The organism is Loigolactobacillus backii (assembly GCF_001663675.1).
Classification (GTDB): Bacteria; Bacillota; Bacilli; order Lactobacillales; family Lactobacillaceae; genus Loigolactobacillus; species Loigolactobacillus backii.
Genome location: NZ_CP014873.1, coordinates 2479874 through 2672521 on the forward strand (window position 1 = coordinate 2479874; position 192648 = coordinate 2672521).

Below are 192648 nucleotides of genomic sequence, written 5' to 3' on the forward strand. Positions count from 1 at the left end.
CGTCACTTGATACGATTTCGTCTGCGTTGTAACCAAAACTTTCGTTACCTTCAGTGTGTTTCTTGATTGCTGCATTAACATCATCAGCAGTAACATTTTTGTCAAGGATAGATACTAATTCAGTTAATGAACCATCAACAACACCAACACGTTGTGCATGGCCTTGTAATTTACCCTTCAATTCTGGGATAACTAAGCCAATAGCCTTAGCAGCACCAGTTGAATGAGGAATTGTGTTAACAGCTGCTGCACGTGCTGCACGTAAGTTACCGCCACGAACTGGGCCGTCAAGTAACATTTGTGTAGAAGTGTAAGCATGGATAGTTGTCATAGTACCAACTTCAAGACCAAATTCTTGGTTTAAGAAGTAAGCCATAGGAGCTAAGCAGTTAGTTGTGCATGAACCAGCTGAAACAATCTTATCATCAGCAGTTAAAACATCATCATTAACGTTGTAAACAACAGTCTTCAAGTCGTTGCCGGCTGGAGCTGAAATCAAGACGCGCTTAGCACCTGCATCCAAATGAGCTTGTGCTTTAGCTTTAGATGTGTAGAAACCAGTACATTCAAGGACGAAATCAACACCATCGTTCTTAACCCAAGGAATATCTTGTGCTTTAGGTTCAGCATAGACACGATATTCTTTACCGTCAACGACGATACCATTGTCAGTAGCGCTAACTTCGCCAGCAAAAGTACCATGTGTTGAATCATATTTCAATAAGTGAGCTAACATAGCAGGTGAAGTTAAATCGTTGATTGCGACAACTTCGATATCATTTGATTTAGCACCAAGTTCGAAAATACGACGGAAAGCCAAACGGCCGATACGTCCAAAACCATTAATACCAATTTTTACAGTCATACTAAAATTTCCTCCTTTAGGAAATAAAAAATTTATTTTAAAGGGTTACCCCTTTTAAAATCAAGTTTGCGGCACCTTCGTCAGTGATTAACCACGTTTGCTTAGGTGCTAATTTTGTGTAGGCCTTAATTGCGACGGCCTTACTTTGCCCGCCTGCAACAGCGACCACACAAGGAATATTTTGTAAGTCGCGAAGCTGTAATCCGATTCGTGGAATCTTATAAATAACCCGTCCACTTGCATCGAAAAAATAACCAAAAGCTTCGCCGACAGCATGCTCTTTTTCAAGCATTTTAATTGTCGCTAGTGGCATATTACGGCGCTTTGCCATCAAAGCAGCCACACCAATACTATGGACCACACTGGCACTTTTGTCAACTAGTGCCAACACGTCTTTAATCGCCGGTTCTTCAAGCAGTGGCCGGTATGCGCGCTCACTTACGTGTTCCGGAATGTACAGTACTCGGTACTGCCCCCCAGTGTGAAACGCCATTCGCGCACAAACCGCATTGGCCTGAATATCAACGGCTTCACCAAGGCCACCACGGGCAGGAACAAAAGTGAGCTTGCGGTGCGCTGATAATTTGGGACTCAGCGTATCCGCAATTTTTGCCATTGTTGTGCCACCCATCGCCGCAATAATATTATCGCCATTAGGTAATAATAAGTCCAGCGTTTCGCTCACTAATTTCCCCATATCATCAAGAACTTTAGTTTGCTGATCGGAATCACCAGGCACGATTAAGCAATGGTCAATTTGCAACACGGCACTTAACTGTTGCTCCTTAGCTCGGACGCCAAGAAGATTATCCATCACCGCTTCTAATCCTTGAAAAGTTGTTTGCCCTTTTTGAGTCAGCACCATACCAGACTTAGTTACACTGAGCAAATTATGTGCCCGCAGAAAATCTGTTTCCGTTCGCAGTACTCGCTCACTTTTACCAATCTTTTGTGCTAAAACTCGTCGACCAACTGGTGCCATCCAATAAATATTCTGGAGTATCTGGTAACGTAATTTGGCAACAAGAATTAAATCAGGCGCTAAGGCTTCAAGCCGCGCTAAGTCCTGGTGCATCACAATCCTCTTCCTTAGTGGGACAATTATTCCCCACTGTGTCATCTAGCGACCCAATATGGCCAAAAAACAAAGTGCACAGTACTTTCTCTGTCCACTTAGACCACAACTCGTATTATAGCAAAACTGATTATGAATGCAAGGTTCTAGCAACGATAATTCTTAGCTTAAAAACCACTTCAAAAATTACCATTTTTTTAAAACCGTTTTCTTTTTGAAGATGACGGTATTCCAAGACTTTCACGATATTTTGCGACGGTTCGGCGGGAAATTGAAATATTTTTTTCTTCCAAAAGTTTTACTAACTTTTGATCTGACAATGGCTTCTTTTTATCCTCAGCGTTAATCAATTGTTTTAACCGTTGTTGAACATTATCGGCGGAAAATTGATCCCCCACCGATCCACCAACTGCATTTGAGAAAAAATGGCGTAGTTCGAACACGCCAAAATCGGCCTGCAAATACTTACCATTCACACTACGACTAATCGTTGATTCATGTAAATCTAGTGTCTGCGCAACATCCCGTAACATTAGTGGCTGCAGCGGATGATCTGGCCGTAAGAAGAAATCGATTTGGCGTTGAACAATAACCTGACCAACACGTAAGATAGTGTCACCACGCTGCACTAAACTTCGCTTTAACCAATCAAATTCTTGTTTCTTTTCCTTCATATAGTCGGTTACTTCTTGGTCCTTAGTCCGTACCATTTGGTTAAAATAATGTTGTTGAAACATTAATCGGGGTCTTCCTGAACGCGTTGGCCTAACACTCAGCCGGTTGTTAGCCTCTTTTTGAACCAACAAATCGGGAATAATATAATTATTCTGATTTTGCGTAAAAATGGCTCCTGGATTTGGTGACAGTGTCTGAATATAATCAAGAATATGTTGAACTTCTGCCAACGTTGTTTGATAGCGCTTAGCAATTTTATCCCAGTTTCGGTCAACGAAGTCGTTAAAACTCTCCTCCAAAACGATATACGCCAAATTAGGTGCAGTATTATCTTCCTGAATCTGTAATAATAAACATTCTTGAAGATCACGTGCGCCAACACCAGGCGGATCAAGTTGTTGCAATAAAGTTATAGCGTCCAAGAGTTGCAACTGATCGGCGCCAGTTTTTTCCGTTGCGTCGGCCAAGGAGATTTTTAAATAGCCATTAGAATCAACGTACTCTAATAAAAATAAGACGAGATCCCGCAGCGGTGTATCCCGCAAAGTTAACCGGACTTGTTGGAGCAGATAATCAAACAATGACGATGGTGTGTCCGGAATTGCGTTCATATAGTTATCAGTCCGATTGCCAGTCAGTGAACTCGCAGTTGTTCCCCCAGAGTAATCAGCCTTGAGTTCAATCAATGGATTTTCGAGACTTTTCTGTTCAAGAAACTTTTGTAACCCATCTACGCTAAACTGTAGCATCTGGATTGACTGTTGTAGTTGCTGGGTCATAACAAGCTTTTGTACTTGTTTTTGCTGTTGGCTCATCGCCTGTTTTAACGGCATAAAAATTCCTCCCAACATTCTTTTAGATTATACCTTGTGTTTTGAGGATAATTCCGGTAGAATATTCTGTGTTGCTTATGCGCCTGTAGTGTAATGGATATCACGTGAGATTCCGGTTCTTGAGATGGGGGTTCGATTCCCTCCAGGCGCATCAGTTAAGCTGCCTTTACGGGCAGCTTTTTTATTACCCAAAATTAAAAATGAGTTGTATCATTAGTAATTATTATACGTTTTCTCTACCTGTGGTACAACGTCATTGCTTTAGAAAAAATTAGCGTTAAATCATTTGACCTTTTTTGACCAATGTACTAAACTGGCATTACACTTAATTGAGTGCTAAAATTATATCGAAATCTATTATTCACTTAGGAGGTCACACTATGTTAGTACCTACAGTCATTGAACAAACTTCACGAGGCGAACGTTCTTATGATATTTACTCTCGCCTTCTGAAGGATCGAATTATTATGCTTTCTGGTGAAGTTAATGACCAGATGGCCAACTCCATCATTGCTCAACTTCTTTTCCTTGATGCACAAGATTCAGAAAAGGATATTTCCATTTACATCAATTCGCCAGGTGGCGTTATTACCGCCGGCCTCGCAATTTTTGACACAATGAATTTTATAAAATCAGATGTACAAACAATTGCAATGGGCATGGCAGCTTCTATGGCTAGTGTTTTATTAGCCGCTGGTACTAAGGGCAAACGATTTGCCTTACCAAATTCGACTGTACTTATCCATCAGCCTTCTGGTGGCGCTCAAGGTCAGCAAACTGAAATTGAAATTGCGGCCCAAGAAATCTTAAAAACACGCAAACGGATGAACCAAATCTTGGCTGATGCAACTGGTCAACCAATTGAAACAATTCAAAAAGATACTGACCGCGATAATTACCTTACCGCTCAAGAAGCTAAGGATTACGGTTTGATTGACAGCATTATGGTCAACCAAAAATAAGCATTAACTAATTGGAGACCGGGATAAAAATCCTGGCCTCTTTTTATTTCCGAACTTTACTCTAGACCAACTTGATAAAGTTAGCGGTCATTGATTGGCCCCTAGAAAAGTTGCTACTATAAAAAGCGTGAAATAAAGTGCCATTATTGTAGTTAGTCAGTGGACTAGCACAAGATGGTACCTTACTTCACGCTTTTTTAATTAAGAAACAGCTCTACCTTGCCGTAAATTATCCGCTACTTCATTTAGTTTTCGTAAACGATGGTTGATGCCCGATTTAGAAATGGCACCACTAGGCACCATTTCCCCTAGCTCCTTCAACGTTATATCGGGATTGCCCAGCCGCAAAACCGCAATTTCTTGCAATTTAGCCGGCAAACTATCCAAACCAGCAACCGCGCTAATATACTTAATATTCTCAACTTGGCGGGTTGCCGCATCAATGGTTTTATTAAGGTTTGCCGTTTCGCAGTTAACTAGGCGATTAACTGAATTTCGCATATCACGAACAATCCGGATATCCTCAAACTTAAGCATTGCATTCGTTGCACCTATCAACTGTAAAAAATCGGCAATTTTTTCTGCCTCTTTAAGATAAACAATAAAGCCGCCCCGTCGTTCTGTCGTTCGAGCATTTAGGCCAAATTGATTAATCATAGCAGCAACCTTTTGATTATGCTCTTCATAAAGTGAGTAAATTTCAAGGTGATAGCGACTTGTTTCGGGATTATTCACTGAACCGCCAGCTAAAAAAGCACCACGCAAATAAGAACGAATTTTTTGTTCAGAATTAAGGACCTCTAATGATGGCAACGTTGATAGCGTTGAAATGCCATCCAAAATATGCAAATCATTTAAAACTTTATTCGTTCCCTGCTTTAACCGGACAATATAAAGATTATTTTTTTTGAGCTTCATTTTGCGGCGAACAATTAATTCACTTTCAACTGCATAATTTTGTTTTAACAGTGTGTACATTCGCCGGGCAATTGCCGGATTCTCCGTTTGTACATTTAAAATGAATTGGTGATTAAAAATACTTAATGAACCATTCATTCGAATTAAGGCCTCTAACTCCGCCCGGGCGTGTTCCCGGTGCACTTCAAGCGTTGTTAGTTCTTTCTTTACTTCGCTAGCGTAAGAACTCATTTTATCACCTCAGAAGGCTGCGATGCTAAATGAAGTAGCTCATGAGCTACCTTATCGCCGTCGTGAAAAACACCATGATCACGTAACTTTAAAAAATCGTCCGAAATCACGCGACAACTTAATTCACGTAGGCCGTGAAAATCATGTTGCACCTGGACCAAATACTCATCGTACTTCTGGTGATCCATATAATTGTCTGGAACAGGCTGGGTATTAACCAATACCGTATTAACAAAATTAGCGCCTAAATGTTGGTTTAAAACGCGAACGTGTTCAGCATCCGTAAAATGCTCCGTCTCACCTTTTTGCGTCATAATGTTACAAACATAGACAACCTGCGCCTTGGTTTGTTTAACTGCTGTTCCAACATTCTCAATCATTAAGTTGGGTAAAATACTTGTAAACAAACTACCAGGACCTAAAACAACAATGTCGGCGGTCATAATTGCATTGATCACTTCTTTAACGGCGTGAGGCTTTTTCTGTCCTAGCGCTGAAGTGACCCAAACACGTTCAATTTGTTTACCGGCACCGGTAATTTCCGCCTCGCCGGCAATATCGCTGCCATCAGAAAAATGAGCGTTCAAAATCAAGGGGTCATTACTAGCTGGATACACGTGCCCGTCAATCTTCATCATCGTTGACAATTCCTGAACTGCGTCGAAGATTCCTGATTTCATTTCTGACAACGCCGCAATAATTAAATTACCAATTGCGTGACCAGCCAGAAATGAGTCATTACTATTAAACCGGTACTGAAAAATATCCAAATAAAGTTGTGGTAAATTCGACAAAGCCGCCAACACATTACGAATATCACCTGGCGGAACGACGTTAACGTAATCCCGAATAATACCCGACGAACCGCCATCATCTGCAACGGTGACAACGGCCGTGATATCAGCGTTGAGCTTGTGCAAGCTTTTGAGGATAACTGGTAAACCAGTTCCACCACCGATCACCACAATTCGTGGCTGTCGATAATTTGTAATGTGCTTTGTCATGAGCGATTCACCGTTTCCTTTCGTTTATTAACGTCACGGTGGGTGACTTCCACGGCGTATTGCTGACCTAAATCAGCCCCTAGCCGCTTGGCAATGGCAACAGAACGGTGCTGTCCGCCTGTACAGCCAATCGCTATCGTCAAATTCGTTTTTCCTTCATTTTGGTAACCAGGCATAATTGTGTGCAAGAGTCCGCTAAACCGTTCATAAAACTCCTCAGTAGCAGGCTGTTGCATAACATAATTATAAACTGGCTCGTCTAATCCAGTTAACGGTTTAAATTCGGGCACGTAGTAAGGATTGGTTAAAAAACGGACATCCATCACAATATCGGCATCAATTGGTAACCCGTACTTGAAACCAAACGAAATAACTTCAATATGAAAAGTCGCCACATCTTTTAACTTAAAATTCTCAAATAATTTCTCGCGTAATTCCCGGGGCGTTAAAGTGGTTGTATCCACAACTAACTGTGCCCGCTGCTTAATCTCATTCAGTAGTGCACGTTCTTTGGAGATGCCGTCCATTAGTCGGCCTTCCATTGCCAGTGGGTGTGAGCGCCGTGTTTCTTTGTACCGGGAAACTAACTCTTCATCGGAAGCATCTAGGAAAAGAATCTTAGTGGTGACAAAACTAGTGTTGTCCAAATTAGCCAACATATCGTTAATTTCATCGTAAAAAGCACGTGATCGCAAATCAATCACTAAGGCAATCTTAGTGACTTTACCTGATTCTTTAACCAGTTCCCAAAATTTAGGAAGTAAACCCGGTGGCATATTATCGACACAAAAATAGCCTAAATCTTCAAAGCTCTGCATTGCAACGGTTTTGCCTGCACCGCTCATACCAGTAATAACAACTAAATTTAGTGCATCAGCCATTTTAACGCTCCTCTTTAAATTCGCTCAAATTTTAATTCATCTGCATGTTCCAATATTAACATACCGGGCGTGTCATGCATAGTAACTAATCCTACTGCTTTCGAGCAAAGGCAATCATTAAATAATTTAACCCAAAAATCAAAAAATAAATACTTACCATGAAACTAAGTGAAACCATTGATAATAGCGGATTTAAAACTAATATAAGCGCGGCGATAATGCCTAAAATATTAAGAATCACCGATAACCAATAATAGCCGGCACCAAATAGTCGTAGATGTCGCGCCGTTATAAGCCCATTAATCGAATCAATCAAGAACCAAAAAGCAAATAAGTAACTTAATAGCAGCACACCAGTTGTAATGTGCGCCAAGAAGATAAAACCGACAATGATATCCAAAATTGCGATTACTAGACTAACCCGTGCAAGTTGGCCAATGGTTTCACGCATGGCCTGATAACTCGATAAGGTGGTCACCCCACGCACAATTGCACTGATTGCAAAAATAATAACAATACTCGACAAAGCAAGTCGTGGTGCGACGGTAACAAAGTAAGCAGCAATCAAAAAGATAATTCCTGTAATTAACTCTGACCAATCAAAACCCCATTGACGTTTTTTACTAAACAATTTCAACACCCCTTTCAAGTTAGTTAAATGATAGTGGTTTCTGTGTAAAAGTGCAATTTTAACCAAAAAAATCTGATTCGACAAGGCACATCGAATCAGATAAATAAATGCAGCTAGCATTGGGGAAAGATTAATTTTCCTTGCTTGCAAATACTTTTAAGGAGACCATAACAAAAGTCCTAACCGTTCACTATTTCCAAACACTACTCTAGAACGTGCGCCAAAAATCTAGGGGCACGACTAATCCATCTTAAGTAGCGCCTTAGCCGCAGCTATTTGGCGCTTAATTTGTTTAAATCCAGTGCCACCTAGAGAATTACGGCGTTCAACCGCGGTCTTTGGATCAAGTGCCAGATAAATATCTTCCTGAATTAATGGCGATATTGCTTGATAATCGGCCAAACTAACGTCCTTTAAGTATTTATGTTCCTTTAAACACTTCAGCACTAGCTCCCCAACTAACTCGTGTGCTTGCCGGAATGGTAACCCCTTACTTGCTAAATAATCCGCCAATTCAGTCGCATTAGCAAAATCATGGGTGGTTGCGTAGGCCATCTGTTCTTTTTGGACTTTTAAAGTTCCCAACATCCCGTTAAAGACCGTCAGTGATTGTTCGACTGTGGTTACCGCGTCAAACATACCTTCCTTGTCCTCTTGAAAATCTTTATTGTAAGCTAACGGTAACCCCTTCATAACCGTTAGGAGACCCATTAAATCACCGTAAACTCGCCCCGTCTTACCACGAATTAATTCGGCCATGTCTGGGTTCTTTTTTTGCGGCATAATCGAACTACCCGTCGAATAGGTGTCATCCATCTCCAAATAGTGAAATTCTTGACTATCCCAAAGCACAATCTCCTCGCAAAAGCGCGACAAGTGCATCATTAATTGCGCACAGTTACTGAGAAATTCTAAAATAAAATCACGATCACTGACTGCATCGAGACTATTTTGGTATACGGCCCCAAAACCTAATTGTTCGGCGGTATAGTCCCGGTCAGTCGGGAAAGTTGTTCCGGCCAACGCCGCAGCACCAAGCGGTGACATATCCGTGTGCTTTAAATTAAATTCAAAACGATCATAATCGCGCCTGAACATTTCAAAATAAGCCAATAAATAATGCGCGTAAGAAATTGGTTGCGCGTGTTGCATGTGGGTGTAACCAGGCATCAACGTTTCAACGTTATCCGCCGCCTTTTTTACAACTGTTTCTTGTAACTGCTTAATGAGCGGCAAAATTTTATTAAGGTGTTTCTTCAAATAGAGGTGCATATCAACAGCAACTTGGTCATTACGACTACGAGCCGTATGTAACTTACCGGCCACAGGACCGATTAAATCGGTCAATAATTTCTCTAGGTTCAAGTGAATATCTTCATTTTCAATGGAGAAATGTAACTCTCCGGCTGCCAACTTGGTCTGCAATTGGTGCAGTCCAGTTGTAATTTGGTCGGCCTCGTCAGCCTTAAGAATCCCGGTCTTTTTTAACATCGCTACGTGCGCCAATGAACCGATTAAATCTTCTGCTGCCATTTTCTGGTCAAAATCAATCGAAGCACCAAACGCCTGAACGTATTTACTTGGTTCCGCTGTAAAACGGCCACCCCATAATTGATGATTTTCTGCCATAGTTATCCTCCTAAAATATACTCAGCTACCTTAAAGTAGCTTACAAACTTCGCTTAATCTATTTTCAAATTACTGAATAATAAAAATCGTACTTAAATCTATCTTAGTGTGATTTTAATGAAAAAACGAGCCAAATTAAACCACCAACTACTGTTAATAATAGTTGAACCAACAAAAAAGAGCTAGGATAAGTTCACGATACTCCCAACTCTTTTTGCACTGCTTTTAATCTTTTGCTTTTTCCTGAACCTGAGTATAAACCTGAGTTGGTAGGCCCCATAACTTAATGAAGCCTACAGCAGCGTCTTGGTCAAAGGTATCAGAAGAAGTGTAAGTAGCCAAATTCTTATCGTACAGAGAATATGGTGATTTACGTCCTTCAACAGTGGCGGTTCCTTTATATAGCTTTACCCGAATTGTCCCCGTAACAACCTTTTGTGTTGTCTTTAAGAAAGCAACCATTGCCTTGAAAAGCGGTGAGAACCAAAGTCCATTATAAATGGTATTAGTCATTTGACCTTCAATTGTTGGTTTAAAATGAGCCAAATCACGTTCAAAAGTGAGGTCTTCTAATGCCTTATGTGCCTTAATTAAAACCATTGCTGCAGGTGCTTCATAAACTTCACGGGATTTGATCCCAACCAAACGATTCTCAATGTGATCAATCCGCCCAACACCATGTTTGCCAGCTAACTTGTCTAATTTAGCGATTAAATCAACTAAATTTAATTGCTCACCATCTAGGGTCACTGGAACACCCTGTTTAAAACCAATTTCAACGGTCGCCGGTGTGTTTGGTGCGTCCTCAACAGCATTAGTTATCGCGTAAGCATCAGCGGGTGGCGTTACCCATGGATCTTCAAGCACACCAGCCTCGTTGGCCCGGCCCCAAAGGTTCTGGTCAATTGAATAAGGGCTATCTAGGTTAATTGGCACTGGAATATTATGTTCTGTAGCATAATTGATCTCTTCTTCCCGTGACCATTTCCAATCCCGAACTGGTGCTTCAATCTTCATTTCTGGTGCCAAGGCCCGAATTGCAACTTCAAACCGAACTTGATCATTACCCTTACCCGTACAACCATGGGCAATGGCCGTTGCACCTTCTTTATGTGCCACTTCAACTAATTTTTTAACAATCAATGGTCGGGACAACGCAGAAACCAAGGGATATTCACCCTCATACAAAGTGTGTCCCTGCAAAGCAATTAAAGCGTAATCGGCTGCAAATTCGGCGCGGCAATCCAATGTATAAGATGCAATTGCCCCCATCTTTAAGGCCTTTTCTTTAATGAAAGTCATGTCCTTGCCAACTTCACCAACATTAATACAAGTCGCAATCACATCGTACCCTTTGTCGATCAACCATTTAATTGCAACTGACGTATCAAGTCCACCTGAATATGCTAAAACAATTTTTTCCTTTGCCATCAATTATCTACTCCTTTAACGTTAAAAATAATTAGGTTATTACTTGGTTTCCACCAGTTTCTAATGTTATTTATTTTGCTTTCATTAGTTTCTAACCTTTACGATGATATTAGCATATACCCTTATTCAGTTTAATGCAACTTTTTTATATAATTATTCATAAAAAAGTAGTATATACCCCTTATTGTGTATATTTCTTATTTTGTTAACCATAAAATAACTACAAAAAAAGTAAGAACCCCTGGAATAATTAAAATGGCTCTATACTTTTTCCTGTTGATAGTTTACAAATGGTAAACTATTAACAGGATTTTTGTGCAGAAAAAGAGCTCACAGCTCTCATCCAAAAATCTACCCACCACAAGTATCATTTGAAAGGATATGAGAAAACCGTGAACCCTATAGACAATCATATAAAATTTGCGCTCAGTATTAAAGACCCAAATGTCATTTTTTTCGATTATGGTTACGAATACAAACAAAACAGACGAATTAAAGTCTATCGCGCAACTGTCAAGACCGGCCTTGAACGTTGCCCCCAGTGTGGCTTTGATCAGTTCAATCATAATGGTCACTACCTTTCCCGGGTGACCTACCTAGCCGCCAACGCCAGTGAGCCGGTGTACCTAGAACTGCATAAAGAGCGCCTGCTTTGTAAAAACTGTGGGACTAGTGTGATGGCAACGACCGAGCTAGTTGATAAATATTGCAATATCTCCCGGGCAACTCGCCAAAAGATCTTTATGCATTTACAAGATGATCGGACCCAAAAGAGTATTGCTTGTGACAATAATGTCTCACCCAGTACTGTTTGTCGCTACCTAGATAAATATGATGATCTCTTTCGCCGGAATTACAACTATCTGCCAGAACATTTAGCGATGGATGAAGTACGTGGTGTTGGCGGTGTCCTGCACTTTATTTGTATTAACGGTGCTGGTGATCATGAAATTCAACAGATCCTGCCGGATCGGTTGAAACAAAACATTATAGCTTACTTTAAGCAGTTTCCGCTCAGCGTGCGTCAGCGCGTTAAAACCGTGACTTTAGACCTTAATAGTTACTACCAAGACATTGTTAAAGTCGTATTCCCCAACGCTAAGATCATCGTCGATCGGTTTCACATTATCGCCATGATGACCAGAGCGTTCAACCAAAGTCGCGTGCAGCTTATGAAACAATATTCTAAACGGACCAAAGAATATCGGATCCTAAAATTCGCTTGGAAACTGTACTTAAAACATTGTGATGACCTGGAGGTTAAACAATTATTTTATGATCGCCATCTGCGCCAACAAGTAACCCAGCAAGAACGCGTTCAGTTGGGTCTTGAGCTTGATGAAACGTTAGCGAACACCTACACCATCATGCAAGGCATCATGACTTGTCTAAAAAATTACGATAAAGATGGGCTCGTGATCTATTTATATCACAATGAGCAACTCAGTCCCAAAATGAAGGCCACACTAATCACTTTCAAGAAAAACCTAGAGATCATCCTCAATGCCAGTGAATCAAAGTATTCGAACGGTCCCATTGAAGGCATCAATCGCATGATCAAACAGATCCAGCGAACGGCCTTTGGTTTTCGCAACTATCACCATTTAGTTTCACGGATCAAACTACAACAAATGCGCACCAAACCAAATAAAAAAACAGCATTAGAAGTTGCCTAACTTCTAACACTGTAAAATTGGCTATCAACAGGATTTGACAGAGAGCCATTAAAATTGGCTAAAAGCACAATTTTAACGACAACAGTGTCCTTACTATTTTTAAACCCTACTTTTTAGTTTTTAGCGAGTTGACATCAAAACGTGGTCGTTTTGCATCACGTTCTAAAATTGGCTTCAAATATTGACCAGTATAACTTGCATCAGTTTCGGCGATCTTTTCAGGCGTTCCAGTTGCAACAACATAACCGCCTTCCGCACCGCCTTCAGGTCCTAGATCAATTAAATAATCGGCCGTTTTAATAACATCTAAATTGTGTTCGATGATTAAAACTGTGTTGCCAGCATCCACAAGTCGATGTAACACGGCCAATAACCGGTTAATATCATCTGAATGTAGGCCAGTTGTCGGTTCATCTAAAATATAAAAAGTCTTACCCGTTTGGCGCCGGTGTAATTCAGAAGCCAGCTTCATTCGTTGTGCCTCACCACCAGATAAAGTGGTTGCCGGCTGGCCCAAAGTAATGTAGCCCAACCCGACATCAACAATAGTCTGCAACTTACGTCGAATCTTGGGAATGTTTTCAAAGAACGGCAAGGCTTCATTAACCGTCATATTCAAAACATCCGAAATATTTTTATTTTTATACAAAACTTCTAACGTTTCCGAATTGTAGCGACTACCGTGACAAACCTCACAGGGCACGTAAACGTCGGGCAGAAAGTTCATTTCAATTTTGATGATCCCATCACCCTTACAGGCTTCACAGCGACCACCGCGAACGTTAAAACTGAAACGATTCTTTTTATAGCCATGCATTTTGGCTTCATTAGTCTGGGCAAAGAGATCCCGAATATCATCAAAAACACTGGTGTAAGTGGCCGGGTTACTCCGGGGAGTTCGCCCAATTGGACTTTGATCGATATCAACTATCTTATCAATATTTTTCACACCCGCCACTGATTTATATTTACCTGGTTTTTGCTTGTTTCGATTTAATTTTTGCGCTAAAACACGCTTTAAAATGCTGTTTACTAAGGTTGATTTACCGGATCCAGAGACCCCAGTGACGACAATAAAATCGCCTAACGGAAAATCAACGGTGATATTCTTCAAGTTATGTTCGGCAGCACCGGTCAAACGAATTTTTTTACCGTTACCTTTACGGCGTTCTTCCGGTAACCGAATATACTTTTTACCAGCTAAATATTGACCGGTTAGTGACTTGGGATTAGCCTCAACTTCTTTAGGGGTTCCGGCCGCCATTACCCGGCCACCATTTTCACCCGCTCCCGGGCCAATATCTAATAGATAGTCCGCGGCGCGCATAGTGTCTTCATCATGCTCAACGACAATTAACGTATTACCAAGATCCCGCATTGATTTTAATGAACTAATTAAGCGATTGTTATCTCGTTGGTGGAGACCAATTGATGGTTCATCTAAAATATACAAAACACCGGATAAATTCGAACCAATCTGGGTAGCCAAGCGAATCCGTTGCGCTTCACCACCAGATAAGGTTCCAGCAGAACGACTTAAATTAAGGTAATCCAAACCAACATTTTTCAAGAAATTCAATCGATCAGTAACTTCCTTAAGAATTGGTTTGGCAATAGTTAACTCTTTTTCAGTTAGTTTTAATCCTTGGAAAAATTCTAAGGAACGATTAATCGCGTATTCGGAAACCTCAGCAATATGCTTACCGTTTACTTTAACGGCAAGTGCTTGCGGGTTTAACCGGTAACCATGGCAAACGGGACAAGTTAATTCCGTCATGTATTGCCTCATCTGTGTCCGTGTAAAGTCACTGTTGGTATCGCGGTAACGTCGAGAAACGTTATTCACGACGCCTTCAAAGGTTGCGTCAACATCCCGAATTCCACCAAAATCATTTTCGTAATGAAAATGGAACGTTCGGTCACCAGCACCATATAAAACTAAATTACGCTGCTCTTCAGGTAACTTATTAAATGGCTTTTCCATATCAATACCAAAACTTGCTGCGGCCTGGGCCAACATCTGGGGGTAATACTGGGATGAAATCGGGTTCCACGGTGCAATTGCCCCCGCTTTTAGAGTCAACGTTGGGTCAGGCACAATCAAATCTTCGTCAACTTCCAATTTAGCCCCTAAACCATCACACTCGGGACAGGCCCCAAAAGGTGCGTTAAATGAAAATAACCGCGGTTCCAACTCGCCAATCGTAAAGCCACAGTAAGGGCACGCATAATGTTCAGAAAACATGATCGGTTCGCCGCCAATAATGTCCGCCGTTGCGTACCCATCAGATAACCGCAACGCCGCCTCGAATGAATCAAATAGCCGTGAGCGTGCGCTGGCCTTAACAACAATTCGGTCAATGACGATATCAATATCGTGTTTCTTATTCTTTTCCAGCTCAATGTCATCGCTAATATCATAAATTTCACCATCAATTTTAACGCGGACATAGCCCTCTTTTTGAATTCGCTGCAGGACCTTTTTATGTTGGCCTTTTTTGGCCCGAATAATTGGTGACATAATTTGTAATTTCGTTTTTTCTGGTAAGTTTAATACTCGATTGACCATTTGTTCGACGGTTTGACTACTAATTTCTGTCCCATCATTAGGACAAATGGGATGGCCAACCCGTGCCCACAGTAACCTTAGGTAATCATTAATTTCCGTAACGGTTCCAACTGTCGACCGGGGATTCTTTGAGGTTGTTTTTTGATCGATTGAGATAGCTGGGCTTAATCCATCGATAGAATCAACGTCAGGTTTATCCATTTGACCCAAGAACTGTCGTGCGTAGGCCGATAAACTTTCCACATAGCGTCGTTGTCCTTCTGCATAAAGCGTATCAAACGCAAGTGAGCTTTTCCCTGAACCCGATAAACCAGTGATGACGACTAATTTATCCCGGGGAATAGTAACGTCGATATCCTTTAAATTATGCGCACGAGCGCCGTGAATGATAATTTTATCATTTGCCAATAAATTTTCCTCCTCAGTTCTTAGGACTAATTTTAAGTTGAAACGCAAATGAACGTGCCAAACAAAGGTCATCCGATTGCGATTGTCTAAAATTTATTCAATTGCTGCTTTTAGTTCTAAGATTGTATCCCGTAAAGTTGCTGCCTGTTCAAAATCTAATTTCTTGGCGGCGGCCTTCATCTGCTCTTCAAGCCGACCAATCATTTCTTTTTGTTCTTTCTTTGACATATCCGTAAAATCTGGTTCTTTAATGGCACCAGTTTCTTGGTGATCGTCCTTCGCCGCTTTCGTTGGTGAAATTAGATCACGAATTGGCTTAACAATGGTCGTTGGTGTGACGTGATGGACCTCATTAAACTTCTCTTGGGTGGTTCGTCGCCGTTTAGTTTCATCCATTGCCGCTTGCATTGAATCAGTAACCCGATCAGCGTACATAATGACAGTCCCATCAACATTTCGTGAAGCACGACCAATTGTTTGAATCAGTGAGCGTTCACTCCGTAAGAAACCTTCCTTATCGGCATCTAAAATGGCAATCAGCGAAACTTCAGGAACATCAATTCCTTCCCGCAATAAATTAATACCAATCAGAACATCAAATTTGCCCAAACGTAGATCACGAATAATCTGTGTTCGCTCTAACGTTTTTATATCACTGTGTAAATAACGAACTTTAATTCCTAATTCTTTCAAATAGTCAGTTAAATCTTCCGCCATTTTCTTGGTCAAGGTTGTTACAAAAACACGTTCATGGCGCTCTACACGCTTATTAATTTCGCCTACAAGATCATCAATTTGACCCATAATTGGCCGAACTTCAATTTTAGGATCTAACAGTCCAGTTGGTCGAATGATTTGTTCCGCGACGTGATCCGTTTGCGAATACTCATACGGACCAGGTGTTGCTGAAACGTAAACAATTTGATTAACGTGCTGTTCAAATTCATTTAGTTTTAGTGGTCGGTTGTCCAGCGCACTTGGTAACCGAAAACCGTAATCAACTAACATTTGTTTCCGAGCTCGGTCACCGTTATACATCCCCCGAATCTGCGGCATCGTTGCGTGAGATTCATCAATCATAATCAAGAAGTCCTTGGGAAAGAAATCAATTAATGTATACGGTGGCTCACCAGCTTTTCGACCCTCCATGTGGCGAGAATAGTTCTCAATTCCGGAAGTGTAGCCCATTTCGCGCAACATTTCAATATCATAATTGGTCCGCTGCTCTAGTCGCTGCGCCTCCAATAATTTATGCTGATCGGTTAACTCCTTCAAACGCGTCTTTAACTCGGCCTCAATGCTAACAATTGCGTGTTCCATCTGCTCATCGTTGGTCATAAAATGAGTTGCCGGGAATATGGCCACGTGATCGCGGTCACCCACAACTTCACCAGTTAGCGCATCTACTTCACGGATACGATCAATTTCATCACCAAAGAATTCAATTCGTAACGCCCGTTCATCCCGGGAAGCTGGAAAAATTTCAACAACATCCCCGCGGACACGAAAACGTCCCCGCTGAAAATCAATATCGTTACGTTCAAATTGAATATCAATTAAACGGCGCAGTAATTCATTGCGTTCCAATTCTTGGCCAACTCGCAATGATAAAACGTGATCACGATACTCATCCGGACTGCCTAAACCAAAAATACAAGAAACCGAAGCGACAACAATCACATCGTTACGTTCTAATAGTGAACTCGTTGCCGAATGGCGTAATTTATCAATTTCATCATTAATGCTAGAATCCTTTTCAATGTACGTATCGCTTGACGGTACATAGGCTTCTGGTTGGTAATAATCATAATAACTTACAAAATATTCAACCGCGTTATTAGGGAAAAATTGTTTGAATTCGCCGTATAACTGACCAGCTAAAGTTTTATTGTGGGCTATCACCAAAGTCGGTTTTCCAACATTCTTAATCACTTCACTCATTGTAAACGTCTTACCAGTCCCGGTTGCCCCTAATAGGATCTGAGCCTTTTCACCATTTTCAATTCCCTCAGTCAATTGTTTAATTGCCTGTGGCTGATCACCAGCAGGTTGATAAGGTGAAACTAAATCAAAATCACGATGTTCTTCACGTTGAATCAAGTAAGTGACCTCCTCATTACCTATGTCTATTTTGTGTGACCACAAAATCCTATTTTCGGATGATGTCCATTCTCCTAGCGCTTAATTCGCACCCTGGAAACATGGCACCTCCTCATTACCTATATGTCTATTTTACGTGACCACAAAATCCTATTTTCGGTGGATATTCCATTCTCCCAGCGCTTAATTCGCGCCCTGGAAACATGGTCTCCAAACCAAACGAAAGAGAGTGGGCCAGCTATTTATAAAATATATCGAACCATTTATAAACTCGCTGCAAAAAGATGAGGCCTCTTTAAGCGTAATCATCACCTTTTCATTCCACTCTCTACAATCAAATTAGTGTCTATATTCTATCACACCGAACATATTTTCGCCATAGCTTTGCTCGCTTACTTAACCTGCATAATTTGCTGCGTTATTTGCCGTAATTTTTCTCGATTAGTAAATTGCTCGGCCAATAAATCCGGTAAAATTTGATTAATAAAATACTGAACGCTTGCCATATCCGAAAATCTAACAATTGTCCGGAGACTTTCCCGATAAATATTAGTGTAAACTGTTTCGGGATTACCTTTTTGAATCTCACCAAAGGATTCATACAATAAATCTACTTTATCAGAAACTGATAAGATTCGTCCTTCCAATGTATCATCCTTACCTTCACCTAGTCGGCGCCGGTAAGCTTCCTGAAACTCGGTCGGTATTTCATTAACGATGAAATTCTCAGTAAGGTTGTCATCAACCTCCGCTAACATTTTGCGAAGTGCTGGTGTTGCGTATTTCACCGGCGTTTTAATGTCACCAATAAAGCGTTCTGTATAATCATGGTTCAATGCTTTTTCGTATAATGAACGCCAATCAACCGTTTGACCGGCATTTTCTTCAATATCACCGAGCATCTGCGCCACTTGAGTAACTTTAAACGAATGGGCGGCCACTGAATGCTCTTCAAATTTAAAATATCCTGGCGCTCGTTGAATTGTTTCTAAATTACTTAGGCTTTGTAAATATTGATGCATTCCCATAATCAATCAGTCCTTCCGGCTATTAAATTGCTCTTATTTTACAGTTTCTTCTGGTTAAATTTCAAGTTAAGTAGCAAAAATGGTGCGGTTATATCACCGTTTTAACTCATTAAAACGTGCAATAACCACACCACTTTTATTTTTATTTAGCCGCAAAAGCAGTTAATGCTTGCTCAAATGCCGTTAAACGAGTTTGAGCATCTTCTTCACTAGTACCAACCGTCCCAACATAGAATTTAATTTTTGGTTCAGTTCCTGAAGGACGAATGGCAATCCAAGTCCCATCGGCCAACAAATATTTAAGCACGTTGGACTTTGGTAGCTTAATAGGTTCAGTGTGTCCATCCGCAAAATTAGTTACTTGATTTTGAAAATCCTGTAAAGCAGTAACCTTAACGTCATTGAAACTTTCAGGTTGTTCTTCCCGGAATTTAGTCATTAGTGCCTTGATTTCACCAGCGCCTTCAGCCCCGGCAAAAGTTTGTGAAATTGTTTTTTCAGCAAAATAACCATACTGCTTAAACAAATCTTGTAAGCCATCATATAGTGTTTTACCTTGTTTTTGATAGTAAGCCGTAATTTCGGCCAATAAAAGAACACCCTGAATGGCATCTTTGTCTCGAACAAATGGTTTAATCAATGAACCGTAGCTTTCTTCAAAACCAAACATATAAGTATGGCTATGGTCTTCTTCATAATTTTTAATCTTTTCAGCAATAAATTTGAAACCTGTCAAAACATTAATCATCTCAACACCGTAGTGTTCAGCAATTTTAGTTGCCAACTCAGTTGAAACGATAGATTTAATTGCAACCGCGTTCTTAGGTAAGGTTCCGGCTTCCTGATTAGCTCGTAAAATATAATCAAGCATTAAGGCCGCAATCTGATTACCATTTAACAAGCGGTATTCACCATCTGGTTGGCGCACCGCCGTTCCCAGCCGATCGGCGTCAGGATCAGTAGCAACCAACATGTCGGCGTCCTCTTTTTTACCCAAGGCAATTGCTAGATCAAATGTTTCTGGAAATTCAGGGTTTGGGTAAGCAACGGTAGCAAATTCTGGGTCGTAAATGGATTGCTCTGGTACTAAACGAAATTGGCTGAAACCAGCATTCCGCAAAGCTTGCTCGCCTAACATTTTACCAGTGCCATGAAGTGGTGTATAAACCAACTTCATCTTACTACCAACTTCGTCAATTAATTTTTGATTGATCGTAACGGATTTAATATTAGCCAAGTAAGCTTCATCCACATCTTCACCAATGAGAGTTAATAAGTGCTTAGCCCGTAATTCATGCTCGCTAACCGTTTTAATTGCAAACAGGTCCGTTACTTTACGAACATAACTAGTTGTTAAATCAGCCTCTTTTGGTGGCATCTGACCACCATCCGGGCCGTAAATTTTATAGCCATTATATTGCTTCGGGTTATGGCTGGCAGTAATCATAATACCAGCGTAGGTACCTAAATTACGAACAGCAAACGATAGTTCTGGCGTAGGCCGTAGCGCGTCAAATACAAAGGATGGAATGCCATGAGCGCCCAAAACATGAGCGGCCTCATGCGCAAAGGCCTCAGAATTGTAACGTGAATCAAAGCTGATAGCGACCCCTTGCGCCTTTGTCTTAGCATCTAAGGTGTCCATCATTAACGCTAAGCCTTCAGTTGCTTGCCGAACCGTATAAATGTTCATCCGGTTAATCCCAGGGCCCATTACACCACGCATACCTGCTGTACCAAATTCCATTGGTGCATAAAAAGCATCCTTCAAATTAGCCTCATCACCGGCCATTTGTTCCAGTTCAGCTTTAAGCCCAGCGTCCAAACGTGTGTAATTTTTCCAAGTATTGTACGTATCCTGCCATGTCATTAAAACGTACCTCCTAAAGTCATTAAATCCTTATTTAAAATTTACGTGGTCACCCCACGTCGGATCTTTAATTCAATAATTAGTATACTACAAAAGGCAGCGCTTTTATAAAACAACTCTAAAAAGCTCAGAATAATTTCATTAATTGCTCAAAATTTAATAATCAGTTGCGTGGCTTAACCAACTTCCAGTTAGATTCTTCAATACCTAATTTAGTAAATTTACGCAAATTAAAAGCAGCTGGGACAAAAAGCCCTAGCCGCTTACTATTTTCGATCATTACTCTAGAACGTGCGCCAAAAGTCTGGGTCACGTACCTAATCCAGTAACCATAATTAGCCTACGTTACGCAGTAAACCTAAAACCGACTTTTATCCTACTCCCTTAGCTAAAGCCTTAGGAAATTGTTTCTTTATCCTTAGCCGCTAAATCCTGAATGTAGGCGTATGCCTGTTGACCGGCCATACCGCCATCACCAACTGATGTCGTAATCTGCCGTAGATCCTTTTGCCGAACGTCACCAATGGCAAAGATTCCAGGCACCTTAGTACGCATGTGATCATCCGTAACTACCCAACCAGCATCATCGAGAATCCCTAGATCAGTAAAACTATCCGTCAAAGCATTAATCCCAACGTAGATGAAGACCCCACTAGCTGGTAATGTGTGTGCTTCGCCGGACACTTTGTCGGTGTAACGAACACCGGTGACTTTTTGATCATCACCTAAGATTTCCTCAGTATTAGCATTCCAGATAAAATTAACCTTAGGATTAGCAAAAGCACGATCCTGCATAATTTTTTGTGCTCGTAATTGATCCCGGCGATGAATAATTGTTACCTTAGAGGCCAACTGAGCTAGATACAGACCTTCTTCAACTGCAGAATCACCGCCACCAATCACAGCAACTTCCCGGTTCTTAAAGAACGCACCATCACAAACAGCACAGTAGGAGACGCCCCGGCCACTATAGTCATTTTCGCCAGGAATTTCTAATTTACGGTGTTCGGCCCCAGTTGCAATAACAACGGCCTTGGCCTCATAATCACCATCATCAGTGCTGATTAGCTTAACGTCGCCATTATCCTTGATTCCGGTAACGTTACCGTAAGCGTACTCCGCACCAAATTGAGTTGCGCCGTCATACATTTTTTGTGCCAAATCAGGCCCAAGAACTGACTTGAAGCCTGGATAATTTTCAATTGCAGCTGTATTGTTCATTTGCCCGCCATAAATCCCGCGGTCAAGTATAATAACCGATAAATTTGATCGTGATGCATAAAGTGCGGCCGTTAAACCACCTGGACCAGCACCGATTACAATGATATCAGCTTTTTTTGTCATGGTCACAACCCCCGTCATTTAGATTCTGAAATTAAGCATACGCCGTCGCTTTCAGAAAGTCTAATAGTTTGCTTACTAAAAGTTACCAAGCTCAGTCCTTAATTGGGATAGTAAATCCATGGCTTCCGTCTTAAATTCCTGTTGACCGCTTGTGAGGTACCCTTGAACACACTGAAAGCTATCTTCAAACTGGTTCATAAAGGCATAGCAATTGGCCAAGAAATACTGAATTTCGGGATGATTCTTACCGTAATGCTTATTTAGCTGCTCTAACTGTAAAATTGCTTCATTATAACGATTATCATACTGGAGACAAATCGCTAACTGACAATTAGCAAAGACATAATCATCATCAGTTTGTGCTAACGTTTGAGCCCGTTCAAGGTAAACAATTGCCTTTTTATAGCGATTCTTTGAAAAAGCTGTCATTCCTAAATTAAAGTAAAATTCACATGAAGGCTGAAATGAGATAACCTCACCCATTACGTCGACTCCTTTATTTAAAAAATAAATTATTCTGCGTTAACTAACTTAAATAAACCTCACCGTCAAATTAACCTACCTGAGATAAAATGTCAACCACCCGGCTAAATTAAATTTAGGTTGTGTTTTAAAATCATTTTTAGTTAGTGTTTTCCTAACTAATTTGGCGTAAATGTGCTACAAGAACTTTTCCAAACGCTCACTTGCTACAATGCTAATCCATTTCCATTTTTCCTTCACGTTGCATTAAACAAGTGATTTCATCGCGAATATTCTTCTGTTCATATAGAACGTGATAAATAGCCGTAGTGATCGGCATTTCAATATTTTTTTGTTGGGCAAGTTCGTGGGCAACCTTGGTTGTTGAAACACCTTCAACAACCATTCCCATGTTCTTTAAAATTGTTTCTAGCGATTGTCCCTGGCCTAATTGATTGCCTGCCCGCCAATTACGGGAATGAACACTGGTACAGGTAACGATTAGATCGCCGACGCCGGATAGCCCGATAAAGGTCAGTGGCTTAGCACCAAAAGCGACCCCTAAGCGACTGATCTCGGCCAAGCCCCGGGTTATTAAAGCAGCCTTCGTGTTATCACCGTAACCTAACCCGTGCAGGGCACCGGCGCCGATTGCAATGACGTTTTTTAAGGCCGCCCCCATTTCGACACCAATGACATCATCATTGGTGTAAATTCTAAAATAATCATTCATAAATAATTGTTGTACTCGTTTAGCCGCCTCAAGATCGACGGAGGCCGCCGTAATTGAGGTTAAATCACGATTAGCAACATCCTCAGCGTGACTGGGACCCGATAACACGACTAACGCCTGCCGTTCATTTTCAGGAATCTCCTCGCTTAACACTTGTGATAGGCGCTTATGCGTTCCCTGTTCCAGACCCTTACTGGCGTGCATAATCAGTGGCTTACGTCCGGTTTCATTTAAAACGGTAACGACCTTTTTTGCCACCTCGCGAATTGCATTCGTTGGGACTACAAATAAAATTAAATCAACGTCTTGCAAGGCAGTAGCAAGGCTAAGTGTCGCTACCACTTTAGGATTAATTTTAAACGTTGGTAAATAATGAACGTTTGTGTGTTCTTGATTAATTTCCGTAACTAACTTTTCTTTGTTAGCCCAGAGTGAAACCTGGTGACCATTTTCCGTTAATAAATTTGCTAAAACAGTCCCCCATGAACCGGCACCAAGTACCGCAATTTTTTCTGTCATAACGTTAAAAACTCCTTCTTAAACCGTTTACTTTTTTTGATTGCCAGCCAAATAATCAACCAGTAGTGGGTCATTGTAGCGGCGCCAAATCCATAAACCAATTGCACCAATAAAGAAAATCAGTGAAAGCAGTTGTGAAACTCGAAGCAGATTAAAGAGCATTAAACTATCCGTTCGCATTCCTTCAATAAAGAAACGGCCAAACGCATACCAACTAACATAAAGCAGGAAAACCTCGCCCTGCTTAAATAGTCCTTTACGATGGCGTAAGCTCATAATCACAACGAAACCAAGCAAGTCCCAAACTGATTCATACAAGAAAGTGGGCTGGCGGTAGGCCCTGTTAATAAACATCTGTTGGATAATGAAATTAGGTAAGTGCAATCCCTGCAAAAAGGTAAGTGATGTCTGTGCACCAAAGGCCTCTTGATTCATAAAGTTTCCCCAGCGACCAATACCTTGCCCTAAAATAACGGTTGGTGCGGCAATATCCAGCACTAACCAAACCGGCAACTGATGCCGTCGACAAAACACGTAAAAAACGATCGCCGCTGCAATTAAACTACCATAAATTGCCATTCCTCCGTGCCAAATCGCAATGATTTCACCAGGATGAGCAGCATAATACGGCCATTCAAAAAGGACATAATAAAGCCGGGCCCCAATTAAAGCAAAAGGCAAGGACCATAAAATAAGATTAAATAGATCGTCTGAAGAGACTTGGCGGCGATCGGCCTCACGCATTGCTAACACAACGGCCAAAACTACACCAGTTGCAATAATCACGCCATACCAATGAATCTCAAATGGTCCAAATTTTAAAGCGATAGGATTTAACGCGGCTACCAACATTAGGCGTCAGCACCACCCTTCTTTGTTTCATCCGTTTTCGGTTTTGAACTAACATCACCACTTGGTTTAGTTGTTGGTGTATTTGGCGTTGCATCTGCTGCTTCGTCAACTGCAGAATTTTTTTGAATGAGCTGATTCAAATTAGATTCAAACGTCTTGGTTGCATCATAACCCATTGCTCGAGCTCGGAAATTCATCGCCGCAACTTCAATAATAATTGCCAAATTACGCCCAGTTTTAACCGGAATCGTAACCCGTGGTAGCGTAACGTCAAAGATTTGCATTGCTTCTTCACCGTTACCTAACCGATCAAAATTCTTTTCGGGCGTCCAAGTCTCCAAATGAACAACTAGTTGAATTGGTGTATCACTACGAACTGCCCCCGCACCAAATAAATTCATGACATCAATAATACCAATTCCACGAATTTCAAGCAGATGGCGTAAGATGGCCGGTGCTTCGCCAACTAAAGTTTGTTCATCCTGTTCATAAACTTCAACGCGATCATCAGCGATTAGACGGTGGCCCCGCTTAACTAGTTCCAAAGCAGTTTCACTTTTACCAACTCCTGAATCGCCAGTAATTAATACGCCAATTCCGTAAATATCTACCAAAACACCATGAATTGACCGCCGTTCAGCTAGGCGCCCATCTAAATAATCGGTCATTAGGCTTGATAAGCGCGTCGTCGCAAGTTTTGATCCCAATACCGGGATTTTGGCGTCTCCTGCTGCCTGACACAATTCATCTGGTGCCGGTAATGAACGGGAGACAACAAACGCCGGCGTATCCTTAGCAGCCATTTTTCTAAAAATCATTAATCGCTCTTCAGGCGTCATTTTTTTTAAAAAAGAAATCTCAGTTCGACCAAACAATTGAATTCGTTCGTGGGGATAATAATTAAAATAACCGGTTAATTCTAAGCCTGGCCGGGAAATATCACTGACCGTAATGCCGCGCTGCTCTAAAAATTCTTGGCCCGCGTAAACCTTGAGTTTAGCACGGTCAACAAGCTCGCTAACTTTAACACTTTCAACCATTACAATTGCTCCTATCATAAAAAGTAATTAAACAACAATATTCTTTATTTTAACATTGCCACATGGTCCCTGCACTGCTTTTCTAATGAATTACTATTCAAAGACTGTACTTACTAGGTTCAACATACAAACTAAAAGACGTTATGTCAAAAGTAATCGCATTCAAAAACAACTTCTGTTCAGAATCTTTTTAACTAATTTAGCCTAAACGTCCCCCTAATAATCAAAAAAATAGGTAGCCGGGACAAAAATATATTTTGTCTCAACTACCTATTTTTTTAGTTATGCTGCCCGACCAAAATGACTACTAATGATCATATTAACTAGTGAAATAACAATCGCAACTAGTATTGCTGAACTAAAGCTGCTGAAAGCAAAGCCACTGCCAACGAAAAAGGCAGTTAGGCGCAACATAATTGCGTTGATGATAATACTGAATAGACCCAATGTTAGTAATGTGATGGGTAGCGAAAGAAATGTCAGGATAGGTTTAACCAAGGCATTCAAAATCCCCAGAACTAAACTAGCACCAATGGCCATCCAAATACTAGAAACAAAAAGGGCGTTGGGGAAAAAGCCAGCAATTGCCAAAAAGATAATGGCATTCACTAAAATTCGCTGCCAAAAACCCATTAAAAATCACTCCAGTCGTCGTCTTCTACTTTAACATCTCGGGCCGCCTTACGTTCCCGGTTAGCCGAATGTGGTTGCGTGCGGTAATTACTTTGCCGCCAATTATAGTGGCGATGATGATAATTATGATGATTCTTCTTTGTTACTAAATGGAACATAACGATTAATAAAATTGGAACGGCTAAAAATCGTAACGGCAACCAAAGCAACAAGACCAACAATAAAACAAGTGCAATTGCTGGACTAAAGAAGAGCATCATTGCGCCCAATAATAGTAATAGTAAAAACATCATTAGAAATCACTCCAATCATCATCATGGCTTTGATTAGTCGTTGTCTGCTTTGAGGTCTGATCATCAGCCATGACAAGCGCTAAAATGAGGTAAATAACAACAGCAGGCACAACGCCCGTGAGTAGCCCCGCAGCAGCATAAATCAAGCGAACCAATGTCTTATCTAAATTGAAATAGTCCGCAATGCCTCCTAAAACGCCACTTAGAATCCGGTTGTTTGATTTTACTAATCTTTTTGCCTGCATCATTTACACTCCTTAATCATCTAAACTACGCTTTAGTGTTCTTTAACAAAATATTCCCTGAAGTTGTACTTAAAGTTAACTTTGCCGGTGGTGTACTAAGGTCACGTTCGAAATCGTAAACTGAATTACCGGTATTATGCCGTTCATTAGTTACCGTGACTTCGCTTAAGCGTGACTTGATTGCACCAAAACGTGACTTGGTTTGGCCCGTAACTGCCAGATCTTCTGGCAAGGCAATTTTGACGTTACCATTAACAGAGCTGGCAACCAACTTAGTTAACGTTGTTTCATTGACAGTGGCCTTAACTTCACCATTAACAGTGGTTAATTCTACTGACTCAGCGTTACTCATGAATTTAACCTCACCGTTAATTGTATTTAATAAGGCATCAATTAAACGACCACCATTTACCTTAATATTACCATTAACCCCCTCAACTTCAAGCATTGAGGCATTAACGCCGGTAAATGTCATCTGGCCATTGGTGCTCTTAATATATAAATCTTCACCCTCAAAATCGGTTAGATCAACATCACCATTTAATAATTTAATTGTGGTGTGATCGTAGGTCCGCTTAGGTAGGTAGAAGGTTAGATTGGCCTGAATTCGCTTATTTGGCACTTTAAAGGTGAAAACATCTGCATCGATAGCAATCTCGCTCCGCTGTAAGAAATTCTCTAACGGACTAACATCTGCCATCTTACCGTACAACTTACCACTAACACTAACCTTAATGTCAGTACCGTCCCAGGTCTTCAGCTTAACGTCCCCGTTAGCAACCTTAACATCTAAGATTGAGGCGGTTGTGTCGGCGTAATTAAATTCATGTTCAAATTTTGTTGTCGCAATACCAGGCACCTTAATGTTAACGTCTTTCCAGTCAACGTTATCCATAATCGTTTGCGCCGTGCCCTTAATGAACTGACCAAACTGACTGCCGGCCTCACCAACTTTTTCGCCCACTTGGTTTAAAGTGTCCGTTGCGTTGTCCCGCCATTCGTCACCTAAATTAAGCTTATCGGCCAGGTGATTTTTAATTTTATCACGTTGTTCGTGACGTTTTGCAGCAAGTTCGTGTTGTAAGTGGCGCTTTTCATCGCTTAAATTAGCCTGCTTGCTTTCTAATTGGCCAATCTTTTCTTTTGTTTCATCCCGATCCTGAACTTTTTCGGTGGATAGTGTTTCTAAATCTTCCATTGTGTTCAGAACCTGCAAGTGTTCTTGCTGGGTCTTTAAATCACGAGCATTCTGGGTTAGTTGTTCATTAATTTGTTGTGTCTTAGTTTGAAGTTCTTCAACCTCATTGGCTAATTCATCTTGTTCCTGCTCATCTTTTTTATCTGTTGTTTGTTCCTCAGTTGATTTCTCTGGTGTTACCTTCGTTGTCGCCTGTTGCTCTGCGGTACTTTTATCTTTGGCGCTATTTTCTAATAAGCTCAAAGCTTCGTCAGTTGAGATGATTCCTTTTTTTACTAGGTCTAAAATTCGTTCACGTTCATTCATGGCTAATAGCCTCCTTAAGCATGACTTCTTTTTGCTATGAGTCTATTATCGCTTGAACCGTTCCAAAAAACATAGGGCCTAAGTTGGATTTTATGCTAAGCAGTTGGTCTAAAACACCGGCAAACACTTGTGCTAATAAAAACGGTGAAACAATTTGGTTGACACCAATTTGTTTCACCGTTTACACTACATTCTTTCATTATCGTTGTTATTTAATTCAACAATCTTATTGGTCTTTAAATAAATGATCCATTCACTCAAGTTAGTCACGTAATCACCAATTCGTTCTAAATAACTGGCCACCATCATGTAGTCAGAACTGCCAACAACAGTTTCTGGTGATTGCTGCATTTGTTTAATGCAATCCGTGTAGATATCCTGAAAGGCCTGGTTTACTTTCTTATCCTGACCGGCAATCTTTTTTGCCTTTTTAGCATCCGTTTTAACGTAGACGTCCAAAATAGCGGCCACCATTTTCTCAACAAAACGCGCCATCTTTGCAATATCTGCTTCAATTTCTGGAACACGGGGATTACCTTTTACACGAATTGTCGACCGTGCAATACTAACGGCATGGTCACCCATTCGTTCCAAATCACTACTTGCCTTCATAATCGTCACAATCATTCGTAGATCAGAGGTTACCGGCTGCTGTAAAGCAATCATTTCAAAGCTTCGTTGTTCAAGATCAACTTCCCGTGCATTAATTTGATTATCATTGTTTATTACATTTTGTGCCAATTCACGATCATGGTCGACAAAGGCCTTAACAGCATTGTAGATTGCTTCATTAACCATCATTCCCATTTCGGAAAAACGCGTGTGTAGCTCTTGTAACTCGCTGCCAAAAATTTCGCGCATTATTGACTCCTCCTCAATTTTTAAGGTCCATTTTTATTTAAACGTGAAACTGTTCCTCTAGACGATATTAACGACCGACCATTTTGCTGCAATCCTATTTTTAACCAAAACGACCAGAAATATAATCTTCACTTTCTTGTTTACTTGGATTTGTGAAAAATTTTGTTGTGTTGGTATATTCAACTAAGCGGCCATCTAAAAAGAACGCCGTTCGGTCCGATATTCGGCCGGCCTGTTGCATATTATGCGTTACTAAAATAATTGAATAGTCCTTTTTCAAAGTCAGTAACATGGTTTCAATTTTTGAACTCGAAATTGGATCTAAGGCACTGGTCGGCTCATCAAGTAAAATAACGTCCGGCTTAACGGCCAAAACTCTGGCAATACAAACACGTTGCTGTTGGCCACCAGATAAAGCCAGAGCACTTTGATGTAAAACATCCTTTGTCTCTTCCCAGACCGAAGCCGCCTTTAAACTTGTTTCAACGGCCTCATCCAACTGTCTTTTATCACGAATACCGGCCAAACGTAACCCGTAAACAACATTATCGTAAACCGAGAAAGGAAATGGATTTGGCTGCTGAAAAACCATTCCAACTTCTTTTCTTAATTCTACTATATCCATTTCCGGCGCGTAAATATCCTGCCCGTTTAAGGTGATTTTTCCAGTTATCGTAACGTTAGGAATCAAATCATTCATTCGATTCAATGTTCTGAGCAGTGTTGATTTACCACAACCAGAGGGGCCAATTAATGCCGTAATCTCATTGGCAGTAAAAGCCATACTAATTCCCTTTAGTGCCTCTTTTTTTCCGTAGTATAAATGTGTGTCGTTGGTTTCAATAATAGTGGCCATTAACTACACCCCTCCATTTTAGACACCTTATGTGGTACTTAAATTAACCAAAATGTCCCGAAATATAATCATTAGTTGCCTTAAGCTCTGGCTGCGTAAAGATTTGATTTGTCGCACCATATTCCAAAGCGTAACCGTCATAAAAGAACGCGGTATAGTCGCTAATTCGGGCGGCCTGTTGCATATTATGGGTCACAACGATTAGCGTGTAATCCTTTTTTAATTGCGTTAGGGTATCTTCCACAACACTGGTGGAAATTGGATCAAGGGCACTAGCAGGCTCATCAAGTAATAAGATATCCGGTTTCAAAGCTAACGCTCGCGCAATACATAGGCGTTGCTGCTGCCCACCAGAAAGGGCCAAGGCACTTTTAGATAGACTATCCTTAACCTCTTTCCAAAGGCCTGCCTGCTGTAATGTTTTTTCTACTATTTCGTCTAATGCCGCTTTCTTCTTTGTTCCATGACGCCGCAAAGCAAAAGCAATGTTATCATAAATCGATTTTGCAAATGGATTCGGTCGTTGAAATACCATTCCAATGTGTTTGCGCATTTCATAAACGTCAACCTGCGGAGAATTCACATCCAAATCACGGTACATAATTGAACCAGTAACTTTCGCAGATTGAATCTCATCATTCATTCGGTTTAGCGCCCGTAAGTATGTTGATTTTCCTGAACCAGAAGGACCAATGATTGCCGAAATCTTATACCGTTCAAACTGTAAGGCAACACCCTTAATCTGCTCATGATCACCATAATAAACGTGTAAATCATTGGTCTGTAAGGCAATCTCGTGTTCTGGTTGCGAAAAAGTTTTAATCGCGGTTTTGGTTACATCGTATTTTTGCATGCTTAATCGCCTCCGGTCATTTTCTTAAATAACCATTTTCCAAACCAACGTGCACTGAGATTAAAAAGTAAGACTACAATCACCAATACCGCAGAGGCTCCAGCCGAAACCGCCGCAACATCAGGCATAATCCCTTCTGAATTAATTTTCCAAATGTGAACGGCCAGTGTTTCGGCAGGTCGCAATGGATTTAAGGGACTAGCAATGTAAAACGGATTCCAATTGCTAAAATCAAGTGCCGGTGCGCTTTGTCCTGCGGTGTAGATCAAGGCCGCCGCCTCACCAAAAACACGCCCAGCTCCAAGAATCATTCCCGTGGTAATACCTGGTAATGCTTCAGGGACGATAACCCGCGTCACCGTTTCAAAGCGGGATAGCCCTAGTGCTAAACCCGCTTCACGCTGACTACCCTGAACGCTAGCTAATGATTCTTCTACATTTCGCGTCAGTAGTGGTAAGTTAAAGAACGTCAGTGCCAGTGCCCCCGACAGGATTGAAAAACCAAACTTAAACTGAACAACAAAAATCAAGAAACCAAACAGACCAACAACGACTGATGGTAACGAACTAAGAATTTCAATTGCCGTTTGAACAAAAGTTGTGCGCCAATTTTTCTTAGCGTATTCTGACAAATAAATACCTGCACCCAAGGAAACCGGCATTGAAATTAACATTGCTAAAACAAGTAAGTATAACGAATTAAACAACTGAATACCAATACCACCGCCGGCCTCAAACGCGCGGGCTGGGGAAGTTAAAAAATGCCAAGAAACGTGGGGTAAGCCAGCGGCCAAAATATAAAGTAGTAGGGCGGCCAAAATTAAAATAATTGTTCCGGAAATTAGGTAAAGGACAACTGTTGCGATTTTATCTTGTCGTCTGACGTTCATTTCTTTAACGCCCCCTTCCGACCAATGAAGCGAATAAGCAGATTAAAGACCAGGGACATTAATAGTAATAATAAGGCCAGTGACCAGAGAACGTTATTTTGGAGTGAGCCCATAATTGTATTACCAATACCCATCGTTAGTACACTTGTCAAAGTTGAGGCCGGTGAAACCAAATTATGCGGCATCAAGGCCGCGTTACCAATAACCATTTGGACGGCCAAAGCCTCCCCAAATGCCCGGGCCATGCCGAAAACAATTGCCGTTAAGATACCCGGGGTTGCACTTCGTAAAACAACCTTATAAATGGTTTGCCAACGGGTTGCACCTAAGGCTAACGATGCTTCACGGTAATAACGTGGTACTGCTTGCAGTGCGTCAACGCTCATGGAAGTTACGGTAGGTAAGATCATGACAAACAAGACAAAGGTTCCCGCTAAAATACCAAAGCCAGTACCACCAAAGATTCCACGCACGAAAGGAACAACTACCGATAAACCAATAAAGCCGTAAACAACTGATGGAATCCCAACTAATAATTCAGTCACTGGTTTCAGAATTTGCATCCCACGCCGCGGTGAAATCTCGGTCATAAAGATGGCCCCACCAACTGCAAAGGGTGTTGCCACTAAGGCAGACAAAATCGTCACAAAAAAGGAACCCACAATCATTGGTAACGCACCAACCTCAGGTAATCCACGAGCATCTTTTACGCTTGGATTCCAGACATCCTTAGTTAAAAAATCAATTAGATTAACTTTATCGTGAAAAAAGGTTGCCAGTCCCCGGGAAGCCACAAAGTAAAAAATAGCTAAAACAATAAGCACAATTAAAGTAATACAGCAGAAGCTCACTAACTTGCCCAAACGTTCAACTTTACTTTGGCGCGATTTTTTTAATAAACTTTCGCGAATTGGATCCATCTTATGACCTCCTTGTAACGTGACCCGATACATCCCGTTCAACCTTCATTTGTGAAATTGAAATATAACCTAAACGTGGTAACACTTTTTCTTGAATTTTAGGACTCAAAACGTAAGCAATAAAATCTTTAGTTAGGCCCGTTGGTTTCCCTTTTGTATACATATGTTCGTAAGACCAAATTTTCCATTTATTCGTTAAAACATTTTCATCCGTTGGGGCAACGTGATTAATTTTAACCGCAGCAATTGACTTATCCACGTAAGAAAATGCAAGGTAACTGATTGCACCAGGGGTTGCGGCCACTATTTGCCGTACCATTCCCGTTGAATCTTGTTCTTGCGCCTGCTTGGCCTGACTTCCTTGCAAAACCCATTTTTCAAAGGTAACTCGTGTGCCACTACCAGCAGCACGATTAACTAAAACAATTGGTAGGTCAGCACCGCCAAGTTGCTGCCAATTAGTAACCTGCCCCGTAAAAATTGCTTTTAACTGGGCAAAGCTTAAATTGGTGACACCAACTTTTTTGTTAACAACAGGGGTGATTCCTACAACTGCAACACGATGATCAACTAATTTTTTTGCATCAACACCATTTTGTTCCTCAGCATGGACATCAGAATTACCAATATCAACTGCTCCAGCCTGAATTTGGCTGAGCCCAGTCCCAGAGCCACCACCTTGAACATTAATAAACTTACCTAAATGATCGTTACTGTACTGTTCACCAGCCGCCTCAACCAACGGCTGCAAGGCGGAAGAACCAACGGCAGTGATTGATTCACCACTTGATTGCTTCTGACAGGCCGTCAAACCAACGAGACTGATTAAAAGCGCCGCGGCAGTCAAGATCTTTTTCTTCACAATTACCCCCCCTATCCATTTTATAGTTTAGCCAATGGACGTAAAAATAAAACACTTCTAATGTAAAGGTTGTGTAAATTGGTATTTATCTTCCAGCTTAATTGGACCTTATCTGGACAGGTAAAAGCAAGAAAAATGCCTGTGACTAAATAAACTTTGGTTTCGATTTTATTCAAAAAAATAAACGCCTTCCAAAAAAACAAAACTGCGGGTTATCCGTAATGTTGAAGTTATAACATTACGGATAACCCGCAGTTTCCACTTTTAGAAGACGTTTACACTAAACTAATAAGCCTAAAATAAAATACCTTTGTGAAAAATCCAAAACTTAATCATTCTGAACCGGCTTCTTCATTTGGTAGTACAACTGTAAAGCAACTACCGACACCAAGCTGGCTTTGTAGCTTAATTGTGCCACTTAGGCCGGTGACCAACGCCGCAACAATTGCTAAGCCTAGGCCAGTGCCACCGGTATCCCGACTACGTGTTTTATCAACCCGGTAGAAACGTTCAAAAACACGTGCCTGATCAGCGCTAGCAATGCCGACCCCGGTATCGCAAACTTTAAGCTGCCAACCAGCAGAAATTAAACGACTTGTCAACGTAATTTGTCCTCCAATACGATTGTAATTAATCGCGTTAACCAGCAAATTTTTAACGATCTGTTCAAATTGATTGGCGTCCGTTTTTAAAGTCGGTGCGGCCATTAAATCTAATTTAAGTTGAATCTTTTTCGCAGCTATTTGTGGTTGTAGCGCCGGTAACAACTGCTCGATTAAATTTGGAACGTCAAATGTAGTCAACTTAGGTTGTCGTTGCTCACCACGTGCCAACGCAATAATATCTTGAATTAAACTAGTTAGACGTTGGCTTTCCGTCGCAATAATTTGTAGGAACGCCTGCCGATCTTTCGGGTCATTTTGTGCGCCCGCTAATAAAGTTTCAGTGAAGCCAGTAATCGCAGTTACTGGCGTTTTTAATTCATGGGACACATTACTAACAAAATCTAGTTGCATCTGCTGAATTTGTTTAATTTCTGTAACGTCATATAACAAAACTGCCAGTCGATCTGCGGTCAGCCAAACAACGTGAACGTCTACGATTTGTTCCTTAGTTAAGGTTAAAGTAACTTCCTGGTGCTGGGTTTCTCGGTCCCGCAAAGCACGCTTTATTAAACGACTCAAGTGGTAATCCTGAATGTCATTAACGTACGGGTGCGGCCGGGAAATGATCTTGGTCTCCAGCAATTGTGCACTGGCCGGATTACTGTTCACGACTAGCCCAGTACGGTCAAGAAGCAAAACACCAACTGCCAATTGAATTAATAATTGATTGAAATCGGTTTGCCTTTTCAATTCCTGTCGTTTTGCCTGGCCAACAACATCATTAACCTGAACAATTTGTTGTTCCAGGTCAAAATAACGATCCGTTGGCTTGAGCAATGCCGGTGCCATTTTTTCTGAATGTCTGATTTGTTGTAATTGTTGTTTTAAGCGTTTAAGTGACCGTTCTACGGCCAAATGATGACCCAATAACACTAAAATAATTAGGCCAATCATACCCAACGTGACCCCAATTATATAAGCAGCATGTGGCCAAAACGGTTCCCACAAATTCTGTTTTGGTTGTAATAATAAAATTGTTTGATCGCGCTTAGTCATCAAATAGGCCAGCCGATCTTGTTGACGTGTCTGAACAACGGCCTGCTTTTTACCAGTCGTTTGGTAACGTAAAACGGCCGGAAGTGCCTCTCTGGCAGTGACGCCGGCCGCAGAAGTTACCAACTGATTTTTTCGGTTGAAAACCAGCACCTGACAATTAGTTTGTTTAGCCTGAGCCATCATTTGGGTCAACGTTTGCCCCTGAAATAATTGGGCCTTATCACTAAGGTCCCTTTTTTGACTAGCTAAATAACTTTGGTTTAAAAAAAGAATGATCATTGTTACACCAACAATAATCACCCCTAATATCAATTCGCCTAAGTGCCTAATTTGTTTCATCCTGCGGCTCCTCCAATTTATAACCAAACCCACGAACCGTGACTAAATACTTAGGTGTTTTAGGATCAATTTCAATTTTATCTCGTAAATGGCTGATTTGAATATCAACCATTCGCGTTTGACCAGCATAGTCATACCCCCAAACACCATTAAGTAAGTGTTCGCGGCTAAGTACCCGGTGTTGCCGCTTCGCAAAATAGATGAGCAGTTGGTATTCACGCGGCGTCAAATTTAATGATACCCCGCCTCGACTAACTGTATAATTATCTGGGTCAATAACTAATTCACCAATTTTAATCACTTGTTGTGCTTCCGCCTGTTGATTTAAACGCCGATTGATTGCCTTCATACGTGCTAAAACTTCTCGGGGACTAAACGGTTTGGTTAAATAATCATCGGCCCCTAACTCCAAACCAATAATCTTATCTAATTCGTCATCTTTAGCCGTCAAAATAATAATTGGCGTTTGAATTTTTTCTTGGCGTAACCGCTTAGTAACTTCCATGCCGTCCAATTCTGGCAACATCAAATCTAACAAAATAAAGTCATATTGTTGTTCTGACGCTAACTTTAGAGCAGTAACACCATCTGTAGCGGTTGTAACCGCGTAATCAGCCTTTTTTAGATTATAGGCTAGTAACGTAACAATCGCAGGTTCATCATCAACAACTAATACTCGTTGCATCCTAAACACCTTTTTTCGGAAATGTAATGACCCCAACTTCATGTGGTGAATCAGCAAAGATTGCCGTTTCAGTAATTTTAATATCACCAGTAATCGTCTTAATCCGCAAGTGACAATACGTTGGATTAGTCATTAGAGCACGGTAGAAAGAATCCTCATCATTAATTGCAATATGGTTACAGTCCAAGATTGTATCGCCTTTAATCAAGTCCATTTTGGCCGCTGGTGTGCCTGGCTGGATACCTAAAACACTAATCCCCACAAATGGTTCGGTATAATGAATTGAACCAGAACGTGCCGAAAAGTATCGCCAAATATGACCGCCAATTTCTAGACAAATTGCCAAAATTAAAAATAAATTAGTCAAATTAGTCAAGAATTGGCCCAAAATTCCAAGAATCAATAGTAGGCCACCTTCGATTAAATACCACTGCGTCGTTTGTTTAACAGCCAGCATAATTTGCTGGTGCTTAACCGTTAGTAAAAAGCCCAAAAAGAGCGGTAAAATAAACAAACTGTAAGGCCCACCCCCAAATTGGAAGGTTGGCCAAGCACTAGTGGTTACCCCTTTTACTGGGACTAGCATAACTAGTGGTACAAACGCTAATTGCCGTAATCGGAAAAAGCCAGTCCGCCGTCCACGGGAACTTTTACGAATTCGTGGTGAAACTGTCTGCGCACCTAAACGGTGGATTAACAACGCGGTAAATAAAGCAGCTGCCCCCGAAAGTACGAGTACGTTGGGCACTAACTGAGAAGATACATCTGGGGCCACCAGCATAACGATTAAGCTGGTGACTAATAACCCTAGAAGTGGTACAAACCGCCAAATACTTAACAATAAAACCAGACCGGCAATTAATTCATAAAGCTGTACCCAAATTAATGGTAATCTAAACCCAATCAGTAAGCTAACTATTGATAAGCCAATTCCAAATGGAACACCCCAAGTGAAAAAATGACGGAACTCATGATAATGGTTATCGACCGCTATTCTAAATAAGCTTCGTTCCTTTGTTATCCGTAAGTAACTCACTAAAAAGCCACTGAGTAAACCAAGCCATAACAAAGGTTGCCAAAGTAAGCTCATAATAACCGAAACAATCTGCATATTTCACCGACACCCCACTTTTTAAGTTAATGTCAGTATAACATTGCCAGCGTTTGAAAAGAAAGCTGGCATTTTTAGACAATACCCATTCTTGTGCCAAAATTAGTTTCAGGCCACCTACTATCAGATTGGGTTTGGACTGAACGATTGACCATAAAAATAGAACTCAGCCCAACAACAAAAATTGCCGTTGTAACACTGAGTTCTATTTCTAAATACCAGGTGCTAATGGACAACATTCCATCAATGTTTGCCGAGCTACTAACTGGGATTTTCTCCCTGCAATTGTAACTGCAAATAAGCATTTATAAATGGATCCAAGTCGCCATCTAAAACTGCCTGACCGTTACCAGTTTCATAATTAGTGCGATGATCCTTAATCATTGTATAGGGTTGAAAAACGTAAGAACGGATTTGTGAGCCCCAACCAATATCAGCTTGTTCACCCTGAATTTCAGCCTTTTGTTTTTCCTTGGCTTCTAATTCACGCTGATACAGCTTAGCCCGTAGCATGTTCATAGCAGTCTGTCGATTTAATAACTGTGATCGTTCTGCTTGGCTTGCAACAACTATTCCGGTTGGCAAGTGGGTTAAACGAACCGCGGAGGACGTCTTATTAACGTGCTGGCCGCCAGCGCCACTGGCTCGATAAACATCAACGCGTAAATCATCACTGTTAATTTCAATATTAACTGTTTCATCTAATTCAGGCATTACATCAACGGATGCGAATGACGTATGCCGGCGGCCGGCCGAATCAAATGGTGAGATGCGAACCAATCGGTGTACACCACGCTCTGAACGCAAGTAACCATAGGCATTATGCCCCTTGATGAGTAACGTCACACTTTTAATTCCAGCGTCATCACCTGCTTGATAATCAACGGTCTCAACTGAAAACAAGTGTTTTTCGGCCCAGCGTGTATACATCCGCAGTAGCATCTCGCCCCAATCTTGTGATTCCGTTCCCCCGGCGCCTGGATGAATTTCTAAAATTGCATTATGACTATCGTAGGGACCATTCAAAAGTAGGCTTAATTCATACTGCTGCATTTTGGCCTGTAACTTACCTAAATTAGTTTCAAATTCCGCGGCTATTTGGGCGTCATCTTCTTCACTTAACAATTCAGCCAAAACACTTAAATCTTCGTAACCGGCCTCTAAATCGTGAAAAGAATCAAATTTAGATTTCAATTGGTTAGTTTCATCAATCACTTTTTGAGCGGCCTGTTGATTATCCCAGAAACCGGGCTCCGCCATCTGTGCCTCATTTTCGCCGATACTTTCGTTTAGCGCGTCGAGGTCAAAGCGACCCCCTAAAATTAGCCAATTTAGCTTTAATTCCCGCTAATATTTTCTTACCTTCACTTAATTCCATTTTGTGCCTCCAGCGAAAGAGGCTGGGACAAAAGTCCCTAGCCTCTTATTGTTTCCAAACGTTACTCTAGAGCGTGCGCCAAAAGTCTGGGTTCACGTGCCTAACTACAGCTAATCCAAAACCGACTTTTAACCCACTCCCCTTAAAGCTAACGTTTAATATTCTGGCGAATTTCTGCTTTCATAAATAAGCGCGTCACATCATAATCAATATCCGCAATCATCTCTTCAAACATTCGATAGCCCTCAGATTGATATTCTACTAATGGATTCATCTGCCCATAGCCTCGTAGCCCAATAGCTTGCCGCAATTGATCCATGGCGTCAATATGGTCCGTCCAATGCGAATCAACAACCCGCAAAATAACAACTTTTTGAAATTCTAACATTTGTGCAGGATCATATAATTGTTTTTCTTTTTCAGCATAACTTTTATTGGCACGATCCAACAAGTAATCACTAATTTCATCACTTGTTTTACCAGTTAAATCTTCCATACTAATCGTATCTTCAGCCACCATTGCGTTCACGGCAAAATCGTAAATTGCTTGTAAATCCCACTTGTCAGTTTCACCTTGGGTATGCGATTCAACAATCCGCTTGATGGTTCGTTCAAACATTGGCACCAAGACGTACTTTAATGAATCATCTTCATTAATAACTTGCATCCGCTGTCCATAGATTACTTCACGCTGTTCACGCATAACGTCATCATACTGTAACGTATTTTTACGGGTATCGTAGTTATTACCTTCGACCCGTTTTTGTGCGGATTCGACTTGTCGTGTAATCATCCGACTTTGAATAACCGCATCATCATCACTAACCTTCATCCGTTCTAATAACGTCTTAATTCGATCAGAACCAAAGCGGCGCATTAACGTATCTTCTAGTGATAAATAAAATTGCGTTTCACCAGGATCACCTTGCCGACCAGAACGACCACGCAACTGATTATCAATCCGTCGCGATTCATGCCGTTCTGTCCCAATAACACACAAACCACCTAATTCTTTAACACCAGGTCCCAACTTGATATCTGTTCCTCGACCAGCCATATTAGTGGCAATTGTAACCGAGCCACGTTGGCCGGCATTCATAATAATCTCGGCTTCTTTTAAATGATTCTTGGCATTTAAAACGGCGTGGGAGATGTGCTCTTGATCTAACATTCGTGATAAACGTTCTGACGTTTCAACGGCAACCGTCCCAATTAACATTGGCTGACCTTTTTCGTGCCGCTGCTTAATGTCCTCAACAACCGCATTAAACTTGCTTGACAGCGTCGGGTAAAGTAAATCAGGTTGATCAATCCGAGCAATTGGTCGGTTAGTTGGAATTGTGATAACTTCCATACTGTAAATTTCACGAAATTCTTCTTGTTCTGTTTTAGCCGTCCCGGTCATCCCAGATAGTTTGCTATACATCCGGAAAAAGTTTTGGTAGGTAATGTTGGCCATTGTCTTAGACTCATCTTGAATTTCAACGCCTTCTTTGGCCTCAATTGCTTGATGCAAGCCGTCAGAATAACGCCGACCTTCCATTACACGACCAGTAAACGAATCAACGATCATAACTTTACCATCTTGAACAACATAATCAATATCGTTCAACATAATATAATTTGCGCGTAAGGCAGAATCTAAATAATGATTAAGTGCCATATTATCTGCATCATACAAATTATCTAGGCCAAAATTTTTCTCAGCCTTTTGAATACCTTGTTCGGTTAAACTGACCGTTTTCGTCTGTAAATCAATCTTATAGTCATCGTCTTCTTTAAGCGTTTTAGCAAAACGATCAGAACGAATATACAAGCCAGCGGATTTTTCGGCCTGTCCAGAAATAATTAATGGTGTTCTGGATTCATCAATTAAAATTGAATCAACTTCATCGACAATCGCAAAGTTAAGCGGTCGTTGAACCATTTGCTCTTTATAAACCACCATGTTATCTCGTAAATAATCAAAACCAAGTTCACTATTAGTCGAATAAGTAATGTCGGCTCCATAAGCGGCCCGTTTTTCTTCTGAGCTTAATGAATTTAAATTTAAACCAACTGATAAACCGAGCCAATTATATAATTCGCCCATTTCCTTAGCGTCACGGCCAGATAAATACTCATTAACCGTTACAACGTGGACTCCCTTACCCGCTAATGCGTTTAAATAAACTGGCATCGTTGCCGTTAAAGTTTTACCTTCACCAGTTTTCATTTCAGCTATATTACCTTCGTGTAACGTAATCCCACCAATAATTTGAACCCGGAACGGGTACAAACCTAAGACACGCTTCGCGGCTTCGCGGGCCGTTGCAAATGCTTCGGGTAAAATATCATCTATGGTTTTACCATTTTTTAATTGTTCTTTTAATTTTGGAGTTTCGGCCTTTAAATCATCATCTGATAAGGCGGCCATTTGATCCGCTAAGGCCTCAACTTTATCGGCGATTTTGCCCATTCGTTTGACTTCACGCTTATCGCTTTCGACCCAGTTCTTTAAAATATTTGCCATTGTAAAGTCCCTTCTTGTCATGTATGACAAATGTTAACTTTATAAATCAAAAAAGATACTCTTACTAGTTTAGCATGAAAATTGATGCTTGAAAATAGCTTTACTTGCGAAAGATTAATAATCAACCAGCACAAAAACGGAGCAGGATTTCTCCTACTCCGTTTTTGAATGCCAACAACTTATTGTTCATCAGTTTCAATCAGACCATAACGGCCATCACGCCGCTTATAAACAATACTTGTACCATTTGTTTCAGCATCTTCAAAAATAAAGAAATTGTGTCCTAACATGTTCATCTGCAAAACTGCTTCTTCACTATCCATTGGTTTTAACGAAACACGCTTCGTTCTTACAATATCAAGTTTGTCATCCGCATTATCGGAGGAATCCTCAGCCGCTTCATCAGAATTTGCTAGGTTGAAATCCTTAAGCCCTTTTTCACGGGACTTACGATTAACCTTTGTCTTATATTTTCGGATTTGACGTTCAAGCTTATCTGTGACAAGATCAACGCTCGCATACAAATTTGGTGAAGTTTCTTCTGCACGCAAGGTCAGATAAGGTAACGGAATTGTGACCTCGACCTTAGCGGTTTTATCGGGATAGACTTTCAAGTTAACGTGGGCCTGCGAATCAGCTGAACTTGGAAAATACTTATTCAACTTGTCCAAACGTTTTTCAACGTAGTCTCGAATAGCACCAGTTACCTCGATATTTTCTCCACGAACATTATAGTTAAGCATAGAATTTCTCCCCTTTCACTTGCAAGTTTGCGCTGGGCAAACAGGATCAAAGCCGAAAAGCCTTGATGCCTTGCTTATATACTGATTATAATGGAAAGCGCTGCAATTAACAATGTTTAACCTAAACAAAACTACGGCATGTTTGGAAAAAGGAGTAGGACAAAAGTCGGTTTTAGGTTAACGGGCCAAGGTCACGGTTGTTATTTTTAGACTAGGAACTGCCCTTAAAAGACAATCTCGAGCGTGAAATAAGGTTCGCCCCGTTGTGTAAACATCATCCAACAAAATAATTTGTTTTCCCGCAAGTGGCCGACACTTATCCATATTAGCCTGGAAGGGTTGCGCCGTTGCCAGCCGTTCACTGCGATTTTTATGTGCCTGTTTAACCGGTAATTCACGTTTGTTCAGGCATTCATAAAGGGGAACAACCTTGCCGAAAATACCGCAAACAGGGTTAAAACCCCTTCTTTGATAGCTTTTAGTATCAGTCGGTATCGGCACGTAATCATCGGCTGGCATTTTTTTGAGAAATTGACCCAAAACACTGGTAAAACAATTACTCAATTGATAATCACCACTTGTTTTATACTGCTTAAAAAATTCCTGCATTGCGTCATTATAAGTAAATAGGGCTCGGTTATGAAGTAACTGTGGGTACTTTTTTTGCCAAGTCAAACAATCTTGACACAAACCTTGCCGCGTCTGCAACCGACCACAACCAGAACAGGCCAAATCAGGCTCAATTTGTAAAAATTTACGATGACAGTTTAAACAAATAGGTGAAGTTGTTAGAACCCTAAAATAGATTATATCGGCTAAGGTCAGTGATTGAATAAAAGATTGTTGGCACAATAGACAGCGCATCAAAAACCTGCTTTCTGATTGATCTGCTTGATTTGTTTAGTTGCTTGCTTCATCGCACAACTGTAACCAGCACAAATAAAATCAACGCGGCCAGTTGGATAATCACGGTGGCGGCCAACACGCCCTGCCATCTGAACTAACGCACTAGTCGTAAACACGCTATCGTCACTACCCAAAACGATCACCTCAATATTTTTAAAGGTGACGCCTCTTTCTAGAATAGTCGTTGTGAGTAACGCCGTTAGTTTTTCCTGCCGCATGGCCTGTACCTTCTCGGCCCGCTTTGGATCGGCCGCGTAAACAGTAGTGAATTTCAAGTTGGCAAAATTATTGCTCAGCAGCTGTGCCAACGGCTTTAAAAGTGCAATCTTTGGGACAAATAACAAAAAAGACTGCTGCCGTTGAACCTTGTCTTTTAATAGACGGTTTAATACTGAAGGCAATCGGCCCTTCCTTAACTGTTTATACCAATTGAGGGCTAAGTGACGGTGCGGCAACGCTAACGGATGACCGTGATAACGCCGTGGTAAATAGCTGAGGCCTAACACCCCTTTTCGTACTTGTTGCAATAATGCCGGTCCTGGTGTTGCCGTTAAATACAAACAGGCACTTATTGTTTTGCGCGCCTGCTGAACGGCGAAATGTAATTGTTGATCTTGCGCAAAAGGAAAGGCATCAACCTCATCAATAACCAAGACATCAAAGGCCTGGTAAAAGCGCAGTAATTGATGCGTAGTGCACAATACAAATTGGGTGTAATGATACGGTTCAGGTTGATCACCATACAGTAACATAATTTCTGTTTGTGCAAATGCCTGTTGTAAACGGGGTAACAACTCCAAACAAACATCAATTCGGGGCGAAGCAATTGCTACCCGTTTACCTTGACTAAGCGCGGCAAATAATCCTGGAAACAACATCTCCGTCTTGCCAGCGCCAGTGACAGCCCACAATAAATGCTGTCGGTGCTGCTTGAAAATTTGTTTGATCATTTCTGCCGCCTCGGTTTGGGCTGGCGTTAGCGTTCCTCGCCAAGTTAATTCCGTTGGCCCTGTAAAATGATTTTTTTCCGGAAGGCTAACTAGGTACTCATTAGAACAAACGCGGCCCAGTAATAAACAAGTTGGACAATAATAAGTGCCACTAGGTAACTGGACACTTTTTTTACTGTATCGTGCTTGACAGCGCCGGCAAGTGACGACAGTATTAGTAAGTGACATCGCCGGTTGAACGATTAATCCCGGAAAAAGATCCTGCCAGGTCTTGCTAGTTGTTTGGTCAACAATTTCTAAACGACCGAATAACGCTTCACAATTCATTAACAGTCCTCCCTCTAATATTAAATTACGTTTAAGGAGTCATAAAAATGTTAAAAAATTACGTTGCCATTGCTCATAATGGCACCCACGAAATTGAAATTAAGAAGTCGCGCTTTATTTGTTATTTAGCCAGAATAAAGGATTCTACTGAAGCAGACGCAATTCTCACACAAATAAAGAAAGAACATTACAAGGCCAATCATCACTGTAGTGCCTATGTATTAGGTGATCATGATGATATTCAACATAGCCGTGACGATGGGGAACCATCTGGAACTGCCGGTGCACCGATGCTCAATGTTTTACAACGCCAACATTTGACAAACACACTTGCCGTAACCACCCGTTATTTTGGAGGGATTAAACTAGGCGCTGGTGGTTTAATTCGCGCGTACAGTCATTCGGTGTCTGAAGCAACTGCAGCAATTGGGTTAGTCCAGGGAACCTTGCAGCAAGAACTACAGGTACAAATTGCTTACAAGCAACAAGGTGCCCTAGAACACTACCTTGAAGCTAATCACATAACCGTCGCTGATACCGCCTACACCGTTAACGTTAGCCTAATCATCCTAATTGCTAGTGAACAAGTGGAGACCACTAAAATGGCCATCACTAACCTACTCAGCGGTCAGGTTGCGTTTAAATTAGGCCACACACGTTACCATGAAGTCCCCTTCAAACAATAAAAAACGAACTCTCTTTCCAACAAAAATAAAGTGAACCCCCAAGATTGGTCTTTTGTCCAATCTTGGAGGCTCACTTTAAAACTCTGCGGAAATACAGTTCGTTTTTTATTTATTATGGATTATATAACGGATTAAATTTAGTAATGGTTGTCGCTTGGGACCAATCAACCCAATTTCTTCGACAAAAATCTCTAAACTGATCAGCACGGCTACAGTTAGCGCAATTGATCCCCAAAAACTAGATAATGGTAGCAATAATGCAATTAATGAAAAAATTAGTGCAATTCCATAAATCGCAATAACCGTTTGCCGGTGCGTTAGGCCCATCTGCATCAAGCGGTGGTGTAAATGATGTTTATCGGCCTCCATAATCGGTCGATGATTTAATAACCGCCGAACAATTGCGTAAAAAGTATCCGTGATGGGAACGCCTAAAACAAGCACTGGCATAACAACAGAAATTACGGTTGCGTTTTTTAAACCCTGCAATGATAGAACTGAAATCATAAAACCAATGAATAAGGACCCGGTATCACCCAAAAAAATGCTTGCCGGATGGAAATTATATGGTAAGAAACCGATCAAACTGGCCACTAAAGCAAAGATCATAATTGGAACATCAATATTATCAACGTTTAAAAAGAAATAGGCAATTAGGCCCATTGTCAGTAGCGCAATTAACGAAACTCCGGTTGCCAGGCCATCAAGCCCATCAATTAAATTAATTGCGTTAGTAATTGCTAAAATCCATAAAATGGTTAGCGGTAATCCCCAAATACCTAGATTTATTTTCCCAATCCACGGTAAACTAATTGTTAGAATCCGAATTTGGGCGACGTAATAAATAACCAAAGCAGCTAATAGCATTCCCGTCAGTTTTTGCCACGGCGAAAGCTCGATCATGTCATCTAACAAACCCGTGATAATAATAATTGCTTCACCTAAAAAGATACTGTAAAGGATAGGTGTTGGAAATTGCTCACGCAGCAAAACAAACGTTGAAAATGTAAAGGCTATAAAAATCGCTAATCCACCAATCGTTGGAATTGGAATTTTATTAACCCGGCGAGCATTAGGGTCATCTACGGCACCCACTTTTATCGCAATCCGCCGAACAATTGGCGTCAAGACTGCGGCGATAAATACAGTTAAAAATAGTTTGACGAAAATGTTGAACATAAAGTACGCTCGCTTTCTAATTACACTACCTACTGAGCTTCATTATACAAATTGCTATTTTTTTGCACAAGCTTAAACTAGTTAATATTCGTTTAAATAAAGTGAAGTTGGTAGTCCGACTGGATATGGCAAATTTCAAATTATTTTTCTAAATGCAAAAATCTTAACGCGAGTCACTAAATATGCCACCTCAGCATGCCAATTATTAATTAATTTTACCAATTTTTTAAAAAGCCAATCGCCGACTGGTAATAACTAATAATTTTAGAAAAATATTTATAGCTGCTATTCACTGAACTGGATCGGAACCTAAATAAAAATATCCTAGTTTAAATTTTAACCGCACTATTCAAAAAATAGGGGCCATGACAAAAATACTTTCGTCACTACCCCTACTAACCCTACTTAGCATATTCAATTGTTCTTGTTTCGCGAATTACAGTTACTTTAATATGCCCAGGATAATCCAATTCAGTTTCAATTTGTTTACGAATATCACGAGCTAATACAACAGCGTCTAAATCACTAATTTCGTCTGGCTTAACCATAACTCGAACTTCACGTCCAGCCTGAATCGCGTAACTATTCTTAACGCCATCAAAACTATTTGTAATTGCCTCTAATTTTTCAAGGCGATGGATGTAATTTTCTAACGATTCAGAACGAGCGCCTGGTCGGGCGGCCGAAATAGCATCACCTGCTGCAACTAAAACAGCAATAACAGATGTTGGTTCAACGTCCCCATGATGGGAAGCAATCGCATTAACGACGACCTCATTTTCATGGTATTTACGAGCAATCTCAACACCAATTTCAACGTGTGATCCTTCAACTTCATGGTCTAAAGCTTTACCAATATCGTGTAATAATCCTGCGCGTTTCGCTAATGTAACATCCTCGCCTAGTTCTGCAGCAAGTGCTCCAACTAACTTGGCAACTTCAATCGAATGATCCAATACATTCTGACCGTAACTAGTCCGGAAGTGGAGTCGACCCAAGATCTTAATTAAATCTGGGTGCATACTGTGAATTCCAATATCAAAAATGGCTTTTTCACCAATCTGACGAATTCGTTCATCCATTTCTTTACGTGACTTTTCAACCATCTCTTCAATTCGAGCTGGATGAATCCGACCATCCTGAATTAACTTTTCAAGTGCCATTCTAGCAATCTCGCGCCGAACAGGATCGAAGCCACTTAAAACAACGGCTTCTGGAGTGTCATCAATAATAAGGTCAATACCAGTCAGGGTTTCTAACGTTCGAATGTTGCGCCCTTCACGACCGATAATGCGCCCTTTCATATCATCATTAGGTAAATTAACAACTGAAACAGTTGTCTCCGAAACAGAATCTGCAGCACTGCGCTGAATAGCATAAGCGATTAAACTCTTAGCCTTACGATCTGCTTCTTCCTTTGCCTTATCTTCACTTTCCTTAATCATAACTGCTCGTTCATCAGATAAATCTGACTTCATTTGATCCATTAATATCTTACGAGCATCATCCTTAGAAAGTGCAGCCACCCGTTCCAACTCTGTCTGTTGCTTCTCGATTAACGAGGATACTTCCTTTTGCTTTTCATCAATGAGTTGTTGTCGCGCACTGATTTTATTCTCCTTATCTTCAAGAGAACGTTCTTTCTTATCAAGCGTATCATCCTTGCGGTCAATAGTTTCTTCTCGTTGAATTAAACGATTTTCTTGCTTGGTGACGTCAGCACGTCGCTCCTTTAACTCATTTTCAACCTCGGCCCGATAGCGATGATTTTCATCTTTTGCTTCTAAAAGAGCTTCTTTTTTCTTTGTTTTAGCTTCTTTTTTGGCATCAGCGATGATGCTATCAGCAGTTGTACGTGCAGCATCTAATTGTTTTTCAAGAAACTGCTTACGTAGAACGTATCCTAAGATTAAACCGACAACTAACATGATGACTGCGAGGATTATCGCGATAGATAGACTCATATCTTCACCTCCGCATCATCAAAAACGATTATTGCTAACCGTATATAAATTTTAAGATGTTTATTATTTGATTATTTACACAACCTTTATTTTATAGTTGAATTACTGTCATGTCAACTTTATTAAAACTTAGTAACATTATTACAAAATAAAAAGGCTAGGATTTTTATCCCCGCCTCTTACTATTTCTGAGCGCTACTCTAGAACGTGCGCCAAAAGTCTGGATTCGCGTGTCTAACTAAGCTATGCAGTAAACCCCAAAACCGACTTTTGTCTCATTTTTCTTCCTGATCTTACCTTTAGATATCTAATTGACTAGGATCTTTTGTATCTGACGTTTTTGCATTTATTTTGGCCTTAACACTTGCATCTGTTTTGGCCTCCGACTTTGCATTAGCACTTGATTCTACCTTATTTTTTGCTTTTGTTGCTTTTGTTGCTTTAGCATCCGCCTTTGTTTCCGTAGGTGTCTCACTTGCTTCAGCAATTCCGTAAGCTTCACGAACTTTTTGCTTGATTTCGGCCATAACTTCGGGATGATCGCTTAAATAATGCTTAGCATTTTCACGTCCTTGACCAATTCGATCCTCACCATAAGAGTACCAAGATCCACTTTTATCGACAATATCTTTTTCAACCGCCATATCAACTAATTCACCAGTTTGGGAAATACCTTCACCATACATAATGTCGACTAGCGCAACCTTAAATGGTGGTGCAACCTTGTTTTTAACAACCTTAATCTTAACTCGATTACCGATTATGTCAGTACCATTCTTAATTTGCTCCGCCCGTCGAACTTCCAGCCGAATGGTCGAATAAAACTTCAAAGCACGGCCACCAGGAGTTGTTTCGGGATTACCAAACATAATACCAACTTTTTCCCGAATCTGATTAATAAAAATGGCAATCGTTTTTGTCTTATTAATTGTGCCCGAAAGCTTACGCAGTGCTTGCGACATTAGACGTGCTTGCAAGCCCACGTGCGCATCGCCCATCTCACCCTCAATTTCAGCTCGTGGTACTAAGGCGGCTACAGAATCCACTACAACAAGATCAATCGCACCACTGGAAACCAGTGCGTCCGCAATCTCTAAACCTTGTTCACCGGTATCCGGTTGGGAAAGTAATAGATCATCAATATTAACCCCTAAATTTGCAGCATACTTAGGATCCATTGCATTTTCAGCATCAATGTACGCCGCAGTTCCCCCACGTTTCTGAACTTCAGCAACTGCGTGTAACGCTACGGTTGTCTTACCTGAACTTTCAGGGCCGTAAACCTCAACAATTCTGCCCCGTGGATAACCACCAACACCTAAAGCTTCATCCAATGCCAGTGAACCAGACGGAATTGTCGAGATCTGCGTATCCGCCTTTTCCCCTAAACGCATAATTGAACCCTTACCAAAATTCTTTTCGATTTTTTTTAATGCAGCATCTAAAGCCGCCTTACGTTCATCAGCCAAGCGATATCCTCCTTGTTAAAAGTGAATTATTCACCAATTTCATTAACAATGATACAGAACTAAATTCAAAAAAGCAAGAATAAAGTGAACAAGTGTTCTCACTTTTATTTATCAGCTTGCAACTTATGCAGCAATAAATCAAAACCAGTTAAAACACTTTGTTGCCGAACCAAGTTACGTGTTCTCGAAAAATGAAATAAGTGTGCTTCCGGAGCCTGATCACGATACGCAATGCCAATATAAACGGTTCCGGCTGGTTGTCCTTCTAGCTCGTCAGGTCCAGCCACCCCAGTAAAAGAAATACCAATATCAGTTTGTAATGCGGCCTTAGCTTGCCGGGCCATTGCGATCGCCGTTTCTTCGCTCACAACGCCGAATTTCTTTAAATCAGCCGTAGGAATATTGAGTAAATGTGCTTTTTCGGCCAAAGAATAGGTTACAAAGCCACCATTAAAAATGGTCGATGCACCAGCAATACTGCCAATTTCACTTTGGAACATGCCGGCAGTTAAACTTTCGGCGGCAGTTATCGACAACTGGCGCTGCTTTAATAAGTTTACTACGACGGCCGGCAAAGAATTATGCTCGCCGTAACCATAGAAATAATTACCAACCTGAGCCTTAATTGAAATTTCAATTTGATCTAGCATTTGATTGGCAAGTTGTTCCTGCTTTGCTTCGGCGGTAATTCGCAAAGTTACTTCGTTGATTTTCGCGTAGGGGGCAATGGTTGGGTTGGTCTGGTGATCAATTAAATCGGCCAAACGTGTAACTAATTCCGACTCACCAATCCCGTGAAATCGTAAAACGCGCGAAACCAAAACATTATTCTGTGCGTAAAGTTTTACTAGTACAGGCCGGGCAGATTGTTCAAACATTGCAATTAGCTCACTTGGCGGTCCAGGCAACAACATATAAGTATGCTTAGTTGCTTGGTAAAGTGCACCAACGGCCATACCGACGGGATTATCCAATGGCTGACTATGTTCAGGTAGCATTGCCTGAATTCGATTATTTTCCGTCATCAGGCGCTGCGATCGTATAAAATACTGATTAATTACACCCATTGCCGCATCATTAATAACTAGTTTTTCGTTTACATGCTTCGCTAAAGTTTGTTTTGTTAAATCATCTTTAGTTGGTCCTAGTCCACCAGTTAAAATAATTAAATCACTTCGCGTATCCGCAAGTTGAATTGCCTGTTCCAAACGATCTGCATTATCACCAACAACGCTCTGATAGTAAACATCAATCCCTAAATCGGCCAATTGTCGAGCAATAAAGGGTGTCGTTGTGTTCGTAATCTCACCTAAAAGTATTTCCGTTCCAACTGCAATAATTTCTGCACGCATATTTTATCCTCCACACTTAATAACCTCTGCAAAAAATGACTGATTATTTTTGCCCCGAAAATGTTTAAAAACTTTATTAGTATTTTCCTGACTAATTTGGTGTAAACGTGGTTGAAAAAGCAGGTTCCTGCGCACTTTTTCAAACACTTCCCCAGGCCAATTATTCTAAAATTAATTATCGAAAAAGCTCAGAAGTCCGTTGCACAATTATAAGTAAAATAAAAGAACAAACGCCCAGTTCTAAAATTATTAGCCCTAACTGAAGCACGACACCTTAGTCTAAATTAATTTTAAAATCTAATTTCGTTTGTTCTATATTCAGTTCTTTCCTAATGAAATGAATCCGCAAAAATGTGACGACTTTCGTAAAAATACTGGATGCCTGAATAGATTGTAAAGAATAGGCAAATATAAAGTAAAGTCAACGCCATTGGAAAGTGAATATTATTAAAGAAAACATTATTTAGAAATAAAAAGATAATGGCCAGCATTTGGGTCGTTGTTTTTATTTTCCCGGGCATTTCTGCCGCAAGGACAACATGTTCATTGCTCTCGGCCAGAAGCAAGCGTAACCCAGTCACCGCTAACTCGCGACAAACAATAATTGAAACGACCCAGGAAGGTACCTTCCCCATGCCCACGAGAATAATAAAGGCCGTCATAACTAACATTTTATCGGCCAACGGATCAGCAAATTTACCAAAATTTGTGACTAAATGGCGACCCCGAGCAATACGACCATCGATTAAATCGGTCAAGGACGCAACTATAAAAATCAAGGTACCAATAACCTGGGTCCATGGAATTGAAGTACCAGCAATAGCCACGCTACCGATGCTCCAAGGAACAAGGACAACAAGTATAAAAATAGGAATTAAAAGAATTCGAATAACAGTTAAACGGTTTGGTAAATTCATGAGGATTCCTCCTTAATTTAAAATCGGTTCTACCCCGTAATAGACTTTCTTAATGCTCAAAACAATATTTTTATTTAGTGACCAAGAAAAAAGAGCGGCCAAAGGTTTCTTTTAAAATCAATTATAGGTATTTCACTTATAATTTGCCTTTGCCCACTCACTTAACAATTAACGTGTTGTCGCAGCGGGTGTACTAGTTGTATTTTGTTGTGCTACTGAGCTACTCTGTGTACTCGTGCTTTGGCTGGCAGTTGAACTACTTGTCGCCGCCGAACTAGCAGTAGAACTACTACTAGCATTTGCTGCATTTTGAATGTTAATCGTAATTTTCTTAACAATTCCGCCAACATTCTTTGGGTCAAGGTTAACGGCCTTATCATTTAACTTAGCCTTAGTATTTGTTGCATTCCCGGTTTGAATAACAAAGGAAGTCGTTCCTGCCGGTAAATCGATCGTCTGTTCAGCCGATTTCAACGTTCCTTGCCAAACCGTCTTACCACCAGCAGTGACTGAAGACCATGCCTGCTTAGAATCATCCGCATAGAGTGCCAGTTTGTTTGTTGTTGGTGCATTGGTATAGTTAAAGGTTGCCGTTGTTGTCGTATTCGTCAAATTTTCAAGCTTTGGTGTAGTCGCTTTAGTTTGCTTCTTAGTTGCCTTTTTAGCCTGACTTTGACTGGATCCATTTGAACTCGACTGCTTCTTCGAGCTAGATTGGACTGAAACTGAAACGGAAGAACTATCAATAACAGCCTTACTTTGCTGCCGGTTACCACGAGTAAAGGCAAAAACAACGCCTAAAATAATAATTACAACGACAACAACAATAATCGTTGGCAAATAACGTTGTAATTGGCCAAGCACCTGATTAGATGGGCGGCTAGCCGTTCGCGTATCCGGCTTACCTGCTGCCGGAGTTGTTTCTTCCTGCGGTCGCACCTGCGGAATAGTATCATTAAATTCAGTTAATAACTCTTCACTATCAAGCCCAACGGTATCTGCGTATTGCTTAACAAACGCCCGTACGTAAAAATCACCAGGCAACTGATCAAAGTGCCCTTCCTCAATTGCGATCAAATAACGCTTTTGGATTTTAGTGATCTGTTGTAAATCATCCAGGGTATAACCCTTTTCAACACGTGCATCACGTAATTTCTGTCCGATTTCACTCATTGCTTATTTTCACCTACAGCCCTTTTCACAAAAATTCAATTCTAGTATAGCATAACCTAAAAGCCCGTTTCATTAAGAATTTCTTTTATTTACGCCAACCACCACTCACGTAAATCGTTTGACCAGTTAAATAACCAGCAGCTGGATCTAATAATGCCGCGACCCAATAAGCAATTTCATCTGGCCGCGCTAAACGACTGGCCGGAATTTCCATTTTTAGATTTTCTTTTGCTGCCGTTGAAAACTGTTGATTCATTTGGGTATCGACAGCCCCAGGTGCAATGACATTAACCGTAATTCCTAAGGAAGCAACTTCTTTAGCGTACGCATTGGCAAAGGCCGATTGTGCCCCTTTAACTGTACTATAGCCAACTTCCATTGCACTGCCACTGCCCCCGTAGACCGAACCTACAAAAACAATTCGTCCGCACTGATTCTTAGCTAGTTTAGGTGCCAATCGTTGGCATAATAACATCGGTAACTTGATGTGCATTTCCCACAACTGTTCAATTTGTTGACTAGTCGTCTCGGAAAATAAACCATACGTTGTTATCCCTGCCGCAAAAATCACTGCATCAACCTGAAATAGTCGTTCAGTTAACTCGTCCAAATGCGCTTCCACGGTTAAATCGTACTGCAAGACGAAAAAGTCCTGTTTCGGATAGGTCTGCTGTAATTCCGCCTGTAACTGTGAAATTCGCTGCTCACTATGAAAATAGTGTAAATATAGTGACCAGCCAGCTTTAGCTAATCGCCTTGCCACTACCGTACCGATATCCCCTGAGGCGCCAATGATTAATGCTGATTGATGCATCTTTTAACCTTCTTTGGGTTCAATATGGAACACACTAATTGCCGCTTGACGAATAAAGCTCTCGGCAACCTGCTTAACGTCAGTTAAAGTAATCTGCTCAATAATTTGGACAAGATCAAATAATGTCGCATCCCCAAAATGATCACCTGAATATTCATTAGCAATAAATTCTAGGCTATTAAATGATTGCAGTAAGCGGCCTAACGCTTCTTTTTTAACCAGTTCTAACCGATCAGCAGTTAATTCCGGACTTGCTGCAGCGTGATCTAAAATAGCAATGATTGCATCTGACAATTCCTGTGGGTTATCCGTATCACCGCTCAAAGCCGCGAAATGAAAAGTACGCTCAACGTTAAGTTCATAACCAAACGTATCGTCAATAACGCCCTTATCATAAAGCCGCAGGTAATTAGCGGAAGAATCCCCGAATAACAAATCAAACAATAAATTTAAAGTTGTTCGGTAAACGAGGCCGCTACGATCTTGTTTAACTTGATCTAGGCCTTTGATTCCAACAACACTCTTGCCCCGGTTAACCGGCATTTCAATCACTCGGTAAGGAATAATATCACTACCATCAACTGCCTCAGTTGGAAATTGGCGTTGAATTGGTGCGGCCGGTGCAAAAGTTTTAGTCTCCTGGTTTGCAGTTATCCATTTTAAGGTTTCATTTGCATCAATGTTCCCCACAACGAACAGGTTCATGTTACTAGGATGGTAGAACGTTTGGTAAGCAAGGTATAAATCATCTGCGGTAATTTTAGCGATGGATTCCACTGTACCAGCAATATCAATTCTTACGGGATGTTTAGGGTAGAGATTTTGGACAATGCCAAAGAACAAACGCCAATTCGGATCATCATCGTACATTTCAATTTCTTGCCCAATAATGCCTTTTTCTTTAGCAACCGTTTTTGGAGTAAAGTAAGGGTCCTGCACAAAATCCAATAAGGTCGTTAAATTCTCCTGAACATGGTTTGTCGCCGAAAAAAGGTAGCTAGTTCGTGTAAAACTAGTAAATGCATTCGAACTAGCGCCATAACGACCAAATACTTCAAATACGTCGCCGTCTTTTTTATCAAACATTTTATGTTCTAGGAAATGCGCAATTCCATCTGGTACCGTCGTTAATTCTTGTTGCCCCAACGGCACAAATTTACTATCAATTGAACCGTAATTAGTGGTAAATACAGCGTAAGTTTTGTGGAAGCCAGCTTTAGGTAAAAGCGCCACCTTTAAGCCATTAGCCAAAGTATCCGTATAGAGTGTTTCATCAAGATTTTTATAGTGCTTAACCTGCATTAGGCCTGTCCTCCTTCACCATTTAGAAAATAAATGGCCTGTAACTTAATCTGCTTAGCCAACGCTTGAATCTGTTGTTTCGTAACTGCCATAATTTGCTGCTGGAAATCAGCAATAGCTATTTTGGATGTAGGTACCAGCGTTTGAATTAACTGTTGATTTGTTAAGTACCCTGTACTATCTAATCCAGAAATATACTGATTAATAATCATTGCCTTAGTTTTAGCGATTAGATCATCACTGAAATCCCCTGCCTGAACGGAAGCAAGCTGTTTGGCCACAATGTCTAGTACCTGAGTCTTATTTTTTGAATCAATTCCAGTTTGCACAGTAATTATCCCGCGGAAGGCATCGTAGGAGCTAGAAGCATAGTAGGCCAAACTAGCCTTTTCACGAACATTGGTAAATAGTAAGGCTAACGGTGAACCGCCAAAAATACCATTAGTAACCAACATTGGTAAATAATTCGGCTCATAATAATAGGTCGGAACTTGGTAGGCCAAATTTAGTTTTCCTTGTACTACTGCCTGTGTTTGGGTTTCTTCCTGAATTTGCTCAAAAGTCGGTTGGTGATAAAAAAGTGGTGTTGTTGGTACTTGACGCGCCGCAAAAGAAAAGTCAGCAAGCGCTTCCTGAACAGCGGACTCATCAACATCACCCAAAACATTAATTAAGATTTGATCCTCACGTAACATTTTTTGGTAATACTGGTAAAGTTCATCCGGTTGAATCTGATCTAAAACAGATTGACTACCAAAACTGGGAACGCGCTGGTTTTCATCATTTTTAAAATAGAGGGCTTGCAATTTTAAACTAGCATAAGCCTGCTTATTATCGTAAACTGACGCCAAATAGGCAGTCATATTTTCCTTTTCCCGCTGAAAAGTGGTCGCCTCAAAGGCGTTATCAACAATGTTAGGTCGATATAAAACTGACTTTAAGAACTCAAGTCCTTCGGCTAGCAAACCAGTTTGCACTGGTAAAAACTTATCATTAGTTAACGTTAAAGTAACGGTAAAGAAATGGGCGTTTCCGCGCTTGTTCACTGAAATGCCAAAATTTGCACCGTACATCGCCGATAACTTGGCTGCTAAATCAGTCTGGGTTGGGTAGTCGGCACTATTAGTTTCTAGTAAACTAGCCAATAATGAACGCTTTGTGATTGTCTTATTGTCTAAAGGTGCCAAAAAAGTCAGCACAATTCTAATTGTTTTGAACTGCTTTGATGGTATAACGTTTAAAGTAACACCATCTGTCAAGGTTTGTATCAAAGAAAATCCTCCTATTTTTAAACCGCCTAATTTTTAAGGATACTATAATCATACGAGATTACCAAAAATCATGCAATCCTCTTATTCTTTTGCCGCATCATCTTGATCGCGAATGTAAACCTTTCGCGGCTTACTGCCCTCTGAAGGACCGACGATTCCGCGCTGTTCCATTTCGTCAATCATTCGTGCGGCACGATTGTAGCCAATTCTAAACCGTCGTTGCAACATTGAAATGCTCGCAGTCTGCAACTTAGCAACTAATTGAACGGCATCGGGAAATAGCTCATCGTCGGGATTATCTAGTTCTTCTTTAGTTTCATCATCCGGCAACATATTATCATCATATTCGGCCGTTTGTTGTTCCTTAATAAAGTTAACAACTGCCTCAACGTCCTTAGCAGCAATAAACGCTCCTTGAACACGAATTGGCTTATTCTGGTCGATTGGTAAGTATAACATATCCCCCCGCCCTAATAATTTTTCAGCCCCGGTACTATCAATAATTGTTCGTGAATCAACGCCTGAAGAAACTGCAAAAGCCATCCGACTAGGCACATTGGCCTTAATTAACCCAGTAATAACATCGACTGAGGGCCGTTGCGTTGCTAAGATCATATGAATCCCAGCGGCACGCCCCATCTGCGCCAATCGTACAATGGCGTCTTCAACTTCATTTGACGCCACCATCATAAGGTCCGCTAATTCATCAACAATTGAAACGATATACGGCATTGTTGGTTGCTTTTCATCAGCCGTTTGATTTTGCTGTTGAACACCCTGATTGTATTCCGTAATATTACGTTTCCCGAACTGAGCAAATAATTCATAGCGTCGTTCCATCTCGGCGACAACTTTGTGTAGCGCTTGGGCCGCTTTTTTGGCATCAGTAACGACTGGTGTAATTAGGTGCGGTACCCCATTATAAATGGATAATTCAACCTTTTTAGGATCAATCATCATTAGCTTAACTTCATCCGGTTTGGCCGCCATCAAAATTGCCGTAATAATATCGTTAATCATCACTGACTTACCACTACCGGTGGCCCCGGCGATTAATAAATGCGGCATTTTAGTGATATCAATCATAATTACGTTACCAGAAATATCACGCCCAACTGGTACTATTAGTGGCTTTCCTGGATGTTTCGGTTGCGACTCAATCACATCCCGAAAAGAAACCGTTGAGATCTGGCGATTTGGAACCTCAATTCCAATTAAGGACTTACCAGGAATTGGCGCCTCAATTCGAACATCCTTTGCCGCAAGTGCTAGTGCCAAATCATCCGTTAAACTAACAATTTTGCTAACCTTAACGCCAATAGCTGGCTTTATTTCATACTTAGTAACTGCTGGTCCCAAATTAACATTTTTCACTTCAACATCGATCCCAAAACTATCAAAAGTTTGTTTCAGCTTAACACTATTTTTTTTAATTGCTTGGTACTCATCACTTTGATCAGTTGGTGGAATTGCCTGTAATAAATCAGGACTAGGAAGGACGTAATTGCTGGCCGTCATCGTTGGCTGAACCAATGTTTGTGCCGGTGTCTCTTCTTTTGTAGCCGTGGTTTTTGCTAACGAAATCGGATCAACCGTTGCCTGTTGTTGCTGGCTCTGCTGTGTGGCAACATTAATCGTTGGTGCGGCGTCTGCGGCCTTTTGTGCAACTGGCTTTGGTAAATCTTTGTCCGCTGTAATTGGCGCCTTTTTCATAACTGCTGGCTTTTCAGACTTTTTTTGTGGTGATCGCAGCGTTGTTGACCAACTAGGAATAATTTTTCCAATTGTCTGAATAAGTGTTTGCAGCCCACTAATTAACCACTGAACACAATGTTTAATACCACTCACCAAGCCGGTCAACAACTTGGTTATTGCCTGAAATGGAATATCCAGCATCAGCATCACCCCGGCTAGCAAACCTAGTCCGGCTATGATATAAGTACCAAATTGAGCAACTAAAAAGTAGCTCAGGCTATAAAGGGCGGCTCCGGTCATTCCACCGCCAAGCGTAACTGTTACACTGCCCTTTTGAAAATCAGCCATTAAAAATCGCCAAGCGACACTCCAAAAATGACTGTGGAGATTCAATTGAATAAACCATTGTGCCTCTAGTAACAGTAACAAACTAAGGTAGGCCAAACTAAGCCCTGCCAATCGTTTCTTGGGCAATACTGGTCCCCGCCCGCTTACTAATAGAAATAGGCCATAAATGGCCAGTAATGCGGCTAAAAACTGAAAAGTGTCGCCGCCTAAAAAACGAAAACAATTGGCAAATAAGTTCCCAATAAAACCCCATTTAAAAATTGCAAAAATACTAACTAGAATAAAGAAAACACCGATCCCATTTACGGAACGGGTTGTTTTTTTAGCTTTTCTTTTTCGTGTGGCTGTACTTTGGCGTTTACGTGTTGTTCGTTTACGTCGTGGTTTTTTAGTTGCCACAAAAACACCTACTTTCAAGACTTCTCCACTCATTATACACAAACTTTTGTTTGCACCGGAAGAAAACTTAACGTTATTTAATTAAAGAGCGTGGGCAAGACCGATTATATTGGTATTCAGTAAAAAAGCGCAAAACAAAGTTAATCCGGGACCTAAATCACGTGGCTAGTCGCCCTAATTTTAACAAACTAGGGGCGTGTTTGAAAAAGCTGGAACTACTCTTTCAAGTACGCCGCGGCAAAATTGGTCAGCAACGAACTAGCAAAAGTAATTTTCAAACACGGCCTAAGTAACGTGGTCAAGCCGATCTTTGTTTTGCGCTTTATTTGAATTAATCGTACTTCAAGTAATTACTGCTTATCAGAATCAGCATCGTTAGGTTGGAAATCCAGTTGAACACCATGATCAATGGCGACAATCGTTATCTGATAAGTTAGTGTTTCAATATATTCTACCAGTGGTCGGGATAATTTTTGCATTTCTTCGGCCGGAATATCACTGGGCTCACCATTAAAATCCAATAGCTGAACAATTCGCCGAATTAAACCACTAACTTGAAAGCCATCCAGAGTTACTGTAAATGGAACTGAAAACTGAAAAATCTTTCCTGCAGCCATCTTTCCCCCGGCACCATCCCCGGTTGCTTCAACTTCCGTTAATGAAACTTGAACATCAGTTGTGGGCTTAGCGTCAGAAGCAACACGGTCATAATGGAAATGTTCAACAATAATTGGTTCTGCCTTAGTTTTCATACTGGGCTTCCTCCCTGCTATTTTCGGGTCATTGCAGCTTTCAGCGCTTGCGCTAACGGACTTTCCTGTGGTTCATCATCAGCATTAACTTTTTTTAATAATTGTGTTTCTTCATGTTTGCTCATCTTTTTATGTTTTTTAATGTCGGTTACCTTTTGGGTCAAATTACAATTAGTACACTTAAAGTAATCCCCCTTCTCACCGGTCAGTAAAATCATCTTTTTATGACATTGTGGGCAACGATGATTAGTCACCTTAGGATCACGACGACGATAATAATCACAATTCTGATTACTACAAACCAATAATACACCATTACGGGTTTGCTTTTCACGTAAATGGGCTCCACATTTAGGACATACCTTGGCCGTTAAATTAAAGTCCTTATAGTCGGCAGAACTGTTTTTAACTTCTTTAACCAAATCCACCGTTGCGTCACGAATTTGCGTTACAAATTTCTGTTGTGATAACTGTCCTGCGGCAATTTGCTCTAATTCAGTTTCCCACTGTGCCGTTAATTTAGGCGACGTTAGGCTGGGATTAACTAATTTAAGCAACTGATTACCCTTTGGCGTCACCTTTACGTGCCGCCCAGTTCGTTCCATCAAGCCGGTGGAAATTATCTTTTCAATAATTTCGGCTCGTGTTGCCGGCGTTCCCAAACCATCTTTTTCCATTTGAACCAATAACGTTGCTTCACTGAGCGGTTTTGGTGCTTGTGTTAATTGCTTATTTAACGTCAGTTTACCGGCCATTACCGTCCCTTTGTTGAATTTCGTAATATTCTGTGAAGTTAACTCAACTTGCTTAAAACCAGCAACCGTCACTTGCGTCACTTTGAGGACAAAAGTTGTTGTTTTTAGTCGTAAAGAATATTGTTGTTGTGCTTCTTGATAGTCAGGCAAAAACAAGCCAATGAAACGCTCCACGATTAAATTATAAATTTTCTGTTCATCATTGGAAAAACGCTCGGCCTGAGGCATCTGTTCAGTGGGAATCAAGCCATAATGATCGCCGACCTTAGCATCATTAAAAACTTGTTGTTGCAATACTGGTGCCTTTTTGGCCGCCAATTTTTTGGCCTGTGGTTCATAACGACTAATTGCAATTAAACGTTCCTGCATCGTATTCTTTAAATCACTGGTTAAATATTTAGAATCGGTCCGCGGATACGTCACCACTTTATATTGCTCATAAAGCATCTGTAACAAATTAAGTGTCTTCTTTGCTGAAAATTGGTAACGCTGATTGGCGTCTTTTTGTAATTCAGTTAAATCATAAGGTAGTGGCGCCTTTTGCCGCTTGTTCTTCGCCTTAATCTCCGTCACTACCGCCGTTTCATCCTGTAATTCAAGCTGGAGGGCCTGAGCTTTTTCTAAAGTCAGGCGCGGATTGCCCTGCATTTGTGCATCACCATGTTTGGTCACAAAGCTTAAAGTGTAGTACGTTTGTGGCTTAAATTGATTGATTAGCGCCTCTTGCTTCGCTACTAGCCCTAAAGTGGGCGTTTGAACCCGGCCGGCTGATAGATTATCGTTGTATTTTACCGTTAACGCTCGGGTAACATTCAATCCAATTAACCAATCGGCCGTCGCGCGTGCCTTAGCCGCAGAATACAAGTTATCGTAATCCTTAGCCGGACGTAAATGTGCAAATCCATCCTTAATTGCCTTATCCGTTTGCGACGAAATCCACAAACGTTTAACTGGTTTATTAAAACGAATATACTCTAAAATCCAACGAGCAACTAACTCACCTTCACGACCAGCATCAGTTGCAATAACTGCTTCTTTAATATCTGACCGCTTGCCTAGCGTTTGAATGGCCTTTAATTGTGCGCGTGTTTTAGGTAACGGCTTAGTTTCCATTTGTTTTGGTAACAGCGGTAAGGTATCAAAGGTCCAAGTTTGCCATTCCTTTTTGTAGTCTTCCGGCATTTTTAGCGTCATCAAATGACCTAACGCCCAAGTCACAATGTAATCCTTACCTTCATAGTAATGACGGTTCTTTTGATCTGCTTTTAAAACTTTTGCCAGTGATTCGGCAACACTCGGTTTTTCCGCAACAACTAAAGTTTTCAAAAAAGGTCTCCTTTATCGTTGGTTATTTTAATTTGTCGTGTTCATAAGTATGGCTCCGCTCTAAACCGGCAAAATTTTGTTGGCGTAAAGCTTCATAAATAATGATGGCAGCCGTATTTGATAAATTTAGCGCCCGTACTTTGTTAGTCATCGGAATCCGTAATGCTTTTTCCGGATTTTCCCGCATAAAGGGTTCTGGCAAACCAGTTGTTTCCTTTCCAAACAGAAAATAATGATCTAATTGCGTATCTGTATAGTCAACGTCAGAATAAACTTTATCTGAAAATTTACTAATTAAATATAGCTTAGCGTTTGCGGGTAAAGATGCCATAAAAGCATCCAGACTTTCATGATAAGTAATATCAACCTTGTTCCAATAATCTAGACCAGCACGCTTCATATGCTTATCATCCGTTGAAAAGCCCAGCGGCTCAATTAAATGAAGGTGGGTATCCGTTGCCGCACAGGTTCGGGCAATATTCCCTGTATTAGCTGGCATCAGTGGTTCATAAAGTGCAATATGATTCGTCATAACGTGAACTTCCTTTTTTAAATTTACTTTTAAGTATAAACTAAATGGCGCATTACGTAAAAAGACAACAAAAAAACGTATCGCTTTTTTGTAGCTTGCTTAGATTGCTATTATATCAGTATTTACAGGCTATGCAATTAAAAAGTTACCCAAAGTTACCCATTTTAAAATCCTGGGCGGATTAAATACATAATATAAAATTTATCGCAAAAAGCATCGACAATTAATTTTGCCGGTGCTTTATTAATCTTCATCAATATAGTTTTTATATAATTCGATTAATTGGATTATATCGCTGGTTGTCATGTTTCCGAGCAACTCAATTGTGTCTGCCATTTTATCATCGGTTTTTGCCACATAGTTTGCTGATTTTGACACGGCTCTGCTGAATTTTTTAATAAAGTTAACAAACTCAGTCATTTCGTCACCTATTTGTTCTTGGATCCAATTAGCTTCATAGGTGCGAGCTAGTTTTGCTACGATCTCCCATTTAGCTTTCTCAACATCCGTTTTGCCAGTTCGATAATTCGAGATGTTCATCCGGTTAATACCAGTTGTATTAGCGATAAAAGTCCCAGAAATTTCGGTGTCTGCCAGAAGTGCTTTAGCTTTATCCATGTCGCTGCCTAAGTCATCGCGCCAACTGTGATTAGATTCCTGGCTATTCTGATTATTTATTAAAACGCTCATTTTATCCCTCTTTTTTTTCATTTTTTAACAGGCGCCGTGCGCTGTTAATCTGTCCCTGTGATACGTTAGCTCGATTTTTTGCGGATTGGTAAGACTTTGAGTGTTTATCGGTAAACAATAAGTTCATGGCATCTACTACATCGCCGCTAGTAGCATCTACTTTATAATCAACACTGTAGTTGGCAACAGTTCCGTCTTTACGCAACTGGAAGTTAACTGCGACTACGTCGTCCCAAGTTTTCCCACTTGTTAAGATTACTTGTTGTTTCTGTTCTTTGGTTAAATTTTTGGATAAAATTAGTTTATTCATTTTTAAAACTTCCTTTCTTTTTGCTCCCTCATCTCTATGTCTATAATATAACACTATTATATTTGAAATGCAATACTATTATATAAAAAAATAAAATATATTTTGGCAATAAAAAAAGGCCTACCCCGTAAGGGATAGACCAGTGTTGAATCGACTGTATTAAATTAATAGGCCAATGTTTGACCAGGGTAAATCACATTGACATTTGTGATGCCGCTGCGGCTCGCAAGGGCTGCGGTCGTGGTACCAAGCTGATAGGCAATGCCGCTAAGTGTATCACCACCACGCACGGTATAAGTCCGACTAGTCGTAGTTGCGCCACCGGTAAACTTGAGCTGCTGACCAACGTAAATCAGATTATAATTCGTGATCCCGTTATAAGCGGCTAATACAGCCGTATTTAAGCCGTGGGCCGCCGCAATGGCTGATAGAGTGTCGCCTGAACGCACAGTGTAATAGTTGCTGTTACTTGCCGTTGACGCGCTACCTTTGACGGTTAATCGTTGACCAACGCTAATCAGATTAGTATTGCTGATATTATTTAGGCTGGCTAACGCTGATACGGTCGTGCCGTATGTTGCTGCGATACTGCTGAGCGTGTCACCAGATTGCACCACGTAACTAGATCCAGTGTTGGTTGATGTGCCAGTTACCGATAAAATCTCGACGTTGCTCCGGTTAATCCAGCTGTTGATGCCGGATAATAACAGCTTAGTGCCGCTAATCTCTGACACTTTGTAGTTTTGACCCTTGACCCAGCTAGGGATAGACTCGCCGGTAGACCATTTACTAGCGCTAAAGTTAACCTTGACCGTGTCACCAACCTTGATATCCGACTTTGCCGTGTTGTTAGCCGCTTGCCCAGCGGCAATTGCTGGTGTTGTCGTAACCGGCTTAACCGCAGTGCCACCAGTTGAGCTAGTCGTAGTGCCTTTATAGCCGTTATCTGTAATCCCAGTTAAATCGACATCACCATCTAGGCCACCAGCGTTATAAGTACTAGTAAATTGGAAAATACCAATGTTATCAGCACTTGGGAAGTAACCATAATTAGGCGACTTAGTCACGTTATAATCAGGATATTCTGCCAACCATAATGCGTACTTGCTTGCTAAATAAGTCAGATTAATATTGTTTTGCAGGAAGTTTTTATAGCCATATAATACCGGTGTAAAGCCAGCTTGCTTAATCCGATTAAGTGCGTTATCAAGCACAGCCGTGTTCTGGTAGCCTGATTCAACGTCTAGGGCGACAATTGACCCTTTAGGTGTTTGTACCTTTGGCAAGAAATAATTCAGCACTGTATTAGCTGTGCCGTTATCTGTGATCCCTTGCCACCAAATATACGTGTGCGCTCGCTTACCTTGGGCAATCGAATATTGGACTTGCGTATTATAAGTCGATTGATCATATAACCCGCCGGCGTAACCGCCAATCTGGCTAATACTAAACTTGTCCTGTGGCGATCCAAAGACACCGTTATTGCCCTGATATTTAGACCAATCTACCCCTTGTTGTCCCTTAGCAGCTTGTGCTGGAGCATTGGATAAAACCATCGGAGCAATTAAAAAAGCAGCCGCTAATGCGACTGCCCCTGTTTTAATTTTGTGTTGCATTACTGGTTGCCTCCTTGACGGGCGGGATGTCTACTGTTGCTTCCGGAGCTGGAGCCGTAGAAGCTGCTGAACTAGCCGCACTTGAAGCGGTAGCCTTGCCAGATTGTAAAATATTGACCAAGTTTTTAAGTTGATCAACCTCTTTTTTCAAATTATCATTTTTATCAGCCACAGCCTGTTTGGCGTCGCTGTTGGTTTTTACAGTTGTAGCAATCCCACTAACCCCGTCAAATAGGCCACTGGTTGCACCACCAGTTAACGCTCCGGCTAAAGCAGCACTAGCGTAATTAGTGTCGCGTGTAACAACCACCGCAACTAGGCCGCCTAAGGCACCAATAATAATACTGGCCCAAGGCAACACCCAGCTAGGCAAATTGGTGATTTTCTTGAGTGCTTGTGTGGCCAGCCCTGATACAGCGGCAATCACTGCCAACTCAGCGGCGGTTGCTAAATTTAAATTAGTAATAATATCCATAATTTTTATCCTCCAATTAATCCATTTGCTTTCAGCTTTTTGTTTTCGGCGCCCAAACGAGCATTTTCGGCCTTGTAGTATTCGTTACTCTTTTTGAGATGGTTGTTTTCTTTTGTCAATAAGGCTAGTTTCTGATTCAATTCGCACTCCATTTGGTCCTTTTGTTTTTGCAATTTATTAAATGACCCCTGTAAGTCTTTATACTGATCTCGTACCGTCCTAATCACGAATTGCTGCATCTCATCTTGCTCGCGTTTGACGTCAGAGCGATCTTTCCGGTGGGCGTGACTAATTGCCCCAACAGCACTTAGCAACCCGGCCATGGCACCTAGTAAAGCGATAAAGTTTTTTGTTACCAAATCAGTCATGTCGTCGATCACCTCGCATCGCCGTACCAATAAGCAAGACAAACACCAGGCTCATTGACACCCAAGTTAAATTAAATCGTTGATCAAGCAACCCCCGCCATGCGAAAGCAAATGCCATCGCACCGTAAAGTGGTGCCGCGATCACAACCCCAATATCACGCCATTTACGTTGGCCTAGGAAAACTCCCAGCAATAGAAAAAAGCCTGCCAAAACTAGCAAACTTGCGAACCACCAGTCGTCAACGAAATCAGCGCCAAGACGTTCGAAATGCGTTAGTGGCGGTGGTGTGATCTGCGGATTGTCTAAATAATTCAAATGGAAAAATACATAAATACCATCAATTAGCGTAAATACGCCGTAGGCCAGATGAAAATACTCCTTACTGAGTCGCTTTTTTAATAGTTGCATTCACCCGCCTTCTTCCTTTTATGCAAAATAAAAACGCCTAAGCTGTAGGCGTTACGTTAGCTGTGCCACTAGTGGCAGCAGTAGAATCAGATGCTACGGTCGAAGTGCCAACTGGTGCCTGATATTCCTCGCCAACGATTGTCTTATATTGGTCAGCCGTAATCGCTGATTTAGCGACTTGTGCCGCGACGTCTTCCTTTGTCATGGTGTTCCAAAGCTGATACGCAAATTTAAATGTAATAAACATTATGCATTACCTCCATTTTTTGTTGTTCCTGTTGCCAACGCCGTTACTGACTGTGCTAGCTAATGTAAATAAATTTGAGTATTATTATCATTGTCTGCAATCTGCTGTGCCAACGCCGTTAACGCCTGTTGTTCCGCTGTTGGCACAATTACCGCATCTGGATTTGCAGCCAAATATTTTTCTTCGTTTTCTTTAATGACATCGTCTGTTGCTCCAAGCCAGGCACCATCAGATCTAAGCGTCAATGGCGTTTTTAAATTGCCAGTTGGTGCTACGTCTGTTTCACCAATCTGCAATACGTATTCATCTGCTTCATCAGTGATGTAAAATCCAGTAACTGTGTTACCTGGGTCTGTATGATAAACGCGTTTTGTCAATTAAAATCCCCCCTTATTTATTGTCAAATGTAATCGCATAGTTACCGCAAGCCCAACTTGCTACACTAAGTGTTCTATGAGTTTTAAGCGTATCGTTTTTATTATCGATGTCAGCAAGTACGTCATTAGCTAAGAAACCAGTGCCGTCCAGTTTTTCAAATGTTCCCTTTGGAAATTGAGCAAATGCAGTCCCAGCGGCTGATTCATTAACAACGCAATTCATGGCGAATACCCCTAGTTTGATAGACCCGAAATCAAGCACGTGCAGACAGCAGTATAACGATTTATCGGATGTGTTTAGTAGTGTTGCATAAATTTTTTTGTCGGTAGCAATCACACTATATTTAGATCCTAGGCCGTTTAATACGGTATTGATGTCATCAAATTTCTTGTTCAATTCATCTTTTGTCGGCAAATCGGCCTGCTCGATGACTGCTTGCAATGCCTTACTAGCTTCCACTGCCGTCTCGATTGTAGCGGCCCCGGTTTTAATGGATGTTTCCAGACCCTGAACGTCGGAACTTTTTTTAAAATCGGACCAAAGCTTTTCTAGTCTGTCCTGATAGATTGTTGTATTAAAAGCGGCCAAATAATGATTTTCATAAACCATAATTTGCATATCCATGCTATTAATTTGAGTTTCCCCATCATCAATTTGGACCTGAAAATTAAAACGGCCAACTTTTGAAAAGCAATTTGCTGGAAAAACTAAATCAACCTGACCAGTTGCGACATCTTTAATTCGTGAAGTCCCTTGGACTTCAAGGTTTGTGCCATCTTCAAAACTGCCAAGAATGTTGACTGAATAACCAAACAAGTTATATGGCGACATATCTGTTTCGAGAAGTTGAATCGGCAACGTTGACTGATTATCACCAATTTTGCTGGAAAAAACATTATCCAGTTGGATGATTTTTGGGCTACCTTTACCCATGGATAATTTAATCGGAAGCTGAACATCCGATTCTGTTTCTAAACTTTGAGTAACCATTTTCTACCTCCTAAATAAATAGCCTCTTGCTTTAAGGCAACAGACCATTTTCTTTTAATATTTTTTGTAAAATTACAATTCTATCTGTCAGGCGGCGATTGTTTCCTTTGAGTACCTCAATATAATCATGGCTAAACTGTAAGCCCTCTGGGACGTTCAGTTTGACACGCTGTGGCCGGATATAGGTTTTCTTGCCGTGCACGCCGCCAGCATTTAGATAATCCACAACACCATTAAACTGAAACTCAAGCTCTTGTATCAGCACACCTATTTGATAGTAAGCCTGCCGGTTATAATTGCCTGTGGAAATAGGTGTTAGGTCTGGTACTCGGTAAGGCTTAACCCAATCATGTAGGCGATTGACTATATCAATCAAGGCGCCATGCGTTAAAGATGCACACTCATTTAGATCATGAATGACTTGTTGGATGTTGTCGTAATTATCATAAAATTGCCAGGTGCCATTTAGCTTGATGACTTGTGGTGTGGCCGTTAAATTAAGCGTAACCCCGTTATAACTATCGCTATGTGCGGTTGCAGTCGTCCAGTACACGATATATTTGCCCGATAACCCTTGGTAAAACAAGGTATAAGAGCTGTCATCTTTGGTGTCAAAATGTGCTAGAGTCGTACCTTTAAGCGTGCTTAACAGCGACGCTAGCATTTTAGCAGACGCCCGCTCTGCTAAGTCGTTGTCTGGCCCATCAACTAGTGCCCAACCTTCATAGTTTTTCGCAGCGGCAAAATTAAAAATAATGTCAATTGGCACATTTAGCATGTCCAGCACAAGGATAGACCTGGCAATTAAGTTAGCTTGCCCACTTGTGCCGGAAATATCTGTCTTAAAACCCTGTTCAGTTACAATTTGTGGTAAATAGTTATGGTATTTTTCCATCAAACCTTGCATTTGCAAAAGCTGTGAATGCGGATCACTCACATTCTTTAACCAAACTTCCGGCATCAAATATTCGGCATATGGATGCTGCGAATTAAGGTCGCCCGTTTCAAACGCGCCTAGACTACCGGCATAGTCCATCATGGTGCCCCATGCATTATAGTGATCATGCGTGTTTTTAAAACCAGTCGCAGTGGCACCGTTGACAAACTGGCCAGTAGGATCATGTTTCTTAACCATTTTCCCAATGAAGCGATTCAAGTTTACCCAATCGCTAATGGTCTGCTTATCAAGTGTTACCGTAGCTCCCGATTCTTTATAGCTATTTTTACCAAACCAAAAATTCTGATACCCGGCTTCATTGCACGCTTCCCAGATAATGCCGCGGCGTGCGAAGTGCTTAATGCAAGCTAATGCGATTTCGTAGTCATCGGCTAAAGCATCAGTGTAAGAAAGCTCACCACGCCACGTTGGAGATCCGGCCTGAAAGTATACTAGTGGCTGTAACCCGTACTTTTCACAACCGATCAAGTAGCCTTCAATGCCACTAAAATCGTACTCGTTTGGCCCGGTCTGGACAGATTTAAGCATAATACCTGTTCTAACGTATTTCAGACCAATATCTTGCATCAATTTATAGCCAACATAATCATGACATAAATTATATTGATACCAATCGTTATCCCAGGCATGTGCGCCAACTGTTTCGCTTAATGGCCGATGTAATACTGTCTGATTTAAGATTCTAAGCACCCCCAACTGCGATAGCTGTTAAAGTCTGCTCGATCGAAGTTACATGCTGCTTTAAATTGGCATTTTCCGCTGATAAATCAGCGTTCTGTTTAGCCAAGGCGGTAATGGTTTGCTGTTCTGGTGTCGGCGGCACAGTTACATAATCGTCTGACGAAATGTAATCGTCAGTAACTTGTTTGGCCATATCAGCAGTCGCCGATTGCCATGTGCCATCTTCTAAGATAGTTAGTGGCGTTTTGGCATCAATAGGTGGACTTGAAAAAGTTTCTCCGGCCTGTAATTCATAATTTTCATCAACCTCAAAAACGCCAAAGCCACTGGCCTTGTTGATAGTATCGTTTCGATATATTGTTTTCATTTCTGACCTCCTAACTAAAGCAAGTACTATATGTTCCGTAAATCCATGCACCGTCAGCAGTCTCTGAATGCACCTTTAACGTGGATCCTGAAGTATCAACGCTGACCAAAGTGCCATTTGCGTTAAACCCGGTGCCATCAAATTTAGCCATCGAACCAGACGGAAATTGGACAAACACTGTTCCAGCCGCAATCTTGTTAGTTGTAAAATTCATTCGAAACATCGCTAATTTGATGGTGGTTAGATCAATTACATATAAATTGCAATACCGGGCAGTGCTTTTACAATTGACCAAAGTCCCTGCGTATTTAGTTACCTTTGCCCCAGGTCCTGGCGCCCCAGTAGCTCCCTTTTCGCCGTCTTTGCCATCAACACCAGGCGCTCCATCCTTTCCGGCCACACCTGGTGTACCGTCGGCCCCAGGCTTGCCATCGCTGCCCGCCTTAGCTAGTAGTAGCCAATAGGTTGCATTAGTGACTGGCTGCCCCGTGTTGTTGACAAGGCACATATACGAGCTACCACCGTTAGTAACAATGTCTAGCCGTGTGTAGGCCACGGTCGCATCATATGCCCCCTTTGGTACCAACATCACACGTCCTAAATCAATACTCATTAACTTTCACTTCCTAAATCTGCATATAAGTCTGGCTCTTTGATTGTCAGCTTGATGTTGCTTAGCACACGGTTGGCAACGGCACCCACAAGCGTGCTCTCATCAATCGTTGTGTCATCACTGATCAAATTGCCGGTATTAGTGTCAATGTGTAGATTAAGCGCGTCCTTGACTAGTGACATGATACTATCCACTGCCAAGCTGTAATCCGCGTCCGTGCCACTACTACCAGGGGCGCCATCCGCACCCTTAAGACTTGCCAACCATTCTGCCTCGGTACCTGTGTAGCCATGGGCTATAGCAATCTCATAGGCTGACTTGCCATCTTGACCGTTTGCCCCAGGCTTGCCATCGGCCCCATTTGTGCCATCTTTACCCGTCTGACCAACATTGCCGGCAGGCCCTTTAAGGCTTGCTAGCCATTCGGCTTCTGTGCCGCTAAATCCATCAACAACAGCCAACTCATAAGCAGACTTGCCGTCCGCACCCGGATGGCCGGATACTGTGCCAATTAAATCTTTGACCGTGTTATAGATTAGTGTGCCGTTAGCAGTCGCCCAGTCCGATAGATGACTGTCTAGACCCGTAACCGCTTCCGGTGCTACTTCTGGATAAAATTGTTGCTGATTTGGGTAAAGCAGCGGAATAATATCAATTGCCACCGACCTCACCCACTTTCTCGCCAAGCAAAATATTCGGTGCAAATACGCTTGTCTTATTTTTAACGTTACTAACTGCCTGATTAATTTTCGTTGTCATACTACGCTGATAGTCCAAAATTGTTTGCTCTGTATTATTCAAAATAATGTCAGTCCCTTGACTTGGATCGAACGGATACCATGTATAGCTCATAACCTGAACATTTGTGACAAATGACTTAGGCCGTATTTCAAGCCGTCTCACTTCACCAGCAATTGGTTTAACGTTTGTGCTAGCAATTACTTCAATTGTTAGCGCAGGGTTGGGCTGCAATTGTGATTTAGCATATGTTTCCATTGATGTTGCACTCGTAAAACGATCGTCTGAAATATCGTCACCAATGTGCAGCCCCCATTTTTTAATTGAATCGTTATCAGACACCGTGATTGGATTAAAATAATAGCTAGCCGCACCATTATCAGTTCCGGTGTCCTTTTCTTTGCCATACGCCTTAACTTGATTAACCAAGGCCTGACTATCATTCGTAATCTTCACTTCGTTAGAATTATTTGGATAATCCAAACGCCCGCCTAAGCTTTGCTTAAACGCTTCGCCTGAATACACTTTAATAATTTTATTATCTGGAAAAATCACCGCATCCGGCCACGTCTCTAGAATTTTACTCAAGCAGTCCTTGCCACTGCTGTTGCCTAAATCAGTGATCACTTGTTTGTCAAAAGTACCGTAAACCCGATAAGTAAAACCATACGTATTACCCTTAAAATAAAAATCAAGCACATCTGTAACACTATAAGTTTTGTCGCCAGTATTGACGTTCCGTTGCCGAATTCGGCTCACTTCGTTATAAACATGCATACACGTGATCTGTTTGGTCTCAATTCCGCCAACAATATCAGGCTCATTGGTTTTAACGATATATTCTTGACCGTCAAAAAAGACGCTGGCTTCAACGTCTAGCATCTCATAAGCCTCGCTGCGATCATCCCAAGCCGTAAACTGTACTTGATAAGTGCTGTTTTGTTCCCACTGGACCTGAAAACTATTGAATAGAATGCAATTCAATGGCTCTTTATCGGCGCTATTCAGACCCTTTACAAGGACTTTATCCAATGTAAATAAATGGGAAACTAAATGTGATATCAACTTCGGTTGCGCCGGTAACCGAAATTGAGTTCCAACCTGTATTTAGCGCAATGTTGCCATAATCGGTATTTACACTAGCTGCCGCGCCGTTGAGCGTTGTATTAATCCCGTCTAGGATAATAACATCGCTCTTAGCCGCAGCATTTTTATAAGACCAACTTGTGCCGTTAGTCGTATTAGTCAGTGTCAATGAACTGCCGGAGAACTTGATTGTGATCCGTAAATCATGTCGCTGTTCATAAGGCTGTATGGCAATATCGCTTGGATTAAACACCTGAAAACTTGTGCCTGTGAAATGATAACTTAAATCCTTATTGGTCGGTAAATACATTCCCATTTGCACCGCCTCATTATCAGTACTAATTTCATCGCTTCGAGCTAATGAATATTTATAACCACTGGGGTTATCAAACGGAATTGTAAACTTGCTATCATTAGCAAAGTCTTCCGTTGGAGTGATAGCAAATGGCGTCGCCACCACATATTTAACTAGTGCTGGTTCGGCATCTGTCCTAATTCGTAATGATCGGCGATTACTGAATAGCCGATAAACTTCATGCTTTGCCAACATGAAATCGTAATACGATTTATAGCGCAGATAAAAATTAGCGTTAACTGTACTCTTATCAAAATTCGAGGCAATTAACGTTTGACCGTCAACGCCAGTGTTTTGCCGATAAGTATTAAGCACATTAGGAGACGTTGAATCCCCTAAAAACTGTAAACCGTTAATCACATTAGAAACTTCAACTTCCGGATCATTACCTAACTTTACATATAATTTTGGTTTACCTAGCAAATTTCAACACCTCCTAAAGCGATTGTAAATTCCTAGCAGCTTGATCACGCGCTTGTTGCTTATAAAGCTGTGTTTTATCAAAAGACGACTGTTGAATTGCTTTGACTTGAGCAACATTAATTCCCAATAATTGTGATAATGAATTGTTAAGTGTTGTTAATCCATTAAGGACGGCCTCTAGCTGTTTATTACTATTATTAGTCATCGAATTAGTGGTACTGGTTCCATCTTGCGTTTTGAAGTAATCAAGCGATTGCTGCATAACTTGATAGGCTCTGGAACGTTTTGACATATCAAATGGTATAACAGCTTCTGGTATGTTGCCCTCGGCCATTTCAACCATTTGGTGTTGTCCAACAATTCCACCATTTGCCATCCGCTTATGACCAGTTGGACCCCAGCCTCCAGATACGCTTATATCTGCCAGCCAGTTAGAATCATTAAACATCGCTAAGAGCTGAGTATAACCGCTTTTTAAAACTGCTTTAACACCTTTTGGAACCCAGCTACTTAAAGTTGGCTGAATATACTGTAATAATCCTTTAGATGGTGTGCCGGCCTTTGCATTTGAGTCCCAATTATTAGACGCGGTTGCGTTACCATTAGACTCTTGCGTAATTCTTCGTAAAATTGCATTCAATCCCGCCGCTGTTAGCTTAACGTTCATTTTTGCAGCAGCCTTTTTAATTGTCGCAGTCCAACGTTTTGCACCTGATCCGCTCGGATTGTTAGCCGATCCAAAATCTCCAGCAGATTTTACTAGCTTGGAAATAGCGTCCGCAATTCCGGTTAATGATTTATCAACCATTCCTTTGGACGCACCTCGCTGCATACTGCCAACGCCAGAAACACTGTTAATATTAAACGTTTTGGCTGCTAAATCTTTCAATGTTTTTAGCGGATTAGTTATTTTACTTAAAGCGTCACTAGCGGCATCTGATACGTCACCAAAAACATCAGAAGCACCGCTTTTAACTTTTTTGAGGAATGAAGCAATATCGGTTGACCCTTTAGCGTATCCTGGCAAAGCCTTACCGTAATTCCCAGCCATTACTTTTCGTGTGTCTTGGGCATTAAGAATCTGATCACCCGGTTGCACATTTATAAACTCTGGGCCTTGTGCACCGATTAAATCAACTTTTCCTGAATACGGCCGGTATTTAAGTTCTGCACCGGCTTCACCAACTAGAGCCTTAGAGGCTTTTGTGATTCCACCACCTGTGGCATAAGCACCACTGGTTGCTCGCGTATAGGCAAAACTAGAAGCACCAGCATCAACTGACTTAACGCCAAACGGCTTAGTCAATTTATTAAAGAAACTTGCAACGGCTTTCCAAATTGAATGAGTACCTTCGCCCTGCTTCTTATTTGCTTCCATTGAGCTGTTGGCCTGATTTGTGGCGTGATCAATAACGCCCTTAGACTGGCTAGATGCTGCACTTTTTACTTGATCGCGCTGATCTTTAGCATCATTTATTACTTTGTCATGCTGAGTTTTGGCCTTATCTGTTGTACTGCTAGCCTGTTTATCCGCATGATTAATTACTTTATTTTTTTGATCTAAGGCAGCGGAAACGGCGGCATCACGCTGTTGTTCGGCCTTCTTTTTAACATTAGCACGCTGAGTTTCGGCCCATTTACTATTGCCCTTATATTGGCTATTTGCAGCTGAAACTGTAACTCTATACTGTTTCTTTGCTGCACTAATTGATTCATTAGCTTGGTTATCCGCGGCCTTGCGCACAGAATTTGCAGTTTTAATTGCAACGGCTGTTTTTTGCTTATATTCTTGGTTAGCGTATTTAACAGTGTTTGTGTACTGCTTCTGGGCCGAATTAAGAGCATTTTGTAATTGTTTATTACTTAATTTTCCTTTATCAGCAGTCAGCTTTTTCATGATACTTGTTTCTTTATTCGAAGCCAATTGAATTTTACCATTTAAAGTGGTGTGCAATTTTGCTTCTTTTACTGTTTCTTGAGAAGCAAATTTAAGCTTCTGATTATCAAGTGCCTTAGACTTTTTGTTTTCGTCTTGTTTAATAACGGCGGTCTGTTTCGATTGATCTTTTTGCACCTGTTTAGAATTTTGACCGTATTTTTTAACGTCTCTAAGTGTTTGAGCATTAGTCTTTGATTTATCAGAGGCTATTTTTTTATTCCATTTTGTTTCTAACTGAGATCGAGCTTGAGAATAATATTTAGTAACGGCATTTCGATCCGACTGTGACATTTTTTCAAATTTAGAAGACTGACTGCCTTCTTGTTTGGCCGCTGCTAATCGTTTCTTATATTCCGCCTTTGTTAAATCACCATTTTTATAGAGTAATTTAAGATCGGCCTCATCCTGTTTCTGCTTATTTGAGTAGTACTTTTTTGCTTCTGAATTAAGCTTGTCATAGGCCGACTTCATACTGATTTTTGGTGCTTTAATTTTAGTCTTGCCCATAGCACCGGATAATGATTTAGAGAACTTTTTGGCAATTGACTGCGCAGTTTTAGTTCCGCCTAATTGTTCACCAATTCCTGCGCCAATCATGACACCAGTCGGGCCACCAATGGCACCAATAGCACCGCCAATGACAGCACCTGCTGTTTTACCGGTTGCCTTATATTTATCTTTGGCCTTACCTGAACCAACAGCCTTAGCAATTGATGAACCTGCATCCCAAGCAGTAATCGCTAAGCCAGCACCATTTATTAGTCTTGAACCTAAGCCTGCACCTAATAAATTCCATTTACTGCCACTTTTAGCAACTGCTTTTTCAGCATCACCAGTTAATGCACTTGGAGTAGCACTAGTAGCAGTTTTGCTAACTTCACCACCGCCAGTCGTGCCAATAGAATCGGCACCCTCTTTGGCCTTAGCGTTGGCTTCATAGGCGGCCGTCTGAGTTTCAACTAGCTTAGTTTCTGCCGCAATTTTTTTACTTTCGGCAGACTGAATTACGCCTAATGATTCTAGGCTTCTTACAAATTTTGCTACTTTATTAACAGCCCAAATTGCAGCCATTGCTTTACCGATATTTTCTACGGCCTTATAATGTTCAACCGCAAATACACCGACCTTTTCAATTCCACCAGCAACTTTGCCAGTTTCGGTGGCAGCTTTTTCCACATCATTTCTAAAATTCTTTTCGGAAAATAGTTTTGATAATCTGTTAGCAGCATCCGTCATATACGGTAAAAGTTTTGAGCCAAACATAATAGTTAAATCCGACCACGCTTGTTTAAAACGTTGTTCTGACATCTGCGCAGTGTCACTATTTTTTTCGGCTAATTTAGCAACATATGTTCCCTTATCGCCTGCATCTTTTACTTTGTCAGTTAGGTCTCCTAATTTCTTAGCATTATTCGCTAAAATTAGGCCTGCCGTCTGTCCAGTAGTACCAAATAAGCTATGCATTAAATCTAGCTTTTTGGTTTTACTCATACCATCCATACTGCTACTAATTGTTTTAAAAATAGTTGGTAGGCTCTTTAGCTTGCCTGACTTTGTTTTAAAATCATCAACAGTCAATCCCATTTTTTTCAAGGCGGCTGTACCGGTTGCCGTTGGGCTAACTAAACTATTCAAAACTTTTCGCAGGCCCGTGCCGCCCTTTTCGGCTTCAACATTGTTATTACTCAAAATGCCCAATGATGCTGATGTTTCGCTTAGGCCTACACCAGCAACATGTGCTGTTGAGCCAACATAAGTCATGCCTTCACCCATACCTTTAAAACTTGCAGATGTTGCATCTGCAGTATAGGCTAATTCATTAACAGTTTTACTGGTGTTTTTAGTCATTGTGGCCGCATCTTTAGACCGCATACCAAATGCTTCTATCGTTGACGCGGCAACCCCAACAACATCACTAAAATCATCGCCAGACGCAACAGATGCCTGCAGCTCTGATTTCATAGCGCTAAGCGCTTCTTTCGATGTATAGCCACGCTTTACAAGCACTAAATATTGATCAGCGATATCCTTTTGAGACTTGCCATACTTGATTGAATACTTTTCACCGTCAGCCTGCATTTGCGAAACATTTTTAGTAGCTTCAGCTGCTTTTTCACCGCCTACAACCGCATTATTGGCTACTTGCTTATAAACGTTTTGCAGTGTGGATGCCTTTTTGGCACCTGAAATTGCAGCGGCACCAACTAGGGCAATACCACCAGATGCAACCACTGCCGCGCCTTTAATACTGCTAAGACCAGATTTAATCTTGGTACTGGCCAGCGAAACGTTATCACGGGCCCTAGCCCCGGCCGTAGACATGCTGCCAACTGAACTGTTAACCTTTTTAATTTCGGCTTCATTAACTTTATATTTCGAAGTTAATTCGGAAATTCGAACGCCTTGTTTTTGCGCATCACTTGAGGCAGAACCGTATTTACTAGATAGTTCTGTCATTTGCCGCTTTTCGGCTTCAAGCTGTGTCTTCATACGCTCATGAACATTAACTAGGCCGGATAATTTAGTCTTTTGGGCTTCAAAAGTTCGTCCTTGAGCTTCTAAAGCAGTAACGTCACTTTTAGTTATTCGAGTTTGCTGCTCGATAGCATCCTTAAGTCTGAGCACGCCGGAACGCTGTAAATCTTCTGACCTAGTTGCCCGTTCTTGTTGGCCTTGTAAGTTTGAAATAGATCGTTTGGCTGATTCAATCTGGTTCTCATATTTAATATATGATTGCCGACCTTTTTCAGTCGATTGATCAAGGCCTTCTTGCTTTTCTTTCAACTTTTGAATAACTAATTGCTGAGCATCAATTGCTCTGCCAGCGTCCGTAACCTTTTGACCGTAAGCCGCCATGACACCTTCACCAGACTTAATCTCAGTAAAGTTGGACTGCATCGCAGACTTTAAAAGCTTGGCTTCGTCACGAAGTGTTCTTAACGATCGAGTCATGCCACCGTCGTCCATATTAACGGCAAATTGGTAACCCTGTATTTTTTCCACTGTGATTTACCTCCCTTAAATAGCCCCGATTCGTCTAGCAAGCTCGAATGGGTCTTGAATGCGATCTTTGCGTGACTTAGCGCTCAAAGCGTCCTGCATGTCACTATAGCTACTGTCATAAAACTGTTGCGGCAGAATTCCTTGTTCTAAAAATTGTTGCGCCATATAGTCAATATCCTGAATAAAATTTCCCAATTGCCAAGCTAATTTTCGTCTGGCGATTTTGGGTCTGTTTCTACCTCAGAATCGTCTTCATCTTCGTCACTGTCGTCATCTAAAGATGGCATTTGAATTCCCAAAAACTTGATCAAAAAATCATTAAAAATGTTGTATTGATCGCTAAAAGATTGGTCCTGTAAGCCAGCCTTTTCTTTTGCAGACAAATCAGCGATATCAGCAATTGTGTTAGCAATTTCCTCGGTTAACATTGGCGAGTTGCCAACCAATTGCTTAATACTGTCTTCATCCTCGGTGTCAAAGCGTTTAATCAGGCTCTGATAATGCTGAGCCGCTTTTTTTACATTTTTTGATGAATCAATAATTTTAAAATTCTTATTTTCAATGCCAATAACACTGCCATCGAATTCAACATATTTTGCCATTTAAAAATCATCCTTTCGTTTAGCCGCCCCGTTAAGTACTGTGAATTTATTTGGCGACTAAAATACCTAATTAAGCTTGACCACTTGCGGCCGAGCTAGCAGAACTTGCTGTTACTGGAGCGGTAGATGATGCCACAGCAGAACTTGCGCCACTTTGACTAGATGGCGCTACGCTTTTGGGCCAGTTGTGCCTGCATTTTTAGTAATATAGGTTTGACCAGGGAAAACTTCTTCGAACATTGCTTGTTTATCAAACAAAGGATCATCTTCGAAAAAAACCTTGTAAGGCTTGCCATTAAATGGCGCGTAATTAATAGACGTGAATGTTAAATTATCATCATCACGAGTTTCAGCTGTATCGGTATTAGTTCCGATATTTTGGCCGGCCTCATTGTAAATGCCACGACCAAAGGCATAGTAAATTGACCCATACGTAATTGGCGATTGTGATTCAATAATCAGGCCACATTCAACCGTCTGATCACTATCTGAATAACCGCCTTTGCCATCAGAAATTCGACCTAAGATCTTTTGTTTAACCGCGTAATTAATCAGGTTTGAATCAATCGCAACAGAGGGCGCAGAAGGCGGATTGGAAACATCAACGACTTCATTATTACCGGAAATCTTTGTTGGCGTACCAGCCAAACCAGTGATATTAGCGGTTTTAGTACCTAAATTTCCGTTCTTTTTATTTGTATCAATTAAATAGACGCCAGTAATATTTAAACCTTTTTCAGCGTCAATAATAGTTGATCCGTCGGCGTCTTTTACGCCGGTGTATAGCATTTTTAAACCAATATTTGCCATTTAAATTTCCTCCTTTGTGTAAATAAACTTCAGTGTATTTTCAATATTTTGTGTATCAGGTGTAAGAACATGGCCGGCATCACTGTTGCAATACAGATCATTTGCTAATAGCAGGTCTTTTACTGCTTGTTCGATTGCACTCATATCTTCCTGATAATCTTTCGGGTAATAAAATTCGATTTGGACTTGCTTTTTAACGCTGACTGGTCTGCTATTGCCGTAATCTTGGCTATAATCAGGCAACTCCGTAATCACTAAAATCGGGTCAGTATTCGTTAAATCATTTCCAACAAAAAAAGCGTGGATATGTTCCGCGCTTAAATTAGGTAATTGTGAAATTTTATTAACCAAAATACTTCTGACATAGGACGCTGGCGTCATTAACCACCACGCACCTTTCTGTCCATTTCTCGCTTAACAACCTCAGCAACAGCCACTTGGACTTTACCTTTGGCTTCACGCTGAGTTGCTTCCCAAAAATGTGATCCAGCTACTGGAGCGTATGTCTTGCCAGTTTTATCCTTAGGCGTCCAGCCGTCATTTTGAAAACGGCCAATATAACCTTTATTTTTTTCAGCAGTAAAGCCAACAACGACTGCTCCATTAGGCTTTTCATCTTTAACTAACGAATCACGCAAATGCCTTTTTTCGCCTTTTCGTAAATGGCTACTTTCAGGTATTTTAGGTTTCATCGTTTGAATAAATACTTCTGCGCCAGCGTTATTGGCAGCCAATTTTTCAGCAACACCAATACCTCTAGCCAGATTATCCAAAACCATATCAAATGATTCTTCGTTTCCAACACCATTAGCCATGATTAACACCCCATTTATGACATGTTATTAAATCGAATCCGTCTGGCGGTAGGCCATCATCAAAATTGATATTGTCAACTTGATAAATCTGCTTACCGTCCTTTCGTAAAAGCATTCCATCTTCAACCAGTTCATTGTGACGGATAAAAAATACAGCCACGTCTTTAGCTTCCAACCCAGCTAAACTAAGCGACTGCTCTAATGACAATGACCATTGCCCTGCCCACAGTGTAAATTGTGGGACAAAGCCTTTAATTGATTCACCAGTATTAGGATTAATTTTGTCAGTATCTGCTTCACTGCCAAAATCCAACCGTAAATACATTCGCGATGGATTAATTGCTTTCGCCATCGTCCGTCACCTCACTTTGCTCCGCATATAATCCTCTTAACTGGCCAATGATAGAATTGACCGTTAAATCAACGGGAATAGCAGCAATTGCTGATAATGATGTGCGATAAGTGTAATAAGTTGATGCCAACGCCAAAACTGCCGTGTTAAATAAATCAACAACATTAGTCTGACTGTAAAAATCGCTTACGTCTGCTCCACTGCCAATCCCAGATTCAACGAAACTCTTTGCCGCTGCCAAGTAACCATTCAACAGACCATCGTCTGCTGTTCCATCAATTCGTAATGATAATTTCAGCGTTTCTAAATTAGCAGCCGAAGTTGTTTCATCTGTTGCCATTTAATCACCACCCTATTTAGCAGAAGAACTGGCAGCACTTGAATCAGCCGCTGAACTAGTTGCAGCACTTGCGGCGGAACTAGTAGCATTATTTGCTGTAACCAATGCCAATAAGTCGGCCTTAGCGGTCTTGCCAGTGTGATCAATACTATGAGCATCTAGCCAAGCAGTGATTTCAGCTACTGTATTTGTATCAGTCGGCTTCACGTCACCAGTTGGATCAAAACCATCGTCACTTCCAGATGGCGCTGTTATTTTGACGCTGCTTGCAAATTTCCTGGTTGGTCCGCGATAGTTGTAAATGTTCCCATAACCATTGATTCAGTATCTGTTGCTTCGACATCGAAGCGATCAATGACACGGATCTTGGTACTGTCATTTTCAAATGCGCCACCGCCAATATTGGTTGTTAGCAATGACATTTGTTCGCGATCGAATAACGTCGCAAATTGTTTGCCATCTCCAAAATAAAGTGGGTGTGCGTTAGCGGGCGCATCAGCAGTACCAGTATTAACATCTGGTAACCAGCGATCCGAAACTACATGAATAACCTTTCCGCCAATAGTCCACTGATCTGGCAAAGTCACATCCCGTTGGAGCATATAACCGCCCATAGCGTTCTTAACTTTCGCTAAAGAGCCTAAACCACTTTGGTTAGTGATAAATTCGGAAGTTGTCAGCAACGCTGGATCAAGAGTTGTCAATTCCAAATCTTTAATATCGTCAAACTTAGCTAATGGAACCTTTTTAGCCGTATTAAAGACTTTTAAGATTGCCAAATTACGGGTAACAACAACTTTTTTAGCGATCCATTGGGATAACCAAGTTAAAATATTATCAGCCGTATCTTTAAGCAATGTGTTAGTAATTGTCGTAATGCCAGCGTAACGGTGAATTAAGTACTTAATCGTAGTTAATTTAGGATCATCATTATCACCAATGGTGGCAGTTTCGTCATCTAAATCGGCAAGTGGCGTAACATCAGTCCATTTTTCCCAAACACGTGAACCAGTTGGCATTGTCGTTGCTTCACGATTAACGTATTGTTCCAAAGCGTCATATTGACGCACTAAAGTATTAATAGCGGTTTGAATATCCTGTGGAATTGTAAGACCAATTTGGTTGCCATCAGCATCAGTCGATGATGTGACTAAATTCATAATTTTAGGATCACCATTAACCATGGCTTTAAAATCACTAACAAATTTATCCTTGGTGCTTAATTCATCTTTTGATAATTTTTCTTTATCGTTGTCAACCATGGAAGCCACTTGTGCTGCCCGAGCATTTTCTAATTGATCCTTTAAGGCATCACGCTGAGCAGCCGCATTATCACGCTTTGTTTTTAAATCCTTATAGTCGTCCTCTTTGAAATTATCGTCTAAAACGGCAGCATTTAATTTAGCATTTAAATCGGATACTGATTGCCCTTTGGCGATCCAAGCATCATTAATTGTATTTACATCATTTGTTTGTTTTAACATTAATCTTTCTCCTCTTTTCCAAATAAAATAGCCAGCTTACGATTTTTTAAATCATCGTTTTGCTGACTAATATCATTTACAATTTCATTTTTATTAACTGGAGTAGCTGCATCATTTACTTTTGCCTTAGCCATTAATCCTTGCCATTTGGCTACAGCTGTTTTTGGGACTACAGAGCCAACACTGGCAAATGCTTGTAATGGCTGTTTATCCTCAGCTGGTTCATTATCATCATTTTTAAAAGTCATGATTGAATCAGCAAATCCTAATTTAACCGCGTCTTTGGCGCCTAACCAAGTTTCGTTAGACATTAAATTGAGCAGCTTACCATTATCTAAACCTGTTTTGGCTTCATAAGCATTGGCAATTGATTGATCAATGCCATCAAGCACCTGTGATTCGTGAGCTAGAGCATCGCTATTCCCGCCATCCATTCCTGACCAAGCCTTATGAATCATAATTTGCGCAGTAGGTGAGATTTGAACGGTATCAGCAGCAACCGCAATTACAGAAGCAGCACTAGCAGCTAGACCCTGAATAGTAGCAGTCACTTTAGCCTGACAAGATTTTAATAACGTGTAAATTTCCGATGCGGCAAAAACATCGCCACCATTAGAAGCAATCTGTAATTCTACGGTGTCACTTGATTCGGCGGTTGCTAATTGGTTAGCAACCTTTTCCGGGCTTACGTAATTATCCATGCCGAAAAAATCATAAAATGAGGCCGTATCATTATCAATAATGTTACTTTTGATCGGGATCACTATCTTCTGATTCATCTTTCTCACCTCCCTTCGCTATTTGAATAACGGTCGGAACCGGAACCGGCTTAGGGTCGGGTATTTCTTCACTAAAGTAGCCTGTATCTTTAAGCAACCAAAGCGCCTGATTAGCATCGATAACATTTGCCTTTTTAAGATCGCTAACTTTATCCGCGTAAGTGTCACCATTAGCGTCAATTGCAGGCCGCAAATTAATACTGATATGAGTCGTAAATTTATCATTTAGCTCCGCTAAGATAGCTTGTGCATAGCGATTTAAAGCATTCGAGTACATTCCTTGAATCATTGGAAGTGAAGACTGTTGATCCCCTTGTCCATTTAAATAAGAATCAGGAATACCGTAAACTTTGGCAATCTGTTTAGAGGTCCAATCGGTCTGTGATAACAGCCCAGCAATGTCATTCTTAATTTCTAGCGGTGTCCATTCTTCCAAATCATCAATGACTATTGGGCCACCTTTTGAGTGATTAACCTGTTGCATAAATTGCCGTGATCTAGCGGCCTTCATTTTGGCATCAAGTAATCCGCCTTTTGTTTCTTTCAAAACACCGGGCGCCAAGATCGACTTTGCTAAAGCAGATAAAGTTAAATGATTAGACTGCTTCTTGATTTCCAATTCACTGTGTAAAGCATTTAATGGACTAATGCCAACCATGCCACCGGAATTACTCATCAATCTGAAATGTAAGACATTTGACTGCGGTTCATATTCCAATACGCCTTCATCCGGCTCGTCAAAAGTAATGGTGTAAACAAGGCCGTTGCCGTCATCTTGTAAAAAAGTACTAACTTGCGATGGGCGCAAATACTCTAAGCGAGCAATCATCCCATTGCGGTTACGCCAAATATAAGCAAATGATTCACCGGCTATTAATAACTGGCTAAACATTGCCTGCCAAAAAGCGTGACCATTGGTTGTTGCACTTGGATTATCAAGAAATGACTGAATCTGCGGCTTATCGGCCACTAATTTCGAGCTCGCTAAGTCACCACTAATTGTTGAAATCACACTATATAAATCAGAATTATGCAGTGCCTTAGTTGCCGAAACGTAATAATTTTCACCACTTGGATTTAAATAGTTGGCAATTTCAGGATCGCTAAAAGCAATATCCTGACCACCAACCGATAAAGAGTTCTTAAAATTATGTGGATTAAATAGCGGCATTAACTACCACCTCCCTTGTTGAAATAAATAATTTCAGTTAATACACCTAGAACAACCAGCGAAATAGCAGTAACAATTCCGCCCCAGAACCAGCTTGCAAAGTATACAGTGACATCTAGTAAAACAATTGCGGCAAAATAAAAAAGACCATCAATATACTTGATAATCCCTTGCCCCAAACGATTTAATTTTTTCTTACCAATCAGAGTCATCACCGCTTTCATTAAGCAAACCTGAATCTGGATTGTTGAACCAATCCAGTACTTCCTTATCGCTCATTCGTTCAACTTGCTTGGCCGGATTATTGACATCGGAAAAATCTTCAAAATGGTACATCCCTTGGTAAAGCGCATCAATCAAGGCGTCCACCACATCAATTTTTAAAGTAGCCGCTGCTTTATCAACTTGAATTCCGATCTTATCTTCATAAATTTGTGCATTGATTAAGGCCTTTTCCATAATTCGATCGTCTAGCCGGCTGATTGAGCTTTCGACAAAAGCCGATTGTAAGAATTTTGTCGGGTCTTTCAGCTCACTGGTGCGCTGCCGAATATCTTCAATTGGCCACTGGACATTTAATTCAAGCTGTTTGGTCACATTAGTCGCGCCCCACGAATCATAGCCAAAAAATAAAACGTCCAAGCTGTGATCCTCAACAAAATTTAACAGCCACTGATAAACTTGATCATCATTGATTAAGCCTTGCGGATGACTAGTAATCGTGCAAAATCCTTTAGCCGCTAGCTCCCGATAATTAATGCCATCTTGTTTTTCCTTAGCGTCAATTGAACCTGCCTTTTGCCACGGAATAAATGAGTGCTGCCGTAAATGCCACATTCGCTTACCTGTGATCGGATCGCTATACGGAAAAGCAAAGCCGATCGCAGTATTGTCGGAAAACATGGAGTAATCGTAACCGATATAGACTTGTCGGTTTTCAATTTCAAAGTCTGGCACAATAGCTCGCTCAATATCAGCAAGTTTTAAGTATGAGTTAGTGGCTTCTTGCAGCCAGAGATTTAGGTTTTTGTTCTGAAAGTCAGCAAGCTCGCCGGTCATACTATCACTATCTCGTTTGCCAGTTAAGCCTGCAAGCAATTGACTAGACTTATTTTTCAGTCCTAGCAGCGGATTAGATTTTATCCAAGTTTCCGGTTTATAGGTTTCGTCAAGCGAATCTTGACACCAGATCAAACATAAATAATCATCAGCCTTACGATCAAAATCCTGTTCCATGGTTTGCTGCATCATTTTTTCATCATCGTTGAATGGCACCGATGGATCTGGATAAGCAGTTGAAATTTGAATAAATTGATGATTATCAACATCAACTTGACCAGAGATAATCTTAGATATTTTCTGCCGTGTTTTCAGTTCACCAATCTCGTCAAAGACAGCGGTTTTAAAATGGAAACTATCATATTGCCCGGATTCATGACTAATTGCCCGTAAAACATTATTGGATTTAGTCATAATAATTTGGTCACTTTGCGAGCTCAGCAATCTAGGATTTAATCCATTCTGCTCCGCATATGATTTAAATGGCTCAATATCCAGAATCTTGCGCAACATAGATTTGACGTAGCCTAATAATTTACTAGTCTGTTTAAAGTTAATAGATGCCACTAAATAGTCCTGGTTAGATAATCCCATCGATTCAATTAAGTAACTATAAACGGTAACAATTGCCATTAAATATGTTTTGCCTTGCGCACGGGCAACTGAAACAATGGCACGGGCGAAACGCTTGCCGCCTAAATTATTGCGCCAACCAAATAATTGAGCTAAGACAAAATTTTCCCATGGCATTAATTTACTTGGCTTTCCCGTGTCAACATCAGGACAAATTTTGGCAAACTTAAAAATCTTATTTGCATCGGGCACGCTATAAGAATACGGAAAATCAGGGCTACCCTGCCGCTGCAGATCACGTAAGTGGCGAAAAGCTGCTAGCTTTATAAAATAACCGGTAACCACTTTTTCGTCTAAAACATCAAAAGCATATTTGGTTCCTATATCCTGATATTGTTCACGAGTTGTAGAAAAATCAATTGCCCGATAAGCGCCTAGCACATCATGTGTTTGAGTTAAATCAATTTTCATTACTAAAGAACTCCTTCATTTGTGCCTCGGCTGTTTTATCAGGTTTCTTTTCCGGAATAATTGCCATTAGTTCGGCTCTGCTTTTTGGCGATAATCCCAACTCAGATCCGATCTTAGCTAGACTTTTAATCGCAGAATCATAAATCGAAGTCATTGGATTACGCTTATAACCAATAAAATCAGTTCCAATCTTTTCACCAGCCGCATTTTGCACGGTTTTATAAATTGGTTGCACTTCACCATTTTCTTGTATGTGCTTATATGAGTTTCGGTAAATCTCATACTGAGTTGCATACATTTCAACCAATCCGCTGTCCGGACGCTTAACATTACTTTGCTGCTCTAAAAAAGGGACAATCTTACGCCATGTCACTTTTGCTTGACGGCCTAAATAGTCAGGCGGAGTCAATGACAATTTACCATGATTGATATCTTTATCACGTTTTTTCAAAACATTGTCATCTCCTTCTACCCGATTGACCCCCATTGGTTAAAATTGTTTAAAAATGGCATCCGCCATAAGACGCGGGTAATGTGTGCGCTCTGCTGAAATCATTTTAAAGGGGGGCCATTGAATTTTATATCTGTTATTGGATAATCGTACTAATAAAAATAGACACGCTTAGAAACGCTTATATTAGCATTTAAAGCATGTCATTTTTTCTATATCATTTACTTCTGGAACTTGTTTTAACTCGTTGCCTTGACCGGTGCCATAGTAGGATTTTTCCCAGTCTGTCTTGATCCGATGGCAAGCACCACAGATCACGGCTAAGTTATCAACACTTGCTTTTAGTCTGTCATCGAACTCAATGGGAACGATGTGATCAACCGTCTTGGCAGGTGTCAGTCTGCCTTGCTGCTTACAGTACTGACATAAGTAGTGGTCTCGGTCTAACACTTGCTGTCTAAGGTGTGACCACTGTCGCGTCCGATAGAAGTTGTACTGCTGTTGCTTATCATCGCTACGATTGCGTGTGACTGTGTTGTACTTGTGAGAGTACTGCTTAGCATGTGATCTAGCCCATCGCTGTCTGCTTGCTAAGTACTCGGCCTCATGCTCATGGTGCTGCTTGCAGTAATGGTCTGGCAGTTCAACCATGGCGTGACAGCCTGGCAGCCTACATCGTCTAACTCTCGCCACGTTAACATCTCCATATAAATAAGCGCCCATCTCTGGACGCCAATTAGGGTAAGAACATTACTATTAAAGGAGGAATCTGTTGACCCAAAGGCCAATGCTATTAGTAGGAGTCGAACCTACCAATAGCCATCCTGTATCGTGACAGGCCGCATAGTGAGTGATAATGTGGTTCATGGCTTTATGTAGTGGCTTAATCCATATCCTCTCGTCATCACTCAACACTAATAGAATAACGCTATATAACGATCAATTACTTTCAAGTTACTGCCAGATTACTGTCAAGAAACTTTCGATTTACTCCCAGAAAACTACCAGATTACTCTCAAATAACTGTCAAAAAACTAACAGTTCTTCATATTCAAACGCCTCAGCAAAGGCAACGAGTGCATCTTTCTTCTGGCGATAATAGCCGCTATCATCGCTAATGAATCCTAGTTGCTGTGCCATCTCAACGTTCGATAATGAGCCGTGAATATACTGTCCATTAATAATGGTCTGACTATCCTTGTTTAAGGACGCTACTGCTCGCTGTATCGCTGGTACTTCCTCTGCTGCTATCAGACGTTCTTGAATACGATGCTCGTTATTATTATCGACTGACTGGCTTCGCGGCATACCGTCCATTTTGGGCGACTGTAGCACTGTCAGCTTGCGACCTGCGATTCTTCTCAGACTATGATAACTCCGTAATAACTTCTTCGCCCGAGCACACGTCGCGTCTCTGTCTAAATTATCCAATATCACTGCAACCGCCCCTTGTGGTATAATTAAGTTATCGGATTAATTTACACAAGTGCGATCGCCACGTTCTTTTATAAGGAACGTGGCTTTTTTTATTTTTCAAGACCAGCATTAACAATTCTAATCATCAGATTAAGCTGATTAATTCGATATGAATCGACTTCGTGAATTAATAGCTTATTTGTAATATTTTTTAAATAGATCAAAGCAAAGGCTCTATAAGCAGATTGATTCGATAAACTTATGATTTCAGATCGCAGTCTTTTCTTTTTCACTGTTTGCCATCCTTAATTAACTCAGTCTGATTAGGGTTAGCATCTTCTTTTTTATCAGTATCTAATTCGGTTTGTTTTGGCGTAATTGTTAAACCAACCATACTATTTATTTGTGCTGCTAAAGCCACAATATTTGGCCCTAAAATTGGCGTATCAATTTCAAAGCTAAGCTTAGTGATTCCCTTATTCGTTGGGTGCACGTCAGCCAAAACGGCTGGAACAATAATGCTATTATCTTTAATCTCTGTCATCATAAATCTCTCCTTTAATTAAAATGGTAAAGTGATTTCGTTTACTACCTGATTGATTTCGCGATCGGTTAACGACTTGTAAGCACGCCGTTCTTCGCGATGCATCTTTTCTTGATTGTGATTACAATAAACAATTGTTTTGATGATATTTTCATTTTCGTTCATAAATATCTTTTCTAGATACTTTCTAAAAATAATTTGCTCTGGTGTCATAAACTCACCCCTTTAATAATTAATTGATTTGTGAACATGGATATTTTTTAACGATTCGAATAAATAGGCGCTAGTTTTAAAATCATGAGTTCTGACAACTACTATTTCGACAAATCGTCCGTATTGCTTAGTAAACAATTTAAACCTTAGCTTTGCTGCTGAATCAATTGCATACGGTGTAAATCCGTTTTTGATATCAAACACATGCAACATTTGACCAGCAGAATCGTAAATAACAATATCCGGTGTGTAGACCATGTGTGCTATTTTCTTGCCGCAGTTTGTCATAAATGATTTCATGATTTCAAATTTTGGATGAACTTCAAATTCGGCACCACTGTCTTTAACAAACCGAACATAAAAGTTAGCTTCTTTTTGAGAATCAAATTTATAACCGTCAATTAGTACTTTTCGCCCGTGTTTGTTTAAAGCTGTTGGAGAATTATTCATTGCCAATCATCAACCAGATCACCCGGATTGATTTCCAAAGCCACTGCAATTTTCTGCAGGCTAACAATTGTGATCCCGTTTTTTGTTTTCATTTTCATCATGTTTTGTATTGACTGCCAGCTTACCCCAGATGATTCAACAAGTTGATTAACCGACATATTCTTAATTGCTAATAAATATGTGACATTTTTTGCGACTACTTGCCTAATATCTTTTTCCAACTTGATCACCTCACTTATTCAACTAATTCATAATTTTCCTTGAAGAACTCATCAGTAACAGAACTAAATAACCCCTTATTATCAACTAGAATCCAATCACCAACGCTTAACTGCTTTTCACCTTTTGGAGTTTTTAAAGCATATTGCCATGGACCAGCGACATTAATTTCATTCCGGTCGGTTATATTATCAATATAAGAATTAACCTCTCTGTGCCTGTTGATAAAATATTTTTTTCGCATCTTATCGCTGCCGTCAAATTGCTCTGCCTTAAATAGTTGTTTATAACGATATTTCATAATCCACCTCTTAATTAATTGATAAAACGCATTTCAGAAGCTTTTGCCGGCCTAACTAAATCCTCACGAAGCCGTTGAACAACTTTGTCCCATGACTCGCATTGGCGATCACTAAGCGGACCTGATTTATCAAAGATGGTCACTTGATAATGATTCGGCTCTTTAGGTGATGGTGTTACCGAAAAATCGAATAGGTCACTTTTATAAAGCTGAATCAATTCGATCACCTCTAAATTTTCGTTTTATCGCGTGATTTATAAACTCACTTTATTTCCTTGACTTCCTTTATTAATTCTTCCGAAATAAATCCCCCCATTAAAAATAATCCAGCTATTTGCCAATAACGATGGTCCCGGATTAAAAACGGAATGCTTATGCTTGTGTAGAATATTAATGTGCATAGACTGAAAATCACTAATCCAATAACCATTTCAAACAAGAACTTTAAGAGCCTTACTTTCATACTTTCACCTCTAAAGTTATTTTTTATTTTTAACTGCTAACAATCGTTTTAACCGGTGCCAACGCTTTCTTGCTGAATCGCGTAAGCATCATTTTGTAATTTCATATTCTTTACCCCCTTGATGTGATAGAATAATGGTATAAATTAATTTGTTTTGCTGAGCTTCTGGTGCCGTAACACCAGTAGCTCTTTTTTTATGCCGCGTGATTGTGATGGCCCAATTCCCGTGCATACATATCACCTCTATCAAATACTTCATCACGCTTGTGATAATCATTTTCATCTTGCTTAGGCTCTTCGTCTAGCCAAAAGTGATGATATACGGCGTATGTGTAAAACACGAAAAATACTGCAAATTTTAGAAAGCTCATGCCGTTTCCCCCTTAATTATAATTCAATGTCTCCGGTATCTGTGGCCGTTACTTAATTAATTTCACGATTTCCCCACTGTAAATGTGAAATGATAGTTATTTTTCCAATTTATCCAGCACAGTCTTCCATGTCACTGTAAAATGTGCATTGATAATCTTTAATTATTAATTTGTTGTTCCAACCACGATTAAGTGTAAGATAGCAAACTGCTTCAATTCTATTTTTTTCTTTAACTCCGTACAATCGTTCCCAACAGTAACGAATCTCATCAATTTGAAGATTCTCTCCACTTGGAATAGTCACATATTGTCCAATCTTAAATGCCATAATTAGTCGGCCTCCGCATTTATCTGCAATTGTTTCAAACACGTCTCGCTTCGTCTCATACCTCATCGTCAGTCACCTCTAATAATTTCATCGTTTGCTTGCCGCCACTTATGAAGGCCAACAGTGATTGTCACCTTGTCATTATCGTAACCATCAATCGTTGATTGCCGATAGAAACCGTGGTCTTCAAGGTCTTTTGGCGCTTCAATAATTTTTTGAATGCCCTTTTCAAGTTCATTCAATTCATCTCTTGTCATGCGCATATAGATATTGGCTTCCATGTCATTCACATCTAGCTCAATAGCAAACTCTTTATTCTCCATCGTCAGTCACCTCCACAATCGTCATTGCAGGAACAGTCCACCAATCTTGGTAGTCCGCTGATGCGTCGACAAACTCTTCTGCTTTTTCGTATGTCCTAAATGTAGCAATTACTTCACCACCAAACATATTGCGACATTCATATTTAATTGTCATAGTTTCCTCCTAAAAGTTAGCTTTTAACATCAGTAAATTGTTCTAATAATTCCGGATTATCATTTAAGACTTGATAAAGAACTAGCCCAAGTGGATTTACAATTTTTTCATCATTGCATTGTTCATCTAACCCAGCTTCATGCATTGCCGCATGAACAATTTCATGAATTAATGTTTGAATTTGTTTTTGTTTATTAATTCCCTTACTAATTTTAATCTTTGTTTTGGGATAATCCGTATACCCCCAAAGAGCCTGACTTTCGTCTTCTAACCTTTTCACAATTTCGACGGCATAAATAATGCCACCTATTTTTAATTTTGAAACCAATGAATTTAACGTCCTTTCGTATTAAAATATTATGTGAGCAAGACATTTTCCGTCACACCCACATAAACCGGGACCAAAAACTGTTCCACCGTCTTAGGGTCTACTGAAACCCACCAAGACGGCCAAAACCCATCTTCGTCAGCTTGTAATGCGACGCCAACAATTAATGCGCCCTCACCATACTTGATATAGTTCCCATAGACAAACGTTCCATCAAATTCAACTCCATCAATGTCGCTGGTGTCTTCCAGTGGAATACCTCTAAACTTAATCATCGTCGCCATCTCCATTAGTCCATATCTTAAAATGCATTCTAATCACTCCTAAATTTAACTTTTAGTAGCACTGACCTGAAACTACGGGATTCTTGATAACCTTAAAATTACTACTTACCAAATATTCAACTACGCGCTCAAATTCGGCTTCGTGCATGATCACAGTTCCCTTAAATAGATCTACTAGTTCAAAATACGTTCCATTTCGAACTTCGTTCTTAATAATTGTGCGCAAGCTACCATTTTCACTGCTCCACAGTTGTCCTAAATGTGTTACTGATCCATCAGGTTCTATGTCAATATTTAATGCAATACTCGTTTCATCAATCATTTAATTCACCTCCGTAAAGCTAGTTTTTATCTGCAATTTGATCTAATTCGTTAACACCACTGACTAATTCATACACACCTACGGCTGTACCCTCTAGACGTCCAGATAAGGCTGCTTCCTCCATTGCATCGCCATTTGTCATCATGCTGTCCATATTGGTCAACAATGCGTCTGTTGCACTTTTAGCGTCAACAATCTCATTACGAGTAAAAGCATGGCTACCTTCGGGTAAAGCAAATTCATCAACAACCAGATACTTTTTCATAAATTCTCACCTCTAAATTTTCGTTTTATCGCGTGATTTATAAACTCACTTTATTGCCTTGACTTCCTTTATTAATTCTTCCGAAATAAATCCCCCTATTAAAAATAATCCAGCTATTTGCCAATAACGATGGTCCCGGATTAAAAACGGAATGCTTATGCTTGTGTAGAATATTAATGTGCATAGACTGAAAATCACTAATCCAATAAACATTTCAAACAGGAACTTTAAGAGCCTTACTTTCATACTTTCACCTCTAAAGTTATTTTTTATTTTTAACTGCTAACAATCGTTTTAACCGGTGCCAACGCTTTCTTGCTGGTGCGATTGGTTTTGCAAATAAATCAGGAAAATACTCAGCACCATGAACAATAAGTAAGTGTTCCCAATCTGATTTTGTTCTTATTTCTTTCATAGTTGCCTCCTGAAAGTTAGCTTTTATTGTCAAATTTAATTAAAATAACGGTGTCGCAGCCACTCTTAGCATCCGCTCTTGAGCTAGCTGATACATGGCCTTACTTTTTTCAAAACCATAAGCCTCTCGCCCCAAATTTGATGCTGCCCGTAAGGCTGCCCCGCTTCCAGCACACGGATCAATGACTACGTCGTCTTTGTCGGTGAAAATCTCGATCAATCGTTCAAGTACCGGAATCGGCTTCTGTGTTGGGTGAATCTTAGGGTAGCCGTGATCTATTTCCCACGGAAACCAATTCAACACCATGCGCCCATCGTTGCGGAATTTTGGTAGCTTGTCGCGGTACAAAACCAACGCGTATTCAGTTGCCCCAACTATCTTCATATTGGCTTTGAGCGCCTGCGCAGACGACTTCTTAACGAACGTCAGCGGAATATAGTGTTTAAATCCATAGCGCTCACCGTAACTAATCACGGCAGACAGCTGCTGAAACGCACAGAACACAACCATACATGGCGCCGCACCGGCTTTCTTAGGTTCCTTGACTAGCATATGTGAGCAGAAATGCATGAACTCCGAAATTTTGAAATCGACATCGGTGTCAAAAAAAGTTGCGTTGGCTTTCTTGGATTCGCCTTTGCTGTTGTCACCGTCCTTGTACCATGCTGGATTACTCGCATAGGCGTTGTTGGCGATATTGTAAGGAATATCCGCGATCACTAGTTGGGCCTTTGGGATGCCGTAACATTTATAGTTCTGAAAATTGTCATTAAATAATTCCACTTGCAAATCCTCCCTAAAGTTAGCTTTTATTGTCAATTTCGTACCCGTCTAGCCACGCACGAGCAAAGGTGTCTGAATGATCTATGATCCAATTCTCGGCCTTTAAGTCTGGCGGGTTATCTATATTTATATTGTACTGAATGGTTAAAAAGATCACGAATAGCTGTTCAGTCAATAAATCATCTTTCTGACGCTTGATGTACTCTCCCACCTCTTTCGGAATAACCGGAAGATCATCTGGCAAGGCTTTTTCATATTCACCCATGAATAAATTTGCATCTTGGTGTCCGACATTGCCACCGCTTGCCTGTGCATCAGCCAATGCGTCAACAGCATCTACCAACACGTCCCGCTTCGTCTCATAGTTCATCGTCAGTCACCTCTTCTTTCTCGCAGTCTTGCAAACCGTAATGCTCAATCTCTGCTTCGGTGAACTGCTGATTTTTGTCGTTCAGGCAATCTGCACTTGCAATATCAAGGTCGTCGCTTCCACGCCCATCTTTGTAGTACATTTTGTTGTTGATGTATGGCACCCACACGCCGTACTTCTTCTCCTTTGCCACGGTGTAGCCGTTAACGTAAGCTTTCATCAGCAGCTCTTCGTCATCAGATTTGCTAGAAATATAGCAAGCCGGAAGCTTGTCGTTATGTGCTCCCTCAACGATTTTTGCTTGTTTCTCACTTAGGACTACCTTTTCAGGTTCCTCAATCAAAGTGACAACGTGGCCGTCAAAAATTTCAGCCCACTCTAGCATGATATAACTGCTTTTGAAAGCAATTCCTGCATTATCGTTCCAAAAAGATGTACTATCCAAGTATTTCCCTTCGTCGTTCTTTACCGCGTACAATTTTTCTTCGCTCATTTAATCTTCCTCCAATTTTCTACCGCACATTGGACAATAATTAATAGCAATTCCTCTTCGATAAAAAACATCAGGTGAGGCAATATTAACAGTCAATTCATAACCACTATCTTGCCTCATTAGTCTCACAGCAATAAAACGTAAATGCTTATCTTCAAAGTCTGCCTCTTTGTACATGTTACGTTGCGAACTGCAAGCATGCTCATCTCTAAATTTACAATATTCACATTCACTCATTTTTCGTCCTCCATTTTCTTATCCCGATACGACTTCAATCTAGCAGCCGCTTTTGCTCTTTGATTAGGACTACCTTTTTGGTTGTTTCAATATTTACACCCCTTATCGTTTGTCGTGTACGTTAAATATTTCGTGGCTGTAAGCTAGATTGCTAAACTCTCTGGACGTTAGTCCTAAGCGGCTGGCAATGTCCTTTAGCTTAACTTTGTCATGCTTCCACCGCCTTATTTGCGCTAGATTAGGCTTGATGTATTTTTCGTACGTAGTTAGTTCTTCACGCGAGTTTGGCTTTAAATTGTTAGAATATAAAACCTCTTTGATATAAGGCTCAGATGCCTTGGCCGTGGACGAAATCTCTTTCAGTGTTAATCCTTCATGATGATATTTAAGGATCAGGCTCTGCATGGCTGTATGCGTTTTTTCAAACTTTGGTAGCCGGTGAATACCTTTAATACTCATTCCAGATGCCATTAGGCTTTTAAAATTAACAACGATATATCCATTTCCGCCTAGTAATACTTTGCTATCCTTTTGATCTGGCAACACCGGATCGATCAACGCACTATTCTCATAATATTTTAAAATCCTACCCTGAAAGTTACGGAATACGGAATCACCGTACCAGTATTCTTTAACCGTAACTGTGTCATTAATTTTTATGTTTTCAGTCATTATCCTGTCTCCCAAGACTTAAAATGGTAAATCATAATCGGGAATATCAATTGGATCACTGCCTTTTGAATCTAGCAGCGAAAAATTATCAACAACGACTTCTGTCACATAAACACGCTTGCCGTCTTTATCGTCGTAGTTACGTGTTTGAATACGACCATCAATTCCAATTAGTGACCCCTTGTGCGTAAAGTTGGCTAGATTTTCTGCTGGTTTACGCCAAATCGAACATTCAACAAAGTCACTTTCGCGCTCACCATTTTTACTTTTAAATTGACGGTTAACTGCTAGTGTAAAGCTGCTTACTGCTGCTCCACCAGAGGTGTAACGTAATTCAATATCACGTGTTAACCGACCAACTAGTACTGCTCTATTAATCATCTGCGTAATCTCCTTGAACCATTGGTTTATGGCTATAGTTTTTAGTTAAAGTAACATTTTTATCCGTTACTACTTTGGCGCCAAGGCGTTTAAATATATTTGCCCATACGTTGGCACTATCACTTGAGTTAAACCGCATGATTTTAGTTTCATTTGTTGTGATTGGCAACTTGGTTTCTCCGAAAATATGTTCCCTTGGTTTACTCAAATATCCGTTTTGTATTTCAACTAAGTACACTCTAAAATTCTCCCTTACAAATCTTGATCGCATCATCAGCACTTCTGGCCACGCCGTAGTTAAATCCCCAATCAGCAAACGATTTGGCCCATTTATTTTGATCATCCCTTAAGCGTCCTGTTTTGGTTTTAACCTCAATAAACGAGGCTTGCCCGCTTTTAGCAATGGCCAATAAATCTGGTGTGCCATTTGGAACCCCAGTGTTAAACATATAACCTCTAGCAAGACGCATCTGACCAACCGGTAGCCGTAAAACTAAGTACCCTAGATGCTCCAGAGTATCTCTAATTTCGCGTTGGATAACAGTTTCAGGATTAGTCCTGCTCATGTGGTGATGCCTCTCTTTCTCGCTTATGTTTCTCATTTAATTTATCCAACAGCGGTGCCCAACGACTATATATATTTGCTAGGGAAACATTTGATTCAGTGCCAATGGCAAATGATAAATCCGATTCATACAGCCCAACACCCTGCTTTTGTTCATATTCTGCCTGCTTATAAGCCTGACTTAGCATCGGTTCAGCATGACTTAATGGCTTGCCTTTTTTCCGCAGTGACTTGCACATCTGCAACCACGCATCCAATATTTCGACCACAAACAGGCTATATTTAAAATTAAACTGAGTCATGATAGTATCAATTTGCTTAATACTCTCTAGATAAAATTGTTTAAACTCTTCATCCGTCACCATGACTCAATCCTTTCTAAAATCGTTCTGCAAATTTTTGTGTGTCTTTGTAAAAATTAAAATACAGCTTGGTCAACTTACCCTCACGGTTTTTCTTAATATCTAAACAGACAACTTGAAAATTATCGTCATTGGCCTGATCATCAACATTGCTTAAAAATGCCACCTTGTTGGCGTCTTGCTCAATGCTGCCTGACTCTCTTAGATCCGCTAAATCATTACTTTGTCTTTGCTGTGAAGCCCGATTTAATTGGCTCAGTAAAACGATCGGAATGTCTAATTCTTGAGTGGCCTTCTTGAGTTCGCGTGTAATTGATCCAACTTCAGTTGAACGTGTGTCGCTCTTGCTATCAGAATGAACCAGCTGCAAGTAATCAACGATTGCCATATAGTGCCCTGATTGGCAGTCCGCCGCACGCTGTCTAATCGTTCCGGTTATTTCCCCGGAACTTTCAATATTCTTGTAAATCGTTAAACGGTTATCATTTAAGAATTTCATTGAAGCCAATACTTTTAGTTTTTCTTTCTCGTTCATTTGTTTGTTAGCGTTGTAGAATTTTCGGGCTGGTATCGCGCTAATCATGGCACCAATACGGTCGTATATTTCGCTATCACCCATTTCAAGCGAAAAAATATCAAGCTTTAATTTAGGATCACTTCTAAGCGATTGAATTGCCAAGTTGGCGCTAAATGCTGATTTACCAACAGCAGGCCGTGCGCCAATAACAAATAAATTATTGCCCCTAATACCGCCATTTAATGCATCATCAAGATTGCTATAAGTCTTAATTCCCTCTGGCGTATCGCTATACAACTTGGTTTTCATTTCGTCATATAATTGCGACATTGATTTATGCGGTTTGCTAATCTTGTTATTGACCATATCAAGTTGTTTTTTTAGTCGATCAAGGTTATTAGTATTTGGATCTGAGGCATAATCAAATGCTGCACTAGCCGCTTCAATTCGTTGATGTTGGTTACGCATTAGGATGATATCCGCCTCATATAGCTGAGAAACATGTTCATTTTGGCTGAAATCATATTGCAAAATTGCATCCCAAGTATCGTTGCTAATCTCACCGCCATGTTGAAAATTAAACTTAGAAACGAATTCTGCAGACCCTGAAAAATCACCATTTTCTTGAATAAGTGTTTTAACAATATTGCGGTAGTTAGGAGCGAACCATTCTGCTTCAATCTTTCCAAGTTTGATCAACCCTGGGCTGTTAATCAGAGTTGCAATAATACTCCGTTCTAGTGGCATATCGTCAATTTTTATAGTTGGCTGATTCATACGCTCACCCCTTGGTAAATCTCAAGCACATAATCATACTCAATCGGTCTATCAGCACTGGCCTTAACCTGCTCATAAATTTCTGGTGCCGTTCGGCCAGCATACTTAGCGTTCTTTATTCGTTCAACTAATCTAGATTTAAATTGCTGTTCTGCCTCTTCCGGACTTAGTTGTGTTCTTTGTGGTCCAGAGGGGTGTTGCTTCTTGTACTCGGCCCTAGCCTTTAGTGTCAGCTGTTGATATTGTTTTCTGAACTTGCTTGCAGACAAAATATTAGTTGACCAGAACTCATCATTTTCAGTCCACTTGATTAGATTGCGAACCTTGTTAATATCCCGCTTATCTAGTTCAACGATCTTTCTCATATCGTCTGCCCATTTTTGTAAATTTGGTTCTTTAGTACTAGGGTCATTCCGCTTGATTAAATCAAAGAGTGATTTAGCCAGTTTGAAATAATCACTTTGCTCGTCGAAAACGCGTTTGCGACAAGAAGTACTTTTATTATTAATACTTGTAGTATTCTCTTTAACAATATTGTGCATAGGGTCTTCACTTTTTTGTGTAGGGGTATGCTCTTTATTGTTAATAGGGGTAGTGCTAATTGTTATTGCTCTTTTATCAATTTCTTTACTATTTTCCTTGTAAACTAATTTGATATTTAGATATCCTTTCTTGGCTAATTTAGAAATAAGTCTAGATACTGATCCTTCTTTAATGCCATATAAATCAGCAAAGTATTTGTTAGAGGCCCAGCAATAACCTTTTTTGTTACATAGCGCGGTAATCTCTCCGTAAAGCAATTTAGCATTAGCGGGTAAATCTTTGTCGTAACGTACGTTAGCCGGAATAATGGCATAATAACTAGGACTCTCCATCGCCTTTACCTCCAATCCTTAATTTCTTGCGTTCTTCATAATTCAATTTAATTGGCTTAATATGATATTTCTGTAAGAACTTATCGACGCCGATCGTGTGTTGCTCGGTATGGTGAATTCGACATAATGCCATAAAATGAAATTTAGCATGACTAATCTTGCGGCGGTTATTACCCATGCCAACTGCTTCATAATGAGCAATGTCGGCATGCTTACCGCAGATAATACATTTACGAAATCTTAAGCAGAACCACTCTGCTGTATAATCATTTGGCAGCATGTCCCAAGTCCTTGTGCTGAATGGCACATCATTTCTGAAACAAAATTCAAGTATAGTTTCAATCGTGTAACTTGCTATCGTCACGGAACAATTACTTAATGAGTACGGTTCAAGATTGAATATTTCACGCGTGTAAGACTTCATGAGATCTTCAATATATTGCGGTACATCCCCGTTCCATTCAGAAATGTCTCTAATCAACGCCCAGATCTTTTTACGTTGATCTGGACTAATTGTCCGACCATCTTCAATATCAAGCTGTATGGCTGGCTTGCGACCATTGGCAAGCTTACTCATTCGATAAATGGGTGCGTCATCATGCAACTTGATTTTTAATTGATTGCCTGACAACTGATCTAGCTCACCAAATAATTTCATTAGGCCGTTTGCTCCTTCTGCGTCTTCTTTTCAAGTTTTGCTTTAACACTGCTGATATAGTTCAACAACTTGCCATATTCGGAAGTATTTAACTGATTAAGTGGCTTATTTAGGCCAACCTGTTTGATTGAATTAGCAATAACCATTTCTGTATCGGCACCGTGTGTTTTGGCAACTTGTTCAAATATTTTTGTAATGACAGTTACTTGAGTTTTAGAAACGACTCTTGGCATATCAGCCTTGGTTTGTTCGGTCTTATTCTGGAATGCATCTGGATCATCTTGATCGGTTGCAATGTTGAAAAACTTCAATAAGAAATATTTCTCGCCGTAAGTTAAGGCCTTACCTACACCTTTTTCACCGGCAATATCAACACCCTGCGCATACCAATGTGATTCAAGCTTTTCTTGAGGGTTATCAATGTTAACCCAAGTCATTGTCATATCTAGCTCGGTAAAATAAGTAACACGCTGTTTACCGTGATTTTCATCGGTTGACGCGGTGACATTGTGATCCGTAATCGATGGGAGCAGTAACAGACCATTCTCATCGATCAAGCCATGCAACTGACCTAAAACATCACTTGAACCAACATAGCTGTATTGCCGCCCGCTTTGATTCTTTTTTAAATATGAAACGGCCTTATGAACATTTGCCAACCGTTGATATAAACTCAGATCATTATTTTCAGTCATTAGGATCTACACCTTTCTGTAATAAAGCGCGGAACCATTCTTCCTTATCTTCCATTGGCTCTGCATGAAACTGATTTAACATAACTGACAATGCTTGGAGATTCGTCATGCCTCTTATAATTTGACTGGCAAAATAATCACGGCCTGACATATCTAATAAGAAATTTTTAGCATCATATTTGTGAAAGTATTCAGTTTGGTGACGTGGTGAATATTCACTGCTGATTCCGTAAATGCCTTCAAACGAACGCAAAGGCACACCATCATAGTTCTCGGCTAAATACACATCTTCAACGCTATTCATGATCCGACCTCCTATTCTGGCTTAATGACAACTTTTTCTGGTAACGGTTCAACCCTCACCCCGTCAAGCAAGGCTCCGTCAGAAGTGACGACTTGGCCTTTATCGGTAACAGTCACTACTTGCTTAAGCTTCTTTTTATCCGGAACTTGCTTAATTCGTAAAAGATTACTTGCATCGGCACTCTGTAAGGATTCAACCAATTTATCATCGTCATAAATCCACTTGGGCTGTTGCTTACGAAAAGTAACTTTACCGTTGGGGGTATTTATTTTAAATTTTGGATTTTCAGTCCTCTGTGCAACAGCATAATCAGTTAATAACCGGGTTAAATATTCCCGACTATCTTGAGTTGATTGCTTTACTTTGGCTAACCAGTTATCAATACGTTCACGATTTTTGTCGTACGTTTTTTGATTCTCATTGTCCTCAGCGTCCAGAGCACTTAATTTACGTAATACCCAATCCGCCTGAGCCGAATCAGTGACGGTAAATTGTTTCTTTTGTTCTTCCTGCTCGTGCAATTCTTGTAGTTCTTCTTTTTGTAATTCGTCCATTGTGATTACCTCCAAATTTGCTATAATGAAGGTGTTAAAATATTTGCAAAAGCTCTAACACCTCAGTCACTAGCGGCTACCACCGTTAGCGGCTTTTTTGTTTGTTTATAAATCGACCGGAAAAATTCATAACGATTGAAACTGGCACCGCTGTATTAACAAAACTCACTAAATACCAGTGCAAGCCGTTGTACATTGAGATATAAATTGAGTGCCGGTCATGCCTACTTTCTAAATCACCTGCCTTATTCAAATCCCGAACAAGTCCTTTCTATGCTTAATTAAGCCGTAAATTAAAGCTGTAATAACTACACCGGCCAAAATTCCAAACGTAAAACTTGATACGTTAACCGTCCAAACCATGCGATTACTTCCTTTCTAGTTTCATCCCGCCCAGGATTTTTAATTATAAATTTGATTTTCGGCAATCCATTTTTGGACCGCCTTTTTGGAATAAATCTTACGTTTGCTCGGCTGCATGTACGGGAAACCGGGCTTACTTAAGTAACGCTTATCTGCTGTGTCTGGATCACAACGCAATATTTTTTTGCTAAGTTCTTCCCTCGTCATCAACTCGTCTTGCTCAAGGCGTTCTTTAATGAGTGGCATTAGCAAATCGATAAACTTATTTGCAATTTTTTCCAGAATGGAATGTGTTGATTCTGGATCCAATCCGATGTTCAAAATTATCGCCTCACTTACGCAATATTTTCTTGCTCAATCAATGGTAAGATGCCGTTTTGCTTCAATAGTTCGTAGATGAATATTCGTCCAGCCTGTGTCCAATACGTACTCATGCGTGATGTGTCAGTATCATCAACAAACGTTTGACTCTGTGTATAGCCCTTATCAGCATATTTCTGATACAGAAGCCAAGTTTTACCTTGCTTGAATTGCACTCCTAGTTGATGCAGTTTCTTATTCATTGCTGTTCCACTTAAGCCATAATCTTTTGCGATTTTAGTGATAGACAGCAAAGTCTTATTACGTAAAATCAGATCATAATAAGTAGCTTTAGGTTGTAACTCATTGACCTGTTGTTCAGCAATTAAGCGGCCTTCGCGTTCAGACTTAAGCTGTTTAGCTAAATTGATAATCGTATCTGGATTAAGCAAAGCTTCTTCAATCTTCTCTGGTGTCATATAGGCGCCGTGCTTGCGAATTGACGGTAAAACCTCACTAGTGACCCAGTCTTGAAATTTTTCAGCAGTTTCGTTATTTGCTTTAATTGCTAATTTATAGAACTGTGGTTCAGTGATGAAATCATTTTTCCCAACTTTCTGGGAAAGATATTTGCTAACGGTTTCCCATCGTACATAGATTTTTTTATTTTTAGATTGAATTAAACCTAATCCAATTGCTGCTTGCTCAGCATTAAATTGAATATCACCGTTTTCTGTTACTTGAACAGGTAACTTAATTAATCCATTACTGAATTCCTGTAATTTATTCATGCTATTTTTCCTCCTATTCTTTAATATCAAGCCGTATTTCAATTTCTAATCCCGTTTGGGAACACTCGGCTTAAAAAAAATACCAATTTTATCAGGGTCATATCCTAAAGCTTCAGCAATTTTCGCTAAATCATCAGCACCAAGCTGCACAAATCCTGCTTCACGTTTAGCATACATTCCGCGAGTCCAGCCTAAGCGTGTTGCCATTTCGCGTTGTGTCAGTCCCTGAGCAGTTCTTTCGCCTTTAATTCGTTTTAAATTAACGCTCATATTTTTCACTTCCTTTCGTTTCCTTTTGGGAACACTTTAAATATACACCCGCCTATCCCAAAAAGCAACGTTTTTTCTTATAAAAAGAAAATAGACTATTTTATCCATACATATTGTTCCATAGAGGGAACAGTGATATACTATAGGTACAAACATGAAATGAGGTGATTTTATGAGATCAAACAAGGAAATAATTGATTATATGAGAGTTTTACTTAAACGTCGAAAATTGTCACTTAATCAGCTTGCTGATAAAGCTGGCGTTGCTAAATCAACAGTTTCAAGATATTTTAGCTTCACCCGTCAATTCCCGTTAAATAAGGCCGATGATTTTGCTAAAGCACTTGGTACCACTTCTGAGGACTTGCTTGGCGTATCACCAATTGATAATCTGCAAAACACTAACAGTCATACATATGCTTTTCTGCCAGCCCATATTGCTGCCGGAGCGCTTACGTCTGTTGACCCACTCATGCATCGTGACGTTGAACACATTGAACTTTCAGATGCCATTATGAGAAAGTATGCAGGTGACAAAGATATTGCTGTTATGTACGTTAATGGGGATTCTATGAACCATGTCATCCCAGACGGTTCATTAATGGCAATTAAGCTCACTGGCCTTGATGGCATTAACAACGGCGATATTGTTGTTTTTAGCGAAGATGGCAGCTACTCTGTCAAACGCTATTACGATAACAAGGACGCAAAAATAATAACCTTTTCTCCTGATTCTTCAAATCCAAATTTTGAACCAATAACTTACCGTTACGAAGATGCTGAAAACGTACGTATTATTGGAAAAGTTGTTGTTTATACAGTTGTCCTATAAAAAAGCCCCACTCCGCTGCAACGGAATGAGGTAATAGAGTGATACGATCACAAAAATATTATATCACTTTGGAGGGTAATACAATTGGGCAAAACTAAATCTAATAGTAACGTAGGCTTAATACTAAATATTATAGCCGGAATTGCCATCATTTTATCATTAATTCCTAGTATCCCACATCGCTCATACTTTTCTGCTATTGCTATGTTTGCTGGCATTTTTGCATATCATAATAACAAAAAATCTTTGGGTGTTATTTTAACAATTATTGCGATGATATTAATGACTTATTTTATTGTTTCTGGATTTATGGGGATAGCTTTTATATCAAAACTAGGTAATATCTAGGCCGTTAGGGAGTGAGTAAATTATGAATTACTGTCAAAAATGTGGAAATAAATTAGATGAAAACGTTGAATTTTGTCCTAAGTGTGGACAGGAAGTTTTAAATATTGATCAAGTAGCCACAAAATTTTGCTCAAATTGTGGTAAAAAAATACCAGCAGCATCTGATTATTGTCCAAACTGTGGTGTTCAATTAAAATCGAATTCTACACAGGAAAATTCGACTAAGCAACAAGCAATTATAGATAAGCCTTACAACGAAAATAAAAATCCTGATCCAATTAATTCAATAGTGCTTTTTTTCAAGGACACTTTTCATGTGTCTAAGCGACTTGGGCGTGCAGACTACTGGTGGGCTAGACTTACAGCGGCAGTAGTCGGTCTTACGCTTTCTTTAATTTGGATTACTGCAATTATGCAAGTTCAAACCGTCTCAAATGCAATTAGTAGCATTCTAACTATCTTATTAATTATTTTAACGCTAGTATTAGGCGTTTGGTGGGTTATTGCATCAATTACAGCTGATATACGGCGGCTACATGATGTTGGAATTTCTGGTGCCTTTCTATTTTTATTACTCTTACCTTCGATTGGCAATATTGTGATTTTTGTCATGACACTGTTGCCGTCTAAACAGATTAATAATCGTTATGCAAATTAAATAAAAAAAGCACATCCCCTACCGACCAAAGTAAATGGGATGTGCCACAACTAAATTCAACGCACACATAGTGTGGTCTCTTTTCATACATAATTTTAACGTAAAGAAGGTGATGATGCAAGATCCTTTAATCCCGCCCAGGTAGAGAGGATTATCATGAAAACAAAATATATATCAGTAAAAGGACACCCTCATATTTATTATTATCATAATGACAAAAACAAATTGTACCGTGCACGTCAAAAGAAAACGATCAATGGACAAGTTTTAGATTTCGTCAAGAATGGTTTTAGTACAATTAAGGAGGCTGAGACTTGGCTAAATAAGCAGATATCTGAGGCCAATGATTTAAATATAACTGATCCGACTAAGTTCACCGTTAAATCTTATTGGCGACTTTATTATAAAGAAAAAATAGGGTCTGGAGACTGGACGGCTGATAGTACTGCCCAGATGGAGCGAGTATTTCGCCTACACATCTTGCCGCGTTTTGGTAATACAAAGTTACGTGAGGTTAATAGAATGTCTTACAGAGCTTATCTGAACGAATTACGCAATACTAAAAAAGAAGACAGCACTCCAAAATATTCTAAGGCTATGCTCGGAAATATTCATAAGGCTTTATCAGCCTTAATAAATGATGCCATTTATAATGGTATCTTAATTAGCAATCCCCTAAAGCAAATTGAATTGCGTAGCCAAAAGCAGGCCCGCAGCAAGCAAATATCACATGCTGAATATAATAAAGTTCTGAGCTGGGCTACTGACAACCTTAATGGTATTAAGCTTGCTATGTTTCTACTGCCAACAATGGGGATGCGTCACGGCGAAGTTATGGGTGTTATGTTTAAATCTGTAGAAGAAAAATCAGATGGTACTATGTATCTCCATATAACGCGCGCTAGGACGCAAAACGCTCCACAGGGTAAATCTACCAAGAATGTTTATTCGGTACGTAGAATCAAAGTATTTCCATCATGCGCAGCTGTTTTACGTGAAGCACTACGAATTTCAAGGCTTAGATATAAAAATAATAACAGGCTACCTAGCCCAGATGATTTTATTTTTGTATCGGAAAAAGCGCGGCCATATGATTACTCACGTTTAACTTATCTTTATCGCGATGTTAGTAAGGCAACAGGGGTTCACGTCTACCCTCACCTATTCCGTCATGCTTTTGCCACATTTGCTAACGAAATGCGCGGTGAATTAAATCCGCGTGACGTTTCTAATTATCTTGGTCACAAAAATATTAGTATGACCGATCAATATAACGCTGGCACCGATGAGGGTAAAGATAAAGTAATCGATTTAATGGAAAGTGAAGTTTTTCGTAAAAAAGCATAAAAAAATAACGGGCTACTAGAATAGTCCGTTATTGCTAAAAAAATGTTACCCAAAAGTTACCCAAAAAGTTCTGTTTCTTTCGGTTTAATTCGTTTTTTTCACAAACTTGTAATTAACGAACACCGCTATATCAACGGTTTACAAGCCGAATTTAACAGAAAAATTCACAAATGGAAAAAACGTATCGCTTCGGTGTGGGCACGGCGAAACGCTACGTTAGTGAAGTATTAATCACTCATTTTTATCAAAACTTAAAGGTTATTCTGATAAAAGTCAATGAAAAAATTCCTTACCACTAATATAACACCCGGCTAACACTTTAACAACCGTTTAAAATTACAAATTGATGACATTTTTTAATAAAATCTAAATTATTTTTCACCCGTTAAAACCGTGACGTCAACGGTTATTTTTGAAAACGGTTCTGCCAAAACCGCCTGAATTCGTTCTGGTTTTGCGTGCCAGTGTAAAGGTGTCATGTACAACAGGTCATGACTCAACGCGGGAGTCAATGAAAACTGGTACTTAACCTGCTTTTCCGTTACCTTAGCGTAATTTTCCTTGAAATGAGTTAACACGGCCTCGTTAGAATAAGTCTTATTCTGCGCATCATCGGCGTATAGAGTCCGCCGCAGCTCCTTCAGATAATCGGCGTTAGGGATCACCTTGATAACCTTCCCCGCTGGTCGTAAAATTCGGCCAAATTCTTGGTAATTAGACGGCGAAAAGATATTGAAAATAACATCAAAGGTGTGCTCATTAAAAGGTAGGTGGGCTAGATCAGCGACACAGAAAAAAGCCTTAGTTACTTGTTGCGTTGCTAAATTAATACCGTCAGTTGAAATATCAAAACCAACGGCAGTTGCAAGTTGATCCTCCATTTGATTCAGTGTTGTCCCTTCGCCGCAACCAACATCTAACGCAGTTGCCTTAGCAGGCAGCTGTGTCTTAATCAAGTTAACGAAAGGGTCAAAAAGACCTGCTTGCAAAATGCGCCGACGACAAAGTAACATCTCCTTATCGTATTCAGGCGCAATTGCTCGCCGCAAAAAATAAAGCGTTCCCTTCTTACTTAAATCAAGTCGGTGGCCATTGGGACAAATAATACTTTTATCCGTTACAGCCGTATACGCTGCTTGGCAAACCGGACAACGAAATAATTGCCGGTGTTGTTTTAAAAATAGTGCTGCTTTTTCAATTTTTTTCATTATTTTGATCCTTATTCAGATTAATTGTCATGTGCTTCAATTACAGTGACCTAGGATATTTAAATTATATCGCTACTAAAAATAATGCTTATGCCGTTTGGCACTGAATCACACGTGAACAGACTCAGTTAGGTTCCATTCCGGCGCTGGCGTATGGAACGCATGGCGCGTTGCCAAGCTAATTTTCTTTCCGATTAAACCCATTCGGAAAAGAAAATGGATCTTGTCAATCACGTAAGGTACTAAATGACCACAATTCGGTCATCAAGTACCTTCGACACGGCCGATACGCCAGCAACACTGACAAAGGTAGCCTTCACTGACTTGCAACACAATAACTGGTTTACTGCAATAGACACAAACAACGCTTAAATGTTCCACTATGACCTGATTTCATTTCGGTGCGCGAGGATCAGCTGTGTCGATGATTCTTAATGGCGGTCTGGGCCATTTAGAGCCATGTTTCAACTTGGCGATTTATGCCCTTAGTTAAATGGTCATCGTCCGTAACATCTAAGATTTTTGTTCCGAAAATCATCCACTATTGTGAAGTAGAATCATGCGGGCTTGGCGAGATCCACTTTTACCCCCGCTTTGCCTTTATCTGGTAAAAGTTAGCTCGCCAACCCGCCACGCGTTCCGTCCTCGCGCACCGGAATGGAATCTAATATGTTTTGCCTTGTTCCAGTTAGGTTTTGGCATTCTGAAAAATAGCTAATAGTTTTAAATATAGTCACTACGATGTACTAGGAAGTGTTTAAAAACTACTTTTGCTAGCATCTTACCAACAATTGAGCCTAAACACACCACAAACACAATTTGTTATACTTTTTCAAATACGCTTAAGTTTAGAATACTTTAACCTTTTAGTAAATGGTAAGACATAGCTGGTTTAAGAAAAATTGCACCTTAAATTTAAATAATCTCATTCATTCCAATCTTTTATCAAAAGAAACGTGTTTTCCTCTTATTTTCGATCAATTTTGAATAATTCAGTCCGATTATTCATGTTTATCACTTATTCCTTTAAATAAGATTGACAAAGCACACACTTTAAGTTAATTTAATTACGTACAAAAAATACAATTTTAGTAAATAATGTTCGTCTTTAATTTGGAGGAAATGCCTTATGCAAGTTTTTGATTACGAAGATATTCAATTAATTCCGAATAAATGTGTCGTTGATAGTCGTTCTGAATGTGACACTAGCGTTAAGTTCGGTAACCGAACATTTAAAATACCAGTTGTTCCTGCTAACATGCAAACCATTATCGATGAACCCCTCGCTGAAATGCTAGCTAAAAATAACTATTTTTACATTATGCACCGTTTTGAACCACAACGCCGGGCCAAATTTATTCAGCAGATGCACGAAAAAAAACTATTTGCGTCGATCAGTGTTGGTGTTAAGGCGGATGAATATACTTTCATTCAGGATTTGGCCACTGCTGATTTAATTCCCGAATACATTACGATTGATATTGCCCACGGACACAGCCAACGTGTCATTGACATGATTCACCACATCAAAAAATATCTACCGCAAAGTTTTGTCATTGCCGGTAATGTCGGGACTCCTGAAGGCGTTCGTGAATTAGAAAATGCCGGCGCAGACGCAACTAAAATTGGCATCGGCCCAGGTAAAGTTTGCATCACTAAACTAAAAACTGGTTTTGGTACCGGCGGCTGGCAACTGGCCGCTTTACGCTGGTGCTCAAAGGCCGCACGTAAACCAATTATCGCTGACGGTGGTGTCCGAACTGACGGTGATATTGCTAAATCAATTCGGTTCGGCGCCAGCATGGTTATGATTGGCTCCCTTTTTGCTGGCCACAAACAATCGCCCGGTAAGTCGGTTGAACGTGATGGCGTTTTGTACAAAGAATACTTCGGTTCGGCCTCAGAAGACCAAAAAGGCCAGCACCATAATGTTGAAGGTAAAAAAATGCTAGTCACTTATAAAGGTGATATTGAGGATACTTTGACGGAAATGCAAGAAGATCTACAATCGGCAATTTCATATGCCGGTGGCCGCGATTTACAGGCCTTAACCAAGGTAGATTACGTGATCGTTAAGAACTCAATTTTCAATGGTGATCAATTTTAGAGCTAACTGCTTGGGGACACCCATTCTTTTATGGTAGGCTTATTTCCTACAAATTCATTAAGGGAGTCCTACTAGTGGCAAAGAAAGCAAAAATTGAAAAAGCAAAGAAAATTCGGCTAACCGTCGAACATTACGCTGGTGTACGCGAACAATATAAATTGGCTGGAGATTACGCCGCGCTTTCACGTCTTCCCCGAAATGCGTCACCAACACGGGTGCATAATCGAGATAATTTAGACGGTCGGCCCCACGCCTATATGCGTAAGTTTAGGTTATCGCGAATTAATTTTCGGACATTAGCGTTACAGGGTAAAATTCCTGGTGTTAAAAAAGCAAGTTGGTAAAAAATGAAAAAGCAGCCTGATTACAATTCGCCAAACAAATGACGGACGTGTAATCAAGACTGCTTATTTTTTAGCCGGTTTTTCTTCCGGTGGCTCGTGGTAAAGTCCCGAAACATCACGGTACCATTCAAATAAATGGCCAATTAGGACTTTTAACACCGCGTAACCAGGAATGCCCAAAATAACCCCGGCCAAACCAAAGATTTTACCGGATGTTAATAAGACAACAATAATAGTAACCGGGTGAATATGCAGTGAGCTTCCTAAAATCAATGGCGAAATTACTCGGCCTTCAAGTGTTTGCTCAACTGCAAATACCAATAACACTTTAATCAACATAACCGGTGAAATTACGGCCGCCACCACAATTGAGGGAATCATGGCCAAAAATGACCCTAAATACGGAATTAGATTAAGAATTCCGGCCAATACGCCTAAGACAACCGCGTATTTCAAACCGATCAGCAGGTACCCAGCAATGAACAGTAAGGCAACAAAGAACGCAACTGTTATCTGCCCCCGAATATACTGACTAACTTGTGTATTAACCTCACGTAACACCTTTAAAGTTGATTTACGGAATTTAGTTGGTAAAAAATGGACTAAATAATTTGGTAAATTATGTCCATCACGTAATAAGTAAAACAAGATAAACGGCATTGTTACCAAACCAACAACAATGTTACCCACAACACCAAACACATTCCCCAAATGAGAAAATGTTGTTGTTAAAAACGGCGATAATTTTTCGGAAGTGGTTTTAAAAAGATCGCCATTAGCCTGATCCCATTGCTTTTTTAGAACGCCTAAATTGGGATCATGTAATAAATGAGTCACTTCCCGGTTTAAGGTTTCCCAATAAGTTGGCCAGTTTTTTAAGAGGCTTAAAGTTTGCTCCTGAAAGAAAGGAACAACGCTTACTATTCCCCAGACTAATAATAAGACAATTAAAATAAACGCCACAATCGTTGAAAGCGTTCGTGAAACATGATGTCGGCGCTCAAGCCAATCAATAATTGGATTTAATAAATAGTATAAAATCCCGGCAAAAATGACTGGTAAGGCAATAACACTAAAAAATTGTCCCACCGGCTTAAATAGCCACGCAACTTTCGTAAAAGTCCATACAATCAGCAGACACAGTAATGTGATTAATAAAACAATCACTGTCTTACTGTTTAAGAACCACTGGCGAAACCAAGTTCGTGTTTTATCAACCATAAAAGGGCCTCCTCCTTTACTAAGGTATGAAAAAAGTAGCTAACAACTTTTTTCATACTTAATTTAGATTACTGAGCACTTTAACAAAGTAGTTTATTACTGTCAATTAGGTCAATAATAAAAATAGCCGTCTATCATTATTATTGACCAGAACGTGCGCTAACTAGTACATTTCTGTGACCAATCAAAATCACCAAATACCTTGCTTCATAAATCATTCGATAATCTAAGCATATTTGAAAATTACTTTTGCTCGTATTTCTAGATCAAATTGATCAATCCGTACTCGAAAAAGTGACTCTCGATTACTTTCTAACCGTTTCTTAATCGGCCTTCATTTGGTAGATGATTTTGGTCCCCACTTTAAATTCTGGCTTCTTGGCTGGTGTTAAATAAACCCCATTACCTAATCGATCTTCATTTGGCACCGGCGTAAAGATTAGGGCCACGTGGCCAATCGTCACTAGGTTAGTGTTTACAACTTCGCCCACAAACTCCACTGTATAGCTATTATCATCAATTAATAATTTATCACCCTGCGTTAAATGAACTTGCTGCATTTGAGCCAAGCTTGAAAACTTTTGAATGATGGCAACCTTCTTTAAAGCCGCGGTTGCATCCTGATCAAAAAGAATGACCAACGGATCTTCCGCAGTAATCGCACTTTCACCAATCGCCGTGACCGTTGCTTTTAATTCCATGTTTATTCCCCTTTATTATCCAGCAAATGCAAAAAAAGATCGGCATCCACGGATCTTTCTAATCGAAGCACTCTTTTAAGTTTAGCATATTAACGCTGAACTAGCTGAATAAATACTGTTCTTTCTAATCCCATAAAAACGGTAGCTATGCTAAAATAAGGGAATGAATAAGCATTTGAAAGGAAGGCTAATTTTGAAAGAAAGAATTCTTCTTGGCAGTTATACACGCAATACTGGCACTGGCATTTACCAAACAACGCTGGACACAACGGCGGCTACTCTAACGCCAGTACAACCCTACATCACAACTGGTAATCCAACCTACTTGGCTACTTCGCTGGCCCACCGACTTTATAGTGTCTTAACAACGGAAGATAGTGAAGGTGGTTTAGGTGCCTTTAACATTCAAAACTTTGAACAACCGCAAGTTATCAATCAGTCCGTCCAACCTGGTTCCTCACCGGCCTACGTTTCAATCGACGAAAAACGCCAATTAGTTTATTCGGCAAATTATCATAAAGGCCAGATCCTCGTCCACCATATTTTACCGGACGGTAGCCTTAAATTGGCTGAGACAGTTACGCGTACTGGGAAAGGCCCAAAATCGGAACAAGAGGCCGCCCACATTCATTTTACTGATTTAACACCTGATGGGCGCCTAATTGTCTGCGATCTTGGTAGCGATGAAGTTCTTACCTACCAGGTTACTAGTACTGGTAAATTAACGTTGGATGCTACCTTTAAAACAACACCCGGCTTCGGTCCCCGTCACTTAGTCTTTCATCCCCAAAAACCATTAGTTTATTTAATTGGTGAACTTGGCAGTGCCATTAACGTTCTTAGCTATGATCCAAAAAACGGCCAATTAGCAAAGCTTTCAACAATCGCTACCCTTCCGGAGAACTATACCGGTCATAACGGTGGCGCTGCGATCCGAATTTCAAGTGATGGTCGTTTTCTTTACGCCTCTAACCGTGGCGCTAATACAATCGCCGCTTTTGCAATCTCACCTGATGGTCAAAAATTAAGCTTGATCCAACAAATTTCAACTGAAGGCGAGTTTCCCCGGGACTTTGCCTTAGATGCCACTGAAAATTTTTTACTAACGGCTAATCAAAACACAAGTAATTTGACCCTTTACCAACGTGATTCAACTAATGGTAAACTAACACTGAAACAAAATAAAATTCCCTGTACAGAACCAGTTTGCGTTCACTTTTTAACTGAGTAAAGGAGACCAAAATGCTAATTACCGAAGTTTGTTTAGAAAATTACACTTATTTACCCCAGGCCATTAAAAATGGTGCCAAACGAATTGAACTTTGCGATAATCTTGCCGTCGGCGGCACTACCGTTAGCAAAGGTGTTATGGCCGAAGCTAGCCGCTATGCCCACGAAAAAAACATTCCGTTATTTGTGATGATTCGTCCCCGGGGTGGTAATTTTGTTTATAATGATTTAGAACTACGTATGATGGAGGCCGATCTATTTGAAGCACAACAGTTAGGTGCCGATGGTGTCGTCTTTGGTTGTTTAACCAAAGATAAGCAACTTGATGAAGAGGCCATGGAAATGTTAATTGGCGCTGCCGGTGGAATGGAAATTACGTTCCACATGGCCTTTGATGAAATTCCGATCACAAAACAGCACGAAACAATCGACTGGCTGAGTGAGCATCAAGTTAGTCGAATTTTAACTCACGGTGGTCCCTTAACAACACCCATAACGGCTAATTACAAACAATTGAAAGATACCATTGCTTACGCGGCCAATCGATTGACAGTACTACCTGGTGGTGGAATTACGCAGGATAATCTAGCTACAATTAGTACCGCATTAGGCGTTAACGAGGCCCACGGTAGTAAAATTGTTGGCGAATTGCACTAAAAAATAACAACTGCAGCACAAATACAAAAAGAGTCTGAACAGACGAATAGAAAGAGGCCAGGACTTTTGTCCCACTTCCACAAGTTATTCTTGTTCAAACTCTTTTTTTATTCTGCTGATTACTTATTTATAAAAAATGGCATGAAATATTGCGCGATACTAAAATAAATCAGCACACTAGTTAAATCACTAAGCGTCGAAATAAAAGGACCACTAGCAACCGCCGGATCAAAGCCTAAACGCTCCATTAAGCTAGGAATGAAGCTTCCCGCCAAATTAGCGACAATAATTGCACAGCACATTGCTAGCCCAATAACAAATCCCAAAACAAAGGTATGTTTCCAGAGACCAACCACCACTGTAATCGTTAATCCCGTGACAACTCCAATCATCAATCCCGTTATTAATTCCACCACTAACGTACGCAGCAATGAAGTTTGCTCATTTTTAAAGGCCAACCGGCGAACGGCCACGGCCAAACTTTGCGTCCCAGCGTTCCCGGCCGTACCAGTAATCAACGAAATGAAGACTGCCAGTACGCTAGCTTCACTGACCAAATTTTCATAATGACTAATCAAACTTGCGGTGGACATTCCTAAAAATAGCAAGGTAATGAGCCAAGGCAAGCGTTTAAGTGCTGACTTAAGCGGACTTTCCAGTTTAGCCTCAACATCAACCCCGGCTAAACCGGAATAATCGGCCGCGGCTTCATCATCAATCACGTCAATGACATCATCAACCGTTATAATTCCTAACAAATGATTGCTAGGATCAGTAACCGGAATGGCCAAAAAATTATAATCACGAATTGTCTGAGCTACGGCCTCTTGATCATCGGTCACTTGCACTGAAATAACCCGCTCGTTCATAATGTCATTAATCATTGCTGCTTGATCATTCACAATTAGATCACGTAAGGAAATAATACCCGCTAAATGGTGATCGTTGTCCAAAACATAAACGTAGTAGATTAACTCGGCCTCATCAGCCTCAGCACGTAAAGCAGCCATCGCTGAAGCAACTGTTTGCTTAGCTACAATGGTGATGTACTCTGTTGTCATAATGGCGCCGGCAGTTTCATCACCATAATGAAGCAGCGTCCGCATTTCTGCAGCGGTTTTATGCGGCATACGTGCTAACAAGCGCTGAACAGTTGCTTTATCTAAGTGTTCTAAAATATCCACGGCGTTATCGGTATACATTTCCGTTAACATTTCCGCCGCATAACTGGGTTCCATTTCACTCAAAAAATCTGGTATTTGCACTTGATCGTCATCAATATCATCAAATAAATCGCCAACCTCTTTGGTCGTTAAGGTATTGTAAAGAGCCAATCGTTCCGTCTGATCTAAACTCAGGAAAAATTGGGCCTGCTCCCAATTATGCAATTCAAGAAAGGTACTCCGAAACGCTTTGGCGTCACCAATTGCTAGAAATTTTTTTAATTCGTTAGTTTGCTTTTGCCAAACTTCTGTTTCTTGGGCAACTGGCATTTATTTCCCTCCTCCAAAGTTTTTGATCGTGACTTAATTTCTGACTTAAATGACTATCCTTTTAATTTGATTGATTCGCCAAAGACTGTTCTAAGGCCATTAAATCATCAGGCAGTGCGCTAGTTAATTTAATTTCACGTTTTAAAAATGGATGATAAAAACGAAGTTGCTGACAGTGTAACGCAGGTCGCTCCAATCCTTCTGTTTGAGGTCCACCATACAAATGATCCCCTAATAAGGGGTGCCCAATTGCCGTAAAATGCACACGAATTTGGTGTGTTCGTCCAGTGTGCAACTGAACTTTAACTAACGTCGCGTTTTGAAAACGGCGGACACACCAATACTCAGTTTGCGCTGCTCGCCCACTAGCACCAGTCGTTCGCTTAATAAATGAACCGGCTTCCCGTTGAATTGGAAAAGTAATCATCTGGTGATCATGAACCAACTGCCCAGCAACGAATGCCAAGTAGGTTTTATGCAACTGATGGTGTTGTAATTCTTGATCTAATACAGCATGGGCGTAAGAATGCTTGGCAAACAGCATTAGCCCTGAGGTTCCTCGATCTAACCGCGTCACAATATGAATAACTTGATTCGAATAGCCTTGGCGCAAATAATAACCCTTTACTCGATTTGCCATTGTATCAAGGGGGTAAAGGTGCGCTGGTAATGAAGCCACTTGTGCCGGCTTATCAACAACTAAAAAATGTGGATCTTCGTAAACAACCGTTATCGGTAAAGCAGAAGGTACGATTCGCTCTAAGGGCTCTTCAACTGGCAATAAAACAGTCAGCCTGTCCCCCGAACGCAGTAGATATAATACCGTCACATCCTGATCGTTCACCTTAATTGCACCACCGTGGTACTTGATCTTTTTTAGTAAAGTTCGGGAAATTCCCTGGCGGTTTAAAAAATACTTAACCTTTTGCGGATCCGTTCCCGTAAATGTCCAATTAAAGATCATGAACCTTGTTTTTCACCAATAAAGGCGTCCTCCACCCGATTCCAAAAATGCATGTGGCGGTAACGCGCAAAAGCAATGCGTTGATCGGCAATTCGGTAACGAATCCTTTCAATTGGCTTCTGTCGGGGCATAAATTGATCAATTGTCATGATATAATCTTGTGCCGTTTGGTCAGGTTTGATATCAATCCATTCATCTGGCGCAATTACAACTGGTGACCCCAAAGTTCGGAAAACTCGGTTATTCAAGGAAGCAATTTCGGTCAATTGAATAGCTTCTAACCGCGGGTGCAAAACAGCCCCCCCGATCGATTTATTGTAAGCAGTCGAGCCAGTTGGTGTTGAAACGCAAAGGCCATCCCCTCGAAAACTTTCAAACAACTCATCGCGAATGTAAACATCCGTTACCATCGTTGCGGAAACTCGCTTTAGGGTAGACTCATTAAGTGCCAAATAGTGTTTTTGGTCGCGCTCACCCACGTATTGAACGCCAACATCAAGTAGTGGGTAACTAATTTGCTGACCTGTATCGTGTTTTAAGCTTTCAACTAAATCATCAATTTCATAATCGCGCCAATCAGTGTAGAAACCAAGGTGCCCAGTGTGGACTCCCACAAAACGGACTTGGTTTAACTGCGTTGAAAATTTATGAAAGGCAGATAGTAAAGTGCCATCCCCACCTATCGAAATAACGATATCTGGGTTTTTATCGTCAATTTCAAAAGCACAGTCAACTAACTTTTTTATTAATTTAGTCGCCACTTGTTGTGACTTTTTTCCAGAATTATAAAAGACACTTACCCGCATGTGCACCCCTACTTTCGCTTATCCTCATGATCATTATCTGTGACCTGATTTCCGGTCACTTGATCATCGCTTGTTTGTTGTCCTTTGCCGTACGAAAATAATTGTTGCGCTTCTTGTATCTCTTCACGAATTGCCGACATTTCTTGGTCCAGCATAAACGCGGCCTCTGCTGCCCGCTTTAATCGCTCATTAATTTCTTCCGGAAACGCTCCCTGATATTTGTAATTTAGTGAGTGTTCAATGGTTGCCCAAAAATTCATTGATAACGTCCGAATTTGAATTTCGGCTAAAATATGCTTTTCACCGTGAACCATTTGGACGGGGTAAGAAATAACAATGTGGTACGATCGGTAACCACTTGGCTTAACGTTGGTAATGTAATCACGCTCTTCGACCACTTCAAGATCGGCCCGCTGGTGAATTAGATCGACCACTTGGTAGATATCTTCCACAAATTGACACATAATACGCAGCCCAGCAATATCCTGCATATCTTGCTCTAAGAGATCATCCGTTACTTGTCGCCGTTGCATTTTTTCAATAATACTATCTACTGGCTTAACCCGGCCAGTCACAAACTCAATTGGTGTATGCGCATTTTCCTGTTGAAATTGTTTACGCATCCCCCGTAATTTAATTTTTAATTCATCAACTGCTTGCCTATAAGGCATTAAAAATAGATCCCAATCTTTTGGCATGGTGTTTCCCTCATTTATTAACTATCATTTTAATTGATTTTACTACCAGTATATTCTAGCATAAATCGCGTCAGCAAGGTAACTCAATCAGTTGTTGAACAACTGCAGCCCGTGTTAAACTATTGCAAATGGAGGAATTAGTTTTGAGTCAAACAAAAGAAATCGAATTTAAAAATTTACTAACCCCAGCGGAGGCTAACCGCGTACTTGCAGTATACCCATTTACACACTTATTTAAACAAACTAATGTTTATTATGATACTAAAGAAAAACGGCTAAAGAAACAATTCCTAGGGCTTCGAATCCGCCTTTTTGCCACCTCGGCCGAACAAACCTTGAAAGTTCCACTCACTAAATCACAACACAGCCTAACTGAAATAACGGACACACTTACCTTAGCACAGGCAAAAGGGCTTTGGTCGGCGGAAACAATTCTAACTCCAAGTCAAGTTGCAACTAAGTTAAACGCCTTACAGATTAATCCTAAAGAATTACTCGTAATCGGCCACGCCACCACTATTCGTCGTCAAAGCCAACTAACTGCTGGTCTACTTGTTTTAGACCAAACAATTTATCCAGATACTACAAGCGACTATGAGTTAGAACTTGAAGTCACGCAATCTAATACTAGCGCATTTCACGATATTTTAGTGAAGCAAAACATCCAAAAACGGCCTGTGCAAAATAAAATCATCCGCGCATTACGGCATCAATAATTAACCTTTAACAATCAACGTTTACATGGAAATTTCACTGCCTGAGCATTTTGATTGAAAATTTGCCATGATTTGTTACTATGAATATTAGTAATGATGTTGACTAATTTATTTTTAATTGAAATTTTTTGTTAGATTATGGGGGACGCAATCTTGTTAGAAGTCTATTTATTTGTCAATCCAATCGGTGAACATTGCCTGGCGGCCGAAAATTCCGTGTTGGAACTTGTTAGTGCACGGTCCGAAAAAATTCACTATCAATTTCTACCGCTAGTTAATTTAAATACAATCAAGGATATCATGCTCCATCAAAATCTTGACAGCCATAATCTTCAACTACGTAATCAGGTTTTTCAAACTATTTATCAGGCCTCATTAGATTATAAAGCGGCACTGTTTCAGGGAAAACGCCGGGGCCAGAATTTTCTAATTAGTTTGCAATCGGCCCTCAATTTTGATCACTACAGCTATTCTACCGATTTGATCAAACAATTGGCCGAAACTAATAAGCTTGACGTTGATATGTTCCTAGAAGATCGCCAATCTGCTCTGGCTAAAGAAAGTTTTGAATCCGATCAACACGTGGCTTGCGAAATGAACATTCAAACGCACCCGTCAACGGTAATCTTCAATTACGATAATCCGGAACAAGATTATGGAATTTTAATTGAGGACTGCCAATCATTTGAATTATTAAATCAAGTTTGTGACGGTAATCTTGCTGGCGTAACTGCTTTAGGCCAACCAAGTTTCCCCGATAAATCACATAAACTGCATACACTTTAATACGCTTAGCTTAAAACGACCTAGTAACTGGCGTCTGAGTCAAACTCAGATTTTGGTGCTGGGTTTTTATGTACTATAAAATAGGCCGGTGCCCGCATATTATAATGAGAAAATAGTGTTTCACGTAAATCGTTAAAAGCTCAAAATAATTTGCAATAACTCGCACGATAACCTATCAATTGTATCGTTAGGTTATCCATAATTGCTGTAAATACGGATCTGCAAGGCTATTCTAGTCTTTTTAACATTTTTAACTTTGAAAAATAATCAGGATACCAAATTGGTAAACAGCGGATTTGCCAGCCAGAAATTGTTCTTTTAAAGAAACCAAGTTGGCTAAATTCGGCCAAAAACAGCCGAATAACTTGTTCCTGCCAATAATTTTTTTGCGTTCTGGTCAATATTGGTAGCTCAAAAAAGCACTGCTTACATTGCTTACAAAATGAATTAATCTCTAAATCAGTTAATTCAACCTTTTCTTCACAGAAAAGGAGTAAACGGACCCGTAAGTTAAAGGCCGCTTCGCGATGAACTGGCGGTGTCGGCCAATTTGAATGACAAGCCCAAGGAGCACCTGCTAGATGATGCCCCGCAAGGTAACAAGTTGCTTGTAGCCCTTGCACAATTGGCGCACCCCGGTATAGTTGCTTATAAATAGTTTGGGCTTCAATCACAGCATTAGTTGGCGGTTTGTGGCCCGTTAACAAAATCATCCCTAATCGCTGTCGTTGATAACTCACTTTAATCGGTACCCCATACTGCCGAACGTGATGAACTAACCAGAGTCTTTTCTGAACTGCTTCTAATAAAAACAGATGAAAACCTGCCTGCTTAGAATAACGTAAAAATGCCCGCTTTTTTGCTGACCAATGACGTAAATCGTGGTAACGACTACCAAGTAACCAATAAACCCGGTATCCGTTTTGGCGGTACATTTCAGTTCGTTTAGATAATTGTTTAATGGAAATTGGACTACACTGAAATTCTAATGCTATTTTGACCTGAGGTAGGGTTACTAAAATATCCGGACGTTGTTGTAGCTCGGGTAGAAAGGCCTCTAGTGCACACTTCCACCCTTGGTTTTGACAATAATTAAGTAAAAAAAGTTTACCGGCCAAGTGTTCACTAGTTTCACCCTCGTTGCTGCTGGCACACTGATTTTGGTGAGCAAAATGAGCAATTTTATAAGGCCCCACGCGTAATTTTACTTTGGCGGCACAACTCGGACAATAAAATTGATGCTGCTGCCTAATCTTTTGTAACTCAGTGGTGGTGTATTGATTGGCGTAACAAAGTGTGCCGTCCTCATATTTTGCAATTAACATGTCCTCATCCCTTTACAGATAAACTCCGTAAAATGGATAAAAAAGGTTCTACAATATCTGTTGTTGGTAATAGATTTTCATCTATTACTGATGACAGATTTTTTATTTATGGCTAGAATAAAAAAGCGGACATTTCCTGTCCGTTCATCCAAGTCAACCACCACGAAGATTTTTCAGAAAGAAGGAAATGCCCTATGTGTCATGATACTACAAAATTATTATTAGGAATAGCTGACGAGAACCTAAAAATTACTGACGGTGAAACTGGAGAAGACGGGGTTATTCGCTTAACTGGCCACTTGGATTACACGCCGAAGGCTTGTCCCAAGTGCGGGATTATCAATGATCAAAAGATTATTAACTACGGCTGGCGCAATACCACTATCAGATTCTCGAAGGTTCTGAGCAACACCGTCATCTTAGCCTTAAAGCGCCGCTATTTCCACTGTAAAGAATGTCACGGCAACTTTCTTGCACAAACATTGGCAGTTCCGAAACACTGTACAATTTCAAACACCAGCCGCAAAGAATGCCTAGAGAAGCTCGGTGAACCGGTCTCTTTGAAGCACATTGCCAATGAAGTATCGGCATCAGATTCATTTGTGGGCCGCCAGTTAATGCGCGCTGAACGAGACTTTCAAACCAATTGGCACTATTTACCAGAGATCATCTTAATGGATGAGGTGAAGAGTACCAAGAGCGCTACTGGTGCCATGAGCTTTGAGTTCATGAATGGCGAAACCCATGAATTAATCGACTTACTCCCTTATCGAACCATCAATAAACTAGAGAAGTATTTTTACCGCTTCGATCAAGCTGCCCGAGAAAACGTCAAAATTATTGTGACTGATATGAATTATACCTACCCCAAGCTTGTGCAGACCGTGTTCCCCAATGCCATGGTGGTCATGGACAAGTTTCATATTATCAACGCCCTAAATCGGGCGTTTAACAAAACCAGAATCAAGGTGATGAAGAAGTTTACCCCGTCTTCTCGCGAATTTCACGCCCTTAAGCGCTACTGGAAGCTGTTGTTAGTACCAACTGAACAGCTTAACTTTGAACAATTCAAAAAGTGGACTAATTTTCCTTACTGGATGGCTGCCACCGATGTTGTCCATCAGCTGTTATCGTTGGATTCAGAACTAGAACAAACTTATCAAGTCTTAAACAGCGTCCGGTCAGCTGTCCAACATCAAGATTGGCATAACTACAATGCGGCATTTTGGAATAACAAAACGTATTCTGAAGAAATGAAGAACACGATTAAAACACTTGAAAGCCATCATGATGAGATTCGTAACACCTTTACCACACACTATTCAAATGGTCCTTTGGAAGGTTCTAATAATAAAATCAAGGCGATCAAACGAGCCAGTTTTGGCTATCGCAGCTTCTGGAGGTTTAGAACTCGAGTACTATACGTTTTCAAAATCAAAACAAAAAGAGCCCTAATCACGAAGTGATTAGAACTCGAAATATGGATTCACCAACAACAGTTGACGAAGAGCCATAAAAAATAGGCATTGTGCCAAAAATAAATTTTGCCGCAATGCCTATTTGTAATTATTCTAGTGAAAGTAACTGTGCCCGAACCAATAACTTACCTTAGTCACACTGCCAAAAATTATCAGGTTATTTAAAGTAATACCGGGTTAATTCTAAAGCACTTTTTTCCATAATACGCTTACCGTACTCAGAAAGCACATCTGGCGTAACAGTTGTCCTATCCGCATATTCCATTGCAATAGCAATTTCATCCTTAACTGAAGATTCAGACGTCTCGTCCACAAAGAAAATTAAGTGTAGATAGAAAGAATCCTTGTAGCGATATAAATTAGAAACGGCCCCATCTAAATGTAGAATCTTAGCTAACTGAACCATGTCTTCAAAATCGTGTAATTTTAAAACAATTTCTTTAGTTGGTGTATCTGGATCATTCAGGTAAGTACCGTACTCATCATCTGAATCGGCAGCCGTACTTTCTTGTTGTGCGTTATCATCTCGCGCCAAAAGTTGCTTTTTTAGTATGTCCGAGACAGCTTCATGGTCAGTATCACTGAGATCATTAATCGGCGTACCGCTAGCCGGCGCGTTTTTACTGATGAATAATTCTAAACCATTCTTATTCGGCAAAACCTGAAAGGTTACAGCGTCATTTGACTGGAATTGATGATCAGTGTCAACTTCCTCAAGAATTGAATAAAAGAAATTTTCAATTTGTTTGTGATTACCTAATAAATCAAGTACGGTAATGCCCCGCTCAGTCAAATCTTCATTTTTTAGCAAGACTCGAATCGTATTTTCGTTAATTCGTTCCATTTCCATGATTGTTGCACCCCGCTTCCCAAATTCAGGTAAAACTATACAAATATATTGTACCTGAAAATACTAGTTTGTAAAGTAACACAACTGATTCATTCGGGTATTTATAGTAACTGATTACGCCAAGAAACACAAGCAATAAAGCGCTTTTAATGAAATTTAGTCGGATCATTAGTGAAATGGATACTTATTCAATTGAATTGATCGCCGGTAAACAAAGAAAGATAGTGGGATAAAAGTCGGTTTTGGGTTTACTGGGTAACGTAGGCCAATCCAATAACCGTAAGATTAGCTGTAGTTAGGCACGTGAACCTGGACTTTTGGCGCACGTTCTAGCATAGTGATCGAAAACAAGAAAAGGCCAGGACTTTTGTCCCAGCCTTCCCAATCCTTTAAGTTAAATAATTTTGTATTAATCGCTGCTAAAATACATTTTCAAATTTAAAATCAGGTAAATTAAATTTGAAAATTATTTTTTTATAATCCTGCTAACATTTGTGCCTTTTTCAATTCTATTGCGCGAACCTTACGTGGCAAGAAACGTCGAATTTCATCTTCATTATACCCAACTTGTAACCGCCGATCGTCCATTATTATTGGTCGGCGCAACAGACCTGGGTATTTAGCAATCAGTGCAATTAATTGGCTTAACGATAACGTCATCAAATCTAAATGTAATTCTTGAAAGGCCTTAGATCGCGTTGAAATAATCTCTTCAGTTCCCCGCTCAGTCATACGTAAAATTGCCTTTATTTCAGCAGCTTCAAGTGGTTTAGCGAAAATATTACGTTCAGTAAATGGAATATCATGTCCCGCAAGCCATGTACGCGCCTTACGACAGGAAGTACAGCTTGGGGATGTATAAAGTGTTACCATTCTATTCGCCCCTTCATCAAAGTTCAATTTAGCCTTAATAGCTATTAATCGATCGTCTTCAATGAATAGTATAAGCGATTTCATTTTAAAAATCTACATCATATAAAATAAATATTTATTATTAATAATGACACATAATGCTTTAAAAAAAGGTAAAACTAAATTATTTTTTAATTTAAAACTACAAATTAATTTGAAGACCTTGTTCAGCACGAATAACCTGACAATCATTACCGGCCGCCACCTGAGTTTCGGTCAATAACTGTTTCAAATCAGTATCCTGGGGTAGATGACTGATTAATTGGTGTTTAACGCCAGCCGTCTTGGCCAACAAACCAGATTGGGCCGACGTCATATGCGCAATCTTTCCAGTTTTTGCCTGTAAAAAATTAGTATCCGTAATTAACCAGTCGGCACCCTTAGCAAATTCAGCAAATTCAGAAAAATAGGCCGTATCTGCCGTATAGACTAGTGTTGCGCCGGTTCTAATTTCAACGACTTTTACAGCATAAGCCGGTACTGGATGAATTGTTGGTAAGAAGGTTAATGAAAAAGGTCCTAAGTTTGTTGTTTGCCCGGCCGTGTAGCTTTCGCCGTGTGTAACCCCCGGTAAAGTTAATGAAGCAAAATGTAATGGATCGGCCGTATGTCCGTAAATTGGCAATTCGGCCTCACGTTTTTTTCCTTGATGTAACTGCCAATAATACTGCAGTACACCAACATCGGCAATGTGATCATGATGGTAATGGCTCAGGACCACCGCATCAAGTTGCAGTGGGTCCAAATGCTTTTGAAGGCTTAAAAGCGCACCACTACCGCAATCAAGTAATAGATTGTAGTCATTCGTTTGTAGTAAATAAGCGCTAGTTCCTACTCCTTTATAAGGGTAACCACCGTAAAATCCCAGTACAGTTAACTTCATAATAAATTCCTCCATTAAATAAATTTACTTTACCTCTATCTTACAACGTTCTATTTAGTAAGACAAAATACAAAGTGCTTGTATTTACTACACTAATTAAAGAGAATCACGTTATAATGTAAGTGGAGTAATTATTTATACTCGAGGAGGAATTATTATGTTAAAAAAAATTCAGGCAACATTTGGTTCACAGGATATCTTAACTAGCTATTTCGATCGTGAACCCCAACGAAATTTATTACTATTAAGACCAGCAGAATCGACTAATGATTTTCAGTTGCTTGACGTTTCGGACCAAAAAAACTTTTTTAACAGTCCAATTTCTTATTCTGTACGGCAACACTTAGGTAAACAAGAATTTAGTGGCTTCTTTAATTTTATGTATTTCACGTTTCCTTCTGAGGACGCCGTCAAAGTCTTTCAATCACAATTTGATCGTGTTGGCAATCAGGCAGCTGGCTTTATCGGCCTCAATGGACTATTCTTACTACGATTAGATGCACCGCAAATTCAATTTGTTGTTCTATCAATTTGGCAACGCGAAGCTGACTACTTTAATTGGCGCAATTCACAGGATTTTTCTCCCTTACTACCCTATTTGCAGGCCGGACCAAATATTCAACAATTTCACCAAACAACCTATACACTTGAACAAACAAACTAAGGCAAAGTCTTAGGTAAGAGTCTAGGAATAAAATCCTGAACTCTTTTTTTGTGACCTTAAACTCAAAAATTTATCCGCCTCAATTAGTAAATTTTACACATAATTAGTTAAGCGGCATTAACAAGGTGCTCATCCATTAACGACTTAATTAATTACGTATTTAGGTCCTTTATCACCTAACATTTTACAACATCAGGCGTAACAGTTCTGACTACAATTGTCGGCAGTACAAACATTAAATGTAATACCCAATGCCTGATCCTTTGAACCGATGCTTATTTATGCTTCAAACTCATAAGCATCAAATACTGCGCTATCAGTTCATATTCGATTGAATACCCACTTCTATAACGCCCTATTATAAATCATTAAAAATATCCGCTAATGGTGAACTTATAATTAACTAAGGTAAATCCATGCTAAAGTGTATAAAAACTTTCTAATATTGACGACCTACTAAATTTAGCAGAATATGGTTTTTACTTGTCGTATCAGCATTAATCAATACAGGCTCAACCTTTGATTTAGCGGCCGCTAAGATTAGTTTTACTTAAATGGTCTAAATTAATTTAATAAAACCAGATTTAATTTTTGAAATAAAAAAATAGACTAATATTTTTATTTCAAAAATATCAGTCTATTAACTATACCGGTGATCGGGGTCGAACCGATACTCCCGTGAAGGAACTGGATTTTGAATCCAGCGCGTCTGCCAATTCCGCCACACCGGCATATTAAGCCATTTTGTAGATTACCACTTAAAAGATAAAAGGCGGTAACCGGATTTGAACCGGTGATAGAGGTTTTGCAGACCTTTGCCTTACCACTTGGCTATACCGCCATCTTTAAGGAACAAATCCCATAAAAGCTAACTGGGATAGCTGGATTCGAACCAGCGCATGACAGAGTCAAAGTCTGTTGCCTTACCACTTGGCTATATCCCAATAAAACAAGGGCGGTAGGTGGGAATCGAACCCACGCGTGCCGGAGCCACAATCCGGTGCGTTAACCACTTCGCCACTACCGCCATAATGGCAGGGATAGTAGGAGTTGAACCCACATCAACGGTTTTGGAGACCGCTATTCTACCATTGAACTATATCCCTATTATAAAAAATGGAGGAGAGTGGATTCGAACCACCGAACCCGAAGGAGCGGATTTACAGTCCGCCGCGTTTAGCCACTTCGCTACTCCTCCATAAATGGCGCGGGACAGAATCGAACTGCCGACACATGGAGCTTCAATCCATTGCTCTACCGACTGAGCTACCGAGCCATTATGATAAACGGTCCCAACGGGACTCGAACCCGTGATCTCCTGCGTGACAGGCAGGCGTCATAACCAACTAGACCATGGAACCGTAGAAATGGAGATTACAGGGTTCGAACCTGTGACCCCCTGCTTGTAAGGCAGGTGCTCTCCCAGCTGAGCTAAACCTCCATTAAGTGACCCGTACGGGATTTGAACCCATGTTACCGCCGTGAAAGGGCGGTGTCTTAACCACTTGACCAACGGGCCGAGATCTCGTGACGGAGAGTAAGGGATTCGAACCCTTGATACAGGTTTGCGCCCGCATACATGATTTCCAATCATGCTCCTTCAGCCACTCGGACAACTCTCCACAGAAAAACTCCGGCTGTCGGGCTCGAACCAACGACAACCTAATTAACAGTCAGGTGCTCTACCAACTGAGCTAAGCCGGAATAAACAAATAGCATGGCAACGTCCTACCCTCGCAGGGGGTGCTCCCCCAACTACTCTCGGCGCTAAGAAGCTTAACTTCTGTGTTCGACATGGGAACAGGTGTATCCTTCCTGCCATTGTCACCACACCACTATCTGAGAACTTTGTGCTCTCAAAACTGGACCTTCTATTTTCTTTGACCTTTGAACACTACGCGGAAACATTGTTTCCGACTTGGTTAAGTCCTCGACCGATTAGTATTGGTCCGCTCCATGCCTCACGGCACTTCCACTTCCAACCTATCTACCTGATCATCTCTCAGGGGTCTTACTTCCATAAAGGAATGGGAAATCTAATCTTGCGGGGGGCTTCACACTTAGATGCTTTCAGCGTTTATCCCGGCCATACATAGCTACCCAGCGCTGCACCTGGCGGCACAACTGGTACACCAGCGGTATGTCCATTCCGGTCCTCTCGTACTAGGAACAGCTCCGCTCAAATTTCCTACGCCCGCGACGGATAGGGACCGAACTGTCTCACGACGTTCTGAACCCAGCTCGCGTACCGCTTTAATGGGCGAACAGCCCAACCCTTGGGACCAACTACAGCCCCAGGATGCGATGAGCCGACATCGAGGTGCCAAACCTCCCCGTCGATGTGGACTCTTGGGGGAGATAAGCCTGTTATCCCCAGGGTAGCTTTTATCCGTTGAGCGATGGCCCTTCCATACGGAACCACCGGATCACTAAGCCCGACTTTTGTCCCTGCTCGACTTGTTAGTCTCGCAGTCAAGCTCCCTTATGCCTTTACACGCTATGAATGATTTCCAACCATTCTGAGGGAACCTTTGGGCGCCTCCGTTACTCTTTAGGAGGCGACCGCCCCAGTCAAACTGCCCACCTGACACTGTCTCCCGCCACGCTAAGTGGCGCGGGTTAGAGTGGTCATACAGCAAGGGTAGTATCCCACCAATGCCTCCACCGAAACTAGCGTTCCGGCTTCAACGGCTCCTACCTATCCTGTACAAGCTGTACAAACACTCAATATCAAGCTACAGTAAAGCTCCATGGGGTCTTTCCGTCCTGTCGCGGGTAACCCGCATCTTCACGGGTAATATAATTTCACCGAGTCTCTCGTCGAGACAGTGCCCAGATCGTTACGCCTTTCGTGCGGGTCGGAACTTACCCGACAAGGAATTTCGCTACCTTAGGACCGTTATAGTTACGGCCGCCGTTTACTGGGGCTTCATTTCTGGGCTTCGCGCCGAAGCGCTAACTCATCCACTTAACCTTCCAGCACCGGGCAGGCGTCAGCCCCTATACGTCATCTTACGATTTAGCAGAGACCTGTGTTTTTGATAAACAGTCGCCTGGGCCTATTCACTGCGGCTGATCGTTAGATCAGCACCCCTTCTTCCGAAGTTACGGGGTTATTTTGCCGAGTTCCTTAACGAGAGTTCTCTCGCTCACCTGAGGATTCTCTCCTCGACTACCTGTGTCGGTTTGCGGTACGGGTAGTTTATTTCTCACTAGAAGCTTTTCTTGGCAGTGTGACATCAGGAACTTCGTTACTTAAATTTCACTCCCCATCACAACTTGTCCGTAAAAGTTCAAGCCTTTAACTCAAACTAAGACTTATTGCTTGGACGCACATTTCCAATCGTGCGTATTCCTTAGCCTCCTGCGTCCCTCCATTGTTCAAACAAAATAAACTAGTACAGGAATCTCAACCTGTTATCCATCGCTTACGCCTCGCGGCCTCAGCTTAGGTCCCGACTAACCCTGGGAGGACGAGCCTTCCCCAGGAAACCTTAGTCATTCGGTGGATCAGATTCTCACTGATCTTTCGCTACTCATACCGGCATTCTCACTTCTAAGCGCTCCAGTCGTCCTTACGATCGACCTTCAACGCCCTTAGAACGCTCTCCTACCACGATCACTAACGTGATCATCCACAGTTTCGGTATTATGTTTAGCCCCGGTACATTTTCGGCGCAGGGTCACTCGACTAGTGAGCTATTACGCACTCTTTAAATGGTGGCTGCTTCTGAGCCAACATCCTAGTTGTCTATGCAACCCCACATCCTTTTCCACTTAACATAAATTTAGGGACCTTAACTGGTGGTCTGGGCTGTTTCCCTTTCGACTACGGATCTTATCACTCATAGTCTGACTCCCGGATAGAACATCAATGGCATTCGGAGTTTATCTGAATTCAGTAACCCAAGACGGGCCCCTAGTCCAAACAGTGGCTCTACCTCCATGATGCTTAACTCCGAGGCTAGCCCTAAAGCTATTTCGGAGAGAACCAGCTATCTCCAAGTTCGTTTGGAATTTCACCGCTACCCACACCTCATCTCAGCATTTTTCAACATACACGAGTTCGGTCCTCCAGTGTGTTTTACCACACCTTCAACCTGGACATGGGTAGGTCACCTGGTTTCGGGTCTACGTCTACTTACTAAAGCGCCCGTTTCAGACTCGCTTTCGCTACGGCTCCAGTTTTTCACTTTAACCTCGCAAGCAAACGTAACTCGCCGGTTCATTCTACAAAAGGCACGCCATCATCCATTAACGGACTCTGACTACTTGTAGGCACACGGTTTCAGGAACTGTTTCACTCCCCTTCCGGGGTTCTTTTCACCTTTCCCTCACGGTACTGGTCCACTATCGGTCACTAGGTAGTATTTAGCCTTGGGAGATGGTCCTCCCAGATTCCGACGGAATTTCACGTGTTCCGCCGTACTCAGGATCCTGAACAGAGGGTTAGCAGTTTGGTCTACGGGATTTTCACCCTCTTTGACGCAGCGTTCCAACTGCTTCGACTACCACTAACTTTGGTAACTCTAATGTTCAGTCCTACAACCCCACTGAGCAAGCTCAATGGTTTGGGCTGTTCCCCGTTCGCTCGCCGCTACTTAGGGAATCGATTTTTCTTTCTGTTCCTGCGGGTACTGAGATGTTTCAGTTCCCCACGTTTACCTCTAAGCTGCTATGTATTCACAACTTAGTAACCAGCGACTAAGCTGGCTGGGTTCCCCCATTCGGAAATCTCCGGATCAAAGCTTACGTACAGCTCCCCGAAGCATATCGGTGTTAGTACCGTCCTTCATCGGCTCCTAGTGCCAAGGCATCCACCGTGCGCCCTTGTTAACTTAACCTATTCAATACCTACGGTATTGTGGTTTTGAGTTTTAGCGATTAAAAAAGCTTTCTTAAAAAACTCATTTAAAACGCAGTGTTCTCGGTTTTTAAACAAAGAAAATAGAATATCCAGTTTTCAAAGTACAAAGTTTTTGAGAGTAAACCTCTCAAAACTAAACAAAGTTTCAACAAATCGTGTAGGTTTCCGTAATATTTTCCTTAGAAAGGAGGTGATCCAGCCGCAGGTTCTCCTACGGCTACCTTGTTACGACTTCACCCCAATCATCTGTCCCACCTTAGACGGTTAGCTCCTCATAGAGGTTACCCCACCGGCTTCGGGTGTTACAAACTCTCATGGTGTGACGGGCGGTGTGTACAAGGCCCGGGAACGTATTCACCGCGGCGTGCTGATCCGCGATTACTAGCGATTCCGACTTCATGTAGGCGAGTTGCAGCCTACAATCCGAACTGAGATTGGCTTTAAGAGATTAGCTTACCCTCGCGGGTTCGCAACTCGTTGTACCAACCATTGTAGCACGTGTGTAGCCCAGGTCATAAGGGGCATGCTGATTTGACGTCATCCCCACCTTCCTCCGGTTTGTCACCGGCAGTCTCACTAGAGTGCCCAACTTAATGCTGGCAACTAGTCATAAGGGTTGCGCTCGTTGCGGGACTTAACCCAACATCTCACGACACGAGCTGACGACAACCATGCACCACCTGTCACTTTGTCCCCGAAGGGAAAGCTGTATCTCTACAGTGGTCAAAGGATGTCAAGACCTGGTAAGGTTCTTCGCGTAGCTTCGAATTAAACCACATGCTCCACCGCTTGTGCGGGCCCCCGTCAATTCCTTTGAGTTTCAACCTTGCGGTCGTACTCCCCAGGCGGAATGCTTAATGCGTTAGCTGCAGCACTGAAGGGCGGAAACCCTCCAACACTTAGCATTCATCGTTTACGGTATGGACTACCAGGGTATCTAATCCTGTTCGCTCCCCATACTTTCGAGCCTCAGCGTCAGTTACAGACCAGAGAGCCGCCTTCGCCACTGGTGTTCTTCCATATATCTACGCATTTCACCGCTACACATGGAGTTCCACTCTCCTCTTCTGCACTCAAGTTTCCCAGTTTCTAATGCACTTCTTCGGTTAAGCCGAAGGCTTTCACATCAGACTTAAAAAACCGCCTGCGCTCGCTTTACGCCCAATAAATCCGGACAACGCTTGCCACCTACGTATTACCGCGGCTGCTGGCACGTAGTTAGCCGTGGCTTTCTGGTCGGATACCGTCATAGGACTAACAGTTACTCTAGTCCCTGTTCTTCTCCAACAACAGAGTTTTACGATCCGAAAACCTTCTTCACTCACGCGGCGTTGCTCCATCAGACTTTCGTCCATTGTGGAAGATTCCCTACTGCTGCCTCCCGTAGGAGTTTGGGCCGTGTCTCAGTCCCAATGTGGCCGATTACCCTCTCAGGTCGGCTACGTATCATCGCCTTGGTAGGCCGTTATCCCACCAACTAGCTAATACGCCGCGGGTCCATCCAAAAGTGATAGCCGAAACCATCTTTCATTAAGTGACCATGTGGTCACTTAAATTATGCGGTATTAGCATCTGTTTCCAAATGTTATCCCCCACTTTTGGGTAGGTTACCCACGTGTTACTCACCCGTCCGCCACTCACATCAATTAACTTCCACTGCAAGCAGCTTCTGTTAATATCTGTGCGTTCGACTTGCATGTATTAGGCACGCCGCCAGCGTTCGTCCTGAGCCAGGATCAAACTCTCATATAAAATGAAAATTGATTGCTCAATTGATTTTGTTGCTAGCGAGTTATAATTCAAATTGAATTGACTTCGCAAATGTTTGCTTCTTCCAACCGGTCCGAAGAACGGTTAAAAAAAGACCCTACACATTTGATTTGTCGAAACTTTGTTCAGTTTTCAAAGGTCTACTTCGTTGGATCATTGTCAGCGACAACTCAATCAGTATAGCAGATTAAGCGGATGCTTGTCAAGCAGTAATTTGAATTTTTATTCAATCAATATTCAAGCTTGCTTAACGCGACAACTTTTACAGTTTAGCAAGAATCTAATTTGTTGTCAAGAACTTCTTTAACCTGATTAATTGGTCAATCCGGTTAATCGCTGACAACAAATAATACTATACCAACATTGCACTACATCGTCAACAGAAATCTCGAAATTTAATGAGATATTTTCTATACCCGAACATTCCCAAAGCATTAAGCTTAATAATGATGGATTAATACTCACAATATCAGGGCCAATCAGCCGAATATTCAGCCAAAAATCGTTTAATTATACAATCCCATATCTACCTTAATTTTCTTGAACTTGATCGTAAACAAAAAAGGCTGGGACAAAAGTCCCTGGCCTCTTCTTGTTTCCGATCATTATTCTAGAACGTGCGCCAAAAGTCTGAGTTCGTATGCCTAACTACAACTAATCCAACAGCTATAGGGACGGTTATTGGATTAGCTTACGTTACGCAGTGAACCCAAAACTGACTTTTGCCCCACCTTTTTTTACTTACTAGACTTCAATTCTGGTGCATCCGTTTGGTAATCACTCATGGTCGATTTACCATTATTCTTTGCCTTAACACTAGTTGGATCATCTTTTTCAGCTTTCTTAAGCTTCTTCACTCCAACTGATTCCTTATAATTAAAGTCACTCTTAATAACTTTTTTGAAACCTTTTGGCTGATAGAAACGTAGTAAATCACCATTCACCACTTTATCGGATGCTGATAATTCTGTTGTCACGTGATTCTGTAAATTATCAACAGCAACTTTCTGCTTTGCCGACAAATGCTTAAGCTCTTTACCGGTTTGCGAATCATAAACATCCCCACCATACTTAGTATAAGTCGGCGAAACAAAGTCACCATTTCGGAAAGCCACTGTCTGATTACGGTTTGGTGCCAACAAATCCTGCCCAAATTGAATAGTATCCTGATTCTTCACACCCAATAAATTCAAAATTGTTGGTAATACGTCAATTTCACCACCATAAGTATGGTTAATTCCACCTTTAAGTCCTGGCATATGGATCATGAACGGAACCTTTTGGAAGTTGGCTAAATCATAATTAGTAACCTTCTTCTTGCCTAACAACTTGGCAATTGCCGGTTTATGGTTATTTGATATTCCGTAATGATCACCATACATAACAATCATACTATTTTTGTCTAAACCGGTTTTCTTTAGATAACTCATAAATTCACCAACCGACTGATCTAGATAGTGTGCCGTCTGCGCGTAAGGATCAACTGTTGAATCACCCGTATCAAAAGCATCAATACTCTTATTCTTACTGTCAAGAATATAAGGGTAATGGTTAGTTACGGTTATCAGCTTAGCGTAAAACGGTTGTGGTAACTGCTGAATATACTGAGCAGAATCCCGCAAGAAAATCTTATCCTTCATCCCATAACCGACATTATACTTTGCCTTATCGGCGTTTTTATAATAGTCCTTACTAAAGAAATAGTCATAGCCCCAAGATTTATAAGCATTGTCACGATTCCAGAAACTAGGCACATCCCCGTGAAAAGAGGCAGTCGTGTAACCCTTTTGATCTAAAATTGCTGGTGCGGCCTGGAAAGTATTAGTTGTTCCATCCGTAATCATGGCCGCTCCTTCAGGTAAACCAAACAAACTATTTTCTAGCATTAATTCAGCGTCGGCCGTTTTACCCTGACCAACCTGATTATAAAAATTATCAAAACTCAACGTATCGTTTTCGTGGTACAGCTTATCAATATTTGGCATAATCTCTTGCCCGTTAACTTTATAATCGATCATAAATTGTTGCAGGCTCTCCAAGTGAATCACAAAAACATTCTTTCCCTTGGCCACACCACTGTACTGAATATTAGGAGAAATACGATTCTTTTTTAAATAATTTTGAACGCTAGCCAAATCAGAACTATTGGCATTGGCCTTAGTCGTATTATTCTTAGTTGTTTTAACACCATCGTAAACCGTATAAGCTTCCAAGCCTAAATACTTGACGATGTAATTATTATCGAATGTTCGTGTTAACAAACCAGACCGATCACTTTCCGCCAAACTTAAGTTAGCACCAAATAAAACAACGGCTAAAGCACTAATTGTGGCGGCATAACGAAGTTTAAATGGATTAGTGTCCATCTTAATCCATTTGAACGCAACAAAGATAATCAGTAATGCGACGTCTAAAAAGACGAGAAAATCGGTGGGCTTTAAAATACCGGCAATACTCTTACTTAGATTGGTAGAAACTGAACTTGATCCTTTCATCAAATTAAACGTCAGGAAATCAGAAAATTCCCGGTAATATAAAATATTGGAAAACAACCAAGTTGAAAGGATTGCATCAATCCCAATCATAAACCAGTAAGACTTACGACCGCGCATGTATAGCGCTAGGCCGAAAAGTAGAATTGCAAAGGGTAATGGATTAAGCGCAAGCAGTAGTTCCTGCATACTCCCTTTTACACCCAAATTAAATTTAGTTCTATATGCAATATATGATTTCACACTAAATAGTAATACTGCGAGGATAAAGAAGCCTAACCTCGAATTTAATCCAAGGCGTACTTTCTTTACTACTTGCCTCATAAGAATTTGCCCCCGTCAAAATAGATTTATCTGAACTCAAGTCTCCTAAATCATACTGGATTTCTTTCTGAAAAACAATTGTCCCTGCTAAGCTTCACAAAATATTTACTTTTAGTCGCAACTAATATAATCAAAGTAGGACCCAATTTCATTAATAATAACCAGTTCCGAACCACTCTAGTACAAAATATTTATTAATACGTTCCGAATATAAAAGTATCGCCAAAGAGAATACTCTTCAGCGATAAGGTGATGGCCTATTATGATCAAAAGAACTAGTCGTCTAAGAGATCAAAAATCTCTATTGCAATTAAATCAATGTCATCAAACTGGAATTTCTGGTGTTGCGCCAGTTCTTCCAGCTCATAAGTTTCGGTTTTCGGATCATAGGTAACTAATCCTCGTTCCGCACCGTCCTTTTCAAAACGGCGTGTCTGTTCTTCATTGTCACTAGCATCTTCTTGCATTGCTGCCAAGCGATGAATAATGGCAACTAATTGTGAGCTTTTCATAGCGAGACTCCCTTCATCCAGTCTTCAACATATAATCATACCAGAAAAAAGTAAAAAAGGGACTTTTTCCCACTGACTTATTTTAATTTTAATCTAAAACTTGGTCAATTGGCCAATTAAATCCGTTAAAATTTAAGTTTGATCTTTAAGTTCTACCACCTTGTCAGGTTTAACGACCATGGCAAACATGCCAATAAACATTCCTAAATAATACGTCATTACACGCCATAATATCATTGCTAACACCAGTTTGCTATTGGAAGTTATAAACGTCGCAAAGAGTGCCTTAAAACTCAATTCAGCACCGCCTGAGCCACCTGGAATTGGAAACAATGAAATAATCATGACAATCATAATGTGCATCACTAAAACTTCAAAAAAGTTTGTCTTATTTAGCCCTAACGATAGCAAAACAAAGTACGGCACACTGTAATAAAAGATTAGCTGAATAAAAGTCAACAAACTTGCAACAACGATTGTCTTAGTATCGCGCTTAATTCGCAGACTTTCAGCATAAAAATTATCAATTTTATGATCCAATTGTTCCTTAATTTTGGCCACACGCTCGGCCTTCATAAATAATTTAAGCGGCCGTAAACACAAATGAACTAATTTTTTTGTAAAATTATACCAATACATCACCATTAATAAACCAGCAATAACCGTTAAATGCATAATAAATCCAAAAACAACTAGCCACGCCAAATAAGTGAATTTGGCGGCCACCAAGTGAAAACCAAATACTAACGTCAAAATGAAATTAATTAAAACCATCGCCTGAAAGACGACAAACTTCATCAATAAAAGCGAACTGGCCCGACCACCGTCAATCCCCGATTGCATTAAAGCAACCAGTTGGGCGGGCTGACCGCCTGAAGAAAAAGGTGTAATTGAGTTAAATAATTGTTCAACCAATGGTATCCGTAAAGCATTTTTGAGCGAAAATTTTTCTACTCTTTTTTTTAGTAAAACCTTAACAACAAAGGCCTCAAATAGCCAATACAATCCCATGCACAAAGCCGCGACACCTAGCCACCAAAAATTGAGGTGGGTTAAATCGTGGGTTAGTTGTTGCAAATTAGTCGCCCGTAATTCGTACCAAAAAATTCCGATACCTAAAGCAAGCATTGCAACTAAAGCCGCAATGTTTCGCCGACTCATCGCTTACCTTCTTCGGCTTGCTTTAAGTAAAAATCATGCCAAATCCCGGCCAGGCGCTCTTCAGAATAATAGGCGGCCCCTTCACGCGCGCGTTCAGTCATGTATTCTTGGGCCGCCTGATTTTTTTTCAAAGTAGAAATTTTTTCGTTCATAACGTCAACGTTGGCCGCGGCAACGTAGTACCCGGCAATAATTGAACGATATAGGGAAAGATCACGTAACAAGACCGGCGTACCACAGGCAAAGCTTTCTAAAACGGACATGGGAAATAATTCATTATATGAAGGTAATAAAAATAAATTACTCAAATTATAGTAATCAACTAACTCTTCGCGGGGAACGATTCCTGGAAAACGTAAATTGGCTGGCGGGTTATCTAAGATTTTTTTATACCTAGCATAACCATCCGTCATTTTTCCAAACGAAAAGCCGCCTGCCCAGATAAATTGAACATCAGGATTACGTTTTGCCAGGGAAACAAAATCGTCAACACCCTTACGCTCTTGAATTTGTCCGGCACCAAAAATTATGAACTTATTTTGTTCTAAGTGATATTGGTTACGTAGATCACTTTTTTCAGTTGCAGTTTTTTCATAAAATTCCTTTTTTGAAACAAAATTAGGAATATAAGTGATTTTGTTAGCCGGAATATTATACTTCAATAGCTTCGGAATAAAGCTTGGGTTAACAACAACTATGTGATCCATTCGTTTATAAAAGGCAATCACGTAACGATAGAATAAGCCCTTAAATGGCCGCGGAATTGTTAGGCTTCCTTCTAAGGTTTCTGGCAAAAAGTGGACGTAACCAATTTTTTGTCCCCGTCGTTTAAAAAAAGTCGACAAAAAAAATTGCGGATCAATCGTATGGTAATGGCTAATGTCAGACTTACCATACTGATTAATCGTAATTTTAAACTCACCTTTAAAGCGAGTTTCCAGCAGGCGAATTAATTCTGTATAGGCACTGCCAACACCTTGCCCCTTCACTTTAGTTGCACTAGAAAACATGTGTATATTTAGCATAGTTGACTCTCCTAATTTTTACTCGCTTATATCGGCTGAATCTTGCTCTAAAGCGCTATAATAGGCCTGCGAATTTTGATAAAAAGCAACAACTTCGTGTGCAAAATGTTCGGCCGAAATATCATGTAATTTACTTAAACGTGGTTTGGGGTCATTAAACACATTAGGATGAGCCAAATAGTTAGTTATTTGATGTATCATTTCTGCCTCAGTTGAAAAAGTAGTTCCAATTGCTGGATCATCTAATAAATCAGTTGTATACGGGCTAACTGCCGCAACACTTTTTAGACCGCTTGCCATTGCCTCAACGTAAGTTAATCCCTGAGATTCGGATTCAGAAGCCGAAACAAATAAATCAGCCATGTGGTAATAAGCCGAAACATGATCATTAGGAACCTCACCAGTGAAATAAACGTGCTGCTGTAAACCCAGTTGCTGCGCCTGCTTAGTTAGATCTTCTCGTGCCGGACCATCGCCAACAATGACCAGTACGGCCTTAGGTTGTTGCCGAAGTATTTTAGGTAAGGCATCGATTACTTCATGAATGTTCTTTTCGTAAGCAACTCGACTTAAGGACAATAAGATGGGGACTTCTGGTTCAATCCCTAATGACTGTCGCGGGTTGGTTAGAATTGGTTTTTCGTATTTCGAAATATCAATTCCAGTTGGAATAATTTTCATTGGAATTTTAACCCCGTAATCACGTAACGTTGCCACGACTCGCGAGCTAGGCGCAATTACCCCGTGCATATTGTGTAAATAGGCGTGCATTGCTTGCTTAACGTGATACGGTCGCAATAGCTTACCATTCAAAATATAGTGTAGGTAGTCCTGATACATGGTGTGATAAGTATGAACGCAAGGAATTTTTAAATTTTTGGCAACAAATTTGCCAATGTAACCCATTGAAAATTCAGTTTGCGTATGAACAATATCTAGGTCTAAGTCACGAGCAACCTGATAGGCGTGAAATAGTCCCCGAACCGCAATCCGTCGGTCAGTGAACGAAACAAAGGGAACACTAGGAAAACGAAAAATATTGGGTTCAAATTCATCTTTATCCACGTGCGGGTCCGTTGTTGTAAAAATATAAACCGAATGTCCTTCACGTTCTAATTCCTCTTTTAACGTCCTAATAGAGGTTGCAACCCCACTCACCTGAGGAAAGTAGGTATCAGTAAATAATCCAATATTCACGTGTGGTTGTCCTCCTTTGTCTTTTAATTAATCTAATTATAGTGGGAAGCATACTTAAGCGCAAATGCCATCATTTAGCATAACGAAAACACCGGTAAAATAAATCACTCCAAAGTCTGATTTTCACGACCAACTATAGTCACTAGCCTACACTTTTCTGGGTCTCTGTCAAATCGTATTGGTGGAGATTTTGAACGGCACATTCACTTCGGTGAATGTGCTTTTTGTTTACTCATGAATTAAACTAATCCGGATAAAGAAGTTGTCAATATTTCGAAAACCAAAACAGTTACGCTTTAATGCCTTGATTTTACGATTAAGTCCTTCAATTGGACCGTTGGAAAATGGATAACGACAACTGTTTAGAAGGGCTGAACCATTTTTGATAAACGTGTTGATCGTTATGTCCATTTGATTACTAGTGGGTTGGTAGTTAGTAAGTAAGGATTGGAACGCATTAGCATCCTTTTGGTGTATGGCACTTAAGATACCTTGATAGGTTTGATACACAGATCTAAATCTGGGAAAAGCGTCTAGAGCTAAATCAATGGCGTTTTGTTGCGTCATATACTCGTTAATTCCGCGTAAATAAACAGCCTTAGAATCATTAACTTTTATTTCATCAAGATGAAATAAATGCCATTGAGATTTTAAAATATGATAAATTCGTGAATGCTTATCTTGGATAGTACGAATGGTCTGCGTGCGTTCATTATCTAAGGCACGCCCAGCCAGTTGAATAATATGGAAACGATCGATAATCGTGGCCGCATTGGGAAATAAGCGATGAATGAAGCTGCCATATTCAGCATTCATGTCAATCGTCACTGATTGAACTTGGGCACGTTCTTGAACCGAAAAACGAGCTTCAAAGTAGTCAATGATATCTTTACTTAGCCGATCTTTTAAAGTAACAATTCGGCGATGACTAACGGCATCGCAACAATTAAAGGACATCCAGTGATTACAGGAACGAAATTCATCAAAGCAAAGATTCTCTGGGAGATGTTTAACACGATAGGCTAAGTGAATATTGGCATTTAGGATTCGTTGAACACTGCTTGGCGAAATTCCACAAAGTTTAGCAATTTCTTTACTCGTCAACATATCGCGTGCCAAAACGATCACTTGATGTTTGATATTGTGTGTGAAAGTTTCGTTACGATTAACCAACTTAGTTTTAGCACCACAGGTTTTTGAACAATCTTTACATTGGTATCTTTGACGTTTTAAATGCATTTCGTAACGACCACCGGATAAGGTTCCTAAACGCAGGTGACTCATGTGAGTTCCGTTTTTAATTAAGCTTTTATGGCCACAATGTGGGCACTTTAAAAGTTGATAAGACAAAGTTGCATGGACGACATGAATACGTTGGTTTGTGGAACACCGTTCTTTAGAAATACCAGTGACAATTAAGTTTGGGTCTGTTATTTCGAATAAGCATAAGATAGAATTAGTTAGGGACATCTGAATTTCCTCTTTTCGATTTGTTTTGGCGATTAAATCGTAGCACAAAGAGGACAGATGTCCTTTTTTATTTTTCTGATTTTCAAAACAGACAAAAAACCGGTATTAGTTATTCACCAATACCAGAAAGTGTAGACCCACTTTTCTTTAACTCACTGCATAAAAAATGGTAAGAAATCAATTCGATTTCGGTTCTACAATATCTGTTGTTGGTAATAGATTTTCATCTATTACTGATGACAGATTTTTTATTTATGGCTAGAATAAAAAAGCGGACATTTCCTGTCCGTTCATCCAAGTCAACCACCACGAAGATTTTTCAGAAAGAAGGAAATGCCCTATGTGTCATGATACTACAAAATTATTATTAGGAATAGCTGACGAGAACCTAAAAATTACTGACGGTGAAACTGGAGAAGACGGGGTTATTCGCTTAACTGGCCACTTGGATTACACGCCGAAGGCTTGTCCCAAGTGCGGGATTATCAATGATCAAAAGATTATTAACTACGGCTGGCGCAATACCACTATCAGATTCTCGAAGGTTCTGAGCAACACCGTCATCTTAGCCTTAAAGCGCCGCTATTTCCACTGTAAAGAATGTCACGGCAACTTTCTTGCACAAACATTGGCAGTTCCGAAACACTGTACAATTTCAAACACCAGCCGCAAAGAATGCCTAGAGAAGCTCGGTGAACCGGTCTCTTTGAAGCACATTGCCAATGAAGTATCGGCATCAGATTCATTTGTGGGCCGCCAGTTAATGCGCGCTGAACGAGACTTTCAAACCAATTGGCACTATTTACCAGAGATCATCTTAATGGATGAGGTGAAGAGTACCAAGAGCGCTACTGGTGCCATGAGCTTTGAGTTCATGAATGGCGAAACCCATGAATTAATCGACTTACTCCCTTATCGAACCATCAATAAACTAGAGAAGTATTTTTACCGCTTCGATCAAGCTGCCCGAGAAAACGTCAAAATTATTGTGACTGATATGAATTATACCTACCCCAAGCTTGTGCAGACCGTGTTCCCCAATGCCATGGTGGTCATGGACAAGTTTCATATTATCAACGCCCTAAATCGGGCGTTTAACAAAACCAGAATCAAGGTGATGAAGAAGTTTACCCCGTCTTCTCGCGAATTTCACGCCCTTAAGCGCTACTGGAAGCTGTTGTTAGTACCAACTGAACAGCTTAACTTTGAACAATTCAAAAAGTGGACTAATTTTCCTTACTGGATGGCTGCCACCGATGTTGTCCATCAGCTGTTATCGTTGGATTCAGAACTAGAACAAACTTATCAAGTCTTAAACAGCGTCCGGTCAGCTGTCCAACATCAAGATTGGCATAACTACAATGCGGCATTTTGGAATAACAAAACGTATTCTGAAGAAATGAAGAACACGATTAAAACACTTGAAAGCCATCATGATGAGATTCGTAACACCTTTACCACACACTATTCAAATGGTCCTTTGGAAGGTTCTAATAATAAAATCAAGGCGATCAAACGAGCCAGTTTTGGCTATCGCAGCTTCTGGAGGTTTAGAACTCGAGTACTATACGTTTTCAAAATCAAAACAAAAAGAGCCCTAATCACGAAGTGATTAGAACTCGAAATATGGATTCACCAACAACAGTTGACGAAGAGCCTCGATTTCTTACCATTTTGAATTTCATCTATTGATTTGTTGCTTTTTTTACTAGATTAATGACATCTTCATTGGTTTCTGCTTCAGTCACTGCTTGATCGGCAATTTTCTTCATATCAGCAGTGTCTAACCGCCGCATCAAACTGCGAATCTTCAGGATCGAAGTAGCACTCATTGAATATTCATCTAGGCCAAGGCCAAGTAAAACTGGAACCATAATTGGATCACCAGCAGCTTCACCACACATACCAGCCCACTTACCTTCCTTATGTGCAGCATCAATCGTCCGCTTAACTAAGCGTAAAATTGATGGATTATAAGGTTGGTATAGGTAAGAAACATGCTCATTGCCACGATCAGCGGCCATGGAATACTGGATTAAATCGTTAGTTCCAATACTGAAGAAATCAGCGTATTTAGCTAATTTATCGGCAATTACCGCTGCTGCAGGGATCTCCATCATCATACCGACTTCAATCTTATCAGCAACAGGTGTACCAGCATCAATTAACTTCTGCCGTTCTTCCTCGTAAATTGCCTTTGCTTGTTTGAATTCATTAACGGTTGCAATCATTGGGAACATGATGGCTAAGTTACCGTAGTGTGAAGCACGCAACAAAGCACGCAACTGCGTCCGGAAAATGTCTTGGCGATCAAGACTAATCCGGATAGCACGATAGCCCAAGAATGGGTTCATTTCTTCAGGAAGTGGCAAATAAGATAAATGCTTATCTCCGCCAATATCCATCGTCCGAACAACGACTTGCTTACCGTTCATTCCTTCAAGAGCAGCCTTATAGGCCTTAAACTGTTCATCCTCAGTTGGTAATTCAGCAGAATCCATATATAAGAATTCTGAGCGGAACAAACCAACTGCTTCTGCACCATTATCCACTGCTGCAGGTACATCATTTGGCGTACCGATGTTTGCTGCAGTTATGAAACTCTTACCATCTTTTGTGATGGTTTTTTCGTTTTTAAGTTTTTCCCATTCAGCCTTTTGAGCAGCAAAATCTTTCGCCGCCTGATCATATTTTTTGACATCGTCAACGCTAGGATCAATAACCCCAACACCACCGTTACCATCAACGATAACCATTTGGTCTTCTTTGATCTCACTAGTTGCCTTTTCCGTCCCAACAATCGCTGGAATTTCAAGGGAACGTGCCATAATTGCTGAATGGCTGGTCCGACCACCAAGATCAGTGATGAATCCTTTAACGTATTTACGGTTTAACTGAGCAGTATCACTTGGTGTAAGATCATGCGCAATAATGATGACTTCTTCATCAATTAGCGAAGGATTGGGTAAAGTGACACCTAGTAAATGGCTCATTAATCGCTTTGTAACATCACGAACATCTGCTGCACGTTCTTGCATGTACGGATTATCCGTCATCGCTTCAAACATTTGAATAAAGTTAGCTGATACGTCACTAAGGACCTGTTCAGCATTAACTTTTTTATCCTTAATACCACTTTCAATTGCACCAACAAATTCTGGATCATCCAAAATCATCATGTGTGCATCAAAAACTTGGGCCTCTTCTTCACCCAAGCTTTTAGCAGCTGTTTCGCGAACTAACTTTAATTCCGCACTAGAAGCAGCGACCGCTTTATGCAAGCGATCAACTTCTGCTTGAACGTCATCAATCGACTTTTTAGAAAATGATAAATCAGGTTGAACGAGTAAATATGCCTTTGCTCGTGCAATGCCGTCAGATGCAGCAATCCCTTTTAACATTTCCGTCATTAGTCTGCGAGTCCTTCTTTCTTCATTGTATCAGCAACTGCGTTAATTGCGTCTGCTTCATCAGCACCTTCAGCAGAAATTGATACATCAGCACCTTGGCCAACACCAAGCGACATGACACCCATAATTGACTTTAAGTTAACAGACTTGCCCTTATATTCAAGGTTAACATCTGAATTAAACTTACTAGCAGCCTGTACTAATAATGTAGCAGGACGTGCGTGAATACCTGTTTCTGCAATAATATGAAAATCGCGTTTTTCCATAACTAATCATACTCCTTCAACTTATATATTAAGATATGTTAGGGCTTTCCCTTTTTGGTACCCTAAGGCGAAACGACATTTCAATCACTCGATTGTCCTTTCACTGTTAAACATTACCATTTTTTTTACAGTTCGACAACCACTTTGCGACCGTTTTCTTTAGTATTTTCAATGTTTAATAAAAATTTAGCAATCGTTTTCGCCGTTTCAATGGTATATACCGTTTGTTAGCGTTTTCTTACTAAATTATTATTTTTGTCCCGCCGTTCGATCATAATGATAGGTCACATTTCCGCCTCGATGGGCTTCCCCCACAATACTTTTACGTCTTGGATAATCCAACCAAGCCGTCCGAAAAGCGTAAAAGTCATCTTTAGAAACCTCAATTATTTGTCTTTTTCCGGCCTCTAGTTCCGCTAATTGTGTTTTATAATCGGTCATTTTCTTTGCCTCATTTCTTTTCCTATCCTATAATAATAGTGTACACGACATATGTTTGAAATGAAATTAGCACTCGAAAATATTTCTGCCAAATTTTCGTGTTAATTCCTTGCATCTCAAAACATTAATTTGTATAATGCATTTGAAGGTCAAAGATGGTCAAATAAACCTTTGCCTTTTACCCTATCTATAACGACAATAATTATGTATGAAAGGTTGTGAAATAGTCGATGCTATGTCAAAACTGTCATAAGAACGAGGCAACCATCCATTTATATACAAATGTCAATGGCACTCGCCAACAGATCGATCTTTGTCAAAATTGTTACCAATTATTAAAGAAACAACAAGGTAACCCAACTGGTGGTCAACCAATTAATGCGGCTGGCACTGGCGATCCATTTGGCTTTAGTAACTTAGACGACATTTTCCGGGCTATGGGCCAAGGTAGTATGCCTGAGAATAATGGCCAATCATTCCAACAAGGTCCCCAGACGCAAGCCGGTGGTAACGGCGGTAACGGTCGTGGTGGTAAAAATGGTAATGGTGGCCTACTTGAACAATTTGGTGTTAACCTCACCAACTTAGCCAAGCAAGGTAAAGTTGACCCAGTCATTGGTCGCGATAAAGAAATTGAACGTGTCATTGAAATTCTAAATCGTCGAACAAAAAATAACCCAGTCCTCATTGGTGAGGCTGGTGTCGGTAAAACCGCAGTCGTCGAGGGCTTGGCCCAAAAGATTGTGGCCGGACAAGTACCACAAAAGCTACAAAATAAAGAAATCATTCGCTTGGATGTTGTTTCACTTGTTCAAGGGACCGGTATTCGTGGTCAATTTGAGCAACGGATGCAACAGTTAATGGATGAAGTTCGTAAAAATGAAAATGTCATTCTCTTTATTGATGAAATTCACGAAATTATGGGTGCTGGTAATGCCGAAGGTGGAATGGACGCTGGTAACGTTTTGAAGCCGGCCCTTGCTCGTGGTGATTTCCAATTAGTTGGTGCAACGACATCAAATGAATACCGTAAAATTGAAAAAGACGCGGCACTTGAACGCCGTTTTCAGCCAGTTCACGTTGAAGAACCAACTGTAGACGAAACAGTGCAGATTTTAAAGGGATTGCAAAAGAAGTACGAAGATTACCATCACGTTAAGTATACTGATGAAGCAATCAATGCTGCCGCAACCTTGTCTAACCGTTATATTCAGGATCGTTTCTTACCAGATAAGGCCATTGACCTACTTGATGAGGCTGGTTCTAAAAAGAACTTAACGATTAATACAGTTGATCCAAAAGTCATTAAGGAAAAAATGCAACAGGCTGAAAGTCAAAAACAACAGGCTTTAAAGCAAGAAGATTACGAAAAGGCCGCTTACTATCGTGATCAAGTCAAAAAATTGACTAAAATGCAAGCCAGCGATACTGCTAGCGAGGATACACCATCCATTGGTGAAAGTGACATGGAACAAATTGTCGAAGAAAAGACAAATATTCCTGTCGGTGAATTACATTCAAAAGAACAGAAACAATTAAGAACATTAGCTAGTGACCTTGACAAACATGTTATTGGTCAAACTGAAGCAGTTAACAAGGTTGCACGGGCGATTCGCCGGAATCGGATTGGCTTTAATAAATCTGGCCGTCCAATTGGTTCTTTCTTGTTTGTTGGCCCTACTGGTATTGGTAAAACCGAGCTGGCTAAGCAATTGGCTCAAGAACTATTTGGCTCAGAAGACTCCATGATTCGTTTTGATATGAGTGAATATATGGAGAAACATTCGGTTTCCAAGTTAATCGGTTCACCGCCTGGCTACGTTGGTTATGAAGAAGCTGGGCAATTAACTGAAAAAGTTCGCCGTAATCCTTATAGTTTAATTTTACTGGATGAAATTGAAAAGGCACATCCTGATGTGATGCACATGTTCTTACAAATTCTTGACGACGGTCGTTTGACTGATGCACAGGGTCGAACTGTCAGTTTCAAGGATACGATTATCATCATGACCTCTAATGCTGGTCAAGGTGACGCCGAAGCTAATGTTGGTTTTGGTGCTGCCGCTGCTGGCCAAACACATTCAATTATTGATCAGCTTTCTAATTACTTTAAACCTGAATTTTTAAACCGTTTTGACGATATTGTTGAATTTAACTCTTTGACGAAGAAAGATTTGTTGAAGATCGTCGATTTGATGTTGGCCGACGTTAACCAAATGACTGCTGACCAAGGTTTAACTATTCACGTCACCGAAGCCGCCAAAGAAAAATTAGTTGATCTAGGTTACAATCCTGCTATGGGTGCACGACCATTACGCCGTGTTATTCAAGAGCAAATTGAAGACCAAGTTGCTGATTATTATTTGGATCACGCTGATGAAAAGGAACTAGAGGCTCATCTCTTAAAGGATAAGATTGTGATTGACTCCCAGAAACCAGCGATTCAACCAGCAACCGATAAAGCTTAAATAATGATCCAAGATTAACGGAAGTGGGACAAAAGTTGGTTTTGGGTTTACTACGTAACATAAGCTAATCCAATAACCGGACTATGGTTATTGGATTTGGCTGTAGTTAGGCACGTGAACCCAGACTTTTGGTGCACGTTCTAGAATAATGATCGTAAACAATAAGAGGCCAGGACAAAAGTCCTGGCCTTATTTTGTTGCTTTATCTATTTCGAAAACGTGCTCCACTATTCTTATCGGGATTACTTAAAAGCATAATAATTCTCTTTTAGCAACTGATTCTTTATAATATTAGGAAAGAACTAGTCTAAGGAGGCACACTGATTATGAAATTAATTGATGTTACAAATAGTTACGTTGATGTCGTGACCAATCAGCTAAATAGTACCGATGCTCATCACGTTCGTGTCTATTCACTAGGTAATACAACGGTTATTTTCACTAGGGCAACAAACCATGATGAAATTCTATTAACTAATCGATCGCGCAATATCCAAACAAATGAAATCGATTACGTGTTAGATCAATTGGTTCACCTCACCCAGGCCGAGGTTAAACCCATTATTTCAGATAAATTGGCCGAAATTTCAATTACTCGCAACAATAAAGTTAGTAGCTGAATTGGCTAGGTCGTGTTTGGACAATGGCTTTATTAGTATTTCCCTGACTAATTTAGTGTAAACGTGTTTGAAAGTTAAGTCGCCTTTGCGTTGATAACTATGGCTAAGGTGGCCTAACTTTTTTCGTGGCCGCAACCATTTGTAAGAGACTATCTAAAAATATGATTTAACACACAATTTTTTACACCACTAGAAAAGACTGCTAAACTAAAAATAAAGCGATTTAATAAACAGTCACCGGCAAAGGGGGATTTTAAGATGAGAAAATTTTTACGCCTAATTCGACGCTTGCTCAATCCTAAAAAAGTGGCTGTCCCCGCCTCAATTGAAGTTTCCACACCTGAACTTCCCGCAGTTGAGCCACGCAACAAAGCATCATTGGCTTATTTGCCACAAACGCGGTCACTTATTCCGGCGGTTCAATCTGCCCTCGTCGTTGTCTTTTACCTAACTGAAACCGGTAAACAACTCGCTAAACCATTAATTTTTAGTGGCCAGTTAAACCAAGCGTTTAAAGTTAATTTCCCAGAATTTAATAATTATTATTTGGCCACAATTACAAACTATCACAGCTATTTTGTCTATCCCCGAACGAGTATTCAATTAATCTACGCCCAACAAGTTGCGGCCCCAGTTATTGTCTTTCACTTTAACCAAGAGCACCAACTTTTGCGCCAACCTGAATACTTAGTAGGCACATTAGGCGCTCCCTACCAAACCCACCACCTCCACTTAAAGCAGTACCGTGCTGTTCGGGCGACAAGTAATCGCCAAGGCCAGTTTAGTGGCAAAACCCAGATTGTAAATTATTTTTATCAAACCTCTGCTATCATTTGGTCAACGCGCTACTTGGACAGCTACATTAGCCTTCGCACTCAAGTCCAAGCGTTTCGCTTTCCTGGTCAATCACCTTTACGGTCTAGCCTACCAAAGCAATCAATCTGGCGCATATTCCGTAAGGTCAAAATCTTTGATGGCAGTCTTTGGTATGACCTTGGTGGCCAGTGGATTTCCGTTGTCCACGCTAGTCGGCTTAAACAATCACCATTTATTCGCCAGCAACCAAAACCGTTAACGCCACCACTATTTAGACAAACCGCAATTATTCCAGGATCGCGCCGAGCTGCCATCTCGTTTGCCAGCGATCAGGCCGTTACAACTTGGTCAAAGCCCTACGGCGACCCCCTACACCGACTTCGTCACGGCCAAATCGTTAATATCATTAAGGGAACGATTTTAAATAATAACAGTGTTTGGTACGAGCTAGAGGACGCTTCATGGCTCGAGGAGCACTATTTACACTTATTACCCCCAATTAATTTATTTAATCGACCGATTCAGCGCCTGCAACTTTCTGAGCGGTCCTAACAAGACACAAAAAAATGAGTCAAAAAGTAGGTTAAAAGGTTATTTCGCTTTAACAATTAATTTGTTAAGCGGAAAGTCTTTATCTTTTACTTTGTGACTCATATTTTTATGCCCTAAAACTGCACTATTCTAATAAGTTGCTAATGCTTTTTACTAGCAGAAACCATATTCGTTGATAATTTCTCAGTTAACTTAATATCCGGATATTTCTGCTTAAACCAGCGCTCTGCAAATTCATTTTCAAATAAGAATAGTGGCGCATCATTTTGATCACGAACCAATAAATTACGTGAAGAAGACATTTTTTCATCTAATTGCGCGGGATCAATCCAGCGGGCAATCTTTTCGCCCATTGGTTCCATGATCACATCCGAATTATATTCGTTCTTCATCCGAAATTGGAAAACTTCAAACTGTAATTGACCAACTGCCCCTAAAACATAATCATTAGTTAAATAGGTTCGGTACAATTGAATGGCGCCCTCTTGCACTAACTGATTCATGCCCTTGTGAAATGATTTTTGCTTCATCACATTTTTTGCATCTACTTTAACAAATAATTCGGGCGTGAATTGTGGTAATTTTTCAAATTTAATGTGCCTTTTACCGGTATAAATTGTATCCCCAATTTGAAAATTACCCGTATCATAAAGGCCAACAATATCACCAGCCACGGCCGACTCCACGGATTCCCTAGTATTGGCCATAAACTCCGTTGAATTAGACAAACGCAATTTGCGCTGGGTTCGTTCTAAAGTAACATCCATCCCCCGCTCAAATTCACCTGAACAAACTCGAATAAAAGCAATCCGATCACGGTGATTAGGGTTCATATTAGCCTGAATCTTAAAAACAAATCCAGAAAACTCACTTGCCACTGGTTCAATGAGGTCGTCATCCTGCGTTTTATGCGCGGCCGGTGCAGGTGCGTACTCTAAATAATTTTCCAAGAAAGTTTTAACCCCAAAATTAGTTAAGGCAGAACCGAAGAAAACTGGCGTCTGTTCTCCCTTAGCAATTTTGGCTGTATCAAATTGATTACCGGCCTCTAGTAGTAACTGCGTGTTTTCTAATGCCTGTTGGTAAATCGATTCCTTTTTCAACGGGTGATCGCCAATGATTTCACCAGTTTCCTTATCCAAGGGTAAATATTGCCGACCATCTGCATCAGGATGATACAGGGCCACTCGCTGATTATAAATATCATAAAGACCGCGTAGATCCCTGCCCATGCCAATTGGCCAATTCATTGGGTACGCCTCAATGTTTAATAATTCCTCTAATTCGGCAATTAAATCCAGCGGTTCCCGGGCATCACGATCCATTTTATTCATAAACGTAAAGATCGGAATTCCCCGCATCCGACAAACCTGAAAAAGCTTTTTAGTTTGCGGTTCGATCCCTTTAGCGGCATCAATAACCATGACTGCCGAATCAACGGCCATCAAAGTGCGGTAAGTATCCTCTGAGAAGTCCTCATGGCCTGGTGTATCCAAAATGTTAATTCGCTTACCTTGGTAATCAAACTGCATTACGGAGCTAGTTACAGAGATTCCCCGTTGCTGCTCAATTGCCATCCAATCTGATTTAGCAAATTGGCCGGATTTTTTACCTTTGACGGTACCGGCAGAGCGAATAACGCCACCAAATAACAGCAATTGCTCGGTAATTGTCGTTTTACCGGCATCAGGATGTGAAATGATAGCAAATGTTCGGCGTTTACTCACTGCTTGCTCTAATTCTTTATTTTGCATAACTTAGTTCCTTCCTAAAAGGTAGCCTAACTATGTTCCAAAACTGTTTTTGGCACAGTCTGATCAGTTTCCTAGTCACTATCATCGGCCGCCGATTGCGCGACTGCAGTCGGCAACTCAACCTTAATATCCAATAACCGTGAACCATCCATTTCGCCCGTTGTCAACTTAATATTGTTAGGCAAAGTCATGGTTAGCTGCTGCCCTTCTTCTGGAATAGTCCCTAAACCAGTCAGCACGTAGCCTGCAATCGTATCAACGTCTGGATTATCTAGGTCAGTTGCAAAAAGATCATTAAAATCATCCAGGGGCATACTGCCTTTGACGGTATAGTGCCGTTCATCTATTTGGCGGTAAAGAACCTCGGCCTCATCAGTCTCATCATCGATTTCACCAACAATTTCTTCTAGTAAATCTTCAATGGTCACTAACCCAACCAAACCGCCGTACTCATCAAGTAGGATTCCCATTTGATTTTGACTCTTTTTCATTTCATATAATAAATCGTCAATCATTATTGTTTCCGGAACGTAGAGTGCTTCTTGCATAACCTCTGCAAGTTGAACATTTTCAAAACCAATCTCATGCGCACGTTGCATAATATTTTTAATGTGGACAATTCCAACAACCTTATCCTTATCCCCTTGATAAACTGGAATTCGGGAATAGTTCTGACTTAAAATCGATGTGATGTTCTGTTGATTAGTATCATCCAAGTTAATCATAAAGGCATCTGTCCGCGGTACCATGACCTCACGGGCCATTTTGCGCCGCATCTCAATAATTCCTTCAAACATTTCAAATTCATCAGATTCAATGACGCCGCTTTTTTGCCCACTTTCAATCATATCAACCATATCTTCACGGGTTAATTCCGGGCGTTTAACGCTGGCACCTGAAGGCCCAAGTTTCGTCAACAACCATAATAATGGCTTAAACAACTGCGTTAATAAATTAACGAAACCTGCTGCCATCAAGGCTAATGATTGAGCCCTAACTTGACCAAATTTACGTGGTAAAACACTGGTAAAACTGAATAAAATAATACTCATAAATATCGCAATTAAAAGACCTAACAGCGTTTCATTAGTAAAATCAGGCCAAAGTCGGACACCAATTAATAAGCCTAGTACACCAATGGAGATATCAATAAAGATGATTAATAGCTCCAAAGTTGCACTAACCTCAGTTACTTGATCAACTACTTTTGCCAAGCGCTTAGCCTTCCGTTTACCTGCATCAACTAAGCGCTGTGCCTGGGCCTTCGATATCGTATTTATTGCAATCATTACCGCAGTTAAAAAGCCACGTAAACCAATCAAAATAAGCGCTAAAACTAATTGCACCCATATATGACTGCCAGGGTCAGAACTCATCGCCACATCCACTCCGTTCAATTTTTATTAATCGACTGTTCTAAAATACTTTCTAATTCTACGCCACAAGCGAAGCTAGTAATAATCCGCAATTGTGAACTACTAGTTACGATCATTGAATAATAGGACATTTGAACCAATTTTTTTGTAGAATACTCACAAAAAAGGTTTCAAATCACTTCCTAAAAGTCACTGTCAAATACTAACATTAAATACCGTTCTTTTCAATTTCACTAGTCAGTCTTATTTGCCTTTTGGGATTCAGCCGCAGGTAATTCTTTTTCCCGTGTACGTAGTTGGTAAATATCCCAGAAGTACTTAACAACTGTCTTAACGATTGCGTAAAAAGGAATTGCTAAAATCATTCCCAGTATTCCAGAAATATTACCGGCCACCAATAATAAGATGATGATCGTCAAGGGATGAATTGACAGCGTTCGGCCAATAACGTTGGGATAAATAAAGTTACCATCCACCTGCTGAACGACGACGACAACGATAATCACCAATATAATCTGCATTGGCGACACAGTTAGAGCGACAATCAGGGCAGGTGCAATTCCAATGTACGGGCCAACATAGGGAATAATATTGCAAATACCAGCAATAAAACCGAGCAAAAAGGCATAGGGCATCCCAATCAACAAATAACCTAGAAAAGTAAAAACACCAACAAAGGTACACTCAATAAGTTGGCCACCAATATAGGTCGAGATTGTTTCCCCCATTTTTGAAAGTAAATCGGTTGTCTCAGCTTTATAGCGATTGGGCATTAATTTTTGAATACTGGGAATTAACCGGTGCCCATCTTTCAACATATAAAACAACATCACTGGAATAGTGATCGCTGTAATCGCAACACTTGTCACGGTACCAACAACGGAACCAAGACTAGAAGTGACCGAACTCATGACGGATTGCAAGATATCACTAAATGATAAATTCAATTGATTAATGTATTTTTCGGCATCAATATTCTGTAGCCAGGGGCTTTTCAGCCATTCCCGGGCCGTCTTTTCCATGGCCGACGCAAAATCGGGCAAACTAACGACTAATTGTGCAATTTGTTTAACTAAATTTGGGATAACGGTCATCACAATCAGCGCTAACCCACCAAAGAAAATCAGGAAAACAATTAGGATTGCCCAATTTCGGGAAATTTTCAAATGACCTAATAATTTAATTAGGGGATTAAATAGATAAAACAAAAATCCGGCAATTAGAATAGGGATAAACAAGGTTGAAACAAAAGTTCCAATTGGTGAAAAAACAAAACTAATTTTCGTACAAACAAAAATTAAACTTGCGACAATTAGCAGTTCTAGTGACCAGAACATTAATCGTGATTTTTGTAGCCGTTCAAACATCCGCATCATTTCCTTTCACAGTGGCCAGTTTACACCGTGCGCATTATGTTATAATTATTTTACCAAATTTAAGAAAACTATTTTATTTGGTCGCCTAGTTCTAAATCTTACGAAGAAGGTTGAACCATGAAAATTTTACATACTACTGACACTACAAACCAAATCTACCAAGACGCCTTAAGTATTCGGAAACGTGTTTTCGTCACCGAACAAAACGTTAGCCTTGCTCTCGAAATTGATGAAAATGAAACTAAGACCGTTCACTTTGTCGGCTACGTGAATGGTCAAGCAGTGACCACCGCTCGGTTACTACCTGAAAAGGCTGCCTTTCACGTCCAGCGAGTAGCCACTCTCAAAATAGCACGCGGTCACCATTACGGGCAACAATTATTCACTGCCTTAGAAGATTACGCCGTGGCCCACAATAAACCGGCACTAATTCTTGGTGGCCAAGATCAGGCACTGGGCTTTTACGAAAAACTTGGCTTTCATAAAACGGAACGGCCAGGCTTCCTAGATGCCGGCATCCCCCACCACGAAATGTATAAACAGCTATCGAGTGGCCAAGTGCCCAAAGGTTAAAACCAGATCGTAATTCAATTACGGCTTACCTCGCTTACCACCTGGATAAAGTGTACCTAGCGCAGGTTGGAAAATTATTTTACCAGTATTTTTTCTGACCAATCCTGGTTAAACGTGTTTGAAAAGGCAGCCTTTGAATGCTTTTTCAAATACTCCCACGATATTACTTTGCTAGTATAAAAGAGGAGGTTAAGACAAATTCCATTTTGTCTCAACCTCCTCTTTTTGCTGACTAAATGTAGTCGTCTAAGCTGTAAATAAAAGTAGCTTTTTCACGCACTACTTCATTAAAATTCATTTCGTGGCTACCGGTGGGCGAGTTCTAAATAACGATTGTACCAAATATCAATATACTCTTTGGAGAATGGCCCTTTATGGTTATCTGACCAATCAACCAAAATATTAACGTTGGCCTTTAAGATTTTATCGGTTGCGTTTGAATAACCCCAGCGTTGCCGGTTTACTTGGTATTCATCAACATCTAATAATTTACGTTCACCATCAGGAAACACCTTAACATCCAAATCATAATCGATATACTTTAGTGCCTCACGATCTAAAACGTATGGCGATGCCAAGTTACAATAGTATGAAACCCCATTGTCCCGAATCATCGCGATAATATTAAACCAATAATGCTTGTGAAAAAAAATGATCGCGGGTTCCCGGGTAAGCCAGCGGCGGCCATCCGATTCCGTCACTAAAGTATGATCATTACAACCAATAATTTCGTTTTCCGAGGTTTTCAAAACCATCGTATCACGCCACGTCCGGTGTAAACTGCCATCATGTTTATAACTTTGGATCGCGAACGATTCCCCTTCTTTTGGAATACGCATGCGTCACCCTGCTTTCTAGAAGCTGTTAACACCGAATTATCATGAACATTATACCAAAATTTACCAGTTGTGACGATGATTTAGTGAAAGTTTCCTGAAAGTCACTTACTCGTTTGTTAGTTGTTCATCTAAAAAGCGATTAATTTCATCCAAATGAAATCCCTTTTGGTACAAGCGCTGCTTAATTTTTTGGCGTCTTTTATTAGCCTCTAAGCGCGCAGTTTGCCGCATTACTTTCTCACCTTGCTGCACTAAGGCCTGCCATTCACGTTCTGGATCAGGTTCTAAATCTAATTGTAGCAAAATCTGATCAAGGCTTTCGCCAGAAAACCCCTTTTGCATTAAGCCTAAACGAACTTTTTGTTTTTGCTGGCTAAAACTGAGCTTCTGGTAATGTTTTGCCAATTTTTGTGCGGCCTTAAGTCCGTTAGCAACCAAATCATCCGTCTGGTAAAGCACTAACGCGTCTTCAATTAAATTTTCCTTAATTCCCTTTTCCTTCAACTTTTGGGTAATCACAGTTGGTCCCTTGTCACTTGTTAACATGACTGTCCGCACGTAACTTTCGGCGTAATCTTGATCATTAACTAAATTCAGTTCCTGCAACTTAGTAATAATCTGCTGTCGCGCGCTGACGGGTATTTCGTGTTTTTTTAGATAAAGTCGAACTTCCATCTCGGAACGTAGCTGACGGCTCAAATACGTTAACGCCAATTGGTAAGCCTTGGACACACTATCGGCGGCCATCAACGTTTGCTGTAATTTTTTGGGAACTTCCATTCCCTTAAACAAACGGTACTCAACAAGGACTGATTCACTAACTGGAAAGGCGTACTGCTCATCTAGGTAAACGTTGTACCGCCCTTTACGCCGTTGTGCCTCAATCATAGTAATTACTGGCAGCGCCATTGTGTCCCCCTCTTTCGTTATAGCTAATTACATTATACCTAAGTTATTCCGCGTAATGCAAATGTACGTTCGCCTGGCCCATATTCGGCTATGTTATACTTATTGAGTGTTTGGAAAAGCAGATTCCTGTGGTAACCGTGATGAACTTAGTCGCGGGCAGTTACGGATTTTATAACTGTGTTCCTTAGCTTTTGCCACAAGAATAGACAACATTCGAAGCAGCATGAGTTATTTGCGCTTTTTACAAATAACTCACCGTAATTGCGAAGTAGTAGTTGAATGGTCAACGAATGAAGCAGCAAGATTATTAGTGGTCTAGATTGCGATTCGAACTTCGGTTCAACTTAGTCCGATCGCCAGCGTCAGCGAAGCCAGCAGTAATTCTCAATTGCGGAGTAGAATCTAACCACTTTTTCAAACACTCTTGAAAACAAATAAATTTAAGCGAGGCAAATTGATGGCTAATTCAAACTACGAACATGGCACTAGTAATATTGAAATCGGACAACGTTTTCCCTTAACAATTAAGCGTTTAGGCATTAATGGTGAAGGAATTGGTTACTACAAGCACACCGTTGTTTTTGTGCAGGGTGCACTTCCTGACGAAGTTGTTGTTGCCGAGGTCGTTGCAACAGCGCCACACTTTATTACAGCTAAGATCCACAAAATTCGGCAACAAAGTCCGGCCCGGGTTACACCAAGAGACGAACAATACGGTGACGTTGGTGGGATCGAACTAGAACACCTTGCCTATCCTGAACAACTCAAATTTAAGGCCGACGTTATTCAGCAAGCCTTAGAAAAATTTAGACCGCAGGGTTATAAAAATTACGATGTTCGGCCAACGATTGGCATGGATGATCCCTACGAATACCGCAATAAGGCCCAGTTTCAAGTTCGGCAACTTAATGGTCACGTTGCCGCTGGGTTATACCGGAAAAATAGTCATGATTTAGTTGATTTACCGACCTTCAGCACCCAACGACCAGCAATTATGACAACAATGCGTTACCTAGTTAACTTAATTGAGCAATTGGCAATCCCAGTTTATGATGAAACCGCCAAATCAGGCATCATCAAAACAATTGCCATTCGTGAATCAATCACAACTGGCCACTTACAGGTCACCCTGATCACTAACACACCTAAATTGCCTAAAAAGCACGCCTTGTTAACAGCAATTGCGGCCGACCTACCTGAAGTGACGTCCGTTATGCAAAATATTAATCCAGGCGAAACTAGTTTAATTTGGGGCGAAGAAACGCGCCACTTAGCTGGTGATACGTATTTAACCGAAACGATTAACGGCTATACTTTTAAACTATCTGCCCGGGCTTTCTTCCAATTAAATCCCAAACAAACGGAAAAACTTTATCAGTTAGCAGAACAGGCACTTAATTTATCCCAACACGAAACTTTAATCGACGCCTACTGTGGCGTTGGCACGCTAGGGATCTCTTTGGCCGACACGGCCAGTGAAGTTCGCGGGATGGATACAATTCCTGAAGCTATCGCTGACGCCAAAGAAAATGCTGAACTCAACCAAGTCACCAATGCTCACTATGAAGTCGGTAAGGCTGAGGAGCTACTTCCTCAGTGGTTGCGTGAAGGTTTCGAACCCGATGCCTTAATTGTGGATCCACCACGAACTGGCCTAGATAACCAACTACGCCAGGCCATTCTTGACAGTCGGCCAGAAAAATTTGTTTACATCAGTTGTAACCCTTCAACCCTTGCCCGGGATCTTGTGAGCCTTGTGAAGGACTACCGCGTTGATTATATTCAGTCAATTGACATGTTTCCCCAAACAGCGCGGGTCGAAGCGGTCGTCAAATTTAGTAAGCGTCAATTATACCGTTAAAGAATAAGTGTTTTTCTAAAGTATATAGTCGAAACGAGGCTGGGACAAAAGTCCTAGCCTCTTCTTATTTCCGAACATTGCTCTAGAACGTGCGCCAAAAGTCTGGGTTCACGTGTCTAACTACTGCTAATTCAACAACCATAGTCCGGTTATTGAATTAGCTTACGTTACGCCGTAAACCCAAAACCGACTTTTTCGCACTCCTCTTTTATTTGGCAGCGTAAAGATTGAATCCAACGCCTAATTCCGCCACAATAAAGCTACTAACAGTAAAGGAGCGCGACTAATTTATGGCCTATAAAGCAATTAACCCTTATAACGGTGAATTAATCAAAGAGTTCCCGTCAGCAACTAAGCAAGACGTCGAACACGCTTTAGCAACAGCGGATCAATACTATCATGCTGCCAAAACCCAATCTTACGATGAGCGGGCGCACCAATTACAGAAATTAGCAACTGAATTTCGGCAAAATATTGATCAGTACGCAAAACCCCTGACAACCAATATGGGTAAACTTTTTAGCGAAGCACAAGGCGAAGTAGAAAAGAACGCCGCTTTTGCGGAATACTACGTTAAACACGGTGCCGAGGCTTTACAAAATATTTCCTATAACGATGTTCCAGATAAAACTGCCTACGTGGAGTTTAACTCGATTGGCGCCATCATGACCGTTGAACCGTGGAATTTCCCCTACACTCAGGTCATGCGTGTTTTTGCTCCGAACTTCATCATTGGTAATCCAGTTATTCTCAAGCACGCCAGTATTGTGCCTGAATGTGCAATGGCCTTTGCCAATGCAGTTGAAAAGGCCGGCATTCCGGCAGGCGCTTTTACCAACCTTTTTGTCGATCATGATCAAGTTGAGCAAATTATCGCCGATCATCGTATCCAAGGAGTTGCACTAACTGGCTCAGCCGGCGCCGGTAATCAAGTTGCCGCGCAGGCTGGTAAATATCTCAAAAAATCAACGATGGAACTAGGCGGCACTGATGTTTTCATCGTTCTCGATGATGCTGATCTGGAAGCTGCCATCAAAGGTGCCGTAACTGCACGTCTGAAAAATGCCGGGCAAGTTTGTACTGCCGCCAAACGTTTTATTGTTCAGAGTAATCACTACGCTGATTTTATTGCCGGCCTAAGTACTGCTTTTGCCCAACAAAAATTAGGCGATCCCCTTGCGGCAGAAACGACCTTGGCCCCACTATCGTCAAAAAAGGCCCAACAGAAGTTGCAGAAACAGGTGCAAGATGCCATTGCTGGCGGTGCTAAATTACTTTGGGGTGATCCAACGCCAATTGAAGGTCCCGGGGCACAATTTAGTCCGCTAATCTTTGCCGGAATTCAACCTGGAAATCCCCTTTTTGATCAAGAATTTTTTGGCCCAGTTGCGCAAGTTTACCAGGCCAACGATGATGCCGAAGTGATTAAACTTGCCAATAATTCAAATTTTGGTTTAGGTGGCGCCATTTATTCTGCTGATTTAGAACGGGCAAAACGTTTGGCTAGTCAAATTGAAACCGGCCAAATTGCGCTTAACCAACCGCTTAATTCTTACCCGGATTTTCCGTTTGGTGGTGTTAAACAATCAGGCTACGGCCGGGAGCTTAGCGACTTTGGTATTCGCGAATTTGTTAATGCTAAATTGATTTTGTACTAAAAAACTCTTTCTAGCGACAAATAAACACTAAAAAAGGACCAAGAATTTTTGAATTTAATTCCGTTAAATTAAGCTAACTCGGAGTTAAATTACAAAAGTTCTTGGTCCATTTTATTTATTTTTTACCTTCTAATTGATGACCTAGGTTAATGATGTAATCACGTAATTCATCCCGTAACTCTGGATGTTGTAGACCAAACTCGATGTTTGTCGTTAAATAGCCGAACTTATTCCCAGTATCGTAACGTTTGCCCGTAAACTGTCGTGCAAAAACACGCTGCGTTTTGTTCATATGATCAATGGCATCAGTTAACTGAATTTCGCCACCAGCATCTGGTTTTTGGGTTGCCAAACTATCAAAAATTTCTGGGGTAAACAAGTAGCGGCCAATAATGGCAAGATCACTAGGTGCCTGTTGTGGTGTTGGCTTTTCAACAAAGCTCTCAACGTTAAACAGACCGGGCTTCGTTTCAGAAGATGGCTTAATAACGCCGTACTTAGAAACTTCTTCATGTGGGACCTTCATAACGGCCAGTGTCGAAGCGTGCGTCTCCTCGTAATCGTTCATCAACTGTTTGGTTAGTGGTACCTTGGCCTGAGTAATATCATCGCCTAGCATGACAACAAAAGGTTCGTTAGCGACAAAGTCTTTGGCTAGTGACACGGCATCACCTAAGCCCTTAGGATAAGACTGGCGAATAAAGAATAAGCGAATTCCCATATTAGTCGTACTCTCAACTAATTTTAACAACTTATCTTTGTGCCGATTTTTCAAAACCATCTCTAGTTCAGGAACTGAATCAAAGTGGTCCTCAATTGGTCGTTTCCCCTTGCCAGTAATAATCAACATATCTTCAATACCGGCTGCTTTGGCCTCTTCAACTAAAAATTGAATGGTTGGAACATCAACAATTGGTAGCATTTCCTTCGCCATTGCCTTCGTTGCTGGCAGTAGCCGTGTTCCTAATCCTGCTGCCGGAATAATTGCTTTTCGCACTTTCATAGAAAAATTTCTCCTTTGTTCTTTTTAATAACTCTCTTTAAGTATAACTTATCACAAAACAAATGATAGTATTTTGTTATGATTTACCCGCACGCTGCCGGCTAATTAGATCCTGTATGCGGCTGGATTTTCGAACCTCACCATAAAGAGTTTGCTCAACAACAACGTTTATCACTGCACCAAACATTGAAATCCAGGCCGCAAAGTCTAACCAAAGCATCAAGACGACAAACAGGCCTAAAGTTCCGTAATCAAGTACAGCATGGGCAAAATAACGAACGTACAGTGAAAATAATTGCGCCAAACCTAACCAGCCTGCCGTTGCGATCAAGGCCCCCGGTAAAACACTGCGTAAACGTAAATGGACGTTAGGTAAAATAAAATAAATCAAGGTTAGCATGACAAAAACAACCGTAAAGGTAACCGGCAACTTAAACGTTTTAAACGCATCAATTAGCTGAACCGGCCAATCTAATCGTGGTGCTAGGTAGGTCAACACTTCCTGCCCAAAGCTAAAAATAAAGATTAAAACCACCAAGGCCAACATTAAAAATAACGTCATTACTAACGCCATTAACCGGATAATGAGAAAATTCTGGCCCTCAAGTACACCATAGGTCCGATCCATCATTCGTTTTAGCGCGTTAACGCCACGACTGGCCGCCCATAACGTCCCAACGACACCAATTGATAATAGACCACCACTTCCACGTTTGACGAAGGAATGCATTAATGGCCACAAATGTTGGTATAATGTGCTGGGAATGGCCGCCTCAGCGTACCGGGAAATATTTTGGCCGTTAATGTGTAGTAGTGGCATCAAATTGCCTAAAAAAATTAGTAGCGGAAATAATGACAACAATTCCCAATAGGCGATAACTACGGCGCCATCATTAATCCCGGCGTGAGTGAAGCGGTCAATAAAAATTGAGATAAAACGTCGAAAAGTCGACTGCTCTGACTTCTTTATTTTTTTTGCCACTATTTCCGCTCCTTTCCAATATGTTTTTTAATTATTTTTACTAGCCCACTGTAATGTAAAACGGGTTAAAAAATACGGCACCCGCGGGGGGACAAAAAATTCCTAGCCACTTATTGTTTCCGAATATTACTCTAGAATGTGCACCAAAAGTCTGGTTCACGTGCCTTGTTTGGAAAAGCGGCCAGGCTCCGAGCATTACTGACGATGTCGATCGGACTAAAATAAACTGAAGTCCGAAGCGCGGCCCAAAACCGGCTTTGATCCCACTCCTGGCGCAGAACATTTTTTGGATTCAACAAATCGGCTAAACTATTACATTATACCGAAAAAAATCAATTTGTGAACTTGAACCAACCAAAGTTAGGACCTGCACTTTTTGTTAACCAGTTTTACCCATGAGTTTTACCCATGAATGGTAGGCCAAGTAAATCGGATTATCTCCACAAAAATAAGACGTACTCTTTTAAGATTTATGCTGACGTGTAACGAAGACGGTTATTTTCAATCCACCAGAACTTTGTTATAATCAAGGCTGGATCATTAAAGGAGCGAAGAAAATGGCAAGCGCAAAAATCGTATATGCAAGTATGACCGGCAACAATGAAGAAATTGCCGATATTGTTTCAGAAGCGTTAGAAAACCTTGACGTTGACGTTGATGTTAGCGAAATCTCCCAGGCTGATGCCGAGGACTTTGAGGACGTCGATATCTGCATCGTTGCGACTTATACTTACGGCGATGGTGAATTACCCGATGAGGCCGTCGACTTCTTTGAGGATCTTGAAGAAGAAGACCTAGCCAACAAAATATATGGTGTCTGCGGTTCAGGAGATACCTTCTACGATGATTTTGGCAAATCCGTAGATGATTTTGACGCTGCGTTTCAAAAATCCGGCGCCACTAAGGGTGCAGAAACCGTTAAAGTCGATTTAGAAGCCGAAGAAGACGATATTGAGCACCTTGAGGCCTTCGCTAAAAGTTTGGTTGAAAAGGCCGCTAATAATTAAGCACTGACCTAAAATTGGGTGGGGCTAGTTTAGAAAATAGCTTTACTAGTATTTACCTGACTAATTTAGTGTAAACGTGTTTGAAAAAATTCATTAGAAAGTCGGTCTGGAGATTACTTGTGTTAAGCTTAACACAGACTAGATCGGCTTTTTGTTAGCGATTATTTTTAAGGAGGCGTGGCAGAATATGCCTGGTAAACTATCTTTAATTGTTCCCTGCTTTAACGAAGAACAAACCCTTCCACTATTTTACCCAGCTACGGAAAAAATCAAAACTCAGCTGCGCGGCCTATCGTTGGAATATTGGTTTATCAATGATGGCTCCCGTGACAGCACGCTAGACAAATTAAAACAACTACAGCAAAATGATCCAGAACACGTCCACTATATTTCCTTTTCCCGTAATTTTGGTAAAGAATCCGCACTGTACGCTGGTTTGCAAGCCGCAACTGGTGATTATGTTGCGGTGATGGACGCTGACTTACAGGATCCACCCGAATTACTACCAACGATGCTTGCCGGCATTCAGGATGAACATTATGATATCGTCGGCACGAAGCGAACTGATCGCAAGGGTGAACCACCAATTCGATCCTTTTTCTCAAATCTTTTTTACCGGCTAATTAATCACATTTCCAACACACCAATTTTAAATGGCGTTCGGGATTTTCGACTAATGACGCGCCAAGTTGTCGACGCTATTTTAGCGATGAAGGAATACCGCCGCTTCTCTAAAGGAATTTTTAGTTGGGTGGGTTTTAACACTAAATACTTACCTTACGAAAATCACGATCGAATCGCTGGAAAGACTTCTTGGTCCTTTGGGAAATTATTTAAGTATTCACTAGATGGCATTGTGGCCTTTTCAGAACTACCTTTATCCATCGCCTCATTTGTCGGTTTTTTCTCATTCATTATCGCGATCATCGCCTTATTTTTCATCGTTATTCGGCAATTGGTCTTTGGTGACTCCGTGGCTGGCTGGGCTTCAATCGTCTCAATTATGATTATGGTTGGTGGCCTACAGCTACTCTGTTTGGGTATTGTCGGTAAATATATTGGCAACATTTATCTAGAAGTTAAAAATCGCCCAATTTACATTATTAAAGAAAAAAAATAAACGTACTCCGGCAGAATTGCCCGCCGCCTTTTCGATAATAAGCGGTTTACTTTTTTCCGAATACGTTTTTTTATAATTAAATGGACGCACTAATTTTTAAAGTAATTTCAGTGAATAAAGCTCGCGAATCTAAATACTTTTAGGTACCCTCTGGTAGGTTGATAAAAATGTATTTTATTTTACTAATTATTATAAGTATTAGCTTGTTGCTTAGTGTATTTGGCACTAGTCTGGTTCTTGCCAATCATAACAGTATCAATTGGAAGATCATTTTGACGCTAATTTGCATTATTTTAATTTTTGCACTTAGTCTGGGCTACTTTATTTGGCTACGTCAAAACCACCCGCAATTTTTATTTGCGCTTAAATCAGTCCTTTACAACTATTTAAAAGCGTGAGAAAATTAATTCATTCGGCCCCATAGCTCAGCAGGATAGAGCGATCGCCTCCTAAGCGATAGGTCACCGGTTCGATTCCAGTTGGGGTCATTACGCAAATTTATTGAATAACTCAAATAGAGTAAGAGGCCAGGACTTTTGTCCTGGCCTCTTACTCTATTTCCGATCGTTACTCTAGAACGTGCGCCAAAAGTCTGGGTTCACGTGCTTAACTACAACTAATTCAATAATCATAGTACGGTTATTAGATTAGCCTACATTACGCAGTAAACCCAAAACCGACTTTTAGCCCACTCCCACTTTTTAGTATGATTTTTCAATCTGTAAAAACATTTTCCTAAAGTTACGTCGTTTTAGTGCCCCTAAGAAAGTTTCTCTAGTGACATCCACTAATTGTTGCCATAGACCAAGGGAGATATTCTGTTCTTGATACACCACTCGACTCTGGTCCGCATTAATTGTCGTTAAGTCATAACTTACTTTACGCTTATTATGCTTAGTCGTCATCTCGTAGTGATAACTTTGATTAAGAATATTTTTAGTAATCCGAACTCGCGCCTTAGTTTCAGGATCCAGCTGCTTATCGTAAATGAAACCTTGTAACTGACTAACGGATAACGCTTCACCTGTCTGTGCCTTAATTTCAAAAAGCTCAGCATCAATAATTTTACTGTATAAAAAAGCCGCCGGAATATTCAATAATTGTTCGATTCTCAAAGTTATCACCCCCATAAGCTTGCTTACTATCGAGAATCATATTTCTACCTTAAAGTATACGCTTCTCTAATCTCAAATGAAATATTTTAGTATGCGTCATGTAAGAGCTTTATTGATCAACCTTTTTATTAGACTTGTGTTTACCTTTATTACGCTGATCACGTTTACGGTGCTTTTTCTTTGGCTTTTCCATCGTTTTTGGTTCTAATTTTGGTGTCCGCTTATGCTTACTCGTCGGTCGCTGCTTAGGCTTTTCTACTACAGGAACCTCAGTTGGATCAGTCGTTAACGTCTGCCGGGTTAAATAAACGGGCATCAGCTGATACTTATCCCGAACAACTTGTTTCAAATCGCGAAAATCACGCTTATTTCCTAAGTTAATCACTAAGCCATCGTGTCCCATGCGCCCCGTTCGACCCACTCGGTGAATATAAATATCTAATTCACGTGGCAAATCAAAATTAACAACTGCTGGTAAGGCCGCAATATCCAGTCCACGGGCAGCAACGTCGGTTGTTAACAACAGTTTAACCTTGCGTTGCCGAAAATCAGCCAGTGCCCTTTCACGTTCAACTTGTCGCATTTGGCCATTTAAAACAGCGAAAGAAACGTGCTGGTGGCCTAAAACTTCCGCGGCATTCGCCATTTCGGCTAAAGTTGCAAAGAAGACAAGCCCGTAGAAATCGTCTAACCGACTTAAACGCCGTAACATATCTGTTCGCTTACGAATTGGCGTTTCCAGTAAATAATGCAGCACTTTACCAGCACTGTCATCAATCTCGCGCACGTCAATCGTCTGAATCGGCAAGCCAAACCACTTTGGTAATTCATCCAAAATGGGGGTCTTCGTTGCCGAAAAGAAAGCCAACTGTGTTTCCCCAGGTGCACGCCGAACAATATCCCGCGTCTTTTCTAGCTTGTCCGGTACTAATTGTTGATCGGCCTCGTCAATAACGATCGTTTGTAAGGTATGCAGTTTCACCTTCCGTTGATCGATTAACTCCAACAAACGTCCTTCAGCGGCCACTAGAACTTCAGGCTTTTTCTTCAACCGCTCAATTTGGCGTTTAATGTTGGCTCCACCGGCAACTGCTTGAATTGTTAAGCCGACTGCCTTAGCAAACGGCTGAATCGCCGCTTTTTCCTGCATAACCAGTTCCTGTGACGGCGCTAAGATTAAAAGCTGAATTCCTTGGCCCGGTAATAATTTTTCTAATAGAGGTAACGCAAAGGCTAACGTCTTACCTGAGCCAGTTGGCGCCAGGCCCAAAATAGAGACATCTTTTTTTAACGGTTCATAAACTGCCTTTTGAATTGCCGTTAATTCACCTAAACCTAATGCTTGCCATGGTTCCGTAAATCTTTCACTTGGCATGATTTTCCTCAATTCCCTTGATCAGCGGCAAATTCAATTCCTGCTGACTGTCTTAATTTAAATAACACTTGATTAACTGCTTGACTTGTTTTTAAGGCTGAATTGGCCATCTGATGATCCTGCGTCGTCATCATTGAGTAAAAAGCCTCGGCCTCATGTGTCATCGGATTTTCATCGGCCGGTTCGCCTAACTCAACTGTTTTACCATCCGGCTGATAACGAGTTACCTGCGCTAAATCAGCAGCATTAGGAGCCAGTACCAGCGTTTCATGTAGTCCATAAATTTCTGATGGCAAATAAGAAGTAGCATTTTTACCAAAGATTAACGTCACGTTAAAACCAGGATAGGTTAAGATGGCTGTTCCCCTACCGTCAACTCCCGTTGGCAAAAGGTTAGCAAAGTAATGAACGTCATCTGGTACACCAAACCAGGAAACAGCATCATAAACAACGTACACGCCTAAATCCTGCAGCGAACCACCAGAGAATTTAGGTGAAAAAATATTTGGCGTCTTACCGGCCAAAACCTGATCGTAACGGGAAGAATATTTCATATAAACTAACGTCGCTCCCTGGACCTGATCCAGCGTTTGAATGGCCTGTTTGGTAATTTGAAAATTAGGTTCATAAACGTGACGGGCACCCTCAAATAAGAACAACTGCGGCTTTTTGGCTAATAAGGCAGTAATTGTCGCCATTTCGGTTGGATTGGAGAACGCCGGCTTTTCCACAATAACGTTCTTACCAGCTTCCAAGGCGGCCTTTGCTTGTTCAAAATGTAAACTATTTGGTGAAGCAATGTAGACAACGTCAAAACTACCTTGAGCAAAGAAATCCGCCAAGGAAGTGAAAACTTCGCCAGCCTCGTACTTGGTTGCTACTTGCTGTGCTTTTTCTTCAGTTCGCGAATAGACACTGGTTAGTTGATACTTCTTGGTACTTAGAGCAGCCTGAATGAACTGTTCTGTAATCCAATTTGTCCCAATTATGCCAAGTTTTAACATGTCAATCATCCTCTCAATTCAATAAAGTTTTTAACATCAGCTTTTCACTCTCTCTATTTTAACCCAGTCCCATAAAAAAAGCGATTGACGTACTGTTTAAAGAGATTTCGTGCTATGATGTGTCTAAGAGAGATTGAAAGGTGTGCAGTCATGAGATTAAAAAAATGGGCAACTGGTGGCGTTGGTTTTATTAAGCAATTAACAACTTACTTAACCCGCCGTCCCACCAAAACGCCACCAGTAAAACAGGCCAACCTAACCTCATTTTACATTGGCACGTGGACTTTCTATGATGAACAACAAAAGCGGCACCACACCTTTCAAGTATCATCCCACCTAACAATTAAAATTGATGGTAAACCTTTGGCTGGTAAAATTATAAAATTAACGGCAAAACAATTACTTTTTTTGGATCAATATGGCTATGAACTGCTAATTACTGCCGATGAACAACAACCGGCAACCATCTTTGATGAAGCAGACCAACGAACTTATCCAATTGCACATCTTAAAAAAGATGTCACAAAAGGAATTTAGCTTTGACTGCTTAATGTAGAAAGTTATTTGTAAAATAAATTAAAACACAGATAAAAAGCTCCAGAATTTTTCAGTTAATCTGACTGAATATTCTGAAGCTTTTTTATCGTTTATAACTAGGTTAAACACCCTAGCAATCATTGACCTACCGAAATAAATTGTTGCCAGCGCGCCTGTTTATGCAAATAGACTAAAGTTGTATATCTCTGATTCTGGCCGGCAACCTTCAGTTTCCCAGCTTCACTATATTCCCAAAAGACCAAATTATGCTGATCTTTAGGTAACCGTTGACTGGCCAACGCATACGGTAATTTTAAACGCTTAAGTAAAGTTGTCGCCACTTGCTGATTGCCTAAAAGAACAACTGAACGATGATAATTTGTGCGTAATAAATTTACAAACTCACGCAAATGCGTAATTTGCCGCGAACTTGTCGGCGGCTCTTTTTGGTAGTTTCCGTAGTAAGTAACGTTGATCATGATAGGTAGATTACCACTTTGTTGGCCGACAGTTTGGCTAAATTGCCGGTATTGAGCCTTAGGACTACTGGTAAAGCTATAGTCCTGATAAACACCAATGGCCATATTTGTGCCAACTGCCCGCCAATAATTGGTTGAAAAGTTGTCATCACTATAGCTTTTCCCCTGACTTGCCCGTAAATAAACAAAATTAACACCGGCCTTTTGCAAATTTTGAAAATCCAAAAAGCCATCATCTTGGCTAACGCGCAAACCCAATACTGGAAATGATTTTATATTTGGCCGCGTACCCGCATGGAATTTATGGTAACCAAAACCGCCAATAACCCCAATTAAACAAAGCAGTAATGTCAACATGATTAGTCGCTGGCGCCACTGCTTTTTTCGCTTTAGCCGTCTACTCAACATTTAACATCGCTCCTTATTTTTCTAGTTTAACACGATTTAGAGAGTGGTTGAAAAGGCGGTTAGATTATGGAGTATAGCCTAGCTAGGCGAAAAGAGACGCGCAGCGGATCGTTCGACTAGCGTAGCTATACGTAATAATCTGCTTTTTCAACCACGTTTATTTTGAGAGTGCCAGAAAAAGCAGTCAGCTTCTGAGGATTACTGACGATGTCGATCGGACTAAGATAAACCGAAGTCCGAATCGCAACCAAAAACGTTAATAATCTTGATGCTACATACGTTGTCCATTCAACTGTGGCGAAAAGCGCCAAGTTGAAACGTGGCAACCGCAGGAAGCTGCTTTTTCAAACACGTTTCCCCTAAATTAGTCACGCAAATACTTTTTAAACTCAATCGGACCTAAAAATACCAAAACCCGAACACCTTTTACGACACACTTTAGTGACCGTGTTATAATGCTTTTATTCGGCTTTTTTCATTCTAATTATAAGGAGTTTCACCATGGATAAGAACGGTTTAAAACGTGACATCGGCCTTTTTCCAGCGCTAGCAACGGTCATGGGGACAGTTATTGGCGGCGGTGTGTTTTTCAAGGCCGCTAGTGTTGTCAGCGCAACAAAATCTGCTAACCTAACGCTGTTTGTTTGGCTCCTAGGGGGAATCATCACGATCTGTGCTGGCCTAACCGTGGCCGAATTGGCAACTGCTTTGCCACAAACTGGTGGGGCCGTTAAGTATATTGAATATACTTACGGAAAACCCTGGGCCTTTTTGCTCGGCTGGGCGCAAATGTTGATATATTTTCCGGCAAACGTTGCTGCGCTCTCGATTATCTTTAGCACCCAATTGCTTAATCTGTTCGCCATTGACCACTTTTGGCTAATCCCAATCGCAATCTTATGCGGAACGAGTCTCACCCTGGTTAATCTTTTAGGGGCTCGCTTCGGCGGTGCATTACAGGTTGTAACGCTTATTTTTAAATTAATTCCAATTGCCTTGATTGTCCTATTTGGATTTTTGGCCAAAAATCCAGTTCACTTTAGCCTCATTCCACTAACAAGTGGTGGCCATACTTCTTTTGCGGCCGCATTAAGTAGCGGTTTACTGGCAACTATGTTTGCCTACGATGGTTGGCTAAATGTTGGTACGGTTGCCGGTGAATTAAAAAATCCCCAGCGTGATTTACCCCGGGCCATCATTTTAGGTCTGGCATTAATTACGCTAATCTACGTATTAATCAATGCAGTCTTCCTGCGTACATTACCAGTTGCCCAAATTGCCGGTAATTTAAATACGGCTGCGGACGCCGCCATTAGGATCTTTGGTAATTTTGGTGGTAAACTTGTTACTTTAGGCATTCTGATTTCAGTTTACGGGGCCATTAACGGCTATACAATGACCGGGATGCGTGTTCCTTTTGCGTTGGCCTATGAAAATCAGCTGCCTTTCAGCAAACAGCTAAAACGGCTATCTAAAACAAAAGTGCCCTACGTTGCCGGATTATTTGAACTGGCGATTGCCATTATTATGATGTTGGTCGGTAGTTTCGACTTATTAACCGACATGCTAGTTTTTGTCATTTGGATCTTTAGTACAATGATTTTTATCGCTGTGTTTATTCTCCGCCACCGTGATCCTAAACTAGCCCGACCATATAAAGTTCCTTTCTATCCAATCGTACCGCTAGTTGCGTTACTTGGTGGTCTTTTTATCTTAATTGAAACCTTACTGACAAAACCACTTTTGGCCGTTATTGGTATCAGTATCACATTACTTGGTTTGCCCGTTTACTACTGGCACCGTGCACACAGCACTGAAATATAAATTACAAAGGTCCCGCTAGTTATTAGCTTTTGCCTAAATAACTAGCGGGACCTTTGTAATTTTAAGTCATAATCATTCTTCTGGCTACTCCAGATTTAAAATCCACATAAAGCCAAGGAAAACGAAGAATAGAAGGTACATTATTGGGTGAACTTCCTTACCGCGTTTGGCCGCAATCATTGTGATTGGGTAAACGATCACACCTAAGGCAATCCCATCAGAGATACTGTAGGTTAGTGGCATGCCAATCACAATTAAAAAGGCTGGAATCGCAATTTCCATTTTTTCCCAGGAAATATGCTTCAAGGATTGCGCCATCATCACGCCAACCATAATTAAAGCCGGGGCTGTTACTTGATCGGTGACCACGGCCAATAATGGCGAAAAGAATAGTCCCAAAATAAACATAACACCAGTGACGACAGCGGTTAGGCCAGAACGGCCACCAACCGCAATCCCGGCAGATGATTCAACATAAGCACCAACTGGTGAAGTTCCTAACACTGATCCGGCTAGCATGGCGGTTGAATCGGACATTAACGCTTTACCAACACGTGGCATTTTGTTATCCTTCATAAAACCTGCTTGCTGGGCTAAACCAACTAAAGTTCCTGCCGTATCAAAAAAAGTTACTAACAAGAAAGTTAGGACAACGACCCACAGTTGCACTGTATTGATATCACCAATGTGCGTTACCCCAACACCAAACGTTGGTGCCAAACTAGGCGCACCAGCAATCCAATGAGTTGGCGCCGCAATTAAGCCCGTTGCCAAGCCCAAAATTGCCGTCAGGGCCATGCCAATAAAAATACCACCAGGGACGTTTCTAACTAACAATACTGCCGTAACAATTAGACCAAAAACCGTCAGCCAAGTTGTCCCGCTAAATGAACCTAAACCAACCAGCGTTGATTTATTTGCCACGATTAATCCGCCATTACTTAAGCCTAAAAAGGCAATGAATAAACCAATCCCGCTTGAAATTGCGTACTTTAAATCGCTGGGAATGGCATCGATAATTATTTCACGTAATTTAAAAACAGTAATCAACATAAAAATTAATGAAGCGACAAATACACCTGCCAAAGCAGTTTGCCACGGTATTTTCATACCGATGACAACTGAATAAGCAAAGAAGGCGTTGATTCCTAATGCTGGCGCCGTCGCAATTGGATATTTTGCCAAAACACCCATCAAGATACATCCCAGCGCACTCGCCAGGGCCGTTGCTGTAAAAACGGCCCCTTTATTCATACCCGCGGCACCTAAAACACTTGGATTAACGAATAAAATATATGCCATTGAAATAAATGTTGTAAAACCTGCTAAAATTTCCCGTTGAACCGTCGTATTTAACTCATCCAGCTGAAAATATTTTTTAATGCCTGTCACCTGGCCATCCCTACTCTCCATATAATAAAATCCGTTCAAAACAACAGTTTAAATCATATAATAGGTAAATTTGAATGTAAATAGTCCTTCGGCATTTAAATGCAATCTTTGCTAGATTAATCTTGCCATGGCAAATCACCTCCCCAATACCAAATTAAACATTTAAATTCACCAAAAACGACAGAATCTTTCGTCCAGTTATCATCTAAGTAACTTTCCAAACACTCCTGAAATTGCTAAACACCTGTGTAGCGCACTCTAATAAAATTCATCGAGGCTTAAGGATTGCCTTTGTAAAAAATGAGCGTAAAATAAGGTAGATAAATGCGAACTAAAGGAGTACATCATGTATCAGCTATTAACCGATTCAGCCGTTGATCTACCCTACCAAGTGCTTGCCGACAATCACGTCGATTTTGTATCGATGCAGGTTGACATAAACGGGGAAGATTTTAAAGACGACTTAGAGCACCACTTTGATTTAAAACATTTCTATCAACAAATTGATAAAGGCATCATGCCGTCAACTACGCAAATTAACGTTGGTCAGTTTGTGGCCTTTTTTAAGCCTTACGTTGAAGCTAAAATGCCAATTTTATACCTAGGTTTCTCTTCTGGACTAAGTGGCACTTATAATAGCGCCTTACAGGCCAAAAAGATGTTACTTAATGATTATCCCGACGCGCAAATTTACCTGGTTGATTCATTGGCCGCCTGTTGTGGCGAAGGACTAATGTTGCTTGACGCCATTGACAAACGGGATGCTGGGACGCCAATTGACGAACTTGCTAATTGGTTAACCACTAATGCCCTGCGTTATCGCCAGTGGTTCACCGTTGACGATCTTAACTACCTCTACCATGGCGGTCGTGTATCACGTACCTCAGCCACGGTTGGCTCACTGCTACATATTAAACCAGTGATGGACGTAGATACTGTCGGCCATTTGCGCGTCGTTAAAAAGGCCCGCTCACGTCGGCGGTCACTAGAGACATTGGCCGCTAATACACTTGCGACACTCGCCAATCACGAAAATCCTAGAATTATTATCGCCACTAGTGATGCACCAGATGCCGCAAAGCTAGTCCGTGACCAATTAATGGCCAGTGTTCCCAATGCACAAATTCTACTTGAACATATTGGGCCAACCATTACTAGCCATACTGGACTAGGTTGTGTCGCGGTTTTCTCACTAGGTGTCACGAAACGCAATTAGACTAATGTGAAAAGGACAGCCCTTTAGCTGGGGGTGGGCCAAAAGTCGATTTTAGGTTTACTGCGGAACGTAGGCTAATCCAATAACCGCACGGTGGTTATTGAATTAGCTGTAGTCATGTCAACCGCCTTAGCCGGGCAAAGTAAAAAGCTTACCGATTACGGTAAGCTTTTTATGTGTCTAAAATTTTAATTTTTAAAACTTAATCCAAACTCAACATTGTTACACTCTCGATGTGTTGCGTTTGGGGGAACATATCGACTGGTTGGGTTTCTTTTGCGTGATAACCAAATTCTTGCAGCAAGCTCAAATCTCGGGCCAAGGTTGCTGGGTTACAGCTAACGTAAACCACTCGTTTTGGCTTCATTTGGCCAACTGCATCGACAAATGATTTGGCCAAACCTTTGCGTGGTGGATCAACCATCAAAACGTCAGCTTCTAATCCGTCAGCCTTCCACTGTTGCATCACTTCTTCAGCCTTGCCAGCTTCAAATTTCACGTTATGGATACCATTTAATTTAGCGTTTCGCTTTGCATCGGCTACTGCTGGAACAACAACTTCAACGCCGTAAACGTACTTTGCGTGTTGCGCCATTGCAAGCGACATCGTTCCGATACCTGAATATGCATCGATAACAACTTCCTTACCGGTTAAGCCCGCCTGCTCAATGGCACGTGTGTACAAACGTTCAGTCTGAACTGGGTTAACTTGGTAGAACGATAATGCCGAAATATCGAAGTTTAAGCCGAGAATTTGATCGCGAATGAAAGACTTGCCGTATAATTTTTTAACCGTCCGGCCAAGCACAACGTTCGTATTCTTAGGATTAACACTTTGCATAATACTAACAACTTCAGGTATTTTATTTAAAATACCCGCAATTAATTCGTTCAAATGCGGAACATCTCTTGTACGTGTGATCAAAATAACCATCATTTCGTGGCTAAAATGACCACGGCGAATCATGATATTACGCATAACCCCTTTTTGTTGGGATTCATTGTACGGCGCAACGTTATATTGGCGCAATAAGTCACGAATAATCACAATAGCTTTATCAATGGCTGGATCCTGAATATAATAGTCCTCCATTGGCACTAAATTATGACTGCCTTTGCGGTAAAAGCCAGTCTGAATTTCACCGTAAAGCATCCGTACTGGCACTTGCGCCTTATTCCGGTAAGCGTAAGGCTTCTCCATACCAATCGTTGGTAATACTGGAATATCTAAATGACTCTTTTGGAAGACCTCAGCAATTTGGTGTTGTTTGAACTTCAACTGACCTTCATAGCTTAAATGGCCTAATGGTGCAATCCCAGTTTGCATGTACGTTTTATCTTTCAAGTCAACTCGATCAGGACTTGTTGTGAGCAACTCTAATGCACGAGCAAAGCCAAAATTCTTGCCTGTTTTAGTCACAACAAGCTTGACCTTTTCTCCTGGTAAAGTATCCGCAACAAACAAGGGGTAGCCATCAACCTTGGCAACACCCATTCCTTCATAAGTTAAATCTTCAATATCAACTGTTAGTTCTTGATTTTTTTCAACTGGTGCCGTTGTTTTCATAAAATCTCCTATTCTTAAAACCTTATCTACGAATTTGTTTCATACTGCGATTAATCATACCATATTTCAGAAAAAGTACCACCATTCTAAGAATATCAATCGCCGTGTCTAAAAGCTGTCTAAATTTTATCTCGCCATTGAGACTGACTGGCCAGACCGACTAATAAATTTACATCTTTAAACACACTATGCTTATCCCACCAGCAATACCTTCGTAAGCAGTAAATAATCGACCGTTTAAAAAAGGCAAACCGGCTTCTCGAAATTGAGAAATCGGTTTGTCTTTTACATTACGCCACTATTTCTGGCTTCTATTCATTTGACGCTTTATTTCTATCTTGATGTCTTGCCCCAGAATAATTCCATGGTAAATAACCCTCTAGCTGGGCCAAATCGGTGAAACTAGGGTGTTGGGGCATTGTTTTTAATAAATAGGTGATATAGCCTCGCGGATCAAGCCCGTTAGCTTTAGCACTTTCCACTAAAGTTAACCAAATAGCCGTTGATCTTGCGCCTGCTTGGCTGGTACTGAAGAGCCAGTTCTTTCGACCAATCACCAGGCTCTTCATATTGCGCTCCGCCGCATTATTACTCCAGTCCATGATACCAACGTTGACTAGCCGCTCTAGTGTAGATCGTTGATCGATCGCGTAAGTGACGGCTTTACCCAAACGTGATTTAGGTAATACGTCGGCCGAATCGATCCACTGCCAGAATCGCTTCAATAATTTACGCACTTTACTACGGCGTCTTCGACGACGTACCCGGGGCGAAAAATGTTGCCATTGACGCTCCAAGGCAAACATCTCGTCAATTAGCGCTAAGGGAACACTGCTAATTGGCTTACCATTAGCTTGGGTGGCATCGTAAAACTTACGGCGCACATGCGCCCAACAACCGATACGCGTAACACTATTTTCTAACAGATTATAGCCGGTATAGCCATCACACTGCAGGATGCCGGTAAAGTTCCGATATAACTTTTGCGCAAAGGTTCCTGAACGCGTACTGCCATAAGCATAAAAAATGATTTGCTGCGGACTTTGTTTTACTGTTCTAGCCACCCACATATATGATTTAGCGGCTGCTGTTTTACCAGGCTCACGTAACACCTGCATCGGTGTTTCGTCACCCTGTAAATAACGTTGGTTGCTGAGTCGCTGCTGTAATAAATTATAAATTGGTTCGACCAACTGACTCGTTTTGATAATCCAGTTTGAGATTGTTGCCTCTGATAACGCAATACCCAAGCGCTGCCAATCTGCTAACTGTCGGTATAGTGGTGTTGCCAATAGAAACTTTTTATGAATGATCTCCGCGACTAACGAAGCCGAGGCGAGACTATGCGGAATTAAAGCGACTGGCGTTTGGGCTTGCACCAAATGAGCGCTGCCAGCTTCAAGCTCACATTCAGAACACTTATAGGTTTGCGTATAAATATGTTCTCGATAAAGTTTGGCCGGAATGAAATGCACCTCTTCACGAACAAACTTTTTCCCAACCGGTGTCAACTCGTGCCCATAGGCACATTGTTGCGTTGGTAGATCAATAACAGTTTCTCTTACTGGTAAATCACGACTTAGAGTTTCTTGCCGTGTCTTTTTGCGCTTTTTCTTTGCCGGTACTTGATCTGCGTCGCTTTGTTGGCCAGGTTGCTCTGGCGTGATAAAAACACCGTCATTACCTTCTAGTAGTGACAGTTGGTTAGGATCAATTTGTTCTGATTTTTGACCGTAAATTTTTTTAGTCAAGTAGGCAACCATTTCAGTTAGTTCCGCGACTTGCTTACGTAGCGCTATAATTTCTTCTTCGGGTGTCATTAGCTTTATCCACTCAATCCGTATTTGTTGAATTGAGTTTACCATGTCTTACACTAATTTGGATAGTTATTTTTTCTTCTTTCATGTCCAGGCGGACATGTTTGATGAATTGTCGCGTCTAATGACCAACCACTGAGTAATCGTGTCAACTGTTTAGAATTTAATTTACGGAGTGCATTCTGATCAGTCGGCCATTGAAGTCGACCGTTTTCGATCCGCTTATAAAGTAATAAAAAACCATCACCGTCCCAAAATAAGGCCTTAAAACGGTCTTTTCTGGTTCCACAGAATAAATATAAGGCGCGATTGTATGGATCTAAATCAAATTGATCTTGGATAACACCAGCTAAACCATCGATTCCCCGACGTAAATCGGTTTTTCCACAAACTAAAAAGACCTGTTGAATCTGTCGTTGATCAATTATCACCAGCGAACACCGCCTTTAAAACTGCCTCTAAAATATAGTTGTTAATTCGATTGTAAACTACGACCGATTTATTAGCATCAACTCTAATTTGCAGGGCTTTTGTTGCCATAGTAGATCGCGATTGAGAACCAGAATGATCCATTTTAATTTGAACAATATCCGGTTTATCCAATAAAAATCACCTCACCAATTATTTGATGAGGCAATCATAACTTGAATTAAATTATTTTTGAAGTCGGTCAGTTATTTACTGCTTACATACCTTCAACTACTACCCTTCACTATAAAAAAGTAAATTAAAAAAGCCAGCTGGCCTAATTCCAACACAGCAATCAAATCACTCACTGTGTTAGAATCGCGCCAACTAACTTTCCTATTTAGTCGTATCGGTAGGTACCTCTTCGATTAATGTTTGGTCACCAGTAACTGCTTTATCTGGTAAGGCATCCACGTTTGCGAACATTTCGATATGTTGATGTAAATTGATGAAAGTCATTGGTGCATCTCCGCCGTACTCACCATCAAGATTAATCATCATCCGCTCTTTATTTTCAGAGCGAGCAACTAATTTATGCGTTTTTGTATAAATAATTCGCTTATCATCGATGTGTCGGCCACCGTTTAGTGCCAGCGCCATTAAATGAATTAATTCCACCATATTCGCCGTTTTAACGATAATCAAAGAAAAACGACCATCATCTAGCGACACATCTGGTGCAACTTGTTCAAAGCCACCAACTGAATTAGTTAAACCAAGCAAGAACATGGAGGCCTTCCCCTCATAAACGCCACCATCGTATTCCAAATGCATTGGCACTGGTTTAATTTGCGGTAACATTTTCGCACCTTCAATTAAGTAAGCCAGGTAACCAAAGATTGATTTAGTTTCTGACGGAACATCATAAGTTAGCTCAGTTAAAAAGCCACCACCAGCAATATTCATGAAGTACTGATCATTCGCCTGACCAATATCCATTTTTATGGTTTGATTTTTTAAGACTACTTTTGCTGCTTCAACCGGATCTTCACGGGGAATTTTGAGAGCGCGGGCATAATCATTAGTTGTTCCGGCCGGAATAATCGCCATTTTAGGACGTCGTTTTAAACCAGCAATGCCATTGACAACTTCATTAATTGTGCCATCACCACCAGCAGCAACCACTAAGTCAAATCCTTCTTTGGCCGCTCGCGTTGCTTCATCACGTGCAGAATTAGGTTTTGGCGTCGTGGCGTAAGCACTTGTCTCATAACCGTCCGCTTCAAAAATACCTAAAATATCAATCATGCTACGTTTTAAACTTTCATGCCCTGCGGAAGGGTTATAAATAATTCGTGCTCGCTGCTGCATCTTAAGTCCTCTTTTCATTATTTTTCTTTAGGAATAGCCTGAAACTATTTTCGTTAGTATTCGCCAATGCAAATAGTTTAAACGTACTAAAAAAGTAGCCTACTACACTTGGCCCTGATTTCAACTACGAGATTACACGTAGTTTGATCAATATTACTTGCAGATCGAGCTCTAGGCTGAGCACCTTTTTTACGACTTTCTAGTGTTTCTTTAATTCGCTAATTAACAGTTGGTTAACCACTTTAGGATTAGCCTGACCGTGAGTTTGTTTCATAATTTGACCCACTAAGAAACCAATGGCCCGATCCTTACCATTTTTAAAGTCATCAATCGACTGACTATTATTATCTAAAACTTCGGTAATCATTGGCAATAATTTGGCAGGATCAGATAATTGTACCATGCCCTTATCTTCAACCCATTGTTTCGGTTCCGTACCATTAGTAATCGTTTCTTTGAAGACTTTCTTAGCAATTCTTGACGAAATTGTTCCGTCAGTGATCAAGTTAATCATCGTTGCTAAGTTTTCTGGCGTTAGCTTAGTCTCTTGTAAATCTAATTTTTGGGCGTTCATGTAGGCACTAACTTCACCCTGTAACCAGTTAGAAACTAATTTTGCATCAGCGTCTTGTTTAACTGTATCCTCAAAGAAATTGGCCATCTCTAACGTTGAAGTCAAAACTTGTGCGTCATTTTCGGTTAAACCAAAATCGTTAATGTACCGTTTCCGGCGTTCGTGAGGCATTTCTGGAATCGAAGCACGCACTTCATCAATCCACTTGTCGCTAATTTGCAACGGTGGAATATCTGGTTCAGGGAAGTAACGGTAATCATCGGAACCTTCCTTAATTCGCTGTAACACGGTTTCACCAGTATTTTCGTTAAAGCCCCGTGTTTCCTGACGAATTTGCCCGCCAGAAAGCAAGATTTGTGCTTGGCGTTTTTCTTCGTATTCTAAGCCTTTACGCAAATAAGTAAATGAATTAATGTTCTTCAATTCAGTTTTAACACCGTATTCCTTTTGACCAATTGGTCGCAGTGAAATATTGGCGTCAACTCGCAAAGAACCTTCTTCCATCTTAACGTCAGAAACACCAGTAAACTGGATGACTTGCCGTAAGGTTTCCATGTATTCATAGGCCTCTTCTGGTGTTGTCATATCAGGTTTCGATACAATTTCAATCAGCGGTGTTCCCTGCCGGTTTAAATCAACGTAAGAATATTGACCAGTATGGGTGTTTTTACCAGCATCTTCTTCTAAATGAAGTTCTTCAATCCCGATTTTTTTCGTTGTACCGTTACTCAAATGAACTTCAACCCAGCCATCATGACCAATGGGTTGCTCAAACTGCGTCACTTGGTAAGCCTTAGGATTATCAGGGTAAAAATAGTTTTTCCGGTCAAAGTGGTTGTCCTGGGCAATCGTTGCGTTTAATGCTAAAGCAGCGCGCATTCCGAAATCAACGGCACCTTTATTAACCTTAGGTAAAACACCAGGATAGCCCCAATCAATGACGTTAGTGTTCATGTTAGGAGTATCACCGAACTCATTAGCCGATGGACTGAACATTTTTGACTTTGTCTTTAATTCGACGTGGACTTCAAGTCCAATTGTTGTCTCAAAATTCACTAGTTGTTACCTCCCAACGTTGGTGTTTCTTTATGGAAATCAGTTGCTTGTTCAAAAGCATAGCCGGCTTGATAAATCGTTTGCTCATCAAAGGCCTTACCAATTAATTGCATCCCAATTGGTAAACCAGCCGCAAATCCTGCTGGTAATGATAGACCAGGTAGCCCAGCCATGTTGACTGGCACACTCAAAACATCCCCGGCGTACATTGTCAATGGATCAGAAACATCTTCACCAATTCCGTAAGCTGTTGTTGGCGCAACAGGTCCCATAATTAAATCATAATCAGCAAAAACATTAGCAAAGTCTTGTTTCATCAAAGTCCGTACTTGAGCGGCTTTCTTGAAGTAAGCATCATAATAGCCGGCAGATAATGAATACATTCCTAACATAATTCGCCGTTTAACTTCTGGACCAAAGCCTTCCGTTCGCGAACGAACATAGACATCGTTTAAGTTCTTAACGTCTGTCGCCCGAACACCATAACGAATACCATCAAAGCGCTGTAAGTTAGATGAAGCCTCCGATGAAGAAATAATGTAGTAAGCTGCAACACCATACTTACTGTGTGGCAACGAAACTTCTTCAACTGTTGCACCAAGCTCACGGAACTTATCTGCAGCGGCCAAAATTGCGGCCTTAACTTCTGGTTGAACGCCTTCACCAAGGTACTCTTTAGGCAAACCAATCTTAAGCCCTTTAACACCCTTAGCAATATTCGCAGTAAAATCTGGTACTTTCTTATTTACTGTCGTCCCATCATGTTCATCAAAACCAGCAATTGCCGCTAGGACAGTCGCGTTGTCTTTAACGCTACGTGTCATTGGGCCGATTTCATCAAGACTGGAACCAAAGGCAATCAAGCCCCAACGAGAAACGCGACCGTAAGTTGGCTTCATGCCAACAATTCCAGTAAATGAAGCTGGCTGCCGAATTGAGCCACCAGTATCAGAGCCAAAAGCAATTGGAACAATTCCGGCAGAAACTGCTGCTGCAGAACCACCAGAAGAACCACCAGGTACCTTGGTTAAATTCCACGGATTCTTGGTTGTCTTAAAAGCAGAATTTTCCGTTGATCCACCCATGGCAAATTCGTCCATATTGGTTTTACCAATCGGAACCATGTCGTGGGCGTAGATGTGTTCCATCACCGTTGCGTCATAGACTGGCACAAAATTTTCGAGAATTTTACTGGCAGCAGTCGTCCGTAAATCCTTCGTCATAATATTATCTTTAACCGCAACGGGAATTCCAGCTAAAAGATTAGCTGGGTCAATACCCTTTTCATCAATCGCTTTAGCCATTTCCAACGCTTTTTCTTCGTTCAACGTTAAAAAGGCGTCAACTTTTTTATCGGTTTCTTTTAAAGCCGTAATCGTTTGTTTAGTTAAATCATAACTAGTTAATTCTTTATTAACGAGTTGTGCGTGGATTTTGGTTAGATCATTTGTAAAATAGTTCATTCGCCATCGTCCCCCTCGTTATCTAAAATTGCTGGCACCTTGATATAGCCATCTTCAGCGTCCGGTGCGTTTTTAAGTAAGGCTTCCCGTTCCTGTGGGTTAGCCGCAGCTGGAACATCTTCCCGTAATACATTAACGAGATCCACCACGTGTGTCATTGGTTCAACACCCTTTGTATCAACTTCTTGTAATTCATTGAACATATCCGTGATCTGACTTAATTGATCGGTAAATTGGCCAAGTTCTTCATCCGTAAAGGATAATCGAGCTAAATCCGCAACGTGCGTTACTTGTTCTTTACTAATTGCCAATTCTCTTGCCTCACTTTCATTTTTGGTTACGCCATTATTTTACCATAAAGTCGCTTGTTTGCGATAAGGACTACCAAACAAACGCGCGTAAAAATGGTTTTTAGCCACCTCAGTAACTACCAAACACGTGCGTATAGAAACTCTTTTGCCCAGAATCTCGAGCAACAAAGGATTGAATTCCTTCGGATGAACTAATCGTCACTTGAATTGGTACGTTACTAGGTAGATAATGCTCTGCCTCAGTAGCAATAAATTGGGTAAAACTCATAATTTCCGTTTGACTATAAAATTGAGTATTGATAGAAACGTTCATTCCCGCCAAAGTTCCATTATTATAGTGGGTTTGTGCCGTAACACCTGACAAATTCGGGAAGAAACTCTGGATTTGCGTCTTAAAGTTGTCAAAAGCGTCACTGTCACTACTATTACCGGACTTAGCACCACTTACAGCCGGTAGCGTATAGTTCTTCTGGTTCATACTATTCCAGCTACTAATCGTTTTACTACCATTTTTACTAGTCCCATTAGCAAAGAAAGTCCCGCCAACTAAGCTATCGTTGGGTGCTTGCTCGTATAGCGCAATTGTAATTGGTACTTTACTCATGCCACTTTTAGCCCGCATTCGTTTAACAACTTCGTTAGCCATCTTCTTTGCTTCGGCAACCATCTGCGCGTTGGAAATTTTTGTTTGGTAAGTTGGTCCGTACTGCTTTTTGGTATAGTAATCGATTTGATTCATACCTAAACCGATCGTTACACCACCAAGTGATAATTTACTTCCACTCTGTGTCATATAGTCCTGTTCTTCTAACTGTTGCAAATAAATTGGGTTCCGTTTATTAGCATCAGTTTGTCCATTACTAGCAGGGTTCAGTCCGTCTGGATTATCTTTTGATTTACGAGCCAACCAATTTGTGACGGTTGTTTTGTTCAAATACTGACCTTCTTGAAACACGTACTTATTAGTTGGAAATTGTTTTTTAGAGACCGTTAATAAGCCGCTCTCAAAGCTCTTCAAATTGTAACCATTTGTATTTTGATCCTCAGACAGACCACGTGATTTACTAGTCAGATACTTACCATTTCGAACAACACCTTGGTAATCACTGTCCGAAACCTGGCCAGTTGTTTGAACTGAGGATTTACTTTTGGTCCCACTACCGGAACCAAGCCCAGAAGACTGCAAATTACCGCAGCCAGCTAAAAAGATTAAACTACCAAATAACACTAAAAATGCTTTTGCTCGCTTCACCAGAAATGTTCCTCCTCAATTTCTTAAGTCTATTTTGCGTGACCGCAAAATCTTATTCTCGGATGATAGCCATTCTCCTAACGCGAAATCCGCGTACTCGAAACATGGCCCTCCTCAATTTCTTAAGTCTATTTTGCGTGACCGCAAAATCTTATTCTCGGATGATAGCCATTCTCCTAGTGCAAAATTTGCGCCCTGGAAACATGGTTCTCCGCACTAAATTCTACTATTTTTTTAAATTATTGCGCGGCCTTTAAATTTTCAGCCAAAGTTGCTTCATCCCAGATTGTAATCCCCAGGTTTTGCGCCTTGGTATATTTGCTACCAGGATCACTCCCGGCAATTACCAAATCAGTTTTTTTGGACACACTTCCGGTAACTTTAGCACCCAGATCTTCAAGCTGTGTTGCTAACGCCGAACGCTTATAATTTTCAAGTGTTCCGGTCAAGACAACTGTCTTACCACTAAACACAGTATCTTGCGCAACCTTCTTTGGTCCGAGATAAGTCATGTTGACGCCTGCGGCAATCAATTGTTTAATCAGTTCCTGCGCCTCTTTTGTCTGAAAATAAGTGTAAACACTGTTGGCAATAATTGTACCGGATGTGTCAATGGCGCTTAATTCTTCTTGATCACTTTGTTGTAATTTAGCCATCGTTTCAAAATGCTCAGCCAATAGGCGCGCCATTTTGGCCCCAACGTGGCGAATTCCCAGGCCATTAATTAAACGCTCAAGTGAGTTTTGTTTGCTTGCAACAATTGCATTTAACAAATTAGTGGCCGATTTATCCTGAAACTTATCCAAAGCAATCAATTGTTCATAAGTTAAATGATACAAGTCGGCAACGTCATGAACAAGTCCTTTAGTGTACAATTGTTGAATAATTTGCGGTCCTAAGCCATCAATATTCATGGCGTTACGTGACGCAAAATGGGTTAATTGTTCTTGAATTTGAGCAGGGCACATTGGATTAATGCAGCGCAAGGCAACTTCCTCATCCAAATGCTGTAACGGCTTACCACATGAAGGACAAGTCGTTGGGAGCTGATACGGTTTGCTCATTTCTGGCCGTAAGCTAAGGATAACTTCCGAAACTTCAGGAATAATGTCACCCGCCTTATGAATCAGAACAGTATCATCTTCACGGATATCCTTTTCCTTAATTAAGTCACCATTATGCAGGGTCGCTCGCGCGACAGTTGTCCCCGCTAATTGAACCGGGTCCATAACTGCGGTCGGAGTCACAACGCCCGTTCGGCCAACCGTCCATTCAATTTGGTGAATAACGGTTTGCGCCTCTTCTGGTGGAAATTTATAAGCAATTTCCCAACGCGGAACCTTAACTGTATTTCCCATTTGGCGTTGCAAGGCCAAATCATTTACCTTTAAGACAATTCCATCAATGCCGTAATCAAGCTCATCACGTTGTTTTTGGTACTGATCAATGTATTGAGAAACTTCATCCATCGTGTGGCAAACATGGTAATTGGAATTAACTTTAAAACCTAGCTCGGCCAAAGTTTTCAATGCCTCTGCTTGCGTTGTCACTTCCAGATCATCAAATGTCGTTAGGGTGTACAGCCAGGTGGACAACTGGCGACTGGCGGCCACCCGGGAGTCCAACTGGCGAAGACTGCCAGCTGCCGCATTACGTGGGTTAGCAAAATTTTCTTCACCATTAGCTTCACGTCGGACATTTAAATCCGCAAAGGCCTTTTTAGGCATGTAACATTCACCGCGAACCTCAATGGAAACCGGCTTGGTTAGTCGTAACGGAATTGATGAAATTGTTTTTAAATTCTGCGTGATATCTTCGCCAATCGTTCCATTACCGCGTGTCGCGCCACGAACAAAAATACCATCCTCGTAAATCAACGAAATGGCCAAACCATCAATTTTTAACTCAACGTTATAATCAAAATCTGTTGGGTAGGCCTTTCTAAGTCGGCGATCAAAATCAGCTAACTCGGTTTTAGAAAAGACATCCCCCATTGAAAGCATCGGGCTATCATGGGCAACCTTATTAAAGCCGGGTAAAACCTGACCGCCAACCCGCTGCGTTGGTGAGTCTGGCGTAATAATGGATGGAAATTCATTTTCTAGCGTTTGCAAATCACGGTAATTTTCATCATAAACGTGATCTTCAACAACTGGTTTGTCCGCCGTATAATACGCACGACTCCAATCGTTTAAAGTGGTTCGCAGCTCAACTGCTGCATCACTTGCCTCTTGTTCTGAATACTGACTAATTGGTTTAATTAACGCCATAAGTCACGAATAGTAAACCTATTCGTGTCACCTCCCTTACTGGGTAACAACCTTCTCGATTGGTGCAAACGAAGCTAACAGACGCTTGATACCCTGTGATTTAAACGCAATATCAAGTTCGGTATCAGTACCACTGCCATTAACTTTAACGACCGTGCCTTCACCCCATTTACGGTGAGTTACCTTATCACCAGCCGTCCAACTGACACTATCAGCCCCAGTACCACTATTTTTAGCGACCGTAGCCCTCGATTGATAAGTCGTCGCCGTTGCCCGCGCATAACTATTATTTCGACGCATATTACTGAACGGTAACTTACTTTCAGTTAATTGGCTACCCGCAGTCCCATTTTCAAACTTCAATAAATCATCGCTAATTTCACCAACGAAGCGTGAGGCCGGATTACTCTGTGTTCGCCCGTATAACATTCGGGAATAAGCGTTGGTTAAATACAACTTTTTTTTAGCCCGCGTTATCCCAACATAGGCCAAACGACGCTCTTCTTCTAACTGATCATCTTCCAATAATGCCCGAGAAAGTGGGAAAATGCCTTCTTCCATCCCCATCATAAACACAACTGGAAATTCAAGCCCTTTGGCCGCGTGCAACGTCATTAAAGTAACTTCACTGCTCTCATCTTCAACGTCATCTTGATCAGAAACCAACGCCAGATCCGTCAAAAAATCAACAAAACGGTCACTGTCCGAATCTTCCTCCGGTTGATAAGAGTCATCAAACTCTTTGGTAACGGATAAGAATTCTTGAATATTTTCGACCCGGCCTTGAGCCTCTAAGGTTTTTTCTTTTTTTAATGCTTCTAAGTAACCGGACTGATCAAGCATTTCGTTCGTTAATTCCGTAACACTTAATTCATCCTTTTTTTCTTGGAGGCCAATCATTATCTTCGCAAACGTACTCAACGTTTTTCGTGGTCGGGCCGAAATGTTATCCGCTAAAGCCACGTTTTTCGCCGCATCTAGTAAGGACCAGCGATTATAATCAGCGAAGCCCCGCAATTTATCTAACGTTCCGGTACCAATTCCACGTTTAGGCGTATTAACTACCCGTTCAAAATCAATTGAATCCTCGGCGTTAACAATAACGCGCAAGTACGCCAAAATATCCTTAATTTCTTTACGATCATAGAACTTATGCCCGCCAATCATTTTATACGGAATGTTGGTCTTAACAAAACTCTCTTCAATTGTCCGTGATTGGGCGTTAGTTCGGTATAAAACAGCAAAATCCCCGTACTGATATTGCTTGGCTTCCATTTCTTCTTGAACCTTACTAACCACGAAATGAGCCTCGTCCTGCTCATTTTGGCCACGATAATAGGAAATTGGCTCGCCATCTGAATTTTCAGTCCACAGTTTCTTCGGTTCCCGATAAGTATTATTGTTGATCACTGCGTTAGCTGCCTGCAAAATAGTTTTAGTTGACCGATAATTTTGTTCAAGTAAAACAACTTTAGCGTCAGCGTAGTCTTTCTTAAAGTTCATAATATTTTCCATATTAGCGCCACGCCAACCGTAGATACTCTGGTCGGCATCACCGACAACACAAAGGTTACGGTATTTTTTTGCCAACAAGTTAACCAAGGTGTATTGTGCCTGGTTAGTATCCTGATATTCATCGACGTGGACGTACTTAAACTTAGTCTGATAGTAATCCAAGGTCTCCGGTGACTTCTGAAAAAGCTCCACCGTTAACATAATCAAATCATCAAAATCCAGCGCCTGGTTGGCTTCTAACTCATTTTGGTATGGTCCGTAACACTGGGCCACAATTTTTTCAAATGGTGAGCTAGCAGTGGCAGCAAAGGCTTTGGGCGTTTGTAATTCATTCTTGGCACCAGAAATTGCACTTAAAACGGAACGTGGTGTGAATTTTTTTGGATCAATATTTTGTTGCGTTAAAATTCGGCGCATTAAAATCGATTGTTCCCCAGGATCGGCGATGGTAAATGATCGGGCGTAACCACCTAATTTATCAATATCGCGACGTAAAATACGGACACATAATGCGTGAAAGGTTGATACCCAAACTGACTTTGCTCGTTCATCTAACAAACCCGCCACACGTTCGCGCATTTCGCGAGCCGCCTTATTGGTAAAAGTAATCGCCAAAATATGCCACGGCGCAACTGCCATCTCTTCAATTAAGTAAGCAATTCGGTGCGTGACAACCCGCGTTTTACCAGAACCAGCTCCCGCCATAATGAGGAGTGGGCCTTCAGTATATTCTACTGCCTCTTGCTGTTTGCCATTCATATTCTCCAACAAACTCATTTTGGACATACTAATTATTCAATCCCCTCTATTTATCTACTACATATTAGTGCACTGAAAATTAAGCACTGAACACTCAAATTCATCTCACTCATTATAGCAAATATCGCTTAAAACTTCTCTAAAGAATCCACTAAAATCCGCCAGTTAAGTACAATAAAAATAGAGTTAGGGCAAAATGTTTATTTTGCCCTAACTCTATTTTGCTTAACACTAACACCGAATAATTCATTGCATGAATTATTCGTCAATTTAGACCGGGTTTAAAAAATACCTTTATTGGCATTCTCCTGACCAATCTGATGAAAACGTGTCTGAAAAAGCAGATTCCTGCGGTTAGCTACGATCGCCAAATAATCCACTACGTGAATTATTCGTCAATCTAGGCTGCGATTCGGACTTTGTTTCATCTTAGTCCGATCGACATCGCTAGTAATCCTCAGAATCTGAACGCTTTTTCAAACTCTCTCTAGTCTTCTCCCAAGCCCACGCGATCAAAAATTGTATCAACGTTGCGCAAATGCCAGTGATAATCAAACGCATCATCTAAATCCTTGGCGTTTAATATTGAAGTGATTTTTGGATCAGCTTCAAGTAATGGTCGGAAGGCCTTCTTCTCATCCCACGCGAGGGCAGTCTTCGGTTGAACTAAATCATAAGCGGCCTCACGACTCATCCCGTTATCAATCAGCTTCAGCATTACCCGCTGACTATAAATCAGACCATAAGTCACATCCATATTTGAACGCATTTTTTCTGGAAAAACAGTTAGCGTTTCAATGATTTTACTAAAACGATGTAAAATATAATCTAATAATTCTGTTGTATCGGGAAGAATAATTCGTTCGGCTGAAGAATGTGAAATATCACGATCATGCCACAAACTAACATCTTCATAGGCCGTAATCATGTGCCCACGAATAACACGCGCTAATCCAGTAACGTTCTCAGAACCAATTGGATTACGTTTATGTGGCATAGCAGAAGAACCCTTTTGCCCCGCCGCGAAGAATTCTTCAACTTCATGAATTTCAGTTCGCTGAAGGGACCGAACCTCCGTCGCAAATTTTTCAACTGAAGTGGCAATGAGGGCCATTGTTGCAATGTATTCGGCGTGTAAATCACGTGGTAAAACCTGCGTTGAGATATCTTGCGCCCGAATACCGAGCTGTTTTGTTACGTAAGCCTCAATTTCAGGCGGAATATTAGCAAAGGTCCCAACTGCACCACTAATTTTACCAGCCTCAACACCAGCAGCAGCATGCTCGAAACGTTCACGATTGCGTTTCATTTCAGCGTACCACTGTGCCATTCGTAAACCAAAAGTAGTTGGTTCGGCGTGAACACCGTGCGTTCGACCCATCATGACGGTGTACTTGTAAGTTTTGGCCTGCTTAGCCAACACTGCAATAATGTGATCCAAATCCTCACGTAAAATTCTGTTAGCTTGTTTCATCAGGTAACCGTAAGCTGTATCCACAACGTCCGTCGAGGTTAAGCCGTAGTGAATCCACTTCTTTTCGGTTCCTAAACTCTCGGAGACATCCCGCGTAAAGGCAACAACATCATGCTTAGTCTTCTTTTCAATTTCAGCAATACGCTGCGTATCAAAAGTCGCATTTTGCCGAATCTTAACGGCATCTTCTTCAGGAATTTCACCGAGTTTTGCCCAAGCCTCATCAGCTAAAATTTCAACTTCAAGCCAAGCCTGATACTTATTCTGATCGGTCCAAATTTGTCCCATTTCTGGGCGAGTATAACGCGCTAGCATAATTAACCTCACTTTTTATTTGTCTAGTAACAAAAGAATCCCGATAATACTGCAGCATAACTATTATTTAATTGTCTCAGTTAACGTGTTTAAAGATTGCTCATCGCATTAACATAATTCTCAAGTACTTAGAGTCATGTCTTCTAAAAAAGTTCAGACACTTCCTAATTCCAAATCTCAGTGTCATAAATAGCTTCCAGCGTTTGCTTCAAATCTTGGGTCAAAATGGTGACGTGGCCAACCCGACTTTCTGCCTGACTACCATTAGCCAAGTAATAATAAAAATGCCAATTTGGTTTAATCATAACTTGCGTATAGGTTGCCTTCAGCAGGCGTTCTGGAATCGTAACGCTCACCGCTGGGCTAACCAACTGTGGCACTGGCAACGGCCAATTGCAAATTGCGCGGATATGTAATTCGTATTGAGAAACTTGGGTTGCCTCATTAAAAATGTTACCCGATGTATGGGGACAAGGGACAATTCGTTTAACGTAAAGTGTGCCGGAAGCCGTTAAGAAAAATTCGACCCCAAATACGCCAACGTAAGTAATACTTTGAGCCAACGTTTTAGCAATCCGTTCCACCTCGACGGTTGTTGCGGCGTCAATTCGAGCTGGCGTAATCGACTCAAATAAATGCCGACCATGATAAACATTCTCACAAACCGGTAGGGTAACAATATTTTGTTGTGCATCCTTAGCAACCATAACGGAAAGTTCTCGTTCAAAAGGTACCCAGGACTCTAAAATATATGTGCCGGTCGTAAGATAATCAGCACTTTTAGCAATATCATCTTCATTGTAGATCACCCGTTGAAATTGGCTGCCAATGCCCCGCTGAACGGGCTTCAAAACACAAGGGTAGCCAATTGAATCGACGGCTGCATAAACGTCATCTAACCCAACAATCGTAGCGTAAGGCGCAATGTTAATATTGTGTTCGTCCAAAAAGACCTTTTCTAGTTGCCGATCCTGCATGATCGATAATATATCAGTTTTTTGCGGCAAATAAACGTTTTGCAACAAATCAAGAGCCGTTGTATCGGTATTTTCGTATTCGTAAGTTAGTACCTCACAAAATTGAGCCAATTTTTGTAAATTAGTAACATCGCTCATATCACCAACTTCAGTGAAGTCCGCGACACTTGCCGCCGGGCTATTCATTTTATCGGTTAGGATGCCCACCCGAAAGCCCATTTTTTTGGCAGTTAAGGCCAAAAGTTTACTATTGGCGCCGCCGCCAATAATACCAATCGTACTACCAGGATAAATGGTCGATTCCACATTCATTCACGATCCCTTTCTTTACTTATACTACTCATTATCCTCTTTTTTGCTTAAACCGTCATCTTCTTCTAACATTGCGACTCGCTGGCAAGAATAAGCGTTTAATTTTAGAGTATGCCGTGAACCATTCGTAATCAGATTTTTGCAATAAATCCAGAAAGTGCTAAAAAGTTCAGGCGAAGCTGTTAGTCTGCATTGTTAGCTTCTTGATCACTTTCAAAAACAACTTTACCATCTTTAAACGCCGTAATCTTGGCCAATGATTCTAACCGAATTTGTTTTTCGGCAATTAATTCATGACCACGTTGGAACGTTTTTTCAATCGCAATCCCAACACCATCAATTACCGCGCCGGCCTGTTCACAGATGTCAATTAAACCCGCAACTGCCTGTCCATTGGCCAAAAAGTCGTCAATGATTAAGACCTTATCTGTATCCGCCAAAAACTTCTTTGAAATTGCAATTTCGTTACTCACTTTTTTAGTGTAAGAATAAACCGTTGAAGTATACATATCATTCACCAGTGTGAGGCTCTTATGCTTACGGGCAAAGACCACCGGGACGTGCAACTGCAGGCCGGTCAAAATAGCCGGTGCAATCCCAGATGATTCCACCGTCAAAATCTTAGTAATCCCTTCACCACGGAATAAGCGAGCGAATTCCTCACCCATTTCAAACATTAAATCAGGATCAACTTGATGGTTTAAAAAGTTATCAACCTTTAAAACGTTCCCCTCTAACACCTTTCCATCTCGTTTAATCCGATCCTCAAGTAACTTCATTCAATACACCCCTTCTGTAATTAGATAAAAAAAGCGCCTTTTTACACTACAAGTAAAGAAGCGTCTTCACTTATAGTCCAGAATTTACGGTTCTGGGTAGAAACTTGTCTCCATTATTAGACATTTATATAAGTTTGCCGGAAAAAATTGCTTTTTAGATTGGCTTTACTTTAGCATAGTTATTTATGAATAACAACTGCGGCAAAGCCCCGTGAATTACTGATCATACTGCTCTAAATCGTACGTTTTAATCAGATTAATTAGCTTGGCCGGGTAGTCCGGATCAGTCGCATAACCGTCCTGCTTCAATGCTGCCGCCGCAGTACGATAATTAGTGGCACTAATGACGTGTTGATATTGATTCGTATTCCAGCTCGTCCCGTTAGCCAGTAACGCTGCGTGGGCTGCTAGTGACGCTTGATCGTTAGCGTAAATTTGAAAACGCCCGCGAATTTCTACCCACTGCCCGTTACGGTATTCTTTAGTTAACATCACTTTAGTCTGATTGGGATCAGTCCCTTTCACACCAAATAGATTATGGTAATTAGTCGCTAATTGGCTGGTACCCCAGTCCGACTCAAGAATTGCCTGGGCCAAAGTAATGCTTGGCAATACATGATAAGTTTGCTGTAGACGCTTTGCCTCAGGTGCCAATCTCTTAATAAAGGCTTGCCGGTTCCGCTGCACTTCGGCCTGGTTATTCGCATTTTGGTCGGCCACATCTACTCGTGCTTGCTCACCCAATAAACGTACCCCCGCCACCACTAAAAGTAGTGCGCAAAAGCAGCCCATAATAATTTGTGGTAATTTAATTGCTATTTTTTTGCGATTACGTCTTTTTTTCGCCACTATTCACCATTACTTTCTTAGCGAACCCAAGTTACCTTTTCGTAAAAATCAGCCTTTAAGGTCAATAATGTTTCAAAATCTAATAGAAATAAATATAGGTGCGCTCGATTTTCAAATTCTTCCCGCGTAGTTGGTAATGGTTGCCCGTCAAAATCACTCTGGATCTTGACAACAGTCTTTACCAAGTGCTTGGCCGCATTCGGTTTAGCAACTGTAGCGGCAGCCTTCTCCAGCAAAACCTCAACGTGTTCACTTTGAGCTAGTGGTAAATTGATCAAATCAAGGTTAGTTTGCATTTGCCGCAACATCTCGTATTGATTACGCCGCATTTCAAAATACGACCGGTAAAAATCATTTTCGATAAAAAGTTGGTTGTCCTGCTGCCGGTTCGACCACTCGCGGCCAGTTCGAATTGTATTCAATAAATGCCCCAGACGTGTCCAACTATCGGCGGAGGTCTCTTCGCCAGTAAATTGGGCCTGCATATTTTTTAAAATATTAGTTAAATCATCTTCTGTAAGTCGCTGAAAGCCTTTAATTTGTGATTGTAATGATGGCATAAATAAATTAAATACCAAGGCCACACCAACCCCAATTAACAATAACGCTAATTCGTTACTAATCCAGTGCCAACTATAACTTCGCTGCAAGAGAAAGTGCGTGACCAAAACGGCACTGACCACAATACCTTCTTGCAACTGTAACCGCATAGCTAAAGGGATAAAAATCAGTAGGAAGATACCATAGGCCCACGGATTAAATCCTAAAAATCGGAAACTTAAAGTTGCAATTAAAAACGCCAAAGCGGCCGAAACTATTCGTGAACCAGCTAAGCGAAATGAATATTTTGTTGTATTCTGAACACTTAAAATTGTTACAATTCCGGCCGTCGCCCAATAGGATAAATGAAACTCATAAGCAATAACCATTGCAATGACAGCCCCTAAGGCAGTTTTTATAGTTCGTAATCCAATTTGCATCTTTGCCACCCCTTCTATAATAGCTTAGCAAAGTCGGCCGCTAGATGCACCTAAAAA

General features: G+C 40.8%; 187 protein-coding genes, 14 tRNA genes, 3 rRNA genes, 2 pseudogenes and 1 riboswitch (1 of these 207 running past the window's edge). Of the genes and pseudogenes, 30 read left to right on the forward strand and 176 right to left on the reverse strand.

Annotation, left to right across the window (positions count from 1 at the left end; all coding sequences use genetic code 11):
* The 3 genes from gap to rpoN form a co-directional block, all read right to left on the reverse strand.
* On the reverse strand, positions 1-865 hold the 5' portion of the coding sequence (gap, locus tag AYR53_RS11275) for a type I glyceraldehyde-3-phosphate dehydrogenase (protein WP_068225289.1). 158 nt of this gene lie to the left of the window's left edge; only the first 865 of its 1023 coding nucleotides appear in the window; its start codon is at positions 863-865; its stop codon lies beyond the left edge, outside the window.
* Positions 866-902: 37 nt separating this feature from the next.
* Positions 903-1940, reverse strand: coding sequence for a sugar-binding transcriptional regulator (locus AYR53_RS11280; RefSeq protein ID WP_068225291.1), 1038 nt, complete (start codon positions 1938-1940; stop codon positions 903-905).
* A 197-nt stretch (positions 1941-2137) separates the two neighbouring features.
* Complete coding sequence (rpoN, locus tag AYR53_RS11285; protein WP_068225293.1) at positions 2138-3448, reverse strand: RNA polymerase factor sigma-54; 1311 nt, start codon at positions 3446-3448, stop codon at positions 2138-2140.
* Positions 3449-3527: 79 nt separating this feature from the next.
* On the opposite strand from rpoN, the gene AYR53_RS11290 reads away from it, so the two are divergent.
* Together AYR53_RS11290 and clpP are read left to right on the forward strand one after the other, a co-directional pair.
* Positions 3528-3599, forward strand: a tRNA-Arg gene (locus AYR53_RS11290).
* 229 nt (positions 3600-3828) lie between these two features.
* The gene (gene clpP, locus AYR53_RS11295; RefSeq protein WP_068225295.1) at positions 3829-4410 is read left to right on the forward strand and encodes an ATP-dependent Clp endopeptidase proteolytic subunit ClpP; all 582 of its coding nucleotides are present in this window, start codon (positions 3829-3831) and stop codon (positions 4408-4410) included.
* 201 nt (positions 4411-4611) lie between these two features.
* On the opposite strand, the gene whiA is transcribed toward clpP, so the two are convergent.
* From whiA to AYR53_RS11325, 6 genes are all read right to left on the reverse strand, one after another.
* Entirely contained in the window at positions 4612-5559 is a 948-nt protein-coding gene (gene whiA / locus AYR53_RS11300; RefSeq protein ID WP_068280276.1) for a DNA-binding protein WhiA, read from the reverse strand.
* Positions 5556-6563 (reverse strand): gluconeogenesis factor YvcK family protein, encoded by a 1008-nt coding sequence (locus tag AYR53_RS11305; RefSeq protein ID WP_068225298.1) that lies wholly within the window; start codon positions 6561-6563, stop codon positions 5556-5558. The genes whiA and AYR53_RS11305 overlap by 4 nt, the downstream gene beginning before the upstream one ends.
* Positions 6560-7444, reverse strand: a complete 885-nt coding sequence (gene rapZ, locus AYR53_RS11310) for an RNase adapter RapZ (protein ID WP_068225299.1) — start codon at positions 7442-7444, stop codon at positions 6560-6562. Before rapZ ends, AYR53_RS11305 begins: the two co-directional genes overlap by 4 nt.
* Positions 7445-7535: 91 nt before the next feature.
* A complete protein-coding gene (locus tag AYR53_RS11315; protein ID WP_082918576.1) occupies positions 7536-8075 on the reverse strand; it encodes an HdeD family acid-resistance protein in 540 nt (179 codons plus the stop codon).
* Positions 8076-8315: 240 nt separating this feature from the next.
* Positions 8316-9704 carry an argininosuccinate lyase gene (gene argH / locus AYR53_RS11320; RefSeq protein ID WP_068225300.1) on the reverse strand — a complete coding sequence of 463 codons (1389 nt, stop codon included), beginning with the start codon at positions 9702-9704 and terminating at the stop codon, positions 8316-8318.
* A gap of 225 nt (positions 9705-9929) precedes the next feature.
* The gene (locus AYR53_RS11325; protein ID WP_068280273.1) at positions 9930-11135 is read right to left on the reverse strand and encodes an argininosuccinate synthase; all 1206 of its coding nucleotides are present in this window, start codon (positions 11133-11135) and stop codon (positions 9930-9932) included.
* Between the two features lie 392 nt (positions 11136-11527).
* Between AYR53_RS11325 and AYR53_RS11330 the strand changes: the two genes are divergently transcribed.
* On the forward strand, positions 11528-12811 hold the full coding sequence (locus AYR53_RS11330) for an ISL3 family transposase (protein WP_068224565.1): 1284 nt from the start codon (positions 11528-11530) through the stop codon (positions 12809-12811).
* A 106-nt stretch (positions 12812-12917) separates the two neighbouring features.
* Here the strand turns inward: AYR53_RS11330 and uvrA are convergent, their stop codons facing one another.
* The 27 genes from uvrA to AYR53_RS11465 all read right to left on the reverse strand — a co-directional run bounded on the left by uvrA (position 12918) and on the right by AYR53_RS11465 (position 44265).
* Positions 12918-15788, reverse strand: coding sequence for an excinuclease ABC subunit UvrA (gene uvrA / locus AYR53_RS11335; protein WP_068225302.1), 2871 nt, complete (start codon positions 15786-15788; stop codon positions 12918-12920).
* A gap of 93 nt (positions 15789-15881) precedes the next feature.
* Complete coding sequence (uvrB, locus tag AYR53_RS11340; protein WP_068280270.1) at positions 15882-17888, reverse strand: excinuclease ABC subunit UvrB; 2007 nt, start codon at positions 17886-17888, stop codon at positions 15882-15884.
* 392 nt (positions 17889-18280) lie between these two features.
* A complete protein-coding gene (locus AYR53_RS11345; RefSeq protein WP_068225304.1) occupies positions 18281-18916 on the reverse strand; it encodes an HD domain-containing protein in 636 nt (211 codons plus the stop codon).
* Between the two features lie 142 nt (positions 18917-19058).
* The gene (locus AYR53_RS11350; RefSeq protein WP_068225305.1) at positions 19059-20786 is read right to left on the reverse strand and encodes a phospho-sugar mutase; all 1728 of its coding nucleotides are present in this window, start codon (positions 20784-20786) and stop codon (positions 19059-19061) included.
* A 396-nt stretch (positions 20787-21182) separates the two neighbouring features.
* Positions 21183-22130 carry a thioredoxin-disulfide reductase gene (gene trxB, locus AYR53_RS11355; RefSeq protein WP_068225306.1) on the reverse strand — a complete coding sequence of 316 codons (948 nt, stop codon included), beginning with the start codon at positions 22128-22130 and terminating at the stop codon, positions 21183-21185.
* A 75-nt stretch (positions 22131-22205) separates the two neighbouring features.
* A complete protein-coding gene (locus AYR53_RS11360; RefSeq protein ID WP_068225307.1) occupies positions 22206-22613 on the reverse strand; it encodes a tetratricopeptide repeat protein in 408 nt (135 codons plus the stop codon).
* A 214-nt stretch (positions 22614-22827) separates the two neighbouring features.
* On the reverse strand, positions 22828-23844 hold the full coding sequence (locus AYR53_RS11365) for an NAD(P)H-dependent glycerol-3-phosphate dehydrogenase (RefSeq protein ID WP_068225308.1): 1017 nt from the start codon (positions 23842-23844) through the stop codon (positions 22828-22830).
* 27 nt (positions 23845-23871) lie between these two features.
* Positions 23872-24696, reverse strand: a complete 825-nt coding sequence (gene lgt, locus AYR53_RS11370) for a prolipoprotein diacylglyceryl transferase (protein ID WP_068225309.1) — start codon at positions 24694-24696, stop codon at positions 23872-23874.
* The gene (gene hprK, locus AYR53_RS11375; RefSeq protein WP_082918513.1) at positions 24696-25736 is read right to left on the reverse strand and encodes an HPr(Ser) kinase/phosphatase; all 1041 of its coding nucleotides are present in this window, start codon (positions 25734-25736) and stop codon (positions 24696-24698) included. The genes lgt and hprK overlap by 1 nt, the downstream gene beginning before the upstream one ends.
* 282 nt (positions 25737-26018) lie before the next feature.
* Positions 26019-26369: a phage holin family protein gene (locus AYR53_RS11380; RefSeq protein WP_068225310.1), complete on the reverse strand. Its 351-nt coding sequence runs from the start codon at positions 26367-26369 to the stop codon at positions 26019-26021.
* Positions 26369-26662, reverse strand: coding sequence for a hypothetical protein (locus AYR53_RS11385; RefSeq protein ID WP_082918514.1), 294 nt, complete (start codon positions 26660-26662; stop codon positions 26369-26371). The genes AYR53_RS11380 and AYR53_RS11385 overlap by 1 nt, the downstream gene beginning before the upstream one ends.
* A complete protein-coding gene (locus AYR53_RS11390; RefSeq protein WP_068225311.1) occupies positions 26662-26907 on the reverse strand; it encodes a PspC domain-containing protein in 246 nt (81 codons plus the stop codon). The genes AYR53_RS11385 and AYR53_RS11390 overlap by 1 nt, the downstream gene beginning before the upstream one ends.
* 25 nt (positions 26908-26932) lie before the next feature.
* Positions 26933-28411 carry a daptomycin-sensing surface protein LiaX gene (liaX, locus tag AYR53_RS11395; protein WP_068225312.1) on the reverse strand — a complete coding sequence of 493 codons (1479 nt, stop codon included), beginning with the start codon at positions 28409-28411 and terminating at the stop codon, positions 26933-26935.
* Positions 28412-28597: 186 nt separating this feature from the next.
* Complete coding sequence (gene phoU, locus AYR53_RS11400; protein ID WP_068280269.1) at positions 28598-29272, reverse strand: phosphate signaling complex protein PhoU; 675 nt, start codon at positions 29270-29272, stop codon at positions 28598-28600.
* A 100-nt stretch (positions 29273-29372) separates the two neighbouring features.
* Complete coding sequence (gene pstB / locus AYR53_RS11405) at positions 29373-30128, reverse strand: phosphate ABC transporter ATP-binding protein PstB (protein WP_068225314.1); 756 nt, start codon at positions 30126-30128, stop codon at positions 29373-29375.
* 43 nt (positions 30129-30171) lie between these two features.
* Positions 30172-30981, reverse strand: a complete 810-nt coding sequence (gene pstB, locus AYR53_RS11410; RefSeq protein WP_068280265.1) for a phosphate ABC transporter ATP-binding protein PstB — start codon at positions 30979-30981, stop codon at positions 30172-30174.
* A gap of 2 nt (positions 30982-30983) precedes the next feature.
* Positions 30984-31871 (reverse strand): phosphate ABC transporter permease PstA, encoded by an 888-nt coding sequence (gene pstA, locus AYR53_RS11415; RefSeq protein WP_068225316.1) that lies wholly within the window; start codon positions 31869-31871, stop codon positions 30984-30986.
* Positions 31868-32791, reverse strand: a complete 924-nt coding sequence (gene pstC / locus AYR53_RS11420) for a phosphate ABC transporter permease subunit PstC (RefSeq protein WP_068280263.1) — start codon at positions 32789-32791, stop codon at positions 31868-31870. The genes pstA and pstC overlap by 4 nt, the downstream gene beginning before the upstream one ends.
* Position 32792: 1 nt before the next feature.
* Complete coding sequence (locus AYR53_RS11425) at positions 32793-33653, reverse strand: phosphate ABC transporter substrate-binding protein PstS family protein (RefSeq protein WP_068225318.1); 861 nt, start codon at positions 33651-33653, stop codon at positions 32793-32795.
* 332 nt (positions 33654-33985) lie between these two features.
* Positions 33986-35653: a two-component system histidine kinase PnpS gene (gene pnpS / locus AYR53_RS11430; protein ID WP_068225319.1), complete on the reverse strand. Its 1668-nt coding sequence runs from the start codon at positions 35651-35653 to the stop codon at positions 33986-33988.
* Positions 35640-36338 (reverse strand): response regulator transcription factor, encoded by a 699-nt coding sequence (locus AYR53_RS11435; protein WP_068225320.1) that lies wholly within the window; start codon positions 36336-36338, stop codon positions 35640-35642. Before AYR53_RS11435 ends, pnpS begins: the two co-directional genes overlap by 14 nt.
* Position 36339: 1 nt before the next feature.
* The gene (locus tag AYR53_RS11440) at positions 36340-37449 is read right to left on the reverse strand and encodes a PDZ domain-containing protein (RefSeq protein ID WP_068225321.1); all 1110 of its coding nucleotides are present in this window, start codon (positions 37447-37449) and stop codon (positions 36340-36342) included.
* 261 nt (positions 37450-37710) lie between these two features.
* A protein-coding gene (gene prfB, locus AYR53_RS11445) for a peptide chain release factor 2 (RefSeq protein ID WP_178378318.1) occupies positions 37711-38827 on the reverse strand; the annotation gives its coding sequence in 2 pieces (ribosomal slippage) (positions 37711-38754 and positions 38756-38827; 1116 coding nt in all).
* 148 nt (positions 38828-38975) lie between these two features.
* A complete protein-coding gene (gene secA / locus AYR53_RS11450; protein WP_068225323.1) occupies positions 38976-41339 on the reverse strand; it encodes a preprotein translocase subunit SecA in 2364 nt (787 codons plus the stop codon).
* Positions 41340-41518: 179 nt separating this feature from the next.
* Positions 41519-42082 (reverse strand): ribosome hibernation-promoting factor, HPF/YfiA family, encoded by a 564-nt coding sequence (gene hpf / locus AYR53_RS11455; RefSeq protein ID WP_068280260.1) that lies wholly within the window; start codon positions 42080-42082, stop codon positions 41519-41521.
* 177 nt (positions 42083-42259) lie between these two features.
* Positions 42260-42790, reverse strand: a complete 531-nt coding sequence (locus tag AYR53_RS11460; RefSeq protein WP_239691379.1) for a ComF family protein — start codon at positions 42788-42790, stop codon at positions 42260-42262.
* A gap of 155 nt (positions 42791-42945) precedes the next feature.
* Positions 42946-44265, reverse strand: coding sequence for an ATP-dependent helicase ComFA (locus AYR53_RS11465; RefSeq protein ID WP_068225326.1), 1320 nt, complete (start codon positions 44263-44265; stop codon positions 42946-42948).
* A 47-nt stretch (positions 44266-44312) separates the two neighbouring features.
* Between AYR53_RS11465 and AYR53_RS11470 the strand changes: the two genes are divergently transcribed.
* Positions 44313-44951 (forward strand): YigZ family protein, encoded by a 639-nt coding sequence (locus tag AYR53_RS11470; protein WP_068225327.1) that lies wholly within the window; start codon positions 44313-44315, stop codon positions 44949-44951.
* 105 nt (positions 44952-45056) lie between these two features.
* On the opposite strand, the gene AYR53_RS11475 is transcribed toward AYR53_RS11470, so the two are convergent.
* The 77 genes and pseudogenes from AYR53_RS11475 to AYR53_RS11850 all read right to left on the reverse strand — a co-directional run bounded on the left by AYR53_RS11475 (position 45057) and on the right by AYR53_RS11850 (position 103115).
* The gene (locus tag AYR53_RS11475) at positions 45057-46130 is read right to left on the reverse strand and encodes a glycosyltransferase family 4 protein (RefSeq protein ID WP_068225328.1); all 1074 of its coding nucleotides are present in this window, start codon (positions 46128-46130) and stop codon (positions 45057-45059) included.
* A 401-nt stretch (positions 46131-46531) separates the two neighbouring features.
* Positions 46532-48094 (reverse strand): ribonuclease Y, encoded by a 1563-nt coding sequence (gene rny / locus AYR53_RS11480; RefSeq protein WP_068225329.1) that lies wholly within the window; start codon positions 48092-48094, stop codon positions 46532-46534.
* Between the two features lie 299 nt (positions 48095-48393).
* Positions 48394-49563, reverse strand: coding sequence for a recombinase RecA (gene recA / locus AYR53_RS11485; RefSeq protein WP_068225330.1), 1170 nt, complete (start codon positions 49561-49563; stop codon positions 48394-48396).
* 104 nt (positions 49564-49667) lie between these two features.
* Positions 49668-50915: a competence/damage-inducible protein A gene (locus AYR53_RS11490; protein ID WP_068225331.1), complete on the reverse strand. Its 1248-nt coding sequence runs from the start codon at positions 50913-50915 to the stop codon at positions 49668-49670.
* Positions 50916-51244: 329 nt separating this feature from the next.
* On the reverse strand, positions 51245-51832 hold the full coding sequence (gene pgsA, locus AYR53_RS11495) for a CDP-diacylglycerol--glycerol-3-phosphate 3-phosphatidyltransferase (protein WP_068225332.1): 588 nt from the start codon (positions 51830-51832) through the stop codon (positions 51245-51247).
* 168 nt (positions 51833-52000) lie between these two features.
* On the reverse strand, positions 52001-53005 hold the full coding sequence (locus AYR53_RS11500; RefSeq protein WP_068225333.1) for a helix-turn-helix domain-containing protein: 1005 nt from the start codon (positions 53003-53005) through the stop codon (positions 52001-52003).
* A gap of 85 nt (positions 53006-53090) precedes the next feature.
* The gene (gene ymfI / locus AYR53_RS11505) at positions 53091-53819 is read right to left on the reverse strand and encodes an elongation factor P 5-aminopentanone reductase (RefSeq protein ID WP_068225334.1); all 729 of its coding nucleotides are present in this window, start codon (positions 53817-53819) and stop codon (positions 53091-53093) included.
* Between the two features lie 3 nt (positions 53820-53822).
* Entirely contained in the window at positions 53823-55121 is a 1299-nt protein-coding gene (gene yfmH / locus AYR53_RS11510) for an EF-P 5-aminopentanol modification-associated protein YfmH (RefSeq protein WP_068225335.1), read from the reverse strand.
* Complete coding sequence (yfmF, locus tag AYR53_RS11515) at positions 55121-56392, reverse strand: EF-P 5-aminopentanol modification-associated protein YfmF (protein WP_068225336.1); 1272 nt, start codon at positions 56390-56392, stop codon at positions 55121-55123. Before yfmF ends, yfmH begins: the two co-directional genes overlap by 1 nt.
* An 81-nt stretch (positions 56393-56473) precedes the next feature.
* A complete protein-coding gene (locus tag AYR53_RS11520) occupies positions 56474-58834 on the reverse strand; it encodes a DNA translocase FtsK (RefSeq protein ID WP_404802787.1) in 2361 nt (786 codons plus the stop codon).
* Positions 58835-59184: 350 nt separating this feature from the next.
* Complete coding sequence (locus tag AYR53_RS11525; protein ID WP_068225338.1) at positions 59185-59586, reverse strand: DUF1149 family protein; 402 nt, start codon at positions 59584-59586, stop codon at positions 59185-59187.
* A 17-nt stretch (positions 59587-59603) separates the two neighbouring features.
* Positions 59604-61667 carry a DNA topoisomerase 3 gene (locus tag AYR53_RS11530; protein ID WP_068225339.1) on the reverse strand — a complete coding sequence of 688 codons (2064 nt, stop codon included), beginning with the start codon at positions 61665-61667 and terminating at the stop codon, positions 59604-59606.
* A 22-nt stretch (positions 61668-61689) separates the two neighbouring features.
* Positions 61690-62199, reverse strand: coding sequence for a tRNA (uridine(34)/cytosine(34)/5-carboxymethylaminomethyluridine(34)-2'-O)-methyltransferase TrmL (gene trmL / locus AYR53_RS11535; protein ID WP_068225340.1), 510 nt, complete (start codon positions 62197-62199; stop codon positions 61690-61692).
* A gap of 243 nt (positions 62200-62442) precedes the next feature.
* On the reverse strand, positions 62443-62889 hold the full coding sequence (locus AYR53_RS11540) for a hypothetical protein (protein WP_068280257.1): 447 nt from the start codon (positions 62887-62889) through the stop codon (positions 62443-62445).
* A 1-nt stretch (position 62890) separates the two neighbouring features.
* Entirely contained in the window at positions 62891-63199 is a 309-nt protein-coding gene (locus AYR53_RS11545; RefSeq protein WP_068280255.1) for a hypothetical protein, read from the reverse strand.
* A gap of 164 nt (positions 63200-63363) precedes the next feature.
* Positions 63364-64815 (reverse strand): LysM peptidoglycan-binding domain-containing protein, encoded by a 1452-nt coding sequence (locus tag AYR53_RS11550; RefSeq protein WP_068280252.1) that lies wholly within the window; start codon positions 64813-64815, stop codon positions 63364-63366.
* Positions 64799-65290, reverse strand: a complete 492-nt coding sequence (locus AYR53_RS11555; protein WP_082920469.1) for a holin — start codon at positions 65288-65290, stop codon at positions 64799-64801. The genes AYR53_RS11550 and AYR53_RS11555 overlap by 17 nt, the downstream gene beginning before the upstream one ends.
* A gap of 5 nt (positions 65291-65295) precedes the next feature.
* Positions 65296-65658, reverse strand: coding sequence for an MreC domain-containing protein (locus AYR53_RS11560; RefSeq protein ID WP_068280248.1), 363 nt, complete (start codon positions 65656-65658; stop codon positions 65296-65298).
* Positions 65651-66067, reverse strand: a complete 417-nt coding sequence (locus AYR53_RS11565; protein ID WP_068280245.1) for a hypothetical protein — start codon at positions 66065-66067, stop codon at positions 65651-65653. Before AYR53_RS11565 ends, AYR53_RS11560 begins: the two co-directional genes overlap by 8 nt.
* 37 nt (positions 66068-66104) lie before the next feature.
* The gene (locus tag AYR53_RS11570; protein WP_068280242.1) at positions 66105-66314 is read right to left on the reverse strand and encodes an XkdX family protein; all 210 of its coding nucleotides are present in this window, start codon (positions 66312-66314) and stop codon (positions 66105-66107) included.
* A gap of 59 nt (positions 66315-66373) precedes the next feature.
* On the reverse strand, positions 66374-66691 hold the full coding sequence (locus tag AYR53_RS11575) for a hypothetical protein (protein WP_068280239.1): 318 nt from the start codon (positions 66689-66691) through the stop codon (positions 66374-66376).
* Between the two features lie 13 nt (positions 66692-66704).
* Positions 66705-67682, reverse strand: coding sequence for a BppU family phage baseplate upper protein (locus AYR53_RS11580; RefSeq protein ID WP_068280237.1), 978 nt, complete (start codon positions 67680-67682; stop codon positions 66705-66707).
* A 31-nt stretch (positions 67683-67713) separates the two neighbouring features.
* Positions 67714-69330 (reverse strand): hypothetical protein, encoded by a 1617-nt coding sequence (locus AYR53_RS11585; RefSeq protein WP_068280234.1) that lies wholly within the window; start codon positions 69328-69330, stop codon positions 67714-67716.
* Positions 69323-69688, reverse strand: coding sequence for a hypothetical protein (locus AYR53_RS11590; RefSeq protein ID WP_068280230.1), 366 nt, complete (start codon positions 69686-69688; stop codon positions 69323-69325). Before AYR53_RS11590 ends, AYR53_RS11585 begins: the two co-directional genes overlap by 8 nt.
* A gap of 10 nt (positions 69689-69698) precedes the next feature.
* A complete protein-coding gene (locus tag AYR53_RS11595) occupies positions 69699-70301 on the reverse strand; it encodes a collagen-like protein (protein WP_068280227.1) in 603 nt (200 codons plus the stop codon).
* Positions 70301-70963: a collagen-like protein gene (locus AYR53_RS13700; RefSeq protein ID WP_068280224.1), complete on the reverse strand. Its 663-nt coding sequence runs from the start codon at positions 70961-70963 to the stop codon at positions 70301-70303. Before AYR53_RS13700 ends, AYR53_RS11595 begins: the two co-directional genes overlap by 1 nt.
* Positions 70953-72104, reverse strand: a complete 1152-nt coding sequence (locus AYR53_RS11605; protein ID WP_167574659.1) for a phage tail protein — start codon at positions 72102-72104, stop codon at positions 70953-70955. Before AYR53_RS11605 ends, AYR53_RS13700 begins: the two co-directional genes overlap by 11 nt.
* Complete coding sequence (locus AYR53_RS11610) at positions 72064-72903, reverse strand: phage tail domain-containing protein (RefSeq protein WP_068280219.1); 840 nt, start codon at positions 72901-72903, stop codon at positions 72064-72066. Before AYR53_RS11610 ends, AYR53_RS11605 begins: the two co-directional genes overlap by 41 nt.
* A 13-nt stretch (positions 72904-72916) precedes the next feature.
* On the reverse strand, positions 72917-77845 hold the full coding sequence (locus AYR53_RS11615) for a phage tail tape measure protein (protein WP_068280216.1): 4929 nt from the start codon (positions 77843-77845) through the stop codon (positions 72917-72919).
* 203 nt (positions 77846-78048) lie between these two features.
* A complete protein-coding gene (locus AYR53_RS11620; protein WP_068280213.1) occupies positions 78049-78447 on the reverse strand; it encodes a hypothetical protein in 399 nt (132 codons plus the stop codon).
* 168 nt (positions 78448-78615) lie between these two features.
* Positions 78616-79257: a phage tail protein gene (locus AYR53_RS11625; RefSeq protein WP_068280210.1), complete on the reverse strand. Its 642-nt coding sequence runs from the start codon at positions 79255-79257 to the stop codon at positions 78616-78618.
* A complete protein-coding gene (locus tag AYR53_RS11630; protein ID WP_068280207.1) occupies positions 79258-79638 on the reverse strand; it encodes a DUF806 family protein in 381 nt (126 codons plus the stop codon).
* A complete protein-coding gene (locus AYR53_RS11635; protein ID WP_068280204.1) occupies positions 79638-80072 on the reverse strand; it encodes a phage tail protein in 435 nt (144 codons plus the stop codon). Before AYR53_RS11635 ends, AYR53_RS11630 begins: the two co-directional genes overlap by 1 nt.
* On the reverse strand, positions 80065-80424 hold the full coding sequence (locus AYR53_RS11640) for a phage head closure protein (protein WP_068280201.1): 360 nt from the start codon (positions 80422-80424) through the stop codon (positions 80065-80067). The genes AYR53_RS11635 and AYR53_RS11640 overlap by 8 nt, the downstream gene beginning before the upstream one ends.
* Positions 80408-80764, reverse strand: coding sequence for a head-tail connector protein (locus AYR53_RS11645; RefSeq protein ID WP_068280198.1), 357 nt, complete (start codon positions 80762-80764; stop codon positions 80408-80410). The genes AYR53_RS11640 and AYR53_RS11645 overlap by 17 nt, the downstream gene beginning before the upstream one ends.
* Positions 80765-80776: 12 nt before the next feature.
* On the reverse strand, positions 80777-80971 hold the full coding sequence (locus tag AYR53_RS11650; protein ID WP_068280195.1) for a hypothetical protein: 195 nt from the start codon (positions 80969-80971) through the stop codon (positions 80777-80779).
* A 44-nt stretch (positions 80972-81015) separates the two neighbouring features.
* A complete protein-coding gene (locus AYR53_RS11655; protein ID WP_068280192.1) occupies positions 81016-82248 on the reverse strand; it encodes a phage major capsid protein in 1233 nt (410 codons plus the stop codon).
* Entirely contained in the window at positions 82248-83027 is a 780-nt protein-coding gene (locus tag AYR53_RS11660) for a head maturation protease, ClpP-related (RefSeq protein WP_068280189.1), read from the reverse strand. Before AYR53_RS11660 ends, AYR53_RS11655 begins: the two co-directional genes overlap by 1 nt.
* Complete coding sequence (locus tag AYR53_RS11665; RefSeq protein ID WP_068280185.1) at positions 82993-84198, reverse strand: phage portal protein; 1206 nt, start codon at positions 84196-84198, stop codon at positions 82993-82995. The genes AYR53_RS11660 and AYR53_RS11665 overlap by 35 nt, the downstream gene beginning before the upstream one ends.
* Positions 84198-84422, reverse strand: a complete 225-nt coding sequence (locus AYR53_RS11670) for a DUF1056 family protein (protein ID WP_082920239.1) — start codon at positions 84420-84422, stop codon at positions 84198-84200. Before AYR53_RS11670 ends, AYR53_RS11665 begins: the two co-directional genes overlap by 1 nt.
* Entirely contained in the window at positions 84394-86301 is a 1908-nt protein-coding gene (locus AYR53_RS11675) for a terminase large subunit (protein WP_068280182.1), read from the reverse strand. The genes AYR53_RS11670 and AYR53_RS11675 overlap by 29 nt, the downstream gene beginning before the upstream one ends.
* Positions 86291-86752 (reverse strand): phage terminase small subunit P27 family, encoded by a 462-nt coding sequence (locus tag AYR53_RS11680; protein ID WP_068280179.1) that lies wholly within the window; start codon positions 86750-86752, stop codon positions 86291-86293. Before AYR53_RS11680 ends, AYR53_RS11675 begins: the two co-directional genes overlap by 11 nt.
* A 186-nt stretch (positions 86753-86938) precedes the next feature.
* The gene (locus AYR53_RS11685) at positions 86939-87403 is read right to left on the reverse strand and encodes an HNH endonuclease (RefSeq protein WP_082920490.1); all 465 of its coding nucleotides are present in this window, start codon (positions 87401-87403) and stop codon (positions 86939-86941) included.
* Positions 87404-87778: 375 nt separating this feature from the next.
* Positions 87779-88189, reverse strand: a complete 411-nt coding sequence (locus tag AYR53_RS11690) for an ArpU family phage packaging/lysis transcriptional regulator (protein ID WP_068280173.1) — start codon at positions 88187-88189, stop codon at positions 87779-87781.
* A 268-nt stretch (positions 88190-88457) separates the two neighbouring features.
* Positions 88458-88715 (reverse strand): hypothetical protein, encoded by a 258-nt coding sequence (locus AYR53_RS11695; protein ID WP_156520053.1) that lies wholly within the window; start codon positions 88713-88715, stop codon positions 88458-88460.
* 15 nt (positions 88716-88730) lie between these two features.
* On the reverse strand, positions 88731-88925 hold the full coding sequence (locus AYR53_RS11700; RefSeq protein WP_068280166.1) for a hypothetical protein: 195 nt from the start codon (positions 88923-88925) through the stop codon (positions 88731-88733).
* A gap of 12 nt (positions 88926-88937) precedes the next feature.
* On the reverse strand, positions 88938-89375 hold the full coding sequence (locus AYR53_RS11705; protein ID WP_068280163.1) for a DUF1064 domain-containing protein: 438 nt from the start codon (positions 89373-89375) through the stop codon (positions 88938-88940).
* Entirely contained in the window at positions 89372-89596 is a 225-nt protein-coding gene (locus tag AYR53_RS11710) for a helix-turn-helix domain-containing protein (RefSeq protein ID WP_068280160.1), read from the reverse strand. Before AYR53_RS11710 ends, AYR53_RS11705 begins: the two co-directional genes overlap by 4 nt.
* A 14-nt stretch (positions 89597-89610) precedes the next feature.
* Complete coding sequence (locus AYR53_RS11715; protein ID WP_068280158.1) at positions 89611-89895, reverse strand: hypothetical protein; 285 nt, start codon at positions 89893-89895, stop codon at positions 89611-89613.
* 14 nt (positions 89896-89909) lie between these two features.
* The gene (locus AYR53_RS11720) at positions 89910-90113 is read right to left on the reverse strand and encodes a hypothetical protein (RefSeq protein ID WP_068280156.1); all 204 of its coding nucleotides are present in this window, start codon (positions 90111-90113) and stop codon (positions 89910-89912) included.
* Positions 90114-90446: 333 nt separating this feature from the next.
* On the reverse strand, positions 90447-90590 hold the full coding sequence (locus AYR53_RS13555) for a hypothetical protein (RefSeq protein WP_156520055.1): 144 nt from the start codon (positions 90588-90590) through the stop codon (positions 90447-90449).
* Between the two features lie 248 nt (positions 90591-90838).
* Positions 90839-91057 (reverse strand): hypothetical protein, encoded by a 219-nt coding sequence (locus AYR53_RS11730; protein ID WP_156520056.1) that lies wholly within the window; start codon positions 91055-91057, stop codon positions 90839-90841.
* A 68-nt stretch (positions 91058-91125) separates the two neighbouring features.
* On the reverse strand, positions 91126-91380 hold the full coding sequence (locus AYR53_RS11735) for a hypothetical protein (protein ID WP_068280148.1): 255 nt from the start codon (positions 91378-91380) through the stop codon (positions 91126-91128).
* Positions 91370-91534: a hypothetical protein gene (locus AYR53_RS13650; protein WP_167574660.1), complete on the reverse strand. Its 165-nt coding sequence runs from the start codon at positions 91532-91534 to the stop codon at positions 91370-91372. The genes AYR53_RS11735 and AYR53_RS13650 overlap by 11 nt, the downstream gene beginning before the upstream one ends.
* 16 nt (positions 91535-91550) lie before the next feature.
* On the reverse strand, positions 91551-91862 hold the full coding sequence (locus tag AYR53_RS11740; protein ID WP_068280145.1) for a hypothetical protein: 312 nt from the start codon (positions 91860-91862) through the stop codon (positions 91551-91553).
* Positions 91863-91891: 29 nt separating this feature from the next.
* Positions 91892-92137, reverse strand: coding sequence for a hypothetical protein (locus AYR53_RS11745; RefSeq protein ID WP_191980585.1), 246 nt, complete (start codon positions 92135-92137; stop codon positions 91892-91894).
* A gap of 61 nt (positions 92138-92198) precedes the next feature.
* Positions 92199-92468, reverse strand: coding sequence for a hypothetical protein (locus AYR53_RS11750; protein ID WP_068280142.1), 270 nt, complete (start codon positions 92466-92468; stop codon positions 92199-92201).
* Positions 92469-92487: 19 nt separating this feature from the next.
* Positions 92488-92733 carry a hypothetical protein gene (locus AYR53_RS11755; protein ID WP_068280139.1) on the reverse strand — a complete coding sequence of 82 codons (246 nt, stop codon included), beginning with the start codon at positions 92731-92733 and terminating at the stop codon, positions 92488-92490.
* 262 nt (positions 92734-92995) lie between these two features.
* Positions 92996-93148, reverse strand: coding sequence for a hypothetical protein (locus AYR53_RS13560; RefSeq protein ID WP_156520057.1), 153 nt, complete (start codon positions 93146-93148; stop codon positions 92996-92998).
* Positions 93149-93187: 39 nt separating this feature from the next.
* Positions 93188-93937 carry a DNA-methyltransferase gene (locus AYR53_RS11765; protein WP_068281265.1) on the reverse strand — a complete coding sequence of 250 codons (750 nt, stop codon included), beginning with the start codon at positions 93935-93937 and terminating at the stop codon, positions 93188-93190.
* Between the two features lie 13 nt (positions 93938-93950).
* The gene (locus AYR53_RS11770) at positions 93951-94301 is read right to left on the reverse strand and encodes a DUF1642 domain-containing protein (RefSeq protein WP_068280133.1); all 351 of its coding nucleotides are present in this window, start codon (positions 94299-94301) and stop codon (positions 93951-93953) included.
* A complete protein-coding gene (locus tag AYR53_RS11775) occupies positions 94291-94794 on the reverse strand; it encodes a DUF1642 domain-containing protein (protein ID WP_068280130.1) in 504 nt (167 codons plus the stop codon). The genes AYR53_RS11770 and AYR53_RS11775 overlap by 11 nt, the downstream gene beginning before the upstream one ends.
* On the reverse strand, positions 94795-95031 hold the full coding sequence (locus AYR53_RS11780; protein WP_068280128.1) for a hypothetical protein: 237 nt from the start codon (positions 95029-95031) through the stop codon (positions 94795-94797). It lies immediately after the preceding gene.
* A gap of 102 nt (positions 95032-95133) precedes the next feature.
* A complete protein-coding gene (locus AYR53_RS11785) occupies positions 95134-95703 on the reverse strand; it encodes a hypothetical protein (protein ID WP_068280126.1) in 570 nt (189 codons plus the stop codon).
* Between the two features lie 63 nt (positions 95704-95766).
* Positions 95767-96084: pseudogene (ssb, locus tag AYR53_RS11790) on the reverse strand (single-stranded DNA-binding protein); the annotation flags it as partial.
* The gene (locus AYR53_RS11795) at positions 96077-96322 is read right to left on the reverse strand and encodes a hypothetical protein (RefSeq protein WP_068280124.1); all 246 of its coding nucleotides are present in this window, start codon (positions 96320-96322) and stop codon (positions 96077-96079) included. The pseudogene ssb and the gene AYR53_RS11795, both read right to left, overlap by 8 nt.
* A 1-nt stretch (position 96323) precedes the next feature.
* Complete coding sequence (locus tag AYR53_RS11800) at positions 96324-96650, reverse strand: VRR-NUC domain-containing protein (protein ID WP_068280122.1); 327 nt, start codon at positions 96648-96650, stop codon at positions 96324-96326.
* Positions 96637-97014 carry a hypothetical protein gene (locus AYR53_RS11805; RefSeq protein WP_068280118.1) on the reverse strand — a complete coding sequence of 126 codons (378 nt, stop codon included), beginning with the start codon at positions 97012-97014 and terminating at the stop codon, positions 96637-96639. The genes AYR53_RS11800 and AYR53_RS11805 overlap by 14 nt, the downstream gene beginning before the upstream one ends.
* A gap of 13 nt (positions 97015-97027) precedes the next feature.
* Complete coding sequence (locus AYR53_RS11810) at positions 97028-98305, reverse strand: DnaB-like helicase C-terminal domain-containing protein (protein WP_068280115.1); 1278 nt, start codon at positions 98303-98305, stop codon at positions 97028-97030.
* Between the two features lie 718 nt (positions 98306-99023).
* A pseudogene (locus AYR53_RS13965) lies at positions 99024-99180 on the reverse strand (helix-turn-helix domain-containing protein); the annotation flags it as partial.
* Positions 99167-99838, reverse strand: coding sequence for a putative HNHc nuclease (locus AYR53_RS11820; protein WP_068280108.1), 672 nt, complete (start codon positions 99836-99838; stop codon positions 99167-99169). The gene AYR53_RS11820 and the pseudogene AYR53_RS13965, both read right to left, overlap by 14 nt.
* Positions 99838-100533: an ERF family protein gene (locus AYR53_RS11825; RefSeq protein ID WP_068280103.1), complete on the reverse strand. Its 696-nt coding sequence runs from the start codon at positions 100531-100533 to the stop codon at positions 99838-99840. Before AYR53_RS11825 ends, AYR53_RS11820 begins: the two co-directional genes overlap by 1 nt.
* Entirely contained in the window at positions 100526-100837 is a 312-nt protein-coding gene (locus tag AYR53_RS11830) for a hypothetical protein (protein WP_068280100.1), read from the reverse strand. Before AYR53_RS11830 ends, AYR53_RS11825 begins: the two co-directional genes overlap by 8 nt.
* Positions 100838-100848: 11 nt before the next feature.
* Positions 100849-101391: a host-nuclease inhibitor Gam family protein gene (locus AYR53_RS11835; protein ID WP_068225060.1), complete on the reverse strand. Its 543-nt coding sequence runs from the start codon at positions 101389-101391 to the stop codon at positions 100849-100851.
* Positions 101392-101793: 402 nt separating this feature from the next.
* Positions 101794-102075: a hypothetical protein gene (locus AYR53_RS11840; protein ID WP_068225381.1), complete on the reverse strand. Its 282-nt coding sequence runs from the start codon at positions 102073-102075 to the stop codon at positions 101794-101796.
* Positions 102076-102089: 14 nt separating this feature from the next.
* Entirely contained in the window at positions 102090-102845 is a 756-nt protein-coding gene (locus tag AYR53_RS11845) for a phage antirepressor KilAC domain-containing protein (RefSeq protein ID WP_068225382.1), read from the reverse strand.
* 45 nt (positions 102846-102890) lie between these two features.
* Positions 102891-103115, reverse strand: coding sequence for a helix-turn-helix domain-containing protein (locus AYR53_RS11850; protein WP_068280097.1), 225 nt, complete (start codon positions 103113-103115; stop codon positions 102891-102893).
* 172 nt (positions 103116-103287) lie between these two features.
* On the opposite strand from AYR53_RS11850, the gene AYR53_RS11855 reads away from it, so the two are divergent.
* From AYR53_RS11855 to AYR53_RS11870, 4 genes are all read left to right on the forward strand, one after another.
* Positions 103288-103947: a LexA family transcriptional regulator gene (locus tag AYR53_RS11855; RefSeq protein ID WP_068225384.1), complete on the forward strand. Its 660-nt coding sequence runs from the start codon at positions 103288-103290 to the stop codon at positions 103945-103947.
* Positions 103948-104031: 84 nt separating this feature from the next.
* The gene (locus AYR53_RS11860) at positions 104032-104295 is read left to right on the forward strand and encodes a hypothetical protein (protein ID WP_068280095.1); all 264 of its coding nucleotides are present in this window, start codon (positions 104032-104034) and stop codon (positions 104293-104295) included.
* A 22-nt stretch (positions 104296-104317) separates the two neighbouring features.
* On the forward strand, positions 104318-104953 hold the full coding sequence (locus AYR53_RS11865) for a zinc-ribbon domain-containing protein (RefSeq protein ID WP_068280093.1): 636 nt from the start codon (positions 104318-104320) through the stop codon (positions 104951-104953).
* 156 nt (positions 104954-105109) lie between these two features.
* A complete protein-coding gene (locus AYR53_RS11870; protein ID WP_068225387.1) occupies positions 105110-106300 on the forward strand; it encodes a tyrosine-type recombinase/integrase in 1191 nt (396 codons plus the stop codon).
* A 371-nt stretch (positions 106301-106671) separates the two neighbouring features.
* Here the strand turns inward: AYR53_RS11870 and AYR53_RS11875 are convergent, their stop codons facing one another.
* Positions 106672-107508 carry a methyltransferase domain-containing protein gene (locus tag AYR53_RS11875; protein WP_068225388.1) on the reverse strand — a complete coding sequence of 279 codons (837 nt, stop codon included), beginning with the start codon at positions 107506-107508 and terminating at the stop codon, positions 106672-106674.
* Between the two features lie 246 nt (positions 107509-107754).
* Here AYR53_RS11875 and AYR53_RS13885 point away from each other — a divergent pair, with 246 nt between their 5' ends.
* The 3 genes from AYR53_RS13885 to rpsN all read left to right on the forward strand — a co-directional run bounded on the left by AYR53_RS13885 (position 107755) and on the right by rpsN (position 109959).
* On the forward strand, positions 107755-107880 hold the full coding sequence (locus AYR53_RS13885) for a hypothetical protein (protein ID WP_257749576.1): 126 nt from the start codon (positions 107755-107757) through the stop codon (positions 107878-107880).
* A gap of 757 nt (positions 107881-108637) precedes the next feature.
* Positions 108638-109615 (forward strand): GMP reductase, encoded by a 978-nt coding sequence (locus AYR53_RS11880; RefSeq protein WP_068225389.1) that lies wholly within the window; start codon positions 108638-108640, stop codon positions 109613-109615.
* Between the two features lie 74 nt (positions 109616-109689).
* A complete protein-coding gene (gene rpsN, locus AYR53_RS11885) occupies positions 109690-109959 on the forward strand; it encodes a 30S ribosomal protein S14 (RefSeq protein ID WP_068225390.1) in 270 nt (89 codons plus the stop codon).
* A gap of 63 nt (positions 109960-110022) precedes the next feature.
* On the opposite strand, the gene AYR53_RS11890 is transcribed toward rpsN, so the two are convergent.
* Both AYR53_RS11890 and AYR53_RS11895 read right to left on the reverse strand, forming a co-directional pair.
* A complete protein-coding gene (locus AYR53_RS11890) occupies positions 110023-111180 on the reverse strand; it encodes an AI-2E family transporter (RefSeq protein WP_068225391.1) in 1158 nt (385 codons plus the stop codon).
* 323 nt (positions 111181-111503) lie between these two features.
* The gene (locus tag AYR53_RS11895; RefSeq protein WP_068225392.1) at positions 111504-111881 is read right to left on the reverse strand and encodes a PTS glucitol/sorbitol transporter subunit IIA; all 378 of its coding nucleotides are present in this window, start codon (positions 111879-111881) and stop codon (positions 111504-111506) included.
* 193 nt (positions 111882-112074) lie between these two features.
* Here AYR53_RS11895 and AYR53_RS11900 point away from each other — a divergent pair, with 193 nt between their 5' ends.
* Entirely contained in the window at positions 112075-113112 is a 1038-nt protein-coding gene (locus AYR53_RS11900; protein ID WP_068225393.1) for a lactonase family protein, read from the forward strand.
* Positions 113113-113123: 11 nt separating this feature from the next.
* A complete protein-coding gene (locus AYR53_RS11905) occupies positions 113124-113768 on the forward strand; it encodes a copper homeostasis protein CutC (protein ID WP_068225394.1) in 645 nt (214 codons plus the stop codon).
* A 119-nt stretch (positions 113769-113887) separates the two neighbouring features.
* On the opposite strand, the gene mgtE is transcribed toward AYR53_RS11905, so the two are convergent.
* The 4 genes from mgtE to yjbM all read right to left on the reverse strand — a co-directional run bounded on the left by mgtE (position 113888) and on the right by yjbM (position 117729).
* A complete protein-coding gene (mgtE, locus tag AYR53_RS11910) occupies positions 113888-115261 on the reverse strand; it encodes a magnesium transporter (RefSeq protein ID WP_068280090.1) in 1374 nt (457 codons plus the stop codon).
* A 61-nt stretch (positions 115262-115322) separates the two neighbouring features.
* Positions 115323-116225, reverse strand: coding sequence for an RluA family pseudouridine synthase (locus tag AYR53_RS11915; RefSeq protein WP_068225396.1), 903 nt, complete (start codon positions 116223-116225; stop codon positions 115323-115325).
* Positions 116222-117031 (reverse strand): NAD kinase, encoded by an 810-nt coding sequence (locus AYR53_RS11920; RefSeq protein WP_068225397.1) that lies wholly within the window; start codon positions 117029-117031, stop codon positions 116222-116224. Before AYR53_RS11920 ends, AYR53_RS11915 begins: the two co-directional genes overlap by 4 nt.
* 8 nt (positions 117032-117039) lie before the next feature.
* Positions 117040-117729, reverse strand: coding sequence for a GTP diphosphokinase (gene yjbM / locus AYR53_RS11925; protein ID WP_068225398.1), 690 nt, complete (start codon positions 117727-117729; stop codon positions 117040-117042).
* Positions 117730-117872: 143 nt separating this feature from the next.
* On the opposite strand from yjbM, the gene AYR53_RS11930 reads away from it, so the two are divergent.
* Together AYR53_RS11930 and AYR53_RS11935 are read left to right on the forward strand one after the other, a co-directional pair.
* On the forward strand, positions 117873-118445 hold the full coding sequence (locus AYR53_RS11930; RefSeq protein WP_068280089.1) for a CYTH domain-containing protein: 573 nt from the start codon (positions 117873-117875) through the stop codon (positions 118443-118445).
* A gap of 153 nt (positions 118446-118598) precedes the next feature.
* Entirely contained in the window at positions 118599-119231 is a 633-nt protein-coding gene (locus AYR53_RS11935) for a DsbA family protein (protein WP_068225400.1), read from the forward strand.
* Between the two features lie 227 nt (positions 119232-119458).
* On the opposite strand, the gene AYR53_RS11940 is transcribed toward AYR53_RS11935, so the two are convergent.
* Positions 119459-120556 carry a competence protein CoiA gene (locus AYR53_RS11940; RefSeq protein WP_068280087.1) on the reverse strand — a complete coding sequence of 366 codons (1098 nt, stop codon included), beginning with the start codon at positions 120554-120556 and terminating at the stop codon, positions 119459-119461.
* A gap of 194 nt (positions 120557-120750) precedes the next feature.
* Here AYR53_RS11940 and AYR53_RS11945 point away from each other — a divergent pair, with 194 nt between their 5' ends.
* A complete protein-coding gene (locus tag AYR53_RS11945) occupies positions 120751-122022 on the forward strand; it encodes an ISL3 family transposase (RefSeq protein WP_068279055.1) in 1272 nt (423 codons plus the stop codon).
* 169 nt (positions 122023-122191) lie between these two features.
* Here the strand turns inward: AYR53_RS11945 and AYR53_RS11950 are convergent, their stop codons facing one another.
* The 3 genes from AYR53_RS11950 to AYR53_RS11960 form a co-directional block, all read right to left on the reverse strand.
* Positions 122192-122884, reverse strand: a complete 693-nt coding sequence (locus AYR53_RS11950; RefSeq protein WP_068225402.1) for an adaptor protein MecA — start codon at positions 122882-122884, stop codon at positions 122192-122194.
* Positions 122885-123358: 474 nt separating this feature from the next.
* Positions 123359-123757: a Spx/MgsR family RNA polymerase-binding regulatory protein gene (locus AYR53_RS11955; protein ID WP_068225403.1), complete on the reverse strand. Its 399-nt coding sequence runs from the start codon at positions 123755-123757 to the stop codon at positions 123359-123361.
* Between the two features lie 181 nt (positions 123758-123938).
* A complete protein-coding gene (locus AYR53_RS11960) occupies positions 123939-124679 on the reverse strand; it encodes an MBL fold metallo-hydrolase (RefSeq protein WP_068225404.1) in 741 nt (246 codons plus the stop codon).
* Positions 124680-124836: 157 nt separating this feature from the next.
* On the opposite strand from AYR53_RS11960, the gene AYR53_RS11965 reads away from it, so the two are divergent.
* On the forward strand, positions 124837-125343 hold the full coding sequence (locus AYR53_RS11965; RefSeq protein WP_068225405.1) for an antibiotic biosynthesis monooxygenase family protein: 507 nt from the start codon (positions 124837-124839) through the stop codon (positions 125341-125343).
* Between the two features lie 647 nt (positions 125344-125990).
* Here the strand turns inward: AYR53_RS11965 and AYR53_RS11970 are convergent.
* From AYR53_RS11970 to AYR53_RS12070, 21 genes are all read right to left on the reverse strand, one after another.
* Positions 125991-126074 (reverse strand) — tRNA-Leu (locus AYR53_RS11970).
* Between the two features lie 39 nt (positions 126075-126113).
* Positions 126114-126184 (reverse strand) — tRNA-Cys (locus AYR53_RS11975).
* Positions 126185-126215: 31 nt separating this feature from the next.
* A tRNA-Gln gene (locus AYR53_RS11980) sits at positions 126216-126287 on the reverse strand.
* Between the two features lie 10 nt (positions 126288-126297).
* Positions 126298-126370 (reverse strand) — tRNA-His (locus AYR53_RS11985).
* Between the two features lie 5 nt (positions 126371-126375).
* Positions 126376-126449, reverse strand: a tRNA-Trp gene (locus AYR53_RS11990).
* Between the two features lie 11 nt (positions 126450-126460).
* A tRNA-Tyr gene (locus AYR53_RS11995) sits at positions 126461-126541 on the reverse strand.
* A 5-nt stretch (positions 126542-126546) separates the two neighbouring features.
* A tRNA-Phe gene (locus tag AYR53_RS12000) sits at positions 126547-126619 on the reverse strand.
* An 11-nt stretch (positions 126620-126630) separates the two neighbouring features.
* Positions 126631-126704: transfer RNA gene (locus AYR53_RS12005), tRNA-Asp, on the reverse strand.
* A 7-nt stretch (positions 126705-126711) separates the two neighbouring features.
* Positions 126712-126784 (reverse strand) — tRNA-Val (locus AYR53_RS12010).
* 6 nt (positions 126785-126790) lie between these two features.
* Positions 126791-126862 (reverse strand) — tRNA-Glu (locus AYR53_RS12015).
* Between the two features lie 12 nt (positions 126863-126874).
* Positions 126875-126965, reverse strand: a tRNA-Ser gene (locus tag AYR53_RS12020).
* Positions 126966-126974: 9 nt separating this feature from the next.
* A tRNA-Asn gene (locus AYR53_RS12025) sits at positions 126975-127047 on the reverse strand.
* 11 nt (positions 127048-127058) lie between these two features.
* Positions 127059-127175 (reverse strand): 5S ribosomal RNA (gene rrf / locus AYR53_RS12030).
* 86 nt (positions 127176-127261) lie between these two features.
* Positions 127262-130187 (reverse strand): 23S ribosomal RNA (locus AYR53_RS12035).
* A 206-nt stretch (positions 130188-130393) separates the two neighbouring features.
* Positions 130394-131962, reverse strand: a 16S ribosomal RNA gene (locus tag AYR53_RS12040).
* The 16S, 23S and 5S rRNA genes sit together here with 12 tRNA genes alongside, the layout of an rRNA operon.
* 755 nt (positions 131963-132717) lie before the next feature.
* Positions 132718-134796, reverse strand: coding sequence for an LTA synthase family protein (locus AYR53_RS12045; RefSeq protein ID WP_068225406.1), 2079 nt, complete (start codon positions 134794-134796; stop codon positions 132718-132720).
* Positions 134797-135071: 275 nt separating this feature from the next.
* On the reverse strand, positions 135072-135308 hold the full coding sequence (locus tag AYR53_RS12050; RefSeq protein ID WP_068225407.1) for a YkuJ family protein: 237 nt from the start codon (positions 135306-135308) through the stop codon (positions 135072-135074).
* Between the two features lie 132 nt (positions 135309-135440).
* Entirely contained in the window at positions 135441-136469 is a 1029-nt protein-coding gene (locus AYR53_RS12055; RefSeq protein WP_068225408.1) for a lysylphosphatidylglycerol synthase transmembrane domain-containing protein, read from the reverse strand.
* Positions 136466-137494: a glycosyltransferase family 4 protein gene (locus tag AYR53_RS12060; protein WP_068225409.1), complete on the reverse strand. Its 1029-nt coding sequence runs from the start codon at positions 137492-137494 to the stop codon at positions 136466-136468. The genes AYR53_RS12055 and AYR53_RS12060 overlap by 4 nt, the downstream gene beginning before the upstream one ends.
* A gap of 18 nt (positions 137495-137512) precedes the next feature.
* Positions 137513-138691 (reverse strand): glycosyltransferase family 4 protein, encoded by a 1179-nt coding sequence (locus AYR53_RS12065; protein ID WP_068225410.1) that lies wholly within the window; start codon positions 138689-138691, stop codon positions 137513-137515.
* A gap of 228 nt (positions 138692-138919) precedes the next feature.
* Positions 138920-140161: an ISL3 family transposase gene (locus AYR53_RS12070; protein WP_068280084.1), complete on the reverse strand. Its 1242-nt coding sequence runs from the start codon at positions 140159-140161 to the stop codon at positions 138920-138922.
* Between the two features lie 340 nt (positions 140162-140501).
* Between AYR53_RS12070 and AYR53_RS12075 the strand changes: the two genes are divergently transcribed.
* Complete coding sequence (locus AYR53_RS12075) at positions 140502-141773, forward strand: ISL3 family transposase (RefSeq protein ID WP_068279055.1); 1272 nt, start codon at positions 140502-140504, stop codon at positions 141771-141773.
* 73 nt (positions 141774-141846) lie between these two features.
* Here the strand turns inward: AYR53_RS12075 and ptsP are convergent, their stop codons facing one another.
* From ptsP to AYR53_RS12090, 3 genes are all read right to left on the reverse strand, one after another.
* Positions 141847-143571 carry a phosphoenolpyruvate--protein phosphotransferase gene (gene ptsP / locus AYR53_RS12080; RefSeq protein ID WP_068225411.1) on the reverse strand — a complete coding sequence of 575 codons (1725 nt, stop codon included), beginning with the start codon at positions 143569-143571 and terminating at the stop codon, positions 141847-141849.
* Positions 143571-143837: a phosphocarrier protein HPr gene (locus tag AYR53_RS12085; RefSeq protein WP_068225412.1), complete on the reverse strand. Its 267-nt coding sequence runs from the start codon at positions 143835-143837 to the stop codon at positions 143571-143573. The genes ptsP and AYR53_RS12085 overlap by 1 nt, the downstream gene beginning before the upstream one ends.
* Before the next feature lie 249 nt (positions 143838-144086).
* Positions 144087-144278, reverse strand: coding sequence for a hypothetical protein (locus tag AYR53_RS12090; RefSeq protein WP_068225413.1), 192 nt, complete (start codon positions 144276-144278; stop codon positions 144087-144089).
* Between the two features lie 230 nt (positions 144279-144508).
* On the opposite strand from AYR53_RS12090, the gene AYR53_RS12095 reads away from it, so the two are divergent.
* The 3 genes from AYR53_RS12095 (at position 144509) to AYR53_RS12105 (ending at position 148734) form a co-directional block, all read left to right on the forward strand.
* Positions 144509-146746, forward strand: coding sequence for an ATP-dependent Clp protease ATP-binding subunit (locus AYR53_RS12095; protein WP_068225414.1), 2238 nt, complete (start codon positions 144509-144511; stop codon positions 146744-146746).
* A 326-nt stretch (positions 146747-147072) separates the two neighbouring features.
* Positions 147073-147366: a DUF1827 family protein gene (locus AYR53_RS12100; RefSeq protein WP_068225415.1), complete on the forward strand. Its 294-nt coding sequence runs from the start codon at positions 147073-147075 to the stop codon at positions 147364-147366.
* A 258-nt stretch (positions 147367-147624) separates the two neighbouring features.
* Entirely contained in the window at positions 147625-148734 is a 1110-nt protein-coding gene (locus AYR53_RS12105; protein ID WP_068225416.1) for a MucBP domain-containing protein, read from the forward strand.
* Between the two features lie 140 nt (positions 148735-148874).
* Here AYR53_RS12105 and AYR53_RS12110 read toward each other — a convergent pair whose 3' ends face one another.
* The 3 genes from AYR53_RS12110 to AYR53_RS12120 form a co-directional block, all read right to left on the reverse strand.
* On the reverse strand, positions 148875-150488 hold the full coding sequence (locus AYR53_RS12110; RefSeq protein WP_068225417.1) for a peptide chain release factor 3: 1614 nt from the start codon (positions 150486-150488) through the stop codon (positions 148875-148877).
* 71 nt (positions 150489-150559) lie between these two features.
* Positions 150560-151864: a hemolysin family protein gene (locus AYR53_RS12115; RefSeq protein WP_068225418.1), complete on the reverse strand. Its 1305-nt coding sequence runs from the start codon at positions 151862-151864 to the stop codon at positions 150560-150562.
* Between the two features lie 233 nt (positions 151865-152097).
* Positions 152098-153231, reverse strand: coding sequence for an AI-2E family transporter (locus AYR53_RS12120; protein WP_068281264.1), 1134 nt, complete (start codon positions 153229-153231; stop codon positions 152098-152100).
* A 126-nt stretch (positions 153232-153357) separates the two neighbouring features.
* On the opposite strand from AYR53_RS12120, the gene AYR53_RS12125 reads away from it, so the two are divergent.
* Positions 153358-153813 carry a GNAT family N-acetyltransferase gene (locus AYR53_RS12125; RefSeq protein WP_068225420.1) on the forward strand — a complete coding sequence of 152 codons (456 nt, stop codon included), beginning with the start codon at positions 153358-153360 and terminating at the stop codon, positions 153811-153813.
* A gap of 305 nt (positions 153814-154118) precedes the next feature.
* Here AYR53_RS12125 and ntdP read toward each other — a convergent pair whose 3' ends face one another.
* Positions 154119-154652 carry a nucleoside tri-diphosphate phosphatase gene (gene ntdP / locus AYR53_RS12130; RefSeq protein ID WP_068225421.1) on the reverse strand — a complete coding sequence of 178 codons (534 nt, stop codon included), beginning with the start codon at positions 154650-154652 and terminating at the stop codon, positions 154119-154121.
* 105 nt (positions 154653-154757) lie between these two features.
* Positions 154758-155561, reverse strand: a complete 804-nt coding sequence (gene recX, locus AYR53_RS12135; RefSeq protein WP_225359758.1) for a recombination regulator RecX — start codon at positions 155559-155561, stop codon at positions 154758-154760.
* 457 nt (positions 155562-156018) lie between these two features.
* Here recX and rlmD (AYR53_RS12140) point away from each other — a divergent pair, with 457 nt between their 5' ends.
* Together rlmD (AYR53_RS12140) and AYR53_RS12145 are read left to right on the forward strand one after the other, a co-directional pair.
* A complete protein-coding gene (gene rlmD / locus AYR53_RS12140; RefSeq protein WP_068225422.1) occupies positions 156019-157422 on the forward strand; it encodes a 23S rRNA (uracil(1939)-C(5))-methyltransferase RlmD in 1404 nt (467 codons plus the stop codon).
* A 290-nt stretch (positions 157423-157712) separates the two neighbouring features.
* Positions 157713-159080 (forward strand): aldehyde dehydrogenase family protein, encoded by a 1368-nt coding sequence (locus AYR53_RS12145; protein ID WP_068225423.1) that lies wholly within the window; start codon positions 157713-157715, stop codon positions 159078-159080.
* 115 nt (positions 159081-159195) lie between these two features.
* On the opposite strand, the gene galU is transcribed toward AYR53_RS12145, so the two are convergent.
* On the reverse strand, positions 159196-160083 hold the full coding sequence (galU, locus tag AYR53_RS12150; protein ID WP_068225424.1) for a UTP--glucose-1-phosphate uridylyltransferase GalU: 888 nt from the start codon (positions 160081-160083) through the stop codon (positions 159196-159198).
* Positions 160084-160159: 76 nt separating this feature from the next.
* Positions 160160-161065, reverse strand: a complete 906-nt coding sequence (locus AYR53_RS12155; protein ID WP_225359759.1) for a YihY/virulence factor BrkB family protein — start codon at positions 161063-161065, stop codon at positions 160160-160162.
* 557 nt (positions 161066-161622) lie between these two features.
* Here AYR53_RS12155 and AYR53_RS12160 point away from each other — a divergent pair.
* The 3 genes from AYR53_RS12160 to AYR53_RS12175 all read left to right on the forward strand — a co-directional run bounded on the left by AYR53_RS12160 (position 161623) and on the right by AYR53_RS12175 (position 163680).
* Positions 161623-162072 (forward strand): flavodoxin, encoded by a 450-nt coding sequence (locus AYR53_RS12160; protein WP_068225425.1) that lies wholly within the window; start codon positions 161623-161625, stop codon positions 162070-162072.
* 187 nt (positions 162073-162259) lie between these two features.
* Entirely contained in the window at positions 162260-163192 is a 933-nt protein-coding gene (locus AYR53_RS12165) for a glycosyltransferase family 2 protein (RefSeq protein ID WP_068225426.1), read from the forward strand.
* Positions 163193-163606: 414 nt separating this feature from the next.
* Positions 163607-163680 (forward strand) — tRNA-Arg (locus AYR53_RS12175).
* Positions 163681-163893: 213 nt separating this feature from the next.
* On the opposite strand, the gene AYR53_RS12180 is transcribed toward AYR53_RS12175, so the two are convergent.
* The 3 genes from AYR53_RS12180 to AYR53_RS12190 all read right to left on the reverse strand — a co-directional run bounded on the left by AYR53_RS12180 (position 163894) and on the right by AYR53_RS12190 (position 166686).
* Positions 163894-164307 (reverse strand): DUF3284 domain-containing protein, encoded by a 414-nt coding sequence (locus tag AYR53_RS12180; RefSeq protein WP_068225428.1) that lies wholly within the window; start codon positions 164305-164307, stop codon positions 163894-163896.
* A gap of 109 nt (positions 164308-164416) precedes the next feature.
* Positions 164417-165682 carry a DEAD/DEAH box helicase gene (locus AYR53_RS12185; protein ID WP_068280081.1) on the reverse strand — a complete coding sequence of 422 codons (1266 nt, stop codon included), beginning with the start codon at positions 165680-165682 and terminating at the stop codon, positions 164417-164419.
* Positions 165683-165690: 8 nt separating this feature from the next.
* Positions 165691-166686: a Gfo/Idh/MocA family protein gene (locus AYR53_RS12190; protein ID WP_068225430.1), complete on the reverse strand. Its 996-nt coding sequence runs from the start codon at positions 166684-166686 to the stop codon at positions 165691-165693.
* A 150-nt stretch (positions 166687-166836) separates the two neighbouring features.
* Here AYR53_RS12190 and AYR53_RS12195 point away from each other — a divergent pair, with 150 nt between their 5' ends.
* Entirely contained in the window at positions 166837-167223 is a 387-nt protein-coding gene (locus AYR53_RS12195) for a DUF4828 domain-containing protein (protein ID WP_068225431.1), read from the forward strand.
* Positions 167224-167360: 137 nt separating this feature from the next.
* On the opposite strand, the gene AYR53_RS12200 is transcribed toward AYR53_RS12195, so the two are convergent.
* Positions 167361-168110 carry a GH25 family lysozyme gene (locus AYR53_RS12200; RefSeq protein ID WP_068225432.1) on the reverse strand — a complete coding sequence of 250 codons (750 nt, stop codon included), beginning with the start codon at positions 168108-168110 and terminating at the stop codon, positions 167361-167363.
* Positions 168111-168611: 501 nt separating this feature from the next.
* Between AYR53_RS12200 and AYR53_RS12205 the strand changes: the two genes are divergently transcribed.
* Complete coding sequence (locus tag AYR53_RS12205) at positions 168612-169934, forward strand: APC family permease (protein ID WP_068225433.1); 1323 nt, start codon at positions 168612-168614, stop codon at positions 169932-169934.
* A gap of 84 nt (positions 169935-170018) precedes the next feature.
* On the opposite strand, the gene AYR53_RS12210 is transcribed toward AYR53_RS12205, so the two are convergent.
* Positions 170019-171326 (reverse strand): NCS2 family permease, encoded by a 1308-nt coding sequence (locus AYR53_RS12210; protein ID WP_068225434.1) that lies wholly within the window; start codon positions 171324-171326, stop codon positions 170019-170021.
* 346 nt (positions 171327-171672) lie between these two features.
* On the opposite strand from AYR53_RS12210, the gene AYR53_RS12215 reads away from it, so the two are divergent.
* Positions 171673-172542 carry a DegV family protein gene (locus tag AYR53_RS12215; protein ID WP_068280078.1) on the forward strand — a complete coding sequence of 290 codons (870 nt, stop codon included), beginning with the start codon at positions 171673-171675 and terminating at the stop codon, positions 172540-172542.
* 202 nt (positions 172543-172744) lie between these two features.
* Here AYR53_RS12215 and rlmD (AYR53_RS12220) read toward each other — a convergent pair whose 3' ends face one another.
* The 16 genes from rlmD (AYR53_RS12220) to AYR53_RS12295 form a co-directional block, all read right to left on the reverse strand.
* Positions 172745-174109 (reverse strand): 23S rRNA (uracil(1939)-C(5))-methyltransferase RlmD, encoded by a 1365-nt coding sequence (rlmD, locus tag AYR53_RS12220; RefSeq protein WP_068225436.1) that lies wholly within the window; start codon positions 174107-174109, stop codon positions 172745-172747.
* Between the two features lie 311 nt (positions 174110-174420).
* Positions 174421-175929, reverse strand: coding sequence for an IS66 family transposase (tnpC, locus tag AYR53_RS12225; protein WP_068222405.1), 1509 nt, complete (start codon positions 175927-175929; stop codon positions 174421-174423).
* A gap of 53 nt (positions 175930-175982) precedes the next feature.
* Positions 175983-176357: an IS66 family insertion sequence element accessory protein TnpB gene (gene tnpB / locus AYR53_RS12230; protein ID WP_068222408.1), complete on the reverse strand. Its 375-nt coding sequence runs from the start codon at positions 176355-176357 to the stop codon at positions 175983-175985.
* Positions 176347-176529, reverse strand: coding sequence for a hypothetical protein (locus AYR53_RS12235; protein WP_068222411.1), 183 nt, complete (start codon positions 176527-176529; stop codon positions 176347-176349). Before AYR53_RS12235 ends, tnpB begins: the two co-directional genes overlap by 11 nt.
* Before the next feature lie 201 nt (positions 176530-176730).
* Positions 176731-177705, reverse strand: a complete 975-nt coding sequence (locus AYR53_RS12240) for a diacylglycerol kinase (protein ID WP_068225437.1) — start codon at positions 177703-177705, stop codon at positions 176731-176733.
* 199 nt (positions 177706-177904) lie between these two features.
* Positions 177905-179335, reverse strand: a complete 1431-nt coding sequence (gene gatB / locus AYR53_RS12245) for an Asp-tRNA(Asn)/Glu-tRNA(Gln) amidotransferase subunit GatB (RefSeq protein WP_068225438.1) — start codon at positions 179333-179335, stop codon at positions 177905-177907.
* Positions 179335-180798: an Asp-tRNA(Asn)/Glu-tRNA(Gln) amidotransferase subunit GatA gene (gene gatA, locus AYR53_RS12250; RefSeq protein WP_068225439.1), complete on the reverse strand. Its 1464-nt coding sequence runs from the start codon at positions 180796-180798 to the stop codon at positions 179335-179337. Before gatA ends, gatB begins: the two co-directional genes overlap by 1 nt.
* Complete coding sequence (gatC, locus tag AYR53_RS12255) at positions 180795-181109, reverse strand: Asp-tRNA(Asn)/Glu-tRNA(Gln) amidotransferase subunit GatC (protein ID WP_068225440.1); 315 nt, start codon at positions 181107-181109, stop codon at positions 180795-180797. The genes gatA and gatC overlap by 4 nt, the downstream gene beginning before the upstream one ends.
* A gap of 109 nt (positions 181110-181218) precedes the next feature.
* Positions 181219-182361, reverse strand: a complete 1143-nt coding sequence (locus AYR53_RS12260) for a CamS family sex pheromone protein (protein ID WP_068280076.1) — start codon at positions 182359-182361, stop codon at positions 181219-181221.
* A gap of 239 nt (positions 182362-182600) precedes the next feature.
* Positions 182601-184631 (reverse strand): NAD-dependent DNA ligase LigA, encoded by a 2031-nt coding sequence (gene ligA / locus AYR53_RS12265; RefSeq protein ID WP_068280073.1) that lies wholly within the window; start codon positions 184629-184631, stop codon positions 182601-182603.
* A 36-nt stretch (positions 184632-184667) separates the two neighbouring features.
* Positions 184668-186932 carry a DNA helicase PcrA gene (pcrA, locus tag AYR53_RS12270; RefSeq protein WP_068225443.1) on the reverse strand — a complete coding sequence of 755 codons (2265 nt, stop codon included), beginning with the start codon at positions 186930-186932 and terminating at the stop codon, positions 184668-184670.
* Between the two features lie 460 nt (positions 186933-187392).
* Positions 187393-188694 carry an adenylosuccinate lyase gene (gene purB / locus AYR53_RS12275; RefSeq protein ID WP_068225444.1) on the reverse strand — a complete coding sequence of 434 codons (1302 nt, stop codon included), beginning with the start codon at positions 188692-188694 and terminating at the stop codon, positions 187393-187395.
* 164 nt (positions 188695-188858) lie between these two features.
* Positions 188859-189983: a 5-(carboxyamino)imidazole ribonucleotide synthase gene (locus tag AYR53_RS12280; protein ID WP_239691377.1), complete on the reverse strand. Its 1125-nt coding sequence runs from the start codon at positions 189981-189983 to the stop codon at positions 188859-188861.
* A 182-nt stretch (positions 189984-190165) separates the two neighbouring features.
* Positions 190166-190762: a xanthine phosphoribosyltransferase gene (locus tag AYR53_RS12285; protein ID WP_068225446.1), complete on the reverse strand. Its 597-nt coding sequence runs from the start codon at positions 190760-190762 to the stop codon at positions 190166-190168.
* Positions 190763-190815: 53 nt separating this feature from the next.
* Positions 190816-190914: riboswitch (purine riboswitch) on the reverse strand.
* 64 nt (positions 190915-190978) lie between these two features.
* The gene (locus AYR53_RS12290; protein WP_068225447.1) at positions 190979-191611 is read right to left on the reverse strand and encodes a glycoside hydrolase family 73 protein; all 633 of its coding nucleotides are present in this window, start codon (positions 191609-191611) and stop codon (positions 190979-190981) included.
* A gap of 17 nt (positions 191612-191628) precedes the next feature.
* Positions 191629-192591 carry an aromatic acid exporter family protein gene (locus AYR53_RS12295; RefSeq protein WP_068225448.1) on the reverse strand — a complete coding sequence of 321 codons (963 nt, stop codon included), beginning with the start codon at positions 192589-192591 and terminating at the stop codon, positions 191629-191631.
* Between the last annotated feature and the right edge of the window lie 57 nt (positions 192592-192648).

Bases quoted from the DNA above. Each gene is read 5' to 3' on its own strand.
- AYR53_RS11280 (WP_068225291.1), bottom strand. From the start codon at position 1,940: ATGCACCAGGACTTAGCGCGGCTTGAAGCCTTAGCGCCTGATTTAATT.
- rpoN (WP_068225293.1), bottom strand. From the start codon at position 3,448: ATGCCGTTAAAACAGGCGATGAGCCAACAGCAAAAACAAGTACAAAAG.
- clpP (WP_068225295.1), top strand. From the start codon at position 3,829: ATGTTAGTACCTACAGTCATTGAACAAACTTCACGAGGCGAACGTTCT.
- whiA (WP_068280276.1), bottom strand. From the start codon at position 5,559: ATGAGTTCTTACGCTAGCGAAGTAAAGAAAGAACTAACAACGCTTGAA.
- AYR53_RS11305 (WP_068225298.1), bottom strand. From the start codon at position 6,563: ATGACAAAGCACATTACAAATTATCGACAGCCACGAATTGTGGTGATC.
- rapZ (WP_068225299.1), bottom strand. From the start codon at position 7,444: ATGGCTGATGCACTAAATTTAGTTGTTATTACTGGTATGAGCGGTGCA.
- argH (WP_068225300.1), bottom strand. From the start codon at position 9,704: ATGGCAGAAAATCATCAATTATGGGGTGGCCGTTTTACAGCGGAACCA.
- AYR53_RS11325 (WP_068280273.1), bottom strand. From the start codon at position 11,135: ATGGCAAAGGAAAAAATTGTTTTAGCATATTCAGGTGGACTTGATACG.
- AYR53_RS11345 (WP_068225304.1), bottom strand. From the start codon at position 18,916: ATGGGAATGCATCAATATTTACAAAGCCTAAGTAATTTAGAAACAATT.
- AYR53_RS11350 (WP_068225305.1), bottom strand. From the start codon at position 20,786: ATGACATGGCAGGATACGTACAATACTTGGAAAAATTACACACGTTTG.
- trxB (WP_068225306.1), bottom strand. From the start codon at position 22,130: ATGACAAAAAAAGCTGATATCATTGTAATCGGTGCTGGTCCAGGTGGT.
- AYR53_RS11360 (WP_068225307.1), bottom strand. From the start codon at position 22,613: ATGGGTGAGGTTATCTCATTTCAGCCTTCATGTGAATTTTACTTTAAT.
- AYR53_RS11365 (WP_068225308.1), bottom strand. From the start codon at position 23,844: ATGACAGAAAAAATTGCGGTACTTGGTGCCGGTTCATGGGGGACTGTT.
- lgt (WP_068225309.1), bottom strand. From the start codon at position 24,696: ATGTTGGTAGCCGCGTTAAATCCTATCGCTTTAAAATTTGGACCATTT.
- hprK (WP_082918513.1), bottom strand. From the start codon at position 25,736: ATGGTTGAAAGTGTTAAAGTTAGCGAGCTTGTTGACCGTGCTAAACTC.
- AYR53_RS11380 (WP_068225310.1), bottom strand. From the start codon at position 26,369: ATGGGTTTTTGGCAGCGAATTTTAGTGAATGCCATTATCTTTTTGGCA.
- AYR53_RS11385 (WP_082918514.1), bottom strand. From the start codon at position 26,662: ATGATGTTTTTACTATTACTATTATTGGGCGCAATGATGCTCTTCTTT.
- AYR53_RS11390 (WP_068225311.1), bottom strand. From the start codon at position 26,907: ATGCAGGCAAAAAGATTAGTAAAATCAAACAACCGGATTCTAAGTGGC.
- liaX (WP_068225312.1), bottom strand. From the start codon at position 28,411: ATGAATGAACGTGAACGAATTTTAGACCTAGTAAAAAAAGGAATCATC.
- phoU (WP_068280269.1), bottom strand. From the start codon at position 29,272: ATGCGCGAAATTTTTGGCAGCGAGTTACAAGAGCTACACACGCGTTTT.
- pstB (WP_068225314.1), bottom strand. From the start codon at position 30,128: ATGGCCACTATTATTGAAACCAACGACACACATTTATACTACGGAAAA.
- pstB (WP_068280265.1), bottom strand. From the start codon at position 30,981: ATGCAAAAATACGATGTAACCAAAACCGCGATTAAAACTTTTTCGCAA.
- pstA (WP_068225316.1), bottom strand. From the start codon at position 31,871: ATGAACGTCAGACGACAAGATAAAATCGCAACAGTTGTCCTTTACCTA.
- pstC (WP_068280263.1), bottom strand. From the start codon at position 32,791: ATGGATCCAATTCGCGAAAGTTTATTAAAAAAATCGCGCCAAAGTAAA.
- pnpS (WP_068225319.1), bottom strand. From the start codon at position 35,653: ATGAAACAAATTAGGCACTTAGGCGAATTGATATTAGGGGTGATTATT.
- AYR53_RS11435 (WP_068225320.1), bottom strand. From the start codon at position 36,338: ATGCAACGAGTATTAGTTGTTGATGATGAACCTGCGATTGTTACGTTA.
- AYR53_RS11440 (WP_068225321.1), bottom strand. From the start codon at position 37,449: ATGCAGATTGTTTCGGTTATTATGAGCTTACTTTGGCAACCTTTGTTA.
- secA (WP_068225323.1), bottom strand. From the start codon at position 41,339: ATGGCAAATATTTTAAAGAACTGGGTCGAAAGCGATAAGCGTGAAGTC.
- hpf (WP_068280260.1), bottom strand. From the start codon at position 42,082: ATGCTTAACTATAATGTTCGTGGAGAAAATATCGAGGTAACTGGTGCT.
- AYR53_RS11465 (WP_068225326.1), bottom strand. From the start codon at position 44,265: ATGAATTGTGAAGCGTTATTCGGTCGTTTAGAAATTGTTGACCAAACA.
- AYR53_RS11470 (WP_068225327.1), top strand. From the start codon at position 44,313: ATGTTAAAAAATTACGTTGCCATTGCTCATAATGGCACCCACGAAATT.
- AYR53_RS11475 (WP_068225328.1), bottom strand. From the start codon at position 46,130: ATGTTCAACATTTTCGTCAAACTATTTTTAACTGTATTTATCGCCGCA.
- rny (WP_068225329.1), bottom strand. From the start codon at position 48,094: ATGAGTCTATCTATCGCGATAATCCTCGCAGTCATCATGTTAGTTGTC.
- AYR53_RS11490 (WP_068225331.1), bottom strand. From the start codon at position 50,915: ATGCGTGCAGAAATTATTGCAGTTGGAACGGAAATACTTTTAGGTGAG.
- pgsA (WP_068225332.1), bottom strand. From the start codon at position 51,832: ATGAATTTACCAAACCGTTTAACTGTTATTCGAATTCTTTTAATTCCT.
- AYR53_RS11500 (WP_068225333.1), bottom strand. From the start codon at position 53,005: ATGAGTGAAATCGGACAGAAATTACGTGATGCACGTGTTGAAAAGGGT.
- ymfI (WP_068225334.1), bottom strand. From the start codon at position 53,819: ATGCATCAATCAGCATTAATCATTGGCGCCTCAGGGGATATCGGTACG.
- yfmH (WP_068225335.1), bottom strand. From the start codon at position 55,121: ATGCAGGTTAAGCACTATAAAAATCTTGATGAAACACTCTATACGGAT.
- AYR53_RS11525 (WP_068225338.1), bottom strand. From the start codon at position 59,586: ATGAAAACTAAGGCAGAACCAATTATTGTTGAACATTTCCATTATGAC.
- trmL (WP_068225340.1), bottom strand. From the start codon at position 62,199: ATGACGAATCATATTGCACTTTATGAACCACTGATGCCAGCTAATACA.
- AYR53_RS11540 (WP_068280257.1), bottom strand. From the start codon at position 62,889: ATGAGCGTTTTAATAAATAATCAGAATAGCCAGGAATCTAATCACAGT.
- AYR53_RS11545 (WP_068280255.1), bottom strand. From the start codon at position 63,199: ATGAATAAACTAATTTTATCCAAAAATTTAACCAAAGAACAGAAACAA.
- AYR53_RS11550 (WP_068280252.1), bottom strand. From the start codon at position 64,815: ATGCAACACAAAATTAAAACAGGGGCAGTCGCATTAGCGGCTGCTTTT.
- AYR53_RS11555 (WP_082920469.1), bottom strand. From the start codon at position 65,290: ATGGATATTATTACTAATTTAAATTTAGCAACCGCCGCTGAGTTGGCA.
- AYR53_RS11560 (WP_068280248.1), bottom strand. From the start codon at position 65,658: ATGACTGATTTGGTAACAAAAAACTTTATCGCTTTACTAGGTGCCATG.
- AYR53_RS11565 (WP_068280245.1), bottom strand. From the start codon at position 66,067: ATGCAACTATTAAAAAAGCGACTCAGTAAGGAGTATTTTCATCTGGCC.
- AYR53_RS11570 (WP_068280242.1), bottom strand. From the start codon at position 66,314: ATGTTTATTACATTTAAATTTGCGTATCAGCTTTGGAACACCATGACA.
- AYR53_RS11580 (WP_068280237.1), bottom strand. From the start codon at position 67,682: ATGGTTACTCAAAGTTTAGAAACAGAATCGGATGTTCAGCTTCCGATT.
- AYR53_RS11590 (WP_068280230.1), bottom strand. From the start codon at position 69,688: ATGAAAACAATATATCGAAACGATACTATCAACAAGGCCAGTGGCTTT.
- AYR53_RS11595 (WP_068280227.1), bottom strand. From the start codon at position 70,301: ATGAGTATTGATTTAGGACGTGTGATGTTGGTACCAAAGGGGGCATAT.
- AYR53_RS11620 (WP_068280213.1), bottom strand. From the start codon at position 78,447: ATGGCAAAATATGTTGAATTCGATGGCAGTGTTATTGGCATTGAAAAT.
- AYR53_RS11625 (WP_068280210.1), bottom strand. From the start codon at position 79,257: ATGGCAAATATTGGTTTAAAAATGCTATACACCGGCGTAAAAGACGCC.
- AYR53_RS11630 (WP_068280207.1), bottom strand. From the start codon at position 79,638: ATGACGCCAGCGTCCTATGTCAGAAGTATTTTGGTTAATAAAATTTCA.
- AYR53_RS11635 (WP_068280204.1), bottom strand. From the start codon at position 80,072: ATGGCTAATGGTGTTGGAAACGAAGAATCATTTGATATGGTTTTGGAT.
- AYR53_RS11640 (WP_068280201.1), bottom strand. From the start codon at position 80,424: ATGGCGAAAGCAATTAATCCATCGCGAATGTATTTACGGTTGGATTTT.
- AYR53_RS11645 (WP_068280198.1), bottom strand. From the start codon at position 80,764: ATGGCAACAGATGAAACAACTTCGGCTGCTAATTTAGAAACGCTGAAA.
- AYR53_RS11655 (WP_068280192.1), bottom strand. From the start codon at position 82,248: ATGTTAAAACAAACAAATGATGTAAATACAATTAATGATGCTTGGATC.
- AYR53_RS11660 (WP_068280189.1), bottom strand. From the start codon at position 83,027: ATGAATCAGAAGATAGTGATCCCGATCAAAAGTAACATTATTGATAAT.
- AYR53_RS11665 (WP_068280185.1), bottom strand. From the start codon at position 84,198: ATGCCGCTATTTAATCCACATAATTTTAAGAACTCTTTATCGGTTGGT.
- AYR53_RS11670 (WP_082920239.1), bottom strand. From the start codon at position 84,422: ATGAAAGCGGTGATGACTCTGATTGGTAAGAAAAAATTAAATCGTTTG.
- AYR53_RS11675 (WP_068280182.1), bottom strand. From the start codon at position 86,301: ATGAAAATTGATTTAACTCAAACACATGATGTGCTAGGCGCTTATCGG.
- AYR53_RS11685 (WP_082920490.1), bottom strand. From the start codon at position 87,403: ATGGTTGAACTGCCAGACCATTACTGCAAGCAGCACCATGAGCATGAG.
- AYR53_RS11695 (WP_156520053.1), bottom strand. From the start codon at position 88,715: ATGATGACAGAGATTAAAGATAATAGCATTATTGTTCCAGCCGTTTTG.
- AYR53_RS11700 (WP_068280166.1), bottom strand. From the start codon at position 88,925: ATGACACCAGAGCAAATTATTTTTAGAAAGTATCTAGAAAAGATATTT.
- AYR53_RS11705 (WP_068280163.1), bottom strand. From the start codon at position 89,375: ATGAATAATTCTCCAACAGCTTTAAACAAACACGGGCGAAAAGTACTA.
- AYR53_RS11715 (WP_068280158.1), bottom strand. From the start codon at position 89,895: ATGAAATATCGTTATAAACAACTATTTAAGGCAGAGCAATTTGACGGC.
- AYR53_RS13555 (WP_156520055.1), bottom strand. From the start codon at position 90,590: ATGCACGGGAATTGGGCCATCACAATCACGCGGCATAAAAAAAGAGCT.
- AYR53_RS11730 (WP_156520056.1), bottom strand. From the start codon at position 91,057: ATGGCATTTAAGATTGGACAATATGTGACTATTCCAAGTGGAGAGAAT.
- AYR53_RS11735 (WP_068280148.1), bottom strand. From the start codon at position 91,380: ATGGAGAATAAAGAGTTTGCTATTGAGCTAGATGTGAATGACATGGAA.
- AYR53_RS13650 (WP_167574660.1), bottom strand. From the start codon at position 91,534: ATGACAATTAAATATGAATGTCGCAATATGTTTGGTGGTGAAGTAATT.
- AYR53_RS11745 (WP_191980585.1), bottom strand. From the start codon at position 92,137: ATGATTAAGTTTAGAGGTATTCCACTGGAAGACACCAGCGACATTGAT.
- AYR53_RS11750 (WP_068280142.1), bottom strand. From the start codon at position 92,468: ATGATTGATGAAACGAGTATTGCATTAAATATTGACATAGAACCTGAT.
- AYR53_RS11755 (WP_068280139.1), bottom strand. From the start codon at position 92,733: ATGAAAAAGTATCTGGTTGTTGATGAATTTGCTTTACCCGAAGGTAGC.
- AYR53_RS13560 (WP_156520057.1), bottom strand. From the start codon at position 93,148: ATGAAAGAAATAAGAACAAAATCAGATTGGGAACACTTACTTATTGTT.
- AYR53_RS11770 (WP_068280133.1), bottom strand. From the start codon at position 94,301: ATGAACTATGAGACGAAGCGGGACGTGTTGGTAGATGCTGTTGACGCA.
- AYR53_RS11775 (WP_068280130.1), bottom strand. From the start codon at position 94,794: ATGAGCGAAGAAAAATTGTACGCGGTAAAGAACGACGAAGGGAAATAC.
- AYR53_RS11780 (WP_068280128.1), bottom strand. From the start codon at position 95,031: ATGAGTGAATGTGAATATTGTAAATTTAGAGATGAGCATGCTTGCAGT.
- AYR53_RS11785 (WP_068280126.1), bottom strand. From the start codon at position 95,703: ATGACTGAAAACATAAAAATTAATGACACAGTTACGGTTAAAGAATAC.
- AYR53_RS11800 (WP_068280122.1), bottom strand. From the start codon at position 96,650: ATGAGCAGGACTAATCCTGAAACTGTTATCCAACGCGAAATTAGAGAT.
- AYR53_RS11805 (WP_068280118.1), bottom strand. From the start codon at position 97,014: ATGGTGACGGATGAAGAGTTTAAACAATTTTATCTAGAGAGTATTAAG.
- AYR53_RS11810 (WP_068280115.1), bottom strand. From the start codon at position 98,305: ATGAATCAGCCAACTATAAAAATTGACGATATGCCACTAGAACGGAGT.
- AYR53_RS11820 (WP_068280108.1), bottom strand. From the start codon at position 99,838: ATGAAATTATTTGGTGAGCTAGATCAGTTGTCAGGCAATCAATTAAAA.
- AYR53_RS11825 (WP_068280103.1), bottom strand. From the start codon at position 100,533: ATGACTGAAAATAATGATCTGAGTTTATATCAACGGTTGGCAAATGTT.
- AYR53_RS11830 (WP_068280100.1), bottom strand. From the start codon at position 100,837: ATGAATAGCGTTGAAGATGTGTATTTAGCCGAGAACTATGATGGTGTG.
- AYR53_RS11835 (WP_068225060.1), bottom strand. From the start codon at position 101,391: ATGGACGAATTACAAAAAGAAGAACTACAAGAATTGCACGAGCAGGAA.
- AYR53_RS11845 (WP_068225382.1), bottom strand. From the start codon at position 102,845: ATGAATAAATTACAGGAATTCAGTAATGGATTAATTAAGTTACCTGTT.
- AYR53_RS11850 (WP_068280097.1), bottom strand. From the start codon at position 103,115: ATGAGCGTTAATTTAAAACGAATTAAAGGCGAAAGAACTGCTCAGGGA.
- AYR53_RS11855 (WP_068225384.1), top strand. From the start codon at position 103,288: ATGAGATCAAACAAGGAAATAATTGATTATATGAGAGTTTTACTTAAA.
- AYR53_RS11865 (WP_068280093.1), top strand. From the start codon at position 104,318: ATGAATTACTGTCAAAAATGTGGAAATAAATTAGATGAAAACGTTGAA.
- AYR53_RS11870 (WP_068225387.1), top strand. From the start codon at position 105,110: ATGAAAACAAAATATATATCAGTAAAAGGACACCCTCATATTTATTAT.
- AYR53_RS11875 (WP_068225388.1), bottom strand. From the start codon at position 107,508: ATGAAAAAAATTGAAAAAGCAGCACTATTTTTAAAACAACACCGGCAA.
- AYR53_RS13885 (WP_257749576.1), top strand. From the start codon at position 107,755: ATGACCACAATTCGGTCATCAAGTACCTTCGACACGGCCGATACGCCA.
- AYR53_RS11880 (WP_068225389.1), top strand. From the start codon at position 108,638: ATGCAAGTTTTTGATTACGAAGATATTCAATTAATTCCGAATAAATGT.
- AYR53_RS11890 (WP_068225391.1), bottom strand. From the start codon at position 111,180: ATGGTTGATAAAACACGAACTTGGTTTCGCCAGTGGTTCTTAAACAGT.
- AYR53_RS11895 (WP_068225392.1), bottom strand. From the start codon at position 111,881: ATGGAATTAAAAGCAACGGTCACGGCGATTGGTGAAAGTGCGATTACT.
- AYR53_RS11905 (WP_068225394.1), top strand. From the start codon at position 113,124: ATGCTAATTACCGAAGTTTGTTTAGAAAATTACACTTATTTACCCCAG.
- mgtE (WP_068280090.1), bottom strand. From the start codon at position 115,261: ATGCCAGTTGCCCAAGAAACAGAAGTTTGGCAAAAGCAAACTAACGAA.
- AYR53_RS11915 (WP_068225396.1), bottom strand. From the start codon at position 116,225: ATGATCTTTAATTGGACATTTACGGGAACGGATCCGCAAAAGGTTAAG.
- AYR53_RS11920 (WP_068225397.1), bottom strand. From the start codon at position 117,031: ATGCGGGTAAGTGTCTTTTATAATTCTGGAAAAAAGTCACAACAAGTG.
- yjbM (WP_068225398.1), bottom strand. From the start codon at position 117,729: ATGCCAAAAGATTGGGATCTATTTTTAATGCCTTATAGGCAAGCAGTT.
- AYR53_RS11940 (WP_068280087.1), bottom strand. From the start codon at position 120,556: ATGTTAATTGCAAAATATGAGGACGGCACACTTTGTTACGCCAATCAA.
- AYR53_RS11945 (WP_068279055.1), top strand. From the start codon at position 120,751: ATGTGTCATGATACTACAAAATTATTATTAGGAATAGCTGACGAGAAC.
- AYR53_RS11950 (WP_068225402.1), bottom strand. From the start codon at position 122,884: ATGGAAATGGAACGAATTAACGAAAATACGATTCGAGTCTTGCTAAAA.
- AYR53_RS11955 (WP_068225403.1), bottom strand. From the start codon at position 123,757: ATGGTAACACTTTATACATCCCCAAGCTGTACTTCCTGTCGTAAGGCG.
- AYR53_RS11960 (WP_068225404.1), bottom strand. From the start codon at position 124,679: ATGAAGTTAACTGTACTGGGATTTTACGGTGGTTACCCTTATAAAGGA.
- AYR53_RS11965 (WP_068225405.1), top strand. From the start codon at position 124,837: ATGTTAAAAAAAATTCAGGCAACATTTGGTTCACAGGATATCTTAACT.
- AYR53_RS12045 (WP_068225406.1), bottom strand. From the start codon at position 134,796: ATGAGGCAAGTAGTAAAGAAAGTACGCCTTGGATTAAATTCGAGGTTA.
- AYR53_RS12050 (WP_068225407.1), bottom strand. From the start codon at position 135,308: ATGAAAAGCTCACAATTAGTTGCCATTATTCATCGCTTGGCAGCAATG.
- AYR53_RS12055 (WP_068225408.1), bottom strand. From the start codon at position 136,469: ATGAGTCGGCGAAACATTGCGGCTTTAGTTGCAATGCTTGCTTTAGGT.
- AYR53_RS12060 (WP_068225409.1), bottom strand. From the start codon at position 137,494: ATGCTAAATATACACATGTTTTCTAGTGCAACTAAAGTGAAGGGGCAA.
- AYR53_RS12070 (WP_068280084.1), bottom strand. From the start codon at position 140,161: ATGTCCCTAACTAATTCTATCTTATGCTTATTCGAAATAACAGACCCA.
- AYR53_RS12075 (WP_068279055.1), top strand. From the start codon at position 140,502: ATGTGTCATGATACTACAAAATTATTATTAGGAATAGCTGACGAGAAC.
- ptsP (WP_068225411.1), bottom strand. From the start codon at position 143,571: ATGACGGAAATGTTAAAAGGGATTGCTGCATCTGACGGCATTGCACGA.
- AYR53_RS12085 (WP_068225412.1), bottom strand. From the start codon at position 143,837: ATGGAAAAACGCGATTTTCATATTATTGCAGAAACAGGTATTCACGCA.
- AYR53_RS12090 (WP_068225413.1), bottom strand. From the start codon at position 144,278: ATGACCGATTATAAAACACAATTAGCGGAACTAGAGGCCGGAAAAAGA.
- AYR53_RS12095 (WP_068225414.1), top strand. From the start codon at position 144,509: ATGCTATGTCAAAACTGTCATAAGAACGAGGCAACCATCCATTTATAT.
- AYR53_RS12100 (WP_068225415.1), top strand. From the start codon at position 147,073: ATGAAATTAATTGATGTTACAAATAGTTACGTTGATGTCGTGACCAAT.
- AYR53_RS12105 (WP_068225416.1), top strand. From the start codon at position 147,625: ATGAGAAAATTTTTACGCCTAATTCGACGCTTGCTCAATCCTAAAAAA.
- AYR53_RS12110 (WP_068225417.1), bottom strand. From the start codon at position 150,488: ATGCAAAATAAAGAATTAGAGCAAGCAGTGAGTAAACGCCGAACATTT.
- AYR53_RS12115 (WP_068225418.1), bottom strand. From the start codon at position 151,864: ATGAGTTCTGACCCTGGCAGTCATATATGGGTGCAATTAGTTTTAGCG.
- AYR53_RS12120 (WP_068281264.1), bottom strand. From the start codon at position 153,231: ATGTTTGAACGGCTACAAAAATCACGATTAATGTTCTGGTCACTAGAA.
- AYR53_RS12125 (WP_068225420.1), top strand. From the start codon at position 153,358: ATGAAAATTTTACATACTACTGACACTACAAACCAAATCTACCAAGAC.
- ntdP (WP_068225421.1), bottom strand. From the start codon at position 154,652: ATGCGTATTCCAAAAGAAGGGGAATCGTTCGCGATCCAAAGTTATAAA.
- recX (WP_225359758.1), bottom strand. From the start codon at position 155,561: ATGGCGCTGCCAGTAATTACTATGATTGAGGCACAACGGCGTAAAGGG.
- rlmD (WP_068225422.1), top strand. From the start codon at position 156,019: ATGGCTAATTCAAACTACGAACATGGCACTAGTAATATTGAAATCGGA.
- AYR53_RS12145 (WP_068225423.1), top strand. From the start codon at position 157,713: ATGGCCTATAAAGCAATTAACCCTTATAACGGTGAATTAATCAAAGAG.
- galU (WP_068225424.1), bottom strand. From the start codon at position 160,083: ATGAAAGTGCGAAAAGCAATTATTCCGGCAGCAGGATTAGGAACACGG.
- AYR53_RS12160 (WP_068225425.1), top strand. From the start codon at position 161,623: ATGGCAAGCGCAAAAATCGTATATGCAAGTATGACCGGCAACAATGAA.
- AYR53_RS12165 (WP_068225426.1), top strand. From the start codon at position 162,260: ATGCCTGGTAAACTATCTTTAATTGTTCCCTGCTTTAACGAAGAACAA.
- AYR53_RS12185 (WP_068280081.1), bottom strand. From the start codon at position 165,682: ATGCCAAGTGAAAGATTTACGGAACCATGGCAAGCATTAGGTTTAGGT.
- AYR53_RS12190 (WP_068225430.1), bottom strand. From the start codon at position 166,686: ATGTTAAAACTTGGCATAATTGGGACAAATTGGATTACAGAACAGTTC.
- AYR53_RS12195 (WP_068225431.1), top strand. From the start codon at position 166,837: ATGAGATTAAAAAAATGGGCAACTGGTGGCGTTGGTTTTATTAAGCAA.
- AYR53_RS12200 (WP_068225432.1), bottom strand. From the start codon at position 168,110: ATGTTGAGTAGACGGCTAAAGCGAAAAAAGCAGTGGCGCCAGCGACTA.
- AYR53_RS12205 (WP_068225433.1), top strand. From the start codon at position 168,612: ATGGATAAGAACGGTTTAAAACGTGACATCGGCCTTTTTCCAGCGCTA.
- AYR53_RS12215 (WP_068280078.1), top strand. From the start codon at position 171,673: ATGTATCAGCTATTAACCGATTCAGCCGTTGATCTACCCTACCAAGTG.
- rlmD (WP_068225436.1), bottom strand. From the start codon at position 174,109: ATGAAAACAACGGCACCAGTTGAAAAAAATCAAGAACTAACAGTTGAT.
- tnpC (WP_068222405.1), bottom strand. From the start codon at position 175,929: ATGACACCCGAAGAAGAAATTATAGCGCTACGTAAGCAAGTCGCGGAA.
- AYR53_RS12240 (WP_068225437.1), bottom strand. From the start codon at position 177,705: ATGCAGCAGCGAGCACGAATTATTTATAACCCTTCCGCAGGGCATGAA.
- gatA (WP_068225439.1), bottom strand. From the start codon at position 180,798: ATGAACTATTTTACAAATGATCTAACCAAAATCCACGCACAACTCGTT.
- ligA (WP_068280073.1), bottom strand. From the start codon at position 184,631: ATGGCGTTAATTAAACCAATTAGTCAGTATTCAGAACAAGAGGCAAGT.
- pcrA (WP_068225443.1), bottom strand. From the start codon at position 186,932: ATGTCCAAAATGAGTTTGTTGGAGAATATGAATGGCAAACAGCAAGAG.
- purB (WP_068225444.1), bottom strand. From the start codon at position 188,694: ATGCTAGCGCGTTATACTCGCCCAGAAATGGGACAAATTTGGACCGAT.
- AYR53_RS12280 (WP_239691377.1), bottom strand. From the start codon at position 189,983: ATGAATGTGGAATCGACCATTTATCCTGGTAGTACGATTGGTATTATT.
- AYR53_RS12285 (WP_068225446.1), bottom strand. From the start codon at position 190,762: ATGAAGTTACTTGAGGATCGGATTAAACGAGATGGAAAGGTGTTAGAG.
- AYR53_RS12295 (WP_068225448.1), bottom strand. From the start codon at position 192,591: ATGCAAATTGGATTACGAACTATAAAAACTGCCTTAGGGGCTGTCATT.